Source organism: Pseudomonas sp. 1176_21 (assembly GCF_052850635.1).
Genome location: NZ_VXCV01000002.1, coordinates 230,070 through 452,120, shown reverse-complemented (window position 1 = coordinate 452,120; position 222,051 = coordinate 230,070). Strand labels below are relative to the sequence as shown.

The following is a 222,051-nucleotide window of genomic DNA, read 5'->3' as shown; positions in this document are numbered from 1 at the left end:
GGTGGCGCACCAGGTTGGTGACCGGCTGGCCGCTGTCCTGTGGGGTCTTGAGCCCCAGCAGGGTCTCGGCGGCGCGGTTCCACCACTCCAGGTTGCCGTCGCTGTCGAGCATGATCACCGCGTCCTTGAGGGCGGCGGTGGACTCCTGCACGCGGTCGATCACTGCCTGCAGGCGCCCGCGCACGCGTTGGTCGCGGCGTTGCAGGTGGTAGATGCTGTCGAACACCTCGCCCCACAGGCCATAGCCGTCGGGCGGGGCCTCGTCGGGTTTGTGCTGGCGCAGCCAGTCGTGCAGGCGTAGCAGCTGCTTGAGGGTCCAGCCCAGATACACGCCAAGGCCCAGGGCCAGGCTCCAGCCGTAATGGCCGCTGATCAGCCCGGCCAGCAGGCAGACGGTGGTCAGCAGCAGCATGTGGCGAATCAGGGTGCCATGCCAGTTTTGGTTCACGGTGGGTCCTTAGGACCCGCTGCAAGCTGCAAGCGGCAAGCTGCAAGATTGAAGCGGATCTGCGTTTGCTTTTGCTCTTACTTGAGGCTTGTAGCTTGCCGTGTTCTCAACTCTTGGTTGAGAACCGGTATCCCGTGCCGCGCACGGTTTGTACCAGATTTTCGTAGGCTTCACCCAGCGCCTTGCGCAGACGGCGGATATGCACGTCGACGGTGCGCTCCTCCACGTACACATTGCCGCCCCATACCTGGTCGAGCAGTTGGCCACGGGTGTAGGCGCGCTCCTGGTGGGTCATGAAGAACTGCAGCAGGCGGTATTCGGTAGGGCCCATCTCGGCAGGCTTGCCGTCGATGGTCACGCGGTGGCTGATCGGGTCGAGCAGCAGGCCGCCGACCTCGATCGGGGCCTCGCCATCACTGGGGCCGGCACGGCGCAGCACGGCCTTGAGGCGGGCCACCAGTTCGCGCGGGGAGAACGGCTTGGTGATGTAGTCGTCGGCGCCGACTTCCAGGCCCTGGATCTTGTTGTCTTCCTCACCCTTGGCGGTGAGCATGATGATCGGGATGTCGCCGGTCAGCTCGTCGCGCTTGAGGCGCCGCGCCAGTTCGATGCCCGAAGTGCCCGGCAGCATCCAGTCGAGCAGGATCAGGTCGGGCTTGCGGTCGACGATGATGGCATGGGCCTGCTGCGAGTTTTCCGCCTCCAGGCAGTCGTAGCCGGCCATTTCCAATGCAACGGCGATCATCTCGCGAATCGGCGCCTCGTCGTCAACGATCAGAATGTTCCTGCCAACCATGCTCAAACCTCTTCCCATTAAGGTGTCTTGGCCCGCATTAGATAACGGAATTATTGCAGTCGTGTGACAGGTCGTGTGGCCTGGCGGCAACATTCCTTGGCTGAGCTAGGCTTTAGCTCCCACCCATCACCAAAAACGGTGAATCCAATGACACGACATACGCTGAACTGGATGGCTCTCTTTGCTGTTGCAGCACTGGCCCTGCCGGGGGTGGCAGCGGCCGCGCCGGGGATGGAGAAGAACGGCGTGCTGGTCGATTCTGCCGGCATGACGCTGTACACCTTCGACAAGGATGCCGGCGGCAAATCCATGTGCAATGACGACTGCGCCAAGAACTGGCCGCCCCTCAAGGCCATGGCGGGCGACGCCGCCGAGGGCAAGTGGACGCAGATCAAGCGCGAAGACGGCTCGATGCAGTGGGCCTACGATGGCAAGCCGCTGTACACCTTCGTCAAGGACAAGAAGGGCGGTGACATGACCGGCGACGGCATGAAGGACGTCTGGCACGCCGCCAAGCCATGAGGCCGGCCTTGCGCGGCCGCCCCCGGGGGCGGCTAGCGCAGGGCGTAGTCCAGTACCACGCCGATGAACACCAGCAGCCCGGCCCAGTGGTTGTGCAGGAAGGCCTTGAAGCAGGCGTCGCGATCCAGGCTGCGGGTCGACCAGTATTCCCAGGCGAAGCACAGCGCCGCGCCTACCAGCCCCAGGTGGAACCAGCCACCCAGCTCGAAGCGGTTGCCGGCCATCAGCAGGCAGCCCAGCGACAGCAGCTGCAAGGTCAGGATGATGGCGCGATCGGCTTCGCCGAACAGGATCGCAGTGGACTTGACCCCGATCTTCAGGTCGTCGTCGCGGTCGACCATCGCGTAGTAGGTGTCGTAGCCCACGGTCCACAGCAGGTTGGCGATGTACAGCAGCCAGGCGATGGCCGGCAGCTCGCCGGTGGCGGCGGTGAAGGCCATGGGGATGCCCCAGGAATAGGCTGCGCCCAGCACCACCTGCGGGTAATAGGTGTAGCGCTTCATGAACGGGTAGCAGGCTGCCAGCGCCACGGCGCCGAACGACAGCCATACCGTCTGCGCATTGGTGCACAGCACCAGCACGAAACTCAGCCCCACCAGGGTCGCGAACAGGACCAGCGCCTCGCGCCCGCTGATGCGTCCGGCCGCCAGCGGGCGTTCGGCGGTGCGCTTGACGTGACCGTCGACCTTGCGGTCGGCAAAATCGTTGATCGCGCAGCCCGCGGCGCGCATCAGCACCACGCCGAACAGGAAGATCAGCACGTTGGCCACGGTGGGCGTGCCCTTGGCCGCGATCCATACCGCCGTGAGGGTGGGCCACAGCAGCAGGTAGATGCCGATCGGCTTGTCCATGCGGCTGAGCTGGATGAAGTCCCAGGCCCGGGGGTGCAGGCGATTGAGCGACTTGAGCAGGCTCAGGTACATCAGCGGTCCTCCAGGCGGGTGTCGGTGGCCTGCCACAGGGCGGGCAGGAAGATCTCGGCCACCAGGATGCTCAGTTCACCCTGGTCGAACCGCGAACGGCGTGCCCACAGGCCGTCATGGCGCTGCTCGCGGGGCAACCAGGCGGCAGGGTAGTGGCACACCTCGATGGCCTGGCGGGCAAACCCGGGGCTGCAGAACAGCAACTCGCCCAGCGAACGGCTGCCCAGCGCTTCCATGTCCAGGCCGCCCTGCCGCAGGGCGCTGCGCGCGGCCACACTGCGTGCGTACACCCACGGCTGGCCATGCCCGCGCAGGTACACCTCGCGCACCCAGCCTTCGCTGCCCGGGGCCAGGCCGAGGCTGGTGCACTCGTCGGCGCGCAGCGGCTGCCAGCCCTCGTACAGGGGGGTCACGCTGAAGTGATCGGCGGATAATCGGGTCAGGCGGCGGGTCAACGAGCCCTGGTCGAACAGCCAGTCGGCGGTAAGGGGGTCGGCGCTTGCGGCCAGCGGCGTTTGCTGCTGCAGCCAGTGTGGCGCGGGCACTTGCGAGGTTTCGTACGGCACGGTAGGTATGCGGTTACAAGCCAGTGAGGCGCCGAGCTTAGCATGTTTGCCGGTTGCGCTTGCATCGCGCCACCAGCCTCAGTACAAAGCCCCCTGACGATCCATGCAGCGCCAAGACTGTAATGATCACAACCGATGTGCGTCTGGATTACTTGAGGGAGAGCGATCATGAAGAAGTGGCAATGCGTGGTATGCGGGCTTATCTACAACGAGGCCGATGGCTGGCCGGATGACGGCATTGCGCCGGGCACCTTGTGGCAGGACGTGCCGGAAGACTGGCTGTGCCCGGACTGCGGCGTGGGCAAGATGGATTTCGAGATGATCGAAATCAACTGATCATTTTTTATACAGGGAAGGGATGAAGGCATGAGCGATCCGGTGGTGATTGTCGGTACGGGGCTGGCGGGCTACAACCTCGCCCGCGAATTTCGCAAGCTCGACGGCGAGACGCCGTTGCTGCTGATCAGCGCCGATGATGGTCGCTCGTATTCCAAGCCGATGCTGTCCACCGGCTTTGCCAAGGACAAGGACGCCGACGGCCTGAGCATGGCCGAGCCGGGGGCCATGGCCGAGCAGCTCAAGGCCCAGGTGCGTACCCATACGCGCATCAGCGGCATCGATCCGGGCCACAAGCGCCTGTGGATCGGCGAGGAGCAGGTGCCGTACCGCGACCTGGTGCTGGCGCTGGGCGCGCAGACCATCCAGGTGCCGGTGCAGGGCGACGCAGCCGATGCGATCTTCCCGATCAACGACCTCGAAGACTACGCGCGCTTTCGCGCCGCGGCGGCCGGCAAGCGCCGGGTACTGATTCTGGGGGCCGGGCTGATCGGCTGCGAGTTCGCCAACGACATGCACCTGGGTGGCTTCGAGATCGACATCGTCGCCCCCTGCGAGCAGGTCATGCCGACCCTGCTGCACCCGGCCGCCGCGGCTGCGGTGCAGGCTGGGCTGCAAGGGCTTGGTGTGCGCTTTCACCTGGGCCCGGTGCTGACCCGCCTGGAACGTTCGGCCGATGCCCTGCAAGCGCATCTGTCCGATGGCAGTGTGATCGTCTGCGACCTGGTGGTATCGGCCATCGGCCTGCGCCCCCGCATCGACCTGGCTGCCGCCGCTGGCCTGCAGGTCAATCGCGGGGTGGTGGTCGACCGCCACCTGCGCACCTCGCACGCCAATATCCATGCCCTGGGCGACTGTGCCGAGGTCGACGGCATCAACCTGCTGTACGTGATGCCGCTGATGGCCTGCGCGCGCGCGCTGGCGCAGACCCTGGCGGGCAATCCGACGGTGGTCAGCTACGGGCCTATGCCCATCACGGTGAAGACCCCGGTATGCCCGCTGGTCGTTTCACCGCCGCCACGCGCCCGCGAAGGCCAGTGGCAGGTCGAAGGGCAGGGCAGCGACATCAAGGTGCTCTGCCGGGATGCCGATGGCCAACTGCTGGGCTATGTATTGACCGGTACGGCAGTGATGGAAAAGCTGGCGCTGAACCGTCAACTTCCGCCGTTGCTGGCATAAATAGCTGTCGTTCTGTCGGATATACCCTGCCATTGCCTGAACAATGGCCGCCCAGAGACTGGCGCGGCCACTGGCGGCGTGCCATTCTCACACCCGTCTGCCGCAGTTTAGAGCCTGCGGTGCCTTAGGCGCTGCCTGCAAGGCAGCACGGCATAACAACAAAAAATCCGTCAGAGGGGCTTCACCATGCGTAAACCAGAACTCGCCGCAGCCATTGCCGAGAAAGCCGACCTTACCAAGGAGCAGGCCAACCGCGTGCTCAATGCCGTACTGGAAGAAATCACCAACGCGCTGCACAAGAAAGACAGCGTCACCCTGGTAGGCTTCGGCACGTTCCTGCAGCGCCACCGTGGCGCGCGCACCGGCAAGAACCCTCAGACGGGCGAGCCGGTGAAGATCAAGGCCAGCAACACCGTGGCGTTCAAGCCAGGCAAGTTCCTAAAGGACAGCGTCAATCCGTAAGGCCGTGGGCTACTGATTGCATTGAAGAGCGGGCACCCCTACAAGGTGCCCGTTCTTGTTTGTGTGGCGGCTCTTCGCCGGCAATGCCGGCGCCTGCAGCAGATAACCGCCGTCTGCAGGAGCCGGCGTTGCCGGCGAGGAACCCACCGCGCAGTGCGCTATTGCCGTGCCCCGTGCTTGTGACTAGCATACGCCGCCGCCCACACCCGCGCGGCGGTGTTCCAGGGAGGGAGCGGCATGGGCAACTCATCATTCATCGAATCGTTCGGCTCATGCCTGTGAGCTGTGCGCCCCCCTATCGCTTCTACGTCTGGTTACCCTGGGTATGCCTGGTTTCGCTGCTGTGTCTGGATGTCTACCAGTACGGCCTGCGCGTGACCGGTTTCGAGCCGTTCCTGCAAATCTACCTGCTGGGCTTCGGCCTGCTTGGCTACCCCCTGTTCGCGCTGTGGGCCAGCCGCCGCCTGCACCTGGCGCCTCGGCACCTGTGGTGGGCGCCGTTGTGGTGCGTCCCTTTCTACGCACTGCCCTGGGTGCTGTATGGCCTGGTCTACCTGCTCACCGGCCGTATCGCCGGGTTGGGCCTGATGCTGATGTGGGTGGTCTTTGTGCCCTACCTGCTGGGCGCCGGCTATTTTTTCGTCACCCTGACCGCGCTGCTGCTGGCGGCGCAAAGGCGCCTGTGCAATGGATCTTGAGCTGAAGAATTACCTGGCAGGTCTCGCCGACAGCAACCTGTTCGGCAGCCTGGCCATCCTGTGCCTGTTCGCCTTGCTGCTGAACCTCGGCGAGCGCCAACGCAACACGCGCTGGGTTAGGCTGCTGACGTTTGGCTGCCTGTTGGCGGTGGTGCTGCTGCACGGTGTGGGCACCTACTGCATGAATACCCAGGTACCGTGATGAAGGCAGTAATCGGGGTGATACTGGTGGCCGTGCTGGCGCTGGGGGTGGGCACGCCGCTGTTCGGCAACCTGCTGATGCTGCTGATGGACCGCGACAACTTCATCCCCGCCGAATCGTCGCTGCTGAGTTTCGAGCCGTATCAGGTGTCCCAGGGCTCATCGAACTACTGGCTGTACGGCGAGGACGACCGTTACTACTACCACTTCACCCATGAGCCCGCTCACCCCTATCGCTATATCGCCAAGGACAATCACTGCCCGGCGTTCGACCGTGACGATGTGCGCAGCTGGTGCAATGCGCTGCAAGGAACGCTGCCCAAATGAAGCGACAACTGCTGATCAATGTCGCCCTGCATGCTCTGGCCATCGTGCTCTACGGGGTGCTCAACGATATTGCCGTGGACTGGTACAAGGGCCACTACGGCGGCTTTACCCCCCGTGGCGTGTCCTCCGGCAGCATTGTGTTCCTGGTGATGTGGGTGTTCGTGCCGCTCAATGTGGTGCTGCCCCTGTTGACCAACTGGAAGCTCAAGTACTGGCTGGTGGCCGCGCAAATCGTGTTGATCCTCTGGTGGCTGTTGCCCGAGCACCCGGTGCGGGCGTACTTCTTCAGTTGCCTGGCGGGCGGCCTCAGCCTGTCGGCGGTGCTGATCTCGCACTGGCTGAGGCGTAAATGAGCAGCCCGACCGTAAAGCAGCAACTGTGGCGCTGGCTGGTGGTGCTGGGCGTGCTGGCGTGGGTGGGCTATCAGATTCACGCGCTGATCGAGGCACCCGGACAGACCTCGTTCGTCAGCGAGTCGGGGCGCTACCGTTTCCAGAACGTGCCGGCGCGCAGTTGGCTGATACCTTTCGGCGGCATGGGCTACATGCGCGTGACCGATCGCGAGCGCCCGGGTGAGGTCTGGCGCACGCCGCTGTACGACCTGCAGTCGCTGGACATGCGCGACTTCGAGGATGAAGCCGAAGTGGGCATCTACTGGATCAATTTCAACAAGCGCGACCGCCATTTCGACATCGCCATGCCGCAATGGGAGCCGCACTGGCTCAACAGCTTCATCGCCAATACCGACTACACCGTGGCCGAAGAACAGGCCCGCTGCCGCAAACCCGAGCACCTGGTGCGCTACTTCTGGGACCTGTGGCTGTGGCTGGTGTGGGTCAGCGACTACCCCTGCACGCAAACCGAGTACTACATCAACCCGCCTCCGGTGTATCAGCCATGAAGTCGAGTATCCCGATGCTGCTGGCCGGCCTGCTGGCAAGTGCGCTGGCGCAGGCCGCGCCGGTTTGCCCCAGCCGCGACTTCGCGATGTTTTTCAAGGCGTTTGCCGAGGATGCGCAGCTGCAGGCCGACTTTACCGCCCATACCCTGGTCGAGCAGCGCCTCCAGGCCGGGCCCGAGGGGCCGCAACCGGTGGTACGCAAGCTCGAGCCAGCCCTGCGTCCTGATCTTTCGCAGCTGTCGTCGGAGCGGGTGGCGGCCAACGGTCTGATCCGTGAAATCGCGCTGCCCGACCGGGTTTACCTTCGCGACCAGCGCGGCGAGGTGTTGCAGGCATTCATCTTCGAGCAGGCCGACTGCTGGGCGCTGGCGCGGGTCGAGGACTGGTCGCCGAGCGACGCGCTCAAGAGCGTGAAAACCCGCGATGATGCCGCCCCCGGCGTGCGTGCGCTGCTGCGCGGCGATGCCTACGAGCAACTGGGCCAGGGTGAAATCAAGCCCATCGACAAGCAGCTGTTCATCGCTGCGCTCAACAGCTACCTCGATGCCGTGGACCAGGGCTCTGCCTACGCTGCCTACAGCGCTGCGGCAATCAGCCTGTCGGGCATGGCGCCGCGCCTGAGCAACCAGCGCCTGGAGCAGTTGCTGCGCCTGTCGTCGGCCACTGTCCCTGAAGGGGCACTGATGCTGGCGAGCTTCTATTGCGACGAGGGCCAGTACCGCCCCGACGACAACACCTGCAAACACCCGCAGAAGGCCCTCGACGCCTTGCGTCAGTCCGCCGCGATGGGCTCGGGCAATGCCTTCAACGAGCTGGGCAGCGTGTATGCGCGCGGTGAAATCGTGCCCGCTCAACCGGCACGCTCGCTGGCCTGCTACACCGAGGCGGTGGCGCACGGTGCAGACTGGGCGGACTTCAATGCCCAGGAGATGATCAAACGCGGCGCCCGCGCCGACAAGGACCAGCCATGCCTGTAGCCCACAACTGGCGCGAATGCCTGCAAGACCCGACGCTGAGCCCGCCCGCGCCCTGGGTCAGCTTTCCCGAGCTCGACCCGCAGGGGCTGGGCAGCCTGCAGGGCGATTTCGAACACTACTGGCGTTACTGCTGGTGGCCGTTCTGGTTGCGCCTGGGCAAGGCCCGCCAGCAGGCCTACCTGCTGCGCCACAACGCACCGCGTGGCTGGGCAGAGTATCTGGCGCACATCGACCACCAGCCTCCGTCGCCCGGGCTGGCGCCACTGCCCGAACACTGGCGTGGCGACAGCCCGGTCACCCATCGCCAGTTGCTGCGCTGGGTGCTGCCGATAGTGGTGCACCTGTTTGCGGTGGTGGCCTACGTGGCGCTCAACGGCACGCTGGTGAGCTGGTACAAGCAGTACGCCGGCGGGCTGACGTCGCGCGGTGTAGCCGTTGGCATAGCGATGTACATGGTGTTCTGGTTCTTCGTCGGCATGAACCTGCTGATCGCCCTGCTGCCACGGGTGTGGGGCAAGGTACAGGCCACGGTGTTCATGGCGGCGATCATCGGCTTCTACCTGTGGCCCGAGCATCCGCTGCGGGCGCTGTTCTACAGCACACTGTCTGCCAGTGTGACCCTGGTGGCCATCGGCGCGAATGCGCAGCTGCACCGCCACTTTCTCAACCTCATCTTCAAGGGTTCGAAATGAAGCGTACCCCTCACGCCGTTGCCTTGGCGTTGTCACTGGCAGGCACTGCCCATGCCGCAGTACCTGCCGAAAAAACCATCGAGGGCGCAGGCGGGGCGAAGCTTTCGTTCTCCAAATGGAGCGCCGAGGAGAACGGCTGGCATGCGGTGCAGTGGCAAGGCGCCAATGGCAAGAGCTTCACCTTGTACCCGCACGAGTTTGCGCGGGATGCGATCGATGGCGACGCTTCGGCAGTGTCGCCTGACGGGCGCTTCGTGATGCTCTACCGCCTGCGCCAGTCGGGGCGGCAGTTCACGCCCCCCACGCTGCGCTGCGACATGGTGGCGATGGACACCGGTTGTGTGATGGCCACGCGGCTGGCTCAGTACTGCGTGGGCCGTTGGCAGAACGGCGCCTGGCAGCCGGAGAACAAGCTGCCCTGGGCTACCAAGCTGGAAACCATCAAGCCGGCCAAGGTCGCAGGCCTGCTGCACAGCAGCGAGAACCGCGAGATACCCGCGCGTCACGCCGTACTGGCCGAAGAGGTGTACATGGGCCTGGATTCCTACATGGCCTGCCATGCGCCCCAGGACAACGTGCCCGGCTACAACGACATGGGCTACCTGATCGGCGACGACTGGAACCCCAACCTGATGCTGCGCATCTATCGCGCCATCGAGCCCTTTGCCCAGGGGCGTCGGGCGCTGCAGCTGAACATTGCCGACATTCTCTGGGGCTACGGCAACTCGCGCGAAGCCGGCCCTTACTACGCGCGCTATCGCCAGCAGATGCTGGAGGCCGGCGCGGCGCAGAAGATTCCGTCACGGGTGCAACTGCGCCTGGATGCGGTACCGGCTGCCGACCCCAACCGGTAGGCCGCACACCCTGACATACAGTCGCCTTCAACAAAGCGAAGTCGGCTGTAGCCTTTGGTCGCAAAAAAGCTAAACTGCGCCCCTCAGTCACTTTTCGCCTAGGGGCGCATATGAAGTTTCGTTTTCTGCTCTGGGCCATGGGTTTGCTGATGGCCCGGGCCAGCCGCAACAACCCGGCGTTCCAGCAGCAACTGAAGGACAAGGACCTGGTGTTCCAGTTGCAGACCCTCGACGGCAAGGTCGCCCGGCACTTCATCGTCAGCAACCAGCGCATCCGCAGCAAGGGTGGCACCCATGCCGAGCCTGCGTTCGCCATTGCCTTCAAGGATGCCGCCTACGGCTTCGCCACGCTGCAGGCCAAGAACAAGCAGCTGGCGTTCATGCAGGGGATTCAGGACAAGTCGATCCAGATCAAGGGCAACCCGGCCCTGGTGATCTGGTTCCAGGGCCTGATGAAGTACCTGATGCCGCGCAAGAAGAAAGCCTGAGCGCAGCGCCCAGGCTTCAGGTTGTCAGTGCGGGGTGAACTGTGACGCCAGTTCACGCAGCAGCGATTCGGCTTCAAGCACCTTGTGCACCACGTCCTCGGCCTTCTCGCGGCTGATGTTCAGGCGCTCCAGCAACGCGTCGGGGATGCGGTCGTCCGGCCCCGAGCCGATGCCGCGCGCGCGCAGCAGGCGTACCGCCACGCACACCAGGTTGGGGAAGGCGGCATGGTCGCCCGCGTAATGCGGGTCGTGCTGAAAGCGCAGGGCGGTGGCCAGCTCTTCGGGCATGTCCCAGAAGCGCATCAGCCAGGCACCGATCTGCTCGCGGCTGATGCCCAGCAGGTGCTGCTCGACATAGCTGTGGCACAGATGCGGGTTGACCTCCAGGTGGCGGCAGATCAGCGAGAAATGCGGCGGGAACACATGCGCCAGCAGCAGGTAGCCGAAGTTGTGCAGCAGCCCGGCCAGGTAGGTCAGGCCCGACTCAGGACGCTCGGCGCGGGGCATGGCGCGGGTCAGGCCCTCGATCACGGCGGCGGTGTAGATCGATTGCTGCCAGTAGGGGGTGGTCTGCTGCGGGTGATCCTTGGGCAGGCTCAGGGTCTTGCCCAGGGCCAGGCCCAGCGCCAGGTTGATCACCAGGTCGAAGCCCAGCACCCGCACGATGGCGTCTTCCACCGAGCGGATCTTGCCGGGGGAGGCGTAGTAGGGCGAGGCGGCCCAGCTGACCACCTGCGCGGCCAGCGCCGGATCGGTCTCGACCACACCGGTGATGTCGTCGATGGTGGCGTTGGGGTCGACCCGCAGCTTGATGATCTTCTGTGCGGTCTCGGCCAGCGGCGGGATCTCGATGGTCGATTCCAGGCGCTGCTGGATGCGTCGTGCGGTAAATGCCTGCACCGCCTCGGTGATCTCCTTGCTGTCATCGGCCGGACGGTCGAGGTTGGGGCGGATCTCGCTGAGCATTACACCGAAATGCCCGGCACTGGCCTTGGCCAGCATCTTCCTGAAGTGCTCGCTGTGGATTTCCAGCAGCAGGCCGGGGGTTCCGGAATGAATCAGCAGGGCCGGCTGCTTGAGCAGGCGCTCCTCGTACAGGCACGGTGAGCTGGTCAGCGCCGGAATGGCGGGCAGGATCGTCAGGCCGTGCTTCTTGAGCATCAGTTCGAGCCGCTCGAGCGGCACGGCGGTGAGCTTGCGGCCGGTCAGCTCGGTCAGGTGGCTGAGGTCCAGCAGCTGGTTCTGCGGGAACAGCACCATCAGCGCACCGACCGCGTCGTCGAGCAGCACGGCCTGGACCTTGGCCTCGGGCGCCAGCTGCGGGTGGTCAATGACCTCGCGGTAGGCGATGCCGAGCTTGTCGAGCAGCAACCGGATAACAGACGGTGTGTGGGGGGTTGCGGTATCCAGGGCAACTTCAGTCATGGTCTGTATCCAGTATTTTTTCAGCGGCCAGTATAGCCGGCTCGATGGGGGCGGCCCGCGTCGACATGGGAGGTACGTCACACCTGGCCATATTGCTGCCCGTGGCGTAACCAGCGGTCGAGCAACGGGCTGACGTGGTCCGGCCAGCGTGCCAGCAGGGCCTGTGCAGCATCGCGCACCGCCGGCAGCAGGTCGGCGTCGCGCATCAGGTCGGCGACCTTGAACTGCAACAGGCCGGTCTGGCGGGTCCCGAGCATTTCGCCCGGGCCACGCAGTTGCAGGTCTTTCTCCGCAATGACAAAGCCGTCATTGGTTTCGCGCATGATCCCCAGGCGTTCACGCCCGATCTGCGACAGGGGCGGATGATACAACAGTACGCAATGGCTGGCGGCACTGCCGCGTCCGACTCGCCCGCGCAACTGGTGCAGCTGGGCAAGACCAAGGCGTTCGGGGTTCTCGATGATCATCAGGCTGGCGTTGGGTACGTCCACGCCCACCTCGATCACGGTGGTGGCCACCAGCAGTTGCAGGTTGCCCTGCTTGAACTCGGCCATCACCGCAGCCTTCTCGGCCGGCTTCATGCGCCCGTGGATTAGCCCCACGCGCAACTCGCCCAGGGCACTGGTGAGCTCTTCGAAGGTGGTTTCGGCGGCCTGGCAGGTCAGCTCTTCGGATTCTTCGATCAGGGTGCATACCCAATAGGCCTGGCGCCCTTCGGCACAGGCGGCGCGCACGCGCTCGACCACTTCGATGCGGCGGCTGTCGGCCACCAGTACAGTGTTGACCGGGGTACGCCCCGGCGGGAGCTCGTCGAGCACCGAGGTGTCGAGGTCGGCATAGGCGCTCATGGCCAGGGTGCGCGGGATCGGCGTGGCAGTCATGATCAGCTGGTGAGGGCACAACTGGCCGCCCACGCCTTTCTGGCGCAGGGCCAGGCGCTGCTGTACGCCAAAGCGGTGCTGTTCGTCGATGATCGCCAGGGCCAGGTTGTGAAACTTCACCTCTTCCTGGAACAGCGCATGGGTACCCACCACCATTGGCGCGCCGGCGGCGATCTGCTCCAGCGCGGCAGTGCGCGCCTTGCCCTTGAGCTTGCCGGCCAGCCAGGCGACTTCGATGCCCAGCGGTTCGAGCCAGCGCTTGAAGGTGACGAAGTGCTGCTCGGCAAGAATCTCGGTGGGGGCCATCAGCGCCACCTGGTAGCCGGCTTCCAGTGCCTGCAGGGCTGCGAGCGCGGCGACCACTGTCTTGCCGGCACCCACATCGCCCTGCACCAGGCGCAGCATCGGCTCGGGCTGGCTGAGATCGTAGGCGATCTCGTTGCCCACGCGCTGCTGTGCGCCGGTTGGAGCGAAGCCCAGGTTGGCCAGGTATTGGGCCGCCAGCCTGCTCGCCCTGGGCAACACCGGGGCCCGCTGGGCGCGCAGGCTCTCGCGCAGGCGCTGCTGCGACAGCTGGTGGGTCAGCAGCTCTTCGAAGGCCAGGCGGTGCTGGGCCCAGTGGTGGCCCACGGCAAGCTCTTCGACATCGGCATCGGCCGGCGGGTGGTGCAGGTAGCGGATAGCATCGGCCAACGGTGCCAGCTGGTAGTCGCGTGCCAGTTCCAGCGGCAGCCAGTCGGGCAGGCTGCGCGGGCCGAGCAGGCCCAGGCTCTGCTGGCACAGCTGGCGCAGGCGCTGCTGGGTGAGGCCTTCGGTGGTCGGGTAGATCGGGGTCAGGGTGGTATCGACCGGGGGCGGCTCGTCGCCGGTCAGGGCGCGGTACTCGGGGTGGTAGATCTCCAGGCCCGAGGCGCCGGGGCGCGCTTCACCGTAGCAGCGCAGGTGGGTGCCGCGCTTGAGCGCTTCTTTCTGGGCGTTGCTGAAGTGGTAGAAGCGCAGGCTCAGCGAACCTGTGCCATCGCCCAGGCGCACCAGCAGGCTGCGGCGCCTGCCCATGGTCACGTCGGTGCCACTGACCACGCCTTCGATCACTGCATCCTGGCCCGGGCGCAGGGCGCCGATCGGCACCACGCGGGTGCGGTCCTGATAGCGCAGGGGCAGGTGGAACAACACGTCCTGGATGTTCTCCAGGCCAACCTTGGCCAGCTTCTCGGCCAAGGCTTCGCCAACGCCCTTCAGTGCCGTGACCGACACCTTCGACAACTCGGTCATGCTCGGGCCCTAAGGTGCGGCGGGTGGCTTGGCCACCGAACACAGGCGGATCGAGTCGGCCAGAATCTCGATGGCCTTGGGCCGCGGGAAGCTCGCGCGCCAGGCGATCGCCACGGTGCGAAACGGTGCCGGCGGGCTCAATGGGCGGACTTCGATGATGCCCGGCGCGTAGTGATGGCTGTGCACGGCCGACAGCGGCAGGATCGACACGCCCAGCCCCGAGGCGACCATGTGGCGGATGGTTTCCAGCGAGCTGGACTCCACCGTGGTGTGCTTGGCGCCGTCGTTGCCCTTGGTCAGGGTCGGGCAGGCCTCCAGCACCTGGTCGCGGAAGCAGTGGCCTTCGCCGAGCAACAGCAGGCTCTTGTCGTTGAGCAGGCTGGCGTCGATGGTCTCTTTCTTTGTCCAGGGATGCTCGCTGGGCATCAGCACGTAGAACGGCTCGTCGTACAGCGGCAGCGTCAGCACGTCGGCTTCATTGAACGGCAGGGCGATGATCACCGCGTCCAGCTCGCCGTTGCGCAGCTTGTCACGCAGGATATGGGTGAAGTTTTCTTCGATGTACAACGGCATCTGCGGGGCAACCCGGTGCAGTTGCGGAATCAGGTGCGGGAACAGGTACGGGCCGACGGTATAGATGGCCCCGACCTTGAGCGGCGCGGTCAGCTGGTTCTTGCCGGCCTGGGCCAGTTCACGGATGCCCTGGGCCTGCTCCAGTACCTTCTGCGCCTGGGCCACGATGCCTTCGCCGACCGGGGTCAGGCGCACCGCGCTCTTGCTGCGCTCGAAGATCAGCACGCCCAGCTCGTCCTCCAGCTTCTTCACGCCCACCGACAGGGTCGGCTGGCTGACGTGGCAACGCTCGGCCGCGTGGCCGAAGTGCTGTTCCTGAGCGAGGGTGACGATGTAGCGCAATTCTGTGAGGGTCATAACGTGCGTCCATGAAGTTGCGAGCCCAGCATAGCGGCTGCAATCGATAGACGCACGTTATCAGACTTGCGTGCGTGTGACAGAAACAAACAACTCAGCGTTTCTTGTCCAGCGAGTACACGAACGGCGCGACCACTTCGATACTGCCGTTGTTGAGCAGTTCCTGAGGCGGCTTGGGCACGGGTTGAGCCTTGCGGATCATTTCCAGGGTTGCCCGGTCCAGTGCCGCGCTGCCTGAACCACCGGCCAGCGAGTACGACAGGATCTTGCCTTCGGCGTCGACCACGAAGCGCAGCCGGTTGATGCCCTGCAGGCCCCGCCGACGCGCGTCTTCCGGGTAGCGCTTGTACTTGCCAAGGTGACGCAACAGGTCGCTCTGCCAGGTAGGCAGGGCATTGCTGTTGGCGGCGATGCTTGGCGCCGGTGCTGCGGATTTCTGCGCCGGAGCGTTGCTTGGCGGGGAATCCACGGTTTCCTGGTCGACCGGCTTGTCCTGCGGCGGCTCCGGTTTTTTCTCCGGTTTCGGAGGCTGGGGCTTGGCCTTGGGCTTGGGCGGTGGCTTGGGTATCGCGATTTTCGGTTTGGGCGCTTCTGCCACCTTGGGCAGTGGTGGCTCCTCGACCGGCGTCGGCGGCTGTGGCGGGGCCACGACCTTCGGTGGCGGTGGTGGGGCCGGCTCGGGCATCGGCGCCATCTCGATCATCATCGCCGCAGGCGGCAGTTCGATTGCCTGGGGCACCGACCAGTTGAGCATCAGCACCACGGCAACGGCATGCACGGCCAGCACAATCGCCAGGCTGACGCCGTAGCGCGCCAGTTTATGCCGCGTATTGGTCATTTCTTGGCTGCCGTCTCAAGTCCCACCAGGCCGACCTTCAAGTAGCCGGCTGCGCGCAGGGTGTTCATGACTTCCATCAGGTCGCCGTAATCGACGCCCTTGTCAGCCTGGAAGAAGATGGTGGTGTCCTTGTCGCCCTTGGTCTTGGCGTCCAGTACCGCGCCCAGCTGGTCGCGTTGCACCTGATCGTCGCCGACGTACAGGTTCTGGTCGGCCTTGACGCTGAGGAACACCGGCTTCTCCGGCCTGGGCACGGGCTTGGCGGTCGAGGCCGGCAGGTCGACCTTGATGTCGACCGTGGCCAGGGGCGCCGCCACCATGAAGATGATCAGCAGTACCAGCATCACGTCGATGAACGGCGTGACGTTGATTTCGTGGTTCTCGGCGAGATCGTCGCCGCCCTCGTTAAGATGCAGGCCCATGGTTTACCCCACTTTCACCATGTGTGGCGCAGCGGAACGCTCGCCTGGCTGGTGGTCCAGGTCGCGGCTGACCAGCAGCAGCACGTGCGCCGAAGCGTCGGAAACCTGTGCCTTGTAACCGGCGATGGAACGGGCGAAGACGTTGTAGATGACCACTGCGGGGATCGCGGCAACCAGGCCCAGGGCGGTGGCCAGCAGGGCCTCGGCGATACCGGGTGCAACCACCGCGAGGTTGGTGGTCTGGGTCTTGGCGATGCCGATGAAGCTGTTCATGATGCCCCACACGGTACCGAACAGACCGACGAACGGAGCGGTGGAGCCGATGGTGGCAAGCACGCCTGTACCGCTGCTCATGTTGCGACCGCTGGCCGCGACCAGGCGCTCGAGGCGGAAGCTCACGCGCTCCTTGATACCTTCTTTTTCACGGGCATTGGCCGACAGGTGCATTTCCTCGAGGGCATCGTGCACCAGCAGGTGTGCCAGGGTGCCGGGCTTGTCGGCGGTTTCGCTGGCGTCTTTGATGCTGGTGGCCTTCTTCAGCAGGGCGATTTCAGAACGCAGGCGGCGCTTGGCGCCCATCAGTTCGAAGCCCTTGGCAATCCAGATGGTCCAGGTGATCAGCGAGGCGATGGCCAGGCCGATCATCACGATCTTCACCACGATGTCGGCGTTCTGGTACATGCCCCATGGCGACAGGTCGTGGGCCATGCCCAGGCTGGTGTCTTCGACCAGCGCTTGGGTGGCGTCGTCGGCCTGGCCTTCGACAGGGGCAGCGCCCGGCGCGGCGGCGGCATCCGCAGGCTCGGCGCCCGGGGCAGCAGGTGCGGCCGGGGTAGCATCGGCAGGGGCAACGGCGGCGGCCGGTGTGGCGTTCTGTGCGGCGGGCTCATCGGCCATGGCGGCGGGGGCCAGTACCAGGCTGAACATCAGCGCGGCAATGGCGCGCCAGGCGCGCGACAGGGTTGGCGAAGCGGAAGGTTGAATACGTGTCATGCTGGCCGGACCTGATGAAGAAGAAATGGGTGGTTGTCCTTCCAGGCCTCGAGTCGGGCCGAGAACAAAATTTGGGCGGCCATTATTGCAAGTAATTCTTGTTAACAGAAGATACACAGTATCTTTTTTTGCATATTAACTAGCCGCCTATCGATTTCCACAGATAGGCTGTGGCTTTGTCTGACGGAGTGTGCGGATGTCTTCGCCTTCAGTTCTGATCGTCGGTTGCGGCGATGTGGGTGGCCGTCTGGCCCAGCAATTGCTGGGCCTTGGCTGGTCGGTAAGCGGTTTGCGCAGAAATGTGGCGGCCTTGCCCGCGGGGGTTGCCGGCATCGCGGCAGACCTGGAAAACCCGCAGTGCCCGACCGATTGGCCTTTGGTCGCACCCGACTACCTGGTGTACTGCGTGGCCGCCAGCCAGCATGACGAGGCGGGCTATCAGGCGGCTTATGTACAGGGCCTCAAGCATGTACTGGGCTGGCTGGCCGAGCGTGGCCAGCGACCGCAGCGCCTGCTGTTCGTGTCCAGCAGCAGTGTGTTCGCCCAGCAGGACGGCGAGTGGATCGATGAAACCGCCGCCACCTTGCCGTCAGGTTACTCGGGGCAGGTCATGCTCCAGGCCGAACAGCTGGCACTGGCCAGCGGCATCCCGGCCAGCATCGTGCGCCTGACCGGTATCTACGGGCCGGGCCGCGAATGGCTGCTCAGCCAGGTGCGCCAGGGGTATCGGGTGACCGAAGAGCCGCCGCTGTACGGCAACCGCATCCATGCCGAGGACGCGGCAGGGCTGCTGGCCTTCCTGCTCAAGGCCGATGCGGCGGGGCGTGCGCTGGAGGACTGCTACATCGGGGTGGACGATGCACCGGCGCCATTGGCCGACGTGGTGGCCTGGTTGCGCGAGTACATGGGCGTCACGCATTGGTCGGAGCAGCAGCGTGTGCGGCGCACCGGCAGCAAGCGCTGCAGCAATGCGCGTGCCCGGGCACTGGGCTGGGTGCCACAGTACCCGAGCTACAAGGAAGGCTACGCGGCGATTCTGGCGGCGCAACCCTGAGGGCTCACCCGATCAGTCGCGCTCGAGCAGCCATTGCCGGGCGCCGGGATACAGCTGCGGCATCTCGTCTGGCTGGGCGCTGTTGAGGGCACGCAGGATTTCCAGCGTCTTGCCATCACGCTTGAAGATCCACGGGTTGCCCTGCTGGTTGCGCTCCAGCCACAGGCTGTCGTACTCGCCGCTCATGCTGGCGCAGTCGCCGGCCAGGCACAGTGCGTAGCGGTCCAGATTGGGCAGGCCCTCGACACTGCCCGTGTCGCCGAAGCGCACGACATTGCCCTGACCAGGGCCCTCGATCACCTTCCAGTCACCCTTCAGGTAGGCGCCGTACAGCGCCTGCTCGAAGGTGGTCCCGGTGCGGGCTTCCATTGGGGCGGGAGAGCTGGCCTTCTGGAAGCTGTGCTGCGGCGCCATCGGGGTGGCGTGCTGCACCAGTTCGTCGCCATCCAGGCTCAGCGTCTGTATCTCATTGCCCGGGAATACCACGTCCCGTTGTTTTTCGCCGGCCTTGAGCTGGCCTTCGACGATCTCGAAACCGTTGGTGTAGCTGGCCTGTTCGGCCGCGACGTTGACCTTCCATTCCAGGTTGCCGCCGCTGTCCTGCAGCGCCTTGCGCAGGCTCACGCCTTTGGCGGCAGCATCGATGGCCTGCTGGTTGATCCAGATGCCGTTGTAGTCTTCGGGTTTGTGGCTGGCGCAGCCGCTCAACAGTGCGGCGGCCAGAGCCAGGGCAAGCGCGTGGCGCATGGCGGGGTCCTTCCAGAACAGTGCGGCGGCGAGCCGGCCGGCCCGCCGCGCGAGGTATTACTCGAGGACCAGGATTGCGTCCATTTCAACCTGCGAGCCGCGTGGCAGCGCAGCGACGCCGATGGCGGCGCGGGCAGGGTAGGGCTGTTCGAAGTAGCGGCCCATGACTTCGTTGACCTTGGCGAAGTGGCTCAGGTCGGTCAGGAAGATGTTCAGCTTGACGATGTCCTTGAACGAGCCGCCGGCAGCTTCGGCCACGGCTTTGAGGTTTTCGAACACCTGTACGGTCTGGGCTTCGAAGCCTTCGACCAGTTCCATGGTTTTCGGGTCCAGCGGGATCTGGCCCGACATGTATACGGTATTGCCGGCCTTGATCGCCTGGGAGTAGGTGCCGATGGCCGCTGGGGCCTTGTCGCTGGTGATGACGGTCTTGGTCATGGTGACTCCTTGCAGGGGGAGGGCTACGTGCGCATGCGGGTGATGCGAATCACCCCGGTCAGGGCACGCAGTTTCTTGATCACGCGGGCCAGGTGCACACGGTCGTGCACGCTGACCACCAGCTGGACCACGCTGATGCGGCCATCACGTTCGTCCATGCTGATCTTCTCGATGTTGCCGTCGGCGGCGTTGACGCTGCTGGCCAGCAGGGCAATCAGGCCGCGCTGGTGTTCCAGCTCGACGCGCAGCTCGACATTGAATTCGCCGGTGACATCCTTGGCCCAGGACAGCTGGATGCATTTTTCCGGGTTGTGGCGAATTTCGCTGATGTTGCGGCAGTTCTCCAGGTGCACCACCATGCCCTTGCCCGCCGACAGGTGCCCGACGATCGGGTCGCCCGGAATCGGCGTGCAGCACTTGGCGTAGCTGAGCACCAGGCCCTCGGTGCCGCGAATGGCCAGCGGACCCTCGGGGTTGGGCAACTGCTCGCCTTCGCTGGAGAGCAGGCGGCGCGCCACTACGTAGGCCATGCGGTTGCCCAGGCCGATGTCTTCGAGCAGGTCTTCGATCACTTCGAGGCGATACTCGGCCAGCATGGCCTGGATGCGCTCCTGGGGGATCTTGTCCAGCGCGCTGTCGAAACCGTTGAGCACCTTGTTGAGCAGGCGCTCGCCCAGGTTGATCGATTCGGAGCGGCGCTGCAGCTTCAGGGCATGGCGAATATGGGTGCGCGCCTTGCCGGTGACCACGAAGTTCAGCCAGGCCGGGTTCGGTCGTGCGCCTGGGGCGCTGACGATCTCGACCGTCGAGCCGCTCTGCAGCGGTTCGGACAGTGGTGCCAGGCGGCGGTTGATGCGGCACGCGATGCAGCTGTTGCCGACGTCGGTATGCACCGCGTAGGCAAAGTCGACCGCCGTGGAGCCCTTTGGCAGCTCCATGATGCGGCCCTTGGGCGTGAACACGTAGACCTCGTCCGGGAACAGGTCGATCTTCACGCTTTCGATGAATTCGAGCGAGTTGCCCGCGCGCTGCTGCATTTCCAGCACGCCCTTGACCCACTGGCGCGCCCGGGCATGGGTGCCCTTGGGCTGCTCGTCGTCACTGGACTTGTACAGCCAGTGCGCCGCGATGCCGTTGTTGGCCATCTCTTCCATCTCGCGGGTGCGGATCTGGATCTCGATGGGCACGCCGTGCATGCCGAACAGGGTGGTATGCAACGACTGGTAGCCGTTGGCCTTGGGGATCGCGATGTAGTCCTTGAAGCGCCCCGGCAGCGGCTTGTAGAGGTTGTGCACGGCGCCGAGCACGCGATAGCAGGTGTCGACCTTGTCGACCACGATGCGGAAGGCGTACACGTCCATGATCTCGTTGAAGGCGCGGCGCTTGCCGCGCATCTTCTTGTAGATGCCGTAGATGTGCTTCTGCCGCCCGCTGACCTCGCCTTCGATACCGTCCACGGCCAGGCAGTGGCTGAGCGATTCCTCGATCTTGTTGACCAGCTCCTTGCGGTTGCCGCGGGCACGCTTGACTGCCTGGTAGATACGCGCCGAGCGCATCGGGTACATGGCCTTGAAGCCCAGGTCCTCGAACTCGACGCGCACGGTGTGCATGCCCAGGCGGTTGGCGATGGGGGCGTAGATCTCGAGGGTTTCCTTGGCGATGCGCCGGCGTTTTTCGCCCGACAGCACTTCCAGGGTGCGCATGTTGTGCAGGCGGTCGGCCAGCTTGACCAGGATCACGCGAATGTCGCGGGCCATGGCCATGGCCATCTTCTGGAAGTTTTCGGCCTGGGCTTCGGCCTTGGTCTCGAAGTTCATCTGGGTCAGCTTGCTGACGCCATCGACCAGTTCGGCGACGGTTTCGCCGAATTGGGAACTGAGGGCTTCCTTGGCGATGCCGGTGTCTTCGATCACGTCATGCAGCATGGCGGCCATCAGGCTCTGATGGTCCATGTGCATGTCGGCAAGAATGCTTGCCACCGCCAGCGGGTGCGTGACGTATGGCTCGCCGCTGCGACGGCGCTGGCCGTCGTGGGCTTGTTCGGCGTAGAAATACGCCCGGCGTACCAGGTTGACCTGGTCGGCGCCGAGGTAGGTCGAGAGGCGATCGGCGAGGGCGTCTATGCTCGGCACGATGTTAGCTCCTGCCGAGAAAGTGGGCCCTGCGCCGTACAACGTCGACCAGGCATGGACTTAGACGGCCTCGTTGGCCTCGTCCTCACCGAATGCAGCGAAGACCGGGTCTTCGTGGACGATGTCCTGTTCGGCCATGAATTCTGGGGTGCAGATGCCTTCGGCGATTTCGCGCAGGGCGACGACGGTCGGCTTGTCGTTTTCCCACGCCACTTTCGGCTCTTTGCCGCCGGTGGCCAGTTGGCGGGCACGCTTGGTAGACAGCATGACCAGCTCAAAGCGGTTATCCACGTGTTCTAGACAATCTTCAACGGTTACGCGGGCCATGGTCTTCCTCAGTAGCAAATGCGGTGTTCAGCCCGAATGGGCGAGCGGACTCGATAGTTTAAAAAATCACCAGCCTTTAGGGAAGCGCTGATTTCACGTCGAGACCTGTGTAAGCCGACAATAACCAGTTGTGAGGCTCTAGCACAACTGTCTTGTGGGGGTGGATTCAAATGCTTGGCCGGCAAGGTCGGCGCCTGCAGAACTGCGCACCTGCCTTGTGGGAGCCGGCCTTGCCGGCGAAGGGGCCCGAAAGTCAGGCCTGACCCTCCTGGCGCCCCAGCATCCCGCGCAAACGCGGGGTCAATTCGTCGAACAGGGTCTGCACCGAACGCAGCGCACGGCAATCGGGGCGGGTCAGCAGCCACAGCTCGGTGTTGCACCCGGGCAGGGCACCGCTCAACTGTTCCACCCCCGGCAAGGTGTCGGCCATGTAGTCGGGCAGGGCAGCCACCCCCAGCCCGGCCGCCACCAGTTGTGCAATCGCCGCGATTCCGCTGCAGCGATAGCGCGGCATCACCCCCGGCAACTGCTGGCTGCGCCACACCACTGTGGCGTGGTCCTGCATGGAGTCGTCGGGGGCAATCCAGGGCACGCTGGCCGGGGCCTCGGCCAGCCGCTCGCGGTACTCCTCGCGCCCGCACACCACATACGAGGCCGCCCCCAGGCAGCGCCCCACAAGGTGCTCGGGTGGCGAATTGGTCAGGCGCAGCGCCAGGTCGGCGTCGCGCCGGCTGAGGTTGGCGAAGGTGTTGGACGTCGCCAGTTCCAGTGACAGGGCCGGGTATGCCGGCATGAAGTCGGCCAGGGCCGGCAGCAGCAGGCTGTGCAGCACCGCATCGGTACAGGTCAGGCGCACCGTGCCGCTGACCACCTGTTCGCCGTGCTCCAGCGCCACCCGCGCCGCATCCAGCGCCTGCTCGGCGCGTTCGGCCTGCTCAGCCAGGGCCTGGGCGGTGCCGGTGGGGATGTAGCCCTTGCGGCTCTTCACGAACAGCGCGGTGCCCAGTGCGGCCTCCATGCGCCGGATCGAGCGGAACACCGTCGACACATCGACCCGCAGCAGGTCTGCAGCCTTGGCCAGGGAGCGTCCGCGTACCAGCGCGAGCACCAGGGAAAGGTCGGCGTGACTGATCTGATATTGCATGGGTGCACTCTTTGCTTGCCTAAATGCCAATGTCTGTTGCGTGGGGGCCATTCTATAGTGAGGCGGCAGTCGTGAATCAACCCGCGACGTTGTCAGAACCTGGAACGACCGTGCAATGCCGCGGCGTTCGGCATTCCCCACGATGGGAACCTTAAAAAGAACAAATGAAACCATCGCCGCTCCCGATAGCGCAGTAACACCTCCTCTATTGCCGCCCGATAAAAAATCAAAGGATGCCTAGCCATGACGTCGGTCTCCCCGTGCGCCATCCCTCTCGACGAGATGGGTGAATTTCTCAAGGCCCACCCTGAGGTGCAATTTGTCGATCTGCTGATTGCAGACATGAACGGCGTGGTGCGTGGCAAGCGCATCGAGCGTGCGAGCCTGGTCAAGGTCTACGAAAAAGGCATCAACCTGCCGGCTTCGCTGTTCGCCCTGGACATCAACGGTTCCACCGTCGAAAGCACCGGCCTGGGCCTGGACATCGGCGACGCCGACCGTATCTGCTACCCGATCCCCGGCACCTTGAGCTTCGAGCCCTGGCAGAAGCGCCCCACCGCGCAGCTGCTGATGACCATGCATGAACTGGACGGCACGCCATTCTTCGCCGACCCACGCGAAGTGCTGCGCGGCGTGGTGGAGAAGTTCGACGCGCTGGGCCTGGATATCTGCGCCGCGTTCGAGCTGGAGTTCTACCTGATCGACCAGGACAACCTGAACGGTCGCCCGCAGCCGCCGCGCTCGCCGATCTCGGGCAAACGCCCGCAATCGACCCAGGTGTACCTGATCGATGACCTGGACGAGTATGTCGACTGCCTGCAGGACATGCTCGAAGCGGCCAAGGAGCAAGGCATCCCGGCCGATGCCATCGTCAAGGAAAGCGCCCCGGCGCAGTTCGAGGTCAACCTGCACCACGTGGCTGACGCGATGAAGGCCTGCGACTACGCAGTGCTGCTCAAGCGCCTGATCAAGAACATCGCCTACGACCATGAGATGGACTCCACCTTCATGGCCAAGCCGTACCCTGGCCAGGCGGGCAACGGCCTGCACGTGCACATCTCGCTGCTGGACAAGAAGACCGGCAAGAACATCTTCGCAACCGACGACCCCGAAAACAGCGAAACCCTGCGCCACGCCATCGGCGGCGTGCTCGAAACCATGCCGGCATCGATGGCCTTCCTGTGCCCCAACGTGAACTCCTACCGCCGTTTCGGCGCGCAGTTCTACGTGCCCAATGCCCCGAGCTGGGGCCTGGACAACCGTACCGTGGCCGTGCGCGTGCCTACCGGCAGCAGCGATGCCGTGCGTATCGAGCACCGCGTGGCCGGCGCCGATGCCAACCCGTACCTGATGATGGCTTCGATCCTGGCTGGCATTCACCATGGCCTGACCAACAAGGTCGACCCGGGCGAGCCGGTCGAGGGCAACTCCTACGAGCAACTGGAGCAGAGCCTGCCGAACAACCTGCGCGATGCGCTGCGCGAGCTCGATGACAGCGAGGTGCTGAACCAGTACATCAGCCCCGACTACATCGACATCTTCGTGGCCTGCAAGGAAAGCGAGATGGCGGAGTTCGAAGTGTCGATCTCCGACCTCGAATACAACTGGTACCTGCATACGGTGTGATGGCTGGATAAAGCTGCAACGGAGGCTTAACCGATGAACGAGCGCGCAGGGCGGCTGCCCCTGATTGGTGTGAGTGCTTGCCGCCAGCAACTAGGCAAGAACTCGTCGCATACCGTGGGCGACAAGTATGTCGAGGCGGCCGGTTTTGCCGGATTGCCGCTGATTCTCCCGGCCCGGGACGTCGCAAGCGACCCGAACCTTGTGCTGGAGCATCTGGATGGCATTCTTTTTACCGGTTCGCCTTCTAATGTCGAGCCGCATCATTACAATGGCGCCCCCAGCGTGGAAGGCACCCGCCACGACGTGTTTCGTGACCGGCTGACCCTGCCGCTGCTGCAGGCCGCGATTGCCAGGGGTGTACCGGTGTTCTGCGTGTGCCGGGGCTTCCAGGAACTCAACGTCAGCCTGGGCGGCACCTTGCACCAGCGTGTGCAGGAGCTGCCAGGCTACCTGGACCATCGCGAGTCGCAGGATGCGCCGCTGGAAGAGCAATACAGCCCCCGCCACCTGGTGACATGCCAGCCCGGGGGGAAATTCGAGCAGATGGGGCTGCCTGCCCGCTTCATGGTCAACTCGCTGCACAGCCAGGGCATCGATCGCCTGGCCGCCGGCCTGCGCGCCGAAGCCCTGGCTCCCGATGGGCTGATCGAAGCCGTGTCCATGGATGACGCCCCAGGCTTTGTGGTCGGTGTGCAATGGCACCCGGAATACCGCTTTGCCGAAAACCCGGTGTCGCTGCGCCTGTTCGAGGCGTTTCGCGAAGCCTGCATCGCCCATGCGCTGCGCCGGGAGAAGGCCCTATGAGGTCACCCGGCTGAGCCGGCGATGCACTGCAACAAGTTTCATTGAGTGATAGCGGGCACCCCACGGGGGCCCGGAAAATAATACCAATAGTGACGGCAACTACTCATGAGCGAACACAAAGCAGGCCTGTCCCCAGGTGTGGGCGGGCGATCCAAAGGGCTGGCCAAGGGCCGGCTCGGACTGCTGGCCAGCATCGTGCTGGGCATTTCCACTATTGCGCCGGTGTATACCCTCACCGGCGCCCTCGGCCCGACCGTACGCGAAGTCGGCGCCCACCTGCCGGCGGTGTTCATCGTCGGTTTCCTGCCCATGTTGCTGGTGGCGCTGGGTTATCGCGAGCTGAATGCCGCCGAACCTGACAGCGGCACCTCGTTCACCTGGTCGGTACGTGCCTTCGGCCCGATGATCGGCTGGATCGGTGGCTGGGGGCTGGTCACCGCCACCACCATCGTGTTGTCGAACCTCGCCGGTGTGGCGGTGGACTTCTTCTATCTGTTCCTCGGGCAGATCACCGGCAAACACGAGGTGGCGGCGCTGGCCGACAACCTGCTGGTCAATGTGACCACCTGTTGCGTGTTCATCGCCATGGCCGTGTGGATCTGCTGTCGCGGCATCGCCACCACCATGACCGTGCAGTACGGCCTGGTGGCGCTGCAACTGATCGTGCTGCTGGGTTTTGCCATGGCCGCATTCGGCGGGTCGTCGGAGGCGCCGCCGCTGACCTTCGAGATGGACTGGTTCAACCCGTTCGGGGTGGAGTCGTTCTCGGCCTTCACCGCCGGCCTGTCGCTGTCGATCTTCATCTTCTGGGGCTGGGACGTGTGCCTGAGCATCAGCGAAGAATCGGTGGGCAGCGATGACGTACCGGGCAAGGCAGCGACCCTGACCGTGCTGCTGATTCTGGGCCTGTACCTGGTGACCGCAATTGCCACCCTGCAGTTTGCCGGCATCAGCGATATCGGCCTGGGCCTGGGCAACCCGCGTATCCAGGAAAACGTCTTCGCCCACCTGGCCGGCCCGGTGATGGGGCCACTGGCGATCCTGATGTCGATCGCGGTACTGGCCAGCACCGCGGCCTCGTTGCAGTCGACCTTCGTTTCGCCGGCGCGCACGCTGCTGGCGATGGGGTACTACGGTGCAGTGCCGGAGCGTTTCGCGAGCGTCTGCCCGCGTTCGAAAACCCCGCGTTATGCCACCATCTGTGCCGGCGTGGCCGCCGGCGTGTTCTACGTCACCATGCGTACCCTGAGCGAGAACGTGCTGGCCGACACCATCACTGCCCTGGGCATGATGATCTGCTTCTACTACTCGCTGACCGCGTTCGCCTGCGTGTGGTACTTCCGCCACAGCCTCACCGACAGCCTGCGTCACTTCCTGATGCGCGGCCTGTGCCCGTTGCTGGGCGGCGGCATTCTTTCGGTGATCTTCCTGCAGACAGCCTATGACAGTGCTTCGCCGTCGTTCGGCAGCGGTTCGCATGTAGGCGGGTTGGGGCTGGTGTTCGTGATCGCGATGATCATCACCCTGCTGGGCCTGGTGCTGATGATGCTGTCGCGCCTGCGTGCGCCGGCGTTCTTCCTGGGCATGACCCTGCGCCGTCACGCAACGGTGCCCGGCCGCGGTTAAGCGGCCGAGGCACGCTGCTCAGGCAAGCAATTGCCTGAGCAGTTCGCTGTGACGTTGCTGCTGCTGGCCGCGCTGCAGGCGGTTGGCACGGAACACCGCCTTGAGGTCGTCCAGTGCCGTGGCGAAGTCGTCGTTGATGATGACGAACTCGTATTCGTCGTAATGCACCATCTCGCTGACCGCCTCGCGCATGCGCCCTTCGATGATCTCGTCGCTGTCGGTGCCGCGGTTGGTGAGGCGCTGGCGCAGGGCCTGCTGGCTGGGCGGCAGGATGAAGATCGAACGCGCCTCGGGCATCAGCTTGCGCACCTGCTGCGCACCCTGCCAGTCGATTTCCAGGATCAGGTCATGGCCCTGGTCAAGGGTCTGCTGCAGTGCGCTGCGCGAGGTGCCGTAGCAGTTGCCGAAGACTTCGGCCTGCTCCAGGAAGTCGCCCTGGGCGATCATGCGGTCGAACTCGGCGCGGTCGACGAAGTGGTAGTTCACCCCGTCATGCTCGCCCGGACGCATGGCCCGCGTGGTGTGCGAGACCGACACGCGAATGTGGTTGAGGTCGTCGGTGAGCGCCTTGACCAGGCTGGTCTTGCCGGCGCCCGAAGGGGCCGAGACGATGAAAAGGGTGCCGCTGCTGTGGGTCATGGTAGGGGTGGCCTTACTCGATGTTCTGTACTTGTTCACGCATCTGCTCGATCAGAACCTTGAGGTTGACCGCCGCTTGGGTGCTGCGTGTGTCAAAGGCTTTGGAGCCCAGGGTGTTGGCTTCGCGGTTGAGTTCCTGCATCAGGAAATCCAGGCGCCGGCCGGCGGCGCCGCCCGACGTGAGCACGCGGCGCACTTCGGTGACATGCGTGCTGAGGCGGTCGAGTTCTTCGGCCACATCGCTCTTCTGCGCCAGCATCACCATCTCCTGCTCCAGACGCTGCGGGTCGAGTTCGGCCTGCATGTCGGCAAAGCGGTCCAGCACCTTCTGGCGCTGGGCGGCGAGCATCTGCGGCACCAGGGCGCGCAGGGTGGTGACTTCCTCGCTCATGCTGTCGAGGCGCTCGTTGATCAGTCGGGCGAGTTCCGCGCCTTCGCGGTTGCGGCCGTTCTTGAGCTCCTTGAGGGCCTGTTCGAACAGGCCCATGGCCTCGGCATTGAGCGCCTGCGGGTCGCTGGCATCGGCCACCAGCACGCCCGGCCAGGCCAGCACCTCGAGCGGGTTGAGGGGGCCGGGCTGCTTGATCAGGCCGGCCACGGTCTCGGCGGCGGCGACCAGCTGAGCGGCACGCTCGCGGTCGACCTGCAGCGGCTTGCCGGCGTTCTCTTCATTGAAGCGCAGGGTACATTCGACCTTGCCGCGCGACAGGCCCTGGCGCAGGGACTCGCGCACCGCGCCTTCGAGGTCGCGCAGGGCTTCGGGCAGGCGCAGGTGCGGCTCGAGGTAGCGATGATTGACCGAGCGCAGTTCCCAGATCAGTGTGCCCTGGGTCCCGGCCTGCTCGACGCGGGCGAAGGCGGTCATGCTGTGCACCATGGGAAGTACCTCGCAGATTAGGGAGCAAGCCGACAGCCTGCAAAGGCGCAGGATTGTAACGCAGTGCGGCGCCGGCTCCCAATGCGCTGATGCTACAAAGCAGCGGGCAGGGCGCCGCAAATACCGGGCGGCGCGGCCAGATCGGGGCTTGTGGCGTGGTGCGCCGATGATCGGCTGGCCGTGCATTTGGCCGCAGGCATGTCCACCGAGGGCCCTGTAGCCCTATAATGCCGGGCAGATTCATATCCAGTACAGGTAGCCCAAATGAAACGTCCAAGTGGTCGCGTTGCCGATCAGCTGCGCTCGATCCGCATCACCCGCAACTACACCAAACACGCCGAGGGGTCTGTACTGGTCGAGTTCGGAGACACCAAAGTCATCTGCACGGTCAGCGTCGAGAACGGCGTACCGCGCTTCCTCAAAGGCCAGGGCCAGGGCTGGCTGACCGCCGAGTACGGCATGCTGCCGCGCGCCACCGGCGAGCGCAACCAGCGCGAAGCCAGCCGCGGCAAGCAGGGTGGTCGTACCCTCGAAATCCAGCGCCTGATCGGCCGCTCGCTGCGCGCCGCGCTGGACATGAGCAAGCTGGGCGACATCACCCTGTACGTCGACTGCGACGTGATCCAGGCCGATGGCGGCACCCGCACCGCGTCGATCACCGGTGCCATGGTTGCGCTGGTCGACGCCCTGCGCGTGGTCAAGAAGCGTGGCGGCCTGAAGGGCGGCGACCCGGTCAAGCACATGATTGCGGCCGTATCGGTCGGCATGTACCAGGGCGTGCCGGTGCTCGACCTGGACTACCCGGAAGATTCGGCGGCCGAAACCGACCTGAACGTGGTGATGACCAGCGCCGGTGGTTTCATCGAAGTCCAGGGCACCGCCGAAGGGGCTCCGTTCCAGCCTGAAGAGCTCAACGCCATGCTGGCGCTGGCGCAGAAGGGCATGACCGACCTGTTCCAACTGCAGCAGGCCGCGCTGGCGGACTGATCGGGAGTCGACATGGCCGAGCCGTCCAACGCGCCGATGCCCGGTGATGCAGCCCGTCATTGGGGCATGTTGTGCCACCTGGCGGCGGCTGCCGGCATGGTGGTGCCGTTCGCCAACCTGATCGCGCCGCTGGCCTTGTGGTGGTTCAAGCGCGGCATCGACCCGTACGTCGACGCCCAGGGCAAGGAGGCGGTGAACTTCCAGCTGACCATGACCCTGCTGGGCATGGTGTGCGTGGTGGGGTTTACCGTACCGATGGCCAAGCTGGCGCTGACCATCATCTCGCTGGGGGTGGCGGTACTGATCGTCATTGCGGCGGTCAAGGTCAAGCAGGGCAAGGCCTTTCGTTATCCGTGGGCCTGGCGTGTGCTGACCTGACATGCTTCGTCGGCAAGGCCGGCTCCTACGGCGGTTGCGTTGACCCGGTAGGAGCCGGCCTTGCCGGCGAAAGGGCCCAAAGGCCAGATACGAAAAAGCCGACACGCAGTCGGCTTTTTTGTGGCTGAGCGATCAGATCGTCAGCGTCCAGTCATAGTCCACGATCAGTGGCGCATGCTGGGAGAAGCGTGGCTGACGCGGCAGGCGAGCGCTTCGTACGAAGCGGCGCAGGCCCGGGGTCAGCAGCTGGTAGTCGAAACGCCAGCCCAGGTTGAGCATCTCGGCCTGCTCGTTGTCCGGCCACCAGCTGTACTGGTCGCCCTCACGGCTGACTTCGCGCAACGCATCCACATAGCCCATGTTGCCGACGATCTCGTCCATCCAGGCCCGCTCTGGCGCCAGGAAACCCGGCGACTGCTGGCCGTCGCGCCAGTTCTTCACGTCGAGCTTCTGCTGCGCCACATACAGCGAGCCGCAGTAGATGTACTCGCGACGCTTGCGGCGCTGCTTGTCCAGGTATTTGCCGAAGTCGTCCATCAACTTGAATTTCTGGTTGAGGTCTTCGTCACCGTTCATGCCCGAAGGCAACAGCAAGGTGGCAATACTGACTTTGTCGAAATCGGCCTGCAGGTAACGCCCGTAGCGATCGGCTGTCTCGAAGCCCAGGCCGCTGATGACTGCCTTGGGCTGCAAACGCGAGTAGAGTGCCACGCCGCCTTGGGCTGGAACTTCTGCATCGCAGGCATAAAGGAAGTAGCCATCGAGCTGGAAAGCTGGGTCGTCGAGTTCAAAGGCCGAGGCGCGGGTATCCTGAAGGCAGATGACGTCGGCATTCTGGGCTTGTAGCCAGCTGAGCAAACCACGCTCGACTGCAGCCTGAATGCCATTAACGTTCACACTGATGATCCGCATAAATGGCCCCAAAAATCTCGTGCGTGTATGATACCCGAGCTGTACTCATTTAGCTAAATCTGTGGTAGCCGGGACTCTTCATGCAGCCGTATCAGCGCGAATTCATTCGTTTTGCCATCGATCGTGGGGTTCTGCGCTTCGGTGAGTTCACCCTCAAGTCGGGCCGCATCAGCCCGTATTTCTTCAACGCCGGCCTGTTCAACAGTGGCGCTGCCCTGGCTCAGCTCGGTCGGTTCTATGCGGCGGCGATCGTCGACAGCAAGATCCCGTTCGACGTGCTGTTCGGCCCGGCCTACAAGGGCATCCCCCTGGCTGCCGCGACGGCGGTGCAACTGGCCGAGCACCATGGGCTGGATGTGCCGTGGTGCTTCAATCGCAAGGAAGCCAAGGCACACGGCGAGGGTGGCAGCCTGGTGGGCTCGCCACTGGCAGGCGACGTGCTGATCATCGACGACGTGATCACTGCCGGCACGGCCATCCGCGAGGTGATGCAGATCATCCAGGGCCAGCAGGCCAGGGCGGCGGGCGTACTGATCGCGATGAATCGCCAGGAGCGTGGCAACGGCGACCTGTCGGCGATCCAGGAAGTGGAGCGTGACTTCGGCATTCCGGTGGTCAGCATCGTATCGCTGACCCAGGTGCTGCAGTTCCTCGCCGATGACCCGGCGCTCAAGCAGCACTTGCCGGCCGTCGAGGCCTACCGGGCCCAGTACGGTATCTGAGGCAAACAAAAAGGCGACCCGCGGGTCGCCTTTTTTGTACCTGTGGTGGCCCGCTCCTGTAGGAGCCGGCCTTGCCGGCGGATGCCTCAGCGCGGTTCGTGATTGGTAATCAGGGTACCCACGCCACTGTCGGTGAAAATTTCCAGCAGCACCGCATTCGGCACGCGGCCGTCGATGATGTGCGAGCTGTGCACGCCGCCCTGTACTGCTTCCAGTGCGCAACGGATCTTGGGCAGCATGCCGCCGTAGATGGTGCCGTCCGCGATCAGTTCGTCAACCTGCTCGGTGGTCAGGCCGGTGAGCACGGTGCCCTGCTTGTCCATCAGGCCGGCGATGTTGGTCAGCAGCATCAGCTTCTCGGCCTTGAGCGCTTCGGCCACCTTGCCTGCCACCAGGTCGGCGTTGATGTTGTACGACTCGCCGTTGGCGCCCACGCCGATTGGCGCGATCACCGGGATGAAGTCGCCCTTGACCAGCATGTTCAGCAGGTCGGTGTTCACCCCGACCACTTCGCCCACATGACCGATGTCGATGATTTCAGGGCTGGTCATCTCTGGCGTCTGGCGGGTGACGGTGAGCTTCCTGGCGCGAATCAGCTCGGCGTCCTTGCCGGTCAGACCGATGGCGCTGCCGCCATGACGGTTGATCAGGTTGACGATGTCCTTGTTCACCTGGCCGCCGAGCACCATCTCCACCACGTCCATGGTCTGCGCATCAGTGACGCGCATGCCATCGACAAACCGGCTTTCGATGGACAGGCGCTTGAGCAGGTCGCCGATCTGCGGGCCGCCGCCGTGCACCACCACCGGGTTGATGCCGACTGCCTTCATCAGCACCACGTCGCGGGCGAAGCCGGTCTTGAGCTCTTCGCTCTCCATCGCGTTGCCGCCGTACTTGATCACCAGCGTCTTGCCGACAAAGCGGCGGATGTAGGGCAGCGCTTCGGACAGTACCTGGGCGACATGGGTGGCGGCATCACGATCAAGGGTCATGCAGGGCTCCAGTTGGAACAAGGGGTCGGTCAGAACGTTGGTTGCAGATCAGGGGCTGCGCGCTTGAGCTGGGCAAGGAACACGTCCTTGATTCGCTGCAGCTCGGCTTCGCTGTCGGCCTCGAAGCGCAGTACCAGCACCGGCGTGGTGTTGGAGGCGCGAACCAGGCCCCAGCCGTTGGGGTAGTCGACCCGTACACCATCGATGGTGGTCAGGTTGGCGTCTTGGCCCCAGTCGGCGTCGCGTTGCAGTGCCTCAATGATGCTGAATTTACCCTCGTCCGTCACATCAATGTTGATTTCAGGGGTACAAATATCGTTCGGGAACGCCGCGAACAGCGTTTCGGCATCGCTATCGGCCTTGCTCAGAATCTCCAGCAGGCGCGCGGCGCTGTAGATGCCGTCGTCGAAACCGTACCAGCGCTCCTTGATGAAGATGTGCCCGCTCATCTCGCCGGCCAGCAGGGCGCCAGTCTGCTTCATCTTCTTCTTGATCAACGAATGACCTGTCTTCCACATCAGCGCGCGGCCGCCGTACTGTTCGATCAGCGGGGTCAGGCGGCGGGTGCATTTGACGTCGAAGATGATCTCGGCGCCCGGGTTGCGCGCCAGCACGTCCTGGGCGAACAGCATCAACAGGCGATCGGGGTAGACGATGTTGCCAGTGTTGGTCACTACGCCGACACGGTCGCCGTCACCGTCGAAGGCCAGGCCCAGGTCGGCGCCGCTTTCCTTGACCTTGGCGATCAGGTCCACCAGGTTTTCCGGCTTGCCCGGGTCGGGGTGGTGGTTGGGGAAGTTGCCGTCGACCTCGCAGAACAGCGGGATCATCTCGCAGCCCAGCGCCTCGATCAGCTGCGGGGCGATCACCCCGGCGGCGCCGTTTCCGCAGTCCACCACCACCTTGAGCTTCTTCGCCAGCTTGATGTCGCCGGTGATCTGGGTGAAGTAGCGGTCCAGGATCTCGACCTTCTCGACGCTGCCTTCGCCGCGGGTGAGGTCGTTGGTCTGCAGGCGGATCAGGAGGGCCTGGATCTGCTCATTGGCCAGGGTGTCGCCGGCGATGACGATCTTGAAGCCGTTGTAGTTCGGCGGGTTGTGGCTGCCGGTGAGCATCACCCCGGACTTGCCGGCCAGCACGTTGGCGGCGTAGTACAGGGCGGGCGTGGGTACCAGGCCGACATCGCTGACCTTGCACCCGGCCTCGACCAGGCCCTTGATCAGTTGCTCGACCAGCATCGGGCCGGACAGGCGACCGTCGCGGCCAACCGATACATGCGGCTCGCCCTGGTCCAGGCTCTGTGCACCGATGGCGCGGCCGATCCAGTAGGCGGTTTCGGCGGTGAGGCCTTCGCCGACCACACCTCGGATATCGTAGGCGCGGAAGATGCTGGCGGGGAGGTTCGGGGTCATGCGTTCCATGTTGCTCACCTGGGGAAACTCCAATTGGAAGGGGCTATGTTGGGTCGACGGTCGGCATGCGCTGCAGGCACCCGGCGCGCCGCGCGGCTAAAGATGTCCGGCTTTGACGGCATTTTCGACATAGAGTTCTTGAGCCGGGCGATTCATCCGTCGATCACCTCTGGAAGATCGACCCGGGCTGAAAGTGCAGGCTCCATGCATCGTTGAAGGTCCCTATCGGGGTTATTGCCGGGCTATCACTTTCGCCTGCGCTGGCCAGTACGGCCTGAGGGTCGTCGAACACGCCTTGCACGAGGCTGGCCTTGCCGATTTCCGGCATGTCTATTTTCAGAGCAGCACTTACACGTTGCAGCTCGAAAGTCATGAGCAGCACGGCCTGCACCGGGCCTGTCGCACTGCCTCGAATGGGCGTGACACTGTGGATATGCAGTTGCCCGTTGGTCGGGTGGGCCTCCAGGTTCGGTGGTACCCCGCGTTCGGCTCGCCCGATCATGTCCAGCAATGGCGGGCTGAGTGAGCGGTCGTGGAGGCTCTCGCGCCTGGCCTGGCCGGGCGTGAGCAACCGACTGCTGACCAACCCTTCGAGGTAGCTGAAGTCGTCCAGCACCTGGCGCGCCTGGCGGGCGTCAGCCGCCTTGGCAGCGGCAAGCAGGGCCGGATGGCGGGCCACGGTGTCGACCTCGGACACCAGACGGGCGATCTGCTGGTCGAGCGCAATGACCAGCCCGAAGGCCGGAAAGTACGTCTGCAGGTTACGTTGCTCGCGTTGCAGAGGGATTACCAGCGTCAGCCACACCGCAAGCCCGGCGACGAGCATGCCGGCCAGGCCCCAATACAGGCCTGGCAGCAGGGCTCCCGCGTTGTTCAATGGCTGCCCGAATGGCCGAAGCCGCCAGCGCCACGCTGGGTTTCGTCGAAGGTTTCGACGATGTCGAAGTGCGCCTGTACCACCGGTACCAGCACCAGTTGCGCAATGCGCTCGCCGATGGCGATGGTGAAAGGGGTCTGGCCGCGGTTCCAGCACGACACCATCAGCTCGCCCTGGTAGTCCGAATCGATCAGGCCGACCAGATTGCCCAGCACGATGCCGTGCTTGTGGCCCAGGCCCGAGCGCGGAAGGATCAGCGCGGCCAGGCCCGGGTCGCCGACGTAGATCGACAGGCCGGTAGGGATCAGTATGGTCTGGCCCGGCTCCAGGACGGTCTCTTCCTTGAGCATGGCGCGCAGGTCGAGGCCGGCAGAACCGGGAGTGGCGTATTGCGGCAGCGGGAATTCGCTGCCAAGGCGCGGATCGAGAATCTTGGCTTGTAAGGCGTGCATGCAGAGTTAAACCTGGTTGAGACGTTCGGCGATGAAGGCTACCAGCTGACGGGCGATCTTGCCCTTGCTGGTCTGTGCAAAGAGTGTTGCTTGAAGTTGGCGATCGATCACGCTGCAGGCGTTCTCCTCGCTGTTGAAGCCGATGCTGGGGTTGGCCACGTCATTGGCGACGATCAGGTCGAGGTTCTTGTCCTTGAGCTTGCGCGCGGCGTAATCGAGCAGGTGTTCGGTCTCGGCGGCAAAGCCGACGCTGAACGGGCGGTCGGGGCGGGTGGCGATGGTGGCCAGAATGTCCGGGTTGCGCACCATCTGCAGCAGCAGGCCGTCACCTGTCGTAGGGTCTTTCTTGAGCTTTTGCGGGGCGACGACTTCGGGGCGGTAGTCCGCAACCGCAGCCGATGCGATGAACACATCGCACGGGATCGCCGCTTCGCACGCGGCGAGCATGTCCCGCGCGCTCACCACGTCGATACGGGTCACCCGGTCGGGTGTGGGCAGGTGCACCGGCCCTGTCACCAGGGTTACCCGAGCACCGGCTTCCACCGCCGCTTCGGCCAGGGCAAAGCCCATCTTCCCCGAGCTATGATTGGTGATGTAGCGCACCGGGTCGATGTTTTCCTGGGTCGGGCCTGCGGTAATCAGCACGTGCTTGCCGGTCAGCGACTGGCGCTTGAAGGTTTCGGCGGCGCACCAGGCCAGGTCGGTGGCTTCGAGCATGCGGCCAAGGCCCACGTCGCCACAGGCCTGGCTGCCGGAGGCCGGGCCGAACACCTGGATGTCGCGGCTTTGCAGCAGCTGCAAGTTGGCCTGGGTGGCCGGGTCGCGCCACATGGCCTGGTTCATGGCCGGTGCCAACGCCACGGTGGCGTCGGTAGCCAGTACCAGGGTGGTCAGCAGATCGTTGGCAACGCCTTGCGCCAGGCGCGCGATCAGGTCGGCGGTGGCAGGTGCGATCAGCACCAGGTCGGCCCACTTGGCCAGTTCGATATGGCCCATCGCCGCTTCGGCGGCAGGGTCGAGCAGGTCCATGTGCACGGGGTGCCCGGATAGGGCCTGCATGGTCAGCGGGGTGATGAATTCGGCCCCGCCGTGGGTCATGACGACGCGCACTTGCGCGCCGTGCTCCAGGAGTCGGCGAACCAGCTCGGCGCTCTTGTAGGCAGCAATGCCGCCGCCGACGCCAAGAACGATGCGTTTCCGATACAGCCGCTGCATAGGCTTGCCTTTCTTTGATCAGTGTTTGCACGCGGCGACGACGCCTCCCCAGGCCGAATCGTCGCGTAAAAAGAGGGGGCTACGATAGCACAGGGCTGAAATGGGGAGCAGCCACACACAGACAGAGGGACAGCTATGGGTATCAGGGATTGGCCGTCGGCGGAACGCCCGCGGGAGAAGTTGCTTGAGCGAGGGGCCGGGAGCCTGTCGGACGCCGAGTTGCTGGCGGTGTTCCTGCGCACCGGTGTGGCAGGCAAGAGCGCGGTGGACCTGGCGCGCCACCTGTTGCAGCAGTTTGGCGGCTTGCGGCAACTGCTGGAGGCCGATCAGCCGACGTTTCAGCGTGAGCTGGGGCTAGGCCCGGCGAAGTATGCGCAACTGCAGGCGGTGATGGAGATTGGGCGCCGGCACTTGGCCGAAACCATCATCCGCGACCCGGCGTTGCAGAGCCCGGGGGCGGTCCGGCGTTACCTGAAATCGATGCTGCGTCATGAAGAAAGCGAGGTGTTCGGCTGCCTGTACCTGGACAACAAGCACCGTCCTCTAGGGTTCGAGGCGTTGTTCCGCGGGTCCATCAGCAGTGCCAACGTCTACCCTCGGGAAGTCATCAAGCGTGCGTTGGCCAGAAATGCCGCAGCATTGATCCTTTGCCACAATCATCCGTCAGGTGTTTCCGAGCCAAGCCAGGCAGATATCAATCTGACCCTGCGCTTGCAGAAAGCCCTGGGCCTGATCGAGGTGCGGGTGCTGGATCACATCATCATCGGCGATGGGGAGCCATTGTCGATGGTGGAGCGGGGCTTGTTCGCTGCCTGACGCTGCTGTGCGTGGGCGGTACTAGTCGATCAGCTTTGTTGCAACAAACGACGCAGCCAGCCCGACAACCGAAGCCAGCAGCAGGTAGTGACGCACCACAAGCTCGGTTCTGATCGTGGCTGGAAAGGACTCCACGTCTGCGGCCTGCAGCGATCCTGTTCTGATGAAGAGCTTCGCATGAGCCAGAAGCGCAGCGATGCATACGGTAAACACGATTCTGCCAAACACGGTGTTGTACATCACCGGGCGCTGTCGATTCACCACCGCCTTGCAGTTGGCAAGGTACCGGGATGCACTGGTCATGTAGCGCATGCCAGCCTGTGCGTACTGGGTGGCGACCCACCCCAGGCCGGCGATGCAAGGCAGCTGCAGTGCAAGGGGCAGCCAATAGGGTGAATACCCGCCGAGCCCGAACTCAGTCGGCTCGCCCTGGTGCTGAACGGCTTTGAGCACCTGCAGGGCAAGGGCCAGCAGCACCAGAACGGCCAGCATTGCCAGCCTGAGGTGGTGGCTAAGAACCAGCAGCGTTCTGAGGTTGCCGGGGAAGCGCTTGATGTCCTCTGCGCTCAGGCCCCCGAACTCGACCGGGCAATCGGGGTAGGCCAACAGGCCGGCAATGTCGCCCACTGCCCTGAATCGCTGGCGCAGGCCCAGGTTGAGGCTGTACCGATGAGCGTCAACCAGCGGCGAGTTGTGAAGGTGCTCGAGTGCTTCGGCCAATCGCTGGGTGGCAATGTAGAGAAGCAGTGCGCCGAAGACCACCGGGCCGAGTATCAGTGCCACGGTGAGGCCGGCGATAGCCGCTTCGATCCAGTATTCAATATCCAATGCGGCTATCCGTACGGTGCGGTTCGCTGGGCAACCATCGTAAGTCGATGGCGAGAGTCACCTGGCGGCCTGAACACGCGCTGCAGGCTGCTGCAGTGTCCTTCGGGCTACCAGAGGACGCTGTCAGGAGCCTGCAGGCGCGAGTCGTTCAGCGTGCGGTGTTCACCGTGGCAAAGTCCTGCCGGCCGAACGGGCTGACCGTGTAGCCCTCCACATCCTTGCGCATCAGCACCGCTGCCGTGGGGTGCGCCAGTGGCAGCCACAGTGCCTGCTGCTGGATCAGCCCCTGGGCCTGCTGGTACAGGCGGCTGCGCACGCTCTGGTCGTTGGTGGTCTTGCCGGCACTGATCAACTGGTCCAGGCGCTTGTCGCAGTACCGCGCGAAGTTGGTCCCCGACTCGACTGCCGGGCAGGCAAACTGCGGGCTGAGGAAGTTGTCGGGGTCGCCGTTGTCGCCGGCCCAGCCCATGAACAGCAAATCGTGCTCACCGGCCTTGGCACGGCGGATCAGCTCGCCCCATTCGATCACGCGAATCTCGGCCTTGATGCCGACCTTCGTCAGGTCTGCCTGCAGCAGTTGTGCCCCCAGGCTCGGGTTGGGGTTGAGCAGGCTTCCCGAAGGGCGCGTCCAGATTGTGGTGCTGAAGCCGTCCGGCAACCCGGCCTTGACCAGCAGCGCCTTGGCTTTGGTCGCGTCGGTCGGGTAACCCGGCAAGTCCTTGGCGTAGCTCCAGGTGTTGGGCGGCAGGGGGCCTTCAGCGGCGACTGCGGTGCCTTCGAACACGGCCTTGAGGTAGCTGGTCTTGTCGAACGCCAGGTTGATCGCCTGCCGTACCTCGACCTTGTCCAGCGGCGGGTGCTGGCTGTTGATCGCGACGAACGCGGTCATGAACGCCTCGGTCTTCTCGACCTTCAGGTTTGCGTCTTCGGCGGCTGCCGCAACGTCCAGCGGCTTGGGCGACAGGGCGATCTGGCACTCGTTGCGCCGCAGTTTCTGCAGGCGCACGTTGGCGTCGGGGGTGATCGCGAAAATCAGCGGGTCGACGCTCGGCTTGCCGGCAAAATAGTCGGCATTGGCGCGGTAGCGGATCACTGCGTCCTTCTGGAAACGCTGGAACACGAACGGGCCGGTGCCGATCGGCTGGCTGTTGAGCTTCTCCGGGGTGCCGGCCTTGAGCAACTGGTCGGCGTATTCGGCCGAATAGATCGAGGCGAAGCCCATGCTCAGGGTGGCGAGGAAGGTCGCGTCCGGATGGTCGAGGGTAAAGCGCACGCTCAGCGGATCGGGTGCCTCCACCTGCTTGATCAGGCTGGGCAGCTGCAACGACTGGGCATGCGGGTAGCCGCTCTGGGTGATCTTGTGCCAGGAGTGGGCGGGGTAGAGCATGCGCTGGAAGCTGAACAGCACGTCGTCGGCGTTCAGCACGCGGCTGGGCTTGAAGTACGGCGTACTGTGAAACTTTACCCCCGGGCGCAGCTTGAAGTCGTAGACCAGGCCGTCGGCCGATACCGTCCAGCTTTCGGCCAGGCTCGGCACCACCTTGCCGCTGGTGGCGTCGAATTCCACCAGCCGGTTCATGAGCACATCGGCAGAAGCATTGGTGGTGGTCAGCGCGTTATACTGCACCACGTCAAAGCCTTCGGGGCTGGCCTCGGTACATACGCTCAAGGCGCCTGCCTGGGCCAGTGCGGGGCTTAGCAGCGCTGCGAGCAACAGGGGTAAAGCGGCACGACGCATGGTGACTCCTTGGCTGATCAATGGCCCATCTGCCCGTGCAGTCTGGAAAACTCCTACCCTAGTGCGCAAGGCCGTAAATGGCCAACTCCTTTTTCAAGGAATATTGCGACGAGCGGTTTTGTCGCTGGAAGCCCTGCATCCGGGCGGCCTGGGTTGATTCATGCATCGTGCGATCACATCAAATGTTGTTGTACCCCGGCCTTTCTGGTATAAAGCAGCGCTCTTTTCTAGGGGCTCGGTTTGTCGCATCTGCAGATCTTGCCGATAAGACCCTGAAGAAACACGGCGCCTGGCGCCAAAGACTGAGAGATTAAGCGGCCAACCCATGCCGGGTTGGGCATGTGGTTTTAGAGGGCTGAGGCATGTCGAGAGTCTGTCAAGTTACCGGTAAGGGTCCGGTAACCGGGAATAACATTTCCCACGCGAATAACAAAACCCGTCGTCGTTTCCTGCCGAACCTGCAGCATCACCGCTTCTGGGTCGAGTCGGAGAAGCGTTTCGTGCGTCTGCGCGTTTCTGCCAAAGGCATGCGTATCATCGACAAGCGCGGCATCGATGCCGTTCTGGTCGAAATTCGCCGTAACGGCGCCAAGGTCTAAGGGAGAAAATCATGCGTGAATTGATCCGTCTGGTGTCGACCGCTAATACCGGCCACTTCTACACCACCGACAAGAACAAGCGCACCACTCCGGACAAAATCGAAATCAAAAAATTCGATCCGGTTGTTCGCAAGCACGTGATCTACAAGGAAGCCAAGATCAAGTAATTGATCCCGGCTTACGAAAAAAGGCCCGCATCTCACGATGCGGGCCTTTTTTTATGGCGATTTTCTGTTCAGCCGAAATGGAAACCGCTGATCAGGCCCGCCTCGTTGCCGCTGATGTTCACGCGTTGCGGGTCCATTTCGCGGGTCGACATCTCGCCGATGCCGACCACGCGCTGGCGCCCGGTCAGTTCGCTGATGTAGGCCTTCACGGTCGGCACGTAGCGGGTGCCGACCAGGCGGCCGATGCAGGTGAGCACTTCGTCGTTGCTCAGTTGCAACGCTTCGATGGGACAGACGACCGGTTGATCCTTTTGCATGGTGAGGCTCCTTGAGTTCAGGTGGGTCCGGATAAGGACCTCGCCATGCTCGCGCCAGGGAGGGCTGGCGCGGCGGTATCTATCTATGGCCTATGCCTTGGGCTCGAACATCACGTAGATCTTGCGGCAGGTCTCCAGCACCTCCCAGGTGCCCTTGAAGCCGGCCGGGATCACGAAGCGGTCACCGGTGCGCAGGGTCTTGGCGTTGCCTTCTTCGTCGCGCAACACCGATACGCCGTGCACGATCTCGCAGTACTCGTGTTCAGTGTAATTGACGGTCCATTGCCCGGGCGCTCCCTCCCACACACCAGCGGCGAATTGCCCGCAAGGGCTGGCGTAATGGTTGTAGACCGCCTGCTCCGGGTCGCCCTTGAGCACTTTTTCGGCAGCCGGGCGGTAGCGCTCGGCCTCGGTCAGTACCTGTGCGAAGTCGACAATCTGCTGGATATTCATGTTTGGGTCCCCTGATTGTTAAATAAAGTGCACATCACTAGGCATTTGGCCATGTATTGTCAAATATATTGATAATTCAGGTGCCAGAGTTTAGGGTGTCGAGTGCCGTAGAGCGACAATCGCTCCGGCCGTATTCTGACAGCGCCCTGGCCCCTCGTGCGGCGCTGCATTTCAACAACAGGAGGAGTTTCGTATGACCACCCTGACTCGTGCGGACTGGGAACAGCGTGCCCAGCAACTCAAGATCGAAGGCCGTGCTTTCATCAATGGTGAATACACCGCCGCCGTTTCCAACGCCACGTTCGAGTGCCTGAGCCCGGTTGACGGACGCCTTCTGGCGCAGGTCGCCAGCTGCGACGAGGCCGACGCCCAGCGCGCCGTGGAAAACGCCCGCGCCACCTTCGAGTCCGGCGTGTGGTCGCGCCTGGCCCCGGCCAAGCGCAAGGCTACCCTGATCCGTTTCGCCGCGCTGCTCAAGCAGAACGTCGAGGAGCTGGCCCTGCTCGAAACCCTCGACATGGGCAAGCCGATCAACGACTCGCTGAACATCGACGTGCCGGGCGCTGCCCAGGCACTGAGCTGGAACGGCGAAGCCATCGACAAGATCTACGACGAAGTCGCGGCCACCCCGCACGACCAGCTAGGCCTGGTAACCCGCGAGCCTGTGGGTGTGGTGGCGGCCATCGTGCCGTGGAACTTCCCCCTGCTGATGGCCAGCTGGAAACTCGGCCCGGCGCTGGCCACCGGTAACTCGGTGGTGCTCAAGCCGTCCGAGAAGTCCCCGCTGACCGCCATCCGCATCGCCCAGCTGGCCATCGAGGCCGGTATCCCGGCCGGCGTGCTGAACGTGCTGCCTGGCTACGGCCATACCGTCGGCAAGGCTCTGGCCCTGCACATGGACGTCGATACCCTGGTGTTCACCGGCTCGACCAAGATCGCCAAGCAGCTGATGATCTACGCCGGCGAATCGAACATGAAACGCGTGTGGCTGGAAGCCGGCGGCAAGAGCCCGAACATCGTGTTCGCCGATGCCCCGGACCTGAACGCCGCTGCCGCCGCCGCGGCCAGTGCCATCGCCTTCAACCAGGGCGAAGTGTGCACCGCAGGTTCGCGTCTGCTGGTCGAGCGCTCGATCAAGGACAAATTCCTGCCGCTGGTACTGGAGGCCCTCAAGGCCTGGAAGCCTGGCAACCCGCTGGACCCGGCCACCACCGTTGGTGCCCTGGTCGACACCCAGCAGATGAACACCGTGCTGTCCTACATCGAGGCTGGTCACACCGATGGCGCCAAGCTGCTGGTGGGCGGCAAGCGCATCCTCGAAGAAACCGGCGGCACCTATGTCGAACCGACCATCTTCGACGGCGTGAGCAACGCCATGCGCATCGCCAAGGAAGAGATCTTCGGCCCGGTACTGTCGGTGATCACCTTCGACAGCGTCGAAGAAGCCATCCAGATCGCCAACGACACCCCTTACGGCCTGGCCGCAGGTGTATGGACCGCCGACATCAGCAAGGCGCACAAGACCGCCAAGGCCCTGCGTGCCGGCAGCGTGTGGGTCAACCAGTACGACGGTGGCGACATGACTGCGCCGTTCGGTGGCTTCAAGCAGTCGGGCAACGGCCGTGACAAGTCGCTGCACGCACTGGACAAGTACACCGAGCTCAAGGCCACCTGGATCAAGCTGTAAGGCCATGGGTGCGGCCTGGTGCCGCGCCCCGAGCGATCCGCGCCACAGCCGGGCCCTGCGTTAGCGCAGGCCCGGCTGTGTTGCTTGTGGCGATCCATCATTCTGCGAGGAAGTACACATGCGTTGGGCTACCTACTTCGCCGTGCTGTCGTCGGTTCTGAGCGTCGGCCTTGCCCTGGGCGTGAGCATGCCGTTGGTATCGCTGCGTCTGGAGAGCTGGGGCTATGGCAGCTTTGCCATTGGCGTGATGGCGGCGATGCCGGCAATTGGCGTGCTGGTTGGCGCCAGCCTGTCCAGCCGCCTGGCGGCGTATTTCGGCACCGCCACGCTGATGCGCCTGTGCCTGCTGGCCGGTGCGTTGTCCATCGGCCTGCTGGCGCTGCTGCCCAGCTATCCGGTGTGGCTGGCGTTGCGCCTGCTGATCGGGGTGATCCTGACCATCGTGTTCATCCTTGGCGAAAGCTGGATCAACCAGCTGGTGGTCGAGCAATGGCGTGGCCGCCTGGTGGCGCTGTATGGCAGCAGCTATGCCCTCAGCCAGCTGGCCGGGCCGCTGCTGCTGGGCGTGCTGGGTTCGGAGGATGACCTGGGCTTCTGGATCGGGGCCGGGTTGCTGGTGGTGGCACCGCTGGTGCTGATCGGCCGCAGCGGGGCGCCCAGCGCTGAAGCCTGTGGTGTGGGCCTGCGTGACCTGGTGGGCTTCTGCCGGCGCTTGCCGGTAATCGCCTGGGCCATTGCACTGTTCGCCGCGTTCGAGGCGATGATCCTCACCCTGTTGCCGGTGTACTGCCTGCAGCAGGGCTTCACCACCGAGCTGGCGCTGTTCATGGTCAGTACCGTGGTGGTGGGCGATGCGGTACTGCAACTGCCGATCGGGGCGCTGGCCGACTACATGTCGCGCCGCACGCTGTTCACCGGCTGCGCCATGACCCTGCTGGTATCGAGTCTGGCCATTCCGGTGCTGATGCACACGCCGGCGATCTGGCCATTGTGGGTGCTGTTCGGCGCCAGTGCCGGTGGCCTGTTCACCCTGTCGCTGATCCTGATCGGCGAACGCTATCGCGATGATGCGCTGGTGCGCGCCAACGCCCACGTGGCGCAGCTGTGGGGCATCGGCTGCCTGATCGGGCCATTGGCTGCTGGGGCCGGTAGCCAGTGGGTGAGCGGGCATGCGTTGCCGCTGCTGATGGCGGCGGGCGCGTTCGGGCTGGTGCTGTTGGCGATGCGGCCGAATGCCTTCGAGCCTGCCACGGCCTAGGGCCGCTTTGTACTGGTTGAATCTCCTCGAGGAGCGCTCTTCTCGGGGGATTTCACCTTTCGTCGCTTTCACCCAGCTGCGCAACTTCTTGCGCACCAAAATGTGGATAACCCTGTGCATACATTGCTGCGGGCCATAATAAACTTGGCCTGCAGCCAACTGCGCAACTTCTTGCACAGTACTGCGCAAGAAGTCGCAAACCTATCGCTCTGCCTACGACCGCAACGGTATCGGCAAGCTAACCCAAGCGATCACCGCAGCGAACAAGCCGCATAGCTTCACCCTACAACATCCTCTCCAACCCCACCGCCTTGCTCACCCACGCATTGAACCGTCGCCACAGCCCACCTGGCTCTGTCGTCAACGTGTGCAACTGCCCATTGTCCTCGGTCACCCACACCAGCTTGCCGTCGACCAGCCGCGGCTCGTAGCTCAGCGCCGGGGCCATGCCCTGCAGTGCCAGGTCGCGGGTGTACTCGGCCAGTTGCGGGCTGTCCACTAGCACGCCGACCTCGGTGTTCCACAGCACCGAGCGCGGGTCGAAGTTGAACGAGCCGATGAAGGTCTTCTGCCGATCGAACACGATCGCCTTGCTGTGCAGGCTCGAGTCCGATGCACTGCCGAAGTGATGGATACGCCCGCTGCTGGGGTCGCCGGGCTGGCGGCGCAGTTCGTACAGTTTTACCCCGTGTTCCAGCAGCGCCTTGCGGTACGGCGCATAGCCGCCGTGTACCGCCGGCACGTCGGTGGCCTCCAGCGAGTTGGTCAGCAGGCTCACCGACACCCCGGCGTCGGCATGGCTGGTCAGGTACAGCAGGCCGGTCTCGCCAGGCACGAAGTAGGCCGATACCAGGATCAGCTCATGGTGCACGTCGTTCAGGTCGGGCGCCAACTGCTGGGTCAGCAGCAACCGCGGGTCTGGCTCGGCCTGGGCCAGCACCTTGCTTGGCGCATCCCACAGCGCCTGGTTGTGTGCCCAGATCAACTCGTTGCGCCAGGAATCCAGGCGCGGGTGGGTCTTGTAGGCCATCAGGCGGTCGTACAGTGCCTTGCGCTTTACCCTGGCCTCGCTCAGCGAAGCCTCCAGGCGCTCGCGGCTCACACGCAGGTCGTCGGCGTTCGGGGTGCTGAACATGAAGTCGCCAATCGGTCGGCTCAGGGCGCTGTTCCAGTACTGGTCGAAGCTGTGCCCCAGCTGTTCGGCCACCGGCCCCACGCCCAGCATGTCGATGTCGGTGAAGTTCAGGTTGGGCTCGGCGTCGAAGTATTCGTCACCCAGGTTGCGCCCGCCGACGATGGCCATGCTGTTGTCCACCAGCCACAGCTTGTTGTGCATGCGCCGGTGCTGCAGCGACAGGTTGAACAGCCTGCCCAGGGCACGGGTCACGCCGGTGCTGCGCCCCAGGTGCAGCGGGTTGAACACGCGAATCTGTACCTTCGGGTGCGCCGCCAGGGTGGCGATGACCTCGTCCAGGCCGTCGCTGGTGGTGTCGTCGAGCAGGATGCGCACGCGCACGCCACGGTCGGCAGCCTGCAGCAGTTCGTGCACCAGCGCGCGGGTGCTGAGCCCGTCATGCACGATGTAGTACTGCAGGTCGATGCTGCTCTGGGCGTTACGGATCAGCTCGGCGCGGGCGTGGAACGCCTCGGTGCTGTTGGGCAGCAGGCGAAAGCCGGACCGCCCCTCATAAGCGCTGGCCTGGCGCTGCACCGAACGGCCAAAGGCCGAGTCGCTGGCGGGCAGGGCCTGGGTCACGGTACGGGGCGTGCTGGAGGTGGCGCACCCGGCAAGGGTGAGCGCCAGCATCAGTAACAGCGCGAAGGCCCTGGGTTTGGTCAAAGGGGCATGTCCTTGAGCAGGAAGGCAGTTGGGGGTTGGACCACGCGGGGCGGCGCAACGTTACCCGCCGCGCTCATCCTCGGCCAGTAGACGAATGGCGGTTTCGCCGACCTTGCGCACGGCCGCTTCGATTTCGGCAGTGGCGCGGGCGGCAAAGTTCATGCGCAGGCAGTTGCGGAACTTGCCCGACGCCGAAAAGATGCTGCCCACCGCAATCTGCACACCTTGCTCTAGTAAAGCCCGGTTCAGGCGCAAGGTGTCGAAACTTTCCGGCAGTTCCACCCACAGCACGAAGCCGCCCTGGGGCCGGCTGGCGCGGGTGCCGGCGGGGAAGTAGCGGCTCACCCAGTCGATCATCTGATCGCGGGCGCGCTGGTACTGGCCGCGCACACGGCGCAGGTGCGGCTGGTAGTGGCCGCCCTCGATGAAGTCGGCAATCGCCAGCTGCGGCTGGGTGGCGGTGTAGCCGGTGCTGATGTACTTCATGTGAATCACCCGCTCCAGGTAGCGCCCCGGCGCCACCCAGCCCACCCGCAGGCCGGGTGCAAGGGTCTTGGAGAACGAGCTGCACAGCAGCACGCGGCCGTCGTCGTCGAACGACTTGATGGTGCGTGGGCGCGGGTAGGTGTAGGCCAGGTCGCCATACACGTCGTCCTCCAGGATCGCCACGTCGAAGCGCTGGGCCAGGGTCAGCAGGGCGCGTTTGCGCGCCTCGGGCATGATGTAGCCCAAGGGATTGTTGCAGCTGGGGGTCAGCTGGATCAGCTTGATCGGCCACTGTTCCAGGGCCAGCTCCAGGGCTTCGAGGCTGATGCCGGTGAGCGGGTCGGTGGGGATCTCCAACGCTTTCATGCCCAGGCCCTTGAGGGTCTGCATGGCGCCGTGAAAGCTCGGTGATTCGACCGCGACGATGTCGCCCGGCTGGCACACCGCGCGCACGCTGATCGACAGGGCTTCCTGGCAGCCGGTGGTGATCACCAGGTCTGCCGTGCTCAGGCTGCAGCCCGAATCGAGCATCAGCCGCGCCACCTGCTCGCGCAGGGCTTCGGTGCCGGCGACGGTGTCGTAGTACAGACCGGGCATGTCCTGGCGCCGGCTCAGCTGCGCCAGGCTGCGCAGCAACGGCTTGAGGGTGGGGCTGCCGACATCGGGCATGCCGCGGCCCAGTTGCACCACGTCCTTGCGCGGCACGCTGCGCACCAGCTCGAACACCTGGTCCCATTGCGAGATATCCACAGGGCGCTGGGCCGGGCGGCTGACGTCGGGCAGGGCGGGTAGTGGGCGATGGTCAGGCACGAAATAGCCGGACTTGGGCCTGGGCGCCGCCAGCCCGTGATCTTCCAGCACCCGATACGCCTGCTGCACGGTACTCAGGCTCACGCCATGCTCGACGCTCAGGGCCCGCACCGACGGCAGGCGGTCGCCGGGGCGGTAGAGGCCCTGCTCGATGCGTGCGCCAATCAGTTCGGCGAGGTTGACGTAGAGGGTCATGGCGTACTCCTGGGCGGGCAAGCGGCTGGCAACCGGTACAGATTGGGCAAAAATACAGCATTCAGCGCCGTTATCGACACATCTGTATGGAAATAATACCTGGCGGTTGAATCTGTAATGCCTTGCAACACCCGCGCATCATGGCTGCACGGTTACCCACCCTGGAGGAATGAAGCGATGAACGGCGCGAGCGATGCAGGCCTGCCACTGTGCACCAAAGGCGAGGTGGCGCGACATGAGGCGCCCGCCAGCCCGAGTCGCTGGGCTGTGATGATGCGGCGGTGGCGTTCACGCCATGCGCTGCTTCAGCTCGATGCCGAGCAGCTGCGCGATATCGGCCTGACCCGCGAACAGGCCGTGAAGGAAGGTCTCAGGCCGTTCTGGAGACCCTAGGCCAGTGCCTTGAGGCGGTGCCACAGCATGCCCAGCGCCAACAGCGGCGAGCGCAGGTGCTTGCCGCCAGGGAAGGTGATGTGCGGCACCTGGGCGAACAGGTCGAAGCGCCCGCTCTGCTGGCCGCTGATCGCCTCGCCCAGCAGCCGCCCGGCCAGATGCGTGGCGTTGAGCCCGTGGCCGGCATAGGCCTGGGCGTAGTAAACGTTGGGCCGGTCGCGCAGGCGGCCGATCTGCGGCAGGCGGTTGGCGCCGATGCCGATCATGCCGCCCCACTGGTATTCGATGCGGGTGTCGGCCAGTTGCGGGAACACCTTGAGCATCTTGGGCCGCATGTAGGCGCCGATGTCCTGCGGATCGCGCCCCGAGTAGTGGCAGGCGCCACCGAACAGCAGGCGCCGGTCGGCCGAGAGGCGATAGTAGTCCACGGTCACCTGCTGGTCGCACACCGCCATGTTCTGCGGCAGCAACTCGTTGGCCAGGGCTTCGCTCAGCGGTTCGGTGGCGATGATGTAGCTGCCGGCTGGCAGCACCTTGCCACTGAGCTCGCGGTCCAGGTCGTTGATGTAGGCATTGCAGCACAGCACCAGCGTGTTCGCCCGCACCGAGCCCTTGGCGGTGTGCACGTGCACCTGCGGGCCGTGCTCGATGCGGGTGACACGGGAATGCTCGAACACCTGCACGCCCAGCTGACGCGCGGCCTCGGCCTCGCCCAGCGCCAGGTTCAGCGGGTGCAGGTGCCCCGAGCCCATGTCCACCAGGCCGCCGGCGTAGCGACGCGAGCCGACCACCGTGTGCATCTGATCGGGCTGCACCAGGCGCAGCTCATGGGTGTAGCCCAGTCCGCGCAGCTCGTCGATCTCTTCGCTGAAGCCCTCGAATTCCCGTGGCTTGTTGGCCAGGTCGCAATAGCCCCAGGTCAGGTCGCAGTCGATGGCATGGCGTTCGATGCGCTGGCGCACGATGTCCACTGCCTCCAGGCCCATCAGTTTGAGGCTGCGCACTCCCTCGCTGCCGATCACCGGGGTGAACTGGTCCAGGCCGTGTCCGACCCCGCGAATCAGCTGCCCGCCATTGCGTCCACTGGCGCCCCAACCGATCTTGTGCGCTTCGAGCAGCACCACGCTCAGGCCGCGTTCGGCCAGTTCGATGGCGGTATTGAGGCCCGAAAAGCCGCCGCCCACCACGCACACATCACAGTTCAGCTCGCCTTGCAGGGGCGGGTACGCCGGTTGCCCGGCGCTGTGGGCAGCGTAGTAGGAAGTGGTATGCACGTTTGAAGGATCCTGGTAGGGCTGTGTGGAAAATTTGACACAGCATAGGCGGTGCTTTGATCGGCAGGCAACCGTGGGGCAAAATGGCGCTTCAGCCTTTCCCGCCACGAGTCTGCCATGAGTTGCAACAGTCACAAGATCCGCTTCCTGCGTGAGCAGATCCCGTCGTTCGCCTGCGTGCCGGGCTGCCACGATTGCTGCGGCCCGGTGACCACCTCCAGCGAGGAAATGGCGCGCCTGCCACGCAAGAGCGCGGCCGAGCAACAGGCCGCGCTGGATGAGCTCAACTGTGTGCACCTGGGCCCCGAGGGCTGCACCGTGTACGAGGAGCGGCCGCTGATCTGCCGCCTGTTCGGCACCACCCCGCGCCTGCCGTGCCCCAATGGTCGCGGCCCTGCCGAGATGATCGACCCGCAGGCCGAGCGCCTGGTGCACCAGTACATCGCCAGCACCCGCCAGGTGCTGGTGTAAGGCTCAGTCCGGAATCGGCAGGTTGAGGCTTTCCTTCACCTCTTCCATCACGATGTAGCTCTTGGATTCGCGCACGTGCGGCAGCTTGAGCAGGATGTCGCCCAGCAGCTTGCGGTACGAGGCCATCTCCGAGATGCGCGCCTTCACCAGGTAGTCGAAATCGCCCGATACCAGGTGGCATTCCAATACGTGGGGCAGCTTGAGCACCGCGCGGCGAAACTCTTCGAAAGTGTCCCCCGACTTGTAGTCCAGGCTGATCTCGACGAACACCAGCAGGCTGCCCTTGAGGTGCTGTGGGTTGAGCCGGGCGTTGTAGCCCATGATGATGCCTTCGCGCTCCAGACGCCGGACCCGCTCGGTGCACGGGGTGGTCGACAGGCCGACCTTCTCGCCCAGTTCGGTGAACGAGATGCGCCCGTCGGTCTGCAGGATGCGCAGGATGTTGCGGTCGATCTTGTCCAGTTCACGTTTGCTTTGATGCTGGGTTCTCATAGTGGATGCCCCTCCGTAAAAGCCGACCCTGCCGAGAATTCTCGCCAAATATAGGCTTTTATATAGTGAAAAGCACTGCCTCTACCTTCCTATACTGCGCCCATCCATGCCTTAAACAACAAATGTGTGCGGTACGCCGCCTCGAGGGATAACAACATGCGCGTTCTGGTACTTGGTAGCGGCGTCATCGGGACCGCCAGTGCCTACTATCTGGCTCGTCAGGGGTTTGAAGTGGTGGTGGTCGATCGCCAGCCGGCGGTGGCCATGGAAACCAGCTTCGCCAACGCTGGCCAGGTATCGCCGGGTTATGCCTCGCCCTGGGCTGCACCCGGTGTGCCGCTCAAGGCCATCAAGTGGCTGCTCGAGCGCCACGCCCCGCTGGCCATCAAGGCCACCGCCGACATCGACCAGTACCTGTGGATGGCGCAGATGCTGCGCAACTGCACGGCCAACCGCTATGCGGTGAACAAGGAGCGCATGGTGCGCCTGTCCGAGTACAGCCGCGACTGCCTCGACGAGCTGCGTGCCGAAACCGGCATTGCCTACGAAGGCCGCACCCTGGGCACCACCCAGTTGTTCCGCACCCAGGCGCAACTGGACAACGCGGCCAAGGATATCGCCGTGCTGGAACAGTCCGGTGTGCCCTACGAGCTGCTCGACCGCGACGGCATTGCCCGCGTGGAGCCTGCCCTGGCCAATGTCACCGACATCCTCGCCGGTGCCCTGCGCCTGCCCAACGACCAGACCGGCGACTGCCAGCTGTTCACCACGCGCCTGGCCGAAATGGCGCGCGACCTGGGCGTGGAATTCCGCTTCGGGCAGAACATCGAGCGCCTCGATCACGCGGGCGACCGGGTCAACGGCGTATGGATCGACGGCAAGCTGGAAACCGCCGATCGCTACGTGCTGGCCCTGGGCAGCTACTCGCCGCAACTGCTCAAGCCGCTGGGCATCAAGGCCCCGGTGTACCCGCTCAAGGGCTACTCGCTGACCGTGCCGATCACCGACCCGGCCATGGCCCCGACCTCGACGATTCTCGACGAGACCTACAAGGTCGCGATCACCCGCTTCGACAACCGCATCCGCGTCGGCGGCATGGCCGAGATCGCCGGTTTCGACCTGTCGCTCAACCCGCGTCGGCGCGAAACGCTGGAGATGATCGTCAACGACCTTTATCCTCGCGGCGGCGACCTGAGCCAGGCCAGCTTCTGGACCGGCCTGCGCCCGACCACCCCCGACGGCACGCCGATCGTGGGCGCCACGGCGTTTCGCAACCTGTTCCTGAACACCGGCCACGGCACCCTCGGCTGGACCATGGCGTGCGGTTCGGGTCGCCTGCTGGCCGACCTGATGGCGCGCAAGAAGCCGCAGATCAGCGCCGAAGGCCTCGACATTTCCCGCTACAGCAACAGTCAGGAGACTGCAAAGCATGTCAATCCAGCGCCAGCTCACCAATGAGCGCATGAGCCAGATCGTTACCCACAACGGCACCGTCTACCTGTCGGGCCAGGTGGGTAATGACCTGAACGGCGACGTCGGCCAGCAGACCCGCGAGGTGCTGGCCAACATCGAGCGGCTGCTGGACCTGGCCGGTACCGACAAGAGCCGCGTGCTGTCGGCGACCATCTACCTCAGCGACATCGACACCCAGTTCCAGGCCATGAACACGGTGTGGGACCAGTGGCTGGCCAAAGGCAATGCCCCGGCCCGCGCCACCGTTCAGGCCCGGCTGTGCAATCCGCAGATGCTGGTCGAGATCTCGATCGTCGCCGCCCTGCCGTAATCCGTTACCCAACTCACCCGACTGCCAGAAGGCTGCCGTCATGCGTCCCGCCCGTGCCCTGATCGATCTCCAAGCGCTGCGCCACAACTATCAACTCGCCCGCGAACTGACCGGCGCCAAGGCGCTGGCCGTGATCAAGGCCGACGCCTACGGGCACGGCGCGGTGCACTGCGCCCAGGCGCTGGAGGGCGAGGCCGACGGGTTCGCCGTGGCTTGCATCGAAGAGGCGCTGGAGCTGCGTGCTGCCGGCATCAAGGCCCCGGTGCTGCTGCTCGAGGGCATTTTCGAAGCCAGCGAGCTGCCCCTGATTGCCGAGCAGGACCTGTGGTGCGTGGTGCATTCGCTGTGGCAGCTCGAAGCCATCGAACAGGCAGGCCTGACCCGCCCGATCACCGTGTGGCTCAAGCTCGACACCGGCATGCACCGCGTCGGCCTGCACCCCAAGGACTACCACGGCGCCTACCAGCGTCTGCTGGCCAGCGGCAAGGTGGCGCGCATCGTGCTGATGAGCCACTTCGCCCGTGCCGACGAACTCGACAGCACGGCCAGCAGCGAGCAGGTGGCGGTGTTCGAAGCCGCGCGCCAGGGCCTGAGTGCCGAGGTCAGCCTGCGCAACTCGCCGGCCGTGCTGGGCTGGCCGCAGGTGCCCAGCGACTGGGTGCGTCCGGGCATCATGCTGTATGGCGCCACGCCCTTCGAGGTGCCGCAGGCCCAGGCTCAGCGCCTGCAGCCGGTGATGACCCTGGAATCCAAAGTGATCTGCGTGCGCGAACTGCCGGCCGGCGAGCCGGTGGGCTACGGTGCGAAATTCATCAGCCCGCGCCCCACCCGCGTGGGTGTGGTCGCCATGGGCTATGCCGACGGCTACCCGCGCCTGGCACCCACCGGTACCCCGGTGCTGGTGGCCGGCAAGCGCAGCCAGCTGATTGGCCGCGTGTCGATGGACATGTTGTGCATCGACCTCACCGATGTGCCCGAGGCCGGGCTGGGCAGCCCGGTGGAGTTGTGGGGCAAGCACGTGCTGGCCAGCGACGTGGCGATCCAGGCGGGCACCATCCCGTATCAGATCTTCTGCAACCTGCGTCGGGTGCCGATGGTGTACAGCGGCAATTGAGGCGCCAAAGCGGACGGGCTGCGGGTCGAAGTGTTGTAAATACTGAACGCTGTTGCGATGATACCGTTCAATTTCGACCCCACGTGTTCGTTTAGGAGGGCCCAGGCCTTGGACGTCGGTGAACGACTGCAAGCCATTCGCAAGCTCAAAGGCCTGTCTCAACGCGAGCTGGCCAAGCGGGCGGGCGTGACCAACAGCACCATCTCGATGATCGAGAAGAACAGCGTGAGCCCTTCGATCAGCTCGCTGCGCAAGGTGCTGGGCGGTATTCCGATGTCGATGGTGGAGTTCTTTTCCGAAGAGCTGCAGCCCGAGAACCCGACCCAGATCGTGTACAAGGCCAACGAACTGATCGATATATCCGACGGCGCAGTCACCATGAAGCTGGTCGGCAAGGCCCACGCCAGCCGCGCCATTGCCTTTCTAAACGAGATCTACCCGCCCGGTGCCGACACCGGCGAAGAGATGCTCACCCACGACGGCGAAGAGACCGGCATCCTGCTCGAAGGGCGCCTGGAGCTGGTGGTGGGGCTTGAAACCTTCATCCTCGAGGCGGGCGACAGCTACTATTTCGAGAGCACCAAGCCGCATCGATTCCGCAATCCCTACGATGAGCCGGCCCGGCTGATCAGTGCCGCCACCCCGGCCAACTTCTGAGCCCACGCGCGTCGCCAATGCGCGGCGGATTGTCGCGGCTAAACCCCTTTGGTCTTTAGGGTTGTTTCGGTGAGGCGGGGTTCCCGCTATACTTGCGCGGCCTGCGAAACCGTGGCCGCGGGCGTGACTAGCCACCATGAGGGTGTACGCGTGAATCTAATCAAGACAATGCTGGCCGTACCAGCAGCCGTAGTAGCCCTATGGGCCGTCAACGCCCAGGCTGTGACCAATGACGACATCGCCAAGCGGCTGGAGCCGGTCGGTCAGGTGTGTGTACAAGGGCAGGAATGCAAGGGCATGGAAGTGGCCGCCACTGCCGGCGGTGGCGGTGCCAAGACCCCGGATGAAGTCATCGCCAAGCACTGCAACGCGTGCCATGGCAGCGGTCTGCTGGGCGCACCGAAGATCGGCGATACCGCCGCCTGGAAAGAGCGCGCCGACCATCAGGGCGGCCTGGACGGCATCCTGGCCAAGGCTATCACCGGCATCAACGCCATGCCGCCAAAAGGCACCTGTGCCGACTGCTCGGATGACGACCTCAAGGCCGCCATCGAGAAGATGTCCGGCCTCAAGTAAGCCCGACGCTGCAGCTACAAGGCCCGCCACGTGCGGGCTTTGTCGTTTCTGACGCTGGCCATTGCAGCAAACGCGGGGCATGCTCGGTCCAACCCTGGAATCACGGATGCCTAGGAGGCCGAGATGGCGCACCGCTGTTCGATCGAGATCGCCGTGGACGAAGTGCTGGCGCGTTTGCCGGCGCACATCCACATGGGCCTGCCACTGGGCCTGGGCAAGCCCAACCGCTTCGTCAATGCGCTGTATGCACGGGTGCGTGAGCTGCCCGAGCGGCAACTGACCATCTACACCGCACTGAGCCTGGGCCGCCCGGACCTGGGTGACGGACTGCAGCGGCGCTTTCTCGAACCCTTCGTCGAGCGCGTGTTCGCCGACTACCCCGAACTCGACTACCTGCAGGACCTGCGTCGCGACCGGTTGCCGGCCAACATCCGCGTCGAGCAGTTCTTCATGCAGCCGGGCAGCATGCTGCACAGCCACATGGCCCAGCAGGACTACGTCAGCAGCAACTACAGTCATGCGGCCCGCGACATCAATGCCAAGGGCCTGAACCTGGTGGCGCAGATCGTTGCCGCCCACCCCGAGCGCCCCGGGCACCTGAGCCTGAGCTGCAACCCCGACATCACCCTCGACCTGCTGCCAATGATCGCGCGCCGGCGTGCAGCCGGCGAAACCATCCTGATGCTGGGGCACGTGCACGACGAGCTGCCCTACATGCCGGGCGACAGCGAACTGGCGCAGGACGATTTCGACCTGTTGATCGACGCCCCGGAAACCACTCGGCTGTTCTCCACGCCGAACATGCCCGTCACCACCCAGGACCACTTCATCGGCGTGCACGCCAGCACCCTGGTGCGCGACGGCGGCACCCTGCAGATCGGCATCGGCGCCATGGGTGATGCGCTGGCCGCCGCGTTGCTGGCGCGCCAGGGGGACGCGCCGGAGTACCAGGCGCTGCTCGCCGACCTCGACCTGGCGCCCTGGCAGGTGCTGATCGAGCGTGAAGGCGGCACTGCGCCGTTTGCCCAGGGCCTGTATGGCTGCAGCGAGATGTTCGTGAACGGATTGCTCGCGCTGGCGGAGGCGGGCGTGGTGCGCCGGCCGGTGGCCGACGGGGTGCTGGTGCATGGCGGTTTCTTCCTCGGGCCGCAGGCGTTCTACCAGCGCCTGCGCGAGATGCCGCTGGCGCAGCGCAAATCCTTTGCCATGCACGCGATCAGCTTCATCAACGAGCTGTACGGTGACGAGGCCCTCAAGCGCGAACAGCGCCGCGATGCACGCTTCATCAACACGGTGTTCACCATGACCCTGATGGGGGCGGGGGTGGCCGACCAGCTCGAGGACGGTCGCGTACTGAGCGGGGTGGGCGGGCAGTACAACTTCGTCGCCCAGGCCCATGCGCTGGAAGGCGGGCGTTCCATCCTGCTGCTGCGCAGCTGGCGCGAAGCCGGCGGGGAGGTCAGTTCCAACCTGCTGTGGACCTACGGGCACTGCACCATCCCGCGGCATCTGCGCGATATCGTGGTGACCGAATACGGCATTGCCGACCTGCGCGGGCAGACCGACGCCGAGGTGATTGCGCGGTTGCTGGCGATCAGCGATTCGCGGTTTCAGCCCGGGCTGATGGAGCAGGCGAAAAAGGCCGGCAAGCTGGCGCAGGATTTCGAGCTGGATGCGCGCTTCACGCAGAACACGCCGCAGCGGCTGGAGGCATTGCGTGGGCGGCATGCGCGGTTGTTTGCCGAGTATCCGCTGGGCAGCGATTTCACCGCTGAAGAGAAGGACCTGCTGCGCGCGCTGAACTGGCTTAAGAGCAAGTTCAAGTTGAGCGAGGCGCTGGAGCTGGGCAAGGCGGCACTGGATGCGCCGGGGCCGGAGCGGTATCCCGAGCATCTGCGGCGCATGGGCCTGAGCGAGCCGGACGGGCTGAAGGAGGACCTGTACCAGCGGTTGCTGCTGGCGGCTTTGCAGGCTACCGCGTAGAGCGCTTTCGCCGGCAAGGCCGGCTCCTGCAGGCGGTGGAGCACCTGTAGGAGCCAGTCTTGCTGGCGAAGCGGTCGGTAAGCCTTACTCGATAAAGCTGACCACACCACCGTCCAGCGACTTCACCCGGGCCAGCGACTCGACGCGATAGCCCTGGCTGTCCAGCTCGGCACGCCCGCCCTGGAACGACTTCTCGATCACGATGCCCAGCCCGGCCACGGTTGCGCCGGCCTGCTTGATGATCGAGATCAGCGCCTGCGACGCCTTGCCGTTGGCCAGGAAGTCGTCGATCACCAGCACGCGGTCGCTGCTGTTGAGGTGACGCGGCGAAATCGCCACGGTGTTCTCGGTCTGTTTGGTGAACGAGTACACCGAAGCCACCAGCAGGTTCTCGGTCAGGGTCAGCGACTGGTGCTTGCGGGCGAAGATCACCGGCACGCCCAGCTTCAAACCGGTCATCACCGCCGGGGCAATCCCCGAGGCCTCGATGGTGACGATCTTGGTCACGCCCGCATCGGCGAACAGACGGGCGAACTCGTCGCCAATCAGTTGCATCAGCGCAGGGTCGATCTGATGGTTGAGAAACGCATCGACTTTGAGAACCTGATCGGAAAGCACGATGCCTTCTTCGCGAATCTTCTGGTGCAGTGCTTCCACTGGTGTAATTCCTCGATGTAGCCAAAAGGCCCCGGCAACAAGCCAGGGCAAAGGTGGATTATCTATCGTTTGAGCATGGCGCGGATATCGGCCAGGGCCGTATTGCCACGCACGGCTTTGACTTCCGTGGGTGTATCGTCCAGGCCTTCCCAGGCCAGGTCGTCATCGGGCAATTCATCGAGGAAGCGGCTTGGCGCGCAATCGATGATCTCGCCGTACTGCTTGCGCTTGGCGGCAAAGGTGAAGGCCAGGGTCTGGCGTGCGCGGGTGATGCCCACGTAGGCCAGGCGCCGCTCCTCCTCGATGGTGTCGGCCTCGATGCTGGAGCGGTGCGGGAGGATTTCCTCTTCCATGCCCATGATGAACACGTAGGGAAACTCCAGGCCCTTGGAGGCATGCAGCGTCATCATCTGCACGCCCTCGGCGCCTTCTTCCTCTTCCTGCTGGCGTTCGAGCATGTCGCGCAACACCAGCTTGCCGATGGCTTCCTCGATGGTCATGCCGCCTTCCTCGTCCTTCTCGAGGGTGTTTTTCAACGCCTCGATCAGGAACCAGACGTTGCCCATGCGAAAGTCCGCGGCCTTGTCACTGGAACTGTTGGTACGGATCCAGTTCTCGTAGTCGATGTCGGTCACCATGCTGCGCAGCGCGGCGATCGGGTCTTCCAGCGCGACCTGCTCGCGCACCTTGTCCATCCAGCGTTTGAAGCGCTGCAGGCGATCGGTGAAGCGGCTGTCCAGGTGCTCGCCCAGGCCCAGCTCCTCGCTGGCGGCATACATCGACACCTTGCGCTCGGTGGCGTAGTTGCCGAGTTTTTCCAGGGTGGTGGAGCCGATTTCGCGGCGCGGCACGTTGATCACGCGCAGGTAGGCGTTGTCGTCGTCCGGGTTCACCAGCAGGCGGAAGTAGGCCATCAGGTCTTTTACTTCCTGGCGGCCGAAGAAACTGTTGCCGCCCGACAGGCGGTAGGGGATCTGGTGGTGTTGCAGCTTCAGCTCGATCAGCTTGGCCTGGTAGTTGCCGCGGTAGAGGATGGCGAAGTCGCTGTACGGGCGGTCGGTACGCAGGTGCAGGCTGAGGATCTCCATGGCCACGCGCTCGGCCTCGGCTTCCTCGTTCTTGCAGCGGATCACGCGGATCTCGTCGCCGTGGCCCATCTCGCTCCACAGCTGCTTCTCGAAGGCGTGGGGGTTGTTGGAGATCAGCACGTTGGCGCAGCGCAGGATGCGGCTGGTGGAGCGGTAGTTCTGCTCCAGCATCACCACCTTCAGGGACGGGTAGTCGTCCTTGAGCAGCATCAGGTTTTCAGGGCGCGCGCCGCGCCAGGCATAGATCGACTGGTCGTCGTCACCCACCACGGTGAACTGGTTGCGCGTACCGATCAGCATCTTCACCAGCAGGTACTGGCTGGCGTTGGTGTCCTGGTATTCGTCCACCAGCAGGTAGCGCACCTTGTTCTGCCACTTCTGCAGAATGTCGGGGTGGTCCTGGAACAGCTTGACCGGCAGCAGGATCAAGTCGTCGAAGTCGACCGCGTTGAACGCCTTGAGCGTGCGCTGATAGTGCGCATACACGATGGCGGCGGTCTGCTCCTTGGGGTTGCGCGCGTTCTCCAGGGCCTCGGGCGGCAGGATCAGGTCGTTCTTCCAGGCGCCGATCATGTTCTTGATCTCGTCGACGCCATCGTCCCCGGAGTATTCCTTCTGCATGATGTCGGTCATCAGGGCCTTGACGTCGGTTTCGTCGAAAATCGAGAAACCCGGCTTGAAGCCCAGCCGTTCATGCTCCTTGCGAATGATGTTCAGGCCAAGGTTGTGGAAGGTCGATACCGTCAGGCCGCGCCCCTCGCCGCCGCGCAGCAGGGTGCCCACGCGCTCCTTCATCTCGCGCGCCGCCTTGTTGGTGAAGGTCATGGCCACGATGTACTGGGCACGGATGCCGCAGTTCTGGATCAGGTGGGCGATCTTGCGCGTGATCACGCTGGTCTTGCCGGAGCCAGCACCGGCGAGCACCAAAAGAGGGCCGCCGACGTAGCTCACGGCTTCCTGTTGCCGGGGGTTGAGTCGGGACATGACGTTAACCGGGGGTCGCTGAAAAATAGCCGGGCATTTTAGCAGGCGCAGAGCAATTGTGCCGCGACCGTCTGACAGTGTGACGTACCACGCGATCTTAATTTGCCGCTTTTGATACTTTCCCGCAGGATGCGTGGCGAAATACCGCGGGATCAGGACGAAGGAATGTCGTGAGTTAAAGTGAAAACCATTTACATTTGATGGTTCAGGATCGAGCATCCCGCCCACATCGTCATTGACCGCGTTCTCGTGCTAAGGAGCCAGCTTGTCTACGCTTGTCGAACCGTTGCGTCTGCTTCTGCTGGCGGACGGGCCGCACTGGGCCGTTGCCCTTGGTGAATGCCTGCTGCCGCTGGGCGGTGGCGCGGTGCTGGTGACCGCACCCGGCTGGGACGCGGTCGACAGCCTGTTCGCCCGCGACCGCAACGCGCTGGTGCTGGCCACCCCGGGCTTGCAGCCGGCGCCCGGGCGTTGCGACCTGCCCATGGTGCTGCTGCTGGAGCAGGAGCCGAGCGAGGCGCCGCCGGGTGTGAGCGACTGGCTGGTGTTCGAGCAGCTGAGCGGCGACATGCTGCGCCGCTGCCTGCGCCATGTGCGCGAGCGAGGTGTGCTCGAAGCCACCCTGCAGCGCCTGGCCGAGCAGGACCCGCTGACCGGCATTGCCAACCGCCAGGGCTTCCAGACCCTGCTGGCCGCGCGTCTGGCCGAAAACGACGGGCGCGGTGTGGCCCTCGGGCACCTGGACCTGGACAACTTCCGCCACGCCAACGATGCCCTCGGCCACCAGGCCGGTGACCGCCTGATCCTGCAGGTGGTCAGCCGGCTCAAGCGCCAGCTCGAGGCAGGCGATCAGGTGGCGCGCCTGGGCAGCGACGAATTCGCCCTGCTGATCGACACCCGGCGCGAGCCGCAGCGTGCCGAGTGGATGGCCGAGCGCATCACCGAGGCCCTGGCCGAACCCTACTGGATCGACGGCGAAAGCCTGCTGCTGGGGTGCAGCCTGGGCGTGGCGCATGCCCGTGCGCAGGCTGGTGCCGACCCGCTGATGTGGCACGCGCACATCGCCATGCAGCAGGCCAAGAGCACCCAGGGCTGCACCTTTCACATCTTCAACGAGCGCATCAACCGCAACGCACGCAGCCTGGCCGACCTGGAAAGCGAGCTGCGCCGAGGCCTGCGCCGCGACGAACTGGAACTGCACTACCAGCCACGCCTGGACCTGAGCGACGGGCGCATCGTCGGCCTGGAGGCACTGGTGCGCTGGCGCCACAGCGAGCGTGGCCTGCTGCCACCGAGCGAATTCGTGCCGCTGGCCGAGCAGAGCGGGCTGATCGTGCCGCTGGGGTACTGGGTGATCTCGCGTGCCCTGCGCGACATGCAGGCACTGCGCGAGCAGGGGCTGGCGCCATTGCACATGGCGGTCAACCTGTCATTTCGCCAGTTTCAGGACAGCCAGCTGCTGGCCACGCTGGGGCGGCTGATCGTCGAGCACGGGGTGGATGCGGGCTGGCTGGAGTTCGAACTGACCGAGACCGCAGTGATGCGGCGCAACGACCTGGTCAAGCAGACGATGGACGCGCTGGGACGCTTGGGGGTGCGGTTTTCGCTGGATGACTTCGGCACCGGCTTTTCGTCGTTCGTGCACCTGAACAGCCTGCCGATCGCCCTGCTCAAGGTCGACCGCAGCTTTGTCGGTGGCATGGAGCAGCGCGAAGAGAACCGCAAGCTGGTGCACGCCATGATCAACCTGGCGCACAACCTGAACCTGGAGGTGGTGGCCGAGGGCGTGGAGACCGAGGAACAGCTGGCGTTGCTGCGCAGCTTTGGCTGCGACCAGGTGCAGGGCTTTCTGATCAGCCGGCCGTTGCCGATCGAGCAACTGGTCGAGTATCTGGTGCAGGGGGCGGGGCAGGGCGCAGTGGCGCTGTAGCCCCCGTCGCCGGCATGCGCGAAACAGGGTAGGAGCCGGCCTTGACGGCGAACAGGCCCTCAAGGTTGTACAGAAATCTGTGCCATCTGCGAACTGCCCAGCAACCGCCGCATCCGCCACTCGAACGCCACCGTCAGCCCGATTGCCGCACACGCCAACCCCAGCGCCAGCCCCCACCACACGCCTACCGCGCCGCCGCCCATGGGAAACGCGAACACCCACGCCGCCGGTGCGCCGATCAGCCAGTACCCGGCCAACCCCACCAGGAACGTGGTCTTGGCGTCCTTGAGCCCGCGAATAGAGCCCATCGCGATGGTCTGAATACCGTCGAACAGCTCGAACCACGCCGCCACCATCAACAGGCTCACCGCCACCCGGATCACATCGGCGAAGGCCGGGTCCTGGCGGTCCAGAAACAGCCCCACCAGCGCCTCGGGCATCAGCCAGAACAGCAGCGAGAAACCGAGCATCATCGCCGCGCCAAAACCGATGCCCACGCGCCCGGCCTGACGCGCCGCCAGCAGGCGGTCGGCGCCGTAATGCAGGCCCACACGCATGGTCACCGCGTATGACAGGCCCGCCGGGATCATGAACGCGGTCGAGACGATCTGCAGGGCGATCTGGTGCGCGCCCAGGTCGGTGGTGCCCATGGTGCCGATGCACAGCGCTGCGAAGGCAAACAGCCCGACCTCCACGGTGTAGGTGCCGCCAATCGGCAGGCCCAGGCGCCACAGCTCGCGCAACGCCGGCAGGTGCGGGCGGCTCAGGCCCTGGCGTATCGGGAAGTCCGCGTAGGCCGGGTGGCGACGGATGTACAGCGCCAGTGCGATGGCCATGGCATTGGCCACCAGCGCGGTCACCAGGCCGATGCCCATCAGGCCCAGCTTCGGCAGGCCGAACATGCCTTCGATCAAGGCGTAGTTGAGCAGGAAATTGACCACGGTGCCGACCAGGCTGATCACCATCACCGGCGTCGAACGCCCCAGTGCACTGGTGAACCCGCGCAACGCCATGAAGCTCAGGTAGCCGGGCAGGGCCAGCGGCAGCACCAGCAGGAACTGGCTGGCAAAAGCCACGTTGCCCGGTGTCTGGCCCAGCATCAGCAGCACCGGCGACAGGTTCCACAGTACCAGCGCGGCGACGATGGCCATGCCCCAGGCCAGCCATAGCCCGGCCTGGGTCAGGCGCGTGGCACCGGGGTTGTCGCCCGCACCCTGGCGAATCGCGACCAGGGTACCGACGGCGGCAATCACTCCCAGGCAGAAGATCGACACGAAGGAATAGCTGGCCGCGCCCAGCCCGCCACCAGCCAGGGCCTCGGGGCTGATTTTGGCCATCATCAGGGTGTCGGTGAGCAGCATCAGCATGTGCGCCAACTGCGAGGCGATCAGCGGCCCGGCCAGCCGTAGCAATGCCTTGAGTTCGGTAACGGGCGCAGCCTGCATGATGCAGCTCCTGAAAAGGGAAGGGTGAGCCGTGGATTCTCGGCCTTTGCGGGCCATTGCACAAAAGGATAAAAACGATCATTGGCATGATTAAAACTCATGTGAGTATGATCCGTGCCAACCCGTATTTCATTGCTGGAGCACGCCCGCATGTCACGCCGTTTACCGCCTCTCTACGCCTTGCGGGCGTTCGAGGCCGCTGCCAGGCACAGTTCGTTCACCCGTGCCGCCGATGAGTTATCGATAACCCAGAGCGCGGTCAGCCGGCACATCCGCACGCTGGAGGAGCACTTCGCCTGCCGGCTGTTTCTGCGCAATGGCCGCACCCTGCAGTTGAGCGAGGCGGCGCGCCTGCTGTTGCCCGGTGTGCGCGAGGGTTTCGCCGCACTTGAGCGTGCCTGCAACACCCTGCACAGCGAAGATGGGGTGATCCGCATGAAGGCCCCTTCGACCCTGACCATGCGCTGGCTGCTGGCGCGCCTGAGCCGTTTTCGCCACTTGCAGCCGGGCAACGAGGTGCAGCTCACCAGTGCCTGGATGGACGTCGACCATGTGGATTTCAACCATGAACCCTTCGATTGCGCAGTGCTGTTGGGCGACGGGCATTTTCCGCCGGACTGGGAAGTCAGCCCGCTGTTCCCTGAACTGCTGATACCGGTGGGTGCGCCCGCGCTGCTTGATCAGACGCCCTGGGACGTGGAGCAGTTGAAGGCCTGCGAACTGCTGCATCCCACGCCCGACAAGCGCGACTGGCGCAGCTGGCTGGCGCAGATGGGGCTGACCGAACAGGTCTCGCTCAAGGGCGGCCAGGTGTTCGATACCCTCGAGCTGGGCATGATCGCTGCCGCGCGAGGGTATGGTGTGTCGATGGGGGACTTGCTGATGGTGGCCGAGGATGTCGCCCAGCGGCGCCTGAGCCTGCCCTGGCCGACGGCGGTGGCCAGCGGCCTGAATTACTACCTGGTGTGGCCACGCACGCGTCCCGGTGGCGAGCGTCTGCGCCGGCTCAGCGACTTCCTGCAGGGCGAGGCCCGTGCGATGGACCTGCCCAAGGTGCAGATACTGGGGGCAAATGAGCCCAACATCGGCGATTGAACGTTTGCGCAGAATATCCCTGTGATGCACTCAAGTAATCGATGACGCCGCCGAATCAGTGGGGTCGAGAGCCACAACCAGAATGGCTCCACTTCCCCATGCCGACGGTGCAGCGTGATCAGGATGATCCGGCCCCCATTGCCAGGAGCTTCCATGTCCCAACCCCGTGCCCGAATTGCCTCGCAACTCGGTATTGCCCTGGCCGCCGTGCTGGCGGTCGTCATTACCGGCAGTACGCTGTTTGCCCTGCGCTCGCTCGACAGCGCCAACCTGATCACCCGCCAGGAACACCTGGCCAGCGAGGCACGGCTGCTCGCCGACCAGCTCGACACGTTCCACAGCACCTTGCGCGAGAGTACCCAGCGCCTCAGTGGCCTGTTCGAAAAACGCTTTGCCGGCGGGCTGCGGCTTGCCTCCGACCAGTCACTCAGCGTGGCCGGAGTGGCCACGCCGGCGCTGTACCTGGCGGACCATGCGCTGAACAACGATTTTCGCGAGGTTGACGACTTTCGCCAGATGACGGCGGGTGTTGCCACCGTGTTCGTGCGCAGCGGTGAGGACTTCATTCGTATCAGCACATCGCTGACCAAGCAGGACGGCAGCCGCGCCATCGGCACTCAGCTCGATCACCAGCACCCGGCCTACGCGCGGCTGATGGCCGGGCAGCCCTACGTGGGGCGTGCCGTGCTGTTCGAGCGCTCGTACATGACCCAGTACACACCGGTGCGTGACGTGTCGGGTCGGGTCATCGCGGTCCTGTTCGTCGGCTTCGACTATACCGACGCGCAGAACGCCCAGTTCGACAACCTCCGGCACTTCCGTATCGGCCAGACGGGGTCGCTGGCGCTGCTGGACGAACAGCAACACTGGTTGGTAGCGCCGGCAGGTGTCAGCGACACGGCACTGGCTGCCCACCAACTGGGCGGGTTTGCCGCGCATGCAGGGGAAGGGCGCTTCTGGAACGATGGGGTCGAAACCCTCTATAGCGTGGCCATGCCCTTTGCCGACGGCCCGTGGACAGTACTGGCAAGCATGCCCAAGGCCGAGATTCGTGCCGTGACCTGGAGCGTGGGCGCAAGGTTGGCCATTGGCAGCTTGCTGGCCATGATGCTGGCGGTGGGCGCCACCCTGTGGCTGCTGCGCCGAAAGCTGCGGCCGCTGGCCGACCTGGTGCGTCAGGCCCAGGCCCTGGGCGCGGGCGACCTGAGTGCCCGCCTGGCGGTGGCCAGCCACGACGAAATCGGCCAACTGGCGCGCAGTTTCAATCAGATGAGCGAAGCGCTGGCGAGCACTGTGCTGCACATTCGTGATGCCTCGCAGCAGGTCAGCCAGCGTGCTCAGGCGCTGGCGGGGCTGTCGTCGGGTGCTTGCGAGGGCATGGAGCAGCAGTCGGGCGAAATCACCAGCATGGCCGGTGCAGTCGAGGAGTTCAGCGCCACCTCCCTGAACATCGCTGACAACATGGGCAGCACCGAACGCATGGCCCAGGACAACGCGCAGCAGACGCGCATTGGCCGTGCATCGATGAACGAAGCGTCCACCTCGTTGCAGCAGATCGCGCAGGCGCTGGGCAGCACCGCGACAGTGATCGATACCCTTGGGGTGCGCTCGAAGGAGATTGGCGGCATTGTCGGCACCATCACCTCGATTGCCGAGCGGACCAACCTGCTGGCGCTGAACGCGGCCATCGAGGCGGCACGGGCGGGCGAGCAGGGGCGCGGGTTCGCCGTGGTGGCGGACGAGGTGCGCAACCTGGCGGCGCGCACCCGCGAAGCCACCGACGAGATCTCCGGCATGATCGCCAGCATTCAGCAGGAGACCGGCAACGCCATCAGCACCATGGAGCAGGGCAACCGCTTGATGGAGGACGGCTTGCAACGCAATGCCAAAGTCGCCGAGGCCTTGGCGCGCATCGACGAGCAGAGCCGGGCGGCGGGGCAGCAGTTTGCCGCGATCACCACCGCGACTCAGGAGCAGAGCAGCACGGCGACGTTGCTGAGCAGCAACTTGCAGAGTATTGCGCTGGCCAACAGCGAGCAGCGCGAGGTGGCAGCCAACCTGGCGGCTACGGCGCGGGAGCTGGAGGGTTTGGCGGGGCAGCTGCGGGCAGAAGTGGGGCGGTTTGAGGTGGGGCATTGAGGGCCCCTTCGCCGGCAAGGCCGGCTCCTGCAGTGTAGGAGCCGGCCTTGCCGGCGAAGCTGTTAAATCAGCCCAGGCAGGTTCAACGCCTGCGCACACGCTGCCAGCGAGCGCCGCTCGCTCTCGGCATACAGCGCCAGCTCATCCTGCACCGACTTGCCCAGCGCCTGCTCGAACGCGTCGCGGTTGGCATTGCTGCCGTACTCGCTCTGCGCGCCTTCGCCCAGGTTGGACTGGAAGATCCCCGCCGCACTCACCGGCAGGAAGTCCTCGTATACCAGGGCTTCGAAGTGCACATGCCCGGCTTCGATCAACGCGCTCAGCGAGGTCGGCCGCTGCGCCTGGTCGCGGGCACTCAGGCCGGCTTCGGTCGGGAAGTAGCGGAAGTACGCCAGCCCCTGCTCGCGCATCTGCGCCAGGTCGTCCGGGAAGGCCTCGAAACGCTTGCCCAGCAGGCTCATGTAGCGCTCGGCATTGGCCTCGGCCGGCACGCCGCCCAGGTCGGCCCGCGCTGCGTCCAGCAACTGGTCATACAGCACGCGACCCTTGGGGGTCAGCGCCGCGCCGCGTTGCTCGATCTCGCCGAAGCGTGCGGTATGGCTGCCCCCTTCGCTGCCCTGCTGGTCGGTGAATGCCACGCGCTCCTGCAAGGCCTTGAAGCTGGTCTGACGCAACAGGATCGGGCAACGACGCGGTGGCGGGCCCTCGATCACGGCCTTGGGCGGAATGCCCTTGGCCGGCATGCCGACCTGGATCGCATCGATGTCCAGGGTGCGCGGCGTCAGGTGGTTGATGTGCGGGCCCTTGAAGGCCACCACATCGGCGATCAGGCGGTGCTGGTCGTGCAGTTGCTGGTACTGCTCGGCCGTGACCGTCGCGTCGTGGTGCCAGCGGAAGGTGTGCAGTGCTTCATTGACGAACGCCTCGGCGTCGGCGGCATTCAGGCCTGCGTCGGCTTCGAACTGGGCAATCAGCTGCAAGGCACGCGGGGTGAAGATCTGCCGCTTGGCCAGGATCGATGCGGCCAGCTCGCGCAGCGCCGGGTTGTCGATCAGCTCCAGGCGCAGCAGCGAGGTGAACACGCGGAACGGGCTGATGTGCAGCGACTGCTCGTGCACCGCGCGAAACGCGGTGGAGTGCACCGGTACGCCGGCCGAGCTGAGGTCGTAGTAGCCCACCGGGTACATGCCCATCACCGCGAACAGGCGGCCGATGGTCGCCAGTTCCTGGGCGGTGCCGACGCGGATGGCGCCGTGGCGTTCCTGGTCCAGGCGTTCGATCTCGCCGGTCCAGCGTAGGGCCTCGGCCACCTTGGGCTGCTGGGTCATCACCTGTTGATTGATCTCGCTCACCAGTTCCAGCAGGGTGCCGTAGAGCGGCACCTCCTGCTTGTACATGAGCGACATGGCCGCGGAAAACTGCGCGCGAATGCTGTCCGGGCTGACGAAATCTTGAGCGGGCATCGAAAGCTTCCTGGTGGTAAAAGTCACCCTTACATGAAAGCGAGGAATGCAGGCCGGGCACAAGCGAAAAAAATTCGAGGGATCATTCCTGTAATTCAGGACCTCGGCGCGGTCGCCTGTTCACGGATCCATTCCACCAGGCTGCGCACCTTGGGTACCTCGGCGGCATGCTCGGCGAACGCCACAAAGTACGCGCCGCTGCTGCGCATCGCGTAGGGCCACGGTATCACCAGCTTGCCCTCGGCCAGTTCCTGCTCCACCAGATAGCGCGGCACCAGCGCCACGCCGCAGCCCGACAACGCGGCGCCCACGCACATATAGAAGGTATCGAAACGCGGGCCGTGGTAGCTGTTGGCCGAGTGCAGGCCCTGTTCCAGAAACCACTCGTGCCAGGCCTCCGGGCGCGAGGTGCTTTGCAGCAACACGCGCTCGGCCAGCTCGCCGGCCTCGGTCAGGGTGTGCCCCTGCAGCAGTTCCGGGGCGCACACCGGCACCACCTCGTCGCCGAACAGCTCGATGCACGTGGCCCCCGGCCAGGTGCCCTGGCCATAGAAGAACACCACGTCGGCGGTGTTCTGCAGCAGGGCGAAAGGCTCCATCTCGTTGCAGATATCCAGGTGTATATTCGGGTAGCGCTTGCCGAAGCCCTTCAGGTGCGGGATCAGCCAGCGCACGCCGAAGCTCGGCTGGGTGGCCACCTTGAGCACTTCGGTCTGCTGACCGTAGGACAGGATGTAGCGGCTGGACATGTCGACCTGGGTGAGGATCTTGTTCACCTCGGCCAGGTACAGCGCGCCCGCCGGGGTCAGCTGCAGGCGTCGGCGGATCCGCAGGAACAGATGATGGCGCAGCATGTCTTCGAGCTGCGCCACCTGCTTGCTCACCGCGCTCTGGGTCAGGTGCAGCTCTTGCGCAGCGCGGGTGAAGCTCAGGTGTCGGGCGGCCGCCTCGAAGCATTGCAGGGCGGCCATCGACGGCACCAGACGTTTGGACATAGCGGTATCACTCACCCGTCGAATCATTACCTGGCGGAATGATGTGCAGAATAAAGGTCGTTTGTAGCGCCAGAGTGATCGGATTAATACTGATCCCATCACCAATTACAACCACTCACCGCCTTGCAGGAGAAGAATAATGGTTGATGGATTGCTCGACCGCCTGGGTGTACCGGCCTCTGCCTACACCCATGGCAACCATCCCGTTCACACCCCGATCGACGGCAGCGCGATTGCCTCGGTGCACCTGGAGTCCAAGGCTCAGGTACTGGGCAAGATCGAACAGGCCGAACAGGCCTTCCTGGCCTGGCGCAACGTGCCGGCGCCGCGTCGCGGTGAGCTGATCCGCCTGTTTGGTGAAGTGCTGCGTGAGCACAAGGCGCAGCTGGGCGAACTGGTATCCATCGAAGCCGGCAAGATCACCCAGGAAGGCCTGGGCGAAGTGCAGGAAATGATCGACATCTGCGACTTCGCCGTCGGCCTGTCGCGCCAGCTGTACGGGCTGACCATCGCCTCCGAGCGCCCGGGCCACCACATGCGTGAAACCTGGCACCCGCTGGGCGTGGTTGGCGTGATCAGCGCCTTCAACTTCCCGGTGGCCGTGTGGGCGTGGAACACCACTCTGGCGCTGGTATGCGGCAACGCCGTGATCTGGAAGCCATCGGAAAAGACCCCGCTGACCGCACTGGCCTGCCAGGCGCTGTTCGAAAAAGCCCTGAAAGCCTTTGGCGAAGCGCCGCAAGGCCTGGCGCAGCTGATCATCGGCGACCGCGACGCCGGCCAGGCACTGGTCGACGACCCGCGCGTACCGCTGGTAAGCGCCACCGGCAGCACCCGCATGGGGCGCGAAGTCGGCCCACGCGTGGCGGCACGCTTCGGTCGCAGCATCCTCGAGCTGGGTGGCAACAACGCAATGATTCTGGCCCCGAGCGCCGACCTGGACCTGGCCGTGCGCGGCATTCTGTTCAGCGCCGTGGGTACCGCCGGGCAGCGCTGCACCACCCTGCGTCGCCTGATCGTGCACCGCTCCATCAAGGACGAAGTGGTGGCCCGCGTCAAAGCCGCCTACGCCAAGGTACGTATCGGCGACCCGCGCCAGGACAACCTGGTCGGCCCGCTGATCGACAAGGGTTCGTTCACCGCCATGCAGGACTCCCTGGCCCGTGCCCGTGATGAAGGCGGCAGCGTGTTCGGCGGCGAGCGCCAGTTGCAGCAGCAGTACCCGGATGCCTACTACGTGAGCCCGGCGATCGTCGAGATGCCTGGTCAGAGCGAGGTGGTGCGCCATGAAACTTTCGCGCCGATTCTCTACGTGCTGGCCTATGACGAGTTCGACGAAGCGCTGCGCCTGAACAACGAAGTGCCACAGGGCCTGAGCTCGTGCATCTTCACCACCGACCTGCGTGAGGCCGAGCGCTTCCAGAGCGCGGCGGGCAGCGACTGCGGCATCGCCAACGTCAACATCGGCACCAGCGGTGCCGAGATCGGTGGCGCGTTCGGTGGCGAGAAAGAGACCGGCGGTGGCCGTGAGTCGGGTTCCGATTCGTGGAAGGCCTACATGCGTCGTCAGACCAACACCGTGAACTACTCGCGCGAGCTGCCGCTGGCGCAGGGCATCGTGTTCGACTGATAACCGCGTCGGCCCCTTCGCCGGCAAGGCCGGCTCCTACCGCAACCGTGTAGGGGCCGGCCTTGCCGGTGAAGGGTGCTTCCCGTTCCAAGGCCAACCAACGGAGGCGGCCATGACCGACCTGCGTCAAGAATGTCTGTGGGAGTTCGTCACTCCGCCTGCGGCGCCTGCCGCCGCACTGACGGCACAGATCAAGGCCGATGTGTGCGTGATCGGCGGGGGTATCACCGGTCTGTGCACGGCCATCAACCTGCTCGAGCAGGGCAAGTCCGTCGCGCTGCTCGAAGCCCGTGTCATCGGCCATGGTGGCTCGGGGCGCAACGTCGGGCTGGTCAATGCCGGCACCTGGATCCGCCCCGACGATGTCGAGGCCACCCTGGGCCAGCAACAGGGCAGCCGCCTGAACAAGGTACTGGGTGAAGCCCCGGCCGAGGTGTTCGCCATGATCGAACGCCTGGGCATCGACTGCCAGGCACGCAACGAAGGCACCCTGCACATGGCGCACAACGCCAACGGCGTAGCCGACCTGCAATCGCGTCACCAGCAATGGAGCCGACGCGGTGCCGACGTCGAACTGCTGACCGGTGCGCAGTGCCAGGAATACTGCGGTACCGACAAGATTTCCGCCGCGCTGCTCGACCGCCGCGCCGGCACCATCAACCCCATGGGCTACACCCGTGGCCTGGCCGCCGCGGTACGCCGTCTGGGTGGGCAGGTGTTCGAACAGTCCGCTGTCACCGGGCTCACCCGCGAAGGCAGCGCCTGGCTGGTGAAGACTGCCCAGGGCGCGGTCAGCGCCGACAAAGTGGTGATCTCCACCGGTGCCTACACCGAGGGCGACTGGACCGCGTTGCAGAAGCAGTACTTTCGCGGCTACTACTACCAGGTGGCTTCCAAGCCCCTGCAGGGCGCTGCGGCCGACAACGTGCTCAAGCACGGCCAGGGCTCGTGGGACACGCGCACGGTGCTCAGCAGCATCCGTCGCGACGACCAGGGCCGCCTGCTGCTGGGCAGCATGGGCCGGGTCGACAACAAGCCGGCGTGGTTCGTGCGCAGCTGGGCCGACCGCATCCAGGGGCACTACTTCCCGCAACTGGGCAAGGTCGACTGGGAAATGCACTGGACCGGCTGTATCGACTTCACCCCGGACCACCTGATGCGCCTGTTCGAACCGGCCCCGGGCATCGTTGCGGTCACCGGCTACAACGGCCGTGGCAACACCACCGGTACTGTGATCGGCAAGGCCTTCGCACAGTACCTGCTGCAGGACGATCCGGATGCACTGCCGATCCCGTTCGCCCCGATGAAACCGGTATCGGCCCCGTTGCTGCGCACCGGCTTCTACGAAACCGGCTTTTCGCTGTACCACGCCGGGCAGTGCCTGCGCGTGCTGCTGTAACCCCCGCTCCAGTGCGCGGCCATCGAACGGGATGCCCTGGTCGATGGCCTCCGGCATTGCCCGCATGCCGTCCACCTGCCCGCATTTTCAACGCCCCGTACCGCTCGCGCCCGGTCGAGAATCATTAACACCCGCGATTTTTTCAATTGGACTGGATCCAATCGGTAGTGTCGTTTAGCCTTCGCCGCCATCATGAGCGCCTTTGCGCTGAACGCGCTCGCTAAAACGGACTTGAAGGGTGCCACTTGCACAACATTCCCCATATTCGCCTCCACCTGCGTGACCTGGTTCGTACCGAGTCCTTCGCCGAGCTGAACAGCTATTTCGATACCCTGCAGGCCGAGTGGAGCAGCGCCGAGCCTGGCACCCACCATTATCTGGACACCGCCCGCACCGGCACGCTGTTCGACTTCAGTGTGACCCCGGCGCCGGAGATCGCACGCTTTCTGCAGGCCTGGGTCGCCGCCTGCCCGGATGCCTTCCATCCGCGCCTGTTCCTGGGCAACTACTGCTATGGCCGCGCCGGCAATATCCGCGGCAACGGCTGGGCCAACAGCGTGACCGACGACTGCTGGCTGGGCGCGGCGCTGGCTTGTGAACTGTCGGCGGTGCACCTGCTGGCGGCACTCGAACGTTCGCCGCAGCCGGTGGCTGCAGGCGTCACCCTGATGGAGCTGTGCGCGCACTTCCACGAGCCGGCGTGGCTGAACGCGCTGTTCGGTGGCGAGCCTGCCAAGGGCATGGCCAGCGACAACCAGGACCCCGAACTGCTGGAGATGGCGGTCGAACACCTGGCCCACTACGGCCTGACGCCCTTGCAACAGGCCCCCACGGCGCTGCCGGCCGGCCTGCCGCAACGCCAGGCGCACGAGATGGACCAGGGGCAGGATTACTGGCTGCACCGCGTGATGGAGTGGCGCCCGGACTGCCTGGAAGCGCTGCTCAACTATGCCAACTACCTGTTGCCGCGCTGGGGCGGCAGCTACGAAGACATCGAAGGCTTTGCCAGCGGGCCGCTGTGCGCCGCGCTGAGCGAGGCGCAGCGCAATGCGATCCGCTGGCTGGCGTTCTACGACATCCACGAGGATTACCCCGCCAAGGAGGAATTCAACGCTGCACGCGAGTACCTCGAGCACTTCGAGGCCTGGCTGCAGCGCGACCTGCTGCCAGCCTACCGCGGTTATGCGCTGGGTTACTTCGGCCAGTTCTGCAGCTACTCGCTGGACAACCAGCCACGTGCGATGGCGATGCAGGTCGCGAGCGTGCAGGCCTTCCCCGAAGGCGAGTACTTCCGCCATGTCGAGGGGCCGTTCCACAGCTTCGTCTACCTCACCATGGTGGCCAACATGGCCGACGAAACCGGTGCCTTCAAGGTGGCGGTCGAGCGCATGTGCGCGATGAACGAGTTGGGCGTGCCGGTGGCGATCAAGGCTGTCGGTCACCAGTTCGGCCTGTGGGGTTTCGACAAGGACCCGCAGTGTGTGCCGGCCTTGCTGGACCGCGCGCGGGTGCTGGGCGAACACGACCTGGGGGACTCGGGCCTGGACATCGTCAGCCTGCCGTCATTCCTGTGGGACGGTGGGCGCCACGACGAGGGTTACTTCCTGGCGGTGCAATGGGGCGAGCGTGGCCTGCCGGGCGCGGCCTATTTCCTGCACGAGGTACACACCGGTGCCCGTGAAGAGGCCCCGCAACGCTATGTGGACGAGGGCGAAAGCCTGCGCTGGCTGGAGCGCGGTGCCCAGGACGGCTGCCCGCAGAGCATGTTCAACCTGGCCTGGAAAAAGCTTTTCGACGACGAGCTGGACATGCGTGTGCGTGCCAACCTCGACGAGGTGCTGCGCCTGTTCGAAGGCGCCCGCCAATCGTCGCGGGCAGAACAGCGCGCGCGCATCCGCATCGGCATCCTGCTGCGCGACTTCGGCACTGCCGAAGAGCAGGAAACCGGCGTGAAGTACCTGCGTTCGCTGGTCGACTGTGACGATGACTGGGTCTCGGCGCGTACCAGTGCCGAGATCGCACTGGCCTACCTGCGCGGGCAGGGCGTTCAGCAAAGCCGCTTCGCTGCCATCGAGTGGGCGCAGCATGCCGTGACCCAGTTGCCCGACAACGAAGGCATCCAAGAAGTCCAGTACGAGGTGCTCAACTCCCACAGCCTGCTCAAGAGTGTCACCAGCGTGTTCGGTGCGTTCCTGGGGCGTGGCAAGGTCGGCGCCGACGACCTGCCGCCCAAGCCGGCGCAGTAACGCCCATGGCCGCACTGCAACGGTTGCGACTTCGTGCCTGGCTGCTGCTGGGCAACGGCTTTCTGCTGGTGGGCGGGCTGGCCCTGTGCGCGCTGCCGCTGGCGATGTGCATGTGGCTGCCCGGTGCTGCGGGGCTGCTGGCCGGGTTCGTGACCCTGCCAGCGGGCATGTTCGGCTACAGCATGCTCAAGCTGCCCTTTGCGACGCGTGCCGATTCCAGCGAGGACGGCATCGCCCTGCAGGCAGTGGACGCGCCGCAGCTGTTCGAGGAAATCGAGCGGTTGCGCCTGGCACTCGGCGCGCCTGCGCTGGATGCGGTGTACCTGAACGACGACTTCAACGCCAGTATCCGCCAGCACCACGTACTGTTTCGCAGGACGCGCAACGTGATGTGGCTGGGCCTGCCCTTGCTCGACACGCTGTCGCCACGGGCCTGTGCGGCGATCCTGGCGCATGAGTGCGCGCACATCGCCCAGCGTCATGGCCGCTATGCCAGCCGCGTGTATTTCGCACGGCTGCAATGGCAGGCGGCGAGCGAGCGGCTGGAGCGCCATCGCTCGTTGTCGAGCGCGCCGCTGCGTCTGTTCGTGGGCTGGTACGTGCCGCGTTTTCTGGCCGTGAGCATGGATTTTGCGCGGCGCTGCGAGTACCAGGCCGACGCCGAGGCGGCGCGGGTAGGCGGGGTCGAGGCGATGCGCGAGGCGCTGGTCGGCCTGGCCTTGCAGGGGCGGGCACTGGAGCAGGCGTTCTGGCCCAAGGTGTTTCTTGCCGGCAGCGCCACGCCATTGACCGACCTGGCCCGCAGCGGTGCGCCGAGCCTGCCGCAGGACATTGCCGAGGCCCGCAGCTGGCTGCATGGCGCACTGTGCAACGAGACCGACGACAGCGATACCCACCCGGCGCTGGCCGACCGCCTGGCGGCGCTGGGGGGGGCACCCGATCAGCCCGATGCGGCACTGGTGTGGCAGCGCAGCCAGCCCAGCGCGGCGCAGGCCTGGCTGGGCGAGCAGCACCTGCCATTGGCGCAGCGCCTGGACGAACAGCAGGCCGATGACAATGCCCGGCATTGCCAGCGCGCCCGTGACGAGCGCGAGGCATTGGTGGCCGAGCAGCACGACCTGCAGCGCAAACGGCGTATCCGTGCGCTGTCGGGCCACGAGATTGCCCGGCTGGCCTGGCTGTACCGCACCCTTGGCGAGGCGGGCGATGAGGCGCAGCGTTTGCTGGAAGACGCACTGCAGCAGGCGCCGGACGCGGCGGTGCGCTATCAGCTGGCCGAGTGTCATGCCCAGGCCGGGCACCCGGACGCCGCAGCAGCACTGTGGCGGCAGGTGGCCGAGCAGCGCGGGCCGTTGCAGCTGTATAGCCTGCGCAAGCTCAGCGTGCTGGCCCTGCGCAGCGATGACCGCGGCGCGGCCGAGCACTATCGGCGCGAGGCCGATGCCCTGCAGCGTGCCGATAGCGACGATGACGGTGAAGACGGCGAGTGGGTGCCCCACGACCTGGTGCCCGTGGAGCGCAACAAGCTGATCGAGACGCTCACGCCGCTGCTGAAACTGGCGACCGGCGTGTGGCTGCTGCGCGAGACCGGCACGCGGCGCTACATTTTGCTGGTACTGGCGCGGGACTCGCTGACTTTCCGCCTGGTCAGTCGCCTGACCGGCGAAGACAGCTACCTGCGCCGGGATTGCCAGCAGATGCTCAACCGCCTGCTGCCGCGCATTCGCCTGGACCTGGTGCCCGTGGTGATGTCGGCCGGGGATGCGCGGCTGGTGTTCTGCTCGCAGGCGTCGCAGCTGCGCTTGAGCGCGTTGCTGTAGCGCTCAGTCTGCATCCGACTCGAACAGCCGCGCCAACTCCGCTCGTGCTTCCTTGGCGTTCTGCATGACCTTGGCGCGGTCATTGCGCACCAGGCCCTGGGTTTCCAGCACCTGCTCGTCATGTTCGGTGAAGCGCTGGATACGGTCTGCTGCCTGCGCTTCGGAAAGCCCCAGCCCCACCAGGGCGCGACGGGTCATTTCCAGGCTTGAGTAGAACGTCTCGCGGATCGGCACCGCGCCCACATCGGTCAGCTTGTGAACATGTTGGCGGTTACGCGCACGGGCGAGCACCTTGAGGTGCGGGTACAGGCGCTTGACCCGTTCAGCCGTGTGAGTCGTTACTTCGGGGTCATCGGTGGTGATCACGAAGTACTCGGCCTCGCCCACCTTGGCGGCATGCAGCACTTCTGCTCGCAGCGGGTCGCCGTAGAATACCGGTGCCTGCTCGAAGGTGCGGGTCAGCTCGATGGCGTCCACCGAGGTGTCCAGGGCAACGAAGGGAATCTTCTGGGCACGCAATATGCGCGAGACGATCTGGCCCATGCGCCCCATGCCGACGATTACCACGCGCGGCGCGTCGGTCTGGATCTGCCGGTACTGCTCGGGCACTTCACGGGGTGCCTGGCGGTGCTTGAGCAGGCGCGTGCAGGCCAGCAGCAACAGAGGCGTGACGGCCATCGACAGGGTGATGGTCATTAGCAGCAGGTCATAGGTGTAGGTGTCGAACAGGCCCTGATCCTTGCCCAGCTTGAATACCACGAAGGCAAATTCGCCGCCTGCCGCCAGTACCACCCCCAGGCGCAACGCATTGCCCGCGTTCAGCCCCCCGATGCGGCCGACCAGCATCAACAGTGGCAACTTGACTGCCACCAGCAACAGGGTCAGGCCCAACAGCAGGCCCGGGCTCTGCAGCAGCATGCCCAGGTTGGCCCCCATGCCCACGCTGATGAAGAACAGCCCGAGCAGCAGGCCCTTGAAGGGCTCGATCTGCGATTCGAGCTCATGGCGGTACTCGGAGTCAGCCAGCAGCAGGCCGGCGAGGAAGGCGCCCAGTGCCATGGAGATGCCGGCTTCTTCCATCAGCCAGGCGGTACCGATCACCACCAGCAGCGCGGTGGCGGTGGAGACTTCCGGCAGCCCGGTACGGGCGACGATGCGAAACACCGGGCGCAGCAGATAGCGGCCGCCGACGATTACCACCGCGATGCTGGCGAACACCTTCAGGCCATGTGCCAGGCTGTCGCCGTGGCTGGTGTCCGGGCCGCTGGCGGCCAACAGGGGCACCAGGGCGATCAGCGGAATGGCCGCGATATCCTGGAACAGCAGCACGGCGAAGGCCAGGCGTCCATGGGGGGCGTTGAGCTGCTTGCTTTCGGCCAGGCTCTGCAGGCCAAGGGCGGTGGACGATAACGCCAGGCCCAGGCCGACGACCACGGCGGCGGGCATCGGCTGGCCGAAGCCGAACAGGGCAATGGCGCCGATCACGGCGCCCGTCAGCAGCACCTGCGCCAGCCCCACGCCGAACACCGATTTGCGCATCAGCCACAGGCGGCGCGGCGAAAGCTCCAGGCCGATGATGAACAGCAACAGCACCACACCCAGCTCGGAAATGTGCGCGACGCTTTCGGTGTCGCGGATCAGCCCCAGGACCTGGGGGCCGATGGCGACGCCTGCGAGCAGGTAGCCGATCACGGCGCCCAGTTGCAAACGCTTGGCCAGGGGCACCGCAATGACCGCGGCAAGCAGGAAGATGACGGCTGTTTGCAAAAGGCTGCCTTCGTGTGGCATCGCTCGGCTCCAGGGGGCTGCTACGGCGGCAGCGTTGAACAGTGAGGGCGCATGATGAGGCTGCGCCCGGCATTGCACAAACCGATGGGCGTCAAGGCACCTAAGGCCCGGGGCGGTACTGCAGGGCCTCGGCCAGGTGCACACGCGCAATGTGTGCGGCCTGTTCCAGATCGGCCAGCGTACGCGCCACCTTGAGCAGGCGGTGCGCGGCCCGTAGCGACAAGGTTAGTCGTTCGCACGCGGTTTCCAGCCATTGCTGATCGTCAGCGGACAGCGCGCAGTGCTGGCGCAGGCCGGGCAGCTCGAGAAAGGCGTTGGCACAGCCCTGGCGCTGTTGTTGTCGTTCGCGTGCGGCAGCCACCTGCCCTGCGATGTGGGCACTGGCGGGGCCGTTGTCGGTGCAGTGCGAGAGCGCCGTGGCTTCACGGGCGACGGTCAGGTGCAGGTCGATGCGATCAAGCAACGGGCCGGAGAGCTTGTTGCGGTAGCGCTGGATCTGGTCGCTGCTGCATCGGCAGCGACCGGTGGGGTCGCCATGGTAGCCGCAGGGGCAGGGGTTCATCGCCGCCACCAATTGGAAGCGGGCCGGGAAGCGGATCTTGTCCTTGGCCCGGGCGATCACGATTTCGCCCGATTCCAGGGGCTCGCGCAGCACTTCCAGCACGCGCCGCTCGAACTCCGGCAACTCATCCAGAAACAGCACGCCATGGTGGGCCAGGGTGATCTCGCCGGGTTGCGGGCGGCTGCCACCGCCGACCAGTGCGGCCCCCGACGCCGAGTGATGCGGGTGGCGAAACGGACGCTGCGGCCAGCTGTTGAGCGGCAGCGGGCTGGCGACCGACTGGATGGCCGCCACCTCCAGCGCTTCGCGCTCGTTCAGCGGTGGCAGCAGGCCGGGCAGGCGGCTGGCGAGCAGAGTCTTGCCGGTGCCGGGTGGCCCGCTGAACAGCAGGTTGTGGGCCCCGGCCGCCGCGACCAGCAGGGCACGCTTGGCGGCAAGCTGGCCCTGCACCTCGTTGAGGTCGGGGTAGGGCTGGCTGTGTAGGACCAGGCCGTTGGCCTTGTAGGGTTCGAGGGGCTGCTGGCCGTTGAGGTGCGCGACCAGTTCCAGCAGGTGGTCTACGGCGTACACCACCAGGCCCGAAGCCAGGCAGGCCTCCTCGGCATTCTCCCGTGGCACCACCAGGGCGCGCCCGGCTTCGCGGGCGGCAAGGGCGGCAGGCAGCACGCCCTGCACGCAGCGCACCGCCCCCGACAGCGCCAGCTCGCCCAGGCATTCCACTGCGTGCAGCGAGGCGATCGGCATCTGCCCGTTGGCGGCCAGGATGCCCAGGGCTATGGCCAGGTCGAAGCGTCCGCCATCCTTGGGCAGGTCGGCGGGGGCGAGGTTGAGGGTGATGCGCCGCGCGGGGAACTCCAGGCCGGAGTTGAGGATGGCGCTGCGCACACGGTCCTTGCTTTCCTTTACCGTGGCTTCGGGCAGGCCGACCAGGGTCAGGTTGGGCAGGCCGTTGGCCAGGTGCGCTTCGATGGTGACCGCAGGGGCCAGTACGCCCACCTGGGCGCGGCTGTGGACAAGGGCGAGGGACATGCACACTCCATGATCGGGACAATGCCGCGTCCTGCGGCTGGGGCAAGGATAGTGGTGCGCGCGCAGGGTGCGCGGGGGAGAGTGAGTCGAGGTTTTGCAGCGGTTGACGGGGCCAGGAGCGCTGGTCAAGATCACGGCGCCCCGGTGCAGCCTTCGGGCCGCGACGGCGTGCGTGCCAATGGCTTCTATCGCCGCTTGGGGGTGGGAGGTGGTGGCGCAGTTGGAGGAGGGGGATGTGCGGTATGAGAAGGTGAGGCAGGCCCCTGCATGACCCTGCAGGCGCCGGCCCCGCCGACGAAGGCTGCGCTGCGCTCTACTCGGCAGCCGCCGGGTTCAGCCGCGCTTCCATCTCTTCGACCTTGGCCTCCAGCGCCTCCAGGCGTGCGCGGGTGCGGGCCAGCACTACCATCTGGCTGTCGAACTCCTCACGGCTGACCAGTTCCAGCTTGCTGAAACCACTTTGCAGCAGCGCCTTGAACTGGCTTTCCAGTTCGCTGCGCGGCTGCGCGGTGTCACCGCTGAACAGGCGCGAGGCCTGGTCGCTCAGGGCATCGAGAAAGGCTTTGGGCGCGAGCATGTTGGTCCGTCCGGTAAATGCAAAGAGGCGGCCAGTGTAACACGCACCCCACGCCCGCTCGCCCCGCACGCTTTTCGCGCATTCCCCCGATCGGTAGCGCACCATTTTTGTGCGTGTTTGCCCTGCTGGCGACTGGCCAATTCCAAGCAAGGCACGCAAGCCGTTGTAATTGGTGGCTTTGGCAGACATGGCAAGGTTTCTGCTTAGAGCCAAGTGACTCATGCACTGGTGTCGGGCCTTGGGATTGAGGCCGACGAAGCGTTACAAAGCCAGGCACTGCGCTTAGACTTGAGACGGGTTTGTTTTCCTGGGGCAAGTCCACCAATTCGGGAGAGAGTTTCATGAAGCTAGTCACTGCCATCATCAAGCCATTCAAGTTGGACGACGTGCGCGAGTCGCTGTCCGAAATCGGCGTGCAGGGCATTACCGTCACGGAAGTCAAAGGCTTCGGACGGCAGAAAGGCCACACCGAGCTGTATCGCGGTGCTGAATACGTAGTCGATTTCCTGCCCAAGGTGAAGATCGATGTCGCCATCGACGACAAGGACCTGGACCGGGTCATCGAGGCGATCACCAAGGCGGCCAACACCGGCAAGATCGGTGACGGCAAGATTTTCGTGGTCAATCTGGAACAGGCCATCCGCATCCGTACCGGTGAAACCGATACCGACGCGATCTAAGTAACGCCGCCCCAAACCCCAACGCCCCAGGAGATAACAATATGACTCTGCGTCAGTTCGCAGGGCTAGGAGCCCTTTTGTCCCTCGTAATGCCTGGCATGGCCATGGCAGAGGAGGCAGCCGCCCCCGTGCTCAACTCCGGCGACACCGCCTGGATGTTGACCGCCACCGCGCTGGTGCTGTTCATGACCATCCCGGGCCTGGCGTTGTTCTACGGCGGCATGGTGCGTTCCAAGAACGTGCTTTCGGTGATGATGCAGTGTTTCGCCATCACCGGCCTGATCAGCATTCTGTGGATGGTCTACGGCTACAGCCTGGCGTTCGATACCACGGGTATGGAAGAGGGCGTGGTCAACTTCAATTCCTTCGTCGGCGGGTTCTCCAAGGCCTTCCTGGCCGGCGTCACCCCCGCAAGCCTGACCTCGTTGTTCCCCGAGGCGGTGTTCATCACCTTCCAGATGACCTTCGCCATCATCACTCCGGCCCTGATCGTCGGTGCCTTTGCCGAGCGCATGAAGTTCTCGGCCATGCTGATCTTCATGGCCGTGTGGTTCACCCTGGTCTACGCACCGATCGCGCACATGGTCTGGTCCGGTGCCGGCGGCCTGATGTGGGACTGGGGCGTACTGGACTTTGCCGGTGGCACCGTGGTGCATATCAATGCGGGTATCGCGGGCCTGGTGGCGTGCCTGGTGCTGGGCAAGCGCAAGGGTTTCCCGACCACCCCGATGGCCCCGCACAACCTGGGCTACACCCTGATGGGCGCGGCCATGCTGTGGATCGGCTGGTTCGGCTTCAACGCCGGCTCCGCAGCCGCTGCCAACGGCACCGCCGGCATGGCCATGCTGGTGACCCAGATCGCCACGGCCGCCGCTGCGCTGGGCTGGATGTTCGCCGAGTGGATCACCCACGGCAAACCCAGCGCCCTGGGCATCGCCTCCGGTGTGGTGGCAGGCCTGGTGGCGATCACCCCGGCTGCGGGCACCGTAGGCCCGATGGGCGCACTGGTGATCGGCCTGGTATCGGGTGTGGTGTGCTTCTTCTGCGCCACCAGCCTCAAGCGCAAGATGGGCTATGACGACTCCCTGGACGCCTTCGGCGTGCATGGCATCGGCGGCATCGTCGGCGCGATTCTCACCGGCGTGTTCGCGGCCCCTGCACTGGGCGGCTTCGGTACCGTCGAAGATATCGGCGCACAGGTCTGGGTGCAGGCCAAGGGCGTGGGCTTCACGGTGATCTACACCGCTATCGTCACCTACGTGATTCTGAAGGTGCTGGACCTGGTGATGGGCCTGCGGGTCAACGAAGAGGAAGAAGCGGTCGGCCTCGACCTCGCGCAGCACAACGAGCGTGGCTACAACCTGTAACATGCTCGAAAAAACATGCCCGGCTTGCCGGGCATTTTTTTGCCTGGATTTTGTCCATCCAAGGGCACGCAAACGGTTTCCACGGGGGCATTTGCAGGCGCTTGACGCTGTAATGGCCATCAAGCATAAAACTTACAGCGAACAAGGATATTTAGGCACTTTGCTTTTTCACACATCACGCTAGAATGCGCGCCGTAGGGTGCGGATGACCTGTCCGCGCACTTCGATACCCTTTGCTAGGCTTGGCATTGAACAGGCCGCTCACGGCGGGGTCAGCTGGTGAAGCAATGCCGGCAGCTCTTTCTTTTTGTCGGGCCCTGCACGGGCCCGCACGGTGCTCGCCAGGTGGTAGGGCGGGCGCCGCTGGCCGCGGGCTACCCGTGGCCCTGGATTTTTCCGGCAGTGGCCGCACCTGGCGCTGTTGGTCTATAACTTATCTGCTTTTCGCAAGTCATGAGGTAGAACATGAGCGACGATGATCTGGAAAACGACGACCTCGAAGTGGGCGACGAAGACGATACCGATGAAGGCCTGGAAGCGGCTGCCGACGACGTTGCCGATGACAGCGGTGACGACAGCCCCGCACCGGTAGCCAAGGGCAAGTCCAAGGCTGCGGTCTCGGTCGACGAAATGCCCAGCATGGAAGCCAAGCAGAAGGAGCGCGACGCGCTCGCCAAGGCGATGGAAGAGTTCCTGTCGCGTGGCGGCAAGGTGCAGGAAGTGGAGGCCAACGTGGTCGCCGATCCGCCCAAGAAGCCAGACAACAAGTACGGTAGCCGTCCTATCTGAGGGGTGCCGTCGAACAGAAGAGCCCGCCGTCGCTGCGGGCTTTTTTGTGGGTGGCGTTATCGGTTGCCGCTGCTGACGCTATGGTGGGGCAGGCCCGCTCCTACAACGATCACCGCAACCCTTGTGGGAGCGGGCTTGACCCGCGATGGGGCCAGCGGGGCTAACGCCAACTGAGCAACAGCTCAGGCAACTGCGACAGGCGCTGGATCTCGGCATCCGGCTGCCCCTCGGCCGTCCACGCCTTGCCCTGCGGGTTGAACCATATCGCGCGCAGGCCGGCCTGCTGGGCCCCGGCGATGTCGTCGCCCGGGTGGTCGCCGATATGCACGGCATTGCCGGCCTCGGCCTGGCCCTGGCGCAATGCTTCGAGAAACGGTTGCGGGTCGGGCTTGCCGATGCCCAAGTCCTCGGCGCACAGGGCGAACCTGAAATAGTCGGCCAGCCCCAGGCGCCTCACGTCGGCATTGCCATTGGTGACCACGCCCAGGGTGTAGCGATGGCGCAGCACCTCCAGCACTGGCTGCACCTCGGGGAAGATATCCACTTGGTGGCGCGCATGCAGGAACACTTCAAAGCCCTCGTTGGCCAGGGCGTGGGCCCTGGCTTCGCTGTAGCCGACGTCGCTCATGGCATGGAACAGCACCTTGCGCCGCAAGGCGCTGATGCGATGCCGCAGGCCCGGCTCGGCCTGCACCAGGCGCTCGCGAATGGCATACAGGTGCTCCACCGGCACCGCGCCCAGGTCGGGTGCATTCGCCGCCAGCCAGTCGCGCAGCACGGCCTCGGCACTGACAATGACCGGGGCGGTGTCCCACAGGGTGTCGTCCAGGTCGAAGGTGATCAGCTGAATGCTCATGAGTCACTGTCCTTGCTGCGTTTGGCCCTTGGGTGGGCGCTGTCATAGACGCTCGCCAGGTGCTGGAAGTCCAGGTGAGTGTAGATCTGCGTGGTGGCGATGTCGGCATGCCCGAGCATTTCCTGCACCGCACGCAGGTCCTGGGACGATTCGAGCAGGTGGCTGGCGAAGGAGTGGCGCAGCATGTGCGGGTGCAGGTTCTGCCCCAGCTCGCGGCTGCCCGCCGCCTGGACCCGCAGCTGGATCGCCCGCGGGCCCAGGCGCCGGCCTTGCTGGCTGACGAACACCGCGTTGTCCTGCGGGGCGCTGATGCCGCGCAGCGCCAGCCACTTTTCCAATGCCTCTCGGGCTTTGCGGCCTACCGGCAGCACGCGGGTCTTGCTGCCCTTGCCATGCACCTGCACCAGGCCGGCTGGCAGGTCGAGCTGATCGAGATCGAGGCTGGTCAGCTCCGACAGGCGCAGGCCCGAGGAGTAGAACAGCTCGAGCATGGCCTTGTCGCGGCGGGCGAGAAAGTCGTCGTCCACCGCGCCTTCGAGCAATTGCAGCGCGCGGTCGGTATCGAGGGTCTTGGGCAGCCGGCGCTCGCCCTTGGGCGCGGCCAGGCCGTTGGCCGGGTCGTGGTCGCACAGGCCTTCGCGGTTCAGGTAGCGGTACAGGCCGCGCACCGCCGAAAGCATGCGCGCCAGGCTGCGCGACGACTGCCCGGCATGGTGCTGGCGCGCCACGAACTGGCGCAGGTGCTGGATCTGCAGGGCGCTCCAGCTGGCGATGCCGTTTTTCTCGCAGTAGGCCAGCACGTTGGCCAGGTCACGCCGGTAGGCCAGCTGGGTATGCTCCGACACCTGGCGCTCGTTGCGCAGGTGCGCGATGAACGCGTCCAGCTGGCGCTCCATCAGCGTACCGGGCGCAGGGTCTGGGTAAAGCGCGGTAGCACGCGGCCGAGCACTTCGGCGATGTAGCTCAGGAACAGGGTGCCGACGCTGCTTTTGTAGTGCTGCGGGTCGTGGCTGGCGATGGCGAGCACGCCATGCAGGCCCTGATAGTCGAGCGCGGCGACGGCACTGGAGCCGACTTCGGGGCGCTGGGCCTCGCCGAACAGGAAGTCCAGCTCGTGGTCGCGCAGGGTGCCGCTGACCGTCTTGCCCGCGCACAGCAGGCCGCCGATGGCCTGTTGCGCTTCGGTCGGGTTGACCCAGCGGCCCACGGGCGCCACGGTATCGCCGAACAGTATCAGGCTCACGAACGGCACCTTGAACTCCTGGCGCAGGCTGTCCTCGACGGCCATCACCACGGCCTCGAGGCTATCGGCGTCGAGCAGGTCGAGGATCAACCGGCGGGTCTTCTCGAACAGCCGGTCGTTGTCGCGGGCCACGTCCATCAGGTGCGAGAGGCGGTGGCGCATCTCGATGTTGCGGTCGCGCAGCAGCTTGAGCTGGCGCTCCACCAGCGACACGCTGTCGCCGCGCTGGTGAGGGACCTGCAACTCCAGCAGCAAGTCGTCATGCTCGGCGAAGAACGCCGGGTTGGCACGCAGGTAAGCCACCACGTCCTGGGCCCCGACGCTGGGCGTCGAGCCCTGGGCGTCGGAGGCGTCGGGCTCTGCGGTGGGCGTGTGGGGCTGGTCGGTCATGGCTGGTACTCACTCATAGGCGAACCTGTCCTTCATACACGCGTACGGCAGGGCCTGTCATCACTACAGGCCGTCCCGGGCCGCCCCACTCGATGGACAGGCGACCTCCAGGCAGGTCGATCAGCAGCGGCGAATCCATCCAGCCCTGGCTGATGGCAGCCACCGCCGCGGCGCAGGCACCGGTGCCGCAGGCCTGGGTTTCCCCGGCGCCGCGCTCCCACACGCGCAACTGGGCGCGGTGGCGGTCGATGACCTGGAGGAAGCCGACGTTGACCCGCTGCGGGAAGCGCGGGTGGTTCTCGATCTGCGGGCCGAGGTCGTGCACCGGGGCGCTGTTGATGTCGTCGACGCGCAGCACCGCATGGGGGTTGCCCATCGACACGGCGGCCAGGTTGACCGTGCGACCGGCCACTTCCAGCGGGTAGCTCAGGGCCTGGGCGGGGGCGTCGAAGGGGATCTCGGACGGCACCAGGCGCGGTGGGCCCATGTCGACGCTGATCTGCCCGTCGCCGCGCACATCGAGTTCGATGATGCCGCTCTTGGTCTCGACGCGGATGCGCTTTTTCGCCGTCAGGCGCTTGTCCAGCACGAAGCGCGCGAAGCAGCGCGCACCGTTGCCGCACTGCTCGACCTCGGACCCGTCGGCGTTGAAGATCCGGTAGCGAAAGTCCACGTCCGGATTGCTCGGCGCCTCGACGATCAGCAGTTGGTCGAAACCGATGCCGGTGTGCCGGTCACCCCATTGCTTGGCGTGCTTGGGCAGGATGTGCGCGTGCTGGCTGACCAGGTCGAGGACCATGAAGTCGTTGCCCAGGCCGTGCATCTTGGTAAAACGCAGCAGCATGGGGTCACTCCGGCAGCAGGCTTTCGCCGGCAAACAGCTCGGCCACGGTTTCGCGACGGCGCACTTCGAAGGCCTGATCGGCATCCACCAGTACTTCGGCGCAGCGACCACGGGTGTTGTAGTTCGAACTCATGACGAAACCGTAGGCACCGGCCGAATGCACGGCCAGCAGGTCGCCTTCAGCCAGGTTCAGCGCACGGTCCTTGGCCAGGAAGTCGCCGGTCTCGCAGATCGGGCCGACCACGTCATAGCTGCGCGGCTCGCCATCACGTGGCTGCACGGCGGTCACGTCCATCCAGGCCTGGTACAGCGCCGGGCGGATCAGGTCGTTCATCGCCGCGTCGACGATGGCGAAGTCCTTGTGCTCGGTGTGCTTGAGGTACTCGACGCGGGTCAGCAGCACGCCGGCATTGGCCACGATGTAGCGGCCCGGTTCGAATACCAGCGCCAGGTCGCGGTCGCCCACGCGCTCGCGGATGGCCTTGATGTAGTCGCCGGCCAGTGGCGGCTCTTCGTCGCGATAGCGCACGCCCACGCCGCCGCCCAGGTCCAGGTGGCGCAGGTAGATGCCGCACTCGCCGAGGCGGTCGATCAGCGCCAGCAGGCGGTCGAGGGCATCGAGGAAGGGCTCCAGCGTCGTCAGCTGCGAACCGATGTGGCAGTCGACGCCGACGATTTCCAGGTTCGGCAGCTGCGCGGCGCGCACGTAGACTTCTTCGGCATCGGCAATGGCGATACCGAACTTGTTCTCTTTGAGGCCGGTGGAAATGTACGGGTGGGTGCCGGCATCGACATCCGGGTTGACCCGCAGCGAGATCGGCGCGCGTACGCCCATTTCGGCGGCAACCACCTGCAGGCGCTCCAGCTCGTCGGTGGACTCGACGTTGAAGCAGTGCACGCCCACTTCGAGGGCGCGGCGCATGTCGTCGCGGGTCTTGCCCACGCCGGAGAACACCACACGGTCGGCGCGCCCGCCGGCGGCCAGCACACGCTCCAGTTCACCGCCCGAGACGATGTCGAAGCCTGCGCCCAGTCGTGCTAGCACGTTCAGCACGCCGAGGTTGGAGTTGGCTTTTACGGCGAAGCACACCAGGTGCGAAACACCCTGCAATGCATCGGCGTAGCTACGGTACTGGGCTTCGATATGCGCCCGCGAGTACACGTAGGTAGGCGTGCCGAAGCGTTCGGCAATCGCCGACAGCGCCACGCCTTCCGCGAACAGCTCGCCGTCGCGGTAGTTGAAAGCGTCCATGGGGATCCCTTAATCAGTGCTGGTGCGATTGCGACTTTTTGCCGTCTTTGCCGTCTTCAGGCAGGTACAGTGGGCCTTTCTGACCGCAAGCGGAGACGAGGCAGGCAATCGCGACTAGCGCCGCGAGGGAGGAAATCAGGCGCTTCATGGCGAAATCCTTTGAATTTAAGCAGTATTGCGCCCGAGTATACCGAGCGCCCGGCGCCTTGCCTATGTAGCCGCTGCGCCGTCGGACAGGCGCCCGTGCAGGGTGTCGGCTGCGGGCGTTAACCTTTGCATTCGTGGCGCGGCGCTCGTATCTTGCCCGGCTTGCGTGTGTGCAGACATTTTCGAGGTTCTTGCAATGAGTTTGAGCGAAGCGCGTTTTCACGACCTGGTCGACGCGACCCAACAGGCCCTGGAAGACCTGTTCGATGAAACCGACCTGGACCTGGACATGGAGAACTCGGCGGGCGTTCTGACCATCAAGTTCGACAACGGCAGCCAGTTGATCTTCAGCCGCCAGGAGCCGCTGCGCCAGCTGTGGCTGGCCGACAAGTCGGGTGGTTTCCATTTCGACTATGACGAAGCCAGCGGCAAATGGACCTGTGAGAAGACCGAGGAACTGCTCGGCGAGATGCTCGAGCGCATCGTCTGGGAGCGGGTCGGCGAAAAGCTCGACTTCGACGAGATCTGAGATGAGCACTGCTGCCAAACCGGCCAAGCCGCTGTACAGCAATGTCAGCCCGGCGGTGCCGTCGCCCTGCATCAGCCTCTGCCGGCTGGACGAGGCCAAGGTGTGCCTGGGCTGCTTTCGCCATGTCGAGGACATTCGCCAGTGGCGCAGCGCCGACGACCAGCGCCGCCGCGAGATCTGCGCCCAGGCACAGGTACGACGCCAGGCGGCCGGCTAGGCTGCGACGGCGAGCCTCTTGTGTATTTATTGTGCTGTGGTAGTGTCGAGGTTGATCGGCCTGGCCGAAAAACATGCAAACCCCGCCCTTGGGCGGGGTTTTGCTTTATAACGCCCAGCACTTTTACCCATGAACAAGGAGTCTGACTGGATCATGAGCACCAAGCCTTCCCTTATCCTCACCCGATTGGACGTACAGCGTCTCGAGCGTCTGATCGATGGCCTCGATGAAAAGACGCAGGACTCGCCGGGTGTGCTCGCCCTGCAGGACGAGCTGGACCGCGCCGAGCAGGTAGTGAGCCACGAGGAGGTTCCGGCCGGTGTCGTGACCATGAACTCGCGCGTGCATTGCCGCGATGAAGTCAGCGGCAAGGACTACCACCTGACCCTGGTGTACCCGAAGGACGCCGGCGCCGAAGGCACGGTCTCGATCCTGGCGCCGATGGGCAGCGCATTGCTCGGCCTGTCGGTGGGCGAGCAGATCGACTGGCCGGTGCCCGGCGGCAAGACCCTCAAGCTCAAGCTGCTCGAAGTCGAGTACCAGCCCGAAGCCGCAGGCGACTTCGACCTCTGATCAGGCCGCTTCCAGCGCCTGGTTCAGCACCCGCTCCAGTTCCTGCTTGTAGCGCAGATACAGGATGCTCGAGCCCTGGCCTTCGGCAAGCAGGTCGGACAGGTCCAGGTCGGTGATGTAGCAGCGGTAGCGCTGGGCGTCACGGCGCTGGCCGACGATCTCGCGGGCGACCACCGCATACAGCTGGTCGCCATACTCGAGCTCCGAAAACTCCTTCTGGTTGCAGTACAACGTCACCTGCAGGGCGTCTTCGACGCCTGCCTGGATGATCGCCTGCACTTCGTAGGCGGTGCTGCCCAGCGTGGTGGGCGGTGCCTGGCGCGGCTCCAGCTGGCGTGCCCGGCCGATACCGGGGGGCGACAGCTGATAGTAGAGGATGTCCAGCGCGCCCTGTGCCGGCAGCTCTTCCAGCGGCAGCCGTGCGTTGTGCCGGAACACCACCGATTGCAGAAAGCGCTGCAGCGGCAGCAACAGGCTGCTGTCGTCGTGGTAGGGCAGGCGTTGCTGCCACAGCGCATTGAATTCATCCAGCACGTAGACGTCGGCCCAGTTCTCCTGCACCCGGTAGAACACCTGCAGGCACTGCGGCTGGCCCTGGGGCAGCACCAGCGACAGGTCGTGGTCTTCCAGCACGTTGGCGTCCAGGTGCAGCGGGGTGTACTCGGCACGTTCCTCGCCCAGGTATGCCAACAGTGCATCCTGACTGTCCAGGCTGACCAGGTTGACCGCCCCGTGGTGCAATTCCAGTACATGGGTGTGCTGCTGCACCTGTATCAGGTAGCGATGCCCCAGGCCTTCGGCAAGCAGCGCCTGAGCGGTGGCGAACACCTCTTCGACCCGCTGGGCGATGGCCTGGGCGCGGTTGTGGCAGAAGCAGCGCACGTTCAGCGTAGGCAGGTGGCCCTTGCTGCCCAGGCTGTTGAGGTAGTCACGCAGGTTGCGCATCAGGGCGTGCTCGCCGTCATACCGCTGCACCAGCACTTCGTTCCAGCTGTTGAGGGTCACCTGGTCCAGAGTCAGCACCAGGTTCTCGCGCACCCCGGCGTAGCTCAGCGAGTCGGTGCGCTCGGTGGTCATCAGGATGTTGAGGTCGCGGTGATGCTGCAGCGGGTCGATGCCGACGTTGACCAGCAGCAGGATCTCGTCCGCCACGCTCGGTTGCAGCAGGCGCGCCTCGCTGACTTCCTTGAACGGCAGGGCCACGCTCTGCTGCAGGCTGCCCAGCAGGTTGAACAGCTCGTACTCGCTCAGGTCGCTACTGCCGGGGTTGAGCGCCAGGCGCGTGGTGCTGTCGATCACCCCGTTGCGGTGCGCCCAGGCCAGCAGTTCGAGCAATTCGCGGCAGCGCTTGAACGGCACGAACTGCTCCCACTCATGGGCGTTCAGGTTGCCGCTGTACAGGCTCCAGTGGGTTTGTCCAGGCTCCTGGCGATTGGGTGCCTGGACCAGGGTCAGGGTGTCTTCGGCCAGGTCCGGGGCGATGCCCGGGTTGATGAACTCGACCTTGCCGGCGCGCCGCTCGAAGGCGGCGTAGAGGCGTCGGCCCAGCACGTTGAGGTCGCGCTGGTCGAGGCGCGTGGCAGCTTGCGGGTTGCGTGCGAACTGGCCGAGAAAACGGTAGCTGTGGTTGAGTTCGGCCACCAGGATGCGCCGTTCGGCTTCCACCTGGCGCACCTTCCACTGGCTGCGGCTGTCCAGCAGCATCAGCTGGCGCTCGTCCCAGCCCCACTCGCGGGTCAGGCGCTCGAGCAGGTCGCGCTGCCAGCCGCCGCTGCGCTGGCGCGCCAGCAGGCTGATCTTCTTGTTCACCTTCAGGTACAGGCTGCGTCGCACCAGTTCCAGGCGCTGGGCCTCGCCGCGGTGCTGCAGGTACTGCTCGATACGCCGGTACACCATCATGTACGGGTCCAGCTCGTCGAGGTCGAGGCGGTTGGCGAACACCGCCTGCTTGAACTGCAGGCTCAGGCACTGCACGTGCGGATGTTCGCTGGCATACACCTCGGTCAGCAGCAGCTTGAGCAGCGACTTGTAGGGTGACTCGATGCCCTTGAACAGCTGCCACAACCCGGCGCCCACGAACTCGCCGGGCGGGATGTGGGCCAGGTGGCCGAGGTCCAGGTTCTCGTCGGCGCGGATGAAGCGCTTGGACAGCAGCGTCTGGGTGTAATGCGCGTAGCTGCCTTCCTCGTAGACCGGCACCAGCCACCACAGCGGCGTGCGCCCGGCCAGCCACAGCGCGGTGCGGTAGAACTCGTCCAGCAGCAGGTAGTGCTGGGTGGTGCCGCAGTCGTCGGAACTCAGTGCGGTATTGCGCTCGCCGGTGACGAAGCGCTCCGGCTCGATCAGGAACAGGTGCAGTTCGGCGCCCTGGGACGCGGCCCAGACCTCCAGCAACACGCACTTTCTGCGCAGCTCGCTCAGCTCGGCCTCGCTGAGCCCGGGGGCGTGGCACAGCCACACGTCCATGTCGCTTTCATCGGCCTGGGCCAGGGTGCCCAGGCTGCCCATCAGGTACAGCCCCAGCAGCGGGCGCGGTGGCTGGCCGTGGCGCTTGCGGTAGGTGAACGAGCGGGTCAGGCGCTGGGCCTCGGCCAGCGCCTCGTCGTCGGGCTCGTAGCACGAGATGCCCGCCGGAGTGGTGCCCGATACGTAGCCGGGCAGCAGCGGGTGATTGACGTGGAAGAACAGCGCCAGCAGGTTGAGCACCTGCTGCTGGCGGCTCGACAACCCTTCCATGGCGCGTGCCAGTCGACCCTGGTTGATGGCCAGGAAGCGCTTGCGCAACTGGCTGAGCACCTTGCGATCGATGCCTTCGTCGAGGTCGGGTCGAATTTCGTGGGGGTGGTTCATTGCAGGGCTCTAACTGGCCATCACGGGAGCAATGGCGAGTTTAGCCGCTACGGGGCGAGGGGCTGAAATCTATTTGGTTTCTGGCGCCATTTTGTCAGCGCCTGACGTATTGACCGGGTGTGGCCTTCGCCGGCAAGGCCGGCTCCTGTATCGATCTGCAGGAGCCGGCCTTGCCGGCGAAGGCTTCAGCGAAGCTCTCAAGCCGGCTCGGCGACCGTGTTCAGGATGATCAGCAACTGCTGTACGTTCTGCGCCGCATCGCGGCCCAGCGGGGTCAGGTAGCCGCCGTCTTCCTGGGTGATCAGTTCCTTGGAGAACAGGCGCTTGGCGGCGGCAATCGCCTGGGGTGCTGCGGTGGCATGGACTTTCAGTCCTTCCTGCGTGCTGTCCAGGTTGAACAGCGCGAGTATTTCCAGTTCGGCAATCAGCTCGGGGGTAAACGACATAGATACTCCGGACTTTCCTGAAGTGGAGGGCAGCACCCTTGCAGGGGTACATGAAGTTGCAGTGTAGCCACGCCAGCCGGTAATTGCTTCAGTCCTTTTCGGGTGGCAACTCAGGCAGCGCACGCAGGGCGGTTTCGTACCACTGCGTATCGAACGCCCGGTCGTCCTCGAGCATGGCGTCGATCTCGCAGGCCAGCACGTGGGCCATCAGGTTGAGGATGTCCTCGCGCTCGTAGCCCACCAGCGTCAGTTTGTTGAACGTGGCCTTGGCCGCTGGCGGGTTGTCGTTCTCGATCTGGTTCTCGATGGCCTGGATCAGGGTCGATTCGGCGAACGCTTCTTCGTCATTGTCGATATCGGTGGGCTCGCTCATGGGCGCTCTCCTCGGAATGGGCATCCAGTTTGCCATGCAGTGCACGCCAATGCCTGGCTATCGAGCAACTGCATGATGCTGGTCAGTGCCTGCGGTAGCGTCTATAAAGGCCAGGCCAACCCCTTTCGGCCTGGAGGCATGTTTCATGCTCAAGCTTCACGGTTTTGCAGTCAGCAACTACTACAACATGGTCAAACTGGCGCTGCTGGAAAAGGGCGTGCCCTTCGAAGAGGTGCTGTTTTTCGGCGGCCCCGGCCCCGCATCACTGAAGATCAGCCCCTGCGGCAAGGTGCCGGTGCTGGAGACCGAGCACGGCTTTCTCAGTGAGACCAACCTGATCCTTGACTATATCGAGCAGACCCAGCCCGGCAAGGCGCTGCTGCCCGAGGGCGTGTTCGCCCAGGCCAAGGTGCGCGAACTGGCCAAGGAGATCGAGCTGTACATCGAGCTGCCGGCCCGAGCCTGCTACCCCGAGGCGTTCTTCGGTGCCCAGGTGGACCCGGCCATCAAGCAAAAGGCCAAGGCCGAGCTGCTGGCGGGTCTTGCCGCTCTCAAGCGCAACGGTGCCTTCGCTCCCTATGTGGCGGGCGAGCAGATGACCCTGGCGGACATCCTGTTCTGCTACAGCGTCGACCTGGCGTATGCGGTGGGCAAGAAGGTGTTCGATATGGATGTGCTGGCGGACTTCCCGCAGGCCAAGGCCCTGCTCGAACACTTCAAGCAGAACCCCAACGTGCAGAGAAACGCCGCAGACAAGGAAGCCCAGATGCCGGCCTTCCTCGAGATGGTGCGTACCGGCAAGCGCTGACTTCAGCGCAGCCAGGCCCGCCAGGCGGGCCTGGCGAATGCCTCAGCGGCTGGCCAGCAGTGCCTGGCCGCGGGCCACGGCTGCACGTACCTGGGCCGGTGCGGTGCCGCCGATGTGGTTGCGCGCGTTCACCGAGCCTTCCAGGGTCAGCACGGCAAACACGTCCTGCTCGATCTGGTCGCTGAACTGGCGCAGTTCATCCAGGCTCATCTCGGCCAGGTCCTTGCCGGTGTCCACGCCGTACTTCACCGCGTGGCCGACGATCTCGTGGCAATCACGGAACGGCAGGCCGCGGCGTACCAGGTAGTCAGCCAGGTCGGTGGCGGTGGAGAACCCGCGCAGCGCGGCTTCGCGCATGATCGCGTGCTTTGGCTTGATCGCCGGGATCATGTCGGCAAATGCCCGCAGCGAATCGCGCAGGGTATCGGCGGCATCGAACAGCGGTTCCTTGTCTTCCTGGTTGTCCTTGTTGTAGGCCAGCGGCTGGCCCTTCATCAGGGTCAGCAGGCCGGTCAGGGCGCCGAACACGCGGCCGGTCTTGCCGCGTACCAGCTCGGGGACGTCGGGGTTCTTTTTCTGCGGCATGATCGAGCTGCCGGTGCAGAAGCGGTCCGGCAGGTCGATGAACTGGAACTGCGCGCTGGTCCACAGCACCAGCTCTTCGGAAAAGCGCGACAGGTGCATCATCGCGATGCTGGCCGCCGCGCAGAATTCGATGGCGAAGTCACGGTCGGACACGCCGTCCAGCGAGTTGCCGCCCACCGCTTCGAAGCCCAGCAGCGAGCAGGTCAGTTCACGGTCGATCGGGTAGGTGGTACCGGCCAGTGCGGCGCTGCCCAACGGCATGCGGTTGGTGCGCTTGCGGCAGTCCACCAGGCGCTCGTAGTCGCGGCTGAGCATTTCGAACCAGGCCAGCAGATGATGCCCGAAGGTCACCGGCTGGGCGGTCTGCAGGTGGGTGAAGCCCGGCATGATGGTGTCGGCTTCGCGCTCGGCCTGCTCCAGCAGGCCTTTTTGCAGGCGGGTGATCTCGGCCAGGATCAGGTCGATCTCGTCGCGCAGCCACAGGCGGATGTCGGTGGCCACCTGGTCGTTGCGGCTGCGCCCGGTGTGCAGCTTCTTGCCGGTGATGCCGATGCGGTCGGTCAGGCGTGCCTCGATGTTCATGTGCACGTCTTCGAGATCGATGCGCCAGTCGAAGTTGCCGGCCTCGATTTCGCCCTGGATGGTGGTCAGGCCGTCGATGATGCTGTCGCGCTCGGCATCGGTGAGCACGCCGACCTTGGCCAGCATGGTGGCGTGGGCGATCGAACCCATGATGTCGTGGCGGTACAGGCGCTGGTCGAAGGTGACGGAGGCGGTGAAGCGGGCGACGAAGGCGTCGACCGGCTCGCTGAAACGGCCGCCCCAGGACTGGTTGGTCTTGTCGGTGCTCATGGATTCACTCGTGTAAGGCGTGAACGGAAAAAGTGGCGCAGATGATAGCAGGGTTGCCGGGGCTCACGGGGCTCGGCGGTCGGCGCAACTGCGGGTTTGTGTCGCAGCCGGGGGCCACGACAGGGGCGATGCAAAAGGATATTTATCGATTGAACGGCAGCGTGCCTGCAACCGTCTACAGTTGGACAGAGGATTGGCAGGTTTCGCCCTCCCAGTGAATCTTTAGCCCTCGTGCGAGTCTGAGCGTGGATCGCCGTGACGGTCGTCACTTCACCTGTCTACGCTATCCTTGTGCGAGACTCACGCAGGAATCCAGCGCTATATGAATGTCCTGATCGTTGATGACGAACCCCAAGCCCGGGAACGCCTGAGCCGAATGCTCGGCGAGCTGGAGGGCTATACCGTGCTGGAGCCCAGCGCCACCAATGGCGAAGAGGCCCTGGCATTGATCGACAGCCTCAAGCCCGAGGTGGTCCTGCTCGACATCCGCATGCCCGGCATGGACGGGCTGCAGGTGGCGGCCCGGTTGTGCGAGCGCGAAGCGCCACCGGCCGTGGTGTTCTGTACGGGGGATGACGAATTCACCGTGCAGGCGTTCAAGGACAGCACCCTGGGCCATCTGCTCAAGCCGGTTCAGGCCGATGCCCTGCGCGACGCGCTGCGCAAGGCCGAGCGGCCGAACCGCGTGCAGCTGGCGGCGCTGACCCGCCCCGGCGCCGAAAGCGGCAACGGGCCGCGCAGCCACATCAGCGCCAGGACCCGCAAGGGCATCGAGCTGATTCCCATCGACCAGGTGATCTACTTCATCGCCGATCACAAGTACGTGACCTTGCGTCATGAGGGCGGCGAGGTGCTGCTGGACGAACCGCTCAAGGCTCTGGAAGACGAGTTCGGCGAGCGCTTCGTGCGTATCCACCGCAACGCGCTGGTGGCCCGCGACCGTATCGAACGCCTGCAGCGCACACCGCTGGGGCATTTCCAGCTTTTTCTCAAGGGCCTCAATGGCGATGCCCTGATTGTCAGCCGCCGCCATGTGGCCGGCGTACGCAAGATGATGCAGCAGCTTTAGGGCGGGGCGGGAGCACTGCTTGACCAGGGACGGTCGACCCCTCCACTGACATAGATCTGCTAGCAGCCCGGATTGAGCTGTTATCATCCCGCGCATCTATCTCGTACGGATCGATCCATGTCCACTCGTGAAATCCGCATTGCCACGCGCAAAAGTGCCCTTGCCCTGTGGCAGGCCGACTATGTAAAAGCCCGCCTCGAACAGGCACACCCCGGCCTGGTGGTGACCCTGGTGCCAATGGTCAGCCGCGGCGACAAGCTGCTCGACTCGCCACTGTCGAAGATCGGCGGCAAGGGCCTGTTCGTCAAGGAGCTGGAAACCGCGCTGCTGGAGCAGGAAGCCGACATCGCCGTGCACTCGATGAAAGACGTGCCGATGGACTTCCCCGAAGGCCTGGGCCTGTTCTGCATCTGCGAACGCGAAGACCCGCGCGATGCCTTTGTCTCCAACACCTATGCCAGCCTCGATGCACTGCCGGCAGGCGCCATTGTCGGCACCTCCAGCCTGCGTCGCCAGGCGCAGTTGCTGACCCGCCGCCCCGACCTCGAGATCCGCTTCCTGCGCGGCAACGTCAACACCCGCCTGGCCAAGCTCGATGCCGGCGAGTACGACGCGATCATCCTGGCGGCTGCCGGTTTGATCCGCCTCGGTTTCGAAGACCGCATCACCGCCAGCATCAGCGTCGACGACAGCCTGCCAGCCGGTGGCCAGGGCGCGGTAGGCATCGAGTGCCGCACCACCGACGCCGAAATCCATGCCTTGCTCGCGCCGCTGCACCACGCCGATACGGCTGACCGCGTGGTGGCCGAACGGGCCATGAACAAGCACCTCAACGGCGGCTGCCAGGTACCGATCGCCTGTTACGCCGTGCTCGAGGGCGAGCAGCTGTGGTTGCGCGGCCTGGTGGGCGAGCCGGCCGGTGGCCTGTTGCTCAGCGCCGAGGCACGTGCACCGCGCGCAGACGCGGATGCACTGGGTGTACGCGTCGCCGAAGACCTGCTGAACCAGGGCGCCGAAGACATTCTCAAGGCGGTGTATGGCGAGGCCGGCCACCCGTGAACGGCTGGCGCCTGCTGCTGACCCGGCCGGCCGACGACTGCGCGGCACTGGCCGCGACCCTGGCCCAGGCCGGGGTGTTCGGCAGCAGCCTGCCGCTGCTCGAGATCGAAGCGCTGCCGGTGACCGATGCGCAGCGCAGCACCGTGCTCGGCCTGGCCGACTATGCTGCGGTCATCGTGGTCAGCAAGCCGGCAGCCCGGCTCGGCCTGGCCCTGCTCGACCAGTACTGGCCCCGCACGCCGGCCCTGCCGTGGTTCACGGTGGGGGCGGCTACCGCCGCGATCCTGCAGGCCCATGGCTGCGAAGTGCACTTCCCGCCACTGGGGGATGACAGCGAAGCCCTGCTGCAACTGACCCGGCTGCAGGAAGTTTTCGCACAGCCCCAGCCGCGCTTTCTGATCATGCGTGGCGAAGACGGTCGCGAGCTGTTGGCCGAGCGATTGACCGCGCAGGGTGCTAGTGTCGATTATCTGCCCCTGTACCGCCGCTGCCTGCCCGAGTACCCGGTCGGCACACTGATGCGACGCATCGATGCGGAACGCCTGAACGGCGTGGTGGTCAGCAGTGGGCAGGGTCTTGAACACCTGCGCCAGCTGGCTGGCAGCGACTGGTCGCGACTGGCCGCGTGGCCGCTGTTCGTGCCGAGCCCGCGTGTTGCCGAGCAGGCCCGCGCCGCTGGCGCACAGAATGTAGTGGATTGCCGTGGTGCCAGTGCCACGGCTTTGCTGGCGGCGTTGCAGGAAACCCCTGCGCCCGCCTCCTAAGGCGCTAAGCTGTCTGGCGAGGTGCCCCAATGCAAAGGATGGATACGTGAGCGAAACTGCCTTGCCCAACGATGATCTGCAGCCGGCGCCAGAAGCGCCCGCGCAAACGCCCGCCGCCCCTGCCAAGCGGGCCGGCACCGGTCTGGCACTGTTCGCCCTGCTGCTGGGTGCGGCAGGTGTCGCAATCGGTGGCTGGGGTGTCTGGCAGGTGCGCCACCTGCAGGGCGCCAACCAGCTCCAGAGCGAACAATTGCAGGCCTTGAATGCCCAGGCCCAGGCCTTGCAGCAGGGCGAGCAGCGACTGTCGTCACGCCTGGCCGACCTGCCACCGGCCGCCGAGCTCGAAGAGCGCCGGCGCCTGGTGGCGCAATTGCAGGGCGACCAGCAACGTCTGAGCCAGCGTCTGGAGACCGTGCTCGGTGCCAGCCGCAAGGACTGGCGCCTGGCCGAGGCCGAGCACCTGCTGCGCCTGGCCAGCCTGCGCCTGTCGGCATTGCAGGACATCACCAGCGCTCGGGCGCTGGTCGAAGGCGCCGACCAGATCCTGCGCGAGCAGAGCGACCCGGCCTCGTTCGCTGCCCGCGAACAGCTGGCACGCAGCCTGGCCACCCTGAACAGCGTCAAGCAACCGGACCGCACCGGGCTGTTCCTCAAGCTGGCCGCGCTGCGCGAGCAGGTAGTGCAGCTCACCGCCATGGCCCCCGAATTCGAAGAAGGCGGCGAACCGCTGTTCGGCCTGGCTGCCGACGGCGACGGTGCCAGCCGCTGGTCACAGTGGTGGGCGCAGCTGTCGCGCTACTTCCGTATCGATTTCAATGCCGACAAGAACGTCAAGCCGTTGCTGGCCGGCCAGGCCCTGAACCAGGTGCGCCTGGCCCTGAGCCTGACCCTGGAGCAGGCGCAGTGGGCCGCGCTCAACGGCGAGCCGAAGGTCTATGCCCAGGCGCTGGATGAAGCGCGCAGCGTGCTGCTGGCCAACTTCAACCACGACAACGAGCAGAGCCAGTCGATGCTCGAACAGCTCAACGCGGTGGCGAACGAGCCGGTGTCGGTAGTGACGCCGGACCTGGCCGACAGCCTCGGTGCGGTCCAGGCCTACCTCGAGCGTCGCCACCTGCCCGCCGAAGAATCGATCACGCGCCAGCCGGCGGCACAAGGTCATGAGGAGGGCACCCCATGAAACGTGCCTACCTGTGGGTGGTGGTGGCGATCGTCGCCGCGACCCTGCTGGGTATCGCCGTGGCCCGGCATAGCGGATACGTGCTGATCGCCTACGACAGCTTCCGCTACGAGTCGAGCCTGTGGGCGACCCTGGCCCTGCTGCTGGCCGTGGTGCTCGTGGTGCTGATGGTGCGCTTCGTGCTGGGCCTGGTGTTCACCTCGGGCGGGGTGGTCAACCCATGGTCGCGGCGCAACCGCAGCCGGCGTACACGCCTGGCCATCGAGCAGGGGCAACTGGACCTGGCCGAGGGCCGCTGGGCCAGTGCCCAGCGCCATCTGCATCGCGCTGCCGAGGCCGAACGCCAGCCGCTGCTCTATTACCTCGGGGCGGCCCGCGCTGCCAACGAACTGGGGCGCACCGAGGACAGCGACAACCTGCTGGAACGTGCCCTGGAACGCCAGCCGCAAGCCGAGCTGGCCATCGCCCTGACCCACGCGCAGTTGCAGGTCGACCGCGGTGACACCGAGGCAGCGTTGGTGACCCTGCAGGCGATGCACGAGCGCCACCCGCACAACGTGCAGGTGCTGCGCCAGTTGCAGCGTCTGTACCAGCAGCGTGGCGACTGGAGCGCGGTGATCCGCCTGCTGCCGGAGCTGCGCAAGGACAAGGTGTTGTCTGCCGCGGAACTGGCCGAGCTGGAGCGGCGGGCCTGGGGCGAAAACCTGAGCCTGGCCGCACGCCGCGAGCAGGACGACCAGACCGCACAGCAGTCCCTTGAACGTGCCTGGCAGCAACTGACCTCGGCACAACGCCAGGAGCCGCAACTGGTGCTGGCGTATGCCGAGCAACTGCGCCAGCTGGGCGCCGAAAGCGACGCCGAGAAGGTCCTGCGTACGGCCCTGCAGCGCGAATACGAAAGCCACCTGGCCCGGCTGTACGGGCTGGTGCGAGGCGGCGACCCGGCGCGTCAGTTGCAGACGGCCGAGGGCTGGCTCAAGCAGCACCCGGACGATCCCAGCCTGTTGCTGACCCTGGGTCGTCTGAGCCTGCAGAATCGTCTGTGGGGCAAGGCGCGCGACTACTTCGAAGACAGCCTGCGCCGGCAGCGCAACCCTGAGGCCTGCGCCGAGCTGGCCCGTCTGCTGGCCGGCCTGGGCGACACCGAGCGCAGCAACCAGCTGTTTCAGGAGGGCCTGGGCCTGTTGGATGAGCGCCTGCTGGCCTTGCCTCTGCCTGAAGCCGTCCGGGCCTGACGTCGTACGGGTTTAGCCCCAGGTTAAACCCGTACTGTTTGGCTGGTTGCGGGGGTGGGTAACTTTTCGCTGAGTTACAGAGGAAATATCCACCTCAACTCTTCGACACTTCCCTTATGTTTCAGCGATTTATCGCGCCTGTCGTGCCTTGAAACAAGGCTCGATTTTCCTCTACCGTTGTTACATGTCTTTCCCGCACCTGGACTTGCCATGCCATTGGCCTGTTTGCGCTCATTGTTCTCCCTGGCTTTCGTCGCGTCGTTACTGATTCTCGCCGGTGCGTTTTACCTCGAATTCACCAAAGGGCTGGTGCCTTGCCCGCTGTGCCAGAGCCAGCGTGTATTGCTGGTTGTGTTTGCCGGTGTCTGCCTGGCCGCGCGCCTGCATGCACCGGGTCAGCCGGGTGCGCGTCGCTATGCGGCTGCGGCGTTGGGCCTGGCGCTGGGGGGCGGCTTGCTGGCGGTGCGCCAGATCTGGTTGCAGGGCAGCGGGGTGGCGGCGGGTGAGGCCTGCTCGATGCCCCTCGGTGCGCTCATCGAGCAAGGCAGCCTTGCCGACGTGCTGCACGCCATGCTGCTCGGTTCGGCCGATTGCGCTTCGATCACCTGGAGCTTTCTGGATCTGAGCCTGCCGGAGTGGAGCCTGCTGGCCTTCCTGCTGCTGGCGGCGCTGGCGTTGGCGCGGCTGCTGTACGTGCAGCCAGCGGCCACGGGCAAGTCATTGAAACCCTGACGCTTGCCGGCGGGGGCCAGGCAATCGACCGATGGCCGCGGGTGCGGCGATTAAACACTTGTATGAAACTTGTCGCCTGCGTACCTTGAAGGCAAGGGCGCGCGGGAATAATCTCCCTTGCACGCATACCCAAAACACTGCTGCTCGATGCCGTTCTGCTGCTTTCTCCCTTTGTTGTGCATACCTCGCACGACGGGGCGCAGCGGCATGACCCAGAAGGGAAGACACCGCCATGTTAGATAGTTGTCAGAATGCTCAGGAACGCTGGGGTGGGGTTCACAAGCTGATTGACCGCTGGCTGGACGAGCGGGCCGAACTGGTCACGGCCTTTCGCGCATTGCGCGATGCCAAACCGGCCTTTGCGGACAAGGACAAGAACCTCGGCTTCTGCGCGATACTGGTCGATTACGTCTCCGCCTGGCACTTCGAGGTCAGTGAGCAGTTGGTGGCTGAAGCCAAGGCGTTCGGAGATGACAAGGGCCTGGAACTGGCGAAGCAGATCAGCCCTCGTATCAGTGCCATTACCGATATCGCGTCGGCTTTCAACGATCACTGCGACAAGGGCAACTGTACCGACCAGGAGCGCTTCGCCAAGAAGCTCAGCGAGCTGGGCAGCCTGCTCCACGAGCGCTTCGAGCTTGAGGATTGCCTGATCGAAGTGCTGCACAACGCGCACAAGGAAGAAGAGGCCGTTCAGGCCTGATTCCTGTCTCCTCCGTTGCCGACATTCAGTCGGCAACCCCCAGTAGTTCGATCTCGAAGATCAGTGGCGTGAATGGCGGAATCAGATCGCCTGCGCCATCGGCTCCGTAGGACTTGGCCGACGGAATCACCACACGCCATTTCGCCCCGACAGCCATCTGTGGCAACGCCACCTGCCAGCCCTCGATCACACTCTTGAGGCTGAACCACTGCGGTTGTTCGCTCTGGTCGAACACGCTGCCATCGGGCAGCTTGCCGACGTAGCGTACCTGCACCCGGCCATCGGCCCTGGGTGAGGCACCATTGCCCTTGACCAGTTCGGTCACCAGTACGCCTTCGGGTAGTTCTCGTACTCCGGCACGGGCGCGTTCGGTGGCCAAGTAACGGGTTTCCACCGCCATCAGCATTTCCACCTGCGACTGCTCGGCGGCCTCGCTGGCCTGGGCCTCGTGCTGGCTGAGAATCGCTTCGCGCCGTGCCTGGCTGATTGCCAGGGGCTTGTTCGCGTAGGCCTGTTGCAACCCCTGGATCAAGGCATCGAGCTGCAGCTCGGGCATCTCGTTGCGCAACCGTTCACCCAGGCTGGCGCCGACGCTATAGGACAGGTCGTGAGCACTTGCCGGTGGCTCGGTGGTGTCTGCGAATGCGCAGGGCAGGGCGAGCAGCAAGGGCAGTAACAGGTAGCGTGGCACAGGCTCACTCCAGGTGGTTTGAGTGCATGGTGAGGGCCGGATGAATCTTTGCATAGAGCAAATTCCGACAGCCTTTTTAACAGCATCTACACTTGTGCGCAGCTGCAGCCATAACAACTTTGCCCAGGCATGCAACGCGGCGTCCTACTTACTGTCAACATGCCCTAGCGGCGGTAGCAGCAGAAGGTCTAGTATGAGCCGCATTCTCGTCAGCCAGGAGGTAAGCCATGTCGGCCAGTAAGAAGCCAGTCAGTACGCCATTACACCTGCTACATCAACTCTCGGGCAGTTTGCTCGAGCATCTGGAAAGTGCCTGCTCGCAAGCACTGGCTGATGCTGAAAAACTGTTGGCCAAGTTGGAAAAACAACGGGGCAAGGCGCAGGAAAAACTTCACAAGTCGCGTCTCAAACTTCAGGACGCTGCGGTCGCCGGCAAGAACAAGGCGCAGAACAAGGCCAAGGGCGCCGTAGGCGAACTGGAAACCCTGCTCGATTCGCTCAAGGATCGCCAGTCGCAAACCCGCCTGTACATCGTGCAGCTCAAGCGTGATGCGCAGGAAAGCCTGAAGCTCGCCCAAGGCGTCGGCAAGGTGCAGGAAGCAGCGTCCAAGGCCCTGACCTCGCGTTCGGCCAAGGCTGCTCCGGTAGCGTCCAAGTCGGCCACCAAGGCCCCGGCCCGCAAGGCTGCAGCCAAGCCAGCCGCTGCCAAGCCAGCTGCCAAACCTGCAGCCGCCAAGGCTCCGGCAAGGTCTGCTGCCAAACCCGCAGCCGCCAAGGCCCCCGCCAAGCCAGCTGCCAAACCTGCCGCTGCCAAGGCGCCCGCCAAGCCAGCTGCCAAACCTGCTGCTGCCAAGGCTCCGGCCAAGCCAGCTGCCAAACCTGCTGCGGCCAAGGCGCCTGCCAAACCTGCAGCCGCCAAGCCAGCTGCCAAACCCGCCGCTGCCAAGGCTCCGGCCAAGCCAGCTGCCAAGCCTGCTGCTGCCAAGGCCCCCGCCAAGCCCGCCGCTACCCGCGCACCCGCCAAGCCGGCCGCCAAACCCGCTGCTGCCAAACCGGCGACTTCGGCACCTGCTGCGGCCACCACAGCCGCACCTGCTGCTTCGCCTGCCGCTGCACCCGTGACGACCCCAGTGACTCAGTCGCCCTCGACTGCTTCCTGATCCGCCACCGCCACGACGCGCAGCACCTGCAGCGCGTCGTGGTGCCGGGTGCCCTGGGGGGCCAGCACGGCCAGCCAGTCACCTGCCACACCCTGATTCATCCAGCCTTCGCTAGCCTGTTGCAGGCGCGCCAGCAATGTTCGCTCCGCCTCCAGTTCCAGTGCCTTGACCTGCCCGCGCAAGTGCGCCAGCTGCGGGTCGTGCTGCGCGTCTGCACGCCATTGGCGGCGCAGTTGACGCAGCGGTGTCACCACATGCTGCTGCCAGGCAGCGGCCAGCTGTTGCAGGTGCTGTACGCGCTCGGGGGTCACCCCGGCCCTGCGGGCTTCAAGCCACGCCCCGCACAGCAGAAGGCACACATCGGCCCCTTCGTCCTGCAAGGCCAGGCAGGCAGCCTCCACGCCCGGTCGGGCGTACAGGTGCAGAGCGAAATTCCACAGGTCGGTGTGCATGGTCCTACTCGCGCCAGTTGCCATCGAAGCTGGTAGACTCCGCGGCCATTATGATCAGACTTTCGAACCTCACTTTACAGCGTGGTCCCCAGCGCCTGCTAGAAGGCGCCGAGTTGACCCTGCACGCCGGCCAGAAAGCCGGCCTGATCGGTGCCAACGGCGCCGGCAAATCCAGCCTGTTCGCCTTGCTGCGCGGTGAGCTCACGCCCGATTCGGGCGAATGCCAGCTGCCCGGCGACTGGCGCATCGCGCACATGCGCCAGGAGGTCGATACCCTCGATCGCCTGGCGGTGGACTACGTGCTCGATGGCGACGTGCGCCTGCGCGAGGTACAGGCTGCGCTCGCAGCCGCCGAGGCCGCGCACGACAACAATGCATTGGCCCGCCTGCATGTGGAGCTCGACAGCGCCGACGGTTATACCGCCGATGCCCGCGCCCGCAAGCTGCTGGCCGGCCTGGGCTTCAGCAACGAACAGATGGACCGGCGCGTCGGCGACTTCTCCGGCGGCTGGCGCATGCGCCTGAACCTGGCCCAGGCACTGATGTGCCCCAGCGACCTGCTGCTGCTAGACGAGCCCACCAACCACCTGGACCTGGATGCGATCCTGTGGCTTGAAGACTGGCTCAAGAGCTACCCCGGCACGCTGCTGCTGATTTCCCACGACCGCGATTTCCTGGATGCGGTGGTCGACCACGTGGCACACGTGGAACAGTGCAAGCTGACCCTCTACCGCGGCGGCTACAGCGCCTTCGAGCGCGCCCGTGCCGAACGCCTGGCGCAACAGCAGCAGGCGTACGAGAAGCAGCAGGCGCAACGCGCCCACATGGAAAAGTACATCGCCCGGTTCAAGGCCCAGGCCACCAAGGCGCGCCAGGCACAAAGCCGCATCAAGGCACTGGAGCGCATGGAGGAGCTTTCGGCGGCGCATGTCGACTCGCCGTTCGACTTCACCTTCCGCGAGTCCGAGAAGATCTCCAGCCCGCTGCTCGACCTTGCCGAAGCCCGCCTGGGCTATGGCGACAAGACCGTGCTGGAGAAGGTCAAGCTGCAGCTCACCCCGGGTGCGCGCATCGGCCTGCTGGGCCCCAACGGCGCCGGCAAGTCGACCCTGATCAAGAACCTGGCCGGCGAGCTGGAGCCGCTGGCCGGACGCCTGGTGCGCGGCGAGAACCTGGTGGTGGGCTACTTTGCCCAGCACCAGCTCGATTCGCTGGACAGCAAGGCCAGCCCCCTGCTGCACCTGCAGCGCCTGGCCCCCACCGAGCGCGAGCAGACCCTGCGCGACTTCCTCGGCGGTTTCGACTTTCGCGGTGCGCGCATCGACGAGCCGGTGCTGAACTTCTCCGGCGGCGAAAAGGCCCGCCTGGCCCTGGCGCTGATTGCCTGGGAGCGGCCCAACCTGCTGCTGCTCGACGAACCGACCAACCACCTGGACCTGGAGATGCGCCTGGCACTGACCATGGCCCTGCAGGAGTTCAGTGGCGCGGTACTGGTGGTGTCCCACGACCGTCACCTGCTCAAGAGCACCACCGACGACTTCCTGCTGGTGGCAGACGGCAAGGTCGAGACCTTCGATGGCGACCTCGACGACTACACCCGCTGGCTGGTCGAGTATCGTCAGCGCAATGCCCCGGTCAGCACCACACCGGTCAACCCCGACAAGACCGACAAGAAGGCCCAGCGCCAGGCTGCGGCGGCGTTGCGCCAGCAACTGGCCCCGCACAAGCGCCAGGCCGACAAGCTCGAAGCCGAGCTGGCCAAGTTGCATGAAGAGCTGGCCGGGGTCGATGCCAGCCTGAGCGACAGCGCGCTGTATGAAGCGGCGCGCAAGGACGAGCTGCGCGAGCTGCTGGCCCGCCAGGCCAAGCTGAAGGTGCGCGAAGGCGAGCTGGAAGAAGCCTGGATGCAAGCGCTCGAAGTGCTTGAAAGCATGCAGGCCGAGCTGGAGGCGTTGTCCTGATGGAGTCGATGCAGGGATTGCTGCCGGTCGAGTGGATCGGCCCCTTCTGGATGGGCCTGCAGATACTGCTGATCCTGGTCGCGGCGTACCTGCTGCAACGCCTGGTGGCGCGCTGCCTGACTCGCCTGAGCGAGCGTTACCCGTTGCCGCCGGAGCTGATGGTGCCGCTGCGCGGCGGCTTGCGCTGGCTGATCATGGGCAGCGCGCTGATCTTCGTGCTGGAGCGCCTGGGTGTTTCGGCCACGGTGCTGTGGACGGCCCTGTCGGGCTTTGTCGCGGTGGCGGCGGTGGCCTTCTTCGCGATGTGGAGCGTGCTGTCCAACCTGCTCTGCGCGGTGCTGATCTTCACCGTGGGGCCGTTTCGCATCGGCGACGTGGTCGAGCTGGTCGAGACCCTCGACAAGCCGGGGGTCAAGGGCCGCGTGACCGCGATCAACCTGCTGTTCACCACCCTGGTCGAACTGCCCGAGGCGGGCGGCGCACTGGTGCAGGTGCCCAACAGCCAGTTCTTCCAGAAGAGCGTGCGCCGCTGGCGCGGTTCGGACGGCCTGGCCGTGGTAAGCGAAAGCCCGAAACCCGGGGCCTGAACACCGGCTGCAAAAAAATGTGGTGATTTTTTCAGCGGCGCATTAGCGTGGAACCCTTGAACAAGGGTCCGGGCCGAGGTGTGTGATGTCGCTGGAAACGTGGTTGGCTTTTTTTGCTGCCTGTTGGGTAATCAGTCTTTCGCCGGGGGCGGGGGCCATTGCGTCCATGTCCTGCGGTCTGCAGTACGGCTTCTGGCGCGGCTACTGGAACGCGCTGGGCCTGCAGCTGGGGCTGGTGATGCAGATCGCGATCATTGCCGCCGGCGTGGGCGCGGTACTCGCTGCCTCGGCTACCGCGTTCCAGGTCATCAAATGGTTTGGCGTTGCCTACCTGATCTACCTGGCCGTGAAACAGTGGCGAGCGCTGCCGGCAGACCTGGCCGACGATTCGACGGTACGCCCCATCGGCAAGCCGCTGAGCCTGGTGTTCCGTGGTTTTCTGGTCAACGTCAGCAACCCCAAGGCGCTGATCTTCATGCTTGCGGTGCTGCCGCAGTTCATCAATCCGCATGCCGAGCTGCTGCCGCAGTACCTGACGATCGCCGGCACCATGGTGGCGGTGGACCTGCTGGTGATGGCGGGTTATACCGGGTTGGCGGCGCGGGTGCTGCGCCTGTTGCGCACGCCCCGGCAGCAGCGGCGCATGAACCGCACGTTTGCCGGGTTGTTCCTGGGTGCGGCGACATTGCTGGCGACCATTCGCCGGGCGCCGGTCTAAGACCGGAAGGCTGCGCCTTCCATCGCGGGTCACCACTGTTCTTGTGGGAGCCGGCGTTGCCGGCGAAGAGGCCAGCACAGACACCCAATAAAAAAGGCGACCCGAAGGTCGCCTTTTGCATGCTCAGCGCAAGATCTGCGCCGGCTCATCCGGCGGCAGGTTGTTGCGCATCGGCGCACGTTCCTGATCCGGCATCACACCCACCAGCTGCTCCTTGAGCTGTCTGGCCACATCCATGCCCAGTTCCTTGGACACTTCACGCACCACCCGCGGACGGTTCAGGCTGACCCGCACGTCCTGGCTGTTCACCAGCTTGGTGTCCTGGCCTTCACCCATGGCGGTGAACGCCGAGGTGATCTCATAGGTACGGGTGTTGATCAGGCTGAAATCGGCCACCAGGGTCAGGCCCAGGATCGCCGAGTAGCTGTTGGTGTTGTCGATCGAGGTGATATCGCGCTGGAAGTCGATATCCGACAGGGTGCCGAACAGTACGTAGTCGGCGCCCTTGTAGTTGCCCGCCTTGATCCGCGCGATCACGTCATACACGTCCTGCTTGGCCTTGGCCGTGTACGGCGTGCCCTGCACCAGCTGGAACATGCCGGACTTGAGGATCTCGCCCTTGATGTCACCGCTGAACTTGCGCAGCTCGGTCTGCTCGATGTAGCTCTGGCTGCTTTCGAACTCGCTGTAGCTGGACGACGCGTTGGCGTGGTACATGCTCGCATTCGAGTTGCTGCTCGCCGAGACCATGTGGATGTACTGCTCCACGCGCTCCTGATAAGCCAGGTCGGTGACCGCTACCTTGGGGGCCGCTTGCACGCCGAACGCGCAAGCCAGGCCGATGATGCCCATCCATGCACGCATTGCTTAGCGCTCCGTGGTCTTGCGGATTTCTTTTTCGTCCATCCACTCGGCCAGGCCGCTTTCCACGTCGATCAGCTGCAGGCTGAACTTGTAGAACACGTCCTTGTAGTCGCTGCTGCGCTTGACGATCGAGCTGATCGACCCTTCCAGGCGGTATTTGGCAGCGATCATGTTGCCGGTCTTGGCCACGGTGTTCTTCTTGTACAGGCCGCTCTGGTTCTGCAGCTTGAGCTGGTCGACCTGGCTCTGCATCTGGTTGTTGTCGCTGGCGAAGCGGGCGGTGCCGGTCTTCATCAGCTGGGTCTTGATCGAGGTGGTGATCTCGCGGGTATCGATGTACTCGCTGGTCTTGTTCTTCACGTCGTAGACCTGAACCACCGGACGGCCCTGCAGGATGCCGGACTGGGCCAGCGAGCGGGTCATGCTTTCGGCGATCATCTGCAGGTCGGTGGAACCGAACTCGTTGGTGACCAGTTCAACGGCCTTGCTGTCGCCGTAGCCAATGTTCTTGCCGCCCAGTACAGGGGAGTTGTTGGCGCAGCCGCTGGCCAGCGCGACCACTACGGCCAGCAGGGAAAAACGAGCGAACATCATGTTGAGCATCTCCTGAAAATTGAAAATTACTGGGCCTGGACTTCAATGCGGAAGTCAGTGGCCTGGGGGACCGGGGCAATCGCTGGCAGTACGGTGGACTGCGAGCCGTACAGGCTCAGGGTCTTCCAGCTTTCTTCGCTGGCGACCGGGAAGCCGTCGTTGCCCAGCCAGGCAAAGCGATAGAACATCGTCTTGTTGCTGCGGCTGGTGTTGGTCAGCGAGACCTTGACGGTCATGAAGCCGTTTTCGCGGGCAACCCGCATCGGGCCGATATCGATGTTGCTCAGTTTGCCCATCACGACCACCTTGCTGGCGGCGCTGCCCGGTGCGGGCGGTGGTGGGGTGGCGCAGCCGGCCAGCAGGGTGGCGGTGGCGAGCGCGGCGAGAAGCTTGAGGCGCATGGCGATTCCTTGGCTTACTTGAGGCTGGCGACGGCGGCGGCCGGCGCAGGCTGGGTGACTTGCAGGGCCGGGCCACCGGCGTAGACGCGGTTGCCCACGACGCGCAGGGCCACGACCTGATAGGGGCGATCGATCTTCACGGCGATCTTGCTGCCGCCCAGGTTCGACGGCAGGCTCAGCTGGTGCTCGCCCTGGGCCAGGCGCACGCGGGCAACCAGGGTGTCGTCCGGCAGGGTGCGCCAGGTGCGGGTGTCGGCGCCTTCGGTGACGGCCGAGGCGATGCCCACGGCCAGACCAGCCAGCGGGTTGACGTCGTTGAGCTGCTTTTGCGCCACGCCACGGGTGATGGCGCGCACGCTGGTGCGCAGGATGATGCCTGGCATGTCGTCACGCAGCGCGCGGCGCGACATGGCGGTGGTGCTGTTGAGCGCGGTCAGCGAGAGCGTCTTGTCGTTCAGGTAGATCTCGCTGAAGTGCGCGGTGGAGGTGTCTTCCTTGATGATCGGGAACGACAGCGGGGTGATCACCAGATTGCCGCTGATTGGCAGGGGCAGGGGGATGCGCACCGAGTCGCGGGCCGGCGCCAGGCCGCTCTGCACCACGATCAGCACGTCGCTGTCGGCGCCCTTGGCGGCAGGCTTGTCGAGGTCGAGCAGCGCACGCTCGAGCAGCGCGGTGTTCGGGCGCAGTTCGGCCGCCTTGCGGTAGCCCGGTGCAGCCAGGCCTTTTTCGCCCAGTGCCTCGTATACGTAGCCGGACAGGTAGTGGCTGAACGCACTCTGGTAGCTGTTCTTCAGGCCGACCACTTCAGGCGCGTCCAGGGCGGCCACCGGGTAGCCCTGCAGGTCCTTGTACTCGGTCTTGACGCCTTCCTTCTCGGCCTCTTCTTCGCGCTTGAGGTATTCCTTGTCGCGCAGCTCGGCGATCACGGCCTCACGCTCGTGGGTTTTCTTGATTTCGGTGCGGGCACCGTCGAAATCATTCTGCGCCAGCAGGTTCAGGGCCATCTGGGTGGTCAGCATGACTTTTTCGTAGTCGTAGCCTTCGTAGCGGCGCACCTTGTCGTTGACAAGGTAGCTGCCGAACTGGCTCAGGTACTTGGCGGTGTCCAGCTTCACCGACTCTTCCCACTTGAACACCACGCTATCGGCTTCGCGCCAGGCATCCTGGCTGCCGCTCAGGTCGCCCTTGGAGCGCAGCAGTTCGCCTTTCTCGAAGTAGTAGAGAAGGTCCTTGTCCTCACCCTTGTTGTTCTTTTCCAGCAGGGCCAGGGCCGCGTCGACGTTGCCGCTGGCCAGCTGCTGGTTGGTTTCCTGGAGTTCGCTGTCGTAGCTGCGAAACGCTGCGCAGCCCGTCAGTTGGACGATCGCGCACAGCGTGGCGACGGTGAGGACACGGGAGGCCATCTTGAATCTCTTCCCTGAAAAGTGACATTAGGCGCCGGCGAGTGGCGGTGATCCCTTTGGACGCTAGTTCCAAATCCTCTTAGCAGAGGAGCCTGTATTTCCATTCGCTATAACGAAAGGCGCGGCATTATAGACGCAATGACTGGCTAATTAATGGCCTTGTGCTTCATTTTTTCTTGGATGTGCCAGTGGTCACATTTCCCGTGTGGTGTAGGAATAAGTCGATTCCCGGGGTAGGAGATAAACTTGTTTCAAAATTTTTCATGAAACTTCCGGGTGGTGCTTGAGCCGGCGCAAGTGGAAGTGAACAATGCAATCCTCCTCATTCCTGTTCGAGATTGGCTCCCATGACGCCCCGCCCCCGTGTGTTCGCCTGGCTGCTAGGGCCGCTGCTGGCCCTGGGCAGTGCCTTGAGCAGTGCCGCGCCGCTAGCGCCGGTGATTACCCCGGACCCGGCCCGCGGTGCACCGCTGTACGCCCAGCACTGTTCGGTGTGCCACGGTGACGGCGGCGCCGGCGATGGGCCTGCGGGGTTGGGGCTGGAACCACCGCCGGGCGATCTGCGCCAGGCGGCGCGGCTCGACACCCTGAGCCTGGCCGAGCTGTACCGGGTGATGGAGCAGGGCATCGAGGGCAGTGACATGCCGGCGTTCGCCGACCAGCTCGACGAGCGCCAGCGCTGGGATGTGGCCAGCTACATTGCCGGCTTCAGCGCCGAGCCTGGTGCTGTGCAGGCCGACCGGCGCTTCAGCCTGGCCGAGCTGGCGCAGCTCACCCCGGCGCAGGTGCGTGACACCCAGGGTGGCGAGGCGGCGGCCGCCTTTCGTGCCCAGCGCGCCAAGCCGCCAGCGGCGCAACGCGGCCCTGGCCAACTGATCGACTACACCGCCACCACCCTCGAACAGAGCCTGGCCGCCTATCGTGCCGGCGACCACGAGCAGGCCTACGACCTGTCGGTGGCGGCGTACCTGGAGGGCTTCGAGCTGGTGGAAAGCGCCCTGGACAACGTCGATGCCAACCTGCGCAAGAACACCGAAAAGGCCCTGATGGCCTACCGCCAGGGGTTGCAGGACGGCTTGCCGGTGGAGCAGGTGACGCAACGCCTGGCGGCGGCCAAGGCCAAGCTCGAAGCATCGGCCAAGCTGCTGGGTGGCGATGGCCTGAGCTGGTCGCTGAGCTTCATCTCCGGCCTGCTGATTCTGCTGCGCGAGGGGCTGGAGGCAATCCTGGTGCTGGCGGCGATTCTGGCCTTCCTGCGCAATACCGGGCAGCAGTCGGCAGTGCGCAGCGTCAACGTGGGGTGGGCGCTGGCCCTGGTGGCGGGCTTTGCCACCTGGGCACTGGCTGCCTACGTGATCGACGTGGGGGGCGCACAGCGTGAACTGCTGGAGGGCTGCACCGCCCTGTTCGCCTGCGTGATGGTGCTGTGGCTGGGGGTGTGGATGCACGACCGGCGCCATGCGGCGGCCTGGCAGGACTACATCAAAAGCAGCCTGGTGGGGGGCGGCGGCCGCTTCGGCTTTGCCGTGCTGGCGTTCTTTTCGGTTTACCGCGAACTGTTCGAGGTGATCCTTTTCTACGAAACCCTGTGGCTGCAGGCCGGGCCTGCGACGCACGATGCGGTGCTGGCCGGCGGGGCGACGGCGCTGGTGCTGTTGGTGGGTCTGGCGTGGGTGATTCTGCGCGGGTCGGCGAAATTGCCGCTGTCGTTGTTCTTCAGCATCAACGCGGCGCTGCTGTGCGCGTTGTCGGTGGTGTTCGCCGGGCATGGGGTGAAGGCGTTGCAGGAGGCGGGGGTGTTCGGTACGCGGCCAGTGCCGTTCTTCGACTTCGACTGGCTGGGGATTCATGCCGATGCGTATTCGCTGGCCGCGCAGGCGTTGGCGCTGGTGGCCATTGCAGTGTTGTACGGGCGCAGCTGGCTGGCAGGGCGGCGGGTTTCGGTGCACTGATCGAGGGCCCCTGCGCTGGCTTGTCGGCGAATGCTGCAACGCCGCGCCAATGCAGGGATACTGTGCCCCTTGTTCTTTTTGCGGTGGATAACCCAACCATGCGTGTCTGGATCGACGCCGATGCCTGCCCCAAGGCGGCCAAGGACCAACTGGTCAAATTTGCCCTCAAGCGCCAGTTCGAGGTGGTGCTGGTCGCCGGTCAGGGCCAGATCAAGCCGGCCTTTGCCTGCGTCAGGCTCATCGTGGTGCCCAGTGGGCCGGATGCTGCCGACGACTACCTGGTGGAACACGCCGTGCCCGGCGAGTTGGTGATCTGCAGCGATGTGCCGCTGGCCGATCGGCTGGTCAAGAAGGGGGTGGCCGCGCTCGATCCGCGTGGCCGCGAATTCGACGAGCGCAACATGGGCGAGCGGCTGGCGGTGCGCAACCTGTTCACCGACCTGCGCGAGCAGGGCCAGGTCGGTGGTGGGCAGGCGCCCTACGGCGAGCGTGAGAAACAGGCCTTCGCCAATGCGCTGGACCGCATTCTCACGCGGTTGGCACGCGCCTACCCGCAGTGATGCCTCAGTCGGCCTCGTGGGTCAGTTCCAGCACCCGGTCGACCAGCTTGTAGATCCCGCCCGCCGCCTCGCCGATGCTCTGCGCCAGCATGTAGGCGGGGGTGCTGACCAGCTTGCGCTGAGTGTCTTCGACGATGTCGTGCACATCGCATTCTTCATGGGTGCCGCCCATCTTGACCACGGCCGCGCTGGTGTCGGCATCGTTGCCGATGGTGCAGACCACGCCTGGCCCGTAGATCTTGGCCGCCAGGGCCGGCGAAATGCAGATCAGGCCCACCGGCTTGCCCGCTTCGGCGAAGGCTTCGGCCAGTGCGAGCACATCGGGGTTGACCGAGCATTTGTCGCCTTCCACGGCGAAGTTGGAGAGGTTTTTCGCAGCGCCGAAGCCACCGGGCACGATCAGTGCGTCGAAGTCGTCCGCATTCGCTTCACGCAGGTCCTTGACCTCGCCGCGCGCAATGCGCGCCGACTCCACCAGCACGTTGCGCGTTTCGGGCATCTCTTCGCCGGTAAGGTGGTTGATCACATGCATCTGCGCAATGTTCGGTGCAAAGCACTGCACCTGGGCGCCACGCTGGTCAAGGCGCAGCAGGGTGATGACGCTCTCGTGAATTTCGGCACCGTCGTACACACCGCAACCGGAAAGGATCACCGCAACTTTTTTCTTGGTCATGCTCACTACTCCCGTTCAAGGCGCTAAATGTCCCCTGATTTGGCCATTCTCGCCAGGCTCTCTACATAGATCGCAATGCAGGGGGAGTGTTCAGTCGTGAGAGCGAGCAGCCAGGCCTATGGCCGGTCGCCACCTTCGCCAGTGTGCTGCTCCCGGGCCTGGGCCCGTGCCAGTTCGGCCTGGGCCTCGGCGGCTTCCTGGCGGGCAATCCGCGCGGCCTTGAAGCGCCGGCGCAGCCACAGCAGGGCGCCCAGTAGCACCAGGGCACCGAGTACCCACAGCTCGTACTTCTTCACGTTGCCCAGCAGCCCTTCGAGGATGGCGCCGAAGTGGTAGGCGGCCGCGCCCAGGGCCAGTGCCCATACCGCGGCACCAATGCCGTTGAGCAGCAGGTAGCGGCGCGGCGGGTAGCCGGACAGGCCGATGGCCACGGGCATCACCGTGCGCAGGCCGTAGACGAAACGGAAACTCAGCACCCAGATGTCGGGGTGGCGGCGGATGTGCTCCAGCGCACGGTCCCCCATCATCTGCCAGCGCGGCTTGCGCGCCAGCAGCTTGCGCCCGTGACGACGCCCCATGAAGTACCACAGCTGGTCGCCGGCATAGCTGCCGAAGAAGGCAACCAGCACCACCAAGTTGATATCCATGTAGCCACGGAACGCAAGAAATCCGGCGAGAACCAGTATGGTCTCACCTTCAAAAAAGGTGCCTAGAAAAAGGGCAAAATAGCCGAAATCCTGCAGGAATTGTTCAAGCATTTTCTGGGTGCTGGCGAAATGAACGCGCAGCCTACCCCCTGGGAGGCTTTAGGGAAAGTGTCCAAATGTGTCTCGACGTGAACATTTCCTACAAGGAGAATGAATGCGTCCATAAGTCGCAGGGTTGCCTCAGGTCGTCATACGGGCGTCATAATGGCTGCTTATAACTGTCGCGCTCGCCCGCCTGCGCGGGCTCAGGAGTCTGCCGTGAGCTTTACCCCCGCTAACCGTTTGTTTCCTGCCACTCGCCTGCGTCGCAACCGCCGTGACGACTTTTCCCGTCGCCTGGTGCGCGAAACCACACTGACTGTTGACGACCTGATCCTGCCGGTGTTCGTGCTGGACGGCGAAAACCGTCGCGAGGAAGTCGCCTCGATGCCGGGCGTGGAGCGCCTGAGCATCGACCTGCTGCTGCAGGCCGCCGAGGAGTGGGTGAAGCTGGGTATTCCGGCGCTGGCCCTGTTCCCGGTGACCCCGCTGGACAGGAAGTCGCTGGATGGCGCCGAAGCCTACAACCCGGACGGTATTGCCCAGCGCGCCACCCGCGCCCTGCGCGACCGCTTCCCGGAGCTGGGGGTGATCACCGACGTGGCACTGGACCCGTTCACCACCCACGGCCAGGACGGTATCCTCGACGAGGAAGGCTACGTCCAGAACGACATCACCGTCGACGCCCTGGTGCGCCAGGCGCTGTCGCATGCCGAGGCCGGCGCCCAGGTGGTGGCCCCGTCGGACATGATGGACGGGCGGATCCAGGCGATCCGTGAAGCCCTGGAGCTGGCCGGTCATGTCAACGTGCGCATCATGGCCTACTCGGCCAAGTATGCCAGCGCCTACTACGGCCCGTTCCGCGACGCGGTCGGCTCGGCGCTGAACCTGGGCAAGGCCAACAAGGCCTCGTACCAGATGGACCCGGCCAACACCAACGAGGCCCTGCACGAAGTGGCCGCCGACCTGTCCGAAGGCGCCGACATGGTAATGGTCAAGCCAGGCATGCCGTATCTGGATATCCTTGCGCGGGTCAAGGACGAGTTCAAGGTGCCGACCTTCGTCTACCAGGTCAGTGGCGAGTACGCGATGCACATGGCCGCGATCCAGAACGGCTGGCTCTCGGAAGGGGTTATCCTCGAATCCCTCACCGCTTTCAAACGGGCGGGCGCCGACGGCATCCTGACCTATTTCGCTGTTCGCGCCGCACAATTGATGAGAGGGCAGTAACGCCCTTCAGGAACGCTAGATGAATAACGAAGCACTTACCGAAGTCGAAGTGAAGGATGCCCAGCCGGTGCCCGAGCAACTGGTCGAAACCCCGCCGGACCTCGAGCCCGCGCCGGTGGTCGAAGCCGAGGCGCCCGTGGTGGCTCCGGCCCCGGCGGTGCCGGCGATTGCCGTGCCGGGCCTGGACGACAGCAGCCTGTACATCCATCGCGAATTGTCCCAGCTGCAGTTCAACATCCGCGTGCTGGAGCAGGCGCTGGACGAGTCCTACCCGCTGCTGGAGCGACTGAAGTTCCTGCTGATCTTTTCCAGCAACCTGGATGAGTTCTTCGAAATTCGTGTGGCGGGCCTGAAGAAGCAGATCACCTTCGCTCGCGAGCAGGCCGGCGCCGACGGCCTGCAGCCGCATCAGGCGCTGGCGCGCATCAGCGAGCTGGTGCACAGCGAAGTGGACCGCCAGTACGCGATCCTCAACGACGTGCTGCTGCCGGAGCTGGAAAAGCACCAGATTCGCTTCATCCGCCGGCGTCACTGGACCACCAAGCTCAAGACCTGGGTGCGCCGCTACTTCCGCGACGAGATCGCGCCGATCATTACCCCGATCGGCCTGGACCCGACCCACCCGTTCCCGCTGCTGGTGAACAAGAGCCTGAACTTCATCGTCGAGCTCGAAGGCATCGATGCGTTCGGCCGTGATTCGGGCCTGGCGATCATTCCGGCGCCGCGACTGCTGCCGCGGGTGATCAAGGTGCCGGAAGACGTCGGTGGCCCCGGCGACAACTACGTGTTCCTGTCGTCGATGATCCATGCGCACGCCGACGACCTGTTCCAGGGCATGAAGGTCAAGGGCTGCTACCAGTTCCGTCTGACCCGCAACGCCGACCTGGCGCTGGACTCCGAGGACGTCGAAGACCTGGCCCGCGCCCTGCGTGGCGAGCTGTTCTCGCGTCGCTATGGCGATGCGGTGCGCCTGGAAGTGGCCGATACCTGTCCCAAGCACCTGTCCGACTACCTGCTCAAGCAGTTCAGCCTGAGCGAGCACGAGGTGTACCAGGTCAATGGCCCGGTCAACCTCACGCGCCTGTTCAGCATCACCAGCCTGGACAGCCACCCGGAGCTGCAGTACACGCCGTTCACTCCGGCGATTCCCAAGCTGTTGCAGAACAGCGAGAACATTTTCAGTGTCATCAGCAAGCAGGACATCCTGCTGATGCACCCCTTCGAGTCGTTCACCCCGGTGGTCGACCTGCTGCGTCAGGCGGCGAAAGACCCGCACGTGCTGGCCGTGCGCCAGACCCTGTACCGCAGCGGCGCCAACTCCGAGATCGTCGACGCGCTGGTGGACGCGGCGCGTAACGGCAAGGAGGTCACCGCGGTGATCGAACTGCGCGCGCGTTTCGACGAAGAGTCCAACCTGCAGATGGCCAGCCGCCTGCAAGCGGCGGGTGCGGTGGTGATCTATGGCGTGGTCGGGTTCAAGACCCACGCCAAGATGATGCTGATTCTGCGGCGCGAGGCCGGCGAGATCGTGCGTTATGCGCACCTGGGTACCGGCAACTACCACGCCGGCAACGCCCGCCTGTACACCGACTACAGCCTGCTGACCTCCGACGACGCCTTGTGCGAGGACGTCGGCAAGCTGTTCAGCCAGTTGATCGGCATGGGCAAGACCCTGCGCATGAAGAAGCTGCTGCACGCGCCGTTCACCCTCAAGAAGGGCATGCTCGACATGATCGCGCGCGAGACCCAGTTCGCCCTGGAAGGCAAGCCGGCGCACATCATCGCCAAGTTCAACTCGCTGACCGACCCCAAGATCATCAAGGCGTTGTACAAGGCCAGCCAGTCGGGCGTGCGCATCGACCTGGTGGTGCGTGGCATGTGCTGCCTGCGTCCGGGCATTCCGGGCGTTTCGCACAATATCCACGTGCGCTCGATCATTGGGCGTTTCCTGGAACACACCCGGGCGTTCTACTTCCTCAATGGCGGGGAAGAGCAGATGTTCCTTTCCAGTGCCGACTGGATGGAGCGCAACCTCGACAAGCGTGTCGAGACCTGCTTCCCGGTGGAGGGCAAGAAGCTGATCCTGCGGGTGAAGAAGGAGCTGGAGGGGTACCTGACCGACAACACTCACGCGTGGCTGCTGCAGTCGGACGGCCGCTATGTGCGCAGCACGCCGACCGGCAACCAGAACCCGCGCAGTGCCCAGGCCACTCTGCTCGAGCGCCTGAGCAACCCGGTGCTTATCGTACGCTGAGGGTAAAGCCGACCCGGGCCAGCCATTCGGCTTCCAGGCCGAAATCGGCCTGGGTCAGCTGGTTCTGTTCCAGCCAGCCGGCCGGGAACTCCACATCCAGGCTCTGGCCGGCGGCATGCAGCTTGACCGTCGGCATCTGCTGGGTGCCGCGGATGTGGTGGAACAGGATCGCGAAGCGCAGCAGCACGCACAGACGAATCAGCTTCACGCCGTCGTCGCCGAATTCGGCGAACTTGTCCTTGGGGATGTTGCGCCGGTGCCCGCGCACCAGCAGTGCCAGCATCTGCTGGTCTTCACGGGAGAAGCCGGCCAGGTCGGAGTGCTCGATCAGGTAGGCGCCGTGCTTGTGGTAATGATAGTGGGCGATGTCCAGCCCCACTTCGTGCACCTTGGCCGCCCAGCCCAGCAGTTCGCGCCAGATCCCGTCTTCAAGATCCCACGCCTTGGCCACCTGGTCGAAGGCATGCAGCGCCTTGCGCTCGACCCGTGCCGCCTGGCCCTGGTCGACGTGGTAGCGCTCCATCAGCGAGGTCAGGGTGCGCTCGCGCACGTCTTCGTGGTGGTGGCGGCCCAGCAGGTCGTACAGCACGCCTTCGCGCAGGGCACCTTCGCAGTGGTCCATGCGTTGCAGTTCCAGCGCGTCGAAGATCGCCTCCAGGATCGCCAGGCCCGCCGGGAAGATGGTGCGCCGGTCGGGCTTGACCCCTTCGAAGTCGATCTTGTCGGTATCGCCCAGCTTGAACAGTTTGCGCTTGAGCCAGGCCAGACCTTCGGCGTTGACCTCGCCATTGCCCATGCCGCCGGCCTTCAGGGCCAGGCCGATGGCGCGGATGGTGCCCGAGGAGCCGATGGCTTCATCCCAGGTCAGGCGGTGCAGGGCGTTCTCGATGCTCATCAGCTCCAGGCGCGCGGCGGTGTAGGCCTGGGCATAGCGCGCCGGGGTGATCTTGCCGTCGCGAAAGTAACGCTGGGTGAAGCTCACGCAGCCCATCTGCAGGCTTTCGCGCAGCAGGGGCTCGAAGCGCTGGCCGATGATGAATTCGGTACTGCCGCCGCCGATGTCGGCCACCAGGCGCTTGCCGGGGGTGTCGGCGAGGGTATGGGAGACGCCCAGGTAGATCAGGCGTGCTTCTTCACGGCCGGAAATCACCTCCACCGGGTGTCCGAGAATGGCTTCGGCGCGGCGGATGAATTCGCCGCGGTTGCGCGCTTCGCGCAAGGCGTTGGTGCCGACGATGCGCACCGCGCCGTCAGGCATGCCGTTGATCAGCTGGGCGAAGCGCTTGAGGCAGTCGAGCCCGCGTTGCATGGACTCTTCGCTGAGCTGGCGCTCTTCGTCGATGCCGGCGGCCAGCTGAACCTTTTCCCCCAACCGCTCCAGGATGCGAATGTCGTTGTGGTGGGCCTTGGCCACGACCATGTGAAAACTGTTGGAGCCCAGGTCGATGGCGGCTATCAGGGACAGATTCTTGGCTGGGTTTTGCGGCATGGTGATGGGTTCTCGGTCGATAACCCGGCAATCGTGCCACGATCCGCCGCCGACGCCAACGCGCAGTGTGGCAAGGCTTGACCTGACGCAGTTGCGAGTCTTTTTTATGACTTTTGTGTGACAGTCGATATGCAACGTCTCGCACAACTATAGTTACAGTCAATCGCGCGTGGCTTCCTGTCTACGGCGATGGCGGCTATGATGGGCCACGTTTTTTTGCTTACGACCTTGGAGACTTCCATGAGCAGCGATCTTATCAAACACGTCACCGACGCCACCTTCGAAGCCGACGTGCTCAAGGCTGAAGGTCCGGTGCTGGTCGACTACTGGGCTGAATGGTGCGGCCCATGCAAAATGATCGCTCCGGTTCTGGACGACATCGCCGCTACCTACGAGGGCAAACTGACCGTCGCCAAGCTGAACATCGACGAAAACCAGGAAACCCCAGCCAAGCACGGCGTGCGTGGCATCCCGACGCTGATGCTGTTCAAGAACGGCAATGTCGAGGCGACCAAGGTCGGCGCATTGTCCAAGTCTCAGCTGCAGGCGTTCCTCGACGCCAATATCTGAGTCGAAAAAAGCCCCGCATTCGTCGGGGCTTTTCTCTGTCTGGTGACTAGACGCCAGAAAATGCAAGTGATACATTCGGCCTCGCACTGTTTCTTTCAGTGCCCCCTGCACGCCGTCGCCGACGCACCTCAATTCGAATTAGTACGCGATCCTGTCGCCTTCTCTGCGGCGCGGCTTCATTAAGCCAGAAGCTTAATTCCCCCTTCTTACATGATTACGTCATTCCCCTTATGAATCTGACTGAACTCAAGCAAAAGCCGATTACCGATCTGCTCGAATTGGCCGAACAGATGGGCATAGAAAATATGGCCCGTTCGCGCAAGCAGGACGTGATTTTCTCCCTGTTGAAAAAGCACGCGAAAAGCGGCGAGGAAATCTCCGGTGACGGCGTGCTGGAGATTCTCCAGGACGGTTTCGGCTTCCTGCGTTCGGCTGACGCTTCGTACCTGGCCGGCCCGGACGACATCTATGTCTCGCCCAGCCAGATTCGTCGCTTCAACCTGCGTACCGGTGACACCATCGTCGGCAAGATCCGCCCGCCCAAAGAAGGCGAGCGCTACTTCGCGCTGCTCAAGGTCGACACCATCAACTACGACCGTCCGGAAAACGCGAAGAACAAGATCCTCTTCGAAAACCTGACGCCGTTGTTCCCGAACAAGCGCCTGAAGATGGAAGCCGGCAACGGTTCCACCGAAGACCTCACCGGTCGCGTCATCGACCTGTGCGCGCCGATCGGCAAGGGCCAGCGCGGCCTGATCGTCGCCCCGCCGAAAGCGGGCAAGACCATCATGCTGCAGAACATCGCGGCCAACATCACCCGCAACAACCCCGAGTGCCACCTGATCGTGCTGCTGATCGACGAGCGCCCGGAAGAAGTGACCGAGATGCAGCGCACCGTGCGCGGCGAAGTGGTCGCCTCCACCTTCGACGAGCCGCCAACCCGTCACGTGCAAGTGGCCGAGATGGTCATCGAGAAGGCCAAGCGCCTGGTCGAGCACAAGAAGGACGTGGTCATCCTGCTCGACTCGATCACCCGTCTGGCCCGTGCCTACAACACCGTGATCCCGAGCTCCGGCAAGGTGCTGACCGGTGGTGTCGACGCCCACGCCCTGGAGAAGCCGAAGCGTTTCTTCGGTGCTGCACGTAACATCGAGGAAGGCGGTTCGCTGACCATCATCGCCACCGCGCTGGTCGAGACCGGCTCGAAGATGGACGAAGTGATCTACGAAGAGTTCAAGGGTACCGGCAACATGGAACTGCCCCTGGACCGTCGCATTGCCGAGAAGCGCGTGTTCCCGGCCATCAACATCAACCGTTCGGGTACCCGTCGCGAAGAGCTGCTGACCGCCGACGACGAGCTGCAGCGCATGTGGATCCTGCGCAAGCTGCTGCACCCGATGGACGAGATCGCCGCCATCGAGTTCCTGGTCGACAAGCTCAAGCAGACCAAGACCAACGACGAGTTCTTCCTGTCGATGAAGCGCAAGTAACACGGGCGGTACGCAAGAGCCGGGGAAACCCGGCTTTTTGCTATCTGTACATTGTCTATTCTGGCGGGCGGGGTTCGGCGCTACACTTTGCACCCCGACCGCTACGGCGAACACGAGGCTCCCGCATGCAGTATCGCGATTTGCGCGACTTTATCCGCGGCCTGGAACAGCGCGGCGAACTCAAGCGCATTCAGGTCCCCATCTCCCCGATCCTGGAAATGACCGAGGTCTGCGACCGCACCCTGCGTGCCAAGGGCCCGGCGTTGCTGTTCGAGAACCCTACCGGTTTCGACATCCCGGTGCTGGGCAACCTGTTCGGCACCCCGGAGCGCGTGGCCATGGGCATGGGCGCCGAGTCGGTCAGCGAACTGCGCGAGATCGGCAAGCTGCTGGCCTTCCTCAAGGAGCCCGAGCCGCCCAAGGGGCTGAAGGACGCCTGGTCGAAGCTGCCGATCTTCAAGAAGGTCATCTCGATGGCGCCCAAGGTGGTCAAGGATGCGCCCTGCCACGACGTGGTGATCGAGGGGGACGACGTCGATCTTGGCGCGCTGCCGATCCAGCACTGCTGGCCGGGCGACGTGGCGCCGCTGATCACCTGGGGCCTGACCGTGACCCGTGGTCCGAACAAGGACCGCCAGAACCTGGGCATCTATCGCCAGCAGGTCATCGCCCGCAACAAGGTCATCATGCGCTGGCTGAGCCACCGTGGCGGCGCGCTGGACTACCGCGAGTGGTGCGAGAAGCACCCTGGCCAGCCGTTCCCGGTGGCCGTGGCACTGGGCGCCGACCCGGCGACCATCCTCGGCGCGGTGACCCCGGTGCCCGACAGCCTGTCCGAGTACGCCTTCGCCGGCCTGCTGCGCGGCAACCGTACCGAGCTGGTCAAGTGCCGCGGCAATGACCTGCAGGTGCCCGCCACCGCCGAGATCATCCTCGAAGGCGTGATCCACCCCGGCGAGATGGCGCCCGAGGGCCCGTATGGCGATCACACCGGCTACTACAACGAAGTCGACAGCTTCCCGGTGTTCACCGTGGAGCGCATCACCCACCGCACCAAGCCGATCTATCACAGCACCTACACCGGGCGTCCGCCTGACGAGCCGGCGATTCTGGGCGTGGCGCTGAACGAAGTGTTCGTGCCGATCCTGCAGAAGCAGTTCCCCGAGATCACCGACTTCTACCTGCCGCCTGAAGGCTGCTCGTACCGCATGGCGGTGGTCACCATGAAAAAACAGTACCCAGGGCACGCCAAGCGCGTGATGCTGGGGGTGTGGTCGTTCCTGCGCCAGTTCATGTACACCAAGTTCGTGATCGTCACCGACGACGACATCAACGCGCGGGACTGGAACGACGTGATCTGGGCCATCACCACGCGCATGGACCCCAAGCGCGATACCGTGATGATCGACAACACACCGATCGACTACCTGGACTTCGCCTCGCCGGTTTCCGGCCTGGGCTCGAAGATGGGCCTGGATGCCACCCACAAGTGGCCGGGCGAAACCACCCGCGAGTGGGGGCGTGTCATCGTCAAGGACGAGGCCGTCACCCGACGCATCGATGAGCTGTGGACACAGTTGGGAATAGACTGATGCAGGTTACCTTGCAGCCCTCCGGGGCGGTGCTGGCACTGAACCCTGGTGAGCGCATACTGGATGGGGCCCGTCGTCTGGGCTATGACTGCCCGCAGAGCTGCCGCAATGGCAATTGCCATGTGTGCGCGGCACTGCTGGTGGAAGGCCGTGTGCGCCAGGATGGCGAGGTGAAGGACCATGGCGAGCTGTACACCTGCATCGCCGAGCCGCTGGAGGATTGCGTGTTGCTGTGGGATGGCGTGTTGGCCCTGGGCGAGCTGCCGGTGCGCAAGCTGGCCTGCCAGTTGAGCGAATGTGTCGAGGTGGGCGGCGACGTGTGGCGCGTGCGTCTGCGCGCGCCGGCCGGCAAGCCGCCGCGCTACCACGCCGGGCAGTACCTGATGATCGAGCGCGAAGCTGGCGACAAGGCCGCGTTCTCGCTGGCCTCGGCGCCACACAGCGGGCGTGACCTGGAGCTGCACGTGCTGGCCCGCGAGAGCAGTGCACTGGAACTGATCGCACAGTTGCAGCGCAACCGCATGGCGCGGGTGGAGCTGCCGTTTGGCGACACGCACCTGGCCGAACTGCCGGACGGGCCGCTGGTACTGATTGCTGCCGGTACCGGCATGGCGCAGATGCACAGCCTGATCGAACATTGCCGGGCCAGCGGCTTCAAGCACCCGGTGCACCTGTACTGGGGAGTGCGCCGCCCGGAAGACTTCTATCAGATCGAGCACTGGGACGAGTGGGCAACGCTGCCCAACCTGTTCCTGCACAAGGTAGTGAGCGACTTGTGCGGCTGGGAGGGGCGCTGCGGACTGCTGCACGAGGCCGTGTGCGAAGACATTGCCGACCTTGCGGGCGTGCACGTGTATGCCAGTGGCTCGCCCACCATGATCTACGCCACCCTCGATGCCCTGGTGGACGCTGGCATGGACGCACACCAGATGCGCGCCGATGTATTCGCTTATGCCCCGCGCGGCTAACTTAGGTAATAACGGCGCGTTGCAATAACGCGCCGATTCAAATAACCCGATTGTGCCTCGTTGGTTATAAGTGCTGGTCGCGTTAATTATTGCAAGCACCGCCAAAAACTATTACTACACTTGAAACAGCAGGCCTGAAAGCCCCGGTGCTGGGGGCTTTGTTTGCAACGGGGGCTTGTATTCGAGCGGCCATCTGCCGTACGGTCGATGTATTGTTATTGCAATGACTTTACAGTGGGCCACTTCAGTAGTTCACGAGGAATTCTGGCGGCGATCATGTCGGCAATTGAAACTGCACCCTCGAGTTTGGCGTACCCTCCGGTGCTCGACTTCGGTCAGCAACTGACCCACGAGCAACTTCGACAATCGGTTGATCACACCATGTCCCGCCATCAGGGCGGCCCGGTCTGGCTGTTTGCCTATGGCTCGCTGATCTGGCGACCGGAATGCAGCGCGGCCGAGCGCCGGCGCGCACGCGTGCATGGCTATCATCGCGGCCTGTACCTGTGGTCCCACGAGCACCGCGGCACTCCGGAGTGCCCGGGGCTGGTGTTCGGTCTGGACCGTGGTGGCTCGTGCAGCGGCTTTGCCTATCGGCTGCCCGAAGAGCGCCTGGAGGATTCATTGCTGGCGCTGTGGCAGCGCGAGATGCCGTACCCGGCGTACCGTCCGCACTGGCTCAACTGCCGCCTCGAGGACGGCAGCAAGGTGCAGGCACTGGGCTTCGTGCTGGAGCGGCACCTGCCGTGCTATGCCGGCAACCTGCCCGACACCTTGCTCAGCCATATCCTGGCCAGCGCCAAGGGCCGCTACGGCACCACCCGCGACTATGTCGAGCAGACCCTTTCGGCGCTGCGCACCCATGCCATGCCCGACCGCAACCTGGAGGCACGCTTCAAGCGTTGTCATTCGGCGGACAAGGCGTGAAGCCTGCGGTACCATCGCGCCCCTTATCAATGGACGTGTTGGGAATCAGGGATGAAACGCTGGCTTGGAATACTGTTGTGCTGGTGCTGCGCCGTGCAGGCCGAGCATGTGCCCACGTTCGCACAGCCCCCGGCCCCGGTTTACCCGAGGGCCATGAGGCTGGTGGGCCTGGAGGGCGCTGTGCGCATCGGCTACCAGGTCGATTCGCGCGATGGCTCGGTCAGCCATGTAACCGTCAAGCACAGTGATCATGCGTTGTTCAGTGCGTCTGCAGAAGCGGCCATCGCAAAGGTGCGGTTCGAACCCTGGACGGTGGCCGCGGGCGAGCCGGTGAAAACCGATGTGGTGCAGAGCCTGCTCTTTCGCATGGATGAGCAGTCCATGGCGATGACCCTGGATGCCCAGGCCGCGTTGCCGCAGCTGCAGTGCAAGCTGTTCAGTTACTACCTGGCCACCTACCGTCAGATCCGCTCGCATCAGCCGCTGTGGCAGATGGACAGCGTGGCCACGTCCATCGGCTTGCTGGCCAGGACGTCACCCGCATCGCCCACCCTGCTGCAGTTCAAGCAGGCGCAGCAGGCGTTCGAGGCAGCGCTGCCGTCTATCGAGCGGCGCTGCGCCGGGCAGCCCGACCTGATGTTCATCGACGCCTGGCCGCAGCAACTGCGTGACCTTGCGCTCAAGCAGCTGTGAGAAGGAATGCCATGACAACACCACTTCCGGTCTTTACCTATTACCCCGGCAAGGTTCATTACATCGTGGCCAGCAGCGAGGCTTGCGTGTGCTGCGGGCAGGCGCGTGGTTACCTGTATGACGGCACGCTGTACACCGCGCAGACACTCGAGGGCGATATCTGCCCGTGGTGCATTGCCGATGGTTCGGCGGCCAGGCGCTACGACGGCAGTTTCCATGATGTGTATGCGATGGGGGAGGCGGGCATAAAGCCTGAGGTGCTCGACGAGATCGCCTATCGCACGCCGGGCTATCCCACATGGCAGGACAGCCAGTGGATGCACCATTGCGGTGACGCCTGCGAGTTCCACGGGGACGCCAGCGCCGAGGACATCAGTGAGGCCACGCCGGCGACCCGGGAGCACTGGGCCGAGTACAACGGCATGACCGTGGAGGACTGGTCGTGGGCCGCGGTGGGGTATGCGCCGGGCGGGGATACCGGGTTCTACAAGTTCGTGTGCCGTGGGTGCAAGCAGGTGCTGCTGGCCTGGGACATGAGCTGACGTTCACGCCTCTGTCGCGGGTCAAGTCCGCTCCCACAGGGCAGTGCGGGAGCGGGTTTGGCTATCGCACAGACACCACCAGCTTGCCCACCGCCTTGCGCCCCGCCAACTGCTCGATTGCAGCCCCGGCATCGGCCAGTGGGTAGGTCTGCGACACCAGCGGTTTCAGCTTGCCCTCGGCATGCCACGCAAACAGCTGCTTGAAGTTCGCGGCGTTATCCGCCGGCTGGCGCTGCGCGAACGCACCCCAGAACACCCCCAGCACCGCCGCGCCCTTGAGCAGCGTCAGGTTCACCGCCAACTGCGGGATCTGCCCGCTGGCGAACCCCACCACCAGCATCCGTCCGTTCCACGCCAGCCCGCGCACCGCCTGCTCGAACAGCTCGCCGCCCACCGGGTCGAAAACCACGTCCACGCCCTGGCCACCGGTCAGGCGCTTGATCTCGTCCTTGAGGCCGCTTTCGCTGTAGTTGATCAGCTCGTCGGCACCGGCAGCCTTGGCCACGGCCAGCTTGTCGGCGCTGCTGGCCGCTGCGATCACCCGCGCGCCCAGGGCCTTGCCGATCTCCACCGCCGCCAGCCCGACACCGCCCGACGCGCCCAGCACCAGCAGGGTTTCCCCGGCTTGCAGATGCCCGCGCTGGGTGAGCGCGTACATCGAGGTGCCGTAGGTCATGCCGAATGCGGCAGCCGTGGCGAAGTCCATGTGCGCCGGGATCGGCATCACGTTGTAGCCCGGCACCGCGATCTGCTCGGCAAAGCTGCCCCAGCCGGTCAGCGCCATCACCCGGTCGCCCACCTGCAACGGCCCGGCCTTTTCGCCCACCTCCAGCACTACCCCTGCTGCTTCGCCACCCGGCGAGAACGGCAGTGGCGGCTGGAACTGGTACTTGCCCTGGATGATCAGGGTGTCGGGGAAGTTGACCCCCGCCGCATGCACCTGCACCAGCACTTCATTGCGTTTGGGCACGGGGCTGGCGACCTCTTCGAGGACCAGGTCGCTGGCCGGACCATGGGCTTTGCACAACACGGCTTTCATCAGGGCTATTCCTTTGCGGGTGGTGGCCGATAAGTGTAGGTGGGCAGGGTGTCGGGTCAACGAGCATGCCCCGGCCTGATAAGCCGGCATAAGCCCGGGCTTGGGTTTGGCGAAGGCGCTGGGTATGCTGGCGCCAACTGTTTGAGGAGCGAATTGGTGAAAGCGTGGATCTTGATGGTACTGGCCCTGATGCTGCCAGCGGCGGCCATGGCCGAAGAAGCCAAGGACGGAGAGGGCGCGCCGAAGGTGTCGTACATCTCCCTGACCCCGCCACTGGTGGGCAACTATGCCCTTGATGGCGGCCCCAAGCTGCGCGTGTACAAGGCCGATGTGGCGTTGCGCGTGGACAACGATGTGGATGCGGCCGCGGTCAAGCACCACGAACCGCTGATCCGCAACCAGCTGGTGGCCCTGTTCACCCAGCAGAGCCTGGACGGCATGAGCAACGTCGAGGCCAAGGAACACCTTCGCCAGGAAGCCCTCAAGCAGGTGCAGCAGGTGCTCAACGGCGAAGAAGGCCGGCCGGTGGTGGCCGACCTGCTGTTCAACAACCTGATCGTGCAGTAGTCACGAGGCCAGGCTGCGGCGAAAGCGTGCCAGGGCGATCGCAAAGAACGCCAGGCCGATCGCCGCCAGCGCAAGCAGGTCCGGCCACACCACCGATGCGTCGGCGTCGCGGAACAGGATCGCGGCACCCAGGCTGACGAAGTGGGTGGAGGGTGACAGCTGCATCACCCACTGCAGCCATTGCGGCATGCTGTCCAGCGGCGTGCTGCCGCCCGACAGCAACAGCATCGGGATGATCACCGGGATCGCCAGCAAGCCGAACTGCGGGGTCGAGCGCGCCAGTGTGGCGAGGAAGATCCCCAGCGCGGTGCTGGCGAACAGGTACAGCGCGGTCACGCCCAGGAACAACCCCATGGAGCCGGCCAGCGGCACTCCCAATGCCCCCTTGACCACCACCTCCAGCGACACCCAGGTGCACAGCACCACCACCAGCGCGTTGCTGCCGATCTTGGCCAGCATGATTTCCAGTGCCGTCAGTGGCAGTACCAGCAGGTGGTCGAGGGTGCCATGCTCGCGTTCGCGCAGCAGCGCAGTGCCGGTCAGCACAATGGCCAGGATGGTGATGTTGTTGACGATCTGGATCACCGCCAGAAACCAGCCGCCCTCCAGGTTGGGGTTGAACAGCGCCCGTGGGCTCAGCAGCGCCGGGCTCTGCACGGCCTGCTTGGCGTAGTCGAGCAGCTCGCGTTCGAAGATCCGCCCGATGTAGCCGGCGCCCATGAACGCCTGGCTCATGGCGGTGGCGTCGACGTTCACCTGCAGTTCCGGGGTGCGCCCGGCCAGCAGGTCGCTCTGGAAGTTCACCGGGATATTGATCACGAAGGTGTACTGGCCGCTGTCCATGGCCTGGTCGAGCTGGTCGTAGGGCAGCGTCACCGCCGGCTGGAACTCCGGCGGTTGCAGCGCCTCGCCCAGCTTGCGCGAGACCAGGCTGTGGTCTTCGTCGACGATGGCCACGCTGGCGTTGTGCACGCCGATCACCGAGCCGGCGGCGGGCATGTAGATGGCCACGCTGAAGGCATACAGCAGAAACAGCAGCAGCACGCTGTCGTGGCGCAGGCTGGTCAGCTCCTTGAGACCGAGGCGGTAGATATGGGCCAGGCGCTGCATCAGACCTCCTGCTTTTTCAGCATGATCAGGCTCAGCCCGGTGAAGCCGGCGAAGAACCCGAACAGGGCCAGGCACTGCGGCCAGAGTTCGCGCAGGTCCAGGGCCTTGGTGAAGGTGCCGACGGCAATGTCGAGGAAGTAGCCGGCCGGGAACAGCTGACCCATCAGTGCTGCCGCGCCATCGAGAGAAGAGCGTGGCACGATCAGCCCGGAGAACTGGATGGTCGGCAGGCTGGTGATGATCATGGTGCCCAGGATCGCCGCGATCTGGGTGCGGGTGAATGCCGAGATCAGCAGCCCCAGGCTGGTGGTGGCCAGCAGGTACAGCACCCCGCCGCAGGCCAGGGCCAGTGCGCTGCCCTTGAAGGGCACGCCGAACAGCCAGCGGTTCATCGCCACCAGCAACGCCAGGTTGACCAGGCTCACCAGCAGGTACGGTGCCTGCTTGCCGAGCAGGAACTCCAGGCGCGTGAGCGGCGTGGCGTAGAAGTTGGTGATCGAGCCCAGCTCTTTTTCACGCACGATGCCCAGCGCCGTGAGCATCGCGGGAATGAACGCCAGGATCAGCGCCATCACCCCGGGGCCGATGGCGTTCACGCTGATCACGTCCTGGTTGTAGCGAAAGCGGGTTTCAAGCTTTACCGCTGCCTGGCCTGGCTGTGCGCGGCTGCTCAGCGCGGCGAGCTGTTCGAGGTTGGCCTGGTGCACGGCCTCCACATAGTTGCGGCTGGTTTCGGCGCGAAACGGCATGCCGCCATCGAGCCAGGCCGCCACCACCGGCTGGCGCCCGGCATTCAGGTCGCGGCCAAAGCCGGGGGGAATCTCCAGCGCCAGCTTGATTTCCGAGCGTTGCAGGCGCTTGTGCAGTTGCGCGGCGTCGCGGATCGGCGCCTGCTCGGCGAAGTAGCGCGAGCCGCGAAACGCTTCCAGGTACAGACGGCTTTGCGGGCTCTGGTCCTGGTCGTAGACCGCGAATGCCAGGTTCTCCACGTCCAGCGAAATGCCATAGCCGAAGATCACCATCATGAACAGCGCACCGAGCAGGGCGAAGGCCAGGCGCACCTTGTCGCGCAGCAGCTCCTTGCCTTCGCGGGTGGCTACCGCGAACAGCCGCACGAAGCTGAAGCCGCTGCGGGGCGGCGGGCTGGCGGTCTCGGCGGTGGTGCTCACCGGTTGGGCCTCGGTCGGCGCCGGGCTGCTGTTCTGCGCCTGTTCCAGGCAGGTGACGAAGGCGTCTTCCAGGGTCTGGCCGCCGAACTGCTGTTGCAGCGCGGCCGGGGTATCGCAGGCCAGCACACGGCCGGCATGCATCAGCGAGATGCGATCGCAGCGCAGCGCCTCGTTCATGAAGTGGGTGGACAGGAAGATGGTCACGCCCTGCTCGCGGGACAGCTCGATCAGCAGGCGCCAGAAGTCGTCGCGTGCGGCCGGGTCGACGCCGGAGGTGGGTTCGTCGAGGATCAGCACTTCAGGCCGGTGCAGCACCGCCACGGCCAGCGACAGGCGCTGGCGCAGGCCCAGCGGCAGGGCGCCGGACTGCTGGTCGGCAATGTCGCCCAGGTCGAAGCGCTCGATCAGTTCGGCGATGCGCGGGGTGCTGTCGGCCTTGTTCAGGTCGAACAGGCGTGCGTGCAGCTCGAGGTTCTGACGCACGCTCAGTTCGCCATACAGCGAAAAGCTCTGGGACATGAAGCCGACGCGCTTGCGCGTGGCCAGGTCCTTGGCGTCGACCGGGCGGCCGAGCAGGGTGGCGCTGCCTTCGCTGGCCGGCATCAGGCCGGTGAGCACCTTCATGGTGGTGGTCTTGCCGCAGCCGTTGGAGCCCAGGAAACCGAAGATCTCGCCACGGCCGATGGCGAAGCTGACCTTGTTCACTGCGGTGAAGTCGCCGAAGCGCAGGGTCAGTTCATGGGCCTCGATGGCGATGTCGCCGTCGTCGGCCGGGCGTGGCGGGATCACCAGCGGCGCCTGGGTGCGGCTGCGGTCATCCTGCTGCTGGCTCTGGTAGCAGGTGAAGGCGTCGTCCAGCTTGCCGCTGGCGGTGGCGCCGGCCAGCTCGCGGCTCAGCCCCTGTGCGATCAGGCGACCACGGTCGAGCATCAGGCAGTGCTCGAACTGTTCGGCCTCTTCCATGTAGGCGGTGGCCACCAGCAGGGTCAGTTGCGGACGCTCGCTGCGCACCTGCTCCACCAGCTCCCAGAAGCGCCGGCGCGACAGCGGGTCGACGCCGGTGGTGGGCTCGTCGAGAATCAGCAGGTCGGGCTCGTGGATCAGTGCGCAGCACAGCCCGAGTTTCTGCTTCATGCCCCCGGAGAGCTTGCCTGCCGGGCGCTCGGCAAAGCGTTCCAGGTCGGTGGCCAGCAGCAGCGCGTGCATGCGCGTGTCGCACTCGGAACGGCTCAGGCCGAACAGCGTGGCGAAGAAGCGGATGTTCTCGCTGATCGACAGCTCAGGGTACAGGTTGCCGCCCAGGCCCTGGGGCATGAAGGCGATGCGCGGGTACAGGCTGTTGCGGTGGCGGCGCTGGCGGATCGAGCCGTCCAGCACCTGCAACTCGCCCTGTTGCAGCTTCTTGACCCCGGCAATCAGCCCCAGCAGGCTCGACTTGCCCGCACCGTCCGGGCCGATCAGGCCGCAGCGGGTGCCTGCCGGCAGTTCAAAGCAGATGTCCTGCAGGGCCTCGAGGGAGCCGTAGCGGTGGCTGATGCCACGCGCCTGCAGCGCCAGGGCCGTCATTGCAGGTTGGCCGGCCAGTCCACGGGGGCGCTACGCACATAGCCGGCGCCGGGCATGCCGGGCTTGGCCTGGGGCACCGCGCTGGGCTCGGTCAGGCGCAGCTTGACGCGAAACACCAGCTTCTGGCGCTCGTCACGGGTTTCCACCTGCTTGGGGGTGAACTGCGCCTTGGCTGCCACGAAGCTGATCTTGGCCGGCAGCGCGCGGTCGGGCAGGGCATCGAGCACGATGCGCGCCTGGTCGCCCACGGTCAGCTTGCCGGTGGTGGAGGCGGGCAGATAGAGGTTCATGTACTGGTCGCTGGGGTCGATCAGCAGCAGTACGCGCCCGCCGGCCCCGAGCACTTCGCCCGGTTCGGCCAGGCGCAGCTGGATCACGCCATCGATGGGCGCGCGCAGGCTGCTGTCGTCGATTTCGCTGGTGAGCTGGGCCACCTGGGCCTCGGCGGCACCGATGGCGGCCTTGATTGCCGCGAGTTGCGCTCGCGCTGCCACCACGGCTGAATTGCTGGTGTCGTAGCGGGCCTGCTGCTGGTCGAGCAATTGCTGGCTGGAGTACTTGCGCTGGAACAGTTCGCGCACGCGCTTGAGTTCCTGGCTGGCCAGCAGCTGTTCGCTCTGGCGCAGCTGCACGGTGGCCTGGGCGGCCGCGTAGTTCTCGCGGGCACGCAGCACTTCGGCTTCGGCCTGGTTGCGCTGGGCCTCCATGGTGCGGGTGTCGATGCGCGCCAGCAGTTGGCCCTTGTGCACTACGTCGCCCTCGTCGGCCAGCACTTCGGCCAGGCGCCCCGGCACTTTGGTGGCGATCTGCACCTCGGTGGCCTCAAGGCGACCGTTGCCCATGCTCAGGCCTTCGGGCAGACGGTCGTGCATGGACTTCCAGTAGCCCAGGCCGCCGGCTGCCACCAGCAGCGCAATCAGCGCGCCGGCAAAGAGTTTGGGGGTGTGTTGGCTCATCGACATGCACCTGCATCCTGCTGCGTTTGACGTCAGAGTCTGACGTTTTGCCTACCGTGGCGGGTTGATACGTATCAAACGAGTGGGCATCTTACGCGAAATTAACGTAGTGCGAGCACCGCGGCCCATTGTTCGTCCGTCACCGGCATCACCGACAGGCGGCTGCCCTTCTGTACCAGTGGCAGTTCGGCCAGTGCCGCCTGTTGCTTGAGGTAGCCAAGGCCCAGCACCTTGCGCAAGGTTTCCACATGCTCCACGTCCACTGCGCTCCACGGGTTCTTCTCGGCGTTGGCCTTGGCGTCGAAGTAGTGGCTCTCGGGGTCCAGTGCGGTGGGGTCGGGGTAGGCGGCGGTGGTGATGCGGGCAATACCGGCGATGCCGGGCTCGGGGCAGCTGGAGTGGTAGAAGAAGAACAGGTCGCCCACCGCCATGGCGCGCATGAAGTTGCGCGCCTGGTAGTTGCGCACCCCGTCCCAGCGCGCCTGGCCGAGGCGGGCGAGGTCTTCGATCGAGAGCTCGTCGGGCTCGGATTTCATCAGCCAGTAGGCCATCGTTGACGCTCCAGACAAAGTTTGAAATAACCTGTTGCATGAAACCGACAGCCGGTTGGCGTCAACGTTTGCGTGTGGCACCAGGTTGTCGGAGAATGCGCGCATTTTAAGCTTGACGCTGCTGCACGGCATAATAAAAACCGTTGCTGTCATCGTGATGAGTTTGCCTGAGGGGGGCAATCGATGAATCGCAAACCGGATTTGCTCTGGGTGCTCGTTTTTCTGTTTGGCCTGGGTGTGGTCACCACCGGCTATGCACAAAGCCTGTGGGAACAGAAACTCGAAACAGCCGCCTACGAGATGCCGGCCGCCCCGACCCCCGTCAAGCGTTGAGCCTTGCGGCGCCCGTTCAGGGTGCCAGGTACCACCCCCTGTCCGATACCGTGCCCTGCAGCGGCACGTCCCAACTGGCCTGGGCCAGTCGTTGCACTTTCTGGCATTCGTGCGCCAGCCCCAGCAGCAGGGGTTTCTTCCAGGCCTTGCGCCGCCCCTGATACGCCAGGCTGCGGTCATAGAACCCGCCGCCCATGCCCAGTCGCCCACCCGTCTCGTCGAAACCCACCAGCGGCAGCAGGATCAGGTCCAGTGCCCAGGTGGGTCGCTGGCGTGTGAGATTGATGCGTGGTTCGGGGATGCGGAAGCGGTTGGGGCGCAGTTTTTCACCGTGCTCGAAGCGCTGGAAGGCCATGCGGGTTCTGGGCCAGGCGTGCAGCACCGGCAGGTAGGTATGCTTGCCTCGACGTTGAGCTTCGCGCAGCAGCAGGCGCGGGTCGATCTCGCTGTCGTTGGGCAGGTACAGGGCAATGTGCCGGGCACGACGAAACAGCGGGTGCTGCGCCAGTTGCCGGTACAGGCCGCGCGCGGCACGGCGCTGTTCGGCCGGGCTGAGGGCACGGCGGGCATCACGGAGCAGACGACGAAGTTGGGGGCGGGTAAGCGGCGCGGTGTCGGTCATGGCACGGGCGGTCCCTGGGGCGACTGCCACGCAGGGGTGGCAGTGCATGTGCGTGCGCCGCTGGGCGGGCGCAGGCTGGAGAATTCAGGCTCCCCGACGAACCGCTGTCGGTGTAGCCCTTGAACCCGAAAGTTCAAGGTGGAGATTACAGGAGGCGTTAAGGCTTTCCGTCAAGCGGACATGCACACCGGCCCCACGTGCAACCCCCGTGGTTGTGCGTATCGGCTCAGGGACATGACCGACTGGCAAGCACTCCAGGGAGTGGTCGGAGTATACCCGAAACTCAGGCCGGTTTTGAACCCGCGTCGTCGGCCAATGCCTGATCGACACGTTCGAGCAGGTCGCGCACCTGTTCACGGGTGGCACCGCCGGTGGGCGCCTGCGGGCGCTCCTGATTGTGCAGCAGGTCGTGGGTGATGTTCAGCGCCGCCATCACCGCGATACGGTCGGCGCCGATCACCTTGCCGCTGCTGCGGATCTCGCGCATCTTGCTGTCCAGGTAGCGCGCTGCGCTGACCAGGTTGCTGCGCTCTTCCGGCGGGCAGATGATCGAATACTCCTTGTCGAGGATCTGAACGGTGACGCTATTGCTTGAACTCATGAGTCTTGCTCCAGGGCCTTGAGCCGCGAAATCATCGATTCGACCTTACGCCGGGCGATCTCGTTTTTTTCGATGAGGTGGGCGCGCTCCTCGCGCCAGGATTTTTCCTGAGCTAATAGGAGTGCATTTTGCCGCTTTAGTTGCTCGACACGTTCGATCAACAGCTCGAATCGGCCCATCAGCGCTTGCAGGTCGTTCTCTGGCATGACGTGCCACTCGCTTTTGTCAGACGGGTCTTACCCGCTCATTAAGTTCCGGCATGCCCCGAATTGGCGGCGTCGATGGTCTTGGCGCGCCTGCCGGTGCTAGGATACAAGGCCTTCATTCTAGTCATTGCGCCGTCTGGCGCCTAGCTGCCCATGCCCATTACGAATTCGCCATACACCGCTTTTGCCACCTTGCTCACCAGCAACGGTCACCCTGTTTCGCCTGCCGAGCTTCACGGCTTGTTGCTCGGGCGCAGCTGCGCCGGCGCCGGCTTCGATGCCGACGGCTGGTTGGCCGATGCGGCCCACCTGCTGGAAGTCGATCCTGTAGACAATGTTCGTAACGCTTTGATCGGCCTGCAGGAGATGGTCAAGGGCGAACTCACCGGTGAAGAAGTCACCGTCGTGCTGTTGCTGCCCACCGACGATGCCCCGCTGACCGAGCGTGCCATCGCCCTGGGCGAGTGGTGCAAAGGCTTCCTGTACGGCTTCGGCCTCAACTCGGCAGGCCTGAGCCTGAGTGCCGAAGCCAAGGAAGTGCTGGGTGACCTGGATGCCATTTCCCAGGTCCAGGATGCACTGGAAGAATCCGAAGACGGCGAAAGCGACTATATGGAAGTGATGGAGTACCTGCGCGTCGCACCGATGCTGCTGTTCTCCGAGCTGGCCAAGCCACAGGCGCCTGCGCCCAAGCCTTCCTTGCACTAAATGCCGAACAGGGGTTCCTCGTGCCAATAGCCCATATCCCCAAAGCGGAGTATGCCCGTCGTCGCAAGGCGCTGATGGCGCAGATGGAACCCAACAGCATCGCCATCCTGCCCGCGGCCGCGGTGGCCATTCGCAACCGCGACGTGGAGCATGTGTACCGCCAGGACAGCGACTTCCAGTACCTCAGCGGCTTCCCGGAGCCCGAGGCGGTGATTGCGCTGATCCCCGGCCGCGAGCACGGTGAGTACGTGCTGTTCTGCCGCGAGCGCAACCCCGAGCGCGAGCTGTGGGACGGCCTGCGCGCCGGCCAGGAAGGCGCGATACGCGAATACGGCGCGGACGATGCGTTCCCCATCACCGACATCGACGACATCCTGCCGGGCCTGATCGAAGGCCGCGACCGGGTGTACTCGGCCATGGGCAGCCACCCCGAATTCGACCGCCACCTGATGGAGTGGATCAACGTGATCCGCTCCAAGGCCAACCTCGGCGCCCAGCCACCGAACGAGTTCGTTGCGCTGGATCATCTGCTGCACGACATGCGCCTGTATAAATCGGCCACGGAAGTGAAGGTGATGCGCGAGGCCGCGGCGATTTCGGCACGCGCCCATGTGCGGGCCATGCAGGCCTGCCGCGCCGGGTTGCACGAATACAGCCTGGAGGCCGAGCTGGACTACGAGTTCCGCAAGGGCGGGGCGAAGATGCCGGCCTACGGCTCGATCGTGGCATCGGGTCGCAACGCCTGCATCCTGCATTACCAGCAGAACGACGCGCTGCTCAAGGACGGCGACCTGGTCCTGATCGACGCTGGGTGCGAGATCGACTGCTACGCCAGCGACATCACCCGCACCTTCCCGGTCAGCGGGCGCTTCTCGCCGGAGCAGAAAGCGATCTACGAGCTGGTGCTCAAGGCCCAGGCTGCAGCCTTTGCCGCGATTGCACCGGGCAAGCACTGGAACCATGCCCACGAGGCCACCGTGCAGGTGATCACCGAAGGGCTGGTGGAGCTGGGGCTGCTCAAGGGCGACGTGCCGGCGCTGATCGAGGCCGAGGCCCATCGGGCCTTCTACATGCACCGCGCCGGTCACTGGCTGGGGCTGGATGTGCACGACGTCGGCGAGTACAAGGTCGCCGACCAGTGGCGCGTGCTGGAGCCGGGCATGGCCCTGACGGTGGAGCCGGGCATCTACATTGCTGCCGACAACCAGAGCGTCGCGAAGAAGTGGCGCGGTATCGGCGTACGAATCGAGGACGACGTAGTGGTGACCAAGCAGGGCTGTGAAATCCTGACCTCCGGCGTACCGCGCACGGTGGCCGAAATCGAAGCATTGATGGCGGCTGCACGCAGCCACGCCGCATGAGCCGGGTCAACCTTGCCATCATCGGTGGCGGCCTGGTCGGTGCCAGCCTGGCGCTGGCCCTGCAGGCCGGGGCCAGGGCGCGTGGCTGGAAGATCCTGCTGATCGAGCCGTTCGCCCCCGGCGACAGCTTCCAGCCCAGTTACGACGCACGTTCCTCGGCGCTTTCCTACGGTACCCGGCAGATCTACGAGCGTCTGGGCCTGTGGCAGCCGATCAGCCGCCGCGCCGAACCGATCCGCCAGATCCAGGTGTCCGACCGTGGCCGCTTTGGCGCCACCCGCCTGGACGCCCTGGAAGAAGGCGTGCCGGCACTCGGCTACGTGGTCGAGAACGCCTGGCTCGGCCAGTGCCTGTGGCAGGGGCTGGATGCCGAGGTGGTGACTTGGCGCTGCCCGGCGCAGGTCAGCGCGATGCAGCCGCTGGCCGACGGCTACCGCCTGACACTGGATGACGACACCACGGTGGACTGCGACCTGGCGGTACTGGCCGACGGCGGGCGTTCCGGGCTGCGCGAGCAGTTGGGCATCCACGTCAGCCAGCGCCCGTACAACCAGAGTGCGCTGATCGCCAACATCACCCCGAGCGAGGCCCATTGCGGGCAGGCGTTCGAACGCTTCACCGATGACGGCCCGATGGCCTTGCTGCCGCTGCCGGAAAACCGCTGCGCGCTGGTCTGGACCCGTGCCGGAATGGATGCCAGACGGCTGGCCGAGATAGACGAACGAGCCTTCCTGGCCGAGCTGCAAGGCGTGTTCGGCTACCGTCTGGGCACCTTGCGCCAGGTGGGCGCGCGTCACCTCTACCCGCTGTCGCTGGTCGAGGCCCAGGAGCAGGTGCGCTCGCACCTGGTGGTGCTGGGCAACGCCGCGCACAGCCTGCACCCGATTGCCGGGCAGGGTTTCAACCTGTCGCTGCGCGACGTGCAGTCGCTGGCCGACGGTCTGCTGGCCGGGCCTGAAGTACCGGGCGACCTGGCGACCCTGCAGGCCTACCGCGAGCGCCAGCGCCTGGACCAGGACCTGACCGTGGGCTTCTCCGACAAGGTCACGCGGCTGTTCGGCAGCGGCCAGCCGTTGCTCGCCACCGGGCGCAACCTGGGCCTGCTGGGCCTGGACCTGCTGCCCCCGGCCAAGCGCTGGTTCGCCCGCCAGGCCATGGGCCTGGGTACACGCCCGGACCAGCCTGGCCAATGACCCCTTCTTCTCTTTATCGGGCTTGAAAGCATGGAAATGCGCGCAGATCTGTTGATTGTCGGTGCCGGAATGGTCGGTAGCGCCCTGGCCCTGGCCTTGCAGCACAGTGGCCTGGACATCCTGCTGCTCGACGGCAGCCCCCTGACGGTCAAGCCGTTCGATGCACAGGCGCCCTTCGAGCCGCGAGTCAGCGCGCTGTCGATGGCCAGCCAGCGCATCCTCGAGCGCGTGGGCGCCTGGCAGCACATACGCGAGCGGCGCCTGAGCCCGTATTCGGACATGCACGTGTGGGACGGCAGCGGCACCGGGCAGATCCACTTTTCGGCCGCCAGCGTGCACGCCGAGGTGCTCGGCCACATCGTCGAGAACCGCGTGGTGCAGGACGGTCTGCTGCAGCGCCTGCACGACAGCGAGATCGGCCTGCTGGCCAACGCCCGCCTGGAGCAGATGCGCCGCAGTGGCGACGACTGGCTGCTGACCCTGGCCGATGGCCGCACCCTGCGCGCGCCGCTGGTGATTGCGGCTGACGGAGCCAACTCGGCGGTGCGCCGCCTGACCGGCTGCCAAACCCGTGAGTGGGACTACCTGCACCACGCCATCGTGACCAGCGTACGCTGTGCCGAGCCGCACCAGGCCACGGCCTGGCAGCGCTTCACCGATGACGGCCCGCTGGCGTTTCTGCCACTGCTGCGCGACGGCCAGCAGCACTGGTGCTCCATCGTGTGGTCGACCACGCCTGCGCAGGCCGAGCGCCTCATGGCCCTGCCGGACGAAGCCTTCTGCGCCGAGCTGGAGCGGGCCTTCGAGGGCCGCCTGGGCACGGTGCTGGCGGCCGACCCACGGCTGTGCGTACCGCTGCGCCAGCGCCATGCCAAGCGCTACGTGGCCGAGGGCCTGGCGTTGATCGGCGATGCGGCCCACACCATTCACCCGCTGGCCGGGCAGGGCGTGAACCTTGGCTTTCTGGATGCGGCGGTGCTGGCCGAAGTGCTGCAGCATGCCCATGAGCGCGGCGAGCGCCTGGCCGACGTGCGCGTGCTGAGCCGCTACGAACGACGGCGCATGCCGCACAACCTGGCCTTGATGGCCGCAATGGAGGGCTTCGAGCGCCTGTTCCAGGCCGACCCGCTGCCGCTGCGCTGGCTGCGCAACAGTGGCCTGAAGTGGGTGGAGCAACTGCCGGAGGCTAAGGCGCTGTTCGTGCGCCAGGCGCTGGGGCTGAGCGGCGACCTGCCGGAGCTGGCACGGGCCTGAGGCGGCACCGCAACATCTGGTAACTCCTCCCTTGGCAGTTCGGTTGAGAAGGCAAATGGCATTCACTACCATTTGCGCCTCTCCCGCATTCCGAGGACCGCCTTCATGTTGCCACGCAAGCATCTACTCGCCGCCCTGGCGCTCACCCTGCTGGGCGGTACCGCACAGGCGGCGGACGAGGTGGTGGTGTATTCCTCGCGCATCGACGAGCTGATCAAGCCGGTATTCGATGCCTACACCAAGGAAACCGGGGTCAAGGTCAAGTTCATCACCGACAAGGAAGCGCCGTTGATGCAGCGCATCAAGGCCGAGGGCAGCAACGCCACCGCCGACCTGCTGCTGACCGTGGATGCCGGCAACCTCTGGCAGGCCGAGCAGATGGGTATCCTGCAGCCGATCAAGTCGGCCGTGATCGACGCCAACATTCCCCCGCAGTATCGCGCTTCGTCCCATGACTGGACCGGCCTGAGCCTGCGCGCACGGACCATTGCCTACGCCACCGACCGGGTCAAGCCCGAGGAGCTGAGCACCTATGAGGCGCTGGCCGGCAAGGAATGGGAAGGGCGCTTGTGCCTGCGTACCGCCAAGAAGGTCTACAACCAGTCGCTGACCGCGACCCTGATCGAAACCCACGGCGCCGAGAAGACCGAAGAGATCCTCAAGGGCTGGGTGAACAACCTGTCCACCGACGTGTTCTCGGATGACGTGGCAGTGCTCAAGGCCATCGAGGCCGGGCAGTGCGACGTGGGCATCGTCAATACCTACTACTATGGCCGCCTGCACAAGGAGCAGCCGCAGCTGCCGATCAAGCTGTTCTGGCCCAACCAGGCCGACCGTGGCGTGCACGTCAACCTGTCGGGCATCGGCTTGACCCGGCACGCGCCGCACAAGGAGGCCGCGATCAAGCTGGTGGAGTGGATGACCGGGCCGCAGGCGCAGAAGATCTTCGCCGATGTGAACCAGGAGTTCCCGGCCAACCCCAAGGTCGAACCTTCGGCAGAAGTGGCGGCGTGGGGCAAGTTCAAGGCCGACAGCCTGCCGGTGGAAGTGGCGGGCAAGCGTCAGGCTGAAGCGATTCGCCTGATGGATCGGGCTGGCTGGAACTGAGCGCAAGGCTTTATTCTTGCGGGGCCCCTGTCGGGGCCCATCGCGGGTCAAGCCCGCTCCTACAGGGATCACCGTGGCCCTTGTGGGAGCGGGCTTGACCCGCGATAGACCGCAACGCGGTCGCTCTCACCTTCGCCAGAGATCTCCCCCCGTGTCACACCCCGCCCAACGCCGCTGGTACCCCCTGGTCTTCACCGTCTGCGCGCTGGTGCTGCTGCCGCTGAGCGTGCTGGTGCTGTCGTGGCAGAGCATCGACCTGCAGATCTGGTCGCACCTGCTCGACACCCAGATGAGCCGCCTGTTGGGCAACACCCTGACCTTGATCCTCGGCGTGGGCGTCGGCGTCACCGTGCTGGGCGTGAGCCTGGCCTGGCTCACCAGCCTGTGCGAATTCCCCGGCCGACGCTGGCTCGACTGGGCATTGATGCTGCCCTTCGCCATCCCCGCCTATGTGCTGGCGTTCGTCTTCGTCGGTTTGCTGGACTTCTCCGGCCCGGTGCAAACCCTGCTGCGCGAATGGTTCGGCCCCATGCGCCTGCCGCGCGTGCGCTCCACCGGCGGGGTGATCATCGTGCTGGTGCTGGTGTTCTACCCCTATGTCTACCTGCTGGCACGTACCGCCTTCCTGGCCCAGGGCAAGGGCCTGATGGAAGCGGCGCGGGTGCTCGGGCAATCGCCGCTGCAAGCCTTCTGGCGCGTGGCCCTGCCCATGGCGCGGCCGGCGATCGGCGCGGGCGTGGCGCTGGCGCTGATGGAAACCCTGGCCGACTTCGGCGCGGTGGCCGTGTTCAACTTCGACACCTTCACCACCGCCATCTACAAGACCTGGTACGGCTTCTTCAGCCTCTCCAGCGCCGCCCAGCTCGCCAGCCTGTTGCTGCTGGCCGTCATGCTGGTGCTGTACGGCGAGCGCCGGGCCCGCGGTGCGGTACGCAGCAGCAACGAGCGGCCCCGGGTGGCGGCGCTGTACCACCTGCGCGGGGTCAAGGCGCTGGCTGCCAGCAGCTGGTGCCTGCTGGTGTTTGCCTGCGCGTTCGTTATCCCGGTGCTGCAGTTGCTGGTGTGGTTCTGGCAGCGCGGGCGTTTCGACCTCGACGAGCGCTATGGCGCGCTCATCCTGCATACCCTGTACCTGGGCGCCATGGCTGCGCTGATCACCGTGGCGGTGGCACTGCTGCTGGCGTTTGCCCGACGCCAGGCCCCCACCCGCGTGGTGCGCGCCGGGGTCAGCCTGGCCAACCTGGGCTACGCCTTGCCCGGCTCGGTATTGGCGGTGTCGATCATGCTGGCCTTCAGTTACCTCGACAACCAGCTGGTGGTGCCGCTTTCGAGCTGGCTTGGCGGTGCCGGCCGGCCGCTGCTGATGGGCAGCCTGGCGGCACTGCTGCTGGCCTATCTGGTGCGCTTCATTGCCGTGGCCTACGGCCCCTTGGAAAACAGCCTGGGGCGCATCCGGCCCTCGCTGCCGGAGGCCTCGCGCAGCCTCGGGGTCAGCGGCCCGCGATTGTTTTTCAAGGTGTATCTCCCGCTGCTGGTGCCGGGTGCGCTGAGCGCGGCGCTGCTGGTGTTCGTCGATGTGCTCAAGGAGATGCCCGCCACCCTGCTGATGCGCCCGTTCGGTTGGGACACCCTGGCGGTGCGGGTATTCGAGATGACCAGCGAGGGCGAGTGGTCGCGTGCCTCGCTGCCGGCGTTGACGCTGGTGCTGGTGGGGCTGCTGCCGGTCATCGGTTTGATAAGGCGTTCGGCGCGTCACCCGGGTCAGAGTCACTGAGGGTGTAAGGCTGCGCCCTTGCGGCTACAATGCGCGGCATTCGCTGCGGCCGATCAGCACCGGGTAGCTGAAACGCTGCCCTCAGCCGCAGCCTCGCCACGCCCGGAAGGAGAAACCCATGGGACAGCGTACGCCTCTTTATGACCTGCACCTGGCGCTTGGCGCCAAGATGGTCGATTTTGGCGGTTGGGACATGCCCCTGCATTACGGCTCGCAAGTCGAGGAGCACCACCAGGTGCGCCGCGACTGCGGGGTCTTCGATGTCTCGCACCTCACCGTGATCGATGTGCACGGCGCCCAGGCCACGCCCTGGCTGCGCTGGTTGCTGGCCAACGATGTGGCCAGCCCGAATGCCCACGGCAAGGCCCTGTACAGCACCCTGCTCAACGAACAGGGCGGTGTGATCGACGACCTGCTGGTCTACCGCACCGACGACGGCTACCGCCTGGTGGCCAACGCCGCCACCCGCGACAAGGACCTGGCCTGGCTGCAGGCCCATATCGGCGACTACGACGTGCAGGTGCGCGAGCGTCCCGAACTGTCGATCTTCGCTGTGCAGGGCCCGCATGCGCGGGACAAGCTGGCCGAACTGGTGAGCAGCGACCGTGCGGCGCTGATTCGTGAACTGGCCCCCTTCGAAGGCCGCAGCAGTGGCGACTGGTTCATCTCGCGTACCGGCTACACCGGCGAAGACGGCCTGGAGATCACCCTGCCGGCAGAGCAGGCCCCGGCGTTCTTCAACGACCTGGTCGGCGCCGGTATTGCCCCCAGCGGGCTGGGCGCGCGCGATACCTTGCGCCTGGAAGCGGGCATGACGCTGTACGGACAGGACATCGACGAGGCACACTCGCCACTGACCTCCAACCTGGCCCACAACATCGCCCTGGAACCGGCCGACCGCGACTTCATCGGACGCCGTGCGCTGGAGGCCGAGCAGGCCGCAGGCGTGCAGCTGAAACTGGTCGGCCTGGTGCTCGAGGAACGCGGTGTGCTGCGTGCGCATCAGGTGGTGCGAATCGCACAGATTGGCGAAGGGGAGATCACCAGTGGTAGTTTCTCTCCTACGCTGAGCAAGGCGATTGCCCTGGCCCGCGTGCCGGTGGCTACCGCCGACCGCGCCGAGGTGGAAATTCGCGGCAAGTGGTACCCGGTACGGGTGGTCAAGCCGACCTTCGTGCGCCAGGGCAAGATCCTGATCTGAATTCATTCCGGCGGGCCGACCGCTGACCTGTTGAGGAAAGACACTATGAGCAATATCCCCGCCGACCTGCGTTTTGCCGAGAGCCACGAGTGGGCCAGGCTGGAAGCCGACGGTACCGTCACCGTGGGCATCAGCGACCACGCCCAGGAAGCCCTGGGCGACGTGGTATTCGTCGAACTGGCCGAGGTCGGCAAGGTGTTCGCGGCCAAGGATGCCGCCGGGGTGGTGGAGTCGGTGAAAGCCGCTTCGGATATCTACGCGCCGGTCAGCGGCGAAGTGATCGCGGTCAACGAAGACCTCAGCGACAGCCCTGAGAGCCTGAACAACGATCCTTACGCCAGCTGGATCTTCAAGCTCAAGCCGTCCAACCCGGCAGAGCTGGAGCAGTTGCTGGACGCTGCCGGCTACAAGGCCGCCATCGGCGAGTAGTTTTTCCCGCACGAACGACAATCCCTTCCTAGACTCAATAAGCCTCGACCCCTCGAGGCTTGGTCTTGGAAGAGAGAGCCGCTATGTCCCAGTCGCCGTCCCTGAGCCAACTGCACGATTCCAACCCGTTCCTGCGTCGTCATCTTGGCCCGGATGCGGCCGAGCAGCAGGCAATGTTGCAGGCCCTGGGCCTGAGCAGTCGCAGTGAACTGATCGAGCAGACCGTCCCGCCGGGCATTCGCCTGAACCGCCCGCTGGAACTGCCCCCGGCGCTTGATGAACAGGCCGCCCTGGCAAAACTGCGCGGTTACGCCGAGCAGAACCAGGTGTGGACCAGCCTGATCGGCATGGGGTACCACGCTACCCTGACGCCCACGGTGATCCTGCGCAACGTGCTGGAGAACCCCGGCTGGTACACCGCCTATACGCCGTATCAGCCGGAGATCGCCCAGGGTCGCCTGGAGGCGCTGCTCAATTACCAGCAGATGGTCATCGACCTGACCGGGCTGGACCTGGCCAATGCCTCGCTGCTCGACGAAGCGACGGCCGCTGCCGAAGCCATGGCTCTGGCACGGCGCATGGCCAAGTCGCGCAGCAATGCGTTCTTCGTCGATGAACATTGCCACCCGCAGACCCTGTCCGTATTGCAGACCCGCGCCGAGGGCTTCGGCTTCGAGCTGATCGTCGATGGGCTGGACAACCTGGACAAGCACCGGGTGTTCGGCGCGCTGCTGCAATACCCCAACACCCACGGCGGGGTGCACGACCTGCGCCCGGCCATCGAGCAGCTGCATGCCCAGCAGGCGCTGGCCTGCGTCGCCGCCGACCTGCTGAGCCTGGTGCTGTTGACCCCGCCGGGCGAGCAGGGCGCCGACGTGGTGCTCGGCTCGACCCAGCGCTTTGGCGTGCCCATGGGCTACGGGGGGCCGCACGCGGCCTACTTTGCCTGCCGCGACGACTTCAAGCGCGCCATGCCAGGGCGCATCATCGGCGTTTCCAAGGACGCGCGCGGCAACCTGGCGCTGCGCATGGCCCTGCAGACCCGCGAACAGCACATCCGCCGCGAGAAGGCCAACTCCAACATCTGCACCGCGCAGGTGCTGCTGGCCAACATCGCCGGGTTCTATGCCGTGTACCACGGGCCCGAAGGGCTCAGGCGCATCGCCCAGCGGGTGCACCGGCTCACGGTGATCCTGGCTGCCGGCCTGCAAGCCAAAGGGCTCAAGCGCTTGAACGAGCACTTCTTTGACACCCTGACCCTGGACGTCGGCGGCAGCCAGACCGCGATCATCCAGAGCGCCGAGGCCGCGCAGATCAACCTGCGCATCCTGGGCCGCGGGCACCTGGGCGTAAGCCTGGATGAAACCTGCGACGAGGCCACGGTGCTGCTCCTGTTCGGCATCTTTCTGGGCGCTGACCATGGGCTGAGCGTGGCCGAGCTGGATGCCCAGGCGCAGCACAGCGGCATCCCCGACGCCTTGCAGCGCCAGTCGGCGTTTCTGACGCACCCGGTGTTCAACCTGCACCACAGCGAAACCGAGATGCTGCGTTACCTCAAGCAGCTGGAGAACAAGGATCTGGCCCTCAACCAGTCGATGATCCCGCTGGGCTCGTGCACCATGAAGCTCAACGCCAGCAGCGAGATGATCCCCATCACCTGGCCGGCCTTCGCCAACCTGCACCCGTTCGCGCCGCTCAGCCAGGCCCAGGGCTATACCGCGATGATCGACGAGCTGGAGCGCTGGCTGTGCGCGATCACCGGTTTCGATGCCATCTGCATGCAACCCAACTCCGGTGCCCAGGGTGAATACGCGGGGCTGCTGGCGATCAGCAAGTACCACCGCAGCCGCCAGCAGGGTCAGCGCGATATCTGCCTGATCCCGGCCTCGGCGCACGGCACCAACCCGGCGTCTGCGCAGATGGCCGGCATGCAGGTGGTGATCGTGGAATGCGATGTGGCGGGCAACGTCGACCTGGCCGACCTCAAGGCCAAGGCCCAGGCGGCAGGTGAGCGTCTGGCCTGCCTGATGGCCACCTACCCGTCGACCCACGGTGTGTACGAGGAAGGCATCAGTGAGATCTGCGAAGTTATCCACAGCCACGGTGGCCAGGTGTACATGGATGGCGCCAACCTCAATGCCCAGGTCGGGTTGGCGCGGCCGGCGGACATCGGTGCCGATGTATCGCACATGAACCTGCACAAGACCTTCTGCATTCCCCATGGCGGTGGCGGGCCGGGCATGGGCCCGATCGGCGTGCGTGCACACCTGGCACCGTTCGTGGCCAGCCATCCGGTGGTGCCGGTGCCCGGCCCCGACCCGCAGAACACTGCGGTCAGTGCGGCGCCCTGGGGCAGTGCGAGCATCCTGCCGATCAGCTGGATGTACATCGCCATGATGGGGCCGCAACTGGCCGATGCCAGCGAGGTGGCGATCCTGTCGGCCAACTATCTGGCCCAGCAGTTGGGCGGGGCGTTCCCGGTGCTGTACCGCGGGCGCAATGGGCGGGTGGCGCATGAGTGCATCCTCGACCTGCGGCCCTTGAAGGCGCTGACCGCCATCACCGAAGAGGATGTGGCCAAGCGCCTGATGGACTACGGGTTCCATGCGCCGACCATGTCGTTCCCGGTGCCGGGCACCTTGATGGTGGAGCCGACCGAGAGCGAGTCCAAGGCCGAGTTGGACCGCTTCGTGGAGGCGATGCTGAAGATTCGGGCCGAGATTGCAGAGGTGCAGAACGGCAACTGGCCAGCCGAGGACAACCCGCTCAAGCGGGCGCCGCATACCTTGGCGGATGTGCTGGGGGTGTGGGAACGACCTTACTCGATCGAGCAGGGTGTTGCGCCGAGCCACCATGCGCGGCTGCACAAGTACTGGCCGGCGGTGAACCGGGTGGACAACGTGTACGGGGACCGCAACCTGTTCTGTGCGTGTGTGCCGGTGGAGGATTATCGCTGAGGCCAGGGCCTCGTGGCCGACAAGGCTGGCTCCTGTAGGAGCCAGCATTGCCGGCGAGGCGATTACTCGGTCACGGCATTCTGCGCCAGGATCGCATTGGCCAGCTCCATGTCGCTGACCTGCAGCCCTGGCTGCTCGGCACGCACACGCTGCATGGCAGCCTCAAGATACGGCCCGCTGATCTGGCCGTTGCTGGCCACATAGCTGCTGGCATCTTCCTGCGCCGCCACCACCAGCTTGTGGTCCTTGAAGGTCAGGTAGGTGGAGCCGGTGGTGGCACCGGACGAAATCACATCACGCCAGAAGCCATCAGCCATCGCCGAGCCAACCGGCAGCGACAACAAGGCAAGGGTGGCAACCGCAAGTTTGACGCGCATGGGGCTTACTCCAGTGTGGGGGCTATTATGGTGCGTTGGATCGTGATTTCCCCAGGCAAGTTCCCCAGGGCCTACGGTGCGGGGCCAACCTGCAGTATCGCGCCGTCCTGCGACAGCACTTGCACCGGGGTGCCCACCGGCAGGTCCGGCCCGCGGACCATCCACACCCCGTCGCCGACCTTGATCTTGCCGCGACCGCCCACGATGGCCTCCTGCACCACGAAGGTCCGGCCGATCAGTTCCTGGCCGCGCATGTTCAGCCCCGGCGCATCGCTGGGGCTGGCATTGCTGCGCTGACGGTGCCACCAGAACACTGCGGTGAATACCGACAGCAGGCCGAACAGCAGGAACTGCAAGGTCCACGGCAGCTGCGGGACGACGAAGGTAATCACGCCCACGCCCGCCGCCGCCACCCCGATCCACAGCAGGTAGCCGCCGGCGCCGAACACCTCCAGGATCAGCAGCAGCGTACCGAGCGCCAGCCAGTCCCAGAACGACAGGTGTTGCAGGTAGTCCCACATGCTCAGCCCTTCTTGCCGTCGAAGGTGGCCCGCACGATCTCGCCGATGCCGCCGACGGCGCCGATCACCTGGCTGGCTTCCAGCGGCATCAGCACCACCTTGCTGTTGTTGGCCGAGGCCAGCTTGCCCAGCGCGTCGACGTATTTCTGCGCCACGAAGTAGTTTATGGCCTGCACATTGCCGTTGGCGATGGCCTCGGACACCACCTGGGTGGCGCGGGCTTCGGCTTCGGCCTGGCGCTCGCGGGCCTCCGATTCCAGGAAGGCCGCCTGACGCTCACCCTCGGCCTCGAGGATCTGCGCCTGTTTCTTGCCTTCGGCGGTGAGGATGGCAGCCGCCCGCAGGCCCTCGGCTTCGAGGATCTGCGCACGCTTGACCCGCTCGGCTTTCATCTGCCCGGACATGGCGGCCATCAGGTCGGCCGGCGGGCTGATGTCCTTGATCTCGATACGGGTGATCTTGATGCCCCACGGTGCGGTGGCTTCATCCACGGTGCGCAGCAGGCGCTCGTTGATGGCGTCGCGCTGGCTGAGCATGGCGTCCAGTTCCATGGAGCCGAGCACGGTACGGATGTTGGTCTGCAGCAGGTTGCGGGTGGCGTGCTCGAGGTTGTTGACCTCGTAGGCGGCCTGCGCCGTGTTGACCACCTGGAAGAAGCACACCGCATCGATCTGCACGGTGGCGTTGTCGGCGGTGATGACTTCCTGCGGCGGGATGTCCAGCACGCTTTCCATCATGTTGATCTTGCGCCCGATGCGGTCCATCACCGGCACGATGATGTTGAGGCCCGGCTTGAGGGTGGTGGTGTAGCGGCCAAAGCGTTCCACGGTCCACTGGAAACCCTGTGGCACCACCTTGAACCCCATGAACACCAGCGCCAGGGCCAGGCCCACGAATAACAGCATTACCATTCCGATTTGCATGACGTTTCCTTGGTCAGCAGGACTGAAAGTGCGCAAGCTTGGCATGTGGTCAGCTGTGCAGGCCAGCGCCGGATCATTTCATTTCATGCAGTAACGCGAATCACTTCTGTCAGTGTAGTCAGCCCTGCGGCGACTTTTTGCGCGCCGCTGGTGCGCAGGCTGCCCAGCCCCTCGGCCCGGGCCTGGCGGCGCAGGTTTGCCAGGTCGACGTCGCCCGACAGCTGCTCGCGCAGGCGTGGGCTCACAGGCAGCAGCTCGAACAGGCCGGTGCGGCCCCGGTAGCCGGTGTACCGGCAATCGCGGCAGCCTTCAGCCTGGCAGGTAGCGGTGGGCAGCGGCGCCTGCGGGTCGAGTTCGCGCCAGTGCGCCATGTCGAGCGGCTGCGCCACCTTGCACGCCGGGCACAGCGTGCGCACCAGGCGCTGGGCCAGCACGCCGACCAGCGTGGCACGGATCAGGTACGGCGCGATGCCCAGTTCCAGCAGGCGCCCGACGGCGCCGCAGGCATCGTTGGTGTGCAGGGTCGAGAGCACCAGGTGGCCGGTGAGCGCGGCCTGGATCGCCACCTGCGCGGTGTCGGCATCGCGGATCTCGCCGATCATGATGATGTCCGGGTCCTGGCGCAGCAGCGCACGCACACCGTTGGCAAAGCCCAGGTCGATGCCGGGCTGCACCTGCATCTGGTTGAAGGCCGGCTCGAGCTGTTCGATCGGGTCTTCGAGGGTGCACAGGTTGACCTGTGGCGTGGCCAGTTGCTTGAGGGTGGCGTACAGGGTGCTGGTCTTGCCCGAGCCGGTCGGCCCGGTCACCAGGATGATGCCGTGGGGCTGGCGCAGCATCGCCTGCCAGTGCTGCAGCGCCTCGCCGTCCAGGCCCAGCTGGGTGAAGTCCTGGTGCAGCAGGTGCGGGTCGAAGATACGCAGTACCAGTTTCTCGCCGAACGCGGTGGGCAGGGTGGCCAGGCGCAGCTCGACCTCGGCGCCGGCGGCCGAGCGGGCCTTGATGCGGCCATCCTGCGGGCGGCGCTTTTCCGCGACGTTCATGCGCCCCAGGCTCTTGAGCCGGCTGACCACCGCCAGGGTCACTGCCGGCGGGAACTGGTAGGCCGGGTGCAGCAGGCCGTCGATGCGCAGGCGCAGGTGGCCCTGGTCGCGGCGCGGCTCGATGTGGATATCGCTGGCGCGCTGCTCGAAGGCGTACTGCAACAGCCAGTCGACGATGCCGACGATGTGCGTCTCGTTGGCATCGACGTCGCCTGCGCTGTTGCCCAGGTCGAGCAGTGCCTCGAGGCTGGCGCCTTCGGGCCCGGGCACGGCCTGCTGGCTGGCACCACTGACCGAGTGGGCCAGGCGAAACACCGCCTGGCTCAGCTCACGGATCTGCACCGGGCTGGCCAGCACCCGCTGCACCCTGCGTTGCAGCACCTGCCCAAGGTCGCGCTCCCAGCTGCGTACGTAGGGCTGGGCGCTGGCGACGGTCACCGTGTGGGCATCCACCGCGATGGCCAGAATCTGGTGACGCCGCGCGAATGCGGCCGACATCAGCCCGCCGAGGCTGGCTGCCTGCAGTGCCAGGGGGTCGATGCGCACATGGCGCTGGCCGGCCTGGCGGCCCAGCCATTCGCCCAGGGCATCGAGGTCCAGGGTATGGCCGGGGCGTTGCAGGTCGTTCAGGCCGCGTCGGGCGATGCGCTCCAGCGGATGTGTGGGTTCATTGGCGGCCTGCGGCCAGGGGCGGGCACAGGCGGGGCTGATGCGTTGCTGGGCGAGCAGTTCGGCGAGCAGGGTGTCGAGGTCGAGCCAGCGATCGGGCGGCGTGGCAGGCATGGGGCTTCCTTGCGAAGGTCGGACGGCCAGCCAAGGCTAGCTGCCAGCGGACCACAGGGCCTGTCGCAAGGGTTGCCGGATTTTTCTGTTCAGCGTGCCTGCTGCAATGGCATGCGCGAGGCCGCCAGAGGTTCGACGCTGACCTGGGCGACACAGATCAGGTTGCGCATTTTCTGTGCAATCAGTTCGGCGCGGTGCCAGCTCAGGCCGGCTACGCCGATCTCCAGGTTCAACAGGTCGTCCTGCTGCTGCATCTGTACCTGGTGCGGGGTAAGGAACTGCAGGGCAAACAGGTTGAGCACGCGGCACAGGCTGTCCGGCTCGGCTTCCACCTGCAGGCTGTAGCGCACGCTGCTGTGCGCAGCATTGGCGGCCCAGACATCGCTGCGCAGCGGGGTGACGGGGCTGTCCAGCCGTTCGTGGGCGCTCATGGGAAATCTCCGGTTTCGATGGAGGAATTTTTACATCTTCAACCGGGTATTTTTTCTCTATGATCGAGCGATCTGCGTAATCTGCGCATTGTTCAATTCATTAATGGCGCCTTGAGGGGATAAAACATGCAAAGCCAACTGGACGCCTACGACCGACGTATCCTGGCTCTGCTGCAGGAGGATGCGTCGCTGTCCAGCGCACAGATTGCCGAACGGGTCGGCCTGTCGCAGTCGCCGTGCTGGCGGAGGATCCAGCGGCTCAAGGAGGAGGGGGTGATTCGCGGGCAGGTGACCCTGCTCGATCGCAAGAAGATCGGCCTGAACACGCAGATTTTCGCCGAGGTCAAACTCAACGCCCACGGGCGGACCAACTTCGCCGAATTCACCGAGGCGATCCGCGAGTTTCCCGAGGTGCTGGAATGCTATGTGCTGATGGGCGCAGTGGACTTCCTGCTGCGCATCGTCACCCCGGACATCGAAGCCTACGAACGGTTCTTCTTCGAAAAGCTGTCGATGGTGCCGGGGATCCAGGAGGTCAACTCGATCGTGGCCTTGTCCGAAATCAAGTCCACGACCAGCTTGCCGGTGTAGCCGTCACTTGCGCAGCAGGTGCTTCCAGCCGCGGCTCTGGAACACCGCCATGGCCTGATGCACACGGGCTTCGAGCACGTCGTCGCTGATTGGCAGGCTGGCCAGTTCGTGCAGCTTGTTCAGCTCGCCGAACAGGCGGTCCAGGTCGGGGCTTTCCAGCACCTGGCGGGCATGGTGCAGCCAGGCCAGCAGGCGCTCGATGCGCGGCAGCTGTTCGGCCAGGTCTTCAGGCTGGCGGTGGTACAGCGGCAGTTGCAGCGCGTTGGCTTCGTCCGACAGCAGCACCTTGAGCCAGTTGCCCAGTTGCGCAGCGCCCTGGCGGTCACCACGCTTGTTGCGCTCGACGGTCCAGCCACGGGCCAGCAGCCAGCGCGAGGTGTCCAGCGAGAACTGGCCCCAGCGAGTGTCGAGCAGTTCTTCGGCGAACTGCTCGGGCGCCGCGCGGCGCACGTCTTCGTCGTCGTTGCCGGCCAGCACCAGCGGGCGCCAGTCCTCGAGCAGGGCGTCGAGGCTGGCACGCAGGGCGCTGGTGGTCGGGCGTGGCGCGGCCTGGCCCAGGCTGCCGAGCAGGGCGCGCAGTTCGGCCAGGCTCTGGACCCAGTCCTGCAGCAGGCGCCAGTGTCCGTTGAACAGGTACTGCTCGGCCAGGCGCTGGCTGCTGCCCAGCAGGTGCCAGGCCAGTGCCGCGAAGGCATCGTCCAGCGGCATCTCGGCGTTCAGTTCAGCAGGCGGCAGGCTCACGGCGAAGCTCGAGGGGTCGAGCAGGCGGTAGCCGCGTTCGGCCTTGCTGATGTCGCACGGCATCAGCGGCAGGCTGGCGGCCAGCTCGGCGGCCAGTTCCAGCAGTGCGGCCGGGTCGCCTTCACGCAGTTCCAGCTCAAGCTCGCAGATGGCTTCCTTCTGCTTGCCGGCCACTACATGGCCCAGGTCCAGCGCAGCCTCGATGACCACCTTGGCCTTGCCACGGCCCCAGGCGATTTCGGCGTACTCGCGGGTGAAGTCGGTGCTGAACAGCGGCTTGATGGTTTTCTTGTCCAGGTCGGCCAGCTCGGCCGGCCATACCTGCTCGTCGAGCTTCTTGAGGTCGAGCTTGGCCTTGGGCAGCTGCCATTCGTGCTCGTTGCGTACCGACAGCCCGGCGGTGCTGTGGCCACGGGCCTTGAGGGTCTGGATCACCACGTCGCCGTCACGGCGCAGGCGCAGGGCCACCTTGGCCGCGGCCAGGTCGCGTTCTGGGGTATCGAAATATTGATTGAGCAGCTCGCGCTGCTGCCAGCCGGACTTGTTGCGCTTCTTCAGCAACGGGTGTTCGCGCAGGGCAGCGAGGGTCTCGCGGCTGACCCGCAGTTTGAGTTCGGTTTCTTTGTTCATTGCTGGCAGGCTCGATGACTGGGTGCGTCTTGGCCGTGCAGTGTACAGGAGTCGGCCGCTGACGGTTTATTCCAGGTGCCCGATAGCCCTATGATGGGCCTCGTACCGAGGAGAATGCGCATGCCTTTGCCGCCGCTCAAAGACCAGTTCGCCGCCCTGATCGCCACGCCGTCGGTCAGTTGCACACAGCCGAGCCTGGACCAGTCCAACCGCGCGGTGATCGACCTGCTGGCCACCTGGCTGGGTGACCTGGGTTTTGCCTGCGAGCTGCAGGAGGTTACGCCGGGCAAGTTCAACCTGCTGGCCAGCTACGGCAGCGGCCCCGGCGGCCTGGTGCTGGCCGGGCACAGCGACACGGTGCCCTATGACCCGCAGCTGTGGCAGACCGATCCGCTCAAGCTGACCGAGGTTGACGGGCGCTGGGTGGGCCTTGGCAGTTGCGACATGAAGGGCTTCTTCGCCCTGGTGATCGAAGCGGTACGCCCGCTGCTCGAGCAGCCGTTCAGGCAGCCGTTGCTGATCCTGGCCACCTGCGACGAGGAAAGTTCGATGTCCGGCGCCCGCGCCCTGGCCGATGCCGGCCGCCCGCTGGGCCGTGCAGCGGTGATCGGCGAGCCGACCGGGCTGCGCCCGATCCGCCTGCACAAGGGGGTGATGATGGAGCGCATCGATATCCTCGGGCGCAGCGGTCATTCGTCCGACCCGAGCCTGGGCCACAGCGCCTCGGAGGCTATGCATGCGGTGATGGGCGAGCTGATGGGCCTGCGCCGGCAATGGCAGCAGCAGTACAGCAACGCCCAGTTCAGCGTGCCGCAGCCGACCATGAACTTCGGCTGCATCCACGGTGGCGACAACCCCAACCGTATCTGCGGGCAGTGCGCCCTGGAATTCGACCTGCGCCCACTGCCGGGGATGGACCCGGAAGTGCTGCGTGCGGCGATCCGCAGCAAGCTGGCGCCGCTGGCCGAACAGCACCAGGTCAAGATCGACTACGCGCCGCTGTTTCCCGAGGTGCCGCCGTTCGAGCAGGCCGCCGACGCCGAACTGGTGCGCGTGGCCGAGCGTCTTACCGGGCATACGGCCGAGGCGGTGGCCTTTGGTACCGAGGCGCCTTATCTTCAACGTCTGGGCTGCGAAACCCTGGTGCTGGGCCCCGGCGACATCAGCTGTGCCCACCAGCCGGGCGAGTACCTCGAAATGTCACGCCTGGAGCCTACCGTGCGTCTATTGCGTGAGTTGATCGGGCATTATTGCCTCAACCCGGTAATTGCCCGCTGATTTCAACCGTTTTTACCCAAGGAGAATGCGCGTGACGCCAGACCTGTTGCGACGATAACCCTTCGAGCGCTGTGTGCTTTTCCGTTCTTGTCCTTTTTCCACAGGTTTCTACAGGCTCTGGTTATGCCCGAATACGTCAATTGGCTGCGTCATGCTTCGCCTTACATCAATGCCCACCGCGACTGCACCTTCGTGGTCATGCTGCCCGGTGACGGGGTCGAGCACCCCAACTTCGGCAATATCGTCCACGACCTGGTGCTGCTGCACAGCCTGGGCGTGCGTCTGGTGCTGGTGCACGGTTCGCGCCCGCAGATCGAAAGCCGCCTGGCCGCCCGCGGCCTGAGCGCGCACTACCATCACGGCCTGCGCATCACCGATGCGGCCACCCTGGAATGCGTGATCGACGCGGTCGGCCACCTGCGCATCGCCATCGAGGCGCGCCTGTCGATGGACATGGCCGCGTCGCCGATGCAGGGTTCGCGCCTGCGCGTGGCCGCCGGCAACCTGGTCACGGCGCGCCCCATCGGCGTGCTCGAAGGCGTCGATTATCACCACACCGGCGAAGTGCGCCGGGTCGATCGCAAGGGCATCAATCGCCTGCTCGACGAGCGCTCCATCGTGCTGCTGTCGCCGCTGGGCTATTCGCCCACCGGCGAGATCTTCAACCTGGCCTGCGAAGACGTCGCCACCCGTGCGGCCATCGAGCTGGGGGCCGACAAGCTGCTGCTGTTCGGCGCCGAGCGCGGGCTGATGGATGAGAGCGGCAGGCTGGTGCGTGAGCTGCGCCCGCAGCAGGTGCCGGCGCATCTGCAGCGCCTGGGCTCGGACTATCAGGGCGAGTTGCTGGACGCGGCCGCCGAAGCCTGCCGTGGCGGTGTGGCGCGCAGCCACATCGTCAGCTATGCCGAGGACGGTGCGCTGCTCACCGAGCTGTTCACCCGTGACGGTGGCGGCACGCTGGTGGCTCAGGAACAGTTCGAGAAGGTGCGCGAGGCGGCCATCGAGGATGTCGGCGGCCTGCTGGACCTGATCAGCCCGCTGGAAGAGCAGGGCATCCTGGTGCGGCGTTCGCGCGAGGTGCTGGAGCGCGAGATCGAGCAGTTCAGTGTGGTGGAGCGCGAGGGGATGATCATTGCCTGCGCGGCGCTGTACCCGATCGCCGATTCGGAGGCGGGCGAGTTGGCGTGCCTGGCGGTGAATCCGGAATACCGGCATGGCGGGCGTGGCGACGAGTTGCTGGAGCGCATCGAGACGCGGGCGCGGGAGATGGGCTTGAAGACCTTGTTCGTGCTGACGACGCGCACGGCGCACTGGTTCCGCGAACGCGGCTTCGTGCCCAGCGAGGTGGAGCGGCTGCCTGCGGCGCGGGCTTCGCTGTACAACTACCAGCGCAATTCGAAGATCTTCGAGAAGGCGCTTTAAGGGCTTCGCCGGCAAGGCCGGCTCCTACACGGTCACATCGACCCTGTAGGAGCCGGCCTTGCCGGCGAATGGACCTTACACGGTGTGCAGGTACCAGTTGTACTCAAGGTCGGAGATGGAGTGTTCGAACTCCTCCAGCTCGCTTTCTTTGCAGGCCACGAAGATATCGATGTACTTCGGATCGATGTACTTGGCCATGATCTCGCTGTCGTCCAGCTCGCGCAGTGCATCACGCAGGTTGTTCGGCAGGCTCTGCTCGTTCTGCTCGTAGGAGTTGCCCACCATCGCCGGGCCCGGTTCGACCTTGTTGGTCAGACCGTGGTGCACGCCCGCCAGTACGGCTGCCATCAGCAGGTACGGGTTGGCGTCGGCACCGGCCACACGGTGCTCCAGGCGCACGGCGTCCGGCGTGCCGGTCGGTACGCGCAAGGCCACGGTACGGTTGTCCAGGCCCCAGGTCGGGGAGTTGGGCACGTAGAACTGGGCACCAAAACGGCGGTACGAGTTGACGTTCGGGCACAGGAACGCCATCGACGCCGGCAGGGTCTCGAGCACACCGCCGATCGCGTGACGCAATGCGGCGTTCTGCTCGGGATCCTCGCTGGTAAAGATATTCTTGCCATCCTTGTCCAGCACCGAGATATGCACGTGCAGACCATTGCCCGCCTGGCCAGGGTACGGCTTGGCCATGAAGGTGGTGTCCATCTCATGGTCGTAGGCGATGTTCTTGATCAGACGCTTGAGCAGTACCGCGTAGTCGCAGGCCTTGATCGGGTCGGCCACGTGGTGCAGGTTCACTTCGAACTGCGCCGGGGCACTTTCCTTGACGATGGCGTCAGCCGGGATGCCTTGTTCCTTGGCACCTTCCAGAATGTCCTGCAGGCAGTCGACGTACTCGTCGAGGTCGTCGATCAGGTACACCTGGGTGGAGATCGGACGCTTGCCCGAGATCGGCGAGCGCGGCGGCTGTGGACGGCCGTTCACGTTCTCCTGGTCGATCAGGTAGAACTCCAGCTCGAACGCGGCGCAGATGGTCAGGCCCAGGTCGTCGAACTTGCTCACCACCTGGCGCAGCACTTCACGCGGGTCGGCGAAGAACGGCTCGCCCTCGAGCTCGTGCATGGTCATCAGCAGCTGCGCGGTAGGGCGCTTCTGCCAGGGCTCGTTGGAGAGGGTGCCGGGGATGGGATAGCAGATACGGTCGGCATCGCCGATGTCCAGGCCCAGGCCGGTGCTTTCGACGGTGGAACCGTTGATGTCCAGGGCGAAGAGGGAGGCCGGCAGGTTGATGCCTTTCTCGTAAACCTTGTGCAGGCTCGTGCGTTCGATGCGCTTGCCACGCACCACACCATTCATATCTGCAATCAGAAGGTCAACGTAGAGAACCTCAGGATGTTCCTTAAGGAACGCGTTCGCTTCGTTAAGCTGAACGGCACGCGGGGGTACCGACATGATGCAACACCTTTGTTGTTAAAAATATCAATCAATGGGGGCTTGCAGGTTCAGTCAACGCGAAAGCCCTGCTGAAGTCAAGCCAGCCCCATCATGCCCTAAAACGGCGCTGAAGCGGCATTTTTGCTGCAAATGAGGGCGTCGACAAGGCCTGCTTTGGTAGCGAGGCAGCGACTTTGAGCGGGCCGTATTCTATTTTTTACAGGGGTGTTGTGTAAAAAAATGAACAAGGCTAAGCTCGGTTGCAACCCATAACAGCAATAATACCGGGGGTTACATGTCTCGCCAGCCGACAATCGGCGTCACCGGCCGCACCGCGCGGATCGGTCTGCACGCCCGCCGCACCCACGGCAGATACCGCGTGGCCGTGCGCCGCCACCTGGCCGCAATAATTGACGGCCTGGGCTGCATGCCCGGTATCGCACCCTCTTCTGTAATCGACTGCCACCACTATAGCCGGCCAGGCGGCCCAGCGGGTATTGCCCTGCGCGTTCGCCCCGTGGCAGGTGCTTTGCTTTAGCGTCGTGCGGCATCCAGAATGAGCAGGACGGCCCAGCCTGGGCGTCCTGACGTCAGTCCAGACATTTACCTCCTGAGGTATTTATGAGTAACAACCTCGACCAGCTCACCGATTGGTTGAAAGAGCACAAGATCACCGAAGTCGAGTGTCTGATCAGCGACCTCACCGGTATCACGCGCGGCAAGATCTCCCCTACCAACAAGTTCATTGCCGAAAAGGGCATGCGCCTGCCCGAAAGTGTGCTGTTGCAGACGGTGACCGGCGACTACGTCGACGATGACATCTATTACGAGCTGCTCGATCCGGCCGACATCGACATGATCTGTCGCCCCGACGAGAACGCGGTATTCCTGGTGCCATGGGCCATCGAGCCCACCGCGCAGGTGATCCACGACACCTACGACAAGCAGGGCAACCCGGTCGAGCTGTCGCCGCGCAACGTGCTCAAGAAGGTCTTGAAGCTCTACGCCGACAAAGGCTGGCAGCCGATCGTGGCGCCGGAGATGGAGTTCTACCTGACCAAGCGCTGCGAGGACCCGGACTTCCCGCTGCAGCCGCCCATCGGTCGCTCCGGTCGCCCCGAAACCGGTCGCCAGTCGTTCTCCATCGAGGCCGCCAACGAATTCGACCCGCTGTTCGAGGACGTCTACGACTGGTGCGAACTGCAGCACCTGGACCTGGACACGCTGATCCACGAGGACGGCACCGCGCAGATGGAAATCAACTTCCGTCACGGCAACGCGCTGTCGCTGGCCGACCAGATTCTGGTGTTCAAGCGCACCATGCGCGAGGCCGCGCTCAAGCACAACGTCGCCGCCACCTTCATGGCCAAGCCCATGACCGGCGAGCCGGGCAGTGCGATGCACCTGCACCAGAGCATCATCGACGTGAACACCGGCAAGAACATCTTCTCCAACGAAGACGGCAGCATGAGCCAGCTGTTCCTGCACCACGTCGGTGGCCTGCAGAAGTTCATCCCGTCGGTGCTGCCGCTGTTTGCCCCCAACGTCAACTCGTTCCGCCGCTTCCTGCCCGACACCTCGGCGCCGGTGAACGTGGAGTGGGGCGAGGAGAACCGCACCGTGGGCCTGCGCGTGCCGGATGCCGGCCCGCAGAACCGTCGTGTGGAAAACCGCCTGCCCGGCGCCGACGCCAACCCTTACCTGGCGATTGCCGCCAGCCTGTTGTGCGGCTACATCGGCATGGTCGAAGGCATCAACCCCAGCGCGCCGGTCAAGGGCCGCGGTTACGAGCGGCGCAACCTGCGCCTGCCGCTGACCATCGAGGACGCCCTTGAACGCATGGAGAACTGCAGCGCGCTGGAGCCGTACCTGGGCAAGAAATTCATCGCAGGCTACGTCGCCACCAAACGCGCCGAGCATGAAAATTTCAAACGCGTGATCAGCTCCTGGGAACGCGAGTTCCTGCTGTTCGCGGTCTGATAAACCCCGGGGCCGCAGGAGCGCGGCCGTCAGTCATCGGAGAAGCACATGAGCGTCAAGAACCCGCAAACCCGCGAGTGGCAAGACCTGAGTCGTGATCATCACCTGGCGCCGTTCAGCGACTACAAGCAGCTGAAGGAAAAAGGCCCGCGGATCATCACCAAGGCCAAGGGCGTGCACCTGTGGGACAGCGAGGGCAACAAGATCCTCGACGGCATGGCCGGGCTGTGGTGCGTGGCCGTCGGCTACGGCCGTGAAGAACTGGCCGAGGCGGCAGCCAGCCAGATGCGCGAGCTGCCGTACTACAACCTGTTCTTCCAGACCGCCCACCCGCCGGCGCTGGAGCTGGCCCGGGCGATCACCGAGGTGGCCCCTGCGGGCATGAGCCATGTGTTCTTCACCGGCTCCGGCTCCGAAGGCAACGACACCAACCTGCGCATGGTCCGCCATTACTGGGCGCTCAAGGGCAAGCCGCAGAAGCAGGTGATCATCGGTCGGGTCAACGGCTATCACGGCTCCACCGTGGCCGGCGCTGCCCTGGGCGGCATGAGCGGCATGCACGAGCAGGGCGGTACGCTGCCGGGCATCGTGCATATTGCGCAGCCGTACTGGTTCGGCGAAGGCGGCGACATGACCCCGGACGCGTTCGGCGTATGGGCCGCCGAGCAACTGGAGAAGAAGATCCTCGAAGTCGGCGAAGACAACGTGGCCGCCTTTATCGCCGAGCCGATCCAGGGTGCTGGCGGGGTGATCATCCCACCAGAAACCTACTGGCCGAAGATCAAGGAAATCCTCGCCAAGTACGAAATCCTGTTCATTGCCGATGAGGTGATCTGCGGTTTCGGTCGTACCGGCCAGTGGTTCGGTACCGACTACTACGGCCTCAAGCCCGACCTGATGACCATCGCCAAGGGCCTGACTTCGGGCTACATCCCCATGGGCGGCGTGATCGTGCGTGACGAAGTGGCGGCCGTGCTCAGCGAAGGCGGCGACTTCAACCACGGCTTCACCTACAGCGGCCACCCGGTGGCGGCAGCGGTGGCCCTGGAAAACCTGCGGATCCTGCGCGACGAGAAAATCATCGAGCGCGTTCAGGCAGAAACGGCACCGTATTTGCAGAAACGTCTGCGTGAGCTGAACGATCATCCGCTGGTGGGCGAGGTCCGTGGCCTGGGCATGCTCGGCGCGATCGAGCTGGTCAAGGACAAGGCGACCCGCACCCGTTACGAGGGCAAGGGCGTGGGCATGATCTGCCGCCAGTTCTGCTTCGACAACGGGCTGATCATGCGCGCCGTGGGCGACACCATGATCATCGCGCCGCCGCTGGTCATCACCTGCGAGGAGATCGACGAGCTGGTGGAAAAGGCACGCAAATGCCTGGACCTGACGCTCGAAGCGTTGAAGTGAGCAGGTGCTAGGCTCAGCCTTGGGTTGAATGGCGATCTGCGGCGCACTCTGGTTGAAACCGCGCCGTGGATCTTGCCAGACTAGCGACTGTTTCAGTCGCCCAGCGCTTGCGCCGAACGAGTCGGTCGCTGAACAGATGGTTTCTATAAAAAATTCTGGAGCATTACGCATGAAGAAAATGGGCAAGACGCTGTTGGCCGCTACCATCGCGGGGTTGATGGCCGGTGCTGTTCAGGCGGACGACAAGGTGCTGCACGTCTACAACTGGTCCGACTACATTGCGCCGGACACCATCGCCAAGTTCGAGAAGCAGTCGGGCATCAAGGTGGTCTACGACGTGTTCGACAGCAACGAAACCCTGGAAGCCAAGCTGCTGGCCGGCAAGTCGGGCTACGACGTGGTGGTACCGTCCAACAACTTCCTGGCCAAGCAGATCAAGGCCGGTGTGTACCAGGAGCTGGACAAGTCCAAGCTGCCGAACTGGAAGAACCTCGACGAAGACCTGCTCAAGGCCGTGGGCGATGCCAGTGACCAGGGCAACAAGCATGCCTTCCCGTACATGTGGGGCAGCATCGGCATCGGCTACAACCCCGAGAAGGTCAAGGCCGCGCTGGGCGTCGACAAGATCGACTCGTGGGACGTGGTGTTCAAGCCGGAAAACATCGCCAAGCTCAAGAGCTGCGGCGTGAGTTTCCTCGACGCACCGACCGAAATGATCCCGGCGGCCCTGCATTACCTGGGCAAGCCGACCAACAGCAAGGACAAGGCAGACCTGAAGGCCGCCGAAGACCTGTTCCTGAGCATTCGCCCATCGGTGGCGTACTTCCATTCCTCCAAGTACATCTCGGACCTGGCCAACGGCAACATCTGCGTGGCCGTGGGTTACTCGGGTGACCTGGAGCAGTCCAAGGCCCGTGCCCACGAAGCGGGCGACAAGGTCAAGCTGGCCTACAGCATTCCGAAAGAAGGCGCCGGCACCTTCTATGACATGGTCGCGATTCCCAAGGACGCCACCAATGTCGAAGCAGCCTACAAGTTCATGGACTTCCTGATGCAGCCGGAAGTCATGGCCGAGATCACCAACGCCGTGCGCTTCCCGAACGGCAACAAGGCAGCCACCGCTCTGGTGGACAAGGACATCTCCGGCGACCCGAGCATCTACCCGTCGGATGAAGTGAAGAAGCACCTGTACGCGATCAGCGACCTGGATGCAGGCACCCTGCGCCTGATCACCCGCAGCTGGACCAAGATCAAATCGGGCAAATAAATCCGGTTTTTCCCGTCAGGCACTGAAAAACAGTGCCTGAACGGGGCTCGAGGGCAAATTCTTTTTGCTCGATGGGTGTATCGAAGGTAAGTTGCGCGCCGGTTTGCCGGTACCGCAGGCGTATCTGCCAAACGACTCGGGCACTTTTGTAGAGGACCTCCCACTTGTCTACTTCACATTTTCGCAAGGCCGTCCTAGCCACAGCGAGCCTGACGCTGGCGATCAGTGTCCAGGCGGCGCCCACGGTGCATATCTACAACTGGTCGGACTACATCGGCCAGACCACCCTTGCGGACTTCGAAAAGGAGACCGGCATCAAGCCGGTGCAGGACGTCTTCGATTCCAACGAAACCCTGGAAGGCAAGCTGCTGGCCGGTCGCACCGGCTATGACGTGGTGGTGCCGTCCAACCATTTCCTCGGCAAGCAGATCAAGGCGGGCGCGTTCCAGAAGCTCGACAAGACGCTGCTGCCCAACTATTCCAATCTCGACCCGGCCCTGATGAAGCGCCTGGAGAAGAACGACCCGGGCAACCAGTACGCGGTCCCCTACCTGTGGGGCACCAATGGCATCGGCTACAACGTCGAGAAGGTCAAGGCCGCGCTGGGCACCGACACCATCGATTCATGGGCCGTGCTGTTCGAGCCGGAAAACATCAAGAAACTCTCCAAGTGCGGCGTGGCGTTCCTCGACTCGGCCGACGAGATGCTGCCGGCGGTGCTCAACTACATGGGCCGCGACCCCAACAGCACCAACCCCAAGGACTACGCCGACGCCGAGAAGAAGCTGCTGGCCATACGTCCCTACGTGACCTACTTCCACTCGTCCAAGTACATCTCGGACCTGGCCAACGGCGACATCTGCGTGGCCGCCGGCTTCTCCGGCGACGTGTTCCAGGCCAAGTCCCGCGCCGAAGAGGCGGGCAAGGGCGTGGAAATCGCCTACGCGATCCCCAAGGAAGGCGGCAACCTCTGGTTCGACATGCTGGCGATTCCCAAGGACGCCAAGAACGTCAAAGAGGCCCACGCCTTCATCAACTATCTGCTCAAGCCTGAGGTCATCGCCCAGGTCAGCGATTACGTCGGTTACGCCAACCCGAACCCCAAGGCTGGCGAACTCATGGACCAGAGCGTGCGAACCGACGCAGCGGTTTACCCACCGCAAGAGGTGCTGGACAAGCTGTACGTCAACTCAGAGTTACCCCCCAAAGTGCAACGTTTGATGACCCGAAGCTGGACCAAGATCAAGTCGGGCAAGTAACTATCCAGGGCCCGTCACGGCAGGGGCGGGCACCAAAATCTTGTTGGGAGTTTCACACATGGCAGTTGCCTCCGGTGCCTATAAGAAAGCCCTAGAAGGCGATCAGCAACCTAAACAGGTGCTGGTCAAGATCGACCGGGTTACAAAGAAGTTCGACGAAACCGTAGCGGTGGACGATGTGTCCCTGGAGATCAAGAAGGGCGAGATCTTCGCGCTGCTCGGTGGCTCCGGCTCGGGCAAGTCCACCTTGCTGCGCATGCTGGCAGGGTTCGAGCGCCCGACCGAAGGGCGGATCTTCCTCGATGGCGTGGACATCACCGATATGCCGCCCTACGAGCGGCCGATCAACATGATGTTCCAGTCCTACGCGCTGTTCCCGCACATGAGCGTGGCCGACAACATCGCCTTCGGCCTCAAGCAGGACCGCATGAGCAAGGACGAGATCGAGGCGCGAGTGGCCGAGATGCTCAAGCTGGTGCACATGACCCAGTACGCCAAGCGCAAGCCGCACCAGCTCTCCGGTGGCCAGCGCCAGCGTGTGGCCCTGGCCCGTTCGCTGGCCAAGCGGCCCAAGCTGCTGCTGCTCGACGAGCCGATGGGCGCGCTGGACAAGAAACTGCGTTCGCAGATGCAGCTGGAACTGGTGGAGATCATCGAGCGCGTGGGCGTGACCTGCGTGATGGTGACCCACGACCAGGAAGAGGCCATGACCATGGCCCAGCGCATCGCGATCATGCACCTGGGCTGGATTGCCCAGATCGGCAGCCCCATCGATATCTACGAAACCCCCACCAGCCGCCTGGTGTGCGAGTTCATCGGCAACGTCAACCTGTTCGAAGGCGAAGTGGTCGAGGACGCCGAGGGCCACGCGCTGATCGCCAGCCCCGAGCTCGAGCGCAAGATCTACGTGGGCCACGGTGTGACCACCTCGGTCGAAGACAAGCGCATCACCTATGCGCTGCGTCCGGAAAAACTGCTGGTGACCACCGAGCAGCCGAGCTTCGAGTTCAACTGGTCCCACGGCAAGGTGCATGACATCGCCTACCTGGGTGGCCATTCGGTGTTCTACGTGGAGCTGCCAGGCGGCAAGATCGTGCAGTCGTTCGTCGCCAACGCCGAGCGCCAGGGCACCCGGCCGACCTGGGATGACCAGGTCTACGTGTGGTGGGAAGACGACAGCGGCGTGGTCCTGCGGTCATGACAGCGCGCAAGCTCAAGCGAGCGTTTCAGCGATTGATACCCGAAGGGCGTCACCTGGTGATCGGGGTGCCGTTCCTGTGGCTGTTCCTGTTCTTCATGCTGCCGTTCTTCATCGTGCTGAAGATCAGCTTTGCCGAAGCCGACGTGGCGATCCCGCCGTACACCGAGATCTTCACCTACCTCGAAGACAAGGTTCAGCTGGTACTCAACCTGGCCAACTATGGCCTGTTGACCGAGGACGAGCTGTACATCGCGGCCTACCTGGGCTCGTTGAAGATGGCCCTGATCAGCACGATCCTGTGCCTGGCGATCGGCTACCCGATGGCCTACGCCATCGCCAACGCGCGCAAGGAAATGCAGACCGTGTTGCTGCTGCTGATCATGATGCCGACCTGGACGGCGATCCTGATCCGCGTGTATGCGTGGATGGGCATCCTCAGCAACAACGGGCTGCTCAATGCCTTCCTGATGTGGCTGGGGCTGATCGATCAGCCGCTGCAGATCCTCAACACCAACCTGGCGGTGTATATCGGCGTGGTCTATTCGTACCTGCCGTTCATGATCCTGCCGCTCTACGCCAACTTGGTCAAACACGACCAGAGCCTGCTGGAAGCGGCGTCCGACCTGGGTTCGAGCACCTTCAACAGCTTCTGGAAAATCACCGTGCCGCTGTCCAAGAACGGCATCGTGGCCGGCTGCATGCTGGTGTTCATCCCGGTGGTGGGCGAGTTCGTGATCCCCGAGCTGCTGGGCGGCCCGGAAACCCTGATGATCGGCAAGGTGCTGTGGCAGGAATTCTTCAACAACCGTGACTGGCCGGTGGCATCCGCCCTGGCGGTGGTGATGCTGGCAATCCTGATCGTGCCCATCCTGCTGTTCAACCGCAGCCAGGCCAAAGAGATGGAGGGCAGGGCATGAAGCGTTTCAGTTTCTCCAAGCTGATGTTGGTGGTAGGCCTGCTGTTCATCTACCTGCCCATGCTGATCCTGGTGATCTACTCGTTCAACGCCTCCAAGCTGGTGACGGTGTGGGGGGGCTGGTCGGTGAAGTGGTACGTGGGCCTGCTCGACAACACCCAGCTGATGGGCTCGGTGATGCGCTCGCTGGAGATCGCCTGCTACACCGCGGTGGCCGCGGTGGCGCTGGGTACCCTGGCGGCGTTCGTACTGACCCGTGTGACCCGCTTCAAGGGGCGCACGCTGTTCGGTGGCCTGGTCACCGCACCGCTGGTAATGCCTGAGGTGATCACCGGTCTGTCGCTGTTGCTGCTGTTCGTGGCCATGGCGCAGATGATCGGCTGGCCGCAGGAGCGCGGCATCGTCACCATCTGGATCGCTCACACCACGTTCTGCGCCGCCTATGTGGCGGTGGTGGTGTCGGCCCGCCTGCGCGAGCTGGACCTGTCCATCGAAGAGGCGGCCATGGACCTGGGCGCGCGGCCGTGGAAGGTGTTCTTCCTGATCACCATCCCGATGATCGCGCCGTCGCTGGCGGCGGGCGGCATGATGTCGTTCGCACTGTCGCTGGACGACCTGGTGCTGGCCAGCTTCGTGTCCGGGCCGGGTTCGACCACCTTGCCGATGGAAGTGTTCTCGGCGGTGCGCTTGGGCGTGAAGCCGGAGATCAACGCGGTGGCCAGCCTGATCCTGCTCAGCGTGTCGCTGGTGACCTTCATGGTCTGGTACTTCAGCCGCCGTGCCGAAGAGCGCCGCAAGCGCGCGATCCAGCAAGCCATCGAAGAAAGCGCCGCGGATTCGTGGAAGCAGCCGGACGTGCGCCGCGCCACTGCGGCGCAGGTCTCGGCCTGATCTGAAAAAGCCATCGCGGGTCACGCCCGCCCCCACAGGTTTTGCGAGCACCGCAGACCCCTGTGGGAGCGGGCGTGACCCGCGATGGGCTGCACAGCAGCCCTAGGGCACCAGCCGCAACGTCCCCTCGGTCTCCCCCGCCAACCCCATCAGCGCCCGCTGATACCTGCCGTCGATATAGTCCTGCGCCTGATCGGCATAGTGCCTGTCGAACACCACGCCGCTCTGCCCGAGCGGGTTGATGCTCAGCGCCGCCCCCGCATCGGCGAAATCGATCACGCGCCGCGTCGATGGCCCGTAGGTCACCGGCCACGGTGCCGGGCCGATTCTGGATGACAGGTTGTTCGGTACCTCATGCGCGCCCGGCGCCGCGAATGGCCCCACGTTGAACAGCAGGTTCAGCGGCTTCTGCGCACCCAGCGGGTGCCCGTGGGTCAACGTGTGCGCCTTGCCCCACTGCCAGCTCGCCGGGTCCGTGCCCAGGGTGGTGCGCAGGTGCGCCAGGGTGTTGTCCCAGGCCAGCTTGACCACCGTTTCGCGGTCACTGTGCGCGTTGCTGCCCTTGCGCGCCCACCACTGCGAATCCACGTCCGCGGCCAGGCGCGGCAGCAAGGTATCCACCATGCGCGTCGACAGCAGCGTCTCGAACCATTCGTCACCGAGCTCGTCATGGGTGGCGGCGCGGGCGAATTCGTACAGCAGCTGGTTGAACAGCGTGGCGCTGGTCGATTCCACCGGGTAGTCGCCGCGCCACGCGGCCAGTTGCTCGACCAGCTCGCGCTCGTGTACGTCGGTGACCACCTGGCGCAGCACCGACAGCAGCGGTGTGAGCAGGTGCGGGCCATAGGCGGTGGCCGTGTCCAACTGCAACGCCTGGCTGTTGTGCAGGTCCCACTTCACGCCGGGCGAGGCCAGGTTGTTGTTGAGCTGGCGGCCGCGGTCCGGCGGGTTGTAGTAGCCGGGGATGACCATGCCGGTGGGCGACACCGGCTGGAAGTTGGCCGAGACGATGTAGCCCGCGGCGGGGTTCTCCTGCTGCGGGTTGGCGCTGAACGGGTAGAAGCCGAGCTTGTCGGCCTGGGCCGTGCTGCCGTCGAGAATGAACGCCGGGTTCACCCCATCCGGACGGATCGGCAACTGCGCTGCCGCCCACCAGCCGATATCGCCCTGTGCGTTGGCCCATACCAGGTTGAGGCCGGGGGCGTGGATCTTGGCGGCGGCCGCACGCATCCTGTCCAGGGTGTTGGCGCGGTTGATGTCGTAGAAGGCCTCCAGGATCGGGTTCTCGGTTTCCAGGAATGCCCACCACATCGCGATCGGCGTGCCGTTTTCATGCCCACTGACGGCGGGGTTGATGATCGGTCCGTGCGGCGAGCGGCGCAGGGTGAGGGTGAGCGGGTCTTCCCCCTTGATCCGGACCTGCTGCTGGGTGGAGGTGAGGTCGTGCCACTGGCCGTGGATCTTCACCTGTTCGGGATTGTCCGGGTTGACCTGCTCGGCGATCAGGTCGAGGTCGTCGTTCTGGAACATGGTCAGGCTCCAGCCGAACTCGCGGTTGTGTCCCAGCGAGGCGAACGGGTTCAGCGCCTGGTGGTAGCCGTACAGGTGAAAGCCCGGCGCCGACAGTTCGGCCTCGTACCACACCGACGGCACCGAGAAGCGAATATGCGGGTCGCCCGCCAGCAGCGGCTTGCCACTGGCGGTGAGCCTGCCGCTGACGGCCCAGGCGTTGCTGCCCTCGAATTGCGGCAGGCCCGCATCGCCCAGCGCCTGGTGGCTGACCTGGGCGATGCGGCCCAGCCTGCGCCAGTCGGCGGCAGCCAGGTGTGGCGGGGTCTGCACCGCGCCTTCGGGGTCCCAACCCAGGTCGAAGTCGCTGAGGTAGTACTTGCCCAGGTGATCGCGCACGTAGGTCAGCAGCGGCTCGGTACGAAACGCGGCGGCGAAGCTGTAGGCCATGAACCCTGCGATGCTCAGGGTGTCCTCGGCGATGAACGGGCGCGGTGTGATGCCCAGCACATCGAACTCCACGGGCCTGGGGTGCGAGTCCTGCCAGGCGTTCACGCCCTCCAGGTAGGCTTGCAGGGCCAGCCAGGCCGGGGATTGCCTGTCCTGGCGGGCGACCATGCTGCGCGCCTGCTCGGCAATGCGCAGGCTGCGGAACAGGGTGTCGGTCTCCACCAGCCTGGGGCCCAGTACCTCGGCCAGTTCGCCATTGGCCAGGCGCCGGGTGATTTCCATCTGGAACAGGCGGTCCTGGGCGTGCACGTAGCCCAGTGCGCGGTACAGGTCGGTTTCGTTCTGCGCCTGGATGTGCGGTACGCCGCGCTGGTCGTAGCGCACGCTTACCGGCGCCTGCAGGCCGGCCACGGTGACTTCGCCGGTGCGTTGCGGCAACTTGCTGTGGGCATACCAGTAGCCGCCGCCGGCGACGGCGGCGATGAGCACCGCAAGAAGGGTAAGGCTGCGTTTCATCGGGGCTCCTTGTGCGAGGATCGTTCCTTGCCCTGGCCGGTCAGATGTTCGGCACAGGATAGACCCTGCAACTTAACCCATCCCAGGAAGCCACGGTCCGATGAACCTCAGTGAAAAGCAGAAAATGCTCGCCGGCCAGCTCTATCATGCCGGCTGTCCCGAGCTGCAGGCCGAGCAGATCGCCAACAAGCACTGGATGTACCGCTACAACCATTCCCCCGAACTGCTCAACGAGCAGCGTCATGCCCTGCTGGTCGAGCACTTCGCCAAAGTGGGGGCAGGCGCGGTGATCCGGCCGCCGTTTCATTGCGACTACGGCTACAACATCACGCTGGGCGCCAACGTGTTCGTCAACTTCAACTGCGTGATCCTCGACGTGGTGCAGGTGCACATCGGCGATGACTGCCAGATCGGCCCCGGTGTGCAGATCCTCACCGCCGACCATCCGCGCGATCCGGCCATCCGCCGTTCGGGGCTGGAGAGCGGGCGCCCGGTGAACATCGGCAGCAACGTGTGGATCGGTGCCGGTGCGCTGATTCTGCCAGGGGTGAGCATTGGTGATGATGCGATCATCGGCGCGGGCGCAGTGGTGACCCGCGATGTGCCGGCGGGGGCGACAGCGATGGGCAACCCGGCACGGGTACGCTAGCCGGCCCAGGGGCAATAGCAGCCCACCGCCAGGGTGTGGGTGGCGTTCACGCTGCGGCCCTGGGTGAGGGCCAGCAGAATGGGCTCGATGAAGCTGTTGCTCGAATTGCACGTGGCACCCTCGCTGTAGGGGCCGAAGTAGGCGAGCTGGCCGTTGCGGCCCCAGATCGCTACCGCAGGGCTTGCCGGCAGGTGCTCGGCGCCGGGCAGATCGGCCAGTGGCTTGAGCGCGCCGAGGGTGGCGGGCAGTTGGCCGTGGGTACCGGGCTTTTGCACCACGTAGAACTCCACGCCCTGGGCGGCGAAGTGCTCGGTCAGCTCGGCCAGGTGCTGCTGGTTGCCGACGTTGCAAGGGCAGGCCGGGTCCCAGAAGTGCACCAGGCGGACGGGGCCGGGGCCGGCGATGTCTTCCGGCAGGCGCAGAGTGTCGCCGGCGAACAGTGCGGTGTGGTTGTCGAAGGGGCGCAGGTAGCGGCCCTGGAAGCTGTCGTAGGCCCACCACAGGCCGGCGGCGCAGAGGAGCAGGGTGAGGCCGGTGAGCAGGTGGCGGGGCATCGGGGGTACCATTTCCGGAAAGGGGTGTATCTTTTCGCCGGCAAGGCCGGCGCCTACGGGCGAGGGGACGGCACAGGCAACAAAAAAGTCCCCCAGCTTGCCACGCCGTTCGCAACAGATGAATATCACAGGTCAATCCTTTGCCCCGTTGTTGGTAACTTCCATGCCCGCGTCATTCCAGCCCGACTCCCTGCGTGCCAGCCTGCAACCGCTGGCCGCGCGTCAGCCGTTGTCGGCCCAGGTGCAGGCGTACCGGCATTTCTACAGCCTGGACATCCCCGGCGTCGACAGCTGGCTGGGGCGTTTCGACACCGCAGGCTTCGAGCTGGTCGCCCAGGTCTGGCTGCCCGCCGCGCCTGTGGCGACGCTGGTATTGCTGCACGGTTTCTACGACCACATGGGCCTCTACCGCCACGCCATCGAATGGGCCCTGGCCCGGCAGTTCGCGGTCATCGCCTGCGACCTGCCGGGTCATGGGCTGTCCAGCGGCGAGCGCGCCAGCATCGATGACTTTGCGGTGTATCAGGACGTGCTGCAGGCGCTGTTCGAGCAGGGCCAGGCGCTGAACCTGCCGCAACCCTGGCACCTGTGTGGGCAGAGCACCGGCGGCGCCATCCTGGTCGACCACCTGCTGCACCACGGCGCGCACAGCCCGGCCCAGGGCCAGGTGATCCTGCTGGCGCCGCTGGTACGCCCGCGTGCGTGGCGCTGGTCGAAATTTAGCTATCAGGTGCTGCGCCACTTCGTCACCGGCATCGAGCGGCGCTTCAGCGACAACAGCAACGACCCGACCTTTTTGCCGTTCCTGCAGGCCGACCCGCTGCAGCCGCGGCGCCTGCCCACTGCCTGGGTCGGGGCGCTGATGGCGTGGGTCAAGCGTATCGAGGTGGCGCCATGCAGCCCGCGCCAGCCGCTGATCGTGCAGGGGCAGGCCGACATGACCGTTGACTGGCCGTACAACCTTGAGGTGCTCAAGGCCAAGTTCGCCGAACCGCAGATTCTGCTGATGCCCGAAGCCCGCCACCACCTGGTCAACGAGCTGCCGGCAATACGCCGAGACTACTTTGCCTTCATCGGCCAGCGCCTGGGCTGATCACTGCAGGTCGGAGGTGCTCTGACCGACCGCCAGGCCAGCCCGGATTGCGGCCAGGGCGGCGGCATAGTACGCCTTGCCTTCGGGCGATTCGGCAAAGCTTGCAAAGGCGTCGAGTTCGGCATCCGACAGCCCGCGATACACATACAGCAGGGTGTTGTTCAGGTCGGCCTCGATCTGCTGCATCAGGCGCTGGCGCTGCCCGTCGAGCAGGCCCTGGGCCTGGCTGCCACCGAGCAGGCCGGGGATCATCTGGCTCAGGCTGTCGGCCGCCACCCCGGCAATCGCCAGGCTGACCTCGGCACCGGCCTCGCGGGCCGGCAGGGCCTGGGCCAGGTGGCCGATGATCAGCAGGCGGCTGTCGCTGGCCTCGATCTTGGGCAGGCCCTTGGCATTCTTGGCCAACTGGTCACGGCGGGTGGCCAGCAGCTCGGCCGCCACGATCTTGCGCCCCAGGGGGGATTGAAAAAACGCCAGCGCAGGCTTGGGGTCGCTGAGGTTGGCGCGCAACTGGGCTTCGGCGCGGCGGTCGACGGCGGTGGGTTCGAAACGCTGGTTGCTGTTGTTCACCAGGGCCTGGAAGACTGCAGGCGGCAGGCTGCTGCGATAGCGCTGCTGGGCGGCATCGAGGGCATCGGTGAAGTGGGCGCGCTGCTCCGGCCACCCGGCAACCTTGTACAGTTGGTCGTGGGTATCTGCCAGGACAGGCGTGGTGCAGATCATCAACAGCAGAAAAAACAAACGGCGCATTCAGGACTCCTGTCGGCAGGCCGCTATTGTCCGTGGCCCGGCGGGGCTTTGTCGAGACGCCAATGCACACTCTCGGCCAAGTGGCGCTGTCGGTTTTGCTGGCGGCTCGATACTATGCGCGGCATGCAGATATCCCTTGATCACCCCTTGCTGTCGCGCATCGTCGACGACCTGGCCACCCGTGGCTGGTCGCAGCACGACCTGTTCCTGCCGGCCCCGCTGACGCGGGCACTGGCGGCCGAGTGCCGCCGCCGCGCCGCCGAAGGCGAACTGGCCCCTGCGGGGGTCGGGCGAGGGCCCGCGCAGGAAGTACGCGAAGGTATTCGCAACGACCATATCCAGTGGCTCGAACCCGGTGACTCGGACGCCTGCGACCAGTACCTGGGGTTGATGGACGGCCTGCGCGAAGCGATGAACCGCGGCCTGTTCCTGGGCCTGGAAGACTTCGAGTGCCACTTCGCCCTGTACCCGCCCGGCGGCTTCTACCGCAAGCACCTGGACCGCTTTCGCGACGACGACCGGCGCATGGTCTCGGCGGTGATCTACCTCAACGAAGACTGGCTGCCCGAACATGGCGGGCAGTTGCGCATGACCCTCAAGGACAATGTGGAACACGATGTGCAGCCGACCGGCGGTTGCCTGGTAGTGTTCCTCTCCGGCGAGATCCCCCACGAAGTGCTGCCGGCCAACCGCGAGCGGTTGTCGCTCACCGGCTGGTTCCGTCGGCGCGGCAACGAGCCCTTCTAGCATGCACAAGGTTCTGGTCAGCGCCTGCCTGTTGGGGCAGCCGGTGCGCTATGACGGTCGCGCCAGCGGGTATCCGGATGTGCTCCAGGGCTGGCAGCGGGAGGGTCGCGTGGTGCCGTTGTGCCCCGAGGTCGCCGGCGGTCTGCCGACCCCGCGGCCACCTGCGGAAATTCCCGGTGGGCAGGGCAGTGCGGTGCTGGAGGGCCAGGCCCGGGTGGTGACGGTAGCCGGCGAGGACGTGACCGCGCCGTTCGTGCAGGGCGCGCACCTGGCGCTGGCACTGGTGCAGCGCCACGCCATAAGGGTGGCCGTGCTCAAGTCGGGCAGCCCGTCCTGTGGCAACCGGCTGACCTATGACGGTACGTTCAGCGGCACCAGGGTGGAAGGTGAGGGCGTGACCACGGCGCTGTTGCGCCGGGCCGGGGTGCAGGTGTTCAGCGAACTGGAGCTGGACGCGGCCGTGCAGGCCCTGGATGCCCTCGACGCCTAAGGTGCGTCGGTGTCCACGGCAGCATCCGCCGCCTCGGTGTGGGTCTGGGCCTGGGGCTCGACAGCGGGCCGCGCCGCCTGCTGCGCCAGCTCGGTCATGCGCCCGTTGTCCTTGATGCGCTGCAGGGCGGCGTTCAAGGCTTTCTCGAAGGCCGGGTTGTCCTTCTGGAAGGGCATCACATAGCGATTGTCGTCGTCGCCGTCGGTATAGGGTTCGCTGACACCCAGGCGCTGCTTGAGCTCGGGGCTGGCGGTGATCTGGTCCAGGGCGATGTCGTAACGACCGCTTTCCACACCGTCCAGCAACTCGTCATGGTCGACGGGCACGAACTCCACCCCTACATCCAGCTCCTTGGCCAGCGCCTGGCCCAACCCGATCTCGAAGCCGGTCCACTGGCCTTGCTTGCGGATATTGGTCGAGGAATCGGCGCTGATCGCGATACGCAGTTCATTTCGATCGTTGACCTCGTCGATCAGCTCGGCATGGGCCAACGGGGTCAGCAGGGCCGTGAGCAGTACCCCAATAGTCAAACGCATCTAAGCCCCTTTCCTGGTCTTTGGCAGTGAGTCCGGTCGCCGCGACTTTTTGTGTGTGTCGCGGTCGAACAGTGTCTAGGACCGCACTTGGCCGAGGATGTTAGATGCCAGGGAAGATTTTTCCGTGGCGTTTTTTAAAGCTTGCCTTGGCGCAATTGATCTATCGTAATGAACCGTTGCCCTGGTATTCAGGGGTAAGGGTTACCGAAGTAAATCACAGGAGAAGTGAATGAAAAGCCTATTTTCGCGTGCTGCCGTCGCTGGTTTGTTGATGGGCGTGTCCGCGCTGGCCGCCGCCGAAGGCCTGGTGAGCCAGGCACCACCCAAGGATGCCAAGGTATTCATCGTTTCCCCGGCCGATGGCGCCACCGTCGACAAGACCTTCACCGTCAAGTTTGGCATCGAAGGCATGGAACTCAAGCCGGCCGGCGACGCCACCCCGCATAGCGGCCATCATCACCTGCTGGTGGACGTCGACAAGGCGCCGGCTGCCGACCAGGTGCTGCCCACCAGCCTGATGCCGGAAAACGGCCAGCCGCTGCCCGCCGGCCCGCAGGTACTGCACTTTGGCAAGGCGCAGACCGAAACCCAGCTGACCCTGACCCCTGGCAAGCACACCCTGCAACTGGTGCTGGGCGACAAGTTCCACGTGCCGTTCAAGCCAAGCGTGGAATCGAAGAAGATCACCGTGACCGTGAAGTAAAACGCGGGCATGAAAAAAGGCGACCCGAGGGTCGCCTTTTTCATTTGTATCGGTGTTGCCGGCGAAGCGTTTAGAACAGCACGCGCGAACGGATGGTGCCGTTGATGTGCTGCAGCTTCTCTTGCGCCAGGTCCGAGTACTCGGCATCGACGTCGATCACCACGTAGCCGACCTTCTCGTTGGTCTGCAGGAACTGACCGGAGATGTTGATCGAGTTTTCCGCGAACACCTTGTTGATCTCGCTGAGCACGCCCGGAATGTTCTGGTGGATGTGCAGCAGGCGGTGCTTGCCCGGGTGCGCCGGCAGGGCCACTTCAGGGAAGTTGACCGACGACACGGAGGTACCGTTGTCGCTGTACTTGACCAGCTTCTCGGCCACTTCCAGGCCGATGTTGGCCTGGGCCTCGGCGGTGGAACCACCGATGTGCGGGGTCAGGATCACGTTGTCCAGGCCACGCAGCGGGCTTTCGAACTGCTCGTCGTTGGAGCGCGGCTCTACCGGGAACACGTCGATGGCGGCGCCGATCAGGTGCTTGTCCTTGATCGCAGCGGCCAGGTGGTCCAGTTCGACCACGGTGCCACGGGCGGCGTTGATCAGGATCGCGCCCTTTTTCATCGCGCGGATTTCCTTCTCGCCGATCATCCACTGGGTGGATGGCAGCTCAGGAACGTGCAGCGAGACGATGTCGGCCAGGCCCAGCAGCTCGTGCAGGCTGGCGACCTGGGTCGCGTTGCCCAGCGGCAGCTTGGTCAGCGGGTCGAAGAAGAACACCTGCATGCCCAGGCTTTCGGCCAGTACCGACAGCTGGGTGCCGATCGAGCCGTAGCCGACGATGCCCAGCTTCTTGCCACGGATCTCGAAGGAGTTGGCCGCGCTCTTGATCCAGCCGCCACGGTGGCAGGAAGCGTTCTTCTCGGGGATGCCGCGCAGCAGCAGGATCGCTTCGGCCAGTACCAGCTCGGCAACCGAACGGGTGTTGGAGTAAGGCGCGTTGAACACGGCGATGCCGCGCTCGCGAGCGGCGTCCAGGTCGACCTGGTTGGTGCCGATGCAGAAACAGCCGACAGCGACCAGTTTCTTGGCGCAGTCGAAGACCTCTTCGGTCAGCTGGGTGCGAGAGCGAATGCCGATGAAGTGGGCATCGGCGATCTTTTCCTTCAGTTGCGCGTCCGGCAGGGAGCCGGTGAGGTATTCGATGTTGCTGTACCCGGCGGCCTTGAGGACGTCCACGGCGGATTGGTGGACGCCTTCGAGGAGAAGGAACTTGATCTTGCTCTTATCGAGAGAAGTCTTGCTCATCTGCGTAAACCTGTGTCCCGGAGAAAAATGGCAGGGAAAGAAGCGCTCGCAGCATCGGCTTTCGGCACGATCTGCGGGGGTGCGTATGCTAGCATAGGCACCCCTGTTTACGCCCATCCCTGGCACGTGAAACGTGCTCAGGGTGACCATGAATTGTTCGAGAGTTCTGTAGATGACCGATCGTGCGCTGTTGGATGAGCTGATGACCCTGGTTGAGCCTGGAAAGGTCCTGACCGACGCTGCTTCACTTGATGCGTACGGCAAGGACTGGACCAAGCATTTTGCTCCAGCCCCCCTGGCCATCGTGTTCCCCAAGAGCACCGAACAGGTTCAGGCCATCGTGCGCTGGGCCAACCAGCGCCAGGTCGCCCTGGTGCCGTCGGGCGGGCGCACCGGCCTGTCGGCCGCCGCAGTAGCCGCCAATGGCGAAGTGGTGGTGGCGTTCGACTACATGAACCAGATTCTCGACTTCAACGAATTCGACCGCAGCGTGGTGTGCCAGCCTGGCGTGATCACCGAGCAGCTGCAGAATTTTGCCGAGGACAAGGGCCTGTACTACCCGGTCGACTTCGCGTCGGCAGGTTCCAGCCAGATTGGCGGCAATATCGGCACCAATGCCGGCGGTATCAAGGTGATTCGCTACGGCATGACCCGCAACTGGGTAGCTGGCCTCAAGGTCGTGACCGGCAAGGGCGACCTGCTCGAGCTGAACAAGGACCTGATCAAGAACGCCACCGGCTACGACCTGCGCCAGCTGTTCATCGGCGCCGAAGGTACCCTGGGCTTCGTGGTCGAGGCCACCATGCGCCTGGACCGGGCACCCAACAACCTCACCGCGATGGTGCTGGGCACGCCTGATTTCGACTCCATCATGCCGGTGCTGCACGCCTTCCGTGGCAAGCTCGACCTGACCGCCTTCGAATTTCTTTCCGACAAGGCCCTGGCCAAGGTGCTGGGCCGCGGTGACGTGCCTGCGCCGTTCGAGACCGATTGCCCGTTCTACGCGCTGCTGGAATTCGAAGCCAGCACCGAGGAAGTGGCCAACGAAGCCCTGGCCACCTTCGAGCACTGCGTCGAGCAGGGCTGGGTACTGGACGGCGTGATGAGCCAGAGCCAGCAGCAACTGCAGAACCTGTGGAAGCTGCGCGAGTACATCTCCGAGACCATCTCGCACTGGACCCCGTACAAGAACGACATTTCGGTAACCGTGTCGAAGGTGCCGGCGTTCCTCAAGGATATCGACGCGATCGTCGCCGAACGCTACCCCGACTTCGAGGTGGTGTGGTACGGCCACATCGGCGACGGCAACCTGCACCTGAACATCCTCAAGCCCGACGACATGAGCAAGGACGAGTTTTTCTCCCGTTGCGCGGTGGTCAACAAGCAGGTGTTCGAGACGGTAGAGAAGTACAACGGCTCGATTTCGGCCGAACACGGCGTGGGCATGACCAAGCGTGACTACCTGACCTACAGCCGTTCGCCGGTCGAGATCGAGTACATGAAGGCAGTGAAGGCGGTGTTCGACCCCAACGGGATCATGAACCCGGGCAAGATCTTCGCCGTCGAGTGAACCCAGCAGCGCCAATAACATCGTTCCAGGAGTCGGCAATGAACTATCAGCACCAGTATGTAGACGGCACGCGTACTCATCTGCCGGTGGGCAAGGTGGTGTGCATCGGTCGCAACTACGCCGAGCACGCCAAAGAGCTGGACAACCCGATTCCGACCGAGCCGCTGCTGTTCATCAAGCCGGGCAGTTGCGTGGTATCGCTGGAAGGCGGGTTCAAGATCCCGGCCGAGCGTGGCTCGGTGCACTACGAGGCGGAAATCGCGGTGCTGCTGGGCAAGTCGCTGTCGCCGGCGCCTACCGAAGAAGAAGTGCTCGACGCCATCTCCGGCTTCGCCCCGGCACTGGACCTGACCCTGCGTGACCTGCAGGCGCAGCTCAAGGAAAAGGGCCTGCCCTGGGAGCGCGCCAAGTGCTTCGACGGCGCCTGCGTGCTGACGCCCTTCGTGGTTGGCAGCACATTCGAGGACCTGGCCGATATCGGCATTCGCCTGAGCATCAACGGCGAGGTGCGCCAGGACGGCAACAGCGCGCTGATGCTCAACCCGATCGTGCCGATGATCCAGCACATGGCCTCGCAGTTCGCGCTGCAGGCGGGTGACGTGATTCTTACCGGTACGCCGGCCGGCGTCGGGCCGCTGAGCGCTGGCGATGAGCTGGTGCTGGAACTGCCCGGTGTGAGCCGTTTCGAGGGCAGCGTTCGCTGACCTGCCCCGGGTGGCAGTCGATAGCCGACTGCCACCTTTTCCCCGGCCTTTGATCGGGCGTTGCCGTTTTTTTCACAAATGATCCGGATAATCCCCGCGAATCAACCTTGTGAACGTGCCTGCGTGTTGCGTGCCAGGCTAAAAAAACAACGGGAATACCTGATGGCCACACCTTATCCTTCCAGCGGTTCGCTCCCTCCTGTGCGCAAGCGTCGTCTCCTGTTGCGCTGGTCTACCTGGCTGGTGACGGCTGCGGTGATCGGCTATGGCGTGGCCATCGCCATGCACTGGGACGACCGTGGCCTGCTGTGGCTGCAGGAGCGTTTCGAGTCGGTGAGCGAACAGCAGGCCAGTATCTGGCTGCCGGGCTATACGGTCGACATCGACGCCAAGGTGCTGCCGGGCATGGAGGACGACGAGGCCTCCGACCTGGCCTACGACCCAAAGCGCAAGACCCTGTTCGCCGTCATGGGCAAGAACCCGTTCCTGGTCGAGCTGACCCTGGACGGCGATGTGCTGCGCAAGCTGCCCCTTCACGGCTGGAGCAACCCCGAGGGGGTTGCGGTGCTGGCGGACGGGCGGTTGGCCATTGTCGACGAGCGTGATCACACCATGACGATCGTCAGCCTGGACGGCAGCACCCAGGCACTGAACATCAAGGATTTCACGCAATACGACCTGGGCCCTTCGGCCAATCAGAACAAGGCCTTCGAGGCGATTGCCTGGGACCCGCGCAACCAGCGCCTCGTGCTGGGCGAGGAGCGTCCGCCGCGGCTGTTCACCTGGCGCACCGACGGCCGTTCGCCGCTGACCGGCGACAAGCAGCCGCTGCCCAGTGACGAGCTGGACCTGCGCAACCTCTCGGCGCTGGGGGTCGACCCGCGTACCGGGCACATGCTGGTGCTGTCGGCCGACTCGAACATGCTGCTGGAGCTGGACGAGCGGGGCGAGCAGGTCAGCTTCATGACCCTGCTCGGCGGTTTCAACGGCCTGAAAAAGCGCATCCCTCGCGCCGAGGGCGTGGCCATGGACGACCAGGGCACCCTGTACATCGTCAGTGAGCCGAACCTGTTCTACCGCTTTCGCAAGCAGTGACTCCCGCATAGTGGCATTAAGCTTCGATTCAGTTGGCTATGGTTAGATGACGCCCGAACCCTGCCGAGTCTTCCCGAATGCGTCGTTACCTGCCCCTGGTCTTTCTTGTTTTCAGTCTGCTGGCCCTTGCCGCCCTGGGCGTGGCGGGGCAGCAGCACCGCGTGTTCGAGCGTGCCTGGTTCGACCTCAAGGCCTGGTGGCAGCCGGCCGAGCAGGGCATGGGGCTGAGCCGCTACCAGGTGGTGGTCGAGGCACGTCCGGTCGAGGGGCTGCAGGCGGATATTTCGGCGCTGACCTTCGACCCGGACCGCAACAGCCTGTACACGGTCACCAACAAGAACCCCGAGCTGATCGAGCTGTCGCTGGAGGGGCGCATCGTGCGGCGCATCCCCCTGACCGGTTTCGGCGACCCCGAGGCGGTGGAGTATGTGGGGCCGGGCAGTTTCGTGATCACCGACGAGCGCGAGCAGCGCCTGATCCGGGTGCATGTGGCGCCCGATACCGCGTTCCTGGATGCCAAGGATGCCGAGCAGCTTACCCTGGGCATCGGCCTGAACGGCAACAAGGGTTTCGAGGGGCTGGCCTACGACTCGGGCGGCAAGCGCCTGTTCGTGGCCAAGGAGCGCGACCCGATGCTGATCTACGAGGTGCACGGGTTTCCCCATGACAATCCGGAGCAGCCCTATGCGGTGCACGTGGTGCAGGACCGCAAGCGTGATTCGCGGTTGTTCGTGAGAGACCTGTCGAGCTTGCAGTTCGACGAGCGCAGCGGGCATCTGCTGGCCCTGTCGGACGAATCGCAACTGGTGCTGGAGCTGGACGTGAAGGGAAAGCCGATCAGCAGCCTGTCGCTGCGCAAGGGGTCTGCCGGGTTGAAGGCGAGCGTGCCGCAGGCCGAGGGGATTGCGCTGGACGATGCCGGGACGCTGTATGTGGTGAGCGAGCCGAACCTGTTCTACGTATTCAAGAAGACCGAGTAGGCTGTATTGCGGGTCAAGCCCGCTCCCACAAGATCACACCGAACCTGTGGGAGCGGGCTTGGCCCGCGATGAGCCGCCCCGCAAGCTTACCTGGTCAGGGTCTTCACGCCGTCCGCGGTCCCCAGCAGCAGCAGGTCCGCCGGGCGCGCCGCGAACAGGCCGTTGGTCACCACGCCCACGATCGCGTTGATCTGGGTTTCCAGCTCCACCGGGTTGGTGATCTGCAGGTTGAACACGTCCAGGATGATGTTGCCGTTGTCGGTCATCACGCCTTCGCGGTACACCGGGTCGCCGCCCAGTTTCACCAGCTGACGTGCCACATGGCTGCGCGCCATCGGGATCACCTCGACCGGCAGCGGGAAGGCGCCCAGTACCGGCACCAGCTTGCTCGCGTCGGCAATGCAGATGAAGGTCTTGGCCACGGCCGCGACGATCTTCTCGCGGGTCAGGGCTGCGCCACCGCCCTTGATCAGGTTCAGGCGCTCGTCGCTCTCGTCGGCACCGTCCACATAGAACTCCAGGTCGCTGACCGTGTTCAGCTCGTACACCGGAATGCCGTGGCCCTTCAGGCGTGCAGCCGTGGCCTCGGAGCTGGCGACCGCACCATCGAACGCACCCTTGTGCAGCGCCAGGGCGTCGATGAAGCAGTTGGCGGTCGAACCGGTGCCGACGCCGACGATGCTCTTGTCATCGAGCTTGGGCAGAATGAAATCGACAGCGGCCTGGGCGACAGCCTGTTTGAGTTGGTCCTGGGTCATGCGGGCTCCGGAGCGGGCAGGGGTATCGTGAGGGCGCGTAGTATAGCGGCTAAAACCACAGACTGGCTGTGGTCGCCCGACCGGGCGCTGCGGTAGACTCCGAGGCCCCGCCCAGCTGCCCAGTGATGCGCTCCCGATGCTCGAACAGTACGTCAAGAAGATCCTCACCTCGCGCGTCTATGACGTCGCCGTCGAAACCCCGCTGCAACCGGCCGGCCAGCTCAGCAAGCGCCTGGGCAACCACGTGCTGCTCAAGCGCGAAGACCTGCAGCCGGTGTTCTCGTTCAAGATCCGCGGCGCCTACAACAAGCTGGCGCAGTTGAGCGCCGAGGAACTGGCGCGGGGCGTGGTCACCGCCTCGGCCGGCAACCATGCCCAGGGCCTGGCGCTGGCCGCCCGTGAACTGGGGATCAAGGCCACCATCGTGATGCCCAAGACCACCCCCGAGATCAAGGTCGAAGGCGTGCGCTCGCGGGGCGCCAAGGTGGTGCTGCATGGCGATTCGTTCCCCGAGGCGCTGGCCTACTCGCTCAAGCTGGTGGACGAAAAGGGCTTCGTCTATATCCACCCCTATGACGACCCGCACACCATCGCCGGGCAGGGCACCGTGGCCATGGAGATCCTGCGCCAGCACCCCGGGCCGCTGGACGCGATCTTCGTGCCGGTGGGCGGCGGCGGCCTGATCGCCGGCATTGCCGCCTACGTCAAATACCTGCGCCCCGAGATCAAGGTGATCGGTGTCGAGCCGGACGACTCCAACTGCCTGCAGGCCGCCATGGCCGCCGGCGAGCGCGTGGTGCTGCCGCAGGTGGGCCTGTTCGCCGATGGCGTGGCGGTGGCGCAGATCGGCCAGCACACCTTCGACATCTGCAAGGATCATGTGGACGAGGTGATCACCGTCAGCACCGACGAGATCTGCGCGGCCATCAAGGACATCTACGACGATACCCGCTCGATCACCGAACCTGCCGGCGCGCTGGGCGTTGCCGGCATCAAGAAGTACGTTGAGCTGCGAGGTGTGACCGGGCAGACCCTGGTGGCCATCGACTCCGGTGCCAACGTGAACTTCGACCGCCTGCGCCATGTGGCCGAGCGCGCCGAACTGGGCGAGGGCCGCGAGGCGATCATCGCAGTGACCATCCCCGAACAGCCGGGCAGCTTCAAGGCGTTCTGCGAGGCCATCGGCAAGCGCCAGATCACCGAATTCAACTACCGCTACCACGCCGACGGCGAGGCGCACATCTTTGTCGGGGTGCAGACCCACCCCGACACCGACCCGCGCAGTGCCCTGCTGCACAGCCTGACCGCGCAGGGTTTTCCGGTGCTGGACCTGACCGACAACGAGCTGGCCAAGCTGCACATCCGCCACATGGTGGGCGGGCACGCTGCGCGGGTCAGCGACGAGCTGGTGCTGCGCTTCGAGTTCCCGGAGCGGCCGGGGGCGCTGTTCAACTTCCTCAACAAGCTGGGTGGGCGCTGGAACATCTCGATGTTCCACTACCGCAACCATGGCGCGGCCGATGGTCGCGTGGTCGCCGGGCTGCAGGTGCCGGATGATGAGCGCCACCTGGTGCCGGCGGCACTGGCCAAGATCGGCTACCCGTACTGGGATGAAACCGACAACCCGGCGTACCGCCTGTTTCTGGGCTGAGCGGCTACGCTGTTGGGCAACGCCTGAGGAATAAGAAGACATGGAATTGCTGACAAGCCTGAAAATCGCCCACGTGCTGGCCACGGTCGTGCTGCTGGGCAGTGCCCTGGGCCTGGCGCTGTGGGTCTGGCTGGCACGACGCAAGGGTGACGTGACTGCGCACACGCGCCTGTTGCAGCGGCCTTTGCTGTTCGTATGGTTGCTGATGGGCGTATGCCTGGTGAGCATGCCGTTCAGTGGCTGGTGGCTGGTGCACCTGATCGGCTGGCCATTGGGGCAGACCTGGGTGCTGGGCTCCAGCCTGATCTATACGGTGGGGGCGTTCTGCTGGTTCTGGCTGAGTGTGCGCCTTAACCGGCTGCGCACGGCGCCGGGCGCAGGCAACCCGAAGGTGACGCTGGGCCTGGCGGTGTTCTGCGCCGTGTGCTTCATCGCGATTGCCGGGCTGATGGGTGCAAAACCCGTCTGATGCCTTCGCCGGCAAGGCCGGCTCCTACACCCGTTGCGCTGTAGGAGCCGGCCTTGCCGGCGAATGGTCACACCTCAATCGCGCAGGCTGATCACCGGCCAGCCGCGTTTCTCGGCTTCGGCACGCAGGGTCGGGTCCGGGTTCACCGCCACCGGGTTGGCCACCTGCTCCAGCAGCGGCAGGTCGTTGATCGAGTCGCTATAGAAGTAGCTGTCGTCCAGGTTCAAGCCATTCTCTTCGAGCCAGCGGTTCAGGCGCGTCACCTTGCCTTCACGGAAGCACGGCACGTCGATGCTGCGCCCGCTGTAGCGACCGTCGACCATCTCGCACTCGGTGGCCAGCAAGGTCTCAACGCCCAGGCGCTGGGCAATCGGGCCGGTGATGAAGCGGTTGGTGGCGGTGATGATCACCAGCTTGTCGCCCGCGTCACGGTGCTTTTGCAGCAGCGCCAGGGCCTGGGGCAGGATGATAGGCTCGACGCAGTCGCGCATGAAGTCGCGGTGCCATTCGTCGAGTTGCGCCATTTCGGTCCTGGCCAGGATCTCCAGGGTGAATTCAAGGTACGCGCCCTGGTCCAGCTTGCCGGCCAGGTAGTCCTGGTAGAACGCATCGTTGCGGTTCTTGTAGGCGATGGGGTCGAGAATCCCGCGTTCGCACAGGTAATCGCCCCAGGTGTGGTCGCTGTCGCCACCCAGAAGCGTGTTGTCCAGATCGAATAAAGCCAGGCGCATCGAAGTCACTCGCATAACATCTGAAAAGGCCCACAGAATACGGACTTTTATCTGCTATGCACATAAGGTGGAGCGGCGCGTTGCTGGCGTTGCAAGCTTTGTGGAACAATGCGGCGACATGCGTTTGCGAGGTTGCTGCCGTGATCGACCCCGATGGTTTTCGCCCCAATGTCGGGATCATTCTGACCAATGATCTCGGGCAGGTGCTATGGGCTCGACGGATCAACCAGGATGCCTGGCAGTTTCCACAAGGCGGGATCAACCCCGAGGAAACGCCGGAAGACGCCCTGTACCGCGAGCTGAATGAAGAAGTGGGCCTGGAGCGGCAGGATGTTGAAATTCTTGCCTGCACCCGTGGCTGGTTGCGTTATCGTTTACCCCAACGCCTGGTGCGTACCCACAGCCAACCGCTGTGCATCGGCCAGAAACAGAAATGGTTCCTCCTGCGCCTGGTGTCCAACGAGCAGCGGGTGCGGATGGATTTGACCGGTAAACCGGAATTCGATGGGTGGCGCTGGGTCAGCTATTGGTATCCGTTGGGCCAGGTGGTGACATTCAAGCGCGAGGTTTACCGCCGCGCTCTCAAAGAGCTTGCCCCGCGCCTGCTGGCGCGCGACTGACGACGGAGTTCGACCCCGAGCCATGCTCAATACGCTGCGCAAGATCGTCCAGGAAGTTAACTCCGCCAAGGATCTCAAGACGGCGTTGGGGATCATTGTGTTACGCGTCAAAGAAGCCATGGGCAGCCAGGTGTGTTCCGTCTACCTGCTCGACCCGGATAGCAACCGCTTCGTGCTGATGGCCACCGAGGGCCTGAACAAGCGCTCCATCGGCAAGGTCAGCATGGCCCCCAACGAAGGCCTGGTGGGCCTGGTGGGTACCCGCGAAGAACCGCTGAACCTGGAAAACGCCGCCGATCACCCGCGTTATCGCTACTTTGCCGAAACCGGCGAAGAGCGCTTTGCCTCCTTCCTCGGTGCACCCATCATCCACCACCGCCGCGTGGTGGGCGTGCTGGTCATCCAGCAGAAGGAACGTCGCCAGTTCGACGAGGGCGAAGAAGCCTTCCTGGTCACCATGAGTGCGCAGCTGGCCGGGGTTATCGCCCATGCCGAGGCCACCGGCTCGATTCGCGGCCTGGGGCGCCAGGGCAAGGGTATCCAGGAAGCCAAGTTCGTCGGCGTGCCGGGCTCGCCTGGCGCGGCGGTGGGTACGGCGGTGGTGATGCTGCCGCCGGCCGACCTGGACGTGGTGCCGGACAAGACCGTCACCGACATCGACGCCGAACTCAAACTGTTCAACAACGCCCTCGAAGGCGTGCGCAGCGACATGCGCAACCTCTCGGCCAAGCTCGCTACCCAGCTGCGCCCCGAAGAGCGTGCGCTGTTCGACGTGTACCTGATGATGCTCGAAGACGTCGCCCTGGGCGGCGAGGTGGTGGAGGTCATCAAGACCGGCCAGTGGGCCCAGGGCGCCTTGCGCCAGGTGGTGGGCGAGCACGTCAACCGCTTCGAGCTGATGGACGACGCCTACCTGCGCGAGCGCGCCTCCGATGTCAAAGACCTGGGCCGGCGCCTGCTGGCCTACCTGCAGGAAGCCCGCCAGCTGACCCTGGTGTACCCCGACAACACCATCCTGATCAGCGAAGAACTGACCCCGGCCATGCTCGGTGAAGTACCCGAAGGCAAGCTGGTGGGGCTGGTGTCGGTTCTCGGCTCGGGCAACTCCCACGTCGCGATCCTGGCGCGTGCCATGGGCATCCCCACGGTGATGGGCCTGGTCGATCTGCCGTATTCGAAGGTCGACGGCATCCAGATGATCGTCGACGGCTACAAGGGCGACGTCTACACCAACCCCAGCGAAGTGCTGCGCAAGCACTACACCGAAGTGGTCGAGGAGGAGCGCCAGCTGGCCCAGGGCCTGGACGCCCTGCGCGAACTGCCGTGCGAGACGCTCGATGGCTATCGCATGCCGCTGTGGGTCAACACCGGGTTGCTGGCCGACGTGGCGCGGGCGCAGCAGCGCGGCGCCGAAGGGGTGGGGCTGTACCGTACCGAAGTGCCGTTCATGATCAACCAGCGCTTCCCCAGCGAAAAGGAGCAGCTGGCGATCTATCGCGAGCAACTGGCGGCCTTCCACCCGTTGCCGGTGACTATGCGCAGCCTGGACATCGGGGGTGACAAGGCGCTGTCGTACTTCCCGATCAAGGAGGACAACCCGTTCCTGGGTTGGCGCGGTATCCGCGTGACGCTGGACCACCCGGAGATCTTCCTGGTGCAGACCCGCGCCATGCTCAAGGCCAGCGAAGGCCTGAACAACCTGCGCATCCTGCTGCCGATGATCTCCGGGATACACGAACTGGAAGAGGCATTGCACCTGATCCACCGCGCCTGGGGCGAGGTGCGCGACGAAGGCACCGACGTGCCGATGCCGCCGGTGGGGGTCATGATCGAGATTCCGGCGGCGGTCTACCAGACCCGCGAGCTGGCGCGCATGGTCGACTTCCTGTCGGTGGGGTCCAACGACCTGACCCAGTACCTGCTGGCGGTCGACCGCAACAACCCGCGGGTGGCCGACCTCTATGACTACCTGCACCCTGCGGTGCTGCAGGCCTTGCAGCACGTGGTGACCGCGGCGCATGCCGAGGGCAAGCCGGTGAGCATCTGTGGCGAGATGGCTGGCGACCCGGCAGCGGCGGTGCTGCTGATGGCCATGGGCTTCGACAGCCTGTCGATGAACGCCACCAACCTGCCGAAAGTGAAATGGATGCTGCGTCAGATCAGCATGAGCAAATCCAGGGAATTGCTGGAGCAAGCTATGGGTATCGATAACCCGCAGGTTATCCACAGCTCGCTGCAACTGGCGCTGAAGAACCTGGGGTTGTCGCGGATGATCAATCCTGGGGCTTCCAAGACCCTGTGAAGCCGGGGCCGCTTCACGGCCCTTCGCGGGTCAAGCCCGCTCCCACAGAGATCTCACCGGTCTTGATGCTTGTGCTGTATCTGTGGGAGCGGGCTTGACCCGCGAAAGCGTCAAACCTGCAAGGTGACCTCGCCCAACTGCCCCCCAAACGGCCCGAAGCTGCGCTCCACCATCAACCTGCTGCCATCCGCCTCGACAATCAACACCGTACTCGCCCGCGTCCCGTAGTTTTGGCTGGCAATGAACACGCTCGACAGCAACCGCTCGGTCGCCAGCCCCACACCGGTCTGCGGCAGCTCGGCCTCTTCGGCCTGCTGCTCATCCCCCAGCAACGCCAGCAGCCGCTGTGGTCGCGGGTCCTGCAGCTGGTCTTCGAGCGCAGCCCGCATCTTCAGCAGTTTCGGCCACGGCGTATCCAGCCCGGCATTCGACAAGCCGTACACCCCCTCGGCCAGCAGCACCGGCGCCGCCTCCTGCGCATTCAGGTACCCCAGCTGCCCAGCGTCCCCTACCAGCAGGTTGAATCCCGAATACTGGCTGCTGCGGCTGGCCACATGGTCCAGGTAAGCCTCCACCCCCAGCTCGCCGCGCAGAAACCCCGCCACCAGCTCGCCGCGCGAGCGCGCACCCTGCGCCTGCTGCGGGTCCCGAATATTGGTCAGCGCCGCAAAGCGCCCGCCCGGTCCGACCCCCAGCCAGCTGCCGCCAGCCTCGAGGTCACGTCCGGCATACACCCCCGGCGCATCCTCCCACGCCCCCAGCGCCTGGCTGGGGCGGGCATAGAACTCGTCACGGTTGGCCGCGACGATCAGCGGCCGGGCATGCCCCGGGCGCCATGCAAAAGCAATCAGACACATAGGTTCGCTCCCAGTGTTTTCAGCCACTCTACCCACACTGGCGTTCGCTATCCATCGACTAAACGTGTCTTCACTAGAGCCACAGGCCCACCTTCCGTTACCATGCCGAACTGATTTTGGGGGTCGACAATGGAATTTGTGATCTATCTGGTGCTGGGCGCCTGTGCAGGTGTACTGGCCGGGCTGTTCGGCGTGGGCGGCGGCATCATCATCGTGCCGGTGCTGGTGCTGAGCTTCACCCTGCAGGGCTTCGACGCCTCGGTGCTGACCCACCTGGCAGTCGGCACGTCGCTGGCGACCATTGTCTTCACCTCGGTCAACGCCATCCTCGAGCACCACCGCCGTGGTGCGGTGCAGTGGCCGATCTTCGTGTGGATGACCGTGGGCATCCTGCTCGGCGCCGGGGTAGGGGCCAAGACCGCCTCGCTGATCCAGGGCCCGCACCTGCAGAAGATCATCGGCGTGTTCGCCCTGCTGGTGGCCGTGCAGATGGCCCTGGACCTCAAGCCCAAGGCCAGCCGCGGCGTACCCGGCAAGCTTGGCCTGACCGCCGCCGGCGGCGTGGTGGGCTGGGCCTCGGCGATCTTCGGCATCGGCGGCGGCTCGCTCACCGTGCCCTTCCTGACCTGGCGCAGCCTGCCCATGCAGCAGGCGGTGGCCACGTCCTCGGCCTGTGGTTTTCCGATTGCGGTGGCCAGTGCCCTGAGTTTCATCGTGCTGGGCTGGGACGAGGCGCACCTGCCGCCCAACAGCCTGGGCTTCGTGTATTTGCCGGCGCTGCTCGGGATTGCCCTGACCAGCATGTTCTTTGCCCGTTTCGGTGCGCGCCTGGCGCATAAACTGTCGCCACGCCTGCTCAAGCGGCTGTTCGCCGCACTGCTGTTCTGTGTAGGCCTGAGCTTTTTGCTTTAACGAGAGGAGTCACCATGCTGCCTTACCCGCAGATCGATCCCGTGGCACTGGCCATCGGGCCGCTGAAAATCCACTGGTACGGCCTGATGTACCTGATCGGCATCGGCGGCGCGTGGCTGCTGGCGTCGCGCCGGCTGCACCGCTTCGACCCCACCTGGAGCCGCGAGAAACTCTCCGACCTGGTGTTCTGGCTGTCCATGGGCGTGATCGTCGGCGGGCGCCTGGGCTACGTGCTGTTCTATGACCTGAGCGCGTACCTGGCCAACCCGACGCTGATCTTCGAGGTGTGGAAGGGCGGCATGTCGTTCCATGGCGGCTTCATCGGCGTGATGCTGGCGGCGCTGTGGTTCGGCAAGCGCAACAACAAGTCGTTCTTCGAGCTGATGGACTTCGTTGCGCCGCTGGTGCCGATCGGCCTGGGTGCCGGGCGCATCGGCAACTTCATCAACGCCGAGCTGTGGGGCAAGGCCACCGACGTGCCATGGGCCATGGTGTTCCCGCCGTTCAGCGACCCGGCGCAATTGCCGCGTCACCCGTCGCAGCTGTACCAGTTCGCCCTGGAAGGTGTGGCACTATTCCTGATTCTGTGGCTGTACTCGCGCAAACCGCGCCCGACCATGGCGGTTTCCGGGATGTTCGCGCTGTTCTACGGCATCTTCCGCTTCATCGTCGAGTTCGTGCGCGTGCCGGATGCGCAGCTGGGTTACCTGGCCTTCGGCTGGCTGACCATGGGTCAGGTGCTGTGCGTGCCGATGATCGTCGCCGGTATCGCGCTGATCTGGCTGGCCTACCGCCGCGCGCCGAGTGCCAAGGGCGCGGCGCTTTAATTTTCCCGGCAGGGGCCTGGCCCCTGCCGGTATCGAGACAGGTAAGACATGAAGCAATATCTAGAGCTGGTGCGTGATGTGATCGAGAACGGCACCCTGCAGGGCAACCGTACCGGCGTGCGCACCATCAGCCTGCCGGGCGCCATGCTGCGTTTCGACCTGCAGAAGGGTTTCCCGGCCATCACCACCCGCCGTCTGGCGTTCAAGTCGGCGATCGGCGAAATGGTGGGCTTTCTGCGTGGCGTGAAGAACGCCGGCGAATTCCGTGAACTGGGCTGCAAGGTCTGGGACCAGAACGCCAACGAGAACGCCCAGTGGCTGGCCAACCCCTTCCGCCAGGGGCATGACGACCTGGGCGAGATCTACGGCGTGCAATGGCGCCAGTGGCCGGCCTACAAGCGCATCCCGCTGAGCAACCCGGCGGCCATCGAGCTGGCGCAGAGCAATGGCTTCGTGAAGATTGCCGAGGCAGAAGAAGAGGGCGAGGCGTTCGTGGTGCTGTACAAGGCCATCGACCAGATTCGCCAGTGCATCGACACCATCCACAACGACCCGGGCAGCCGCCGCATCCTGTTCCATGGCTGGAACTGTGCGCAGTTGGACGAGATGGCGTTGCCGCCGTGCCACCTGCTTTATCAGTTTCACCCGAACGTGGAGACCAAGGAGATTTCCCTGACCCTCTACATCCGCTCCAACGACCTGGGCCTGGGCACGCCGTTCAACCTCACCGAAGGCGCCGCGCTGCTGTCGCTGGTGGGCCGCCTGACCGGCTACACGCCGCGCTGGTTCACCTACTTCATCGGTGATGCGCACGTGTACGAGAACCACCTGGACATGCTCACCGAACAGCTCAAGCGCGAGCCGCTGGCGGCGCCCAAGCTGGTGATCTCCGACCGCGTGCCTGAGTATGCCAAGACTGGTGTGTATGAGCCTGAGTGGCTGGAGAAGATCGAGCCGAGCGACTTCAGCCTGGAAGGCTACGAGCACCATGCACCGATGACGGCGCCGATGGCGGTCTAAGCGCGCCATACCGCTTCGCCAGCAAGGCTGGCTCCTACAAGGATCACCGCGATCCCCTGTAGGAGCCAGCCTTGCTGGCGAAAGGGCCCTCAGTCAGTGCCCATGGCTGCGCCCCACATGCGAATGCTCCGCCTCCGGGGCTGTCACCGCACCGTTCACCTCCAGATGCTGCAGAATCGAGCACTGCGTTTCCTGCGCCCGGCAATGCTGGCGCAACTCCAGCAACTGCCCCTGCAATGCCACCAACCCGTCGATGCGCGCCTTCACGTGCTGGATATGCTCGTCGATCAGCGCATTCACGCTTTCGCACTGGTCCTCCGGGCTGTCGCGTAGGCGCAGCAGGCTGCGGATCTCTTCCAGGGTCATGTCCAACGTGCGGCAGTTGCGGATGAAGGTCAGCCGCTCCACGTGCGCCTGGGTATACAGCCGGTAGTTGCCCTCGCTGCGCGCAGGCTCTGGCAAGAGGCTTTCACGCTCGTAGTAGCGAATGGTTTCCACCGGGCAGTCGGTGGCCCTGGCCAGCTCTCCGATCTTCATCTGCAAAATACCTCGGTTGGTTGCTTGACCCTATAGTGGCTACAGGGTGTTCACTTGGCAACAGGACCTTTAGGGATGAACCACATGAACCAGCCTGTCAGCCCCGACCACGTCGGCCACGCGCATGATCACAAGCATGAACATAGCCACGATCATGCCCACGACCACGCGGACCACGACCACGCCAGCCCCGCGCCTGCCGCGCCTGCCCACGGCAGCTGCTGCTCCGGCGCCGCCGCACCGGCCCTGGTGCAGCTGCGTGAAACCACCAGCAGCGATGCGCGGCTGAGCCGCTTCCGGATCGAGGCCATGGACTGCCCGACCGAGCAGACCCTGATCCAGAACAAGCTGGGCAAGCTCGACGGCGTCGAGCAGCTGGAATTCAACCTGATCAACCGTATCCTCGGCGTCATGCATACCCACCCCGACACCCGCGGCATCGAGCAGGCGATCACCTCGCTGGGCATGCACGCCGAACCGCTCGACGATGCGGGCGAGGCCGGCAGCGACGCAGTGGCTGCGCCGAAGAAACCCTGGTGGCCGCTGGCGCTGTCCGGTGTCGCCGCACTCGCCGCCGAGATCGTCCACTTTACCAATGCCGCCCCGGAATGGGCCGTGGCCCTGCTGGCGCTGGCGGCCATCCTCGGCTGCGGCCTGGGCACCTACAAGAAGGGCTGGATTGCCCTGAAGAACCGCAACCTGAACATCAACGCACTGATGAGCATCGCCGTGACCGGCGCCGTGCTGATCGGCCAGTGGCCGGAAGCGGCCATGGTGATGGTGCTGTTCACCTTGGCCGAACTGATCGAGGCGCGCTCGCTGGACCGTGCACGCAACGCCATCGGCGGCCTGATGCAACTGGCCCCGGACCTGGCCACCGTGCGCCAAGCCAACGGCCAATGGCAGGAGGTCGACGTGCGCCAGGTGGCCCTTGGCGCCACCGTGCGCGTGCGCCCAGGCGAACGTATCGGCCTGGACGGCGAAGTGCTGCAAGGCCAGTCCAGCATCGACCAGGCGCCGATCACCGGCGAAAGCCTGCCGGTGGAGAAGGGCCCCGGCGACAAGGTGTTCGCCGGCACCATCAACCAGTCTGGTGCGCTGGAGTACCGAGTGACCGCCGCCGCCGGCCAGTCGACCCTGGCCCGCATCATCAAGGCCGTGGAGCAAGCCCAGGGCGCCCGTGCCCCGACCCAGCGCTTCGTTGACCAGTTCTCGCGCATCTACACCCCGGTGGTGTTCGTGCTGGCACTGGCGGTGGCCGTGGTGGCACCGCTGTTCTTCGGCGGCCTGTGGTTCGACTGGATCTACCGTGCGCTGGTGCTGCTGGTGGTGGCGTGCCCGTGCGCGCTGGTGATTTCGACCCCGGTGACCATCGTCAGCGGCCTGGCCGCCGCAGCGCGCAAGGGCATCCTGATCAAGGGCGGCGTGTACCTGGAGGGCGGGCGCAAGCTCAGCTTCCTGGCGCTGGACAAGACCGGCACCATCACCCACGGCAAACCGGTGCAAACCGACTACCGCGTGCTCGATGCGCGCTTCGAAGGCCGCGCCCAGCACATCGCCGCGAGCCTGGGCGCTCGTTCCGATCACCCGGTGTCGATGGCCATCGCACAGCAGTACGCCGATCAGCCGCTGGCCGAGGTCAGCGAGTTCCAGGCCCTGATGGGCCGTGGCGTGGGCGGCAAGATCGACGGCGTGCTGTACCACCTGGGCAACCATCGCCTGGTCGAGGAACTGGGCCTGTGCTCGCCCGAACTGGAAGCCCAGCTCGATGAGCTGGAGCGCCAGGGCAAGACCGTGGTGCTGCTGCTCGACGCCTCCGGCCCGCTGGCGCTGTTCGCCGTGGCCGATACGGTCAAGGAAAGCAGCCGCGAGGCGATTGCGCAGTTGCATGCACTGGGTATCAAGACCGTCATGCTCACCGGCGACAATCCGCACACCGCCGAGGCCATCGCCGCGCAGGTGGGCATCGATGAGGCTCGCGGCAACCTGCTGCCGGCCGACAAGCTCAAGGCCATCGAAGACCTGTACGCCCAGGGCCATCGGGTCGGCATGGTCGGCGACGGCATCAACGATGCCCCGGCGCTGGCGCGCGCCGAGATCGGGTTTGCCATGGCGGCGGCCGGTACCGACACCGCCATCGAAACCGCAGACGTGGCACTGATGGATGACGACTTGCGCAAAATCCCGGCGTTCGTCAGGCTCTCGCGGCAAAGCGCGGCGATCCTGGTGCAGAACATCGTTCTGGCCCTGGGCATCAAGGCGATCTTCCTGGCGATCACCTTCACCGGCATGGCGACCTTGTGGATGGCGGTGTTCGCCGACATGGGCGTGAGCTTGCTGGTGGTATTCAACGGCTTGCGCCTGCTCAGAAAGTAAGAGGCGGTATGTTGAGTTCCGAGTTGAAGGCGTTCTACATGGTGGCCCGCCTGGGCAGCATTACTCTGGCGGCGAAGAAACTCGGGCTCAGCCAGCCGACGGTGACCACGCAGATCCGCAACCTGGAGGCCCAGTATGGGGTCGAGCTGTTCTTTCGCGGCGGTCGCCGCCTGACCCTGAGCGACGACGGCACGCGGCTGATGCCGATGGTCAAGGCGCTGATGCAGCAGGAGTCGGATATCGAGTTCTTCCTGCGCAACAGCGGCCAGGGGCAGGGTGGCCTGCGCATTGCGGCCACCGCGCCGTACTACATTCTCGACCTGGTGAAGATCTTCCGCGAGCGCCTGCCGCAGGTGGAGCTGTCGGTGGAGATCGGCAACTCGCAGCAGGTGCTGGAGTGGCTGGAGGATTACCGCGTGGACATGGCCGCCTCGTCACAGCTGGTGGAGGATGCGCGGCTGGTGCGGCGGGTGCTGGGCGTCGACCCGCTGGTGGTGGCAGTGCACCGCAACCATCCCCTGGCCTCGCGTGAGGCGGTGCCGCTGAGTGCGCTGGGCGGGCATTGCCTGCTGATGCGCGAACAGGGCTCGACCACGCGCCGGCTCACCGAGCAGATGCTCGACGAGGCGGGGGTTAAGGTGGGCTCGCTGCTGGAGATCGGCAGCCGCGAATCGATCCGCGAGGCGGTGCTGCGCAACATCGGCATCAGCATCATCGCCCGCCACGAGGTGCCGCATAACCCGGAGCTGAAGGTGCTGGCGCTGGAGGGTGCGCCGGTGATGCATGAGTACCTGTACTGCCTCAAGGAACGGCGCCAGGCGCGGTTGCCTGCTGCCTTTCTCGGCCTGGCCCAGGAAGTATCGGCGTCTGGTCCATAGCCATCGCGGGTCAAGCCCGCTCCCACAAGATCGTTGTGGGAGCGGGCTTGACCCGCGATGGGCTGCGCAGCAGCCCTACAAAATCTGCCTATACCACTATCATCCGCTTTTGCCCCACCGCCACAGAACCTTCGCATTGCCCGCCTAGCATGGCCCTCACTCGTTCAGTGAGGTCCCGGCATGAACAACGCACTCGCAACCCCCGGCGCACAGATGAAAGTGCGCGGCATCCACAAACGCTTCGGCGCCTTCACCGCGCTGCACGACGTGTCCCTGGACATCGCCGCCGGCGAACTGGTGTGCCTGCTCGGCCCTTCCGGCTGCGGCAAGACCACCCTGCTGCGCTGCATCGCCGGGCTCGAACGCCAGGACCGTGGCACCCTCTACATCGGTGACCGCGACATTTCCGAGCTGCCGCCCCAGGCCCGCGACTACGGCATTCTGTTCCAGTCCTACGCGCTGTTCCCCAACCTCACCGTCGAAGCCAACATCGCCTACGGCCTGACCGCCAGCAGCCGCGACGAATCCCGTCAGCGCGTGGCCGACATGCTCGACCTGGTCGGCCTGCGCGGCAGCGAGAAGAAGTACCCCGGCCAGCTCTCCGGCGGCCAGCAACAACGTGTGGCCCTGGCCCGCGCACTCGCCCCGGCACCCTCCTTGCTGCTGCTCGACGAACCCATGTCGGCCCTCGATGCCCGCGTGCGCGACCACCTGTGCAGCGAGCTGCGTCAGTTGCAACGCCAGCTTGGCATCACCACCCTGATGGTCACCCACAACCAGGACGAGGCCATGCTCATGGCCGACCGCATTGCGGTGATGAACAACGGCCAGGTCGAGCAGTACGACACCCCGCAGGCCATCTACGACAAGCCGGCCACGCCGTTCGTGGCCGAGTTCGTCGGCCAGGGCAACTGGCTGCCATTCCAGCAGCGCAGCGACAGCCATGCCCAGGTGGGTGACATGAACCTGCGCCTGGCCCCCGGTGCGGGCGCGGCCAACAGTGGCCGGTTGTTCTGCCGCCCCGAGGCGATCAGCGTCAACCCGCCGGTGCATGAAGAAAACCTGTTCCCGGCCCGCGTGCGGGAAATCACCTTCCTCGGCAATCGCTGCCGCATGAGTTTCGAGTTCAACCAACTGCCCGGCCACGCACTCACCGCCGAGGTGGCGCCCGAATCGATGCCGCGCCTGGGCTCGCAGGATATCTGGGTGGCCTTGCCGCCGCGCAGCCTGCAGGTGTTTGCCTGACATGGGCGCGCCGATGAGCCTGCCGATCGTACCTGCGAAGGCCAAGACCACCGGCGGCGTCGCGCTGGGTGATCGCCTGTTCGTGACCGGCGGCAAATGGCTGTTGCTGGTGCTGCTGACCGTCGCGGTGCTGCTGCCGTTGCTGGCGATCTTCTGGCGCGGCTTCAGCAGCGATGCCGGGCAGGGCGGCGGGCTGGTCGCGGCCCGCGAACTGTTCGCCAGCGCCAACTTCCACTGGCTGCTGGGCAACAGCCTCACCGTCGCGCTGAGCGTGGCGGCCATCGTGGTGCCCACCGCCTACCTGTTCGCCTATGCGCTGCAACGCACGCTGATTCCGGGCAAGCGTATCTGGCGCGGGATCTCGCTGCTGCCGCTGCTGGCGCCTTCGATGCTGCCGGCCATCGCGCTGGTGTACCTGTTCGGTAACCAGGGCCTGCTGCGCGGGCTGCTCAGCGACAATATCTATGGCTTCTGGGGCATCGTGCTGGGCGAGGCCATCTACACCTTCCCGCATGCGCTGATGATCCTGCTCTCGGCACTGTCGCTGGCCGACGCACGGTTGTTCGATGCGGCCTCCAGCATGGGCGCCGGGCCACGCCGCGCGTTCACCAGCATCACCTGGCCGGCCACGCGCCAGGCCGTGTTCGCCGCGTTCTGCCTGGTGTTCACCCTTACCATTACCGACTTCGGCGTGCCGGTGGTGGTGGGTGGCGACTACCAGGTGCTGGCGCTGGAAGCCTACAAGGCGGTGGTGGGCCAGCAGCAGTTCGGCCGTGGTGCACTGATCGGCATGGTGTTGCTGGTGCCGGCGCTGCTCAGCTTTGCGGTGGATGCCTGGCTGCGCCGGCGCCAGGGCGATGCCATGAGCGGTCGCGCCCAGGTGTTCGAGCCGGCCCCCAGCCGCCGGCGTGATGCGTGCTTCCTGGCTATCGTGCTGCTGGTGTGCGCCATTCTGCTGCTGGTGGTGGGCATGGCGGTGTACTCCTCGCTGGTCAAGTTCTGGCCCTACAACCTGTCGCTGTCGCTCAAGCACTACCAGTTCGACGACACCGCCGGCGGCGGCTGGCTGGCCTACCGCAACAGCATCACCATGGCGCTGGGCACCGCCCTGATCGGCAGCGCGGTGATCTTCAGCGGCGCCTACCTGATGGAGAAGACCAGAGGCCGTCTCAACCTGCTGCTGCGCCTGCTCAGCTTCGTGCCGATGGCCGTGCCGGGGTTGGTGCTGGGGCTGGGCTACGTGTTCTTCTTCAACCTGCCGGGCAACCCGCTGCATGTGTTCTACGGCAGCATGACGCTGCTGGTGGTGTGCACCATCGCGCACTACCTGACCACCGCGCAGATGACCGCCACCACTGCACTGCGCCAGCTCGACAGCGAGTTCGAGGCCGCCGCGCTGTCGCTCAAGGCCCCGCTGTACCGCCACTTTGCGCGGGTCACCGTGCCGATCTGCCTGCCAGCGCTGCTGGACATCATCCGCTACCTGTTCGTCTCGGCGATGACCACCGTGTCGGCGGCCATCTTCCTCTACAGCCCCGACACCATCCTGGCCGCGGTGGCGGTACTGAACATGGACGATGCCGGCAACGTCGGCGGTGCCGCCGCCATGTCCACCCTGATCCTGCTCACCAGCGCCGGCGTGTCACTGCTGCTGGCGTGGGCCTCGCGTGGCCTGCTCAAACGCTCCCAGGCCTGGCGCCAGCGCGCGCCGGGCCACTGATTGCTCTTCCAACCCTGTACTGCTCAAAGGAACCGCACCATGTTCAAGCCACTTGCTCTTGCCGCTGCCGTGCTCGCTGCCGTGACCGTGCAGGCCCAGGCCGCCGACACCCAGCTCACCGTGTACACCGCGCTGGAGGCCGAACAGCTCAAGACCTACAAGCAGGCCTTCGAGAAGGCCAACCCGGATATCGAGATCAAGTGGGTGCGTGACTCCACCGGCATCATCACCGCCAAGCTGCTGGCCGAGAAGGATCGCCCGCAGGCCGACGCGGTGTGGGGCCTGGCGGCGTCGAGCCTGGCGATCCTCGACCAGCAGGGCATGCTGCAGACCTATGCCCCCAAGGACCTGGACAAGATCGGCGCCAACTACCGCGATGCGGCCAACCCGCCGGCGTGGGTGGGCATGGACGTGTGGGCGGCGACCATCTGCTTCAACACCATCGAGGCCGAGAAGCAGGGGCTGAGCAAGCCGGTGAGCTGGCAGGACCTGACCAAGCCCGAGTACAAGGGCAAGATCGTGATGCCCAACCCGGCGTCGTCCGGCACCGGTTTTCTGGATGTGAGCGCATGGCTGCAGACCTTCGGCGAGAAGCAGGGCTGGCAGTACATGGACGAGCTGCACCAGAACATCGGCCAGTACGTTCACTCCGGTTCCAAGCCGTGCAAGCTGGCGGCGGCGGGAGAGTTCCCGATCGGCATCTCGTTCGAGTACCCGGCGGTGCAGCTCAAGCGCCAGGGCGCGCCGCTGGATATCGTGCTGCCCAAGGAAGGCCTGGGCTGGGAGATCGAGGCCACTGCGCTGATCAAGGGCAGTCAGCATGAAGCCGCGGCCAAGCGCCTGGCCGACTTCTCGGCGAGCCCGGCGGCGATGGAGCTGTACAAGGAGAACTTCGCGGTGCTGGCGCAGCCGGGCATTGCCAAGCCGCAGACCGAGTTGCCGGCCGATTACGAGCAGCGTCTGATCAAGAACGACTTCGGCTGGGCATCGAAGAACCGCGACAGCATTCTGGCCGAGTGGCGCAAGCGCTATGACGGCAAGTCGGAGAAGGTGGCGCAGCAGTAAATCCGCTTCGCTCCCTTCGCCGGCAAGGCCGGCTCCTACAGGACTGCGTCGTCTGTAGGAGCCGGCCTTGCCGGCGAAAGTCGCACCACCATCTCAAGGGAACCCCCATGTCAGATTTTCTCATCGTCGGCGCCGGCATCCTCGGCCTGTCCCACGCCTACGCCGCAGCCCGGCGCGGCCTGCGGGTCAAGGTGTTCGAACGCAGCGCCACCCCGCTGGGCGCCTCCATTCGCAACTTCGGCCAGGCCCTGGTCAGCGGCCAGCCACCCGGCCAGATGCTCGAACTGGCCAAGGCCAGCCGCGGCATCTGGGCCCACTGGGCCGAGCACGCCGGCTTTGCGCTCAAGCGCAACGGCTCGCTGCTGCTGGCCCGCACCGCGCTGGAGCAAGACCTGCTCGAAGCCTTCTGCAACGGGCGTGCACTCGAGCACGGCTACCCGGTCGAACTGCTGCAGGGCGCCGCGCTCGATGCGCTGTACGACGGCCAGTTCCGCCATCATCGCGCCGCCCTGCGTGGGCTGGATGATCAGCAGGTGTACTCGCGCGAGGCCATCCCTGCGCTGGTCAACTACCTGCGCGAGCAACTGGGCGTCGAGTTCCACTTTTCCACGCTGGTGCGCGAGGTGGAGCCGGGGTTTCTGACCACCACCGCCGGTCGCTTCAGCGGCGAGCATATCGTGGTGTGCAGCGGGCACGACTACCAGACGCTGCTCGCCGAGCCGATGGCGCAGTTGCAGCCGCAGGTATGTCGCCTGCAGATGCTGCGCGCCCGGCCACGCTTCGCCCTGGATCTGCAGCATTCGCTGCTGACCGGGTTGAGCTGCCTGCATTACGGAGCGTATGCCGACCTGCCGCAGGCGCAGGCCCTGCGCGCCGAGGTGCAGGCCGACAGCCCGCACCTGCTGGAAAACGGCATTCACCTGTTGATCAGCCCGACGCCCCATGGCGAGCTGATCATCGGCGATTCGCATGCCTACGGCAGTGATGCGTCGCCGTTCAATGCCGAGCAGGTGGACAACTGGATGATCGAGCTGGCCGAGCAGACGCTGGGTGGGCGCATCGAGGTGCTGGAGCGCTGGCAGGGGGTGTACGGCTCGGGTGGGCCGGGGCCGTTTTCGCTGCTGGCGGTAGCGCCGGGGGTGAGTGCGGCGCTGATGCACAGCGGGGTGGGGATGAGCGTTGGGCCGGCGTTGGCGGAGGGGCATATTGCACGTCTGATCTAAGACCGCCATCGCGGGTCAAGCCCGCTCCCACAGGGATCGCACACTCTCTGTGGGAGCGGGCTTGACCCGCGATTGGCCTTAAAGCTCCTGCACAAGACTGTCGATCTGCTCCTGCCGCTCCGCCTGCCCGAGTTTGGCCCCTGGGTTCATTGACGACCACTGCGGGTGCGCCCGCGCCTTGCTCAGCGCCTCCGGCAACTTGCCCTCGCGCCAGCCCTTGTCGCTGGGCAACGTCAGCTTGATGCGAGCTGTCGCCGCATGCCCGCGCCCCTCCAGCGCCGCCAGCAACTGACGCTGACGCAACGCCAGCAAACGCAGCACCCCGTCGTCCACCGTCAGTTCATGCTGGCCCTTCAGCTTGCCCATCAGCCGCGAACCGTAACTGCGTGCCGTCTGCAGCGCACCCCCGGCAATCGCCCCGGCCAGTGCGGCCGCCCCCAGGGTGATGCCGCCGACCAGCAAGTCGACCCCGGCACCGGCCGCCGCGCCTGCGGCAACCCCGCTGCCCAGGCGCACGCCCAGTAATTTCAGGGTCTCGGGGTTGAACAGGTCATCGCCCCAGCGCCCGTCCAGCAGCGGTAGCTCGCCGGTGTTGGCGTCGTCCTTGCGAAACGCATACAGCTTGAGCAGCGCCTCGACGCAGCGTTGTTCACGCTGGCGAATCACCTGATGCAGCTCGCTGATCGCCGCTGCCTCGGCCTCCGGCCTGGCGATCACGCTACGCCGGCACGCCGCGCAATCGAGCAGCAGTTCGGCAATCAGGCGCTTGGCGCTGTGCTGGCGTGCCACACGCTGGGCCTGCTGGTCATCGATAAGGCGCTGCAAGGCCGGGCGCGCATTCTCCAGCAGCAAGGCCAGGCTTTCGTACAGGCGCTGCTCGCCATCCTGCGGCGGGGCCACGCTGTCGAAGCGCACCAGTGCGTGCAGCCCCAGGCGTGCCAGGGCCTCGCGCCAGTCCGGCTCGCGATGCTCGTTGCTGGCCACGAAGTTGAGCACCGGCAGCAGCGGTTTGCCGCAACCGGCCAGCACTTCCAGTTCATCGCGGTACTTGGCCAGCACCGGCTCGCGGGCGTCGATCACGTACAGCCCGGCATCACTGGCCAGCAGCTGGCGCAACACCTTGGCCTCCTGCTCGAAGCGCTGGCGCGCCTCGTTGCCTTGCAGAAAACGCTCGACCCGCGCCGGGCCGTCCAGCCGCTCACCGGGCCGATCGAGACGCTCCAGGTAGTCGAGCAGCGCGATGGCATCCTCCAGGCCCGGGGTGTCGTACAGCTCCAGCAGCGGCTCGCCCTCCACCGACAGCCGTGCGCCTTCCACATGCCGGGTGGTGCTGGGGCGGTGCGAGACTTCGCCGAAACCCACGTCGCGGGTGAGCGTGCGCAGCAGCGAGGTCTTGCCGACGTTGGTGTGGCCGACCACGGCCAGTTTCAACGGCTTAGTCATGGCCATGCTCCAGCCAGTTGAGGGGGGCACTGTCGGCGTACGCCAGGCCCAGTTGCTCCAGCGCCTGGTGCCAGTCGCCCAGGCGGTCGGCGTCCAGTGCCTGGCCGGGTGGCGCCTGCAACAGCCAGATGCGCGTGGCCCCGGCGCTGCGCGCAAGCTCGGCCAGCAGCGCCAGGCTGCCCCGGTCGGGCGAGCGGCGCGGGTCGCAGGCGATGGCCAGGCGCGCGGGCGGGAAGCGGCTCAGCTGTTCGAGCAGCCTGTTGCGTGATTCGCGGCTGTCGAGGATACCGGCGTTGGTCACCGAGGCTGGCAGGGCGGGCGGCCAGGGGCGCTGGTCGTCGAGCTCCAGGCCCACCAGCAAGGCGCCCTCGGCCGGTGCGTCGCCTTCGCTGCGGGTGATTTCGGGCAAGGCCTGCGGGGCAGGGTCGTTGACCCCCAGGCGTTCACTGCTGGGCATCAGCACGTCGCGCAGGGCGCTGTAGCCGGGCAGGTTGAGGTCCAGCCCCAGGCGCCGGCGCCCGCTGTGCCAGCGCCACAGGCACAGGGCCGCGAGCACCAGCCGCGGCAGCAGGCCGTACACCACCAGCACGCCGAGCATCCAGCCGGCCCACGACTGGCGTGCCAGCTCCAGCGCCGGTTGGCTGGCGCCGCTGGCGCGGATCATGGCCGCGTCCGGCACGCTGAAGCCCAGCAGCGCGGGCAGGGTGCCGAGGGCCTGGGTCAGGCCGACAAAGGTGTCGGGGTCGAGGATGGTGGTTTCCCACACAAAGCCATAACGCCGGGTGGCCAGCAGCATCAGCATCACCACCAGGGCGCTGGCCAGCGCCAGCAGCCACAGGCCGTGCACCAGCAGGCCGAGCAGCCAGCGGTTGAGGCGCTGGCGTTGCAGCAGTACCAGCAGGGCTGGGGCCAGATGCGCGGCCTTGGCATCGCGGGCGAACTTTTCGCTCAGCCATAGCCACAGCCGCCCCAGGCTGGCGCCATGGTCGCCGGCCAGGGCAAAGCCCAGAGTCCAGCTCAGCAGCATCAGCAGGTTAAGCCCCAGCAGGCTGCCCAGCGCCCAGAACACGTTGACCGGGCGCTGGCCGTCGCCCAGCCCGGCGAAGGCCAGGCCGGCGCCGCTGAGCACGGCGAGCAGCAGCAGGGCCAGCAGCGCCAGGCGCGCCCCGGCTTTCCAGCGCCCCAGCGCGGCGCGCAGGCCGTCGCGTTCGGCCAGCCACAGGGCGCGGTGTTCGATGCGTGCAGCCAGGTCGCCGCCTTGCTGGCGCGCACGGCGGTTGGCTTCCTGGTCTTCCAGCGCGCCGGCATGTTCTTCACGCAGGCGCACGGCTTCGGTGAGCCAGCGTTTGTCCAGGTCAGTCAGTCCAGTCACACCCAGCTTCCATTGATCAAAACTGCCCAAAGCATAACCCACGCATCGGCCAGCGGGCTTTGCTATCCTCGCGGGCATGAAAACATCACTGCCTCTCAGCCTGATCGCGGCCCTCGCCGAGAACCGCGTCATCGGCATCGACAACAGCATGCCCTGGCATTTGCCGGGGGATTTCAAGTATTTCAAGGCCACCACGTTGGGCAAGCCGATCATCATGGGTCGCAAGACCTGGGATTCGCTGGGGCGCCCCTTGCCGGGGCGTCTGAACCTGGTGGTCAGCCGTCAGCCGGGCCTGGTGCTGGAGGGCGCCGAGGTGTTCGGTTCGCTGGATGAGGCCATCGTGCGGGCCGAGCAGTGGGCGCTGGAGCACGGTGTGAACGAGCTGATGCTGATCGGCGGTGCGCAGCTGTACGGTCAGGCGTTGGAACGCGGGCTGGCTGATCGCCTGTACCTGACGCGGGTCGAGCTCAGCCCGGTGGGGGATGCGTGGTTCCCCGAGGTGGATGCGCAGCAGTGGGCGATGAAATCGACCCAGGCCAATGCGGCTGAAGGGGACAAGCCGGCTTATCACTTCGAGGTGTGGGAGCGGCGTTGATGCATTCGCCGGCAAGGCCGGCTCCTACACGATTGCTGTAGGAGCCGGCCTTGCTGGCGAAGGGGTCTTCAGCTATGCGTCAACTGCGCATGCTCATCGGCCTCCAGCAGCACCTTGTCGGTCTGCCCCATGGCCTGGCTGGTCAGGGTACCGGCCACCATCGCACCACTCACGTTCAGTGCCGTGCGGCCCATGTCGATCAGCGGCTCGACCGAGATCAGCAGCGCCACCAGCTCCACCGGCAGGCCCATCGCCGGCAGCACGATCAGCGCGGCGAAGGTCGCACCGCCGCCCACCCCGGCCACCCCGGCCGAACTCAGGGTCACGATGGCCACCAGCGTGGCGATCCACAGCGGGTCGAGCGGGTCGATGCCCACCGCCGGGGCCACCATCACCGCCAGCATCGCCGGGTACAGGCCTGCGCAACCGTTCTGGCCGATGGTCGCGCCGAACGAGGCGGCAAAGCTGGCAATCGCCTGAGGGATGCCCAGGCGACGGGTCTGCGCCTCGATGCTCAGCGGAATGCTCGCCGCACTGGAGCGGCTGGTGAAGGCAAAGGTCAGCACCGGCCATACCTTGCGGAAAAACCGCAGCGGGTTGACCCCGCCCAGGCCCAGCAGCACACCGTGCACCACGAACATCAGGCCCAGGCCGATGTACGACACCACCACGAAACTGCCCAGCTTGAGAATGTCGTCCAGGTTCGAGCTGGCCACCACCTTGGTCATCAGCGCCAGCACGCCATATGGGGTGAGCTTCATCACCAGGCGTACCAGGCGCATCACCCAGGCCTGCAGGGTGTCGATGGCCACCAGCGCACGGTTGCCCTTGTCGGCGTCGTCCTTGAGCAGTTGCAGGGCGGCCACACCGAGGAACGCGGCGAAGATCACCACGCTGATGATCGAGGTCGGCTTGGCCCGGGCCAGGTCGCCCACCGGGTTGGTGGGGATGAACGACAGCAGCAGTTGCGGGATGTTGAGGTCGGCGACCTTGCCCGCGTAGTCACTCTGGATGGTCTGCATGCGCGCGGTTTCCTGCACGCCGGCCACCAGGCCTTCGGCGCTGAGGCCGAACAGGTTGGTCAGGCCGATGCCGATCAACGCGGCGATGGCCGTGGTGAACAGCAGGGTGCCGATGGTCAGGAAACTGATCTTGCCCAGCGACGAGGCGTTGTGCAGGCGTGCCACGGCGCTGAGGATCGAGACGAAGATCAGCGGCATGACGATCATCTGCAGCAGGCCCACATAGCCGTTGCCGACCAGGTCGAGCCAACTGATGGTGCTTTTCAGGACCGGGCTGCCGGCACCGTAGATGGCATGCAGGGCACTGCCGAACAGCACGCCGACGATCAGGCCGACCAGCACTTTCTTGGCAAGGCTCCAGGAGGTCTTGCTGGTTTGCGCCAGGCCCAGCAGCAAGGCTGCGAACACCAGCAGGTTGAGAAACAGCGGCAGGTTCATTGAAGCTCCAGACAAAGGGCGGGGCGTCGCGTCTGTGCGCGATTGCGAACAGAAATGCTAACAGCCTGAAAAACAACGAAATTAGATCTAAATGGAATTTAGATAGATGGTTTTGGAATAACCATATTCCTCGGCAAGCAAAGACGGACGAAAACAGATGCGGGGCTGGGGTGTAAGGGGCAGATGTTGCCGCCCTCTGTACCGGCCTCTTCGCCGGCAACGCCGGCTCCTACGGGGGCCACGGCGTCTGTAGGAGCCGGCGTTGCCGGCGAACACCGCACCGCAGGCAAAAAAAACCGGCGCCTGGGCGCCGGTTCTTTATTGTCGCCAGACCTTACAGCCCGTCCAGCATGGCCTTGTTGCGCACCGCGCCCTTGTCGGCACTGGTGGCGAGCAGGGCGTAGGCCTTGAGTGCGGTGGTCACCTTGCGCGGACGCTGCTCGACCGGCTTCCAGCCCTTCTTGTCCTGCTCGACACGCCGCGCCGCCAGCTCTTCATCGCTGACCAGCAGGTTGATCGAACGGTTGGGAATGTCGATCAGCACCTTGTCGCCGTCGCGCACCAGGCCAATCGCGCCGCCTGCTGCCGCTTCCGGCGAAGCATGGCCGATGGACAGGCCCGAGGTGCCGCCCGAGAAGCGCCCGTCGGTCAGCAGCGCACAGGCTTTGCCCAGGCCCTTGGACTTCAGGTAAGAGGTCGGGTACAGCATCTCCTGCATGCCCGGGCCGCCTTTTGGTCCCTCGTAGCGGATGATCACGATGTCGCCGGCCTGCACTTCGTCGGCCAGAATGCCGCGTACCGCGCTGTCCTGGCTTTCGAAGATCTTGGCGTTGCCTTCGAACACATGGATCGACTCGTCGACGCCTGCGGTCTTCACCACGCAGCCATCCAGCGCGATGTTGCCGTACAGCACGGCCAGGCCGCCTTCCTTGGAGTAGGCGTGCTCGAAGCTGCGGATGCAGCCGTTCTCGCGGTCGTCATCCAGGGTTTCCCAACGGGTCGACTGGCTGAACGCGGTCTGGGTCGGGATGCCGGCCGGGCCGGCCTTGAAGAAGTGGTGCACCGCTTCATCGTCGGTCTGGGTGATGTCCCACTTGGCGATGGCTTCTTCCATGCTGCGGCTGTGCACGGTCGGCAGGTCGGTGTGCAGCAGGCCGCCACGGGCCAGCGAACCGAGGATGCTGAAGATGCCGCCGGCGCGGTGCACGTCTTCCATGTGGTACTTCTGGATGTTCGGCGCCACCTTGCACAGCTGCGGCACGCTGCGCGATAGCCGATCGATGTCGCGCAGGTCGAAGTCGATCTCGGCTTCCTGGGCGGCGGCCAGCAGGTGCAGGATGGTATTGGTCGAGCCGCCCATGGCGATGTCGAGCATCATGGCGTTCTCGAACGCCTTGAAGTTGGCGATGTTGCGCGGCAGTACCGACTCGTCGTTCTCGCCGTAGTAGCGCTGGCACAGTTCGACGATGGTGCGGCCGGCCTTGAGGAACAGCTCTTCGCGGTCGCTGTGGGTGGCCAGGGTCGAACCGTTGCCCGGTAGGGCCAGGCCCAGGGCTTCGGTCAGGCAGTTCATGGAGTTGGCGGTGAACATGCCGGAGCACGAACCGCAGGTAGGGCAGGCGCTGCGCTCGTATTCGGCGACCTTTTCGTCACTGGCCGAGCTGTCGGCGGCGATCACCATGGCGTCGACCAGGTCCAGGCCGTGGCTGGCCAGCTTGGTCTTGCCGGCTTCCATCGGGCCGCCGGACACGAAGATCACCGGGATGTTCAGGCGCAGGGCGGCCATCAGCATACCGGGGGTGATCTTGTCGCAGTTGGAGATGCACACGATGGCGTCGGCGCAGTGGGCGTTGACCATGTACTCGACCGAGTCGGCGATGATCTCGCGACTGGGCAGCGAGTACAGCATGCCGTCGTGGCCCATGGCGATGCCGTCATCCACGGCGATGGTGTTGAATTCCTTGGCCACGCCACCGGCGCGCTCGATCTCGCGGGCCACCAGCTGGCCCAGGTCCTTCAGGTGCACGTGGCCCGGGACGAACTGGGTGAAGGAGTTGGCGATGGCAATGATCGGCTTCTTGAAGTCGGCATCTTTCATGCCGGTGGCGCGCCACAGGGCGCGTGCGCCGGCCATGTTGCGACCGTGGGTGGACGTTTTCGAGCGGTAATCAGGCATGAAGCACTCCTGGCGGCTAATCAGGTAACAAAAAGGGGAGTGAGCTTCTCTTGTCCTTTGCACCGAAGGCAGGTGGCCGCTGGTACGGATGAGGCCGAAAACACCACGGGATCGCCGAGGGCTCGACCAGAGCTCATAAACCCGCCGGGGATGACTGGCGATGAATAGGCCGATTCTACACCGCTGGCGGCGGGAAGGAATGGCGCATTGGGCGGTTGGGCGTTTTCGCTGCGCGCGGGCCGCCCAACCGCCATGGCGTTCAGCCGGCCTCGGAGAAGTGCACCAGCTTCACGCGCTTGCGAAAGCCGCCGGTCAGCACGCCCAGGTACACCAGGCCGAGGGTGAACCAGGTCATGCCGATGGTCAGGGTCAGTGCCGACAGGCTGGTCCACAGCCACAGCGTGAGGCTCATGCCCACCAGCGGCACCACGCCGTAACGCAGCAGCCCCGAGAGGTTGCGGTGGCAGGCTTGATCGACCAGGTGCGTGCGCACCACCGCCAGGTTCACCGCCGAAAACGCCACCAGCGCGCCAAAGCTGATCAGCGAGGCCAGGGTGGTCAGGTCGATCACCAGTGCCAGCAGGGAGAACACCGATACCACCAGGGTGGCGAACACCGGGGTGCCGAAGCGTGGCGAAAGGCGCCCGAACCAGCGCCGTGGCAGCACCTGGTCGCGGCCCATGGTGTACAGGATGCGCGACACCGCAGCCTGCGAGGCCAGTGCCGAACCCAGGCTGCCGGCCACGAAGGCCGCGGTGAAGAAGTTGGCGAGGAACTGCCCGCCGGCCTTGAACATCACTTCATTGGCTGCCGCATCGACGTTGGCGAAGTGGCTGCCCGGCAGTACCAGCTGGCTGATGTAGGCCAGCACGGTGAACAGCAGCCCGGCGCCCAGGGTGGTGAGCAGGATGGCGCGCGGCACATCGCGTTGCGGGTCGCGGGTTTCCTCGGCAAGGGTCGATACCGCGTCGAAGCCCAGGAAGGACAGGCACAGCACCGCTGCCCCGGTCATCAGGTGGCTGAACCCGGGCCGGGTGCCGTCACCGAGCAGGGGCGACAGCAGGTCGATGGGCGCGCCGTGCAGGCTCTTGATCGACAGCGCGGCGAACACGCCGATGAAGATGATCTGCGCGCCCACGATCAGGTTGCTGGCCTTGGCCACCGAATGGATGCCGATCACGTTGAGCACGGTCACCAGGGCGATGGCGGCGACGATGATGCCCCACACCGGCAGTGCCGGGAAGGCGATGTTGAGGAACAGCCCGATCAGCAGGTAGTTGATCATCGGGATGAACAGGTAGTCGAGCAGCAGCGACCAACCGGCCAGAAAGCCGATGTTGGGGCCGAACGCCAGGTGGGTATAGGAGTAGGCCGAGCCCGCCACCGGGAAGCGTTTGACCATGAAGCTGTAGGACGTCGCGGTGAACAGCATGGCCAGCAGGGTCACCAGGTAGGCGCCTGCGGTGCGGCCACCGGTGAGCTCGGTGACGATGCCGTAGGTGGTGAAGATGGTGAGCGGCACCATGTACACCAGGCCGAAGAACACCAGGGCGGGCAGCCCCAGCACGCGGCGCAGTCGAGCGGTATCTGAAGTGCCAGGATGAGAGCGGTCGATAGAGGACATGGGTCGAACCTGCATTGTTTTTATTTTGATGGAGTCGATTTTTATCTGCTTATGTCGCCTGGATCAATGAAAAATTTGCCATTATGGATCATTGGCCTGGATTTTTATCGATATATGTGCATGGCTGCATGGGGCCTGTGCGGCGCTGCAATGAAGTCGACGTGCTCTAGCCGTGCGGGGTCGCCTGGCCCTAGACTGCGCGCCTTGTGCATCACCCCTCGCAAAAGGACTTGGAATGCCCGTGCTCAACCGCTCCGTGCTGTATTACCTCGCCATCGCCCTGGTACAGGGGGCGCTGCTGCTCACCTTCATCCATTACCGCAACCCTGTGCTCGCGGTGTTCTGCGCCACACTGGCCCTGGTGGGCGGCATCAATCTGCAACTGCTGGGCGGCGCGGTGCGCCAGCGCGGCACCTGGCTGCTGGTGGCCGGCCTGGCGTTGCTGATGGCCAGCGTGTCCGCCTGGCTGTATGCGCAATCGGCCGACGGCTGGCTATGGATGCGCTGGATGCCGGCCTCGCTGGTGCTGGCCTATATCGGCGCGGCGTTCATCCTCAGTTGGCCGACCCGCGACGGCAATCGCCTGCGCTATCAGGACCTTTACCAGCACGCCTGGAACAATGCCTTCATCGTGCTGCTGGCGCTGCTGGTGACCCTGGCGTTCTGGTTGCTGCTGTGGCTGTGCGGGCGGCTGTTCACGATTCTGGGCGCGCCGGTGCTCAGCGATATCTTCGCCTCGCTCGAATTCATCTGCGTGTGCCTGCCGATCTTCTTCTCGCTGGGCATCCGCATGGGGCGCCAGAACGACAAGGCCATCGGCCTGCTGCGCAATGTGCTGCTCACCGTGTGTCGCTACCTGCTGCCGCTGTGTTCGCTGATTGCGGTGGTGTTCACCCTGGCGCTGGCGGTGACCGGGGTCGCGCCGATCTTCAACACCGGTTACTCCACCAGCATCCTGCTGTGCCTGGTGGGCAGTACGCTGTTTCTGCTCAACGGCGTGTTCCAGGACGGCGAGCACGATGCCGGTTATGCCAGGCCCCTGAAGCTGCTGGTGAACGCCAGCCTTGTGTGCCTGCCGCTGCTGATGGCGCTGGCGTGCTATTCGAGCTGGCTGCGCATCGACCAGTACGGCCTGACCCCGCAGCGCTTTCTGGCGATGCTGCTGATCGGCATCGCGCTGGTGCACAGCCTGGCCGCGCTGTGGGCCATTCGCCCGCGCCAGGCGGTGTGGCTGGGCAGCTTGCGGCGCAGCAACCCGTTGATCGCGCTGCTGAGTTTCGTGGTGCTGATGCTGGTGTTCACGCCGGTGCTCAACCCGTTGACCTACAGCGCCGCCAACCAGATGGAGCGGCTGTTGAGCGGGCGCACCTCGGCGGATGCGTTCGATGCGCGCGCATTGCGCTACCGGCTCGGCAAGCCGGGGATCGAGCAGTTCGAGCGGTTGTCGCGCCTGGTCAAGGAGGGGCAGATCCTGGATGCGCCAAGCCGCGAGCTGCTGGCCGATCGACTGCTGGAGGCCGAACCGGTGAGCATGTCGCCGCGTGAGTACGGACCCAAGCTGGAATGGATCGGGCCTGCGCCGGAGGACAGTGCGCAGATGCTCAACCTGACCCTGATCGAGAGCCAATGCGGCAGCTCGGGGTGTGCTGCCTGGCAGGTGGACCTGGATGACGATGGGGTCAACGAAGTGCTGGTGGTTCCCAAGCACGAGTACTCGACGTCGGCGTTCGTATATGCGCGTCACGAGGGCTTCTGGCGTGATTATGCGCGGGTGGACGGGATCGGCACGGGGCGCGCACTGATCGAGCAGATTCGGGCGGGCACGCTCAAACTGGCGAAACCGCGCTACAAGACCCTGGTGATCGACGGGCGAGAACTGGGAATGATGCCTTACCCGCAGCGCGATTGAGTGCACCTGCCTGCAGGAGCCGGCCTTGCCGGCGAAAGGCCGTTACAGGCAAAAAAAATCCCGGCACCTGGCCGGGATTTTCATTCAGCGCGATCAGCTGTTGGGCAGCAGCCGGCAGGTGATGCTCTTGATGTAGCGCGTTTCCGGGATCGCCGGGTGCACCGGGTGGTCCGGGCCCTGGCCGCCGCGTTCGAGCAGCTGCATGTTGCGGTCCAGGTGGCGGGCGCTGGTCAGCAGGATGTTCTGCAGGTCGTCTTCGGGCAGGTGCATCGAGCACGAGGCGCTGACCAGAATGCCGTCCTTGCTCAGCAGGCGCATGGCCTGCTCGTTCAGGCGGCGGTAGGCGCCTTCGCCGTTCTTCAGGTCCTTCTTGCGCTTGATGAACGCGGGCGGGTCGGCCACGATCACGTCGAAACGCTCTTCAGCGGCCTTGAGCTCGCGCAGCGCCTCGAACACATCACCTTCCACGCAGGTGACCTTCTCGGCAATGCCGTTGAGCGCCGCATTGCGCTCCACACCATCCAGGGCAAAGCCCGAGGCATCCACACAGAACACTTCGCTGGCGCCGAACGCACCGGCCTGCACGCCCCAGCCACCGATGTAGCTGAACAGGTCGAGCACGCGCTTGCCTTTGACGTAGGGTGCCAGGCGTGCGCGGTTCATGCGGTGGTCGTAGAACCAGCCGGTCTTCTGGCCTTCCATCACCGGCGCCTCGAATTTCACGCCGTTCTCTTCCAGCGCCACCCACTCCGGCACCAGGCCGAACACGGTTTCGACGTAGCGGTTCAGGCCTTCGGCATCACGCGCCGCCGAGTCGTTCTTGAACAGGATGCCGGTGGGTTTGAGCACCTGCACCAGGGCGGCGATCACGTCGTCCTTGTGCTGTTCCATGGTGGCCGAGGCCAGCTGTACCACCAGGATGTCGCCGAAACGGTCGACCACCAGGCCCGGCAGCAGGTCCGAGTCGCCGTACACCAGGCGGTAGAACGGCTTGTCGAACAGGCGCTCGCGCAGCGACAGGGCCACGTTGATGCGGTGCACCAGCAGCGACTTGTCCAGGGCCAGCTTGGCGTCGCGCGACAGCAGGCGCGCGCAGATCAGGTTGTTGGGGCTCATGGCGACGATGCCCAGCGGCTTGCCGCCGGCACCTTCGAGCACCGCCTGGTCGCCGGCCTTGAAGCCATGCAGCGGGGTCGCGGCGACGTCGATTTCGTTGCTGTACACCCACAGATGGCCGGCGCGCAGGCGGCGGTCGGCGTTGGCTTTGAGGCGAAGGCTGGGCAGGGACATGACGTCGCTCCGGAAAAAAGAGCGGGAGTATAGCGCGTCGGCCGGGCACGCGGCTCGGCCGGCGACAAATAGCCGATCAGGCGCCCAAAGCGCGCAGCAGCTGGGTGTTGAAGGCGGGAATATCGTCGGGCTGGCGGCTGCTGATCAGGTTGCGGTCGATGACCACGGCCTGATCCTGCCACTGCCCGCCGGCATTGGTGATGTCGTCGCGCACGGTCTTGTAGCTGGTCATCTTGCGGCCCTTGACCAACTGGCTCGACACCAGCAGCCAGGCGCCATGGCAGATCACCGCCAGGGGCTTGCCGTTGGCGTCGTGGGCCTTGACCAGCTTCTGGGCGCCGGGGTCGATGCGTATGGTGTCGGAGTTCTGCACGCCGCCGGGCAGCACGATGGCGTCGTAGACCGCGACGTCGGCCTTGTCGAAGGTGTTGTCCACAGTGAAGTCGTCGGCGGGCTTGTCATGGTTCCAGCCCTTGACCGTGCCCGGTTTGGCCGAGAGGATGTCGACGCGCACGCCGCTTTGCTCGAGGGCCTGCTTGGGCCCGGTGAGTTCTACCTGCTCGAAGCCGTCGGTGACCAGCATGGCCACGCGCTTGCCGTTCAGTTGGGTCGTCATCTGCGTGCTCCTGTTGAGTTGAACCTGTAGTAAGCAGGCAGCCCTGGGGCAGGCAAAGTTCCTTCTGAATCCATCAACGGGTGTTTCCCGGCCCGCCTGCAGGGTTAGAATCGCCCTTCAGCCCCGAGTGTGTATCTATGTCCCAGGAACTTACCGCCGAACAGATCCAGCAAGCCCTGCAGGGCATCAGCGTACCGCCCCAGCCGCAGATCATGGTCGACCTGCAGTTCGAGCAGTACATGCCCGACCCGGACCTGGAGACCATCGCCAAGCTGATCTCCCAGGACCCGGGCCTTTCCGGCGCACTGCTCAAGCTGGTCAATTCGCCGTACTACGGGCTGACCAACAAGATCGCCTCGATCCAGCGCGCGGTGAACCTGCTGGGCAGCCGCTCGATCATCAACCTGATCAACGCGCAGTCGATCAAGGGCGAGATGAGCGACGACACCATCGTCACCCTCAACCGCTTCTGGGATACCGCCCAGGACGTGGCCATGACCTGCCTGACCCTGGCCAAGCGCATCGGCTCGCAGGCGGTGGACGAAGCCTATGCCCTGGGGCTGTTCCACGATTGCGGCGTGCCGCTGATGCACAAGCGCTTCCCCGACTACATGCATACCCTGGAGCAGGCCTACGCCGAGGCCGGCCCCGACAAGCGCGTGGTCGACACCGAGAACCGCACGTTCAACACCAACCACGCCGTGGTCGGCTACTACACGGCCAAGTCGTGGCGCCTGCCCGAGCACGTGAGTGCCGCCATCGCCAACCACCACAATGCCCTGGCGGTGTTCAGCGACGACTCGGCGCGCAACACCCAGCTCAAGAACCTGCTGGCCATTCTGAAGATGGCCGAGCACATCTGCAGCTCGTACCGGGTGCTGGGCAACCAGAGCGTGGACCACGAATGGAACACCGTCGGGCACCTGGTGCTCGACTACGTGGGCCTGTCGGAGTACGACTTCGAGAACCTCAAGCAGACCATCCGCGAAATGGGTGCGCACTGACCCATGCCCGAGCTACCTGAAGTCGAGACCACCCGCCGCGGCATTGCGCCGTACCTTGAAGGGCAGCGTGTCAGCCGTGTGGTGGTGCGTGAACGGCGCCTGCGCTGGCCGATACCCGAAGACCTCGACGTACGCCTGTCGGGGCAGCGCTTCGTGTCGGTGGAACGGCGTGCCAAGTACCTGCTGCTCAACGCCGAGGTGGGCACGCTGATCAGCCACCTGGGCATGTCGGGCAACCTGCGGCTGGTGGAGATCGGCCTGCCGGCGGCCAAGCACGAGCATGTGGACATCGAGCTGGAGTCGGGGCTGGCGCTGCGCTACACCGACCCGCGCCGGTTTGGCGCGATGCTCTGGGCCCCCGACCCGTTGCAGCACGAGCTGCTGCTGCGCCTGGGCCCGGAGCCGCTGACCGACCTGTTCGATGGCGAGCGGCTGTTCCAGCTGTCGCGCGGGCGCTCGATGGCGGTCAAGCCGTTCATCATGGACAACGCGGTGGTGGTGGGGGTGGGCAACATCTATGCGACCGAGGCGCTGTTCGCGGCGGGCATTGACCCGCGGCGACCGGCCGGGGGCATTTCGCGGGCGCGCTACCTGCGCCTGGCCATCGAGATCAAGCGCATCCTGGCCGCCGCCATCGAGCGTGGCGGCACCACCCTGCGCGACTTCATCGGCGGCGACGGCCAGCCGGGCTACTTCCAGCAGGAACTGTTCGTGTACGGGCGCGGGGAAGAACCGTGCAAGGTGTGCGGCACGGTGCTGCGCAACGTGACCCTGGGCCAGCGCGCCAGCGTGTTCTGCCCGCGCTGCCAGACCTAGCGGCCTGTATCAGGCCTTGCCGGTGATCCTGCGGTACTTGGCCATCAGCTCGTCTTCGGTTTCCGGGTGCGCTTCATCCAGCGGGATGCAGTCGACCGGGCAGACCTGCTGGCACTGCGGTTCGTCGTAATGGCCAACGCACTGGGTGCACAGGTTGGGGTCGATCACGTAGATCTCTTCGCCCTGGGAGATGGCGGCGTTCGGGCACTCGGGTTCGCAGACGTCGCAATTGATGCAATCGTCGGTGATGATCAGGGACATGGGGACTCCGGCCGGGGCGTCAGGCCCGGGCATATGAAAACCAATGGGCACAATTGTGCCGCATTAACGCCCGCAGTGCACGCGGGCGCGGTTTTCGATGCGGGCGCGGTTACTTCTTGAAGCGCTCGGTGAGTGCGTCAGCCACTACCGGGTGCACGAACTTGGTGATATCGCCGCCCAGCGCCGCGATTTCGCGCACCAGGGTCGAGGATATGAACGAATAGCGCTCGGACGGCGTCAGGAACAGGCTTTCGACGTCGGGCGCCAGTTGCCGGTTCATGTTCGCCAGCTGGAACTCGTACTCGAAGTCCGAAACCGCGCGCAGGCCGCGCAGGAACACATTGGCCTGCTGCTCCTTGGCGAAATGCGCCAGCAGCGTGGAGAAGCCGATGACCTGCACGTTGGGCAGGTGCTTGGTGACCTCACGCGCCAGCTCTACCCGTTGTTCCAGGGGGAACAGCGGGTTCTTCTTGGGGCTGGCGGCGACCGCGATGATCACCTCGTCGAACAGCCGGGAGGCCCGCTCGACCAGATCGCCATGGCCTTTGGTAATAGGGTCGAATGTACCTGGGTACAACACTCGGTTCATCGCGTCGTCCTGGCAGGAGTGCGTTTGGGAGTCGGATGGTATCGCAGCAGCTGCGGTCGGCCAAGTCGCCATCGCCGGCTCAAGGCACTATAGACAGGCGTGATAATGCTTGTCACCCGCTGCAGGCCGAGTGTCTGGTGCCTTGAAAGTATCGACCCCATCGCGGGTCAGGCCCGCTCCCACAGGCTATGCATCTCTTTGTGGGAGCGGGCCTGACCCGCGATGGGGTCGCTGCAACGTCAGCGAATGAACAGACGATAGACCCACCGCTGCAGCGCCTTCCCATACGGCGGATAGATCAGCCGCGCCGCATTCACCCGCGACTTGGCGAACACCGCCCGGGCATGACTGAAGGTCTTGAAGCCCTCGTGCCCGTGGTAGTTGCCCATCCCCGACGGCCCGACCCCGCCAAACGGCAGGTCGTCCTGGGCCACGTGCAGCAGGGTGTCGTTCAGGCACACGCCGCCGGAATGGGTCTGCTCCAGCACCCGCCGCTGCTCGGCACGGTCGTGGCCGAAGTAGTACAGCGCCAGCGGGCGCGGGCGCTGGTTCACATAGGCCAGCGCCTCGGCCAGGCTGTCATAGGGCACCACCGGCAGCAGCGGGCCGAAGATCTCGTCCTGCATCACCTGCATGCTGTCATCGACCTGCAGCAGCACCTGCGGCGGCAGGCGCCGACCTTCGCGGGCTTCGCCGGGGTACAGGTCGAGCACGCTGGCGCCCTTGTTGCGGGCATCGCGCAAATAGCCTTCCAGGCGCGCCAGGTGACGCACATTGATGATCGCGCTGTAGTCCGGGTTGTTTCGCACCTGTGGATAAAACCGCAGCACCGCCTCGCGATAGGCCTGCACGAAGCCCTCCAGGCGCTCGCGCGGTACCAGCGCGTAGTCCGGGGCAACGCAGGTCTGCCCGGCGTTGAGGGTCTTGCCGAAGGCGATGCGCTCGGCCGCCTGGGCCAGCGGTACACTGGCCGACACGATGGCCGGCGACTTGCCGCCCAGCTCCAGGGTCACCGGGGTCAGGTTGGTGGCTGCCGCCGCCATCACCTGGCGGCCGATGCTGGTGGCGCCGGTGAACAGCAGGTGATCGAACGGCAGGCGCGAGAAGGCCTCGCCCACGCCAGCATCGCCCAGCACCACGCTGACCAGGTCGTCGGGAAACACTTCGCCCAGCAGGCGCTGAAGCAGTGCCGCGGTGGCCGGGGTGGCTTCGCTGAGCTTGAGCATCACCCGGTTGCCCGCTGCCAGCGCCGCGGTGAGCGGGCCGATGGCCAGAAACAGCGGGTAGTTCCATGGCACGATGATGCCCACCACGCCCAGCGGCTGGTACAGCACCCGCGCGCTGGCCGGCTGGAACGCCAGGCCCACCGTGCGCCGCACCGGCTTCATCCAGCCCTTGAGGTGGCGCTCGGCGTGGCGAATGCCCTGCACGCTGGGCATCAGTTCGGCCAGCAGGGTCTCGTCGGCGCTGCGCCCGGCAAAGTCGCGGTCGATCGCCGCGACCAGGGCCGACTGGTTCGCCAGCAGCAGCCGGCGCAGGCTGGCAAGCCACTGCAGGCGCTGCGCCGCCGGCGCCATGGGCAGCCCGGCAAAGGCCCGGCGCTGCTGTTCGAACAGGGTCTGGAGGGGCATGCGGGCTCCGTGGCAGGGCAAGTGTGCCTGGAGCATATACGCCGGTTGTGCAGGTGGTACATCCCGTGGCGGATACGCCGTAAGATAAGCCTATTCCTTCAAGCTCATGCCTTTGGAGCTGACCATGGCACCGCGCATCAAGACCCGCGAGCTCATCGTGCAGAACAGCCTCGAGCTGTTCAACCAGCAGGGTGAACGCAGTGTCAGCACCAACCACATTGCTGCGCACATGGAAATCTCGCCGGGCAACCTCTATTACCACTTCGCCAACAAGCAGGCGATCATCGCCGTGCTGTTCACCCAGTACGAGGCGCTGGTGGAAGGCTTTCTGCGCCCGCCCCAGGGGCGCGCCGCCACCGTCGAGGACAAGCGCTTCTACCTCGAGGCGCTGCTGTCGGCGATGTGGAACTATCGCTTCCTGCACCGCGACCTCGAACACCTGCTCGGCCACGACCCGACCCTGGCTGCGCGCTACCGACGTTTTTCGCAGCGCTGCCTGCTGCAGGGCCAGGCCATCTACCGAGGTTTCGTCGAGGCCGACATCGTGGCCATGGACACCGTGCAGATCGAATCGCTGACCCTCAATGCCTGGATCGTGCTGACCTCCTGGGTGCGCTTTCTGTGCACCACCCGCGAGCACTCCGCGCACCTGAGCGAAGAGGCGATCAAGCGCGGCGTGTACCAGGTGCTGGTGCTGGAGCTCGGTTTCGTCACCGCCAGCGCGCGCCCTGCAGTGGATGCGCTGTGCAAGGAATTCTACGTGCCGCTGGACCAGGCACTGGAACAGTAGGCCGCCCACCCCCTTTGAATCGATATGGAGACCGACATGCCACTCGCGCAACTGATCGCACCCCAGCAACTGGCAGAGCGCCTGGGCGCTCCGAAGCTGGTGATTCTCGATTGTCGCTTTGCCCTGGAAGACGTCGACTATGGCCAGCGCAGCTATGCCGAAGGGCATATCGCCGGCGCGCACTTCGCCGACCTGGAGCGTGACCTGAGCGGGCCGGTGGTCAAGGGCGTGACCGGTCGCCACCCCTTGCCCGACCCGCAGCAACTGATCGAACGGCTGCGCAGCTGGGGCATCGACAACGACAGCGACGTGGTGCTCTACGACGATGGCCCCGGAGCCTTTGCCGCGCGGGCCTGGTGGTTGCTGGCATGGCTGGGCAAGCGCGACGGGGTGGCGATCCTCGATGGCGGGCTCAAGGCCTGGCACGCGGCCGGGTTGCCGCTGAGCCTGGATGCCTGTGACAAGCGTGAAGGCAGCTTCAGCGGGCAGCCCGATGCGAGCCTGGTGCTGGACGCCGCCGAGTTGGCCAATGGCCTGGGCACGCCCGACCTGACCCTGCTCGACGCCCGTGCGCTGCCGCGTTTTCGCGGCGAGGTGGAGCCCATCGACCCGGTGGCCGGGCATATCCCGGGTGCGCATTGCGCGGCCTTCACCGACAACCTGGGGCCCGATGGTCGTTTTCTGTCGCCCCAGCAGCTCAAGCAGCGCTTTGCCGCCTTGCTCGGTACGCGCCAGCCGCAGGCGCTGGTGGCCTATTGCGGCTCGGGGGTGACGGCCTGCCATAACCTGTTCGCCCTGGCCTTGGCCGGTTATCCGCTGGCGCGGCTGTACGCCGGTTCGTGGAGCGAGTGGATCACCGACCCGCAGCGTCCGGTGGCCAAGGGCGACTGATCAGGCCCCGCTGGCCAGCCACTGTGGAATGCGCCGCTCCAGGTAGTAGCCGGGCTGGCGCAGGCTGCCGTCGACAAAGCCCACGTGACCGCCATGACGGTGCAGCTCCAGGGTGGTCTGGCTGGCCAGTTCGGCGGCCCCTGGCAGGCTGTGGCTGAACACGAACGGATCGTCCTGGGCATGGATGATCAGCGTGGGCGTACGGTTTTCACCCAGGTAGTAGCGGCTCGACGAGCGCTGGTAGTAGTCGTGGGCGTCGCTGAAGCCGTTCAGCGGTGCGGTCACACGGCCGTCGAAATCCCAGAAGGTGCGCAGGTTTTCCAGCGGGCCGAGGCGGTCCAGGGTTGCCAGGCCCTCATGGTGACCGTGGTGCTGGAAGTGGCGCTGCTTGTCCTTCACGTAGCCCAGCATGGCGCGCATGAAGTGCGCCTGGTACACCCGTGAAAACCCCAGGCCGATGCGGTCGGCGCACTGGTCCAGGCGAAACGGCACCGACACCGCCACGGCCGCCTGCAACTGGCTGGCCGTACCCGCTTCCCCCAGGTGCTTGAGCAGCACGTTGCCACCCAGCGAATAACCCACCGCGTACAGCGGTGCCTGCGGGCGCTGGGTGCGCAGGTGGGCGATGACTTCGGCCAGGTCTTCGCTGGCGCCAGAGTGGTAGCTGCGCGGCAACAGGTTCGGCTCGCCCGAGCATCCGCGCCAGTTGACCGCCACGCTGGCCCAGCCCTGCGCCGCCAGGGCGCGCTGCAGGCCGATGACGTAATGGGAGGTCGACGAGCCGGTCAGGCCGTGCAGTACCACCACCAGTGGCGTGGTGGTGGCAAGCGGGCCGTGCCAGTCCAGGTCGAGGAAATCGCCGTCGGCCAGCCACAGGCGCTCACGCCGATGTGCAAGCGGTGGCGACTTGCGCCAGAGCGGGCCCCAGAGCGTCTGCACATGGGGGTTGCGCAGGCCGGTGGCTGGCTTGAACGGGGGTGGGGTGGCGCTGGACATCGTCGAGGTCTCTTGAGCGGGCGGCAGACCCTGTGATCAGTGTATGTGCGCAAGCGCAGGTCTGCTGCCGCCAAAGCATATTCAGCAGGCGTCACTTCGGGCAAGGGCTGTCGGTTGGCGAGGCTGAGGTCGTGGAAGGGTGTGCTGGGCGAGTGCCGGGCTGCTGAGGGTCAGCAGCCCGGCGGTGGTGCAGGCGGCACGCACAAGCCGGTTGGTGATCGGTGCCGTACCTGGGGGGCGCCGGAGCACGATCAGGCAAAGCACCTCAGGCGGCGGCTGCAGTTTGCTGGAGGCGGGGCGACGTTCAGCCGCGTTCCCACAAGGCATAGTGCACCTGACCGGCCTTCTTTTCCCGGTGCAGGCGCCAGTTGCCCGGCAGTTGCAGGGTCGACGGCGCGGTTTCGCTTTCGGTGTAGATCCACGCGTGCTCGGCCAGCCAGTGGCGCTCTTCGAGCAGCGCACAGGTGGCCGGCAGCAGGTCCTGGTGGAAGGGCGGGTCGAGGAACACCACGTCGAACGGGGCCTTGGGTTCGCCTTGCAGGTAGCGCACCACGTCGGTCTGGATCACCTGCCCGGTGGGGCAGCGCAGCAGCTCCAGATTGTCCTTGAGGTTCTCGATGGCGGCGCGGTTGCTGTCCAGCGCCACGGCCGAGGCCGCGCCGCGCGACAGTGCTTCGAGAAACAGCGCGCCGCTGCCGGCAAAGGCGTCCAGCACGCGGGCGCCCTCGATGTGCGCGGTCAGCCAGTTGAACAGGGTTTCGCGCACCCGGTCGGGGGTAGGGCGCAGGCCCGGTGCGTCAGGAAAGCTCAGGCGGCGGCTGCGCCACTCGCCGGCGATGATGCGCAGCTGGCCCTGGCCGCCGTGGGTGGCGGCCTTGGATTTGGCGGATGGACTGGCCATTAATGCTCCGGTACGCCAAGCGGCTGCTCGGCGGGTTTGTCAGTGGGCGGTGGCAGCGGCTGTTGCGCCACCTTCGGCCCGGCGGTCACGATGACCATCTTGTCGGCGGCCAGGTGCTTGTTGAGGGCAGCACGCACCTGCTCGACGGTGAGGCTCTGGGACTTCTGCATGAAGTCCTCGAGGAAATTCAGCGGCAGGTCATAGAAGCCGATGGCCCCCAGTTGGCCGACGATGCTCGCATTGCTGGCGGTGGACAGCGGGAAGCTGCCGGCCAGTTCGCGCTTGGCATCGTCCAGCTCCTGCTGGGTGGGGCCGGTCTTGAGGTAGTCGCGCAGGATGTCCTGTACCAGCTTGAGCGTGCCTTCGCTGAGTTCGGCACGGGTCTGCAGGTTGATCATGAACGGGCCACGCACCTGCATCGGGCTGAATACCGAGTACACGCCGTAGGTCAGGCCGCGCTTTTCGCGCACTTCGCTCATCAGGCGGGTGCCGAAGGCGCCGCCGCCGAGGATCGAGTTGCCCAGCGACAGGGCCGCGTAGTCCGGGTCGGCGCGGTCGATGCCCAACTGGGCCAGCATCAGGTGGGTCTGCTTGGACGGGAAGTCGATGTGGTTGACGCCCGGCTTGGGTTCGCTCGGTTGTGCCAGCTTGGGCAGCGCCGGGCCCTTGGGCAGCGCGGCGGAGACCTGCGCGGCAATCGCCTCGGCTTCCGTGCGGCTGAGGTCGCCGACCAGTGCGATCACCACGTTGCCGGCGGCATAGGCCTTGGCATGGAAAGCGCGCAGCTGGTCCAGGGTGATCGGCGGGATGCTCCTGGCGTCGCCATCGCTGGGGTGCCCGTAGGGATGCTTGCCGTAGAGCTTCTCGAACAGCTCGATGCTGGCCAGCTTGCCGGGGTTCTGCTTCTGGTACTCGAAGCCTGCGAGCATCTGGTTCTTGATGCGCTTGAGCGCGTCTTCAGGGAAGGTCGGCTTGCCCACCACTTCGGCGAACAGCTTCAGGGCCGGCTCGCGCTTGTCCTTGGCGCTCAGGCTGCGCAGCGAGGCCACCGCCATGTCGCGGTAGGCACCGTTGCCGAAATCCGCGCCCAGGCCTTCGAAGCCGGCGGCGATGGCGCCGACGTCCTTGCCTGCCACGCCTTCGTTGAGCATGGCGTTGGTCAGGGTGGCCAGGCCCGGCAGGTTACCGTCCTGGCTGCTGCCGGCGGCGAAGGTCAGGCGCAGGTCGAACATCGGCAGTTCGTGGGCTTCGACGAACAGCACCTTGGCGCCTTCGGCGGTGTTCCAGGTCTTGATGTCGAGGTTGCGTCGGCTCGGTGCCTTGCCGTCCAGCTCGGCCAGCGATTGCAGGTTGGCGCCGGGCTTGGCGGCCGCAGTGTCGGCATGGGCGGGGCCGGCCAGGCACACGGCGCTCAGCAGCAACGCGCCGAATACGCCGCGGCCCTTCGGGGTGTGGCGTGGGGTGGTGTGCTCAGTCATGCGCCTGCTCCTCGGGCAATACATGCGCAACGCTCAGGCGTTCGCGGGTGAAATAGGTGCGGGCGGCACTCTGGATGTCGGCCGGGGTCACGCTCTTGAGCTCGTCGAGCTCCTTGTCGATGAGCTTCCACGACAGCCCGACGGTCTCCAGTTGGCCGATGGTGGTGGCCTGGCTGCTGATCGAGTCGCGGTCGTAGACCAGCCCGGCAATCACCTGGGCGCGCACGCGCTCCAGCTCTTCAGCGGTTGGCGGGGTGGTTTTCAGCTCGTCGAGCAGCTTCCAGACGCCGCTTTCGACCTCGGCCAGGGTCTTTTTCTTCTGCGTGTTGGGCACCGCGGAAAGCACGAACAGGCTGTCGCCACGGGTGAACGGGTTGTAGCTGGCCGACGCGCCGGCCACCAGTTCCTGACCGCGTTCCAGGCGGGTGGCCATGCGCGCGCTGTAGCCGCCGTCGAGCAGGGCCGCGATCAGGCGCAGGGCGTGGACGCTGCGCGGGTCCTTGGCGGTGGCCAGGCCCGGCACGTTGAAGCCGTAGATCAGGCTCGGCAGTTGGGTGCGCACATGCACGGTGAGCTGGCGCAGGCCCGGCTCGGCCAGTTCCAGCGGCAGTTTGGCAGGGGGTGTGGCGCGCTTGGGGATGGCACCGAAGTAACGCTGGGCCAGGCCCTTGACCTCGTCGGCGGTGACGTCGCCGACCACCACCAGGGTGGCGTTGTTGGGCACGTACCAGGCTTCGTACCAGTGGCGCAGCTCTTCGACCTTCATGCGTTCGAGGTCGGCCATCCAGCCGATGGTCGGGGTGTGGTAGCCGCTGGCCGGGTGGGCCATGGCGCTGAACAGCTCCATGGCCTTGGAGTTGGGCTGATCGTCGACGCGCAGGCGGCGCTCTTCCTTGATGACCTCGATTTCGCGGCTGAACTCTTCGGGCGGCAGGCGCAGGCTGCCCATGCGATCGGCTTCCAGTTCCAGGGCCACGCCCAGGCGGTCGCGGGCCAGCACCTGGTAGTAGGCGGTGTAGTCGTCGCTGGTGAAGGCGTTCTCTTCGGCGCCCAGGTCACGCAGGATGCGTGAGGCTTCGCCAGGCCCCAGCTTGTTGCTGCCCTTGAACATCATGTGTTCCAGGGCATGGGACAAGCCGGTCTGACCCGGGGTCTCGTAGCTGGAGCCGACCTTGTACCAGACCTGCGATACCACCACCGGGGCGCGATGGTCTTCACGCACGATGACCTTGAGGCCGTTGTCGAGGGTGAATTCATGGGTGGGCTGGACGTCGGCGGCAACCGCCACCAGGGGCATGACAATTGTGCTGAGCAGCAGGCCGGCGGCGCGGCGGGCTAGAGCATTCATTGATGATTCAACCTGTAGGGCTGCCCGCATGGCCTTAGCGTCGGCGGGCTAGGAGGTGCTAGGATACTGATCCGGTTGCCTGACGACCATGCCTGTCGAGATCAAGCGTTGCAGGCGTCCCGACAAAATGTTGCGCATGAACCAGTCGGCTTGACCATAGTCTGTTCTGCGTTAGAAGAATTTTGAGGCGCCACACTGGCGCATCGCTACCCTGAGATAGCCGTCTTCCATGTTTGGTTCCAACGACGACAAAAAGACCCCGGCCGCGGCCGGTGAAAAGAAAGGCCTGTTCGGCTGGCTGCGCAAAAAGCCCCAGCAACCTGTTGTCGAACAGCCCGAAACCCCAGTGCCAGAGGCGCTGGAGCCTATCGCCCCGACTTTGCCTGAGCCGGTAGCCGTCGAGCCCGCCCCGGTCGCGAGCGCGCCCGTCGCCGTCGAGGATCACCCCAGCAGCCTGGTGCTGCCGGTGCCCGAAGAGCCGGTGGCGCTGGTGGCCGACCTCGAGCCCCACGTCCCCCCGCCGATTCCCGAGCGCCCAGCCCCCGAGCCTGCCCCGCAGTACGCTGCGCCCGAGCCTGTGGTAGCGCCTGCGCCGCAGTACGCCGCGCCCGAGCCGGTGATCGAGGCTGTACCGCAGTACAGCGCGCCCGAGCCGGTGGTCGAGCCTGTACCGCAGTACAACGCACCCGAGCCGGTGGTCGAGCCGCCTGCAGTGGTGCCGCCCGCACCTGTTGCGGCCACCGAGGTCGCCCTGCCTGTTCCCGAGGCCGCCCCGTCGGTGCCTGAAACCACCACCAAGGCCGGCTTCTTCGCCCGCCTCAAGCAGGGCCTATCCAAGACCAGCGCCAGTATCGGCGAGGGCATGGCCAGCCTGTTCCTGGGCAAG

At 65.1% G+C, this 222,051-nt stretch carries 212 protein-coding genes, 1 other RNA gene and 4 pseudogenes (2 of these 217 running past the window's edge); 120 read left to right on the top strand and 97 right to left on the bottom strand.

From position 1 onward, the window contains the following. Both phoR and phoB read right to left on the bottom strand, forming a co-directional pair. On the bottom strand, window positions 1-412 hold the 5' end (the start) of the coding sequence (phoR, locus tag FW760_RS07125; protein ID WP_446443719.1) for a phosphate regulon sensor histidine kinase PhoR. It extends 863 nt beyond the left edge of the window; 412 of the gene's 1,275 nt are visible here — the first part of the coding sequence; it begins with the start codon at window positions 410-412; the stop codon falls past the left edge of the window. Window positions 413-554: 142 nt separating this feature from the next. Continuing rightward, window positions 555-1,244 carry a phosphate regulon transcriptional regulator PhoB gene (phoB, locus tag FW760_RS07120; RefSeq protein WP_028942483.1) on the bottom strand — a complete coding sequence of 230 codons (690 nt, stop codon included), beginning with the start codon at window positions 1,242-1,244 and terminating at the stop codon, window positions 555-557. Window positions 1,245-1,391: 147 nt separating this feature from the next. Between phoB and FW760_RS07115 the strand changes: the two genes are divergently transcribed. Next, window positions 1,392-1,766, top strand: coding sequence for a COG4315 family predicted lipoprotein (locus tag FW760_RS07115; RefSeq protein WP_043861550.1), 375 nt, complete (start codon window positions 1,392-1,394; stop codon window positions 1,764-1,766). A gap of 32 nt (window positions 1,767-1,798) precedes the next feature. Here the strand turns inward: FW760_RS07115 and ubiA are convergent, their stop codons facing one another. Next, on the bottom strand, window positions 1,799-2,689 hold the full coding sequence (gene ubiA, locus FW760_RS07110; protein ID WP_054916464.1) for a 4-hydroxybenzoate octaprenyltransferase: 891 nt from the start codon (window positions 2,687-2,689) through the stop codon (window positions 1,799-1,801). Further along, the gene (locus FW760_RS07105; protein ID WP_058541952.1) at window positions 2,689-3,255 is read right to left on the bottom strand and encodes a chorismate--pyruvate lyase family protein; all 567 of its coding nucleotides are present in this window, start codon (window positions 3,253-3,255) and stop codon (window positions 2,689-2,691) included. The genes ubiA and FW760_RS07105 overlap by 1 nt, the downstream gene beginning before the upstream one ends. A gap of 168 nt (window positions 3,256-3,423) precedes the next feature. Here FW760_RS07105 and FW760_RS07100 point away from each other — a divergent pair, with 168 nt between their 5' ends. The 12 genes from FW760_RS07100 (at window position 3,424) to FW760_RS07045 (ending at window position 10,370) form a co-directional block, all read left to right on the top strand. Beyond that, a complete protein-coding gene (locus FW760_RS07100) occupies window positions 3,424-3,591 on the top strand; it encodes a rubredoxin (protein WP_007954349.1) in 168 nt (55 codons plus the stop codon). Window positions 3,592-3,621: 30 nt separating this feature from the next. Continuing rightward, a complete protein-coding gene (locus tag FW760_RS07095; protein WP_054916465.1) occupies window positions 3,622-4,770 on the top strand; it encodes an NAD(P)/FAD-dependent oxidoreductase in 1,149 nt (382 codons plus the stop codon). Between the two features lie 186 nt (window positions 4,771-4,956). Beyond that, window positions 4,957-5,232: an HU family DNA-binding protein gene (locus FW760_RS07090; RefSeq protein ID WP_008366879.1), complete on the top strand. Its 276-nt coding sequence runs from the start codon at window positions 4,957-4,959 to the stop codon at window positions 5,230-5,232. A gap of 272 nt (window positions 5,233-5,504) precedes the next feature. After that, on the top strand, window positions 5,505-5,930 hold the full coding sequence (locus FW760_RS07085) for a hypothetical protein (RefSeq protein WP_054916466.1): 426 nt from the start codon (window positions 5,505-5,507) through the stop codon (window positions 5,928-5,930). Continuing rightward, window positions 5,920-6,132: a hypothetical protein gene (locus tag FW760_RS07080; protein ID WP_043861554.1), complete on the top strand. Its 213-nt coding sequence runs from the start codon at window positions 5,920-5,922 to the stop codon at window positions 6,130-6,132. Before FW760_RS07085 ends, FW760_RS07080 begins: the two co-directional genes overlap by 11 nt. Continuing rightward, window positions 6,132-6,458 carry a hypothetical protein gene (locus FW760_RS07075; RefSeq protein WP_054916467.1) on the top strand — a complete coding sequence of 109 codons (327 nt, stop codon included), beginning with the start codon at window positions 6,132-6,134 and terminating at the stop codon, window positions 6,456-6,458. The genes FW760_RS07080 and FW760_RS07075 overlap by 1 nt, the downstream gene beginning before the upstream one ends. Then, a complete protein-coding gene (locus FW760_RS07070; protein WP_446443710.1) occupies window positions 6,455-6,811 on the top strand; it encodes a hypothetical protein in 357 nt (118 codons plus the stop codon). The genes FW760_RS07075 and FW760_RS07070 overlap by 4 nt, the downstream gene beginning before the upstream one ends. Continuing rightward, window positions 6,808-7,359 (top strand): hypothetical protein, encoded by a 552-nt coding sequence (locus FW760_RS07065; RefSeq protein ID WP_052504257.1) that lies wholly within the window; start codon window positions 6,808-6,810, stop codon window positions 7,357-7,359. The genes FW760_RS07070 and FW760_RS07065 overlap by 4 nt, the downstream gene beginning before the upstream one ends. Beyond that, a complete protein-coding gene (locus FW760_RS07060) occupies window positions 7,356-8,336 on the top strand; it encodes a sel1 repeat family protein (protein ID WP_147303848.1) in 981 nt (326 codons plus the stop codon). The genes FW760_RS07065 and FW760_RS07060 overlap by 4 nt, the downstream gene beginning before the upstream one ends. Next, the gene (locus FW760_RS07055; protein WP_058541948.1) at window positions 8,327-9,028 is read left to right on the top strand and encodes a hypothetical protein; all 702 of its coding nucleotides are present in this window, start codon (window positions 8,327-8,329) and stop codon (window positions 9,026-9,028) included. The genes FW760_RS07060 and FW760_RS07055 overlap by 10 nt, the downstream gene beginning before the upstream one ends. Next, on the top strand, window positions 9,025-9,882 hold the full coding sequence (locus tag FW760_RS07050; protein ID WP_147303847.1) for a hypothetical protein: 858 nt from the start codon (window positions 9,025-9,027) through the stop codon (window positions 9,880-9,882). Before FW760_RS07055 ends, FW760_RS07050 begins: the two co-directional genes overlap by 4 nt. Before the next feature lie 110 nt (window positions 9,883-9,992). After that, window positions 9,993-10,370 carry a helicase gene (locus FW760_RS07045; RefSeq protein WP_043861558.1) on the top strand — a complete coding sequence of 126 codons (378 nt, stop codon included), beginning with the start codon at window positions 9,993-9,995 and terminating at the stop codon, window positions 10,368-10,370. Between the two features lie 24 nt (window positions 10,371-10,394). On the opposite strand, the gene FW760_RS07040 is transcribed toward FW760_RS07045, so the two are convergent. The 6 genes from FW760_RS07040 to exbB form a co-directional block, all read right to left on the bottom strand. Continuing rightward, window positions 10,395-11,795, bottom strand: a complete 1,401-nt coding sequence (locus FW760_RS07040; RefSeq protein ID WP_043861559.1) for an aminoacyl-tRNA deacylase and HDOD domain-containing protein — start codon at window positions 11,793-11,795, stop codon at window positions 10,395-10,397. 77 nt (window positions 11,796-11,872) lie between these two features. Then, on the bottom strand, window positions 11,873-13,948 hold the full coding sequence (gene recG, locus FW760_RS07035; RefSeq protein ID WP_043861560.1) for an ATP-dependent DNA helicase RecG: 2,076 nt from the start codon (window positions 13,946-13,948) through the stop codon (window positions 11,873-11,875). Between the two features lie 9 nt (window positions 13,949-13,957). Further along, window positions 13,958-14,878 (bottom strand): hydrogen peroxide-inducible genes activator, encoded by a 921-nt coding sequence (locus tag FW760_RS07030; RefSeq protein WP_043861561.1) that lies wholly within the window; start codon window positions 14,876-14,878, stop codon window positions 13,958-13,960. A 94-nt stretch (window positions 14,879-14,972) separates the two neighbouring features. Beyond that, window positions 14,973-15,716 carry an energy transducer TonB gene (locus tag FW760_RS07025; RefSeq protein ID WP_043861562.1) on the bottom strand — a complete coding sequence of 248 codons (744 nt, stop codon included), beginning with the start codon at window positions 15,714-15,716 and terminating at the stop codon, window positions 14,973-14,975. Further along, window positions 15,713-16,138: a TonB system transport protein ExbD gene (gene exbD / locus FW760_RS07020; RefSeq protein ID WP_043861563.1), complete on the bottom strand. Its 426-nt coding sequence runs from the start codon at window positions 16,136-16,138 to the stop codon at window positions 15,713-15,715. The genes FW760_RS07025 and exbD overlap by 4 nt, the downstream gene beginning before the upstream one ends. 3 nt (window positions 16,139-16,141) lie before the next feature. Next, the gene (exbB, locus tag FW760_RS07015; protein ID WP_043861564.1) at window positions 16,142-17,131 is read right to left on the bottom strand and encodes a tonB-system energizer ExbB; all 990 of its coding nucleotides are present in this window, start codon (window positions 17,129-17,131) and stop codon (window positions 16,142-16,144) included. A gap of 196 nt (window positions 17,132-17,327) precedes the next feature. Here exbB and FW760_RS07010 point away from each other — a divergent pair, with 196 nt between their 5' ends. After that, window positions 17,328-18,185, top strand: a complete 858-nt coding sequence (locus FW760_RS07010) for an SDR family oxidoreductase (protein ID WP_043861565.1) — start codon at window positions 17,328-17,330, stop codon at window positions 18,183-18,185. Between the two features lie 12 nt (window positions 18,186-18,197). Here FW760_RS07010 and FW760_RS07005 read toward each other — a convergent pair whose 3' ends face one another. The 5 genes from FW760_RS07005 to FW760_RS06985 form a co-directional block, all read right to left on the bottom strand. Next, window positions 18,198-18,932, bottom strand: coding sequence for a hypothetical protein (locus tag FW760_RS07005; RefSeq protein ID WP_043861566.1), 735 nt, complete (start codon window positions 18,930-18,932; stop codon window positions 18,198-18,200). 57 nt (window positions 18,933-18,989) lie between these two features. Further along, window positions 18,990-19,370 carry a RidA family protein gene (locus FW760_RS07000; protein WP_043861567.1) on the bottom strand — a complete coding sequence of 127 codons (381 nt, stop codon included), beginning with the start codon at window positions 19,368-19,370 and terminating at the stop codon, window positions 18,990-18,992. A 23-nt stretch (window positions 19,371-19,393) separates the two neighbouring features. Continuing rightward, complete coding sequence (gene spoT, locus FW760_RS06995; protein ID WP_043861568.1) at window positions 19,394-21,502, bottom strand: bifunctional GTP diphosphokinase/guanosine-3',5'-bis pyrophosphate 3'-pyrophosphohydrolase; 2,109 nt, start codon at window positions 21,500-21,502, stop codon at window positions 19,394-19,396. A gap of 60 nt (window positions 21,503-21,562) precedes the next feature. Then, complete coding sequence (gene rpoZ / locus FW760_RS06990) at window positions 21,563-21,829, bottom strand: DNA-directed RNA polymerase subunit omega (protein ID WP_043861569.1); 267 nt, start codon at window positions 21,827-21,829, stop codon at window positions 21,563-21,565. Between the two features lie 253 nt (window positions 21,830-22,082). Further along, complete coding sequence (locus tag FW760_RS06985) at window positions 22,083-22,973, bottom strand: LysR family transcriptional regulator (protein ID WP_054916676.1); 891 nt, start codon at window positions 22,971-22,973, stop codon at window positions 22,083-22,085. Window positions 22,974-23,216: 243 nt separating this feature from the next. Here FW760_RS06985 and FW760_RS06980 point away from each other — a divergent pair, with 243 nt between their 5' ends. From FW760_RS06980 to FW760_RS06970, 3 genes are all read left to right on the top strand, one after another. Next, window positions 23,217-24,599, top strand: a complete 1,383-nt coding sequence (locus FW760_RS06980; protein WP_043861571.1) for a glutamine synthetase family protein — start codon at window positions 23,217-23,219, stop codon at window positions 24,597-24,599. Window positions 24,600-24,632: 33 nt separating this feature from the next. Further along, a complete protein-coding gene (locus FW760_RS06975) occupies window positions 24,633-25,403 on the top strand; it encodes a gamma-glutamyl-gamma-aminobutyrate hydrolase family protein (RefSeq protein WP_054916675.1) in 771 nt (256 codons plus the stop codon). A gap of 105 nt (window positions 25,404-25,508) precedes the next feature. Then, window positions 25,509-27,029 carry an APC family permease gene (locus FW760_RS06970; protein WP_043861573.1) on the top strand — a complete coding sequence of 507 codons (1,521 nt, stop codon included), beginning with the start codon at window positions 25,509-25,511 and terminating at the stop codon, window positions 27,027-27,029. An 18-nt stretch (window positions 27,030-27,047) separates the two neighbouring features. Here FW760_RS06970 and gmk read toward each other — a convergent pair whose 3' ends face one another. Then, entirely contained in the window at window positions 27,048-27,668 is a 621-nt protein-coding gene (gene gmk / locus FW760_RS06965) for a guanylate kinase (RefSeq protein ID WP_043861574.1), read from the bottom strand. A gap of 13 nt (window positions 27,669-27,681) precedes the next feature. Next, window positions 27,682-28,545, bottom strand: a complete 864-nt coding sequence (locus FW760_RS06960; protein WP_043861575.1) for a YicC/YloC family endoribonuclease — start codon at window positions 28,543-28,545, stop codon at window positions 27,682-27,684. A 264-nt stretch (window positions 28,546-28,809) separates the two neighbouring features. On the opposite strand from FW760_RS06960, the gene rph reads away from it, so the two are divergent. Together rph and FW760_RS06950 are read left to right on the top strand one after the other, a co-directional pair. After that, a complete protein-coding gene (gene rph / locus FW760_RS06955) occupies window positions 28,810-29,532 on the top strand; it encodes a ribonuclease PH (RefSeq protein WP_043861576.1) in 723 nt (240 codons plus the stop codon). 12 nt (window positions 29,533-29,544) lie between these two features. Further along, window positions 29,545-29,910 carry a DUF4870 domain-containing protein gene (locus FW760_RS06950; protein WP_043861577.1) on the top strand — a complete coding sequence of 122 codons (366 nt, stop codon included), beginning with the start codon at window positions 29,545-29,547 and terminating at the stop codon, window positions 29,908-29,910. Between the two features lie 132 nt (window positions 29,911-30,042). Here FW760_RS06950 and FW760_RS06945 read toward each other — a convergent pair whose 3' ends face one another. Next, window positions 30,043-30,822 (bottom strand): exodeoxyribonuclease III, encoded by a 780-nt coding sequence (locus FW760_RS06945; protein ID WP_043859862.1) that lies wholly within the window; start codon window positions 30,820-30,822, stop codon window positions 30,043-30,045. A gap of 80 nt (window positions 30,823-30,902) precedes the next feature. Here FW760_RS06945 and pyrE point away from each other — a divergent pair, with 80 nt between their 5' ends. Continuing rightward, window positions 30,903-31,544, top strand: a complete 642-nt coding sequence (pyrE, locus tag FW760_RS06940) for an orotate phosphoribosyltransferase (protein ID WP_043859861.1) — start codon at window positions 30,903-30,905, stop codon at window positions 31,542-31,544. 86 nt (window positions 31,545-31,630) lie between these two features. Here pyrE and argB read toward each other — a convergent pair whose 3' ends face one another. The 5 genes and pseudogenes from argB to coaBC form a co-directional block, all read right to left on the bottom strand. Continuing rightward, entirely contained in the window at window positions 31,631-32,536 is a 906-nt protein-coding gene (argB, locus tag FW760_RS06935) for an acetylglutamate kinase (protein ID WP_043859860.1), read from the bottom strand. Window positions 32,537-32,565: 29 nt separating this feature from the next. Continuing rightward, window positions 32,566-33,942 (bottom strand): annotated as a pseudogene (locus FW760_RS06930) (phosphomannomutase/phosphoglucomutase); the annotation flags it as partial. Between the two features lie 169 nt (window positions 33,943-34,111). Beyond that, window positions 34,112-34,825, bottom strand: coding sequence for a hypothetical protein (locus FW760_RS06925; protein WP_116052419.1), 714 nt, complete (start codon window positions 34,823-34,825; stop codon window positions 34,112-34,114). After that, window positions 34,822-35,277: a dUTP diphosphatase gene (gene dut, locus FW760_RS06920; RefSeq protein ID WP_043859857.1), complete on the bottom strand. Its 456-nt coding sequence runs from the start codon at window positions 35,275-35,277 to the stop codon at window positions 34,822-34,824. The genes FW760_RS06925 and dut overlap by 4 nt, the downstream gene beginning before the upstream one ends. Window positions 35,278-35,283: 6 nt before the next feature. Next, a complete protein-coding gene (gene coaBC, locus FW760_RS06915; protein ID WP_058541939.1) occupies window positions 35,284-36,492 on the bottom strand; it encodes a bifunctional phosphopantothenoylcysteine decarboxylase/phosphopantothenate--cysteine ligase CoaBC in 1,209 nt (402 codons plus the stop codon). A 135-nt stretch (window positions 36,493-36,627) separates the two neighbouring features. Here coaBC and radC point away from each other — a divergent pair, with 135 nt between their 5' ends. Beyond that, the gene (radC, locus tag FW760_RS06910) at window positions 36,628-37,308 is read left to right on the top strand and encodes a RadC family protein (protein WP_043859855.1); all 681 of its coding nucleotides are present in this window, start codon (window positions 36,628-36,630) and stop codon (window positions 37,306-37,308) included. 21 nt (window positions 37,309-37,329) lie between these two features. Here radC and FW760_RS06905 read toward each other — a convergent pair whose 3' ends face one another. Next, window positions 37,330-38,136 carry a hypothetical protein gene (locus FW760_RS06905; protein WP_054916673.1) on the bottom strand — a complete coding sequence of 269 codons (807 nt, stop codon included), beginning with the start codon at window positions 38,134-38,136 and terminating at the stop codon, window positions 37,330-37,332. Between the two features lie 148 nt (window positions 38,137-38,284). Further along, window positions 38,285-39,874 (bottom strand): ABC transporter substrate-binding protein, encoded by a 1,590-nt coding sequence (locus tag FW760_RS06900; RefSeq protein ID WP_116052418.1) that lies wholly within the window; start codon window positions 39,872-39,874, stop codon window positions 38,285-38,287. Between the two features lie 362 nt (window positions 39,875-40,236). Here FW760_RS06900 and rpmB point away from each other — a divergent pair, with 362 nt between their 5' ends. Next, the gene (rpmB, locus tag FW760_RS06895) at window positions 40,237-40,473 is read left to right on the top strand and encodes a 50S ribosomal protein L28 (RefSeq protein WP_043859852.1); all 237 of its coding nucleotides are present in this window, start codon (window positions 40,237-40,239) and stop codon (window positions 40,471-40,473) included. Window positions 40,474-40,484: 11 nt separating this feature from the next. After that, on the top strand, window positions 40,485-40,640 hold the full coding sequence (rpmG, locus tag FW760_RS06890; RefSeq protein ID WP_010225867.1) for a 50S ribosomal protein L33: 156 nt from the start codon (window positions 40,485-40,487) through the stop codon (window positions 40,638-40,640). Window positions 40,641-40,708: 68 nt separating this feature from the next. Here the strand turns inward: rpmG and FW760_RS06885 are convergent, their stop codons facing one another. Both FW760_RS06885 and FW760_RS06880 read right to left on the bottom strand, forming a co-directional pair. Next, window positions 40,709-40,957: a hypothetical protein gene (locus FW760_RS06885; RefSeq protein ID WP_370409248.1), complete on the bottom strand. Its 249-nt coding sequence runs from the start codon at window positions 40,955-40,957 to the stop codon at window positions 40,709-40,711. A gap of 90 nt (window positions 40,958-41,047) precedes the next feature. Beyond that, complete coding sequence (locus FW760_RS06880) at window positions 41,048-41,410, bottom strand: cupin domain-containing protein (protein WP_043859851.1); 363 nt, start codon at window positions 41,408-41,410, stop codon at window positions 41,048-41,050. 193 nt (window positions 41,411-41,603) lie between these two features. Here FW760_RS06880 and FW760_RS06875 point away from each other — a divergent pair, with 193 nt between their 5' ends. Next, window positions 41,604-43,097: an aldehyde dehydrogenase gene (locus tag FW760_RS06875; RefSeq protein ID WP_043859850.1), complete on the top strand. Its 1,494-nt coding sequence runs from the start codon at window positions 41,604-41,606 to the stop codon at window positions 43,095-43,097. Between the two features lie 118 nt (window positions 43,098-43,215). Further along, on the top strand, window positions 43,216-44,355 hold the full coding sequence (locus tag FW760_RS06870) for an MFS transporter (RefSeq protein ID WP_043859849.1): 1,140 nt from the start codon (window positions 43,216-43,218) through the stop codon (window positions 44,353-44,355). Between the two features lie 283 nt (window positions 44,356-44,638). On the opposite strand, the gene FW760_RS06865 is transcribed toward FW760_RS06870, so the two are convergent. Both FW760_RS06865 and FW760_RS06860 read right to left on the bottom strand, forming a co-directional pair. Further along, entirely contained in the window at window positions 44,639-46,162 is a 1,524-nt protein-coding gene (locus FW760_RS06865) for a phospholipase D family protein (protein WP_116055260.1), read from the bottom strand. A gap of 93 nt (window positions 46,163-46,255) precedes the next feature. After that, complete coding sequence (locus FW760_RS06860; RefSeq protein WP_054915471.1) at window positions 46,256-47,686, bottom strand: aminotransferase-like domain-containing protein; 1,431 nt, start codon at window positions 47,684-47,686, stop codon at window positions 46,256-46,258. A 177-nt stretch (window positions 47,687-47,863) separates the two neighbouring features. Here FW760_RS06860 and FW760_RS06855 point away from each other — a divergent pair, with 177 nt between their 5' ends. Further along, the gene (locus tag FW760_RS06855; protein WP_078480636.1) at window positions 47,864-48,079 is read left to right on the top strand and encodes a DUF1127 domain-containing protein; all 216 of its coding nucleotides are present in this window, start codon (window positions 47,864-47,866) and stop codon (window positions 48,077-48,079) included. Here FW760_RS06855 and FW760_RS06850 read toward each other — a convergent pair. After that, the gene (locus FW760_RS06850; RefSeq protein WP_043863327.1) at window positions 48,076-49,353 is read right to left on the bottom strand and encodes an NAD(P)/FAD-dependent oxidoreductase; all 1,278 of its coding nucleotides are present in this window, start codon (window positions 49,351-49,353) and stop codon (window positions 48,076-48,078) included. The genes FW760_RS06855 and FW760_RS06850 overlap by 4 nt on opposite strands. Before the next feature lie 117 nt (window positions 49,354-49,470). On the opposite strand from FW760_RS06850, the gene FW760_RS06845 reads away from it, so the two are divergent. Next, entirely contained in the window at window positions 49,471-49,824 is a 354-nt protein-coding gene (locus tag FW760_RS06845) for a YkgJ family cysteine cluster protein (protein ID WP_043863328.1), read from the top strand. A gap of 3 nt (window positions 49,825-49,827) precedes the next feature. Here FW760_RS06845 and dadR read toward each other — a convergent pair whose 3' ends face one another. Then, on the bottom strand, window positions 49,828-50,316 hold the full coding sequence (gene dadR, locus FW760_RS06840) for a transcriptional regulator DadR (protein WP_042121505.1): 489 nt from the start codon (window positions 50,314-50,316) through the stop codon (window positions 49,828-49,830). Window positions 50,317-50,472: 156 nt separating this feature from the next. Here dadR and dadA point away from each other — a divergent pair, with 156 nt between their 5' ends. From dadA to FW760_RS06810, 6 genes are all read left to right on the top strand, one after another. Next, window positions 50,473-51,774, top strand: a complete 1,302-nt coding sequence (gene dadA, locus FW760_RS06835; protein WP_043863329.1) for a D-amino acid dehydrogenase — start codon at window positions 50,473-50,475, stop codon at window positions 51,772-51,774. Then, window positions 51,746-52,099 carry a RidA family protein gene (locus FW760_RS06830; protein ID WP_043863330.1) on the top strand — a complete coding sequence of 118 codons (354 nt, stop codon included), beginning with the start codon at window positions 51,746-51,748 and terminating at the stop codon, window positions 52,097-52,099. Before dadA ends, FW760_RS06830 begins: the two co-directional genes overlap by 29 nt. A 40-nt stretch (window positions 52,100-52,139) precedes the next feature. Beyond that, window positions 52,140-53,213 carry an alanine racemase gene (alr, locus tag FW760_RS06825; RefSeq protein ID WP_116052417.1) on the top strand — a complete coding sequence of 358 codons (1,074 nt, stop codon included), beginning with the start codon at window positions 52,140-52,142 and terminating at the stop codon, window positions 53,211-53,213. A 108-nt stretch (window positions 53,214-53,321) separates the two neighbouring features. Continuing rightward, complete coding sequence (locus tag FW760_RS06820; RefSeq protein ID WP_043863332.1) at window positions 53,322-53,870, top strand: cupin domain-containing protein; 549 nt, start codon at window positions 53,322-53,324, stop codon at window positions 53,868-53,870. A gap of 168 nt (window positions 53,871-54,038) precedes the next feature. Then, window positions 54,039-54,446 carry a c-type cytochrome gene (locus FW760_RS06815; RefSeq protein ID WP_043863333.1) on the top strand — a complete coding sequence of 136 codons (408 nt, stop codon included), beginning with the start codon at window positions 54,039-54,041 and terminating at the stop codon, window positions 54,444-54,446. A gap of 123 nt (window positions 54,447-54,569) precedes the next feature. Beyond that, window positions 54,570-56,429 carry an acetyl-CoA hydrolase/transferase C-terminal domain-containing protein gene (locus FW760_RS06810; protein WP_088514603.1) on the top strand — a complete coding sequence of 620 codons (1,860 nt, stop codon included), beginning with the start codon at window positions 54,570-54,572 and terminating at the stop codon, window positions 56,427-56,429. Between the two features lie 84 nt (window positions 56,430-56,513). Here the strand turns inward: FW760_RS06810 and FW760_RS06805 are convergent, their stop codons facing one another. Together FW760_RS06805 and rep are read right to left on the bottom strand one after the other, a co-directional pair. Then, complete coding sequence (locus FW760_RS06805) at window positions 56,514-57,086, bottom strand: xanthine phosphoribosyltransferase (protein WP_043863335.1); 573 nt, start codon at window positions 57,084-57,086, stop codon at window positions 56,514-56,516. A 62-nt stretch (window positions 57,087-57,148) separates the two neighbouring features. Beyond that, window positions 57,149-59,158: a DNA helicase Rep gene (gene rep / locus FW760_RS06800; RefSeq protein WP_043863336.1), complete on the bottom strand. Its 2,010-nt coding sequence runs from the start codon at window positions 59,156-59,158 to the stop codon at window positions 57,149-57,151. A gap of 265 nt (window positions 59,159-59,423) precedes the next feature. Between rep and FW760_RS06795 the strand changes: the two genes are divergently transcribed. Further along, on the top strand, window positions 59,424-61,088 hold the full coding sequence (locus FW760_RS06795; RefSeq protein WP_043863337.1) for a putative bifunctional diguanylate cyclase/phosphodiesterase: 1,665 nt from the start codon (window positions 59,424-59,426) through the stop codon (window positions 61,086-61,088). A gap of 59 nt (window positions 61,089-61,147) precedes the next feature. Here FW760_RS06795 and FW760_RS06790 read toward each other — a convergent pair whose 3' ends face one another. Beyond that, a complete protein-coding gene (locus tag FW760_RS06790) occupies window positions 61,148-62,533 on the bottom strand; it encodes a NorM family multidrug efflux MATE transporter (protein WP_100634197.1) in 1,386 nt (461 codons plus the stop codon). A gap of 150 nt (window positions 62,534-62,683) precedes the next feature. On the opposite strand from FW760_RS06790, the gene FW760_RS06785 reads away from it, so the two are divergent. Further along, window positions 62,684-63,628, top strand: coding sequence for a LysR substrate-binding domain-containing protein (locus FW760_RS06785; protein WP_043863339.1), 945 nt, complete (start codon window positions 62,684-62,686; stop codon window positions 63,626-63,628). A gap of 153 nt (window positions 63,629-63,781) precedes the next feature. Then, the gene (locus FW760_RS06780; protein WP_116052416.1) at window positions 63,782-65,767 is read left to right on the top strand and encodes a methyl-accepting chemotaxis protein; all 1,986 of its coding nucleotides are present in this window, start codon (window positions 63,782-63,784) and stop codon (window positions 65,765-65,767) included. A gap of 62 nt (window positions 65,768-65,829) precedes the next feature. Here the strand turns inward: FW760_RS06780 and hglS are convergent, their stop codons facing one another. Both hglS and FW760_RS06770 read right to left on the bottom strand, forming a co-directional pair. Continuing rightward, window positions 65,830-67,230 carry a 2-oxoadipate dioxygenase/decarboxylase HglS gene (gene hglS, locus FW760_RS06775; protein ID WP_088514606.1) on the bottom strand — a complete coding sequence of 467 codons (1,401 nt, stop codon included), beginning with the start codon at window positions 67,228-67,230 and terminating at the stop codon, window positions 65,830-65,832. A 95-nt stretch (window positions 67,231-67,325) separates the two neighbouring features. Next, complete coding sequence (locus FW760_RS06770) at window positions 67,326-68,225, bottom strand: LysR family transcriptional regulator (protein ID WP_043863342.1); 900 nt, start codon at window positions 68,223-68,225, stop codon at window positions 67,326-67,328. 139 nt (window positions 68,226-68,364) lie between these two features. On the opposite strand from FW760_RS06770, the gene amaB reads away from it, so the two are divergent. The 4 genes from amaB (at window position 68,365) to FW760_RS06750 (ending at window position 75,320) form a co-directional block, all read left to right on the top strand. Next, complete coding sequence (gene amaB, locus FW760_RS06765; RefSeq protein ID WP_043863343.1) at window positions 68,365-69,855, top strand: L-piperidine-6-carboxylate dehydrogenase; 1,491 nt, start codon at window positions 68,365-68,367, stop codon at window positions 69,853-69,855. A gap of 112 nt (window positions 69,856-69,967) precedes the next feature. Next, on the top strand, window positions 69,968-71,254 hold the full coding sequence (gene amaA, locus FW760_RS06760; protein WP_058541726.1) for an L-pipecolate oxidase: 1,287 nt from the start codon (window positions 69,968-69,970) through the stop codon (window positions 71,252-71,254). A 245-nt stretch (window positions 71,255-71,499) separates the two neighbouring features. Continuing rightward, entirely contained in the window at window positions 71,500-73,500 is a 2,001-nt protein-coding gene (locus FW760_RS06755; protein ID WP_116052415.1) for a DUF4034 domain-containing protein, read from the top strand. Between the two features lie 5 nt (window positions 73,501-73,505). Then, a complete protein-coding gene (locus tag FW760_RS06750) occupies window positions 73,506-75,320 on the top strand; it encodes a M48 family metalloprotease (protein ID WP_116052414.1) in 1,815 nt (604 codons plus the stop codon). 3 nt (window positions 75,321-75,323) lie between these two features. Here FW760_RS06750 and FW760_RS06745 read toward each other — a convergent pair whose 3' ends face one another. From FW760_RS06745 to FW760_RS06735, 3 genes are all read right to left on the bottom strand, one after another. Further along, complete coding sequence (locus FW760_RS06745; protein WP_116052413.1) at window positions 75,324-77,108, bottom strand: monovalent cation:proton antiporter-2 (CPA2) family protein; 1,785 nt, start codon at window positions 77,106-77,108, stop codon at window positions 75,324-75,326. Between the two features lie 100 nt (window positions 77,109-77,208). After that, window positions 77,209-78,699, bottom strand: a complete 1,491-nt coding sequence (locus FW760_RS06740) for a YifB family Mg chelatase-like AAA ATPase (protein WP_043863348.1) — start codon at window positions 78,697-78,699, stop codon at window positions 77,209-77,211. A 313-nt stretch (window positions 78,700-79,012) separates the two neighbouring features. Further along, on the bottom strand, window positions 79,013-79,276 hold the full coding sequence (locus FW760_RS06735) for an accessory factor UbiK family protein (RefSeq protein ID WP_043863349.1): 264 nt from the start codon (window positions 79,274-79,276) through the stop codon (window positions 79,013-79,015). A 341-nt stretch (window positions 79,277-79,617) separates the two neighbouring features. Between FW760_RS06735 and glnK the strand changes: the two genes are divergently transcribed. From glnK to sutA, 3 genes are all read left to right on the top strand, one after another. After that, window positions 79,618-79,956: a P-II family nitrogen regulator gene (gene glnK / locus FW760_RS06730; RefSeq protein ID WP_002555808.1), complete on the top strand. Its 339-nt coding sequence runs from the start codon at window positions 79,618-79,620 to the stop codon at window positions 79,954-79,956. A 41-nt stretch (window positions 79,957-79,997) separates the two neighbouring features. Next, window positions 79,998-81,323: an ammonium transporter gene (locus tag FW760_RS06725; protein ID WP_043863350.1), complete on the top strand. Its 1,326-nt coding sequence runs from the start codon at window positions 79,998-80,000 to the stop codon at window positions 81,321-81,323. 465 nt (window positions 81,324-81,788) lie between these two features. Continuing rightward, the gene (gene sutA, locus FW760_RS06720; RefSeq protein ID WP_043863351.1) at window positions 81,789-82,112 is read left to right on the top strand and encodes a transcriptional regulator SutA; all 324 of its coding nucleotides are present in this window, start codon (window positions 81,789-81,791) and stop codon (window positions 82,110-82,112) included. A gap of 160 nt (window positions 82,113-82,272) precedes the next feature. On the opposite strand, the gene FW760_RS06715 is transcribed toward sutA, so the two are convergent. From FW760_RS06715 to lptM, 6 genes are read right to left on the bottom strand one after another with little or no spacing between them, the layout of a single operon-like run. Then, window positions 82,273-82,968 (bottom strand): HAD family hydrolase, encoded by a 696-nt coding sequence (locus tag FW760_RS06715; protein WP_043863355.1) that lies wholly within the window; start codon window positions 82,966-82,968, stop codon window positions 82,273-82,275. Then, entirely contained in the window at window positions 82,965-83,864 is a 900-nt protein-coding gene (gene xerC / locus FW760_RS06710) for a tyrosine recombinase XerC (protein WP_446443709.1), read from the bottom strand. Before xerC ends, FW760_RS06715 begins: the two co-directional genes overlap by 4 nt. Next, window positions 83,864-84,601 carry a DUF484 family protein gene (locus FW760_RS06705; RefSeq protein WP_043863357.1) on the bottom strand — a complete coding sequence of 246 codons (738 nt, stop codon included), beginning with the start codon at window positions 84,599-84,601 and terminating at the stop codon, window positions 83,864-83,866. The genes xerC and FW760_RS06705 overlap by 1 nt, the downstream gene beginning before the upstream one ends. Before the next feature lie 13 nt (window positions 84,602-84,614). Next, a complete protein-coding gene (dapF, locus tag FW760_RS06700; RefSeq protein WP_058541735.1) occupies window positions 84,615-85,445 on the bottom strand; it encodes a diaminopimelate epimerase in 831 nt (276 codons plus the stop codon). A gap of 4 nt (window positions 85,446-85,449) precedes the next feature. Then, on the bottom strand, window positions 85,450-86,697 hold the full coding sequence (lysA, locus tag FW760_RS06695; RefSeq protein WP_043863359.1) for a diaminopimelate decarboxylase: 1,248 nt from the start codon (window positions 86,695-86,697) through the stop codon (window positions 85,450-85,452). A gap of 13 nt (window positions 86,698-86,710) precedes the next feature. Then, a complete protein-coding gene (gene lptM / locus FW760_RS06690) occupies window positions 86,711-86,845 on the bottom strand; it encodes an LPS translocon maturation chaperone LptM (protein ID WP_043863360.1) in 135 nt (44 codons plus the stop codon). Between the two features lie 195 nt (window positions 86,846-87,040). Here lptM and cyaY point away from each other — a divergent pair, with 195 nt between their 5' ends. The 3 genes from cyaY (at window position 87,041) to rnk (ending at window position 88,163) form a co-directional block, all read left to right on the top strand. Then, on the top strand, window positions 87,041-87,373 hold the full coding sequence (gene cyaY / locus FW760_RS06685) for an iron donor protein CyaY (RefSeq protein ID WP_043863361.1): 333 nt from the start codon (window positions 87,041-87,043) through the stop codon (window positions 87,371-87,373). Between the two features lies 1 nt (window position 87,374). Beyond that, window positions 87,375-87,590: a DUF1289 domain-containing protein gene (locus FW760_RS06680; RefSeq protein ID WP_043863362.1), complete on the top strand. Its 216-nt coding sequence runs from the start codon at window positions 87,375-87,377 to the stop codon at window positions 87,588-87,590. 153 nt (window positions 87,591-87,743) lie between these two features. Further along, window positions 87,744-88,163, top strand: coding sequence for a nucleoside diphosphate kinase regulator (gene rnk / locus FW760_RS06675; protein WP_043863363.1), 420 nt, complete (start codon window positions 87,744-87,746; stop codon window positions 88,161-88,163). Here rnk and FW760_RS06670 read toward each other — a convergent pair whose 3' ends face one another. From FW760_RS06670 to FW760_RS06660, 3 genes are all read right to left on the bottom strand, one after another. Next, window positions 88,164-91,013, bottom strand: coding sequence for a class I adenylate cyclase (locus FW760_RS06670; protein WP_116052411.1), 2,850 nt, complete (start codon window positions 91,011-91,013; stop codon window positions 88,164-88,166). 197 nt (window positions 91,014-91,210) lie between these two features. Beyond that, entirely contained in the window at window positions 91,211-91,459 is a 249-nt protein-coding gene (locus FW760_RS06665) for a TIGR02647 family protein (RefSeq protein WP_043863365.1), read from the bottom strand. Between the two features lie 88 nt (window positions 91,460-91,547). Continuing rightward, entirely contained in the window at window positions 91,548-91,832 is a 285-nt protein-coding gene (locus FW760_RS06660; protein ID WP_043863366.1) for a hypothetical protein, read from the bottom strand. 145 nt (window positions 91,833-91,977) lie between these two features. Between FW760_RS06660 and FW760_RS06655 the strand changes: the two genes are divergently transcribed. Then, complete coding sequence (locus FW760_RS06655; protein WP_043863367.1) at window positions 91,978-92,640, top strand: glutathione S-transferase family protein; 663 nt, start codon at window positions 91,978-91,980, stop codon at window positions 92,638-92,640. Window positions 92,641-92,682: 42 nt separating this feature from the next. Here FW760_RS06655 and argH read toward each other — a convergent pair whose 3' ends face one another. Beyond that, the gene (gene argH / locus FW760_RS06650) at window positions 92,683-94,077 is read right to left on the bottom strand and encodes an argininosuccinate lyase (RefSeq protein WP_043863368.1); all 1,395 of its coding nucleotides are present in this window, start codon (window positions 94,075-94,077) and stop codon (window positions 92,683-92,685) included. Between the two features lie 218 nt (window positions 94,078-94,295). On the opposite strand from argH, the pseudogene FW760_RS06645 reads away from it, so the two are divergent. From FW760_RS06645 to FW760_RS06610, 8 genes and pseudogenes are all read left to right on the top strand, one after another. Beyond that, a pseudogene (locus tag FW760_RS06645) lies at window positions 94,296-94,403 on the top strand (sensor histidine kinase); the annotation flags it as partial. Next, entirely contained in the window at window positions 94,400-95,146 is a 747-nt protein-coding gene (locus FW760_RS06640) for a LytR/AlgR family response regulator transcription factor (RefSeq protein WP_043863369.1), read from the top strand. The pseudogene FW760_RS06645 and the gene FW760_RS06640, both read left to right, overlap by 4 nt. Window positions 95,147-95,263: 117 nt before the next feature. Next, window positions 95,264-96,205, top strand: a complete 942-nt coding sequence (gene hemC / locus FW760_RS06635; protein ID WP_043863370.1) for a hydroxymethylbilane synthase — start codon at window positions 95,264-95,266, stop codon at window positions 96,203-96,205. After that, on the top strand, window positions 96,202-96,969 hold the full coding sequence (locus FW760_RS06630; protein ID WP_058541739.1) for a uroporphyrinogen-III synthase: 768 nt from the start codon (window positions 96,202-96,204) through the stop codon (window positions 96,967-96,969). Before hemC ends, FW760_RS06630 begins: the two co-directional genes overlap by 4 nt. A 46-nt stretch (window positions 96,970-97,015) precedes the next feature. Then, the gene (locus FW760_RS06625) at window positions 97,016-98,149 is read left to right on the top strand and encodes a uroporphyrinogen-III C-methyltransferase (RefSeq protein ID WP_043863372.1); all 1,134 of its coding nucleotides are present in this window, start codon (window positions 97,016-97,018) and stop codon (window positions 98,147-98,149) included. After that, the gene (locus FW760_RS06620; protein ID WP_058541740.1) at window positions 98,146-99,384 is read left to right on the top strand and encodes a heme biosynthesis HemY N-terminal domain-containing protein; all 1,239 of its coding nucleotides are present in this window, start codon (window positions 98,146-98,148) and stop codon (window positions 99,382-99,384) included. Before FW760_RS06625 ends, FW760_RS06620 begins: the two co-directional genes overlap by 4 nt. Window positions 99,385-99,594: 210 nt before the next feature. Further along, window positions 99,595-100,116, top strand: coding sequence for a disulfide bond formation protein B (locus tag FW760_RS06615; protein WP_043863374.1), 522 nt, complete (start codon window positions 99,595-99,597; stop codon window positions 100,114-100,116). 232 nt (window positions 100,117-100,348) lie between these two features. Beyond that, on the top strand, window positions 100,349-100,819 hold the full coding sequence (locus FW760_RS06610) for an Rsd/AlgQ family anti-sigma factor (protein WP_043863375.1): 471 nt from the start codon (window positions 100,349-100,351) through the stop codon (window positions 100,817-100,819). Between the two features lie 25 nt (window positions 100,820-100,844). Here FW760_RS06610 and FW760_RS06605 read toward each other — a convergent pair whose 3' ends face one another. After that, entirely contained in the window at window positions 100,845-101,510 is a 666-nt protein-coding gene (locus FW760_RS06605; RefSeq protein ID WP_116052410.1) for an FKBP-type peptidyl-prolyl cis-trans isomerase, read from the bottom strand. A gap of 227 nt (window positions 101,511-101,737) precedes the next feature. Between FW760_RS06605 and FW760_RS06600 the strand changes: the two genes are divergently transcribed. Beyond that, the gene (locus FW760_RS06600; protein ID WP_116052409.1) at window positions 101,738-102,670 is read left to right on the top strand and encodes an AlgP family protein; all 933 of its coding nucleotides are present in this window, start codon (window positions 101,738-101,740) and stop codon (window positions 102,668-102,670) included. Here the strand turns inward: FW760_RS06600 and FW760_RS06595 are convergent. Beyond that, window positions 102,646-103,122, bottom strand: a complete 477-nt coding sequence (locus FW760_RS06595) for a TIGR02444 family protein (RefSeq protein WP_100634252.1) — start codon at window positions 103,120-103,122, stop codon at window positions 102,646-102,648. The genes FW760_RS06600 and FW760_RS06595 overlap by 25 nt on opposite strands. A 50-nt stretch (window positions 103,123-103,172) precedes the next feature. On the opposite strand from FW760_RS06595, the gene FW760_RS06590 reads away from it, so the two are divergent. The 3 genes from FW760_RS06590 to FW760_RS06580 all read left to right on the top strand — a co-directional run bounded on the left by FW760_RS06590 (window position 103,173) and on the right by FW760_RS06580 (window position 106,388). Then, window positions 103,173-105,083, top strand: coding sequence for an ATP-binding cassette domain-containing protein (locus tag FW760_RS06590; RefSeq protein ID WP_058541744.1), 1,911 nt, complete (start codon window positions 103,173-103,175; stop codon window positions 105,081-105,083). Further along, complete coding sequence (locus FW760_RS06585) at window positions 105,083-105,670, top strand: mechanosensitive ion channel family protein (RefSeq protein ID WP_043863379.1); 588 nt, start codon at window positions 105,083-105,085, stop codon at window positions 105,668-105,670. The genes FW760_RS06590 and FW760_RS06585 overlap by 1 nt, the downstream gene beginning before the upstream one ends. An 85-nt stretch (window positions 105,671-105,755) precedes the next feature. Next, a complete protein-coding gene (locus FW760_RS06580) occupies window positions 105,756-106,388 on the top strand; it encodes a LysE family transporter (RefSeq protein WP_043863380.1) in 633 nt (210 codons plus the stop codon). 123 nt (window positions 106,389-106,511) lie between these two features. Here FW760_RS06580 and FW760_RS06575 read toward each other — a convergent pair whose 3' ends face one another. The 4 genes from FW760_RS06575 to FW760_RS06560 are packed head-to-tail and all read right to left on the bottom strand — an operon-like array spanning window position 106,512 to window position 109,653. After that, a complete protein-coding gene (locus FW760_RS06575; protein ID WP_043863381.1) occupies window positions 106,512-107,252 on the bottom strand; it encodes a hypothetical protein in 741 nt (246 codons plus the stop codon). A gap of 3 nt (window positions 107,253-107,255) precedes the next feature. After that, window positions 107,256-107,843, bottom strand: coding sequence for a penicillin-binding protein activator LpoB (gene lpoB / locus FW760_RS06570; RefSeq protein WP_043863467.1), 588 nt, complete (start codon window positions 107,841-107,843; stop codon window positions 107,256-107,258). A 29-nt stretch (window positions 107,844-107,872) separates the two neighbouring features. Then, window positions 107,873-108,247, bottom strand: a complete 375-nt coding sequence (locus FW760_RS06565; RefSeq protein WP_043863382.1) for a YcfL family protein — start codon at window positions 108,245-108,247, stop codon at window positions 107,873-107,875. Between the two features lie 14 nt (window positions 108,248-108,261). After that, the gene (locus FW760_RS06560; protein WP_054915494.1) at window positions 108,262-109,653 is read right to left on the bottom strand and encodes a COG3014 family protein; all 1,392 of its coding nucleotides are present in this window, start codon (window positions 109,651-109,653) and stop codon (window positions 108,262-108,264) included. 434 nt (window positions 109,654-110,087) lie between these two features. Here FW760_RS06560 and FW760_RS06555 point away from each other — a divergent pair. Next, a pseudogene (locus FW760_RS06555) lies at window positions 110,088-111,605 on the top strand (FTR1 family protein); the annotation flags it as partial. A 98-nt stretch (window positions 111,606-111,703) separates the two neighbouring features. Beyond that, window positions 111,704-112,165, top strand: coding sequence for a YaiI/YqxD family protein (locus FW760_RS06550; protein WP_043863384.1), 462 nt, complete (start codon window positions 111,704-111,706; stop codon window positions 112,163-112,165). 4 nt (window positions 112,166-112,169) lie between these two features. On the opposite strand, the gene elbB is transcribed toward FW760_RS06550, so the two are convergent. After that, window positions 112,170-112,838, bottom strand: a complete 669-nt coding sequence (elbB, locus tag FW760_RS06545) for an isoprenoid biosynthesis glyoxalase ElbB (RefSeq protein WP_043863385.1) — start codon at window positions 112,836-112,838, stop codon at window positions 112,170-112,172. A gap of 116 nt (window positions 112,839-112,954) precedes the next feature. Beyond that, on the bottom strand, window positions 112,955-113,596 hold the full coding sequence (locus FW760_RS06540; RefSeq protein WP_116052407.1) for a DedA family protein: 642 nt from the start codon (window positions 113,594-113,596) through the stop codon (window positions 112,955-112,957). Between the two features lie 207 nt (window positions 113,597-113,803). Here FW760_RS06540 and hemB point away from each other — a divergent pair, with 207 nt between their 5' ends. Together hemB and ppk1 are read left to right on the top strand one after the other, a co-directional pair. Beyond that, window positions 113,804-114,814 (top strand): porphobilinogen synthase, encoded by a 1,011-nt coding sequence (gene hemB, locus FW760_RS06535; protein ID WP_043863387.1) that lies wholly within the window; start codon window positions 113,804-113,806, stop codon window positions 114,812-114,814. A 19-nt stretch (window positions 114,815-114,833) separates the two neighbouring features. After that, window positions 114,834-117,068 carry a polyphosphate kinase 1 gene (gene ppk1 / locus FW760_RS06530; protein ID WP_043863388.1) on the top strand — a complete coding sequence of 745 codons (2,235 nt, stop codon included), beginning with the start codon at window positions 114,834-114,836 and terminating at the stop codon, window positions 117,066-117,068. Here ppk1 and ppx read toward each other — a convergent pair. Beyond that, window positions 117,055-118,557 carry an exopolyphosphatase gene (ppx, locus tag FW760_RS06525; protein WP_043863389.1) on the bottom strand — a complete coding sequence of 501 codons (1,503 nt, stop codon included), beginning with the start codon at window positions 118,555-118,557 and terminating at the stop codon, window positions 117,055-117,057. The genes ppk1 and ppx overlap by 14 nt on opposite strands. Window positions 118,558-118,797: 240 nt before the next feature. On the opposite strand from ppx, the gene trxA reads away from it, so the two are divergent. From trxA to FW760_RS06490, 7 genes are all read left to right on the top strand, one after another. Further along, window positions 118,798-119,127, top strand: a complete 330-nt coding sequence (gene trxA, locus FW760_RS06520) for a thioredoxin TrxA (RefSeq protein WP_043863390.1) — start codon at window positions 118,798-118,800, stop codon at window positions 119,125-119,127. A 230-nt stretch (window positions 119,128-119,357) separates the two neighbouring features. Continuing rightward, the gene (gene rho, locus FW760_RS06515) at window positions 119,358-120,617 is read left to right on the top strand and encodes a transcription termination factor Rho (protein ID WP_043863391.1); all 1,260 of its coding nucleotides are present in this window, start codon (window positions 119,358-119,360) and stop codon (window positions 120,615-120,617) included. 125 nt (window positions 120,618-120,742) lie between these two features. After that, the gene (ubiD, locus tag FW760_RS06510) at window positions 120,743-122,209 is read left to right on the top strand and encodes a 4-hydroxy-3-polyprenylbenzoate decarboxylase (protein WP_043863392.1); all 1,467 of its coding nucleotides are present in this window, start codon (window positions 120,743-120,745) and stop codon (window positions 122,207-122,209) included. Next, on the top strand, window positions 122,209-123,177 hold the full coding sequence (locus FW760_RS06505) for a CDP-6-deoxy-delta-3,4-glucoseen reductase (protein WP_043863393.1): 969 nt from the start codon (window positions 122,209-122,211) through the stop codon (window positions 123,175-123,177). The genes ubiD and FW760_RS06505 overlap by 1 nt, the downstream gene beginning before the upstream one ends. A 276-nt stretch (window positions 123,178-123,453) precedes the next feature. Next, window positions 123,454-124,104, top strand: a complete 651-nt coding sequence (locus tag FW760_RS06500) for a gamma-glutamylcyclotransferase (RefSeq protein ID WP_043863394.1) — start codon at window positions 123,454-123,456, stop codon at window positions 124,102-124,104. 51 nt (window positions 124,105-124,155) lie between these two features. Further along, entirely contained in the window at window positions 124,156-124,797 is a 642-nt protein-coding gene (locus FW760_RS06495) for an energy transducer TonB (protein ID WP_116052406.1), read from the top strand. Window positions 124,798-124,808: 11 nt separating this feature from the next. Continuing rightward, a complete protein-coding gene (locus FW760_RS06490; RefSeq protein ID WP_054915498.1) occupies window positions 124,809-125,339 on the top strand; it encodes a CbrC family protein in 531 nt (176 codons plus the stop codon). A 61-nt stretch (window positions 125,340-125,400) separates the two neighbouring features. Here FW760_RS06490 and FW760_RS06485 read toward each other — a convergent pair whose 3' ends face one another. After that, window positions 125,401-126,378 carry an NADPH:quinone oxidoreductase family protein gene (locus tag FW760_RS06485; protein WP_043863397.1) on the bottom strand — a complete coding sequence of 326 codons (978 nt, stop codon included), beginning with the start codon at window positions 126,376-126,378 and terminating at the stop codon, window positions 125,401-125,403. Between the two features lie 156 nt (window positions 126,379-126,534). Between FW760_RS06485 and FW760_RS06480 the strand changes: the two genes are divergently transcribed. Further along, window positions 126,535-126,945: a flagellar basal body-associated protein FliL gene (locus FW760_RS06480; protein ID WP_054915500.1), complete on the top strand. Its 411-nt coding sequence runs from the start codon at window positions 126,535-126,537 to the stop codon at window positions 126,943-126,945. Here the strand turns inward: FW760_RS06480 and FW760_RS06475 are convergent, their stop codons facing one another. The 4 genes from FW760_RS06475 to FW760_RS06460 all read right to left on the bottom strand — a co-directional run bounded on the left by FW760_RS06475 (window position 126,946) and on the right by FW760_RS06460 (window position 132,297). Beyond that, window positions 126,946-128,055, bottom strand: coding sequence for an ABC transporter permease (locus tag FW760_RS06475; RefSeq protein ID WP_043863399.1), 1,110 nt, complete (start codon window positions 128,053-128,055; stop codon window positions 126,946-126,948). After that, window positions 128,055-130,790 (bottom strand): ribosome-associated ATPase/putative transporter RbbA, encoded by a 2,736-nt coding sequence (gene rbbA, locus FW760_RS06470; RefSeq protein ID WP_116052404.1) that lies wholly within the window; start codon window positions 130,788-130,790, stop codon window positions 128,055-128,057. The genes FW760_RS06475 and rbbA overlap by 1 nt, the downstream gene beginning before the upstream one ends. Further along, window positions 130,787-131,752, bottom strand: a complete 966-nt coding sequence (locus tag FW760_RS06465) for an HlyD family secretion protein (RefSeq protein WP_043863401.1) — start codon at window positions 131,750-131,752, stop codon at window positions 130,787-130,789. Before FW760_RS06465 ends, rbbA begins: the two co-directional genes overlap by 4 nt. A 95-nt stretch (window positions 131,753-131,847) precedes the next feature. Next, window positions 131,848-132,297: an EVE domain-containing protein gene (locus tag FW760_RS06460; protein ID WP_078480689.1), complete on the bottom strand. Its 450-nt coding sequence runs from the start codon at window positions 132,295-132,297 to the stop codon at window positions 131,848-131,850. Window positions 132,298-132,480: 183 nt separating this feature from the next. Here FW760_RS06460 and FW760_RS06455 point away from each other — a divergent pair, with 183 nt between their 5' ends. Next, window positions 132,481-132,630, top strand: a complete 150-nt coding sequence (locus FW760_RS06455) for a hypothetical protein (protein ID WP_167400226.1) — start codon at window positions 132,481-132,483, stop codon at window positions 132,628-132,630. Window positions 132,631-132,646: 16 nt separating this feature from the next. Here FW760_RS06455 and FW760_RS06450 read toward each other — a convergent pair whose 3' ends face one another. From FW760_RS06450 to FW760_RS06435, 4 genes are all read right to left on the bottom strand, one after another. Next, on the bottom strand, window positions 132,647-133,252 hold the full coding sequence (locus tag FW760_RS06450) for a 5-formyltetrahydrofolate cyclo-ligase (protein WP_043863403.1): 606 nt from the start codon (window positions 133,250-133,252) through the stop codon (window positions 132,647-132,649). A gap of 86 nt (window positions 133,253-133,338) precedes the next feature. Next, a non-coding RNA gene (gene ssrS, locus FW760_RS06445) (6S RNA) lies at window positions 133,339-133,516 on the bottom strand. A 19-nt stretch (window positions 133,517-133,535) separates the two neighbouring features. Continuing rightward, window positions 133,536-133,853 (bottom strand): cell division protein ZapA, encoded by a 318-nt coding sequence (locus FW760_RS06440; protein WP_043863404.1) that lies wholly within the window; start codon window positions 133,851-133,853, stop codon window positions 133,536-133,538. Further along, window positions 133,850-134,059 (bottom strand): TIGR02449 family protein, encoded by a 210-nt coding sequence (locus tag FW760_RS06435; protein ID WP_043863405.1) that lies wholly within the window; start codon window positions 134,057-134,059, stop codon window positions 133,850-133,852. The genes FW760_RS06440 and FW760_RS06435 overlap by 4 nt, the downstream gene beginning before the upstream one ends. Window positions 134,060-134,212: 153 nt before the next feature. Between FW760_RS06435 and FW760_RS06430 the strand changes: the two genes are divergently transcribed. The 9 genes from FW760_RS06430 (at window position 134,213) to gcvP (ending at window position 146,043) form a co-directional block, all read left to right on the top strand. Further along, window positions 134,213-134,767: a YecA/YgfB family protein gene (locus FW760_RS06430; protein ID WP_043863406.1), complete on the top strand. Its 555-nt coding sequence runs from the start codon at window positions 134,213-134,215 to the stop codon at window positions 134,765-134,767. 26 nt (window positions 134,768-134,793) lie between these two features. Next, the gene (gene pepP / locus FW760_RS06425) at window positions 134,794-136,128 is read left to right on the top strand and encodes a Xaa-Pro aminopeptidase (RefSeq protein ID WP_043863469.1); all 1,335 of its coding nucleotides are present in this window, start codon (window positions 134,794-134,796) and stop codon (window positions 136,126-136,128) included. Next, complete coding sequence (ubiH, locus tag FW760_RS06420) at window positions 136,125-137,321, top strand: 2-octaprenyl-6-methoxyphenyl hydroxylase (protein ID WP_116052403.1); 1,197 nt, start codon at window positions 136,125-136,127, stop codon at window positions 137,319-137,321. The genes pepP and ubiH overlap by 4 nt, the downstream gene beginning before the upstream one ends. 36 nt (window positions 137,322-137,357) lie before the next feature. Beyond that, entirely contained in the window at window positions 137,358-138,575 is a 1,218-nt protein-coding gene (locus tag FW760_RS06415; RefSeq protein WP_167400227.1) for a 2-octaprenyl-3-methyl-6-methoxy-1,4-benzoquinol hydroxylase, read from the top strand. Between the two features lie 105 nt (window positions 138,576-138,680). Next, window positions 138,681-139,682, top strand: a complete 1,002-nt coding sequence (locus FW760_RS06410) for an extracellular solute-binding protein (RefSeq protein WP_043863409.1) — start codon at window positions 138,681-138,683, stop codon at window positions 139,680-139,682. A 151-nt stretch (window positions 139,683-139,833) separates the two neighbouring features. Next, the gene (locus tag FW760_RS06405; protein ID WP_043863410.1) at window positions 139,834-141,456 is read left to right on the top strand and encodes an ABC transporter permease; all 1,623 of its coding nucleotides are present in this window, start codon (window positions 139,834-139,836) and stop codon (window positions 141,454-141,456) included. Window positions 141,457-141,574: 118 nt separating this feature from the next. Further along, window positions 141,575-142,657: a glycine cleavage system aminomethyltransferase GcvT gene (gcvT, locus tag FW760_RS06400; protein WP_043863411.1), complete on the top strand. Its 1,083-nt coding sequence runs from the start codon at window positions 141,575-141,577 to the stop codon at window positions 142,655-142,657. Window positions 142,658-142,702: 45 nt separating this feature from the next. Further along, a complete protein-coding gene (gene gcvH, locus FW760_RS06395; RefSeq protein ID WP_058541755.1) occupies window positions 142,703-143,086 on the top strand; it encodes a glycine cleavage system protein GcvH in 384 nt (127 codons plus the stop codon). 83 nt (window positions 143,087-143,169) lie between these two features. Continuing rightward, window positions 143,170-146,043 carry an aminomethyl-transferring glycine dehydrogenase gene (gene gcvP / locus FW760_RS06390; protein ID WP_116052402.1) on the top strand — a complete coding sequence of 958 codons (2,874 nt, stop codon included), beginning with the start codon at window positions 143,170-143,172 and terminating at the stop codon, window positions 146,041-146,043. A gap of 62 nt (window positions 146,044-146,105) precedes the next feature. On the opposite strand, the gene FW760_RS06385 is transcribed toward gcvP, so the two are convergent. From FW760_RS06385 to FW760_RS06365, 5 genes are all read right to left on the bottom strand, one after another. Next, entirely contained in the window at window positions 146,106-146,420 is a 315-nt protein-coding gene (locus FW760_RS06385) for a DUF2388 domain-containing protein (protein WP_043863414.1), read from the bottom strand. A gap of 71 nt (window positions 146,421-146,491) precedes the next feature. Next, complete coding sequence (locus FW760_RS06380; RefSeq protein WP_054915507.1) at window positions 146,492-146,941, bottom strand: NfeD family protein; 450 nt, start codon at window positions 146,939-146,941, stop codon at window positions 146,492-146,494. A gap of 2 nt (window positions 146,942-146,943) precedes the next feature. Next, complete coding sequence (locus FW760_RS06375; protein WP_043863416.1) at window positions 146,944-147,864, bottom strand: SPFH domain-containing protein; 921 nt, start codon at window positions 147,862-147,864, stop codon at window positions 146,944-146,946. An 83-nt stretch (window positions 147,865-147,947) separates the two neighbouring features. Then, a complete protein-coding gene (locus FW760_RS06370) occupies window positions 147,948-149,690 on the bottom strand; it encodes a GspE/PulE family protein (RefSeq protein WP_054915508.1) in 1,743 nt (580 codons plus the stop codon). An 89-nt stretch (window positions 149,691-149,779) separates the two neighbouring features. Next, entirely contained in the window at window positions 149,780-150,121 is a 342-nt protein-coding gene (locus FW760_RS06365) for a hypothetical protein (RefSeq protein ID WP_043863418.1), read from the bottom strand. Between the two features lie 126 nt (window positions 150,122-150,247). On the opposite strand from FW760_RS06365, the gene FW760_RS06360 reads away from it, so the two are divergent. After that, window positions 150,248-150,712, top strand: a complete 465-nt coding sequence (locus FW760_RS06360) for an Lrp/AsnC family transcriptional regulator (RefSeq protein WP_043863419.1) — start codon at window positions 150,248-150,250, stop codon at window positions 150,710-150,712. Between the two features lie 3 nt (window positions 150,713-150,715). Here FW760_RS06360 and FW760_RS06355 read toward each other — a convergent pair whose 3' ends face one another. Next, on the bottom strand, window positions 150,716-152,083 hold the full coding sequence (locus tag FW760_RS06355) for a CYTH domain-containing protein (protein WP_054915510.1): 1,368 nt from the start codon (window positions 152,081-152,083) through the stop codon (window positions 150,716-150,718). A 120-nt stretch (window positions 152,084-152,203) separates the two neighbouring features. Here FW760_RS06355 and argE point away from each other — a divergent pair, with 120 nt between their 5' ends. Together argE and argA are read left to right on the top strand one after the other, a co-directional pair. Beyond that, window positions 152,204-153,361, top strand: a complete 1,158-nt coding sequence (gene argE, locus FW760_RS06350; protein ID WP_043863421.1) for an acetylornithine deacetylase — start codon at window positions 152,204-152,206, stop codon at window positions 153,359-153,361. A gap of 123 nt (window positions 153,362-153,484) precedes the next feature. After that, window positions 153,485-154,783, top strand: a complete 1,299-nt coding sequence (gene argA / locus FW760_RS06345; RefSeq protein WP_043863422.1) for an amino-acid N-acetyltransferase — start codon at window positions 153,485-153,487, stop codon at window positions 154,781-154,783. A gap of 75 nt (window positions 154,784-154,858) precedes the next feature. Here argA and FW760_RS06340 read toward each other — a convergent pair whose 3' ends face one another. After that, window positions 154,859-156,235, bottom strand: coding sequence for a glutamine synthetase family protein (locus tag FW760_RS06340; RefSeq protein WP_043863423.1), 1,377 nt, complete (start codon window positions 156,233-156,235; stop codon window positions 154,859-154,861). A 603-nt stretch (window positions 156,236-156,838) separates the two neighbouring features. Here FW760_RS06340 and FW760_RS06335 point away from each other — a divergent pair. The 7 genes from FW760_RS06335 to FW760_RS06305 all read left to right on the top strand — a co-directional run bounded on the left by FW760_RS06335 (window position 156,839) and on the right by FW760_RS06305 (window position 165,138). Then, window positions 156,839-158,197, top strand: a complete 1,359-nt coding sequence (locus tag FW760_RS06335) for a glutamine synthetase family protein (protein ID WP_043863424.1) — start codon at window positions 156,839-156,841, stop codon at window positions 158,195-158,197. A 48-nt stretch (window positions 158,198-158,245) separates the two neighbouring features. After that, complete coding sequence (locus tag FW760_RS06330; protein WP_043863425.1) at window positions 158,246-159,604, top strand: aspartate aminotransferase family protein; 1,359 nt, start codon at window positions 158,246-158,248, stop codon at window positions 159,602-159,604. Window positions 159,605-159,773: 169 nt separating this feature from the next. Beyond that, window positions 159,774-160,871: a polyamine ABC transporter substrate-binding protein gene (locus FW760_RS06325; protein ID WP_446443708.1), complete on the top strand. Its 1,098-nt coding sequence runs from the start codon at window positions 159,774-159,776 to the stop codon at window positions 160,869-160,871. A 164-nt stretch (window positions 160,872-161,035) separates the two neighbouring features. Then, window positions 161,036-162,130 (top strand): polyamine ABC transporter substrate-binding protein, encoded by a 1,095-nt coding sequence (locus FW760_RS06320; protein ID WP_043863427.1) that lies wholly within the window; start codon window positions 161,036-161,038, stop codon window positions 162,128-162,130. Window positions 162,131-162,188: 58 nt separating this feature from the next. Then, window positions 162,189-163,331 (top strand): ABC transporter ATP-binding protein, encoded by a 1,143-nt coding sequence (locus tag FW760_RS06315; RefSeq protein ID WP_043863428.1) that lies wholly within the window; start codon window positions 162,189-162,191, stop codon window positions 163,329-163,331. Window positions 163,332-163,366: 35 nt separating this feature from the next. Further along, window positions 163,367-164,248: an ABC transporter permease subunit gene (locus FW760_RS06310; protein ID WP_173925095.1), complete on the top strand. Its 882-nt coding sequence runs from the start codon at window positions 163,367-163,369 to the stop codon at window positions 164,246-164,248. Continuing rightward, the gene (locus FW760_RS06305; protein WP_043863430.1) at window positions 164,245-165,138 is read left to right on the top strand and encodes an ABC transporter permease subunit; all 894 of its coding nucleotides are present in this window, start codon (window positions 164,245-164,247) and stop codon (window positions 165,136-165,138) included. Before FW760_RS06310 ends, FW760_RS06305 begins: the two co-directional genes overlap by 4 nt. 102 nt (window positions 165,139-165,240) lie before the next feature. Here FW760_RS06305 and FW760_RS06300 read toward each other — a convergent pair whose 3' ends face one another. Further along, window positions 165,241-167,613: a penicillin acylase family protein gene (locus FW760_RS06300; protein WP_446443707.1), complete on the bottom strand. Its 2,373-nt coding sequence runs from the start codon at window positions 167,611-167,613 to the stop codon at window positions 165,241-165,243. Window positions 167,614-167,713: 100 nt separating this feature from the next. On the opposite strand from FW760_RS06300, the gene FW760_RS06295 reads away from it, so the two are divergent. Then, complete coding sequence (locus tag FW760_RS06295) at window positions 167,714-168,262, top strand: sugar O-acetyltransferase (RefSeq protein ID WP_043863432.1); 549 nt, start codon at window positions 167,714-167,716, stop codon at window positions 168,260-168,262. Here the strand turns inward: FW760_RS06295 and FW760_RS06290 are convergent. Continuing rightward, entirely contained in the window at window positions 168,259-168,816 is a 558-nt protein-coding gene (locus tag FW760_RS06290) for a DUF6436 domain-containing protein (RefSeq protein ID WP_229588985.1), read from the bottom strand. The genes FW760_RS06295 and FW760_RS06290 overlap by 4 nt on opposite strands. A 163-nt stretch (window positions 168,817-168,979) precedes the next feature. Here FW760_RS06290 and FW760_RS06285 point away from each other — a divergent pair, with 163 nt between their 5' ends. Then, on the top strand, window positions 168,980-169,909 hold the full coding sequence (locus FW760_RS06285; RefSeq protein ID WP_446443706.1) for an alpha/beta fold hydrolase: 930 nt from the start codon (window positions 168,980-168,982) through the stop codon (window positions 169,907-169,909). Here FW760_RS06285 and FW760_RS06280 read toward each other — a convergent pair whose 3' ends face one another. After that, window positions 169,910-170,659, bottom strand: a complete 750-nt coding sequence (locus FW760_RS06280) for a DUF2059 domain-containing protein (protein ID WP_043863435.1) — start codon at window positions 170,657-170,659, stop codon at window positions 169,910-169,912. Between the two features lie 114 nt (window positions 170,660-170,773). On the opposite strand from FW760_RS06280, the gene FW760_RS06275 reads away from it, so the two are divergent. Together FW760_RS06275 and FW760_RS06270 are read left to right on the top strand one after the other, a co-directional pair. Next, the gene (locus tag FW760_RS06275) at window positions 170,774-171,406 is read left to right on the top strand and encodes a 2OG-Fe(II) oxygenase (RefSeq protein WP_043863436.1); all 633 of its coding nucleotides are present in this window, start codon (window positions 170,774-170,776) and stop codon (window positions 171,404-171,406) included. A 1-nt stretch (window position 171,407) separates the two neighbouring features. Then, a complete protein-coding gene (locus FW760_RS06270) occupies window positions 171,408-171,896 on the top strand; it encodes a DUF523 domain-containing protein (RefSeq protein WP_286902124.1) in 489 nt (162 codons plus the stop codon). On the opposite strand, the gene FW760_RS06265 is transcribed toward FW760_RS06270, so the two are convergent. Further along, window positions 171,893-172,432 (bottom strand): transporter substrate-binding domain-containing protein, encoded by a 540-nt coding sequence (locus FW760_RS06265; protein WP_255001424.1) that lies wholly within the window; start codon window positions 172,430-172,432, stop codon window positions 171,893-171,895. The two genes, FW760_RS06270 and FW760_RS06265, sit on opposite strands and share 4 nt — an antisense overlap. 229 nt (window positions 172,433-172,661) lie before the next feature. Here FW760_RS06265 and FW760_RS06260 point away from each other — a divergent pair, with 229 nt between their 5' ends. Further along, window positions 172,662-173,135, top strand: coding sequence for a DUF4399 domain-containing protein (locus FW760_RS06260; RefSeq protein ID WP_058541763.1), 474 nt, complete (start codon window positions 172,662-172,664; stop codon window positions 173,133-173,135). A gap of 70 nt (window positions 173,136-173,205) precedes the next feature. Here FW760_RS06260 and serA read toward each other — a convergent pair whose 3' ends face one another. Beyond that, window positions 173,206-174,435 (bottom strand): phosphoglycerate dehydrogenase, encoded by a 1,230-nt coding sequence (gene serA, locus FW760_RS06255; protein WP_043863440.1) that lies wholly within the window; start codon window positions 174,433-174,435, stop codon window positions 173,206-173,208. Window positions 174,436-174,607: 172 nt separating this feature from the next. Between serA and FW760_RS06250 the strand changes: the two genes are divergently transcribed. From FW760_RS06250 to FW760_RS06235, 4 genes are all read left to right on the top strand, one after another. Then, the gene (locus tag FW760_RS06250) at window positions 174,608-176,005 is read left to right on the top strand and encodes an FAD-binding oxidoreductase (RefSeq protein ID WP_043863441.1); all 1,398 of its coding nucleotides are present in this window, start codon (window positions 174,608-174,610) and stop codon (window positions 176,003-176,005) included. A 38-nt stretch (window positions 176,006-176,043) separates the two neighbouring features. Continuing rightward, window positions 176,044-176,709, top strand: a complete 666-nt coding sequence (locus FW760_RS06245) for a fumarylacetoacetate hydrolase family protein (RefSeq protein ID WP_043863442.1) — start codon at window positions 176,044-176,046, stop codon at window positions 176,707-176,709. A 162-nt stretch (window positions 176,710-176,871) separates the two neighbouring features. Beyond that, a complete protein-coding gene (locus tag FW760_RS06240; RefSeq protein ID WP_446443705.1) occupies window positions 176,872-177,804 on the top strand; it encodes an SdiA-regulated domain-containing protein in 933 nt (310 codons plus the stop codon). Between the two features lie 77 nt (window positions 177,805-177,881). Further along, the gene (locus FW760_RS06235; protein ID WP_088514631.1) at window positions 177,882-178,784 is read left to right on the top strand and encodes an SdiA-regulated domain-containing protein; all 903 of its coding nucleotides are present in this window, start codon (window positions 177,882-177,884) and stop codon (window positions 178,782-178,784) included. Window positions 178,785-178,870: 86 nt separating this feature from the next. Here FW760_RS06235 and rpiA read toward each other — a convergent pair whose 3' ends face one another. Beyond that, window positions 178,871-179,542: a ribose-5-phosphate isomerase RpiA gene (gene rpiA / locus FW760_RS06230; RefSeq protein WP_236176465.1), complete on the bottom strand. Its 672-nt coding sequence runs from the start codon at window positions 179,540-179,542 to the stop codon at window positions 178,871-178,873. Between the two features lie 136 nt (window positions 179,543-179,678). Here rpiA and ilvA point away from each other — a divergent pair, with 136 nt between their 5' ends. Next, complete coding sequence (gene ilvA / locus FW760_RS06225; RefSeq protein ID WP_054915520.1) at window positions 179,679-181,193, top strand: threonine ammonia-lyase, biosynthetic; 1,515 nt, start codon at window positions 179,679-179,681, stop codon at window positions 181,191-181,193. Between the two features lie 40 nt (window positions 181,194-181,233). Beyond that, window positions 181,234-181,662: a DUF2269 family protein gene (locus tag FW760_RS06220; RefSeq protein ID WP_043863447.1), complete on the top strand. Its 429-nt coding sequence runs from the start codon at window positions 181,234-181,236 to the stop codon at window positions 181,660-181,662. Between the two features lie 74 nt (window positions 181,663-181,736). On the opposite strand, the gene FW760_RS06215 is transcribed toward FW760_RS06220, so the two are convergent. Further along, window positions 181,737-182,393 carry a histidinol-phosphatase gene (locus tag FW760_RS06215; protein ID WP_446443704.1) on the bottom strand — a complete coding sequence of 219 codons (657 nt, stop codon included), beginning with the start codon at window positions 182,391-182,393 and terminating at the stop codon, window positions 181,737-181,739. Window positions 182,394-182,533: 140 nt separating this feature from the next. On the opposite strand from FW760_RS06215, the gene FW760_RS06210 reads away from it, so the two are divergent. Both FW760_RS06210 and ptsP read left to right on the top strand, forming a co-directional pair. Next, window positions 182,534-183,013, top strand: coding sequence for an RNA pyrophosphohydrolase (locus tag FW760_RS06210; RefSeq protein ID WP_043863449.1), 480 nt, complete (start codon window positions 182,534-182,536; stop codon window positions 183,011-183,013). Between the two features lie 22 nt (window positions 183,014-183,035). Beyond that, complete coding sequence (ptsP, locus tag FW760_RS06205; protein ID WP_446443703.1) at window positions 183,036-185,315, top strand: phosphoenolpyruvate--protein phosphotransferase; 2,280 nt, start codon at window positions 183,036-183,038, stop codon at window positions 185,313-185,315. Window positions 185,316-185,425: 110 nt separating this feature from the next. Here ptsP and FW760_RS06200 read toward each other — a convergent pair whose 3' ends face one another. After that, entirely contained in the window at window positions 185,426-186,172 is a 747-nt protein-coding gene (locus tag FW760_RS06200; RefSeq protein WP_116052393.1) for an NRDE family protein, read from the bottom strand. Between the two features lie 129 nt (window positions 186,173-186,301). Here FW760_RS06200 and FW760_RS06195 point away from each other — a divergent pair, with 129 nt between their 5' ends. Genes FW760_RS06195 through FW760_RS06185 form a run of 3 tightly spaced genes read left to right on the top strand, consistent with a single transcriptional unit; the run spans window position 186,302 to window position 188,931 of the window. Further along, a complete protein-coding gene (locus tag FW760_RS06195) occupies window positions 186,302-187,084 on the top strand; it encodes a sulfite exporter TauE/SafE family protein (protein WP_043863452.1) in 783 nt (260 codons plus the stop codon). 14 nt (window positions 187,085-187,098) lie between these two features. Beyond that, entirely contained in the window at window positions 187,099-187,911 is an 813-nt protein-coding gene (gene lgt, locus FW760_RS06190) for a prolipoprotein diacylglyceryl transferase (RefSeq protein ID WP_088514634.1), read from the top strand. Between the two features lie 48 nt (window positions 187,912-187,959). Then, the gene (locus tag FW760_RS06185) at window positions 187,960-188,931 is read left to right on the top strand and encodes a thymidylate synthase (RefSeq protein WP_043863454.1); all 972 of its coding nucleotides are present in this window, start codon (window positions 187,960-187,962) and stop codon (window positions 188,929-188,931) included. A gap of 93 nt (window positions 188,932-189,024) precedes the next feature. Here the strand turns inward: FW760_RS06185 and cadR are convergent, their stop codons facing one another. Beyond that, window positions 189,025-189,468 (bottom strand): Cd(II)/Pb(II)-responsive transcriptional regulator, encoded by a 444-nt coding sequence (gene cadR, locus FW760_RS06180; RefSeq protein WP_043863455.1) that lies wholly within the window; start codon window positions 189,466-189,468, stop codon window positions 189,025-189,027. An 84-nt stretch (window positions 189,469-189,552) separates the two neighbouring features. On the opposite strand from cadR, the gene FW760_RS06175 reads away from it, so the two are divergent. The 6 genes from FW760_RS06175 to FW760_RS06150 all read left to right on the top strand — a co-directional run bounded on the left by FW760_RS06175 (window position 189,553) and on the right by FW760_RS06150 (window position 197,975). Continuing rightward, on the top strand, window positions 189,553-191,844 hold the full coding sequence (locus FW760_RS06175) for a heavy metal translocating P-type ATPase (protein WP_446443702.1): 2,292 nt from the start codon (window positions 189,553-189,555) through the stop codon (window positions 191,842-191,844). Between the two features lie 8 nt (window positions 191,845-191,852). Next, window positions 191,853-192,722, top strand: coding sequence for a LysR family transcriptional regulator (locus tag FW760_RS06170; protein ID WP_043863456.1), 870 nt, complete (start codon window positions 191,853-191,855; stop codon window positions 192,720-192,722). Window positions 192,723-192,902: 180 nt separating this feature from the next. Next, window positions 192,903-193,967 (top strand): putative 2-aminoethylphosphonate ABC transporter ATP-binding protein, encoded by a 1,065-nt coding sequence (locus FW760_RS06165; RefSeq protein ID WP_058541770.1) that lies wholly within the window; start codon window positions 192,903-192,905, stop codon window positions 193,965-193,967. 1 nt (window position 193,968) lies between these two features. Continuing rightward, window positions 193,969-195,687, top strand: coding sequence for a putative 2-aminoethylphosphonate ABC transporter permease subunit (locus tag FW760_RS06160; protein ID WP_446443701.1), 1,719 nt, complete (start codon window positions 193,969-193,971; stop codon window positions 195,685-195,687). 39 nt (window positions 195,688-195,726) lie between these two features. Then, the gene (locus FW760_RS06155) at window positions 195,727-196,752 is read left to right on the top strand and encodes a putative 2-aminoethylphosphonate ABC transporter substrate-binding protein (RefSeq protein ID WP_054915526.1); all 1,026 of its coding nucleotides are present in this window, start codon (window positions 195,727-195,729) and stop codon (window positions 196,750-196,752) included. A gap of 107 nt (window positions 196,753-196,859) precedes the next feature. Then, window positions 196,860-197,975, top strand: a complete 1,116-nt coding sequence (locus FW760_RS06150) for a TIGR03364 family FAD-dependent oxidoreductase (protein ID WP_446443700.1) — start codon at window positions 196,860-196,862, stop codon at window positions 197,973-197,975. 78 nt (window positions 197,976-198,053) lie between these two features. Here the strand turns inward: FW760_RS06150 and FW760_RS06145 are convergent, their stop codons facing one another. After that, the gene (locus FW760_RS06145) at window positions 198,054-199,418 is read right to left on the bottom strand and encodes a DUF3482 domain-containing protein (protein WP_058541772.1); all 1,365 of its coding nucleotides are present in this window, start codon (window positions 199,416-199,418) and stop codon (window positions 198,054-198,056) included. Next, window positions 199,411-200,790, bottom strand: a complete 1,380-nt coding sequence (locus FW760_RS06140; RefSeq protein WP_043860006.1) for a DUF2868 domain-containing protein — start codon at window positions 200,788-200,790, stop codon at window positions 199,411-199,413. Before FW760_RS06140 ends, FW760_RS06145 begins: the two co-directional genes overlap by 8 nt. Before the next feature lie 76 nt (window positions 200,791-200,866). On the opposite strand from FW760_RS06140, the gene FW760_RS06135 reads away from it, so the two are divergent. Continuing rightward, on the top strand, window positions 200,867-201,385 hold the full coding sequence (locus FW760_RS06135) for a dihydrofolate reductase (protein ID WP_043860005.1): 519 nt from the start codon (window positions 200,867-200,869) through the stop codon (window positions 201,383-201,385). A gap of 68 nt (window positions 201,386-201,453) precedes the next feature. Here the strand turns inward: FW760_RS06135 and FW760_RS06130 are convergent, their stop codons facing one another. The 3 genes from FW760_RS06130 to FW760_RS06120 all read right to left on the bottom strand — a co-directional run bounded on the left by FW760_RS06130 (window position 201,454) and on the right by FW760_RS06120 (window position 206,645). Further along, the gene (locus FW760_RS06130) at window positions 201,454-202,845 is read right to left on the bottom strand and encodes an L-cystine transporter (protein WP_058541775.1); all 1,392 of its coding nucleotides are present in this window, start codon (window positions 202,843-202,845) and stop codon (window positions 201,454-201,456) included. A 334-nt stretch (window positions 202,846-203,179) separates the two neighbouring features. Beyond that, window positions 203,180-205,021, bottom strand: a complete 1,842-nt coding sequence (gene ilvD / locus FW760_RS06125; protein ID WP_043860003.1) for a dihydroxy-acid dehydratase — start codon at window positions 205,019-205,021, stop codon at window positions 203,180-203,182. Between the two features lie 259 nt (window positions 205,022-205,280). Next, on the bottom strand, window positions 205,281-206,645 hold the full coding sequence (locus tag FW760_RS06120; protein WP_043860002.1) for an APC family permease: 1,365 nt from the start codon (window positions 206,643-206,645) through the stop codon (window positions 205,281-205,283). Window positions 206,646-206,880: 235 nt separating this feature from the next. Between FW760_RS06120 and FW760_RS06115 the strand changes: the two genes are divergently transcribed. After that, complete coding sequence (locus FW760_RS06115) at window positions 206,881-208,554, top strand: DUF4153 domain-containing protein (protein WP_100634280.1); 1,674 nt, start codon at window positions 206,881-206,883, stop codon at window positions 208,552-208,554. A 93-nt stretch (window positions 208,555-208,647) separates the two neighbouring features. Here FW760_RS06115 and FW760_RS06110 read toward each other — a convergent pair whose 3' ends face one another. Next, entirely contained in the window at window positions 208,648-209,844 is a 1,197-nt protein-coding gene (locus FW760_RS06110) for a class I SAM-dependent rRNA methyltransferase (protein WP_043860000.1), read from the bottom strand. Window positions 209,845-209,920: 76 nt separating this feature from the next. Further along, window positions 209,921-210,460, bottom strand: coding sequence for a type 1 glutamine amidotransferase domain-containing protein (locus FW760_RS06105; RefSeq protein WP_446443699.1), 540 nt, complete (start codon window positions 210,458-210,460; stop codon window positions 209,921-209,923). A 137-nt stretch (window positions 210,461-210,597) separates the two neighbouring features. Between FW760_RS06105 and FW760_RS06100 the strand changes: the two genes are divergently transcribed. Next, window positions 210,598-211,464 (top strand): HDOD domain-containing protein, encoded by an 867-nt coding sequence (locus FW760_RS06100; RefSeq protein ID WP_043859998.1) that lies wholly within the window; start codon window positions 210,598-210,600, stop codon window positions 211,462-211,464. Between the two features lie 3 nt (window positions 211,465-211,467). Continuing rightward, the gene (mutM, locus tag FW760_RS06095; RefSeq protein ID WP_058541780.1) at window positions 211,468-212,280 is read left to right on the top strand and encodes a bifunctional DNA-formamidopyrimidine glycosylase/DNA-(apurinic or apyrimidinic site) lyase; all 813 of its coding nucleotides are present in this window, start codon (window positions 211,468-211,470) and stop codon (window positions 212,278-212,280) included. A gap of 9 nt (window positions 212,281-212,289) precedes the next feature. Here the strand turns inward: mutM and FW760_RS06090 are convergent, their stop codons facing one another. The 3 genes from FW760_RS06090 to FW760_RS06080 all read right to left on the bottom strand — a co-directional run bounded on the left by FW760_RS06090 (window position 212,290) and on the right by FW760_RS06080 (window position 214,797). Next, window positions 212,290-212,541 (bottom strand): YfhL family 4Fe-4S dicluster ferredoxin, encoded by a 252-nt coding sequence (locus FW760_RS06090; protein ID WP_011531711.1) that lies wholly within the window; start codon window positions 212,539-212,541, stop codon window positions 212,290-212,292. Window positions 212,542-212,650: 109 nt separating this feature from the next. Further along, a complete protein-coding gene (gene coaD, locus FW760_RS06085; protein WP_043859996.1) occupies window positions 212,651-213,130 on the bottom strand; it encodes a pantetheine-phosphate adenylyltransferase in 480 nt (159 codons plus the stop codon). 239 nt (window positions 213,131-213,369) lie between these two features. Further along, window positions 213,370-214,797 (bottom strand): coniferyl aldehyde dehydrogenase, encoded by a 1,428-nt coding sequence (locus FW760_RS06080; RefSeq protein ID WP_446443698.1) that lies wholly within the window; start codon window positions 214,795-214,797, stop codon window positions 213,370-213,372. 88 nt (window positions 214,798-214,885) lie between these two features. Between FW760_RS06080 and FW760_RS06075 the strand changes: the two genes are divergently transcribed. Continuing rightward, window positions 214,886-215,551 (top strand): TetR/AcrR family transcriptional regulator, encoded by a 666-nt coding sequence (locus FW760_RS06075; protein ID WP_043859994.1) that lies wholly within the window; start codon window positions 214,886-214,888, stop codon window positions 215,549-215,551. Between the two features lie 36 nt (window positions 215,552-215,587). Next, the gene (locus FW760_RS06070; protein ID WP_315404989.1) at window positions 215,588-216,442 is read left to right on the top strand and encodes a sulfurtransferase; all 855 of its coding nucleotides are present in this window, start codon (window positions 215,588-215,590) and stop codon (window positions 216,440-216,442) included. Here the strand turns inward: FW760_RS06070 and FW760_RS06065 are convergent, their stop codons facing one another. The 4 genes and pseudogenes from FW760_RS06065 to FW760_RS06050 all read right to left on the bottom strand — a co-directional run bounded on the left by FW760_RS06065 (window position 216,443) and on the right by FW760_RS06050 (window position 221,165). After that, on the bottom strand, window positions 216,443-217,438 hold the full coding sequence (locus FW760_RS06065) for a hydrolase (RefSeq protein ID WP_043859993.1): 996 nt from the start codon (window positions 217,436-217,438) through the stop codon (window positions 216,443-216,445). It abuts the gene before it with no gap. 304 nt (window positions 217,439-217,742) lie between these two features. Next, window positions 217,743-218,339, bottom strand: a complete 597-nt coding sequence (rsmD, locus tag FW760_RS06060) for a 16S rRNA (guanine(966)-N(2))-methyltransferase RsmD (RefSeq protein ID WP_116052389.1) — start codon at window positions 218,337-218,339, stop codon at window positions 217,743-217,745. Next, window positions 218,339-219,706: pseudogene (locus tag FW760_RS06055) on the bottom strand (M16 family metallopeptidase); the annotation flags it as partial. The pseudogene FW760_RS06055 and the gene rsmD, both read right to left, overlap by 1 nt. Before the next feature lie 103 nt (window positions 219,707-219,809). Further along, entirely contained in the window at window positions 219,810-221,165 is a 1,356-nt protein-coding gene (locus FW760_RS06050) for a M16 family metallopeptidase (RefSeq protein WP_043859990.1), read from the bottom strand. 229 nt (window positions 221,166-221,394) lie between these two features. Between FW760_RS06050 and ftsY the strand changes: the two genes are divergently transcribed. After that, window positions 221,395-222,051, top strand: partial view of a signal recognition particle-docking protein FtsY gene (gene ftsY / locus FW760_RS06045; protein WP_123753417.1) — the 5' end (the start) only. Its footprint extends 843 nt past the window's final position; 657 of the gene's 1,500 nt are visible here — the first part of the coding sequence; its start codon is at window positions 221,395-221,397; the stop codon falls past the right edge of the window.

What these genes read in the sequence shown, in the direction of transcription:
- phoB (WP_028942483.1), bottom strand. Translation starts at nt 1,244, where the DNA reads ATGGTTGGCAGGAACATTCTGATCGTTGACGACGAGGCGCCGATTCGC.
- FW760_RS07115 (WP_043861550.1), top strand. Translation starts at nt 1,392, where the DNA reads ATGACACGACATACGCTGAACTGGATGGCTCTCTTTGCTGTTGCAGCA.
- ubiA (WP_054916464.1), bottom strand. Translation starts at nt 2,689, where the DNA reads ATGTACCTGAGCCTGCTCAAGTCGCTCAATCGCCTGCACCCCCGGGCC.
- FW760_RS07100 (WP_007954349.1), top strand. Translation starts at nt 3,424, where the DNA reads ATGAAGAAGTGGCAATGCGTGGTATGCGGGCTTATCTACAACGAGGCC.
- FW760_RS07095 (WP_054916465.1), top strand. Translation starts at nt 3,622, where the DNA reads ATGAGCGATCCGGTGGTGATTGTCGGTACGGGGCTGGCGGGCTACAAC.
- FW760_RS07090 (WP_008366879.1), top strand. Translation starts at nt 4,957, where the DNA reads ATGCGTAAACCAGAACTCGCCGCAGCCATTGCCGAGAAAGCCGACCTT.
- FW760_RS07085 (WP_054916466.1), top strand. Translation starts at nt 5,505, where the DNA reads ATGCCTGTGAGCTGTGCGCCCCCCTATCGCTTCTACGTCTGGTTACCC.
- FW760_RS07080 (WP_043861554.1), top strand. Translation starts at nt 5,920, where the DNA reads ATGGATCTTGAGCTGAAGAATTACCTGGCAGGTCTCGCCGACAGCAAC.
- FW760_RS07075 (WP_054916467.1), top strand. Translation starts at nt 6,132, where the DNA reads ATGAAGGCAGTAATCGGGGTGATACTGGTGGCCGTGCTGGCGCTGGGG.
- FW760_RS07070 (WP_446443710.1), top strand. Translation starts at nt 6,455, where the DNA reads ATGAAGCGACAACTGCTGATCAATGTCGCCCTGCATGCTCTGGCCATC.
- FW760_RS07065 (WP_052504257.1), top strand. Translation starts at nt 6,808, where the DNA reads ATGAGCAGCCCGACCGTAAAGCAGCAACTGTGGCGCTGGCTGGTGGTG.
- FW760_RS07060 (WP_147303848.1), top strand. Translation starts at nt 7,356, where the DNA reads ATGAAGTCGAGTATCCCGATGCTGCTGGCCGGCCTGCTGGCAAGTGCG.
- FW760_RS07055 (WP_058541948.1), top strand. Translation starts at nt 8,327, where the DNA reads ATGCCTGTAGCCCACAACTGGCGCGAATGCCTGCAAGACCCGACGCTG.
- FW760_RS07050 (WP_147303847.1), top strand. Translation starts at nt 9,025, where the DNA reads ATGAAGCGTACCCCTCACGCCGTTGCCTTGGCGTTGTCACTGGCAGGC.
- FW760_RS07045 (WP_043861558.1), top strand. Translation starts at nt 9,993, where the DNA reads ATGAAGTTTCGTTTTCTGCTCTGGGCCATGGGTTTGCTGATGGCCCGG.
- FW760_RS07040 (WP_043861559.1), bottom strand. Translation starts at nt 11,795, where the DNA reads ATGACTGAAGTTGCCCTGGATACCGCAACCCCCCACACACCGTCTGTT.
- recG (WP_043861560.1), bottom strand. Translation starts at nt 13,948, where the DNA reads ATGACCGAGTTGTCGAAGGTGTCGGTCACGGCACTGAAGGGCGTTGGC.
- FW760_RS07030 (WP_043861561.1), bottom strand. Translation starts at nt 14,878, where the DNA reads ATGACCCTCACAGAATTGCGCTACATCGTCACCCTCGCTCAGGAACAG.
- FW760_RS07025 (WP_043861562.1), bottom strand. Translation starts at nt 15,716, where the DNA reads ATGACCAATACGCGGCATAAACTGGCGCGCTACGGCGTCAGCCTGGCG.
- exbD (WP_043861563.1), bottom strand. Translation starts at nt 16,138, where the DNA reads ATGGGCCTGCATCTTAACGAGGGCGGCGACGATCTCGCCGAGAACCAC.
- exbB (WP_043861564.1), bottom strand. Translation starts at nt 17,131, where the DNA reads ATGACACGTATTCAACCTTCCGCTTCGCCAACCCTGTCGCGCGCCTGG.
- FW760_RS07010 (WP_043861565.1), top strand. Translation starts at nt 17,328, where the DNA reads ATGTCTTCGCCTTCAGTTCTGATCGTCGGTTGCGGCGATGTGGGTGGC.
- FW760_RS07005 (WP_043861566.1), bottom strand. Translation starts at nt 18,932, where the DNA reads ATGCGCCACGCGCTTGCCCTGGCTCTGGCCGCCGCACTGTTGAGCGGC.
- FW760_RS07000 (WP_043861567.1), bottom strand. Translation starts at nt 19,370, where the DNA reads ATGACCAAGACCGTCATCACCAGCGACAAGGCCCCAGCGGCCATCGGC.
- rpoZ (WP_043861569.1), bottom strand. Translation starts at nt 21,829, where the DNA reads ATGGCCCGCGTAACCGTTGAAGATTGTCTAGAACACGTGGATAACCGC.
- FW760_RS06985 (WP_054916676.1), bottom strand. Translation starts at nt 22,973, where the DNA reads ATGCAATATCAGATCAGTCACGCCGACCTTTCCCTGGTGCTCGCGCTG.
- FW760_RS06980 (WP_043861571.1), top strand. Translation starts at nt 23,217, where the DNA reads ATGACGTCGGTCTCCCCGTGCGCCATCCCTCTCGACGAGATGGGTGAA.
- FW760_RS06975 (WP_054916675.1), top strand. Translation starts at nt 24,633, where the DNA reads ATGAACGAGCGCGCAGGGCGGCTGCCCCTGATTGGTGTGAGTGCTTGC.
- FW760_RS06970 (WP_043861573.1), top strand. Translation starts at nt 25,509, where the DNA reads ATGAGCGAACACAAAGCAGGCCTGTCCCCAGGTGTGGGCGGGCGATCC.
- gmk (WP_043861574.1), bottom strand. Translation starts at nt 27,668, where the DNA reads ATGACCCACAGCAGCGGCACCCTTTTCATCGTCTCGGCCCCTTCGGGC.
- FW760_RS06960 (WP_043861575.1), bottom strand. Translation starts at nt 28,545, where the DNA reads ATGGTGCACAGCATGACCGCCTTCGCCCGCGTCGAGCAGGCCGGGACC.
- rph (WP_043861576.1), top strand. Translation starts at nt 28,810, where the DNA reads ATGAAACGTCCAAGTGGTCGCGTTGCCGATCAGCTGCGCTCGATCCGC.
- FW760_RS06950 (WP_043861577.1), top strand. Translation starts at nt 29,545, where the DNA reads ATGGCCGAGCCGTCCAACGCGCCGATGCCCGGTGATGCAGCCCGTCAT.
- FW760_RS06945 (WP_043859862.1), bottom strand. Translation starts at nt 30,822, where the DNA reads ATGCGGATCATCAGTGTGAACGTTAATGGCATTCAGGCTGCAGTCGAG.
- pyrE (WP_043859861.1), top strand. Translation starts at nt 30,903, where the DNA reads ATGCAGCCGTATCAGCGCGAATTCATTCGTTTTGCCATCGATCGTGGG.
- argB (WP_043859860.1), bottom strand. Translation starts at nt 32,536, where the DNA reads ATGACCCTTGATCGTGATGCCGCCACCCATGTCGCCCAGGTACTGTCC.
- dut (WP_043859857.1), bottom strand. Translation starts at nt 35,277, where the DNA reads ATGCACGCCTTACAAGCCAAGATTCTCGATCCGCGCCTTGGCAGCGAA.
- coaBC (WP_058541939.1), bottom strand. Translation starts at nt 36,492, where the DNA reads ATGCAGCGGCTGTATCGGAAACGCATCGTTCTTGGCGTCGGCGGCGGC.
- radC (WP_043859855.1), top strand. Translation starts at nt 36,628, where the DNA reads ATGGGTATCAGGGATTGGCCGTCGGCGGAACGCCCGCGGGAGAAGTTG.
- FW760_RS06900 (WP_116052418.1), bottom strand. Translation starts at nt 39,874, where the DNA reads ATGCGTCGTGCCGCTTTACCCCTGTTGCTCGCAGCGCTGCTAAGCCCC.
- rpmB (WP_043859852.1), top strand. Translation starts at nt 40,237, where the DNA reads ATGTCGAGAGTCTGTCAAGTTACCGGTAAGGGTCCGGTAACCGGGAAT.
- rpmG (WP_010225867.1), top strand. Translation starts at nt 40,485, where the DNA reads ATGCGTGAATTGATCCGTCTGGTGTCGACCGCTAATACCGGCCACTTC.
- FW760_RS06885 (WP_370409248.1), bottom strand. Translation starts at nt 40,957, where the DNA reads ATGCAAAAGGATCAACCGGTCGTCTGTCCCATCGAAGCGTTGCAACTG.
- FW760_RS06880 (WP_043859851.1), bottom strand. Translation starts at nt 41,410, where the DNA reads ATGAATATCCAGCAGATTGTCGACTTCGCACAGGTACTGACCGAGGCC.
- FW760_RS06875 (WP_043859850.1), top strand. Translation starts at nt 41,604, where the DNA reads ATGACCACCCTGACTCGTGCGGACTGGGAACAGCGTGCCCAGCAACTC.
- FW760_RS06870 (WP_043859849.1), top strand. Translation starts at nt 43,216, where the DNA reads ATGCGTTGGGCTACCTACTTCGCCGTGCTGTCGTCGGTTCTGAGCGTC.
- FW760_RS06865 (WP_116055260.1), bottom strand. Translation starts at nt 46,162, where the DNA reads ATGCTGGCGCTCACCCTTGCCGGGTGCGCCACCTCCAGCACGCCCCGT.
- FW760_RS06860 (WP_054915471.1), bottom strand. Translation starts at nt 47,686, where the DNA reads ATGACCCTCTACGTCAACCTCGCCGAACTGATTGGCGCACGCATCGAG.
- FW760_RS06855 (WP_078480636.1), top strand. Translation starts at nt 47,864, where the DNA reads ATGAACGGCGCGAGCGATGCAGGCCTGCCACTGTGCACCAAAGGCGAG.
- FW760_RS06845 (WP_043863328.1), top strand. Translation starts at nt 49,471, where the DNA reads ATGAGTTGCAACAGTCACAAGATCCGCTTCCTGCGTGAGCAGATCCCG.
- dadR (WP_042121505.1), bottom strand. Translation starts at nt 50,316, where the DNA reads ATGAGAACCCAGCATCAAAGCAAACGTGAACTGGACAAGATCGACCGC.
- dadA (WP_043863329.1), top strand. Translation starts at nt 50,473, where the DNA reads ATGCGCGTTCTGGTACTTGGTAGCGGCGTCATCGGGACCGCCAGTGCC.
- FW760_RS06830 (WP_043863330.1), top strand. Translation starts at nt 51,746, where the DNA reads ATGTCAATCCAGCGCCAGCTCACCAATGAGCGCATGAGCCAGATCGTT.
- alr (WP_116052417.1), top strand. Translation starts at nt 52,140, where the DNA reads ATGCGTCCCGCCCGTGCCCTGATCGATCTCCAAGCGCTGCGCCACAAC.
- FW760_RS06815 (WP_043863333.1), top strand. Translation starts at nt 54,039, where the DNA reads ATGCTGGCCGTACCAGCAGCCGTAGTAGCCCTATGGGCCGTCAACGCC.
- FW760_RS06810 (WP_088514603.1), top strand. Translation starts at nt 54,570, where the DNA reads ATGGCGCACCGCTGTTCGATCGAGATCGCCGTGGACGAAGTGCTGGCG.
- rep (WP_043863336.1), bottom strand. Translation starts at nt 59,158, where the DNA reads ATGTCCCGACTCAACCCCCGGCAACAGGAAGCCGTGAGCTACGTCGGC.
- FW760_RS06790 (WP_100634197.1), bottom strand. Translation starts at nt 62,533, where the DNA reads ATGCAGGCTGCGCCCGTTACCGAACTCAAGGCATTGCTACGGCTGGCC.
- FW760_RS06785 (WP_043863339.1), top strand. Translation starts at nt 62,684, where the DNA reads ATGTCACGCCGTTTACCGCCTCTCTACGCCTTGCGGGCGTTCGAGGCC.
- FW760_RS06780 (WP_116052416.1), top strand. Translation starts at nt 63,782, where the DNA reads ATGTCCCAACCCCGTGCCCGAATTGCCTCGCAACTCGGTATTGCCCTG.
- hglS (WP_088514606.1), bottom strand. Translation starts at nt 67,230, where the DNA reads ATGCCCGCTCAAGATTTCGTCAGCCCGGACAGCATTCGCGCGCAGTTT.
- FW760_RS06770 (WP_043863342.1), bottom strand. Translation starts at nt 68,225, where the DNA reads ATGTCCAAACGTCTGGTGCCGTCGATGGCCGCCCTGCAATGCTTCGAG.
- amaB (WP_043863343.1), top strand. Translation starts at nt 68,365, where the DNA reads ATGGTTGATGGATTGCTCGACCGCCTGGGTGTACCGGCCTCTGCCTAC.
- amaA (WP_058541726.1), top strand. Translation starts at nt 69,968, where the DNA reads ATGACCGACCTGCGTCAAGAATGTCTGTGGGAGTTCGTCACTCCGCCT.
- FW760_RS06750 (WP_116052414.1), top strand. Translation starts at nt 73,506, where the DNA reads ATGGCCGCACTGCAACGGTTGCGACTTCGTGCCTGGCTGCTGCTGGGC.
- FW760_RS06745 (WP_116052413.1), bottom strand. Translation starts at nt 77,108, where the DNA reads ATGCCACACGAAGGCAGCCTTTTGCAAACAGCCGTCATCTTCCTGCTT.
- FW760_RS06740 (WP_043863348.1), bottom strand. Translation starts at nt 78,699, where the DNA reads ATGTCCCTCGCCCTTGTCCACAGCCGCGCCCAGGTGGGCGTACTGGCC.
- FW760_RS06735 (WP_043863349.1), bottom strand. Translation starts at nt 79,276, where the DNA reads ATGCTCGCGCCCAAAGCCTTTCTCGATGCCCTGAGCGACCAGGCCTCG.
- glnK (WP_002555808.1), top strand. Translation starts at nt 79,618, where the DNA reads ATGAAGCTAGTCACTGCCATCATCAAGCCATTCAAGTTGGACGACGTG.
- FW760_RS06725 (WP_043863350.1), top strand. Translation starts at nt 79,998, where the DNA reads ATGACTCTGCGTCAGTTCGCAGGGCTAGGAGCCCTTTTGTCCCTCGTA.
- sutA (WP_043863351.1), top strand. Translation starts at nt 81,789, where the DNA reads ATGAGCGACGATGATCTGGAAAACGACGACCTCGAAGTGGGCGACGAA.
- FW760_RS06715 (WP_043863355.1), bottom strand. Translation starts at nt 82,968, where the DNA reads ATGAGCATTCAGCTGATCACCTTCGACCTGGACGACACCCTGTGGGAC.
- xerC (WP_446443709.1), bottom strand. Translation starts at nt 83,864, where the DNA reads ATGGAGCGCCAGCTGGACGCGTTCATCGCGCACCTGCGCAACGAGCGC.
- FW760_RS06705 (WP_043863357.1), bottom strand. Translation starts at nt 84,601, where the DNA reads ATGACCGACCAGCCCCACACGCCCACCGCAGAGCCCGACGCCTCCGAC.
- dapF (WP_058541735.1), bottom strand. Translation starts at nt 85,445, where the DNA reads ATGCTGCTGCGTTTTACCAAGATGCACGGCCTGGGCAACGACTTCATG.
- lysA (WP_043863359.1), bottom strand. Translation starts at nt 86,697, where the DNA reads ATGGACGCTTTCAACTACCGCGACGGCGAGCTGTTCGCGGAAGGCGTG.
- lptM (WP_043863360.1), bottom strand. Translation starts at nt 86,845, where the DNA reads ATGAAGCGCCTGATTTCCTCCCTCGCGGCGCTAGTCGCGATTGCCTGC.
- cyaY (WP_043863361.1), top strand. Translation starts at nt 87,041, where the DNA reads ATGAGTTTGAGCGAAGCGCGTTTTCACGACCTGGTCGACGCGACCCAA.
- FW760_RS06680 (WP_043863362.1), top strand. Translation starts at nt 87,375, where the DNA reads ATGAGCACTGCTGCCAAACCGGCCAAGCCGCTGTACAGCAATGTCAGC.
- rnk (WP_043863363.1), top strand. Translation starts at nt 87,744, where the DNA reads ATGAGCACCAAGCCTTCCCTTATCCTCACCCGATTGGACGTACAGCGT.
- FW760_RS06670 (WP_116052411.1), bottom strand. Translation starts at nt 91,013, where the DNA reads ATGAACCACCCCCACGAAATTCGACCCGACCTCGACGAAGGCATCGAT.
- FW760_RS06665 (WP_043863365.1), bottom strand. Translation starts at nt 91,459, where the DNA reads ATGTCGTTTACCCCCGAGCTGATTGCCGAACTGGAAATACTCGCGCTG.
- FW760_RS06660 (WP_043863366.1), bottom strand. Translation starts at nt 91,832, where the DNA reads ATGAGCGAGCCCACCGATATCGACAATGACGAAGAAGCGTTCGCCGAA.
- FW760_RS06655 (WP_043863367.1), top strand. Translation starts at nt 91,978, where the DNA reads ATGCTCAAGCTTCACGGTTTTGCAGTCAGCAACTACTACAACATGGTC.
- argH (WP_043863368.1), bottom strand. Translation starts at nt 94,077, where the DNA reads ATGAGCACCGACAAGACCAACCAGTCCTGGGGCGGCCGTTTCAGCGAG.
- FW760_RS06640 (WP_043863369.1), top strand. Translation starts at nt 94,400, where the DNA reads ATGAATGTCCTGATCGTTGATGACGAACCCCAAGCCCGGGAACGCCTG.
- hemC (WP_043863370.1), top strand. Translation starts at nt 95,264, where the DNA reads ATGTCCACTCGTGAAATCCGCATTGCCACGCGCAAAAGTGCCCTTGCC.
- FW760_RS06620 (WP_058541740.1), top strand. Translation starts at nt 98,146, where the DNA reads ATGAAACGTGCCTACCTGTGGGTGGTGGTGGCGATCGTCGCCGCGACC.
- FW760_RS06615 (WP_043863374.1), top strand. Translation starts at nt 99,595, where the DNA reads ATGCCATTGGCCTGTTTGCGCTCATTGTTCTCCCTGGCTTTCGTCGCG.
- FW760_RS06610 (WP_043863375.1), top strand. Translation starts at nt 100,349, where the DNA reads ATGTTAGATAGTTGTCAGAATGCTCAGGAACGCTGGGGTGGGGTTCAC.
- FW760_RS06600 (WP_116052409.1), top strand. Translation starts at nt 101,738, where the DNA reads ATGTCGGCCAGTAAGAAGCCAGTCAGTACGCCATTACACCTGCTACAT.
- FW760_RS06595 (WP_100634252.1), bottom strand. Translation starts at nt 103,122, where the DNA reads ATGCACACCGACCTGTGGAATTTCGCTCTGCACCTGTACGCCCGACCG.
- FW760_RS06590 (WP_058541744.1), top strand. Translation starts at nt 103,173, where the DNA reads ATGATCAGACTTTCGAACCTCACTTTACAGCGTGGTCCCCAGCGCCTG.
- FW760_RS06585 (WP_043863379.1), top strand. Translation starts at nt 105,083, where the DNA reads ATGGAGTCGATGCAGGGATTGCTGCCGGTCGAGTGGATCGGCCCCTTC.
- FW760_RS06580 (WP_043863380.1), top strand. Translation starts at nt 105,756, where the DNA reads ATGTCGCTGGAAACGTGGTTGGCTTTTTTTGCTGCCTGTTGGGTAATC.
- FW760_RS06575 (WP_043863381.1), bottom strand. Translation starts at nt 107,252, where the DNA reads ATGCGTGCATGGATGGGCATCATCGGCCTGGCTTGCGCGTTCGGCGTG.
- lpoB (WP_043863467.1), bottom strand. Translation starts at nt 107,843, where the DNA reads ATGTTCGCTCGTTTTTCCCTGCTGGCCGTAGTGGTCGCGCTGGCCAGC.
- FW760_RS06565 (WP_043863382.1), bottom strand. Translation starts at nt 108,247, where the DNA reads ATGCGCCTCAAGCTTCTCGCCGCGCTCGCCACCGCCACCCTGCTGGCC.
- FW760_RS06560 (WP_054915494.1), bottom strand. Translation starts at nt 109,653, where the DNA reads ATGGCCTCCCGTGTCCTCACCGTCGCCACGCTGTGCGCGATCGTCCAA.
- FW760_RS06550 (WP_043863384.1), top strand. Translation starts at nt 111,704, where the DNA reads ATGCGTGTCTGGATCGACGCCGATGCCTGCCCCAAGGCGGCCAAGGAC.
- elbB (WP_043863385.1), bottom strand. Translation starts at nt 112,838, where the DNA reads ATGACCAAGAAAAAAGTTGCGGTGATCCTTTCCGGTTGCGGTGTGTAC.
- FW760_RS06540 (WP_116052407.1), bottom strand. Translation starts at nt 113,596, where the DNA reads ATGCTTGAACAATTCCTGCAGGATTTCGGCTATTTTGCCCTTTTTCTA.
- ppk1 (WP_043863388.1), top strand. Translation starts at nt 114,834, where the DNA reads ATGAATAACGAAGCACTTACCGAAGTCGAAGTGAAGGATGCCCAGCCG.
- ppx (WP_043863389.1), bottom strand. Translation starts at nt 118,557, where the DNA reads ATGCCGCAAAACCCAGCCAAGAATCTGTCCCTGATAGCCGCCATCGAC.
- trxA (WP_043863390.1), top strand. Translation starts at nt 118,798, where the DNA reads ATGAGCAGCGATCTTATCAAACACGTCACCGACGCCACCTTCGAAGCC.
- rho (WP_043863391.1), top strand. Translation starts at nt 119,358, where the DNA reads ATGAATCTGACTGAACTCAAGCAAAAGCCGATTACCGATCTGCTCGAA.
- ubiD (WP_043863392.1), top strand. Translation starts at nt 120,743, where the DNA reads ATGCAGTATCGCGATTTGCGCGACTTTATCCGCGGCCTGGAACAGCGC.
- FW760_RS06505 (WP_043863393.1), top strand. Translation starts at nt 122,209, where the DNA reads ATGCAGGTTACCTTGCAGCCCTCCGGGGCGGTGCTGGCACTGAACCCT.
- FW760_RS06500 (WP_043863394.1), top strand. Translation starts at nt 123,454, where the DNA reads ATGTCGGCAATTGAAACTGCACCCTCGAGTTTGGCGTACCCTCCGGTG.
- FW760_RS06495 (WP_116052406.1), top strand. Translation starts at nt 124,156, where the DNA reads ATGAAACGCTGGCTTGGAATACTGTTGTGCTGGTGCTGCGCCGTGCAG.
- FW760_RS06490 (WP_054915498.1), top strand. Translation starts at nt 124,809, where the DNA reads ATGACAACACCACTTCCGGTCTTTACCTATTACCCCGGCAAGGTTCAT.
- FW760_RS06485 (WP_043863397.1), bottom strand. Translation starts at nt 126,378, where the DNA reads ATGAAAGCCGTGTTGTGCAAAGCCCATGGTCCGGCCAGCGACCTGGTC.
- FW760_RS06475 (WP_043863399.1), bottom strand. Translation starts at nt 128,055, where the DNA reads ATGCAGCGCCTGGCCCATATCTACCGCCTCGGTCTCAAGGAGCTGACC.
- rbbA (WP_116052404.1), bottom strand. Translation starts at nt 130,790, where the DNA reads ATGACGGCCCTGGCGCTGCAGGCGCGTGGCATCAGCCACCGCTACGGC.
- FW760_RS06465 (WP_043863401.1), bottom strand. Translation starts at nt 131,752, where the DNA reads ATGTCGATGAGCCAACACACCCCCAAACTCTTTGCCGGCGCGCTGATT.
- FW760_RS06460 (WP_078480689.1), bottom strand. Translation starts at nt 132,297, where the DNA reads ATGGCCTACTGGCTGATGAAATCCGAGCCCGACGAGCTCTCGATCGAA.
- FW760_RS06455 (WP_167400226.1), top strand. Translation starts at nt 132,481, where the DNA reads ATGAATCGCAAACCGGATTTGCTCTGGGTGCTCGTTTTTCTGTTTGGC.
- FW760_RS06450 (WP_043863403.1), bottom strand. Translation starts at nt 133,252, where the DNA reads ATGACCGACACCGCGCCGCTTACCCGCCCCCAACTTCGTCGTCTGCTC.
- FW760_RS06440 (WP_043863404.1), bottom strand. Translation starts at nt 133,853, where the DNA reads ATGAGTTCAAGCAATAGCGTCACCGTTCAGATCCTCGACAAGGAGTAT.
- FW760_RS06435 (WP_043863405.1), bottom strand. Translation starts at nt 134,059, where the DNA reads ATGCCAGAGAACGACCTGCAAGCGCTGATGGGCCGATTCGAGCTGTTG.
- FW760_RS06430 (WP_043863406.1), top strand. Translation starts at nt 134,213, where the DNA reads ATGCCCATTACGAATTCGCCATACACCGCTTTTGCCACCTTGCTCACC.
- ubiH (WP_116052403.1), top strand. Translation starts at nt 136,125, where the DNA reads ATGAGCCGGGTCAACCTTGCCATCATCGGTGGCGGCCTGGTCGGTGCC.
- FW760_RS06415 (WP_167400227.1), top strand. Translation starts at nt 137,358, where the DNA reads ATGCGCGCAGATCTGTTGATTGTCGGTGCCGGAATGGTCGGTAGCGCC.
- FW760_RS06410 (WP_043863409.1), top strand. Translation starts at nt 138,681, where the DNA reads ATGTTGCCACGCAAGCATCTACTCGCCGCCCTGGCGCTCACCCTGCTG.
- gcvT (WP_043863411.1), top strand. Translation starts at nt 141,575, where the DNA reads ATGGGACAGCGTACGCCTCTTTATGACCTGCACCTGGCGCTTGGCGCC.
- gcvH (WP_058541755.1), top strand. Translation starts at nt 142,703, where the DNA reads ATGAGCAATATCCCCGCCGACCTGCGTTTTGCCGAGAGCCACGAGTGG.
- gcvP (WP_116052402.1), top strand. Translation starts at nt 143,170, where the DNA reads ATGTCCCAGTCGCCGTCCCTGAGCCAACTGCACGATTCCAACCCGTTC.
- FW760_RS06385 (WP_043863414.1), bottom strand. Translation starts at nt 146,420, where the DNA reads ATGCGCGTCAAACTTGCGGTTGCCACCCTTGCCTTGTTGTCGCTGCCG.
- FW760_RS06380 (WP_054915507.1), bottom strand. Translation starts at nt 146,941, where the DNA reads ATGTGGGACTACCTGCAACACCTGTCGTTCTGGGACTGGCTGGCGCTC.
- FW760_RS06375 (WP_043863416.1), bottom strand. Translation starts at nt 147,864, where the DNA reads ATGCAAATCGGAATGGTAATGCTGTTATTCGTGGGCCTGGCCCTGGCG.
- FW760_RS06370 (WP_054915508.1), bottom strand. Translation starts at nt 149,690, where the DNA reads ATGCCTGCCACGCCGCCCGATCGCTGGCTCGACCTCGACACCCTGCTC.
- FW760_RS06365 (WP_043863418.1), bottom strand. Translation starts at nt 150,121, where the DNA reads ATGAGCGCCCACGAACGGCTGGACAGCCCCGTCACCCCGCTGCGCAGC.
- FW760_RS06360 (WP_043863419.1), top strand. Translation starts at nt 150,248, where the DNA reads ATGCAAAGCCAACTGGACGCCTACGACCGACGTATCCTGGCTCTGCTG.
- FW760_RS06355 (WP_054915510.1), bottom strand. Translation starts at nt 152,083, where the DNA reads ATGAACAAAGAAACCGAACTCAAACTGCGGGTCAGCCGCGAGACCCTC.
- argE (WP_043863421.1), top strand. Translation starts at nt 152,204, where the DNA reads ATGCCTTTGCCGCCGCTCAAAGACCAGTTCGCCGCCCTGATCGCCACG.
- argA (WP_043863422.1), top strand. Translation starts at nt 153,485, where the DNA reads ATGCCCGAATACGTCAATTGGCTGCGTCATGCTTCGCCTTACATCAAT.
- FW760_RS06340 (WP_043863423.1), bottom strand. Translation starts at nt 156,235, where the DNA reads ATGTCGGTACCCCCGCGTGCCGTTCAGCTTAACGAAGCGAACGCGTTC.
- FW760_RS06335 (WP_043863424.1), top strand. Translation starts at nt 156,839, where the DNA reads ATGAGTAACAACCTCGACCAGCTCACCGATTGGTTGAAAGAGCACAAG.
- FW760_RS06330 (WP_043863425.1), top strand. Translation starts at nt 158,246, where the DNA reads ATGAGCGTCAAGAACCCGCAAACCCGCGAGTGGCAAGACCTGAGTCGT.
- FW760_RS06325 (WP_446443708.1), top strand. Translation starts at nt 159,774, where the DNA reads ATGAAGAAAATGGGCAAGACGCTGTTGGCCGCTACCATCGCGGGGTTG.
- FW760_RS06315 (WP_043863428.1), top strand. Translation starts at nt 162,189, where the DNA reads ATGGCAGTTGCCTCCGGTGCCTATAAGAAAGCCCTAGAAGGCGATCAG.
- FW760_RS06305 (WP_043863430.1), top strand. Translation starts at nt 164,245, where the DNA reads ATGAAGCGTTTCAGTTTCTCCAAGCTGATGTTGGTGGTAGGCCTGCTG.
- FW760_RS06300 (WP_446443707.1), bottom strand. Translation starts at nt 167,613, where the DNA reads ATGAAACGCAGCCTTACCCTTCTTGCGGTGCTCATCGCCGCCGTCGCC.
- FW760_RS06295 (WP_043863432.1), top strand. Translation starts at nt 167,714, where the DNA reads ATGAACCTCAGTGAAAAGCAGAAAATGCTCGCCGGCCAGCTCTATCAT.
- FW760_RS06290 (WP_229588985.1), bottom strand. Translation starts at nt 168,816, where the DNA reads ATGCCCCGCCACCTGCTCACCGGCCTCACCCTGCTCCTCTGCGCCGCC.
- FW760_RS06285 (WP_446443706.1), top strand. Translation starts at nt 168,980, where the DNA reads ATGCCCGCGTCATTCCAGCCCGACTCCCTGCGTGCCAGCCTGCAACCG.
- FW760_RS06280 (WP_043863435.1), bottom strand. Translation starts at nt 170,659, where the DNA reads ATGCGCCGTTTGTTTTTTCTGCTGTTGATGATCTGCACCACGCCTGTC.
- FW760_RS06275 (WP_043863436.1), top strand. Translation starts at nt 170,774, where the DNA reads ATGCGCGGCATGCAGATATCCCTTGATCACCCCTTGCTGTCGCGCATC.
- FW760_RS06270 (WP_286902124.1), top strand. Translation starts at nt 171,408, where the DNA reads ATGCACAAGGTTCTGGTCAGCGCCTGCCTGTTGGGGCAGCCGGTGCGC.
- FW760_RS06265 (WP_255001424.1), bottom strand. Translation starts at nt 172,432, where the DNA reads ATGCGTTTGACTATTGGGGTACTGCTCACGGCCCTGCTGACCCCGTTG.
- FW760_RS06260 (WP_058541763.1), top strand. Translation starts at nt 172,662, where the DNA reads ATGAAAAGCCTATTTTCGCGTGCTGCCGTCGCTGGTTTGTTGATGGGC.
- serA (WP_043863440.1), bottom strand. Translation starts at nt 174,435, where the DNA reads ATGAGCAAGACTTCTCTCGATAAGAGCAAGATCAAGTTCCTTCTCCTC.
- FW760_RS06250 (WP_043863441.1), top strand. Translation starts at nt 174,608, where the DNA reads ATGACCGATCGTGCGCTGTTGGATGAGCTGATGACCCTGGTTGAGCCT.
- FW760_RS06245 (WP_043863442.1), top strand. Translation starts at nt 176,044, where the DNA reads ATGAACTATCAGCACCAGTATGTAGACGGCACGCGTACTCATCTGCCG.
- FW760_RS06240 (WP_446443705.1), top strand. Translation starts at nt 176,872, where the DNA reads ATGGCCACACCTTATCCTTCCAGCGGTTCGCTCCCTCCTGTGCGCAAG.
- FW760_RS06235 (WP_088514631.1), top strand. Translation starts at nt 177,882, where the DNA reads ATGCGTCGTTACCTGCCCCTGGTCTTTCTTGTTTTCAGTCTGCTGGCC.
- rpiA (WP_236176465.1), bottom strand. Translation starts at nt 179,542, where the DNA reads ATGACCCAGGACCAACTCAAACAGGCTGTCGCCCAGGCCGCTGTCGAT.
- ilvA (WP_054915520.1), top strand. Translation starts at nt 179,679, where the DNA reads ATGCTCGAACAGTACGTCAAGAAGATCCTCACCTCGCGCGTCTATGAC.
- FW760_RS06220 (WP_043863447.1), top strand. Translation starts at nt 181,234, where the DNA reads ATGGAATTGCTGACAAGCCTGAAAATCGCCCACGTGCTGGCCACGGTC.
- FW760_RS06215 (WP_446443704.1), bottom strand. Translation starts at nt 182,393, where the DNA reads ATGCGCCTGGCTTTATTCGATCTGGACAACACGCTTCTGGGTGGCGAC.
- ptsP (WP_446443703.1), top strand. Translation starts at nt 183,036, where the DNA reads ATGCTCAATACGCTGCGCAAGATCGTCCAGGAAGTTAACTCCGCCAAG.
- FW760_RS06200 (WP_116052393.1), bottom strand. Translation starts at nt 186,172, where the DNA reads ATGTGTCTGATTGCTTTTGCATGGCGCCCGGGGCATGCCCGGCCGCTG.
- FW760_RS06195 (WP_043863452.1), top strand. Translation starts at nt 186,302, where the DNA reads ATGGAATTTGTGATCTATCTGGTGCTGGGCGCCTGTGCAGGTGTACTG.
- lgt (WP_088514634.1), top strand. Translation starts at nt 187,099, where the DNA reads ATGCTGCCTTACCCGCAGATCGATCCCGTGGCACTGGCCATCGGGCCG.
- FW760_RS06185 (WP_043863454.1), top strand. Translation starts at nt 187,960, where the DNA reads ATGAAGCAATATCTAGAGCTGGTGCGTGATGTGATCGAGAACGGCACC.
- cadR (WP_043863455.1), bottom strand. Translation starts at nt 189,468, where the DNA reads ATGAAGATCGGAGAGCTGGCCAGGGCCACCGACTGCCCGGTGGAAACC.
- FW760_RS06175 (WP_446443702.1), top strand. Translation starts at nt 189,553, where the DNA reads ATGAACCAGCCTGTCAGCCCCGACCACGTCGGCCACGCGCATGATCAC.
- FW760_RS06170 (WP_043863456.1), top strand. Translation starts at nt 191,853, where the DNA reads ATGTTGAGTTCCGAGTTGAAGGCGTTCTACATGGTGGCCCGCCTGGGC.
- FW760_RS06165 (WP_058541770.1), top strand. Translation starts at nt 192,903, where the DNA reads ATGAACAACGCACTCGCAACCCCCGGCGCACAGATGAAAGTGCGCGGC.
- FW760_RS06160 (WP_446443701.1), top strand. Translation starts at nt 193,969, where the DNA reads ATGGGCGCGCCGATGAGCCTGCCGATCGTACCTGCGAAGGCCAAGACC.
- FW760_RS06155 (WP_054915526.1), top strand. Translation starts at nt 195,727, where the DNA reads ATGTTCAAGCCACTTGCTCTTGCCGCTGCCGTGCTCGCTGCCGTGACC.
- FW760_RS06150 (WP_446443700.1), top strand. Translation starts at nt 196,860, where the DNA reads ATGTCAGATTTTCTCATCGTCGGCGCCGGCATCCTCGGCCTGTCCCAC.
- FW760_RS06145 (WP_058541772.1), bottom strand. Translation starts at nt 199,418, where the DNA reads ATGACTAAGCCGTTGAAACTGGCCGTGGTCGGCCACACCAACGTCGGC.
- FW760_RS06135 (WP_043860005.1), top strand. Translation starts at nt 200,867, where the DNA reads ATGAAAACATCACTGCCTCTCAGCCTGATCGCGGCCCTCGCCGAGAAC.
- FW760_RS06130 (WP_058541775.1), bottom strand. Translation starts at nt 202,845, where the DNA reads ATGAACCTGCCGCTGTTTCTCAACCTGCTGGTGTTCGCAGCCTTGCTG.
- ilvD (WP_043860003.1), bottom strand. Translation starts at nt 205,021, where the DNA reads ATGCCTGATTACCGCTCGAAAACGTCCACCCACGGTCGCAACATGGCC.
- FW760_RS06120 (WP_043860002.1), bottom strand. Translation starts at nt 206,645, where the DNA reads ATGTCCTCTATCGACCGCTCTCATCCTGGCACTTCAGATACCGCTCGA.
- FW760_RS06115 (WP_100634280.1), top strand. Translation starts at nt 206,881, where the DNA reads ATGCCCGTGCTCAACCGCTCCGTGCTGTATTACCTCGCCATCGCCCTG.
- FW760_RS06110 (WP_043860000.1), bottom strand. Translation starts at nt 209,844, where the DNA reads ATGTCCCTGCCCAGCCTTCGCCTCAAAGCCAACGCCGACCGCCGCCTG.
- FW760_RS06105 (WP_446443699.1), bottom strand. Translation starts at nt 210,460, where the DNA reads ATGACGACCCAACTGAACGGCAAGCGCGTGGCCATGCTGGTCACCGAC.
- FW760_RS06100 (WP_043859998.1), top strand. Translation starts at nt 210,598, where the DNA reads ATGTCCCAGGAACTTACCGCCGAACAGATCCAGCAAGCCCTGCAGGGC.
- mutM (WP_058541780.1), top strand. Translation starts at nt 211,468, where the DNA reads ATGCCCGAGCTACCTGAAGTCGAGACCACCCGCCGCGGCATTGCGCCG.
- FW760_RS06090 (WP_011531711.1), bottom strand. Translation starts at nt 212,541, where the DNA reads ATGTCCCTGATCATCACCGACGATTGCATCAATTGCGACGTCTGCGAA.
- coaD (WP_043859996.1), bottom strand. Translation starts at nt 213,130, where the DNA reads ATGAACCGAGTGTTGTACCCAGGTACATTCGACCCTATTACCAAAGGC.
- FW760_RS06080 (WP_446443698.1), bottom strand. Translation starts at nt 214,797, where the DNA reads ATGCTCCAGGCACACTTGCCCTGCCACGGAGCCCGCATGCCCCTCCAG.
- FW760_RS06075 (WP_043859994.1), top strand. Translation starts at nt 214,886, where the DNA reads ATGGCACCGCGCATCAAGACCCGCGAGCTCATCGTGCAGAACAGCCTC.
- FW760_RS06070 (WP_315404989.1), top strand. Translation starts at nt 215,588, where the DNA reads ATGCCACTCGCGCAACTGATCGCACCCCAGCAACTGGCAGAGCGCCTG.
- FW760_RS06065 (WP_043859993.1), bottom strand. Translation starts at nt 217,438, where the DNA reads ATGTCCAGCGCCACCCCACCCCCGTTCAAGCCAGCCACCGGCCTGCGC.
- rsmD (WP_116052389.1), bottom strand. Translation starts at nt 218,339, where the DNA reads ATGGCCAGTCCATCCGCCAAATCCAAGGCCGCCACCCACGGCGGCCAG.
- FW760_RS06050 (WP_043859990.1), bottom strand. Translation starts at nt 221,165, where the DNA reads ATGAATGCTCTAGCCCGCCGCGCCGCCGGCCTGCTGCTCAGCACAATT.